The organism is Acinetobacter sp. ABJ_C1_1, assembly GCF_044684115.1.
In the GTDB taxonomy this organism is placed as follows: Bacteria; Pseudomonadota; Gammaproteobacteria; order Pseudomonadales; family Moraxellaceae; genus Acinetobacter; species Acinetobacter nosocomialis_A.
Window position 1 is genome coordinate 1 of record NZ_JBITPU010000003.1, and the last position, 230,686, is coordinate 230,686.

213 protein-coding genes and 4 pseudogenes (1 of these 217 cut by a window edge) are annotated in these 230,686 nt (G+C 37.7%); 76 read left to right on the top strand and 141 right to left on the bottom strand.

Annotated features, from left to right (window positions below; genetic code table 11):
* Positions 1-38 precede the first annotated feature (38 nt).
* From ACG59Z_RS05770 to ACG59Z_RS05795, 6 genes are all read left to right on the top strand, one after another.
* Complete coding sequence (locus tag ACG59Z_RS05770) at positions 39-329, top strand: hypothetical protein (protein ID WP_400198335.1); 291 nt, start codon at positions 39-41, stop codon at positions 327-329.
* 463 nt (positions 330-792) lie between these two features.
* Entirely contained in the window at positions 793-1,326 is a 534-nt protein-coding gene (locus ACG59Z_RS05775) for a fimbrial protein (RefSeq protein ID WP_004708758.1), read from the top strand.
* An 87-nt stretch (positions 1,327-1,413) separates the two neighbouring features.
* Complete coding sequence (locus tag ACG59Z_RS05780) at positions 1,414-2,148, top strand: molecular chaperone (RefSeq protein WP_263613740.1); 735 nt, start codon at positions 1,414-1,416, stop codon at positions 2,146-2,148.
* A 59-nt stretch (positions 2,149-2,207) separates the two neighbouring features.
* Complete coding sequence (locus ACG59Z_RS05785; protein WP_396464188.1) at positions 2,208-4,766, top strand: fimbria/pilus outer membrane usher protein; 2,559 nt, start codon at positions 2,208-2,210, stop codon at positions 4,764-4,766.
* A complete protein-coding gene (locus tag ACG59Z_RS05790; RefSeq protein WP_311087607.1) occupies positions 4,763-5,773 on the top strand; it encodes a fimbrial protein in 1,011 nt (336 codons plus the stop codon). Before ACG59Z_RS05785 ends, ACG59Z_RS05790 begins: the two co-directional genes overlap by 4 nt.
* 108 nt (positions 5,774-5,881) lie before the next feature.
* On the top strand, positions 5,882-6,856 hold the full coding sequence (locus tag ACG59Z_RS05795) for a DUF4882 family protein (RefSeq protein ID WP_400198339.1): 975 nt from the start codon (positions 5,882-5,884) through the stop codon (positions 6,854-6,856).
* A 60-nt stretch (positions 6,857-6,916) separates the two neighbouring features.
* Here ACG59Z_RS05795 and ACG59Z_RS05800 read toward each other — a convergent pair whose 3' ends face one another.
* Positions 6,917-8,026, bottom strand: coding sequence for an S-(hydroxymethyl)glutathione dehydrogenase/class III alcohol dehydrogenase (locus tag ACG59Z_RS05800; RefSeq protein WP_400198340.1), 1,110 nt, complete (start codon positions 8,024-8,026; stop codon positions 6,917-6,919).
* A gap of 228 nt (positions 8,027-8,254) precedes the next feature.
* The gene (locus ACG59Z_RS05805; RefSeq protein WP_400198341.1) at positions 8,255-10,126 is read right to left on the bottom strand and encodes a phage capsid protein; all 1,872 of its coding nucleotides are present in this window, start codon (positions 10,124-10,126) and stop codon (positions 8,255-8,257) included.
* Positions 10,127-10,309: 183 nt separating this feature from the next.
* On the opposite strand from ACG59Z_RS05805, the gene ACG59Z_RS05810 reads away from it, so the two are divergent.
* Positions 10,310-11,470 (top strand): catalase family protein, encoded by a 1,161-nt coding sequence (locus ACG59Z_RS05810; RefSeq protein ID WP_400198343.1) that lies wholly within the window; start codon positions 10,310-10,312, stop codon positions 11,468-11,470.
* 92 nt (positions 11,471-11,562) lie between these two features.
* On the opposite strand, the gene ACG59Z_RS05815 is transcribed toward ACG59Z_RS05810, so the two are convergent.
* Positions 11,563-11,928, bottom strand: a complete 366-nt coding sequence (locus tag ACG59Z_RS05815) for a hypothetical protein (RefSeq protein WP_400198345.1) — start codon at positions 11,926-11,928, stop codon at positions 11,563-11,565.
* 787 nt (positions 11,929-12,715) lie between these two features.
* The gene (locus tag ACG59Z_RS05820; RefSeq protein WP_400198347.1) at positions 12,716-13,183 is read right to left on the bottom strand and encodes a hypothetical protein; all 468 of its coding nucleotides are present in this window, start codon (positions 13,181-13,183) and stop codon (positions 12,716-12,718) included.
* 434 nt (positions 13,184-13,617) lie between these two features.
* Here ACG59Z_RS05820 and ACG59Z_RS05825 point away from each other — a divergent pair, with 434 nt between their 5' ends.
* On the top strand, positions 13,618-15,177 hold the full coding sequence (locus tag ACG59Z_RS05825) for a phospholipase D family protein (RefSeq protein ID WP_400198349.1): 1,560 nt from the start codon (positions 13,618-13,620) through the stop codon (positions 15,175-15,177).
* A gap of 9 nt (positions 15,178-15,186) precedes the next feature.
* Here ACG59Z_RS05825 and ACG59Z_RS05830 read toward each other — a convergent pair whose 3' ends face one another.
* The 3 genes from ACG59Z_RS05830 to adeR form a co-directional block, all read right to left on the bottom strand.
* Positions 15,187-15,774 (bottom strand): uracil-DNA glycosylase family protein, encoded by a 588-nt coding sequence (locus tag ACG59Z_RS05830; protein WP_311071061.1) that lies wholly within the window; start codon positions 15,772-15,774, stop codon positions 15,187-15,189.
* A 95-nt stretch (positions 15,775-15,869) separates the two neighbouring features.
* Positions 15,870-16,955 carry a two-component sensor histidine kinase AdeS gene (adeS, locus tag ACG59Z_RS05835; protein ID WP_400198351.1) on the bottom strand — a complete coding sequence of 362 codons (1,086 nt, stop codon included), beginning with the start codon at positions 16,953-16,955 and terminating at the stop codon, positions 15,870-15,872.
* Positions 16,945-17,676 carry an efflux system response regulator transcription factor AdeR gene (gene adeR, locus ACG59Z_RS05840; protein WP_400198353.1) on the bottom strand — a complete coding sequence of 244 codons (732 nt, stop codon included), beginning with the start codon at positions 17,674-17,676 and terminating at the stop codon, positions 16,945-16,947. Before adeR ends, adeS begins: the two co-directional genes overlap by 11 nt.
* A gap of 143 nt (positions 17,677-17,819) precedes the next feature.
* Here adeR and ACG59Z_RS05845 point away from each other — a divergent pair, with 143 nt between their 5' ends.
* A complete protein-coding gene (locus ACG59Z_RS05845) occupies positions 17,820-18,986 on the top strand; it encodes an efflux RND transporter periplasmic adaptor subunit (RefSeq protein ID WP_400198355.1) in 1,167 nt (388 codons plus the stop codon).
* Positions 18,983-22,090 (top strand): AdeB/AdeJ family multidrug efflux RND transporter permease subunit, encoded by a 3,108-nt coding sequence (locus ACG59Z_RS05850; protein WP_400198357.1) that lies wholly within the window; start codon positions 18,983-18,985, stop codon positions 22,088-22,090. The genes ACG59Z_RS05845 and ACG59Z_RS05850 overlap by 4 nt, the downstream gene beginning before the upstream one ends.
* A 72-nt stretch (positions 22,091-22,162) precedes the next feature.
* Here the strand turns inward: ACG59Z_RS05850 and ACG59Z_RS05855 are convergent, their stop codons facing one another.
* The 9 genes from ACG59Z_RS05855 to ppk1 all read right to left on the bottom strand — a co-directional run bounded on the left by ACG59Z_RS05855 (position 22,163) and on the right by ppk1 (position 30,036).
* A complete protein-coding gene (locus ACG59Z_RS05855; protein ID WP_400198359.1) occupies positions 22,163-22,399 on the bottom strand; it encodes a hypothetical protein in 237 nt (78 codons plus the stop codon).
* A gap of 252 nt (positions 22,400-22,651) precedes the next feature.
* Positions 22,652-22,828 (bottom strand): hypothetical protein, encoded by a 177-nt coding sequence (locus ACG59Z_RS05860; RefSeq protein ID WP_002049853.1) that lies wholly within the window; start codon positions 22,826-22,828, stop codon positions 22,652-22,654.
* A 579-nt stretch (positions 22,829-23,407) separates the two neighbouring features.
* The gene (locus tag ACG59Z_RS05865; protein ID WP_400198361.1) at positions 23,408-24,460 is read right to left on the bottom strand and encodes a dipeptidase; all 1,053 of its coding nucleotides are present in this window, start codon (positions 24,458-24,460) and stop codon (positions 23,408-23,410) included.
* Between the two features lie 16 nt (positions 24,461-24,476).
* Positions 24,477-25,631 (bottom strand): pyrroloquinoline quinone biosynthesis protein PqqE, encoded by a 1,155-nt coding sequence (gene pqqE, locus ACG59Z_RS05870; RefSeq protein ID WP_400198363.1) that lies wholly within the window; start codon positions 25,629-25,631, stop codon positions 24,477-24,479.
* On the bottom strand, positions 25,628-25,912 hold the full coding sequence (gene pqqD / locus ACG59Z_RS05875; RefSeq protein ID WP_039253697.1) for a pyrroloquinoline quinone biosynthesis peptide chaperone PqqD: 285 nt from the start codon (positions 25,910-25,912) through the stop codon (positions 25,628-25,630). The genes pqqE and pqqD overlap by 4 nt, the downstream gene beginning before the upstream one ends.
* Positions 25,909-26,667, bottom strand: coding sequence for a pyrroloquinoline-quinone synthase PqqC (gene pqqC, locus ACG59Z_RS05880; protein ID WP_077163918.1), 759 nt, complete (start codon positions 26,665-26,667; stop codon positions 25,909-25,911). The genes pqqD and pqqC overlap by 4 nt, the downstream gene beginning before the upstream one ends.
* 8 nt (positions 26,668-26,675) lie before the next feature.
* Complete coding sequence (gene pqqB, locus ACG59Z_RS05885) at positions 26,676-27,587, bottom strand: pyrroloquinoline quinone biosynthesis protein PqqB (protein ID WP_400198366.1); 912 nt, start codon at positions 27,585-27,587, stop codon at positions 26,676-26,678.
* A gap of 75 nt (positions 27,588-27,662) precedes the next feature.
* Complete coding sequence (pqqA, locus tag ACG59Z_RS05890) at positions 27,663-27,737, bottom strand: pyrroloquinoline quinone precursor peptide PqqA (RefSeq protein ID WP_001982218.1); 75 nt, start codon at positions 27,735-27,737, stop codon at positions 27,663-27,665.
* Between the two features lie 223 nt (positions 27,738-27,960).
* Complete coding sequence (gene ppk1, locus ACG59Z_RS05895; RefSeq protein ID WP_400198367.1) at positions 27,961-30,036, bottom strand: polyphosphate kinase 1; 2,076 nt, start codon at positions 30,034-30,036, stop codon at positions 27,961-27,963.
* Positions 30,037-30,343: 307 nt separating this feature from the next.
* Between ppk1 and ACG59Z_RS05900 the strand changes: the two genes are divergently transcribed.
* Positions 30,344-32,125 (top strand): bifunctional metallophosphatase/5'-nucleotidase, encoded by a 1,782-nt coding sequence (locus ACG59Z_RS05900; RefSeq protein ID WP_400198368.1) that lies wholly within the window; start codon positions 30,344-30,346, stop codon positions 32,123-32,125.
* A 71-nt stretch (positions 32,126-32,196) separates the two neighbouring features.
* Here the strand turns inward: ACG59Z_RS05900 and ACG59Z_RS05905 are convergent, their stop codons facing one another.
* Together ACG59Z_RS05905 and ACG59Z_RS05910 are read right to left on the bottom strand one after the other, a co-directional pair.
* Positions 32,197-32,598 carry a transcriptional repressor gene (locus ACG59Z_RS05905; RefSeq protein ID WP_400198370.1) on the bottom strand — a complete coding sequence of 134 codons (402 nt, stop codon included), beginning with the start codon at positions 32,596-32,598 and terminating at the stop codon, positions 32,197-32,199.
* A 139-nt stretch (positions 32,599-32,737) separates the two neighbouring features.
* The gene (locus ACG59Z_RS05910) at positions 32,738-34,699 is read right to left on the bottom strand and encodes a TonB-dependent receptor plug domain-containing protein (RefSeq protein WP_400198372.1); all 1,962 of its coding nucleotides are present in this window, start codon (positions 34,697-34,699) and stop codon (positions 32,738-32,740) included.
* Between the two features lie 217 nt (positions 34,700-34,916).
* Here ACG59Z_RS05910 and ACG59Z_RS05915 point away from each other — a divergent pair, with 217 nt between their 5' ends.
* Positions 34,917-38,051, top strand: coding sequence for a multidrug efflux RND transporter permease subunit (locus ACG59Z_RS05915; protein WP_400198374.1), 3,135 nt, complete (start codon positions 34,917-34,919; stop codon positions 38,049-38,051).
* Between the two features lie 43 nt (positions 38,052-38,094).
* Here the strand turns inward: ACG59Z_RS05915 and ACG59Z_RS05920 are convergent, their stop codons facing one another.
* From ACG59Z_RS05920 to ACG59Z_RS05940, 5 genes and pseudogenes are all read right to left on the bottom strand, one after another.
* Positions 38,095-38,283 carry a phosphopantetheine-binding protein gene (locus ACG59Z_RS05920; RefSeq protein ID WP_400198623.1) on the bottom strand — a complete coding sequence of 63 codons (189 nt, stop codon included), beginning with the start codon at positions 38,281-38,283 and terminating at the stop codon, positions 38,095-38,097.
* A gap of 30 nt (positions 38,284-38,313) precedes the next feature.
* Positions 38,314-38,964, bottom strand: a pseudogene (locus ACG59Z_RS05925) (isochorismatase family protein); the annotation flags it as partial.
* A gap of 21 nt (positions 38,965-38,985) precedes the next feature.
* The gene (locus ACG59Z_RS05930; protein ID WP_400198376.1) at positions 38,986-40,650 is read right to left on the bottom strand and encodes a (2,3-dihydroxybenzoyl)adenylate synthase; all 1,665 of its coding nucleotides are present in this window, start codon (positions 40,648-40,650) and stop codon (positions 38,986-38,988) included.
* Positions 40,647-41,885: an isochorismate synthase MenF gene (locus ACG59Z_RS05935; RefSeq protein ID WP_400198378.1), complete on the bottom strand. Its 1,239-nt coding sequence runs from the start codon at positions 41,883-41,885 to the stop codon at positions 40,647-40,649. The genes ACG59Z_RS05930 and ACG59Z_RS05935 overlap by 4 nt, the downstream gene beginning before the upstream one ends.
* Positions 41,886-41,929: 44 nt before the next feature.
* The gene (locus tag ACG59Z_RS05940) at positions 41,930-42,700 is read right to left on the bottom strand and encodes an SDR family oxidoreductase (protein ID WP_174764941.1); all 771 of its coding nucleotides are present in this window, start codon (positions 42,698-42,700) and stop codon (positions 41,930-41,932) included.
* Positions 42,701-42,966: 266 nt separating this feature from the next.
* On the opposite strand from ACG59Z_RS05940, the gene fes reads away from it, so the two are divergent.
* From fes to entS, 4 genes are read left to right on the top strand one after another with little or no spacing between them, the layout of a single operon-like run.
* Positions 42,967-44,166, top strand: coding sequence for an enterochelin esterase (gene fes, locus ACG59Z_RS05945; protein ID WP_400198380.1), 1,200 nt, complete (start codon positions 42,967-42,969; stop codon positions 44,164-44,166).
* Between the two features lie 29 nt (positions 44,167-44,195).
* The gene (locus ACG59Z_RS05950) at positions 44,196-44,411 is read left to right on the top strand and encodes an MbtH family protein (RefSeq protein ID WP_013197941.1); all 216 of its coding nucleotides are present in this window, start codon (positions 44,196-44,198) and stop codon (positions 44,409-44,411) included.
* A 12-nt stretch (positions 44,412-44,423) separates the two neighbouring features.
* Positions 44,424-51,575 (top strand): amino acid adenylation domain-containing protein, encoded by a 7,152-nt coding sequence (locus tag ACG59Z_RS05955; protein WP_400198382.1) that lies wholly within the window; start codon positions 44,424-44,426, stop codon positions 51,573-51,575.
* Positions 51,572-52,822 carry an enterobactin transporter EntS gene (entS, locus tag ACG59Z_RS05960; protein ID WP_400198383.1) on the top strand — a complete coding sequence of 417 codons (1,251 nt, stop codon included), beginning with the start codon at positions 51,572-51,574 and terminating at the stop codon, positions 52,820-52,822. Before ACG59Z_RS05955 ends, entS begins: the two co-directional genes overlap by 4 nt.
* Positions 52,823-52,864: 42 nt before the next feature.
* On the opposite strand, the gene ACG59Z_RS05965 is transcribed toward entS, so the two are convergent.
* On the bottom strand, positions 52,865-53,596 hold the full coding sequence (locus ACG59Z_RS05965) for a 4'-phosphopantetheinyl transferase (protein WP_400198385.1): 732 nt from the start codon (positions 53,594-53,596) through the stop codon (positions 52,865-52,867).
* 413 nt (positions 53,597-54,009) lie between these two features.
* Here ACG59Z_RS05965 and ACG59Z_RS05970 point away from each other — a divergent pair, with 413 nt between their 5' ends.
* Both ACG59Z_RS05970 and ACG59Z_RS05975 read left to right on the top strand, forming a co-directional pair.
* Complete coding sequence (locus ACG59Z_RS05970) at positions 54,010-54,300, top strand: hypothetical protein (protein WP_400198387.1); 291 nt, start codon at positions 54,010-54,012, stop codon at positions 54,298-54,300.
* Between the two features lie 2 nt (positions 54,301-54,302).
* Positions 54,303-55,907, top strand: a complete 1,605-nt coding sequence (locus ACG59Z_RS05975; protein ID WP_400198388.1) for a PepSY-associated TM helix domain-containing protein — start codon at positions 54,303-54,305, stop codon at positions 55,905-55,907.
* Between the two features lie 46 nt (positions 55,908-55,953).
* Here ACG59Z_RS05975 and ACG59Z_RS05980 read toward each other — a convergent pair whose 3' ends face one another.
* The 4 genes from ACG59Z_RS05980 to ACG59Z_RS05995 form a co-directional block, all read right to left on the bottom strand.
* Positions 55,954-56,574 (bottom strand): ATP-binding cassette domain-containing protein, encoded by a 621-nt coding sequence (locus ACG59Z_RS05980; RefSeq protein WP_400198390.1) that lies wholly within the window; start codon positions 56,572-56,574, stop codon positions 55,954-55,956.
* 4 nt (positions 56,575-56,578) lie between these two features.
* Positions 56,579-57,271 carry a molybdate ABC transporter permease subunit gene (gene modB, locus ACG59Z_RS05985; protein ID WP_209048072.1) on the bottom strand — a complete coding sequence of 231 codons (693 nt, stop codon included), beginning with the start codon at positions 57,269-57,271 and terminating at the stop codon, positions 56,579-56,581.
* Positions 57,268-58,053: a molybdate ABC transporter substrate-binding protein gene (modA, locus tag ACG59Z_RS05990; RefSeq protein WP_400198392.1), complete on the bottom strand. Its 786-nt coding sequence runs from the start codon at positions 58,051-58,053 to the stop codon at positions 57,268-57,270. Before modA ends, modB begins: the two co-directional genes overlap by 4 nt.
* Positions 58,054-58,234: 181 nt before the next feature.
* Positions 58,235-58,585 (bottom strand): winged helix-turn-helix domain-containing protein, encoded by a 351-nt coding sequence (locus ACG59Z_RS05995; RefSeq protein WP_400198394.1) that lies wholly within the window; start codon positions 58,583-58,585, stop codon positions 58,235-58,237.
* A gap of 219 nt (positions 58,586-58,804) precedes the next feature.
* Between ACG59Z_RS05995 and antA the strand changes: the two genes are divergently transcribed.
* The 4 genes from antA to ACG59Z_RS06015 all read left to right on the top strand — a co-directional run bounded on the left by antA (position 58,805) and on the right by ACG59Z_RS06015 (position 63,262).
* Complete coding sequence (antA, locus tag ACG59Z_RS06000; protein WP_400198395.1) at positions 58,805-60,220, top strand: anthranilate 1,2-dioxygenase large subunit; 1,416 nt, start codon at positions 58,805-58,807, stop codon at positions 60,218-60,220.
* Between the two features lie 2 nt (positions 60,221-60,222).
* Positions 60,223-60,714: an anthranilate 1,2-dioxygenase small subunit gene (gene antB / locus ACG59Z_RS06005; RefSeq protein WP_004701688.1), complete on the top strand. Its 492-nt coding sequence runs from the start codon at positions 60,223-60,225 to the stop codon at positions 60,712-60,714.
* Between the two features lie 5 nt (positions 60,715-60,719).
* Positions 60,720-61,754 (top strand): anthranilate 1,2-dioxygenase electron transfer component AntC, encoded by a 1,035-nt coding sequence (gene antC / locus ACG59Z_RS06010; protein ID WP_151962782.1) that lies wholly within the window; start codon positions 60,720-60,722, stop codon positions 61,752-61,754.
* Between the two features lie 449 nt (positions 61,755-62,203).
* Positions 62,204-63,262 carry an AraC family transcriptional regulator gene (locus tag ACG59Z_RS06015; protein ID WP_272308253.1) on the top strand — a complete coding sequence of 353 codons (1,059 nt, stop codon included), beginning with the start codon at positions 62,204-62,206 and terminating at the stop codon, positions 63,260-63,262.
* Positions 63,263-63,317: 55 nt separating this feature from the next.
* Here the strand turns inward: ACG59Z_RS06015 and ACG59Z_RS06020 are convergent, their stop codons facing one another.
* Genes ACG59Z_RS06020 through ACG59Z_RS06040 form a run of 5 tightly spaced genes read right to left on the bottom strand, consistent with a single transcriptional unit; the run spans position 63,318 to position 68,207 of the window.
* Positions 63,318-64,265 carry a transporter gene (locus ACG59Z_RS06020; protein WP_272308252.1) on the bottom strand — a complete coding sequence of 316 codons (948 nt, stop codon included), beginning with the start codon at positions 64,263-64,265 and terminating at the stop codon, positions 63,318-63,320.
* A 52-nt stretch (positions 64,266-64,317) separates the two neighbouring features.
* A complete protein-coding gene (locus ACG59Z_RS06025; RefSeq protein WP_207293938.1) occupies positions 64,318-64,848 on the bottom strand; it encodes a flavin reductase family protein in 531 nt (176 codons plus the stop codon).
* A 28-nt stretch (positions 64,849-64,876) separates the two neighbouring features.
* On the bottom strand, positions 64,877-66,115 hold the full coding sequence (locus ACG59Z_RS06030) for a styrene monooxygenase/indole monooxygenase family protein (protein ID WP_400198401.1): 1,239 nt from the start codon (positions 66,113-66,115) through the stop codon (positions 64,877-64,879).
* 43 nt (positions 66,116-66,158) lie between these two features.
* Entirely contained in the window at positions 66,159-66,944 is a 786-nt protein-coding gene (locus tag ACG59Z_RS06035; RefSeq protein ID WP_207293940.1) for an SDR family oxidoreductase, read from the bottom strand.
* Between the two features lie 12 nt (positions 66,945-66,956).
* The gene (locus tag ACG59Z_RS06040) at positions 66,957-68,207 is read right to left on the bottom strand and encodes a dienelactone hydrolase family protein (RefSeq protein WP_400198403.1); all 1,251 of its coding nucleotides are present in this window, start codon (positions 68,205-68,207) and stop codon (positions 66,957-66,959) included.
* A 329-nt stretch (positions 68,208-68,536) separates the two neighbouring features.
* Between ACG59Z_RS06040 and ACG59Z_RS06045 the strand changes: the two genes are divergently transcribed.
* Positions 68,537-69,880 carry an MFS transporter gene (locus ACG59Z_RS06045; protein ID WP_400198405.1) on the top strand — a complete coding sequence of 448 codons (1,344 nt, stop codon included), beginning with the start codon at positions 68,537-68,539 and terminating at the stop codon, positions 69,878-69,880.
* 67 nt (positions 69,881-69,947) lie between these two features.
* Here ACG59Z_RS06045 and ACG59Z_RS06050 read toward each other — a convergent pair whose 3' ends face one another.
* The 8 genes and pseudogenes from ACG59Z_RS06050 to ACG59Z_RS06085 all read right to left on the bottom strand — a co-directional run bounded on the left by ACG59Z_RS06050 (position 69,948) and on the right by ACG59Z_RS06085 (position 76,336).
* Positions 69,948-70,934 carry an AraC family transcriptional regulator gene (locus tag ACG59Z_RS06050; RefSeq protein WP_001987950.1) on the bottom strand — a complete coding sequence of 329 codons (987 nt, stop codon included), beginning with the start codon at positions 70,932-70,934 and terminating at the stop codon, positions 69,948-69,950.
* A gap of 325 nt (positions 70,935-71,259) precedes the next feature.
* Positions 71,260-72,045: a 3-hydroxybutyrate dehydrogenase gene (locus ACG59Z_RS06055; protein ID WP_400198407.1), complete on the bottom strand. Its 786-nt coding sequence runs from the start codon at positions 72,043-72,045 to the stop codon at positions 71,260-71,262.
* Between the two features lie 33 nt (positions 72,046-72,078).
* Positions 72,079-73,500: a GntP family permease gene (locus ACG59Z_RS06060; RefSeq protein WP_400198408.1), complete on the bottom strand. Its 1,422-nt coding sequence runs from the start codon at positions 73,498-73,500 to the stop codon at positions 72,079-72,081.
* 465 nt (positions 73,501-73,965) lie between these two features.
* The gene (locus tag ACG59Z_RS06065) at positions 73,966-74,382 is read right to left on the bottom strand and encodes a hypothetical protein (RefSeq protein ID WP_151988127.1); all 417 of its coding nucleotides are present in this window, start codon (positions 74,380-74,382) and stop codon (positions 73,966-73,968) included.
* A gap of 127 nt (positions 74,383-74,509) precedes the next feature.
* Positions 74,510-74,767 carry a hypothetical protein gene (locus ACG59Z_RS06070; protein WP_227602585.1) on the bottom strand — a complete coding sequence of 86 codons (258 nt, stop codon included), beginning with the start codon at positions 74,765-74,767 and terminating at the stop codon, positions 74,510-74,512.
* A 219-nt stretch (positions 74,768-74,986) separates the two neighbouring features.
* Entirely contained in the window at positions 74,987-75,340 is a 354-nt protein-coding gene (locus tag ACG59Z_RS06075) for a hypothetical protein (protein ID WP_198308087.1), read from the bottom strand.
* A 173-nt stretch (positions 75,341-75,513) separates the two neighbouring features.
* Positions 75,514-75,786 (bottom strand): annotated as a pseudogene (locus ACG59Z_RS06080) (glutamate 5-kinase); the annotation flags it as partial.
* 106 nt (positions 75,787-75,892) lie between these two features.
* Complete coding sequence (locus ACG59Z_RS06085) at positions 75,893-76,336, bottom strand: BLUF domain-containing protein (RefSeq protein ID WP_198308052.1); 444 nt, start codon at positions 76,334-76,336, stop codon at positions 75,893-75,895.
* Positions 76,337-76,566: 230 nt separating this feature from the next.
* Between ACG59Z_RS06085 and ACG59Z_RS06090 the strand changes: the two genes are divergently transcribed.
* The 3 genes from ACG59Z_RS06090 (at position 76,567) to ACG59Z_RS06100 (ending at position 77,841) form a co-directional block, all read left to right on the top strand.
* Positions 76,567-76,830, top strand: coding sequence for a hypothetical protein (locus ACG59Z_RS06090; RefSeq protein ID WP_198308053.1), 264 nt, complete (start codon positions 76,567-76,569; stop codon positions 76,828-76,830).
* A 67-nt stretch (positions 76,831-76,897) separates the two neighbouring features.
* Complete coding sequence (locus ACG59Z_RS06095) at positions 76,898-77,323, top strand: hypothetical protein (RefSeq protein ID WP_400198412.1); 426 nt, start codon at positions 76,898-76,900, stop codon at positions 77,321-77,323.
* 104 nt (positions 77,324-77,427) lie between these two features.
* On the top strand, positions 77,428-77,841 hold the full coding sequence (locus ACG59Z_RS06100) for a hypothetical protein (protein ID WP_400198414.1): 414 nt from the start codon (positions 77,428-77,430) through the stop codon (positions 77,839-77,841).
* 252 nt (positions 77,842-78,093) lie between these two features.
* Here ACG59Z_RS06100 and ACG59Z_RS06105 read toward each other — a convergent pair whose 3' ends face one another.
* Complete coding sequence (locus ACG59Z_RS06105) at positions 78,094-78,495, bottom strand: J517_1871 family lipoprotein (protein ID WP_400198415.1); 402 nt, start codon at positions 78,493-78,495, stop codon at positions 78,094-78,096.
* 276 nt (positions 78,496-78,771) lie between these two features.
* On the opposite strand from ACG59Z_RS06105, the gene ACG59Z_RS06110 reads away from it, so the two are divergent.
* From ACG59Z_RS06110 to ACG59Z_RS06130, 5 genes are all read left to right on the top strand, one after another.
* Complete coding sequence (locus ACG59Z_RS06110) at positions 78,772-79,653, top strand: LysR family transcriptional regulator (RefSeq protein ID WP_086223826.1); 882 nt, start codon at positions 78,772-78,774, stop codon at positions 79,651-79,653.
* 244 nt (positions 79,654-79,897) lie between these two features.
* A complete protein-coding gene (locus tag ACG59Z_RS06115) occupies positions 79,898-80,602 on the top strand; it encodes a CoA transferase subunit A (RefSeq protein WP_100192943.1) in 705 nt (234 codons plus the stop codon).
* 1 nt (position 80,603) lies between these two features.
* Complete coding sequence (locus ACG59Z_RS06120) at positions 80,604-81,245, top strand: 3-oxoacid CoA-transferase subunit B (RefSeq protein ID WP_151683074.1); 642 nt, start codon at positions 80,604-80,606, stop codon at positions 81,243-81,245.
* 115 nt (positions 81,246-81,360) lie between these two features.
* Entirely contained in the window at positions 81,361-82,770 is a 1,410-nt protein-coding gene (locus tag ACG59Z_RS06125) for a short-chain fatty acid transporter (protein ID WP_400198419.1), read from the top strand.
* Positions 82,771-82,835: 65 nt separating this feature from the next.
* A complete protein-coding gene (locus ACG59Z_RS06130) occupies positions 82,836-84,008 on the top strand; it encodes a thiolase family protein (RefSeq protein WP_400198421.1) in 1,173 nt (390 codons plus the stop codon).
* A 60-nt stretch (positions 84,009-84,068) separates the two neighbouring features.
* Here ACG59Z_RS06130 and ACG59Z_RS06135 read toward each other — a convergent pair whose 3' ends face one another.
* The 4 genes from ACG59Z_RS06135 to ACG59Z_RS06150 all read right to left on the bottom strand — a co-directional run bounded on the left by ACG59Z_RS06135 (position 84,069) and on the right by ACG59Z_RS06150 (position 87,374).
* A complete protein-coding gene (locus ACG59Z_RS06135) occupies positions 84,069-84,965 on the bottom strand; it encodes a LysR family transcriptional regulator (RefSeq protein WP_004887299.1) in 897 nt (298 codons plus the stop codon).
* Positions 84,966-85,202: 237 nt separating this feature from the next.
* Positions 85,203-86,099, bottom strand: coding sequence for a LysR substrate-binding domain-containing protein (locus ACG59Z_RS06140; protein ID WP_019459097.1), 897 nt, complete (start codon positions 86,097-86,099; stop codon positions 85,203-85,205).
* Between the two features lie 777 nt (positions 86,100-86,876).
* Positions 86,877-87,098: a hypothetical protein gene (locus ACG59Z_RS06145; protein ID WP_000668585.1), complete on the bottom strand. Its 222-nt coding sequence runs from the start codon at positions 87,096-87,098 to the stop codon at positions 86,877-86,879.
* A 90-nt stretch (positions 87,099-87,188) separates the two neighbouring features.
* Positions 87,189-87,374, bottom strand: a complete 186-nt coding sequence (locus ACG59Z_RS06150) for a hypothetical protein (protein WP_396479142.1) — start codon at positions 87,372-87,374, stop codon at positions 87,189-87,191.
* A 414-nt stretch (positions 87,375-87,788) separates the two neighbouring features.
* On the opposite strand from ACG59Z_RS06150, the gene ACG59Z_RS06155 reads away from it, so the two are divergent.
* On the top strand, positions 87,789-89,207 hold the full coding sequence (locus ACG59Z_RS06155; RefSeq protein WP_263613684.1) for an aspartate ammonia-lyase: 1,419 nt from the start codon (positions 87,789-87,791) through the stop codon (positions 89,205-89,207).
* A gap of 55 nt (positions 89,208-89,262) precedes the next feature.
* Here the strand turns inward: ACG59Z_RS06155 and ACG59Z_RS06160 are convergent, their stop codons facing one another.
* On the bottom strand, positions 89,263-91,467 hold the full coding sequence (locus tag ACG59Z_RS06160; RefSeq protein ID WP_400198425.1) for a TonB-dependent siderophore receptor: 2,205 nt from the start codon (positions 91,465-91,467) through the stop codon (positions 89,263-89,265).
* Between the two features lie 516 nt (positions 91,468-91,983).
* On the opposite strand from ACG59Z_RS06160, the gene ACG59Z_RS06165 reads away from it, so the two are divergent.
* Positions 91,984-93,270 (top strand): MFS transporter, encoded by a 1,287-nt coding sequence (locus ACG59Z_RS06165; protein ID WP_400198426.1) that lies wholly within the window; start codon positions 91,984-91,986, stop codon positions 93,268-93,270.
* 39 nt (positions 93,271-93,309) lie between these two features.
* Here the strand turns inward: ACG59Z_RS06165 and ACG59Z_RS06170 are convergent, their stop codons facing one another.
* The 8 genes and pseudogenes from ACG59Z_RS06170 to ACG59Z_RS06205 all read right to left on the bottom strand — a co-directional run bounded on the left by ACG59Z_RS06170 (position 93,310) and on the right by ACG59Z_RS06205 (position 100,522).
* Positions 93,310-93,591: a gamma-butyrobetaine hydroxylase-like domain-containing protein gene (locus ACG59Z_RS06170; RefSeq protein ID WP_400198428.1), complete on the bottom strand. Its 282-nt coding sequence runs from the start codon at positions 93,589-93,591 to the stop codon at positions 93,310-93,312.
* On the bottom strand, positions 93,575-94,573 hold the full coding sequence (locus ACG59Z_RS06175; protein ID WP_400198430.1) for a HEAT repeat domain-containing protein: 999 nt from the start codon (positions 94,571-94,573) through the stop codon (positions 93,575-93,577). The genes ACG59Z_RS06170 and ACG59Z_RS06175 overlap by 17 nt, the downstream gene beginning before the upstream one ends.
* A pseudogene (locus tag ACG59Z_RS06180) lies at positions 94,570-95,410 on the bottom strand (ABC transporter ATP-binding protein). The gene ACG59Z_RS06175 and the pseudogene ACG59Z_RS06180 overlap by 4 nt, the downstream one beginning before the upstream one ends.
* A 1-nt stretch (position 95,411) precedes the next feature.
* A complete protein-coding gene (locus tag ACG59Z_RS06185; RefSeq protein ID WP_400198432.1) occupies positions 95,412-96,266 on the bottom strand; it encodes an ABC transporter permease in 855 nt (284 codons plus the stop codon).
* 34 nt (positions 96,267-96,300) lie between these two features.
* Positions 96,301-97,731 (bottom strand): ABC transporter substrate-binding protein, encoded by a 1,431-nt coding sequence (locus ACG59Z_RS06190; RefSeq protein ID WP_400198434.1) that lies wholly within the window; start codon positions 97,729-97,731, stop codon positions 96,301-96,303.
* Between the two features lie 19 nt (positions 97,732-97,750).
* Positions 97,751-97,996 carry a ferredoxin family protein gene (locus tag ACG59Z_RS06195; RefSeq protein ID WP_400198435.1) on the bottom strand — a complete coding sequence of 82 codons (246 nt, stop codon included), beginning with the start codon at positions 97,994-97,996 and terminating at the stop codon, positions 97,751-97,753.
* Positions 97,997-98,016: 20 nt separating this feature from the next.
* Positions 98,017-99,750 carry a fumarate reductase/succinate dehydrogenase flavoprotein subunit gene (locus ACG59Z_RS06200; protein ID WP_400198437.1) on the bottom strand — a complete coding sequence of 578 codons (1,734 nt, stop codon included), beginning with the start codon at positions 99,748-99,750 and terminating at the stop codon, positions 98,017-98,019.
* A 28-nt stretch (positions 99,751-99,778) separates the two neighbouring features.
* Positions 99,779-100,522, bottom strand: coding sequence for a GntR family transcriptional regulator (locus tag ACG59Z_RS06205; RefSeq protein WP_032026327.1), 744 nt, complete (start codon positions 100,520-100,522; stop codon positions 99,779-99,781).
* A 241-nt stretch (positions 100,523-100,763) separates the two neighbouring features.
* Here ACG59Z_RS06205 and chrA point away from each other — a divergent pair, with 241 nt between their 5' ends.
* Positions 100,764-102,113, top strand: a complete 1,350-nt coding sequence (gene chrA / locus ACG59Z_RS06210) for a chromate efflux transporter (protein WP_400198440.1) — start codon at positions 100,764-100,766, stop codon at positions 102,111-102,113.
* 18 nt (positions 102,114-102,131) lie between these two features.
* Here chrA and ACG59Z_RS06215 read toward each other — a convergent pair whose 3' ends face one another.
* Positions 102,132-102,986, bottom strand: coding sequence for a helix-turn-helix domain-containing protein (locus ACG59Z_RS06215; RefSeq protein WP_396463744.1), 855 nt, complete (start codon positions 102,984-102,986; stop codon positions 102,132-102,134).
* Between the two features lie 166 nt (positions 102,987-103,152).
* Between ACG59Z_RS06215 and ACG59Z_RS06220 the strand changes: the two genes are divergently transcribed.
* Positions 103,153-104,070 carry a DMT family transporter gene (locus tag ACG59Z_RS06220; protein ID WP_400198442.1) on the top strand — a complete coding sequence of 306 codons (918 nt, stop codon included), beginning with the start codon at positions 103,153-103,155 and terminating at the stop codon, positions 104,068-104,070.
* A gap of 29 nt (positions 104,071-104,099) precedes the next feature.
* Here ACG59Z_RS06220 and ACG59Z_RS06225 read toward each other — a convergent pair whose 3' ends face one another.
* The 4 genes from ACG59Z_RS06225 to ACG59Z_RS06240 form a co-directional block, all read right to left on the bottom strand.
* A complete protein-coding gene (locus ACG59Z_RS06225) occupies positions 104,100-105,104 on the bottom strand; it encodes a homoserine dehydrogenase (RefSeq protein WP_400198444.1) in 1,005 nt (334 codons plus the stop codon).
* A gap of 109 nt (positions 105,105-105,213) precedes the next feature.
* On the bottom strand, positions 105,214-106,005 hold the full coding sequence (locus tag ACG59Z_RS06230; RefSeq protein ID WP_400198445.1) for a sulfite exporter TauE/SafE family protein: 792 nt from the start codon (positions 106,003-106,005) through the stop codon (positions 105,214-105,216).
* 254 nt (positions 106,006-106,259) lie between these two features.
* Positions 106,260-107,915, bottom strand: coding sequence for a TIGR01244 family sulfur transferase (locus ACG59Z_RS06235; RefSeq protein WP_400198446.1), 1,656 nt, complete (start codon positions 107,913-107,915; stop codon positions 106,260-106,262).
* Between the two features lie 9 nt (positions 107,916-107,924).
* Positions 107,925-108,620 carry an MBL fold metallo-hydrolase gene (locus ACG59Z_RS06240; RefSeq protein ID WP_151683061.1) on the bottom strand — a complete coding sequence of 232 codons (696 nt, stop codon included), beginning with the start codon at positions 108,618-108,620 and terminating at the stop codon, positions 107,925-107,927.
* A gap of 191 nt (positions 108,621-108,811) precedes the next feature.
* Here ACG59Z_RS06240 and ACG59Z_RS06245 point away from each other — a divergent pair, with 191 nt between their 5' ends.
* Positions 108,812-110,083: a sigma-54 interaction domain-containing protein gene (locus ACG59Z_RS06245; RefSeq protein WP_400198449.1), complete on the top strand. Its 1,272-nt coding sequence runs from the start codon at positions 108,812-108,814 to the stop codon at positions 110,081-110,083.
* Between the two features lie 70 nt (positions 110,084-110,153).
* Positions 110,154-111,065 carry a bestrophin family protein gene (locus ACG59Z_RS06250; protein ID WP_400198451.1) on the top strand — a complete coding sequence of 304 codons (912 nt, stop codon included), beginning with the start codon at positions 110,154-110,156 and terminating at the stop codon, positions 111,063-111,065.
* A gap of 47 nt (positions 111,066-111,112) precedes the next feature.
* Here the strand turns inward: ACG59Z_RS06250 and ACG59Z_RS06255 are convergent, their stop codons facing one another.
* The 6 genes from ACG59Z_RS06255 to ACG59Z_RS06280 are packed head-to-tail and all read right to left on the bottom strand — an operon-like array spanning position 111,113 to position 117,959.
* Positions 111,113-112,171, bottom strand: coding sequence for a 2,3-butanediol dehydrogenase (locus ACG59Z_RS06255; protein WP_400198452.1), 1,059 nt, complete (start codon positions 112,169-112,171; stop codon positions 111,113-111,115).
* A 29-nt stretch (positions 112,172-112,200) separates the two neighbouring features.
* A complete protein-coding gene (locus ACG59Z_RS06260; protein WP_000238433.1) occupies positions 112,201-112,986 on the bottom strand; it encodes an acetoin reductase in 786 nt (261 codons plus the stop codon).
* Positions 112,987-113,012: 26 nt separating this feature from the next.
* The gene (gene lpdA / locus ACG59Z_RS06265) at positions 113,013-114,416 is read right to left on the bottom strand and encodes a dihydrolipoyl dehydrogenase (RefSeq protein ID WP_001287536.1); all 1,404 of its coding nucleotides are present in this window, start codon (positions 114,414-114,416) and stop codon (positions 113,013-113,015) included.
* Positions 114,417-114,426: 10 nt separating this feature from the next.
* Positions 114,427-115,962, bottom strand: a complete 1,536-nt coding sequence (locus ACG59Z_RS06270) for a 2-oxo acid dehydrogenase subunit E2 (protein ID WP_400198454.1) — start codon at positions 115,960-115,962, stop codon at positions 114,427-114,429.
* 1 nt (position 115,963) lies between these two features.
* A complete protein-coding gene (locus ACG59Z_RS06275; RefSeq protein ID WP_001133053.1) occupies positions 115,964-116,983 on the bottom strand; it encodes an alpha-ketoacid dehydrogenase subunit beta in 1,020 nt (339 codons plus the stop codon).
* A gap of 13 nt (positions 116,984-116,996) precedes the next feature.
* The gene (locus tag ACG59Z_RS06280; protein WP_001177517.1) at positions 116,997-117,959 is read right to left on the bottom strand and encodes a thiamine pyrophosphate-dependent dehydrogenase E1 component subunit alpha; all 963 of its coding nucleotides are present in this window, start codon (positions 117,957-117,959) and stop codon (positions 116,997-116,999) included.
* A 364-nt stretch (positions 117,960-118,323) separates the two neighbouring features.
* Here ACG59Z_RS06280 and lipA point away from each other — a divergent pair, with 364 nt between their 5' ends.
* Both lipA and ACG59Z_RS06290 read left to right on the top strand, forming a co-directional pair.
* On the top strand, positions 118,324-119,310 hold the full coding sequence (lipA, locus tag ACG59Z_RS06285) for a lipoyl synthase (protein ID WP_400198459.1): 987 nt from the start codon (positions 118,324-118,326) through the stop codon (positions 119,308-119,310).
* A 157-nt stretch (positions 119,311-119,467) separates the two neighbouring features.
* A complete protein-coding gene (locus ACG59Z_RS06290) occupies positions 119,468-120,607 on the top strand; it encodes a transcriptional regulator (protein ID WP_400198460.1) in 1,140 nt (379 codons plus the stop codon).
* Between the two features lie 47 nt (positions 120,608-120,654).
* Here ACG59Z_RS06290 and ACG59Z_RS06295 read toward each other — a convergent pair whose 3' ends face one another.
* The gene (locus tag ACG59Z_RS06295; protein WP_400198462.1) at positions 120,655-121,407 is read right to left on the bottom strand and encodes a TenA family transcriptional regulator; all 753 of its coding nucleotides are present in this window, start codon (positions 121,405-121,407) and stop codon (positions 120,655-120,657) included.
* A 320-nt stretch (positions 121,408-121,727) separates the two neighbouring features.
* On the opposite strand from ACG59Z_RS06295, the gene ACG59Z_RS06300 reads away from it, so the two are divergent.
* On the top strand, positions 121,728-122,957 hold the full coding sequence (locus ACG59Z_RS06300) for a GGDEF domain-containing protein (protein WP_400198464.1): 1,230 nt from the start codon (positions 121,728-121,730) through the stop codon (positions 122,955-122,957).
* Between the two features lie 95 nt (positions 122,958-123,052).
* Here the strand turns inward: ACG59Z_RS06300 and aroC are convergent, their stop codons facing one another.
* The 7 genes from aroC to ACG59Z_RS06335 all read right to left on the bottom strand — a co-directional run bounded on the left by aroC (position 123,053) and on the right by ACG59Z_RS06335 (position 129,409).
* Positions 123,053-124,144 carry a chorismate synthase gene (gene aroC, locus ACG59Z_RS06305; protein WP_400198466.1) on the bottom strand — a complete coding sequence of 364 codons (1,092 nt, stop codon included), beginning with the start codon at positions 124,142-124,144 and terminating at the stop codon, positions 123,053-123,055.
* 12 nt (positions 124,145-124,156) lie between these two features.
* The gene (gene prmB, locus ACG59Z_RS06310; RefSeq protein ID WP_400198467.1) at positions 124,157-125,161 is read right to left on the bottom strand and encodes a 50S ribosomal protein L3 N(5)-glutamine methyltransferase; all 1,005 of its coding nucleotides are present in this window, start codon (positions 125,159-125,161) and stop codon (positions 124,157-124,159) included.
* A gap of 237 nt (positions 125,162-125,398) precedes the next feature.
* Positions 125,399-126,604: a tryptophan synthase subunit beta gene (gene trpB, locus ACG59Z_RS06315; RefSeq protein WP_400198468.1), complete on the bottom strand. Its 1,206-nt coding sequence runs from the start codon at positions 126,602-126,604 to the stop codon at positions 125,399-125,401.
* Between the two features lie 36 nt (positions 126,605-126,640).
* A complete protein-coding gene (locus ACG59Z_RS06320; RefSeq protein WP_400198470.1) occupies positions 126,641-127,828 on the bottom strand; it encodes a VWA domain-containing protein in 1,188 nt (395 codons plus the stop codon).
* 15 nt (positions 127,829-127,843) lie between these two features.
* On the bottom strand, positions 127,844-128,695 hold the full coding sequence (locus tag ACG59Z_RS06325; RefSeq protein ID WP_001271636.1) for a MoxR family ATPase: 852 nt from the start codon (positions 128,693-128,695) through the stop codon (positions 127,844-127,846).
* Positions 128,696-128,724: 29 nt separating this feature from the next.
* Positions 128,725-129,111 (bottom strand): hypothetical protein, encoded by a 387-nt coding sequence (locus ACG59Z_RS06330; protein WP_249668227.1) that lies wholly within the window; start codon positions 129,109-129,111, stop codon positions 128,725-128,727.
* A complete protein-coding gene (locus ACG59Z_RS06335) occupies positions 129,104-129,409 on the bottom strand; it encodes a YcgL domain-containing protein (RefSeq protein WP_004701812.1) in 306 nt (101 codons plus the stop codon). Before ACG59Z_RS06335 ends, ACG59Z_RS06330 begins: the two co-directional genes overlap by 8 nt.
* Positions 129,410-129,856: 447 nt before the next feature.
* Between ACG59Z_RS06335 and ACG59Z_RS06340 the strand changes: the two genes are divergently transcribed.
* The gene (locus ACG59Z_RS06340; protein WP_000086293.1) at positions 129,857-130,021 is read left to right on the top strand and encodes a hypothetical protein; all 165 of its coding nucleotides are present in this window, start codon (positions 129,857-129,859) and stop codon (positions 130,019-130,021) included.
* A gap of 73 nt (positions 130,022-130,094) precedes the next feature.
* Here ACG59Z_RS06340 and ACG59Z_RS06345 read toward each other — a convergent pair whose 3' ends face one another.
* From ACG59Z_RS06345 to ACG59Z_RS06375, 7 genes are all read right to left on the bottom strand, one after another.
* Positions 130,095-130,430: a hypothetical protein gene (locus tag ACG59Z_RS06345; RefSeq protein WP_396522069.1), complete on the bottom strand. Its 336-nt coding sequence runs from the start codon at positions 130,428-130,430 to the stop codon at positions 130,095-130,097.
* 135 nt (positions 130,431-130,565) lie between these two features.
* A complete protein-coding gene (locus tag ACG59Z_RS06350) occupies positions 130,566-130,832 on the bottom strand; it encodes a hypothetical protein (protein WP_396479182.1) in 267 nt (88 codons plus the stop codon).
* A 497-nt stretch (positions 130,833-131,329) separates the two neighbouring features.
* Positions 131,330-132,454: an HRDC domain-containing protein gene (locus tag ACG59Z_RS06355; RefSeq protein WP_304590878.1), complete on the bottom strand. Its 1,125-nt coding sequence runs from the start codon at positions 132,452-132,454 to the stop codon at positions 131,330-131,332.
* Positions 132,455-132,761: 307 nt separating this feature from the next.
* Positions 132,762-133,358 carry a recombination mediator RecR gene (recR, locus tag ACG59Z_RS06360; protein WP_000490551.1) on the bottom strand — a complete coding sequence of 199 codons (597 nt, stop codon included), beginning with the start codon at positions 133,356-133,358 and terminating at the stop codon, positions 132,762-132,764.
* A gap of 9 nt (positions 133,359-133,367) precedes the next feature.
* The gene (locus ACG59Z_RS06365; RefSeq protein WP_001024697.1) at positions 133,368-133,697 is read right to left on the bottom strand and encodes a YbaB/EbfC family nucleoid-associated protein; all 330 of its coding nucleotides are present in this window, start codon (positions 133,695-133,697) and stop codon (positions 133,368-133,370) included.
* Between the two features lie 256 nt (positions 133,698-133,953).
* Positions 133,954-134,190: a hypothetical protein gene (locus tag ACG59Z_RS06370; protein ID WP_004887361.1), complete on the bottom strand. Its 237-nt coding sequence runs from the start codon at positions 134,188-134,190 to the stop codon at positions 133,954-133,956.
* A 178-nt stretch (positions 134,191-134,368) separates the two neighbouring features.
* On the bottom strand, positions 134,369-135,556 hold the full coding sequence (locus ACG59Z_RS06375) for an O-succinylhomoserine sulfhydrylase (RefSeq protein WP_025465269.1): 1,188 nt from the start codon (positions 135,554-135,556) through the stop codon (positions 134,369-134,371).
* A gap of 135 nt (positions 135,557-135,691) precedes the next feature.
* On the opposite strand from ACG59Z_RS06375, the gene ACG59Z_RS06380 reads away from it, so the two are divergent.
* The gene (locus ACG59Z_RS06380) at positions 135,692-136,777 is read left to right on the top strand and encodes an alpha/beta fold hydrolase (RefSeq protein WP_400198482.1); all 1,086 of its coding nucleotides are present in this window, start codon (positions 135,692-135,694) and stop codon (positions 136,775-136,777) included.
* A gap of 34 nt (positions 136,778-136,811) precedes the next feature.
* Here the strand turns inward: ACG59Z_RS06380 and ACG59Z_RS06385 are convergent, their stop codons facing one another.
* The 6 genes from ACG59Z_RS06385 to ACG59Z_RS06410 form a co-directional block, all read right to left on the bottom strand.
* Positions 136,812-137,384: an isochorismatase family protein gene (locus ACG59Z_RS06385; RefSeq protein WP_400198626.1), complete on the bottom strand. Its 573-nt coding sequence runs from the start codon at positions 137,382-137,384 to the stop codon at positions 136,812-136,814.
* Positions 137,385-137,504: 120 nt separating this feature from the next.
* Positions 137,505-138,272, bottom strand: coding sequence for a class I SAM-dependent methyltransferase (locus ACG59Z_RS06390; protein WP_400198483.1), 768 nt, complete (start codon positions 138,270-138,272; stop codon positions 137,505-137,507).
* Positions 138,273-138,506: 234 nt separating this feature from the next.
* On the bottom strand, positions 138,507-138,881 hold the full coding sequence (locus ACG59Z_RS06395; RefSeq protein ID WP_400198485.1) for a cell envelope integrity protein TolA: 375 nt from the start codon (positions 138,879-138,881) through the stop codon (positions 138,507-138,509).
* A gap of 177 nt (positions 138,882-139,058) precedes the next feature.
* Positions 139,059-139,283: a hypothetical protein gene (locus ACG59Z_RS06400; protein WP_348887710.1), complete on the bottom strand. Its 225-nt coding sequence runs from the start codon at positions 139,281-139,283 to the stop codon at positions 139,059-139,061.
* A gap of 503 nt (positions 139,284-139,786) precedes the next feature.
* The gene (locus ACG59Z_RS06405; RefSeq protein ID WP_400198486.1) at positions 139,787-139,987 is read right to left on the bottom strand and encodes a hypothetical protein; all 201 of its coding nucleotides are present in this window, start codon (positions 139,985-139,987) and stop codon (positions 139,787-139,789) included.
* Between the two features lie 128 nt (positions 139,988-140,115).
* Complete coding sequence (locus tag ACG59Z_RS06410) at positions 140,116-140,541, bottom strand: GFA family protein (protein WP_400198488.1); 426 nt, start codon at positions 140,539-140,541, stop codon at positions 140,116-140,118.
* Between the two features lie 264 nt (positions 140,542-140,805).
* On the opposite strand from ACG59Z_RS06410, the gene ACG59Z_RS06415 reads away from it, so the two are divergent.
* The 3 genes from ACG59Z_RS06415 (at position 140,806) to ACG59Z_RS06425 (ending at position 142,869) form a co-directional block, all read left to right on the top strand.
* The gene (locus ACG59Z_RS06415; RefSeq protein ID WP_002049864.1) at positions 140,806-141,075 is read left to right on the top strand and encodes a YARHG domain-containing protein; all 270 of its coding nucleotides are present in this window, start codon (positions 140,806-140,808) and stop codon (positions 141,073-141,075) included.
* Positions 141,076-141,093: 18 nt separating this feature from the next.
* Positions 141,094-141,507 (top strand): HIT family protein, encoded by a 414-nt coding sequence (locus tag ACG59Z_RS06420; protein WP_000312749.1) that lies wholly within the window; start codon positions 141,094-141,096, stop codon positions 141,505-141,507.
* A gap of 255 nt (positions 141,508-141,762) precedes the next feature.
* Positions 141,763-142,869, top strand: coding sequence for a porin (locus ACG59Z_RS06425; RefSeq protein WP_311071229.1), 1,107 nt, complete (start codon positions 141,763-141,765; stop codon positions 142,867-142,869).
* A 110-nt stretch (positions 142,870-142,979) separates the two neighbouring features.
* On the opposite strand, the gene ACG59Z_RS06430 is transcribed toward ACG59Z_RS06425, so the two are convergent.
* Positions 142,980-143,570: a YidB family protein gene (locus ACG59Z_RS06430; protein ID WP_400198491.1), complete on the bottom strand. Its 591-nt coding sequence runs from the start codon at positions 143,568-143,570 to the stop codon at positions 142,980-142,982.
* A 99-nt stretch (positions 143,571-143,669) separates the two neighbouring features.
* Entirely contained in the window at positions 143,670-144,131 is a 462-nt protein-coding gene (locus ACG59Z_RS06435) for a DUF6231 family protein (protein WP_005069394.1), read from the bottom strand.
* A gap of 39 nt (positions 144,132-144,170) precedes the next feature.
* Between ACG59Z_RS06435 and ACG59Z_RS06440 the strand changes: the two genes are divergently transcribed.
* The gene (locus ACG59Z_RS06440; protein WP_396463235.1) at positions 144,171-145,040 is read left to right on the top strand and encodes a DUF2797 domain-containing protein; all 870 of its coding nucleotides are present in this window, start codon (positions 144,171-144,173) and stop codon (positions 145,038-145,040) included.
* A gap of 45 nt (positions 145,041-145,085) precedes the next feature.
* Here the strand turns inward: ACG59Z_RS06440 and ACG59Z_RS06445 are convergent, their stop codons facing one another.
* Genes ACG59Z_RS06445 through ACG59Z_RS06460 form a run of 4 tightly spaced genes read right to left on the bottom strand, consistent with a single transcriptional unit; the run spans position 145,086 to position 150,119 of the window.
* Positions 145,086-146,204, bottom strand: a complete 1,119-nt coding sequence (locus ACG59Z_RS06445; RefSeq protein ID WP_400198493.1) for an ABC transporter permease — start codon at positions 146,202-146,204, stop codon at positions 145,086-145,088.
* 4 nt (positions 146,205-146,208) lie between these two features.
* Entirely contained in the window at positions 146,209-147,333 is a 1,125-nt protein-coding gene (locus ACG59Z_RS06450) for an ABC transporter permease (RefSeq protein ID WP_400198495.1), read from the bottom strand.
* A 10-nt stretch (positions 147,334-147,343) separates the two neighbouring features.
* A complete protein-coding gene (locus ACG59Z_RS06455; RefSeq protein ID WP_400198497.1) occupies positions 147,344-149,107 on the bottom strand; it encodes an ATP-binding cassette domain-containing protein in 1,764 nt (587 codons plus the stop codon).
* Complete coding sequence (locus ACG59Z_RS06460; RefSeq protein WP_400198499.1) at positions 149,100-150,119, bottom strand: HlyD family efflux transporter periplasmic adaptor subunit; 1,020 nt, start codon at positions 150,117-150,119, stop codon at positions 149,100-149,102. Before ACG59Z_RS06460 ends, ACG59Z_RS06455 begins: the two co-directional genes overlap by 8 nt.
* Before the next feature lie 118 nt (positions 150,120-150,237).
* Between ACG59Z_RS06460 and ACG59Z_RS06465 the strand changes: the two genes are divergently transcribed.
* Entirely contained in the window at positions 150,238-150,885 is a 648-nt protein-coding gene (locus ACG59Z_RS06465) for a CerR family C-terminal domain-containing protein (protein WP_400198500.1), read from the top strand.
* Here the strand turns inward: ACG59Z_RS06465 and lpxB are convergent.
* Positions 150,882-152,057 (bottom strand): lipid-A-disaccharide synthase, encoded by a 1,176-nt coding sequence (gene lpxB / locus ACG59Z_RS06470; RefSeq protein ID WP_400198502.1) that lies wholly within the window; start codon positions 152,055-152,057, stop codon positions 150,882-150,884. The genes ACG59Z_RS06465 and lpxB overlap by 4 nt on opposite strands.
* Positions 152,058-152,277: 220 nt before the next feature.
* Between lpxB and ACG59Z_RS06475 the strand changes: the two genes are divergently transcribed.
* The 6 genes from ACG59Z_RS06475 (at position 152,278) to ACG59Z_RS06500 (ending at position 158,849) form a co-directional block, all read left to right on the top strand.
* Positions 152,278-154,413, top strand: coding sequence for a TonB-dependent siderophore receptor (locus ACG59Z_RS06475; RefSeq protein ID WP_400198504.1), 2,136 nt, complete (start codon positions 152,278-152,280; stop codon positions 154,411-154,413).
* A gap of 62 nt (positions 154,414-154,475) precedes the next feature.
* Positions 154,476-154,775 carry a hypothetical protein gene (locus ACG59Z_RS06480; RefSeq protein WP_311087742.1) on the top strand — a complete coding sequence of 100 codons (300 nt, stop codon included), beginning with the start codon at positions 154,476-154,478 and terminating at the stop codon, positions 154,773-154,775.
* Entirely contained in the window at positions 154,768-156,324 is a 1,557-nt protein-coding gene (locus ACG59Z_RS06485; RefSeq protein ID WP_400198506.1) for a PepSY-associated TM helix domain-containing protein, read from the top strand. Before ACG59Z_RS06480 ends, ACG59Z_RS06485 begins: the two co-directional genes overlap by 8 nt.
* A complete protein-coding gene (locus ACG59Z_RS06490; protein WP_400198508.1) occupies positions 156,321-156,617 on the top strand; it encodes a DUF1634 domain-containing protein in 297 nt (98 codons plus the stop codon). The genes ACG59Z_RS06485 and ACG59Z_RS06490 overlap by 4 nt, the downstream gene beginning before the upstream one ends.
* A 138-nt stretch (positions 156,618-156,755) precedes the next feature.
* On the top strand, positions 156,756-157,643 hold the full coding sequence (locus ACG59Z_RS06495; protein WP_400198509.1) for a sulfite exporter TauE/SafE family protein: 888 nt from the start codon (positions 156,756-156,758) through the stop codon (positions 157,641-157,643).
* A 96-nt stretch (positions 157,644-157,739) separates the two neighbouring features.
* Positions 157,740-158,849: a 3-deoxy-7-phosphoheptulonate synthase gene (locus ACG59Z_RS06500; protein ID WP_009504867.1), complete on the top strand. Its 1,110-nt coding sequence runs from the start codon at positions 157,740-157,742 to the stop codon at positions 158,847-158,849.
* 73 nt (positions 158,850-158,922) lie between these two features.
* Here ACG59Z_RS06500 and ACG59Z_RS06505 read toward each other — a convergent pair whose 3' ends face one another.
* The 8 genes from ACG59Z_RS06505 to ybaK all read right to left on the bottom strand — a co-directional run bounded on the left by ACG59Z_RS06505 (position 158,923) and on the right by ybaK (position 167,397).
* Entirely contained in the window at positions 158,923-159,666 is a 744-nt protein-coding gene (locus ACG59Z_RS06505) for an adenosylcobinamide-GDP ribazoletransferase (RefSeq protein ID WP_400198511.1), read from the bottom strand.
* A 108-nt stretch (positions 159,667-159,774) separates the two neighbouring features.
* A complete protein-coding gene (locus tag ACG59Z_RS06510) occupies positions 159,775-161,340 on the bottom strand; it encodes a histidine-type phosphatase (RefSeq protein ID WP_400198513.1) in 1,566 nt (521 codons plus the stop codon).
* Between the two features lie 121 nt (positions 161,341-161,461).
* Positions 161,462-162,064 (bottom strand): histidine phosphatase family protein, encoded by a 603-nt coding sequence (locus ACG59Z_RS06515; protein WP_400198514.1) that lies wholly within the window; start codon positions 162,062-162,064, stop codon positions 161,462-161,464.
* On the bottom strand, positions 162,057-163,112 hold the full coding sequence (gene cobT, locus ACG59Z_RS06520) for a nicotinate-nucleotide--dimethylbenzimidazole phosphoribosyltransferase (RefSeq protein ID WP_400198516.1): 1,056 nt from the start codon (positions 163,110-163,112) through the stop codon (positions 162,057-162,059). Before cobT ends, ACG59Z_RS06515 begins: the two co-directional genes overlap by 8 nt.
* A 1-nt stretch (position 163,113) precedes the next feature.
* The gene (gene cobU, locus ACG59Z_RS06525; protein ID WP_400198518.1) at positions 163,114-163,632 is read right to left on the bottom strand and encodes a bifunctional adenosylcobinamide kinase/adenosylcobinamide-phosphate guanylyltransferase; all 519 of its coding nucleotides are present in this window, start codon (positions 163,630-163,632) and stop codon (positions 163,114-163,116) included.
* On the bottom strand, positions 163,620-164,246 hold the full coding sequence (locus ACG59Z_RS06530; protein WP_400198629.1) for a 2'-5' RNA ligase family protein: 627 nt from the start codon (positions 164,244-164,246) through the stop codon (positions 163,620-163,622). The genes cobU and ACG59Z_RS06530 overlap by 13 nt, the downstream gene beginning before the upstream one ends.
* A 105-nt stretch (positions 164,247-164,351) precedes the next feature.
* Entirely contained in the window at positions 164,352-166,499 is a 2,148-nt protein-coding gene (gene mtlD / locus ACG59Z_RS06535; RefSeq protein WP_400198520.1) for a bifunctional mannitol-1-phosphate dehydrogenase/phosphatase, read from the bottom strand.
* A 433-nt stretch (positions 166,500-166,932) separates the two neighbouring features.
* Positions 166,933-167,397, bottom strand: coding sequence for a Cys-tRNA(Pro) deacylase (ybaK, locus tag ACG59Z_RS06540; RefSeq protein WP_400198522.1), 465 nt, complete (start codon positions 167,395-167,397; stop codon positions 166,933-166,935).
* A gap of 191 nt (positions 167,398-167,588) precedes the next feature.
* Here ybaK and ACG59Z_RS06545 point away from each other — a divergent pair, with 191 nt between their 5' ends.
* The 4 genes from ACG59Z_RS06545 (at position 167,589) to ACG59Z_RS06560 (ending at position 172,238) form a co-directional block, all read left to right on the top strand.
* The gene (locus tag ACG59Z_RS06545) at positions 167,589-167,891 is read left to right on the top strand and encodes a hypothetical protein (RefSeq protein ID WP_039251345.1); all 303 of its coding nucleotides are present in this window, start codon (positions 167,589-167,591) and stop codon (positions 167,889-167,891) included.
* 234 nt (positions 167,892-168,125) lie between these two features.
* Positions 168,126-169,499, top strand: a complete 1,374-nt coding sequence (locus ACG59Z_RS06550) for an ABC1 kinase family protein (RefSeq protein WP_400198524.1) — start codon at positions 168,126-168,128, stop codon at positions 169,497-169,499.
* Between the two features lie 228 nt (positions 169,500-169,727).
* Entirely contained in the window at positions 169,728-171,011 is a 1,284-nt protein-coding gene (locus ACG59Z_RS06555; protein WP_400198631.1) for an acyl-CoA dehydrogenase family protein, read from the top strand.
* Positions 171,012-171,032: 21 nt separating this feature from the next.
* Entirely contained in the window at positions 171,033-172,238 is a 1,206-nt protein-coding gene (locus ACG59Z_RS06560; RefSeq protein WP_400198525.1) for an acyl-CoA dehydrogenase family protein, read from the top strand.
* A gap of 115 nt (positions 172,239-172,353) precedes the next feature.
* Here the strand turns inward: ACG59Z_RS06560 and ACG59Z_RS06565 are convergent, their stop codons facing one another.
* The gene (locus ACG59Z_RS06565) at positions 172,354-173,577 is read right to left on the bottom strand and encodes an alkane 1-monooxygenase (protein ID WP_400198527.1); all 1,224 of its coding nucleotides are present in this window, start codon (positions 173,575-173,577) and stop codon (positions 172,354-172,356) included.
* 171 nt (positions 173,578-173,748) lie between these two features.
* On the opposite strand from ACG59Z_RS06565, the gene ACG59Z_RS06570 reads away from it, so the two are divergent.
* On the top strand, positions 173,749-174,714 hold the full coding sequence (locus ACG59Z_RS06570; protein WP_263613624.1) for an AraC family transcriptional regulator: 966 nt from the start codon (positions 173,749-173,751) through the stop codon (positions 174,712-174,714).
* Between the two features lie 39 nt (positions 174,715-174,753).
* Here ACG59Z_RS06570 and ACG59Z_RS06575 read toward each other — a convergent pair whose 3' ends face one another.
* From ACG59Z_RS06575 to ACG59Z_RS06585, 3 genes are all read right to left on the bottom strand, one after another.
* A complete protein-coding gene (locus tag ACG59Z_RS06575) occupies positions 174,754-176,619 on the bottom strand; it encodes a SurA N-terminal domain-containing protein (protein WP_400198530.1) in 1,866 nt (621 codons plus the stop codon).
* Positions 176,620-176,750: 131 nt separating this feature from the next.
* Entirely contained in the window at positions 176,751-177,023 is a 273-nt protein-coding gene (locus ACG59Z_RS06580) for an HU family DNA-binding protein (protein ID WP_001043034.1), read from the bottom strand.
* Between the two features lie 169 nt (positions 177,024-177,192).
* The gene (locus ACG59Z_RS06585; RefSeq protein WP_304400635.1) at positions 177,193-177,648 is read right to left on the bottom strand and encodes a phasin family protein; all 456 of its coding nucleotides are present in this window, start codon (positions 177,646-177,648) and stop codon (positions 177,193-177,195) included.
* A 210-nt stretch (positions 177,649-177,858) separates the two neighbouring features.
* Between ACG59Z_RS06585 and ACG59Z_RS06590 the strand changes: the two genes are divergently transcribed.
* From ACG59Z_RS06590 to fdx, 8 genes are all read left to right on the top strand, one after another.
* Positions 177,859-178,506: a hypothetical protein gene (locus ACG59Z_RS06590; RefSeq protein WP_400198534.1), complete on the top strand. Its 648-nt coding sequence runs from the start codon at positions 177,859-177,861 to the stop codon at positions 178,504-178,506.
* A 110-nt stretch (positions 178,507-178,616) separates the two neighbouring features.
* Positions 178,617-179,090, top strand: coding sequence for an Rrf2 family transcriptional regulator (locus tag ACG59Z_RS06595; RefSeq protein ID WP_004701912.1), 474 nt, complete (start codon positions 178,617-178,619; stop codon positions 179,088-179,090).
* A gap of 1 nt (position 179,091) precedes the next feature.
* On the top strand, positions 179,092-180,309 hold the full coding sequence (locus ACG59Z_RS06600) for an IscS subfamily cysteine desulfurase (protein ID WP_002050229.1): 1,218 nt from the start codon (positions 179,092-179,094) through the stop codon (positions 180,307-180,309).
* Positions 180,310-180,375: 66 nt separating this feature from the next.
* Entirely contained in the window at positions 180,376-180,762 is a 387-nt protein-coding gene (gene iscU, locus ACG59Z_RS06605) for a Fe-S cluster assembly scaffold IscU (protein ID WP_002049835.1), read from the top strand.
* Positions 180,763-180,792: 30 nt separating this feature from the next.
* Complete coding sequence (iscA, locus tag ACG59Z_RS06610) at positions 180,793-181,113, top strand: iron-sulfur cluster assembly protein IscA (protein ID WP_002050042.1); 321 nt, start codon at positions 180,793-180,795, stop codon at positions 181,111-181,113.
* Positions 181,114-181,198: 85 nt separating this feature from the next.
* Positions 181,199-181,717: a Fe-S protein assembly co-chaperone HscB gene (hscB, locus tag ACG59Z_RS06615; protein WP_400198536.1), complete on the top strand. Its 519-nt coding sequence runs from the start codon at positions 181,199-181,201 to the stop codon at positions 181,715-181,717.
* 38 nt (positions 181,718-181,755) lie between these two features.
* Positions 181,756-183,615 carry a Fe-S protein assembly chaperone HscA gene (gene hscA / locus ACG59Z_RS06620; RefSeq protein ID WP_400198537.1) on the top strand — a complete coding sequence of 620 codons (1,860 nt, stop codon included), beginning with the start codon at positions 181,756-181,758 and terminating at the stop codon, positions 183,613-183,615.
* Between the two features lie 18 nt (positions 183,616-183,633).
* Positions 183,634-183,972 carry an ISC system 2Fe-2S type ferredoxin gene (gene fdx, locus ACG59Z_RS06625; RefSeq protein WP_002049779.1) on the top strand — a complete coding sequence of 113 codons (339 nt, stop codon included), beginning with the start codon at positions 183,634-183,636 and terminating at the stop codon, positions 183,970-183,972.
* A gap of 62 nt (positions 183,973-184,034) precedes the next feature.
* Here the strand turns inward: fdx and ACG59Z_RS06630 are convergent, their stop codons facing one another.
* The 8 genes from ACG59Z_RS06630 to ACG59Z_RS06665 all read right to left on the bottom strand — a co-directional run bounded on the left by ACG59Z_RS06630 (position 184,035) and on the right by ACG59Z_RS06665 (position 193,279).
* A complete protein-coding gene (locus ACG59Z_RS06630) occupies positions 184,035-185,492 on the bottom strand; it encodes an adenylate/guanylate cyclase domain-containing protein (protein ID WP_400198539.1) in 1,458 nt (485 codons plus the stop codon).
* Between the two features lie 52 nt (positions 185,493-185,544).
* Entirely contained in the window at positions 185,545-185,979 is a 435-nt protein-coding gene (locus tag ACG59Z_RS06635) for an HIT domain-containing protein (protein WP_004701924.1), read from the bottom strand.
* Between the two features lie 201 nt (positions 185,980-186,180).
* Positions 186,181-189,642, bottom strand: coding sequence for a transcription-repair coupling factor (mfd, locus tag ACG59Z_RS06640; RefSeq protein ID WP_400198541.1), 3,462 nt, complete (start codon positions 189,640-189,642; stop codon positions 186,181-186,183).
* A gap of 134 nt (positions 189,643-189,776) precedes the next feature.
* Positions 189,777-190,133: a hypothetical protein gene (locus tag ACG59Z_RS06645; RefSeq protein ID WP_396463212.1), complete on the bottom strand. Its 357-nt coding sequence runs from the start codon at positions 190,131-190,133 to the stop codon at positions 189,777-189,779.
* Between the two features lie 84 nt (positions 190,134-190,217).
* Entirely contained in the window at positions 190,218-191,150 is a 933-nt protein-coding gene (locus tag ACG59Z_RS06650; RefSeq protein WP_263613616.1) for a Dyp-type peroxidase, read from the bottom strand.
* A 143-nt stretch (positions 191,151-191,293) separates the two neighbouring features.
* Positions 191,294-192,070, bottom strand: a complete 777-nt coding sequence (locus ACG59Z_RS06655; RefSeq protein WP_400198543.1) for a glutathione S-transferase N-terminal domain-containing protein — start codon at positions 192,068-192,070, stop codon at positions 191,294-191,296.
* Positions 192,071-192,094: 24 nt separating this feature from the next.
* Complete coding sequence (gene rraA / locus ACG59Z_RS06660) at positions 192,095-192,601, bottom strand: ribonuclease E activity regulator RraA (RefSeq protein ID WP_311071290.1); 507 nt, start codon at positions 192,599-192,601, stop codon at positions 192,095-192,097.
* 12 nt (positions 192,602-192,613) lie between these two features.
* Complete coding sequence (locus tag ACG59Z_RS06665) at positions 192,614-193,279, bottom strand: NAD(P)H-binding protein (protein WP_335862167.1); 666 nt, start codon at positions 193,277-193,279, stop codon at positions 192,614-192,616.
* A 212-nt stretch (positions 193,280-193,491) separates the two neighbouring features.
* Between ACG59Z_RS06665 and rpsT the strand changes: the two genes are divergently transcribed.
* On the top strand, positions 193,492-193,758 hold the full coding sequence (rpsT, locus tag ACG59Z_RS06670) for a 30S ribosomal protein S20 (RefSeq protein ID WP_002117906.1): 267 nt from the start codon (positions 193,492-193,494) through the stop codon (positions 193,756-193,758).
* A gap of 57 nt (positions 193,759-193,815) precedes the next feature.
* Here the strand turns inward: rpsT and ACG59Z_RS06675 are convergent, their stop codons facing one another.
* Both ACG59Z_RS06675 and ACG59Z_RS06680 read right to left on the bottom strand, forming a co-directional pair.
* Positions 193,816-194,550 (bottom strand): histidine phosphatase family protein, encoded by a 735-nt coding sequence (locus tag ACG59Z_RS06675; RefSeq protein WP_400198547.1) that lies wholly within the window; start codon positions 194,548-194,550, stop codon positions 193,816-193,818.
* A gap of 57 nt (positions 194,551-194,607) precedes the next feature.
* On the bottom strand, positions 194,608-195,465 hold the full coding sequence (locus ACG59Z_RS06680; protein ID WP_400198548.1) for a 3'(2'),5'-bisphosphate nucleotidase CysQ: 858 nt from the start codon (positions 195,463-195,465) through the stop codon (positions 194,608-194,610).
* A gap of 310 nt (positions 195,466-195,775) precedes the next feature.
* Between ACG59Z_RS06680 and ACG59Z_RS06685 the strand changes: the two genes are divergently transcribed.
* Positions 195,776-196,144, top strand: a complete 369-nt coding sequence (locus ACG59Z_RS06685; RefSeq protein ID WP_039251368.1) for a hypothetical protein — start codon at positions 195,776-195,778, stop codon at positions 196,142-196,144.
* A gap of 53 nt (positions 196,145-196,197) precedes the next feature.
* On the opposite strand, the gene ACG59Z_RS06690 is transcribed toward ACG59Z_RS06685, so the two are convergent.
* The 7 genes from ACG59Z_RS06690 to ACG59Z_RS06720 all read right to left on the bottom strand — a co-directional run bounded on the left by ACG59Z_RS06690 (position 196,198) and on the right by ACG59Z_RS06720 (position 206,472).
* The gene (locus tag ACG59Z_RS06690; protein ID WP_279709406.1) at positions 196,198-196,857 is read right to left on the bottom strand and encodes an SOS response-associated peptidase family protein; all 660 of its coding nucleotides are present in this window, start codon (positions 196,855-196,857) and stop codon (positions 196,198-196,200) included.
* 107 nt (positions 196,858-196,964) lie between these two features.
* A complete protein-coding gene (locus ACG59Z_RS06695; protein ID WP_400198550.1) occupies positions 196,965-198,695 on the bottom strand; it encodes an ABC transporter ATP-binding protein in 1,731 nt (576 codons plus the stop codon).
* A 12-nt stretch (positions 198,696-198,707) separates the two neighbouring features.
* Positions 198,708-199,850 carry an ABC transporter permease gene (locus tag ACG59Z_RS06700; protein ID WP_400198552.1) on the bottom strand — a complete coding sequence of 381 codons (1,143 nt, stop codon included), beginning with the start codon at positions 199,848-199,850 and terminating at the stop codon, positions 198,708-198,710.
* Positions 199,851-199,857: 7 nt separating this feature from the next.
* Complete coding sequence (locus tag ACG59Z_RS06705) at positions 199,858-200,796, bottom strand: ABC transporter permease (RefSeq protein ID WP_039251373.1); 939 nt, start codon at positions 200,794-200,796, stop codon at positions 199,858-199,860.
* Between the two features lie 12 nt (positions 200,797-200,808).
* Complete coding sequence (locus ACG59Z_RS06710; RefSeq protein WP_400198554.1) at positions 200,809-202,842, bottom strand: M3 family metallopeptidase; 2,034 nt, start codon at positions 202,840-202,842, stop codon at positions 200,809-200,811.
* Positions 202,843-204,666, bottom strand: coding sequence for an ABC transporter substrate-binding protein (locus ACG59Z_RS06715; RefSeq protein WP_396479521.1), 1,824 nt, complete (start codon positions 204,664-204,666; stop codon positions 202,843-202,845).
* A gap of 15 nt (positions 204,667-204,681) precedes the next feature.
* Entirely contained in the window at positions 204,682-206,472 is a 1,791-nt protein-coding gene (locus ACG59Z_RS06720) for an ABC transporter substrate-binding protein (protein ID WP_400198556.1), read from the bottom strand.
* A 142-nt stretch (positions 206,473-206,614) separates the two neighbouring features.
* Between ACG59Z_RS06720 and ACG59Z_RS06725 the strand changes: the two genes are divergently transcribed.
* The 6 genes from ACG59Z_RS06725 to ACG59Z_RS06750 all read left to right on the top strand — a co-directional run bounded on the left by ACG59Z_RS06725 (position 206,615) and on the right by ACG59Z_RS06750 (position 212,548).
* A complete protein-coding gene (locus tag ACG59Z_RS06725; RefSeq protein ID WP_139344670.1) occupies positions 206,615-206,728 on the top strand; it encodes a hypothetical protein in 114 nt (37 codons plus the stop codon).
* A 520-nt stretch (positions 206,729-207,248) separates the two neighbouring features.
* The gene (locus ACG59Z_RS06730) at positions 207,249-209,921 is read left to right on the top strand and encodes a TonB-dependent receptor (protein ID WP_263613605.1); all 2,673 of its coding nucleotides are present in this window, start codon (positions 207,249-207,251) and stop codon (positions 209,919-209,921) included.
* A gap of 111 nt (positions 209,922-210,032) precedes the next feature.
* Complete coding sequence (locus ACG59Z_RS06735) at positions 210,033-210,755, top strand: energy transducer TonB (protein ID WP_151683013.1); 723 nt, start codon at positions 210,033-210,035, stop codon at positions 210,753-210,755.
* Between the two features lie 40 nt (positions 210,756-210,795).
* A complete protein-coding gene (locus ACG59Z_RS06740; protein ID WP_400198559.1) occupies positions 210,796-211,677 on the top strand; it encodes a MotA/TolQ/ExbB proton channel family protein in 882 nt (293 codons plus the stop codon).
* A gap of 15 nt (positions 211,678-211,692) precedes the next feature.
* Positions 211,693-212,115: a biopolymer transporter ExbD gene (locus ACG59Z_RS06745; RefSeq protein ID WP_000525862.1), complete on the top strand. Its 423-nt coding sequence runs from the start codon at positions 211,693-211,695 to the stop codon at positions 212,113-212,115.
* Between the two features lie 19 nt (positions 212,116-212,134).
* The gene (locus tag ACG59Z_RS06750) at positions 212,135-212,548 is read left to right on the top strand and encodes an ExbD/TolR family protein (protein WP_396479264.1); all 414 of its coding nucleotides are present in this window, start codon (positions 212,135-212,137) and stop codon (positions 212,546-212,548) included.
* Positions 212,549-212,631: 83 nt separating this feature from the next.
* Here ACG59Z_RS06750 and ACG59Z_RS06755 read toward each other — a convergent pair.
* From ACG59Z_RS06755 to ACG59Z_RS06770, 4 genes and pseudogenes are all read right to left on the bottom strand, one after another.
* Positions 212,632-212,745, bottom strand: a pseudogene (locus ACG59Z_RS06755) (GNAT family N-acetyltransferase); the annotation flags it as partial.
* 98 nt (positions 212,746-212,843) lie between these two features.
* Positions 212,844-215,009: a malate synthase G gene (locus ACG59Z_RS06760; RefSeq protein ID WP_400198563.1), complete on the bottom strand. Its 2,166-nt coding sequence runs from the start codon at positions 215,007-215,009 to the stop codon at positions 212,844-212,846.
* Between the two features lie 370 nt (positions 215,010-215,379).
* The gene (zapE, locus tag ACG59Z_RS06765) at positions 215,380-216,522 is read right to left on the bottom strand and encodes a cell division protein ZapE (protein ID WP_151789524.1); all 1,143 of its coding nucleotides are present in this window, start codon (positions 216,520-216,522) and stop codon (positions 215,380-215,382) included.
* An 83-nt stretch (positions 216,523-216,605) separates the two neighbouring features.
* Entirely contained in the window at positions 216,606-217,625 is a 1,020-nt protein-coding gene (locus ACG59Z_RS06770) for an AraC family transcriptional regulator (RefSeq protein WP_032048489.1), read from the bottom strand.
* 121 nt (positions 217,626-217,746) lie between these two features.
* Between ACG59Z_RS06770 and ACG59Z_RS06775 the strand changes: the two genes are divergently transcribed.
* Both ACG59Z_RS06775 and ACG59Z_RS06780 read left to right on the top strand, forming a co-directional pair.
* Positions 217,747-219,294: a flavin-containing monooxygenase gene (locus ACG59Z_RS06775; RefSeq protein WP_400198566.1), complete on the top strand. Its 1,548-nt coding sequence runs from the start codon at positions 217,747-217,749 to the stop codon at positions 219,292-219,294.
* Positions 219,295-219,343: 49 nt separating this feature from the next.
* Positions 219,344-220,255 (top strand): lysine exporter LysO family protein, encoded by a 912-nt coding sequence (locus ACG59Z_RS06780; protein WP_400198568.1) that lies wholly within the window; start codon positions 219,344-219,346, stop codon positions 220,253-220,255.
* Here ACG59Z_RS06780 and pyrF read toward each other — a convergent pair.
* The 14 genes from pyrF to ACG59Z_RS06850 form a co-directional block, all read right to left on the bottom strand.
* On the bottom strand, positions 220,252-220,950 hold the full coding sequence (gene pyrF, locus ACG59Z_RS06785) for an orotidine-5'-phosphate decarboxylase (RefSeq protein WP_263614967.1): 699 nt from the start codon (positions 220,948-220,950) through the stop codon (positions 220,252-220,254). The two genes, ACG59Z_RS06780 and pyrF, sit on opposite strands and share 4 nt — an antisense overlap.
* 170 nt (positions 220,951-221,120) lie before the next feature.
* Positions 221,121-221,486, bottom strand: a complete 366-nt coding sequence (locus ACG59Z_RS06790; RefSeq protein WP_263613598.1) for a lipopolysaccharide assembly protein LapA domain-containing protein — start codon at positions 221,484-221,486, stop codon at positions 221,121-221,123.
* Between the two features lie 24 nt (positions 221,487-221,510).
* Complete coding sequence (locus tag ACG59Z_RS06795; protein WP_002050043.1) at positions 221,511-221,813, bottom strand: integration host factor subunit beta; 303 nt, start codon at positions 221,811-221,813, stop codon at positions 221,511-221,513.
* Between the two features lie 156 nt (positions 221,814-221,969).
* Complete coding sequence (gene rpsA / locus ACG59Z_RS06800) at positions 221,970-223,643, bottom strand: 30S ribosomal protein S1 (protein ID WP_002050239.1); 1,674 nt, start codon at positions 223,641-223,643, stop codon at positions 221,970-221,972.
* A 104-nt stretch (positions 223,644-223,747) separates the two neighbouring features.
* Positions 223,748-224,434, bottom strand: coding sequence for a (d)CMP kinase (gene cmk, locus ACG59Z_RS06805; protein ID WP_284083715.1), 687 nt, complete (start codon positions 224,432-224,434; stop codon positions 223,748-223,750).
* 10 nt (positions 224,435-224,444) lie between these two features.
* On the bottom strand, positions 224,445-224,885 hold the full coding sequence (locus tag ACG59Z_RS06810; RefSeq protein WP_032047936.1) for an SRPBCC family protein: 441 nt from the start codon (positions 224,883-224,885) through the stop codon (positions 224,445-224,447).
* 69 nt (positions 224,886-224,954) lie between these two features.
* Positions 224,955-225,458: a tRNA adenosine(34) deaminase TadA gene (tadA, locus tag ACG59Z_RS06815; RefSeq protein WP_311071326.1), complete on the bottom strand. Its 504-nt coding sequence runs from the start codon at positions 225,456-225,458 to the stop codon at positions 224,955-224,957.
* Between the two features lie 7 nt (positions 225,459-225,465).
* On the bottom strand, positions 225,466-226,590 hold the full coding sequence (locus ACG59Z_RS06820; protein WP_400198573.1) for an enoyl-CoA hydratase/isomerase family protein: 1,125 nt from the start codon (positions 226,588-226,590) through the stop codon (positions 225,466-225,468).
* Entirely contained in the window at positions 226,587-227,300 is a 714-nt protein-coding gene (gene ung / locus ACG59Z_RS06825; RefSeq protein WP_263613595.1) for a uracil-DNA glycosylase, read from the bottom strand. Before ung ends, ACG59Z_RS06820 begins: the two co-directional genes overlap by 4 nt.
* A 49-nt stretch (positions 227,301-227,349) precedes the next feature.
* Positions 227,350-227,946: a 6-carboxytetrahydropterin synthase gene (locus tag ACG59Z_RS06830; RefSeq protein ID WP_263613594.1), complete on the bottom strand. Its 597-nt coding sequence runs from the start codon at positions 227,944-227,946 to the stop codon at positions 227,350-227,352.
* Positions 227,947-228,175: 229 nt separating this feature from the next.
* The gene (gene gspK, locus ACG59Z_RS06835; RefSeq protein WP_400198575.1) at positions 228,176-229,132 is read right to left on the bottom strand and encodes a type II secretion system minor pseudopilin GspK; all 957 of its coding nucleotides are present in this window, start codon (positions 229,130-229,132) and stop codon (positions 228,176-228,178) included.
* A complete protein-coding gene (gene gspJ / locus ACG59Z_RS06840) occupies positions 229,132-229,947 on the bottom strand; it encodes a type II secretion system minor pseudopilin GspJ (RefSeq protein WP_400198577.1) in 816 nt (271 codons plus the stop codon). The genes gspK and gspJ overlap by 1 nt, the downstream gene beginning before the upstream one ends.
* Positions 229,947-230,327: a type II secretion system minor pseudopilin GspI gene (gene gspI, locus ACG59Z_RS06845; RefSeq protein WP_019458993.1), complete on the bottom strand. Its 381-nt coding sequence runs from the start codon at positions 230,325-230,327 to the stop codon at positions 229,947-229,949. The genes gspJ and gspI overlap by 1 nt, the downstream gene beginning before the upstream one ends.
* Positions 230,317-230,686: the 3' portion of a type II secretion system protein gene (locus tag ACG59Z_RS06850; RefSeq protein ID WP_263613592.1), read on the bottom strand. 182 nt of this gene lie beyond the right edge of the window; the window shows 370 of its 552 coding nt (coding positions 183-552); the start codon falls outside the window, past its right edge; it ends in the stop codon at positions 230,317-230,319. The genes gspI and ACG59Z_RS06850 overlap by 11 nt, the downstream gene beginning before the upstream one ends.

Sequence of the window (230,686 nt, forward strand, 5' to 3'; positions counted from 1 at the left end):
CTCTTATATTAACTATTTAATAAATAGGTATATATAAAATGAAAAATAATATATTTAAAATTGTAGTTTTAGCGGTACTTTCCACTTCCCCACTATTTTGTTATGCGAATAACACAATAATGATTAAAGGAAATATTGTTGAAGATACTTGTTCTACAATAAATGTTGAAAAAGAGTGTGCTCAAATCAATACTCTGAATACGACTATTGATACTCAATATTTAAGCAAAGATAATGTTTTCAACTTAGCAAGACATACTGAAAAAATGGATACGATTATCGAAACCATAAGTGCTAATAAAAAGGTTGTTCTCGTTAACTATCATTGATAGCTCACATCAACTAAGTCTTATTTATCTTTAATAGATAGGTATAGCTCAAGAGCGAATTTCCGATTTTCATATGGCAATCTAGCCAAAATTAAAAATTCGCTCTTTTCTCTAAAAAATGTTAAATTATTCACGTTTTTTTAAACACAAAGATAAATAGTTCTATATAATCACTTCATTAAATTTTCCTTAAAATAATTTCCCTTAATTGTATTGCTTCTTTTACAGTTGTTTTTATAGCCAGCTATTATTTAATTTTTATATTAAAAACAGTAATTTATATTAAAAATAGTATTCATTGTTGTAAATCAAATGATTAAAAATTTTTCTTATTATGGAAAAATAGTGTGATGAAGTTTGCATTTTGTTTAAAAAGTGTTAGTATCGCCGCATTACTTTTCAAGATGCCAACTTCTGGAAAAGTAACAGATTAAACTTTTATCCAGACTTTTGAGAAAACACTATGAAAAAACTTGCTTTGATCGCTGCTCTTTCAGTTGTAGGGATTGCGAACGCTCAAGCTGCTGATGGTACAATTACAATTAATGGTTTAGTAACAGACAAAACTTGTGACATCGTTACACCTGCTGGTAAAGACTTCACAGTTACTCTTCCAACTGTTTCTAAACAAACTTTAGCTGCAGCTGGTAACGTTGCTGGCCGTACTCCTTTCCAAATCAAATTAGCTAACTGTTCAGAAGGTAAAGTTGCGACTTACTTCGAACCAGGTGCAACAGTTGACTTCAATACTGGTCGTTTACTTAACCAAGACGCTACTGGTGCTAAAAACGTTAACGTTCAACTTTTAGGTAGCAACAACCAAGTAATTCCAGTTCTTGCTGCTGGTGCAAATGGCGCTCAAGCAAACTCTCAATGGGTTGACGTTGCAGCAGCTGGTAGTGCAGACCTTAACTACTATGCTGAATACTATGCAACTGGCGCTTCTACTGCTGGCAAAGTGAACACTTCTGTTCAATACACAATTATCTATCAATAATTGATGGATGGTAGGGTTTCTATATTCGTATAGAGACCCTATTTTTGTGTAACGCTTTCCCGAACTTCCTTGGTTGAGACTCCTGAAATGAAATTGAACAGTTATAATTTTTTGTTAGGTTTGGCATTTGCTTCAGCGGTAGCCGCACCTGCCTCTCATGCAGAAATTGTAATTCATGGCACTCGTGTGATTTATCCTTCGGATGCTCGCGAAGTTACGCTACAAGTTAGCAATAACGGTTCAAAACCAGCTCTTGTCCAAGCTTGGATTGATGAAGGCGACCCAAAAAGTACTCCGGATCAATCAAAAGTTCCTTTTATGATTGCTCCTCCAATTTCTCGTGTTGAAGCAACAAAAAGTCAGACTTTCCGTATCACTGCTTTACCCACTGCTTCTCAGTTAAATCAGAAGCAAGAAACTGTTTTGTGGTTAAACGTTTTGGATATTCCTCCAAGACCAACTTCAAAAAGTTCAGATACGACACCTGATAATTTTCTGCAATTAGCCATTCGCTCACGTATTAAATTCTTCTATCGTCCAGCTTCGATTAAAGATGACGCGAACTTAGCAGCAGATAAGCTTCAATGGGTTAAATCTGGTCAAAACTTAACGGTAAAAAATCCAACACCTTTTCATATCACGATGACTTCTGTTTTTCAGAAAGTGGGCGATAAAAAAGTTGATTTATTACCTGAAGGGCTCATGGTTAAGCCTTTTTCTGATGCATCTGTTCAGCTTAAGAACGGCAATCTTCAGGATATGAGTTTTATTAATGTGAATGACTACGGTGGTCGAGTCGAACACTCAATAAAACTTCAATAATCAGATTTATATTTTTAATAAATTTTAAGCACCTATTATGTGAGTAGGCGGACTTAGCTATGCCAAAAAAACGGCAAGAATCTTATAAATTATTAAAACGCCATATTTGTTATTACTTGGCTTCTGGTGTTGTTACAATGACAATGCCTGTATTCGTGCACGCTGAAGAAACAGCTGCGAGTGCTCCTGTGGAAGCTGAGTTTGATTCTGCTTTTTTAATTGGCGATGCAAAAAAAGTTGATATTTCTCGCTTTAAATATGGCAACCCTGTTTTACCTGGCGAATACAACGTTGACGTATATGTAAATGGTCAATGGTTTGGTAAACGCCGTATGGTCTTTAAAGCTGTAGATCCAACGCAAAATGCGGTGACTTGCTTTACGGGAATGAATCTTCTTGAATACGGCGTAAAACAAGAGATTTTGACTAAGCATGCTCCCCTTCAAAAAGAAAATAATACTTGCTACAAAATTGAAGAATGGGTAGAAAACGCATTTTATGAGTTTGATAACTCTCGCTTACGTGTAGATATCTCAATTCCTCAAGTCGCATTACAAAAAAATGCGCAAGGTTATGTCGATCCAAGTGTATGGGATCGTGGTATTAATGCAGGCTTTTTATCTTATAGTGGTAGTGCTTATAAGACGTTTACTCATTCTAATGATCGAAGTGAAACGTCAAATGCATTTATGGGAATCACTGCCGGACTAAATTTAGGTGGCTGGCAATTACGTCATAACGGTCAGTGGCAGTGGCAAGATACCCCTACTGAAAATCAGTCTAAATCAAGTTACGAAGAAACAAGTACTTACCTACAGCGAGCATTCCCGAAATATCGTGGTGTGTTAACACTTGGGGATAGCTTTACAAACGGCGAAGTATTTGATTCTTATGGCTATCGCGGTATCGATTTCTCAAGTGATGATCGAATGTTACCGAATAGTATGCTTGGCTATGCTCCACGTATTCGTGGTAATGCTAAAACCAATGCAAAAATTGAAGTTCGCCAGCAAGGTCAACTTATTTATCAAACAACAGTAGCACCAGGTAACTTTGAAATTAATGACCTATACCCTACTGGTTTTGGTGGTGAGATTGAAGTTACTGTTATTGAAGCAAATGGTGAAGTACAAAAATTTGCCGTGCCTTATGCATCTGTTGTACAGATGTTACGTCCTGGTATGAACCGTTATTCTTTAACTGTAGGTCAATTCCGTGACCGTGATATTGATCTTAATCCGTGGGTGGTTCAGGGTAAATATCAACAAGGTATTAACAACTATTTAACAGGTTATACCGGAATTCAGGCTTCTGAAAATTATACAGCTTTATTGCTAGGTGCCGCTTTTGCAACACCTATTGGTGCAATTGCATTTGACGTTACCCACTCTGAAGCTGACTTTGAAAAGCAAGCTTCCCAGTCAGGGCAAAGTTTCCGTTTAAGTTATAGTAAGTTAATTACTCCAACCAATACGAACTTAACACTTGCTGCTTATCGCTACTCAACTGAAAACTTCTATAAATTACGTGATGCTCTTCTTATTCGTGATTTAGAAGACAAAGGCATAAATACCTATTCTGCTGGTCGCCAACGTAGTGAATTCCAAATTACCTTAAACCAAGGCCTTCCTGAGGGTTGGGGTAACTTTTATATGGTAGGTTCATGGGTTGATTATTGGAACCGTAGCGAAACGACTAAACAGTATCAAATTGGTTATAGCAACAATTACCATGGTTTAACTTATGGCTTGTCTGCGATTAACCGTCAAGTTGAATATGGTTCAAACACTCAATCACGTGATACTCAGTACTTAATGACATTGTCTTTCCCAATGAACTTCAAGAAGAACTCAGTCAATGTCAACATTACTGCATCTGAAGATAGTCGTACAGTGGGTGCGAGTGGTATGGTGGGTGATCGCTTTAGTTACGGTGCTTCTATGTCGCATCAAGACTATACAAACCCATCGTTTAACGTAAATGGTCGTTATCGTACTAACTATACAACTGTTGGTGGTTCTTATAGCGTAGCTGACTCTTATCAGCAAGCAATGGTGAGCTTAAGCGGTAGTATTGTTGCTCACTCAGAAGGTGTGTTATTTGGCCCTGAACAAGGTCAAACAATGGTACTTGTACACGCACCTGATGCAGCTGGAGCAAAAGTAAATAATACGGTTGGTCTAAGTGTAAATAAAGCAGGTTATGCGGTAGTTCCTTATGTTACTCCATACCGTCTTAATGACATTACGCTTGACCCTCAAGAAATGTCTAGCAAAGTAGAACTTGAAGAAACGAGTCAACGTATTGCTCCATTTGCTGGCGCAATTGCTAAAGTAGACTTTGCAACCAAAACTGGTTATGCGGTTTATATTAAAAGTAAAACTGTAGATGGCAACAGTCTACCGTTTGCTGCACAAGTCTTTAACCAAAAAGACGAAGCTGTAGGTATTGTTGCACAAGGTAGTATGATTTACTTACGTACCCCGCAAGCTCAAGATCGCCTCTATGTAAAATGGGGTGATGAAAGCAATGAGCGTTGTTCGGTTGAGTACAATGTAAGTAACCAGCTACAAAATAAGCAACAAAGCGTGGTAATGACGGAGGCTGTCTGCAAATGAAAAGAATATTATTAACGGGTGCTCTATTTACTGCTGGCTTTGGTGTGTATGGTGAAGCTAATGCAGCCTGTACGATAGTTAACTATAAGCCCAATGATGTTCTTATGGCGGTGGGTCGTGTCGTTGTGCGCCCTAGCGACCCAGTCGGTGCAGTTTTAAGAAAAGCGACTTTTCCTATTAGTAGTAACGGTACAGAAGCTTGGTATTGTGACTATACGGATTCAGTAATTGCTGAATTAACGCAAGCTTATCCATTAAGCTCTTTAGGCAATAGCATCTATACCACCAATATTCCTGGTATTGGTATTCGCCTGTACCGTGAAGCAGAAAATAATGCGAACTTTTCTGGTTATTACCCTTATCAACGTGGTGGAATCTCTGGTAGACGTTTTTTAGCGTCGGGTTATTTTGTGGTGGAAATCATTAAAATTGCATCACAAACAGGTTCTGGGACTTTAGTACCTGGTAGATACAGTAGCTATTATGTCCGTGGCTTTCCAGATAAACCTTTCTTAACAAGTACTGTTAATGCCAATGCGATTACGATTGCATCTTCTTCATGTGAAATACAAGGTAACATTAACAAGGTTGTACAGCTTCCTACAGTTACCAAAGCTGGTTTTAAAGGTGTGGGTTCAACTCAAGGTGAACAAACCTTTGATATGAATATTCTCTGTAATGGTGGTATTAACCCTACCGGCTATGAAGAGAAAAACCTTATTAGTTTGACCTATGACTTTACTCAAGATGGTACAAACAATCAGGTTTTAGCGAATACAGCTGCAGCTTCTGAAAAAGCAAACGGTGTAGGCGTTCAGTTACTTTGGAATTATCAAAATAAAAATCAAGTCATCAAAAAAGGAGATAAGCTCGCTTTAGGTACATTGTCTTCTAATCAGACACTTCAATATAACGTACCGATGACTGCCCGCTACTATCAAACAGCAACGAATGTTACACCTGGTAAAGTTCGTGCTATGGCAACTGTAACTATTGAATATGATTAATCATATTCAATAGTTTAGAAACTCAAAAATATCAAATATTTAAAAACTAATAATAACTTTTTATCAATACTTTCTAAGAACTTAATACTTAACTTTATAGGAACATCTATGAAAAAAATAGGTATCGTTGCGGTTAGTGCAATTACATTATGCTGGGCCATGTATGAGGTATCTTCTGATAATACCAATACAACACCGCGTAATGAATCTAACCAAAAAGTTGCATCTAAAAGCATTTCATCAACTACAAAGAATGAAAAATTGGCACCTCAAATGCTTTTGGCTCAAACTACCTCCTTTAATTCTTCAGCCCCAGTCTGTAAATATAATTTTGATGCGACTCAAGAAGATTATGATTTATGGAATAGTGAACACTCTGACTATTGGTCTATGAAAATATTTCCAATAATAAGTGGGCAAAAGTTTGGTTTTAAAGTGGAGCCTAGATTAGAAAGTGAGTATGGCGATTTAGATTATGTAGCTACAAGTAAAGCTAATCTTAATTCGACTAATGAGATTGGAGATTTAACTATACCCCATACAGGTATTATTGCATTTGAAATGGAGCATAAGATTCCAGTATCAGCTCTTGGAAACTCATCACTTGGAAATTCTAGTTATTACCACTCTGGCATCGGATTTAGTGGGATAACAAATAATGGTTATACAGTTAGATCTAATTATTGGTTTAATATGGGGAGTTATGATCCAGATTTCGGTGAGAATCCAGCTAGATTACACTATTATTTAGCCTACCGACTTAGTGATGACAGCGGCCCTGACAATCCATACTATAAGGGGCAAAACATGACAAACAATTCAAATGGATACCAAAGATTAGGTATATATATTAATCAGAACACTAAGCAGGTTGGGTTTATTATAAATGGTGTTGATCAGGGGTATCAATCTACTTTGCCTGCTCCACTTGAGAATATACGTTTTTCTGTCTCAAGTAGTATAGGAATATATTCTAATCAATTATTTGGACAAGAGTTGTCTAACGAACTCATTACTGACCGTAATGCCCTACAGTTCAACTACCCTCAGGGTACAACTGACATGTGCGGTAATGCTATTTGAAATATAAAACTATGAAGCGTAAAAAAAGGGCTGAATCACAACAGCCCTTTTTTATTTCATTTAGAAATGAATGACTGTACGGATTGATTTACCTTCGTGCATTAAATCAAAAGCGGTATTAATGTCTTGTAGAGGCATAGTATGTGTTACAAACGGCTCAAGTTGAATTTCACCTTTCATAGCATCTTCAACCATTTTAGGAAGTTGTGAGCGGCCTTTCACACCACCAAATGCTGTACCTAACCATTTACGGCCTGTCACTAGCTGGAATGGACGAGTTGAAATTTCTTGGCCTGCACCCGCTACACCAATAATGACAGATTGTCCCCAACCACGATGTGCACACTCTAGAGCCGAGCGCATAACATTGACGTTACCAATACATTCAAATGAGTGATCTACTCCCCAACCTGTCATTTCTACAATGACTTGTTGAATCGGTTGGTCATAATCTTTTGGATTTAAGAAATCTGTAGCACCAAACTGTTTAGCAAGTTCAAATTTATCTGGGTTTGTGTCAATTACAATAATACGCCCTGCTTTTGCCTGACGTGCACCTTGTACAACAGCTAAACCAATACCACCTAAGCCAAATACCGCAACCGAATCACCTTCTTGTACTTTCGCTGTGTTATGCACGGCGCCAATACCAGTCGTCACACCACAGCCCAGCAAGCATACTTGCTCGTGATTTGCCTCAGGATTGATCTTAGCTAAAGATACTTCGGCTACTACCGTATATTCACTAAAGGTTGAACAACCCATATAGTGGTAAATCGGCTCACCATTATATGAAAAACGTGTGGTGCCATCCGGCATAACGCCTTTACCTTGAGTGGCACGTACAGCAACACACAGGTTAGTTTTTCCAGATTTACAGAATAAGCATTCTTTACATTCTGCTGTATAAAGCGGAATAACATGATCACCCGGTTGAACGCTCGTTACACCTTCACCGACTTCAACAACCACCCCTGCACCTTCATGACCTAAAATTGCTGGGAAAACACCTTCAGGATCATCACCAGACAGTGTAAAAGCATCGGTATGGCATACACCAGTATGCGTAATCTTGATTAAAACCTCTCCCGCTTTGGGTGGTGCAACATCAATTTCAACAATTTCTAAAGGTTTTCCTGGGGCAAAGGCGACAGCTGCACGAGATTTCATCTTTGGGTTTCCTTTATATCATTTGGTATTTATATTCGAACAAAATAGATAATGTAACGCTAATACAAGAGCTTAATTTTGCTTAAATTAAAATTGGCTTTCATCGCAATCCATTACAGCATAGCCAGTCAGATACGTCTAAGCAAGCCCGTGTTTCAAAAAGAAGAAGCCTCTTATGTTAAGAAGCTTCTCTGATCAAATCATTTATATTAAACACTTTATATTTACTTATAGGTAAATATCCGGTGGATATGGTGTGTTATCGCTAATAGGTGTATAGAGCGTATTTTCAACAAAGAAGCCGTCTGGAGCTTGAGTAGTATCGATTGTAATCGAATCAAACATCACTTGCGGGTATGCCCAGATAAATTGCTTCATTAGACCAAGCGATATGTTGTTTTTCATATCACCAAAAATCCGTTGCCAGATTGGTGTTCGATAAGGCTTGTTTTTATCAAACCCATAGATATAAGCAATAGATGCATCTGGTACAAACCCCGATAAATAAGCAACTTTATTGGCAGGATAGCCTAAATCTTGAGTTGGTATTTGAGAAACAGCCTGATGGGCTAAATCTAATTTAGCCTCTAAAAGCCAATCATAGGCTTCAGCCATAATGTAATCAAAATGAGGGTATGAATAATGCTCACTTGGATAGTTGATATAAGTTGCTAGGGTTTGTATTGGGGAGCGAATAGATGGGAAAAAAATTAATGGACACACTTGAGCATTTGAATATTTTGCTTTAATCGCTGTTCGGATATCTTGGCAGGTCTGCCCTAACTTATTTCTTAACCATGTTTTAAATTCATCATACGGCGTTCCTGTTTTATTCATCGCCTCATAGATTGTTCCTAAGTCTGGCGCATATAAGCCTGTATCTGCATTAAAAGCTAACTTAGTTGGATAGTCATAGACACATGGTAAGTTTGTATCGGTGTTATACCACCACCAAGGCTCACCAATTTGCATGTTGACATCACATCCACCCGTCACCATGGTATCTGCAAACTCAATAAAAACTTTATGTAAATATGCCAAAGCATTTTGATCGCTTAAACTGAAGAAATAACTTGGAGGCTGGTATCCTGTTTTACCCAAATTACTATTCCAGTCGCGCTGTGCCCAAAACTCATTTGCGCCTAGCGAATACATTTCAAAACTTACCCCAAAAACGGGTTGCATATTTGCATTATGCAGAGCTTGGGCATATTTCTCATGCCATTTACGGGTACATGGGTTAACAACATCTTGTCCGGTCACTAAGGTATCTGGAATCTGAAATCTATTAATATCACTTCTCCAGATCATTTCAGGATAGTGCGACATACCACAATAATGGTTAATAAAACCGTGATATCCCAAAGCAGCCATGTTATCGACGATTCGTTGTGGATTCAGATCGTAATGGTCGTCATAGCTGGTACATAAACCATAATTATGCTGAGGTACAACTACTCGGCTTAGATTTAACTGGGCATTTGCACCTGTGACGACTGAGTTGGTAATTCGAATATAACCATCTTCCGCCTGATTTAAAGGCAATGATGAGTGTGCGTTATAGCTACTTGTAAACGCTGAAAATGAAATTCGCTGAATATTGGTAACCGGAAAGCTATCTGTGGCCGAAAAACCTGCTTTGACTGTATCCCAGTTAATATGAATATGAGCAGATCTTGAAGATGGAGTATTCGCGTAGTTGAATAAGACAATATACGCAATTTTATCTACCCCATTATCGTTATAGTAAACCGTTAAAGTTGGGGTTAATGACTCATTATTTAAAACAGGCATAGAGGGTGACAGCTCTATGTCAAAGTCCCAAACCACACCCGAATAGCTATACTTGGTTTCATAAGCTAGCAATTTATGATCTTTAGAGTCGTAAGAGTCCCAACTAATACCAGCTAAGTCTGTAGTCATACGTGAGCGGAAAGATGCTTCAAAACCATTGCCATAATTGGTAATGGCAAAAGACATGCTTTGTGGGCCATCTATTCTCCAATAGCTTGGGCTGAATCGATCAATAAGTATATTTTGAGTAATGGGATAAGGTGAAACAGTAGAATTATTTTGTACATTTTCTGAATTATTTATCATGTCATATTGCTCTTAATGGTTTTAAGAAGCTTTATATTAAATAATAATTTTATTTATATTGTTCAGATAAGTAACAATTGAGTTTAATCTATTAACAGTAGATAATTCTTATTGTCTTTAAAATAATATGAAAATAACACATTATTTTAATTCTAAAGTGGACTTTGCAATAAGGAGCAATGAATGCCAAATTTTTCTCAGTTAAGGCACTTTAGAGTATTACTTATTTTTACTCCAGCGCTATCATTATTAAGTGGTTGCAGCGATAACGCATTTTATAAGAATACTAAACCTACTGTTATTTCTTCTAGTATTGCAAAATCTTACCCAGAGCCAGACACATATTTGGGTGAAAAACTTCAGCCAAATGAAAAGCTGACAGCACAACAAATATCGACAGTTATTGAAGAATCTATCCGAGAAGAATACTCACCCGGCAAAGCCTTAAGAGATGCACATCCGAAAGCACATGGCTGTGTTCGTGCCGAGTTTCATGTACTTAAAAATATTCCAACTCAACTCGCAAAAGGTGTATTTGTTCCCGATAAAAGCTATCAGGCATGGATTCGCTTTTCGAATGCTTCCAAGGATGCTTCTCAAGCGGATATTGAAAAAGATGCCCGCGGCATGGCTATAAAAGTTTTAGGTGTACCCGGCGAGAAAATTTTAGAAAGTGAAAAAGACGCCACAACTCAAGATTTTATTATGATCAATCACCCAGTCTTTTTTGTGAATGATGGGCAAAGATATCTTTCTTTTATGCATGATATTAATAGTGAAAGTAATTTTAGAAAGCTTCATATCCCGTTTGCTTTAGGGATTAAAGGAACAATGAATACCTTAGGAGCGCGTAATTCTAAAATTTCTAATCCTTTATATGCACGTTACTGGTCTATGGTGCCCTATCAACTCGGTTTGGGTAGTGACCGTCAAGCTGTTAAGTACTCTGTAAGAAATTGCTCAGCGGTGTCTACAGCTCTACCTGATCATCCAAACCATAATTTTTTAAGAGAGGCTTTAAAAGATAGCTTGCAGAAGCAAGAGGTTTGTATGGAATTTTTAATACAACCAAGAACTTCAACTCAAATGCAAGTTGAAGATGCAATGACAGAATGGAAAGAAAAAGAAGCACCTTTTTATCAAGTTGCGACTATTCGTATTCCAAAGCAAAACTTTGATACGCCTGAACAAAATCAATTTTGTGAAAATCTTTCCTTTACGCCTTGGCATGCTTTACCTGAACATAAACCTTTAGGTGCAATAAATAGAATGCGTAAAGTTATTTATGAAAATATAAGTAAAGTCAGACATGACATGAACTCTGCACCTCGACAAGAACCTTAGAAATCAAGTAGTCATCACTTAAATATAAAAAGAACTGCCGATAAGTAAGGCAGTTCTTTTTATATTTTTATTTATTAGAAATAGCTATATGGTTAAGGTCTACATATCAATCTTTCAACAATAGAGCTGGGAATGGCTAACCTCTTTTTTATTGTGTAATCTCCTTTACTTGTATCGATAGTGATTCGATCAATGAAATCTGCTAACCATAAAATAAAATCTTCTTCGCTTTTATAGTTGGGAAGCAAACTAATATCAAACTTAAAAGGTAGTTCCTCTTGAAAGTTAAGAAGAGCACCTCCGAAATCAAAAAAATTATATAAAAACTTCAACTCAGTACCCGTAATAGCTTTTTTTATTTCTATAATTAAATTATTTAAGTTTTTCAGATGATTGTTCGTGTGATCTTGTTTAATATTTTTAGAAATTTTTTCTGCTAATAGTAAGTATTTTGGCATTTCTATCTCCTTATTAATTTCTTATAAAATATGAGTATAAAATCAAAGTTATAAAAATAAGTTTTTAGTTTTTATTAAAATGTTATTTATTTTTAAATTTAATACAAAATTATGTAAGTTGAAACCATTTATTATTTTAAATTGTGATCTACTTTAATTTATATTCCAAGTAAATTAATAGGTTTTATATGAATCATAAATAAGCTCAATATTTTTTAATTATTGAGCTTATCTTTTATTTACTTAATATGATTAAAAGTATAATATTTTAATCTTAAGTCATTTTATGGGAATTCTTCATCTTATGAATTTTCCCACATTTCCTGCACTCTCTTACTTCATCATGTGAAATATCAAAGTCGTATTCCCAGATGTGCATACAGAAAAACTGTCTAAAATTATGGAGCATAGACACCTCCTTTTAAAAAACCAACACATATGAAAGTTCTTTATAGGTTCAGAATACATCTAGACTAAACTGTCTACAAGAGAGCCTTTTACCCTATCTTTATTTGAAAAATACGAGAAAAGCTCGGGTTCAATGGAAAAAGAATGTATTTTAAAATTTCTATATCTCCTTCATGAGTGAAGATAATTAAAAACTAACATTGATTTCTGTATCTGTTTTTATAGCGAACAAGCAAGTTATGTTCACAGTGAAAACTTATGTGAATAGATCCATATCAACATAGATTGTTAAGATCAAAAAAAACGCCCCAGAAGGCGGTCGCTGAATTTTGTCAGCGATACATAGAAGTGTGGTGGAAACACTTCTATATTCTTTAAATTATTTTTCTTCTTTTATCATTTTTATAAAAGCTTCTGATTTGAAGTAGTTGATGATGAGTTCACCATCATCACTTGTCTGTGCTGTCACTGATGAACTTTTAAAGTTATCAAACTCACTATTAAATTTAAAATCTGGAGGAATAAATTTTGAAATAGGCGGAAGTTGAGCCTCCCCACCTGTAGTCATTCTTTCTATAAATCCTGCTAACCATAAAATATATTCATCCTTATTTTTATGACTAGGCATTAGACTAATATCAATCTTAACGGCGCATTCATCTAGTGGTTTTGTCAGACATTCTTCGAAGTCGATAAAGTTATATTTAAGCTTAAATTTAGTACCTTTAATTTCTTTACGAATTACGCCTATTAAGTTATTCAGGTGTTCCGTGGGACTATCAGAGAAAAGATCTTGTTCTTCAATTTTCTTATATACCTTTTCAGCAATCATTAAATATTGTGGCATTTCCTATCTCCTTTTCCTTCCTATTCTTGGGAGGTTGCTTACTCAGCTTTTTAAGGAAGTATGATAGAAATCATGTGTTTTAATGTAGTTGTTATTGAACTAATTGTAAGTAATGTGAATTTGTGCAGCTCGATTATTTATTAAAGCACAACATATAAAAATAATGAGAATTACGACACTATTTTATCGCTAAAACTCCTAAATTATCGAAATAATTTCTTGCAGTAAAATGCAGCTCACATTGTCAAAATGATCATTGAATAGACCTGTTATTATGGTTTGAAAATATCATTTAAAACAATGTTTTATATAAATTTTAATTTTATGGTTTTTTTGAATACAACAAAATCATACAGTTATTGTGATTTTTGACATATAAATTGAATATAAGAATGCTCTGATAGGTCTAACTTGGATGCAAATTAAATGCTTACATGATCAATCAGCTATATCAGCAATATAGTAATATGGCCTTAAGTGCTTGGGGTTTTACTGATTTACCTTCTTATACAGATAGATACGATCCTAATGAGAAAGATATAGTGATAAAGACAAATAACTGGTTGAATGATGATGCAGCAGAAGAAAAAACGCGTCAGGGTCTTACCGCCTTTGTAGCCCTTGATGATGCATTTATGAGTATCGCCTCACGTATCTATTTAATTAGAAATGCCAAGAAAACGATAGATTTACAATATTACATTTGGACCAATGATTTTGTGGGTAACCTCATATTGCATGAATTGCTTAAGGCGGCAGATCGAGGTATTAAAGTTCGACTGTTAATTGATGATCAAAACGGCATAAAACTTGATGGCATATTAAGAAGTCTCTCACAGCATACCAATTTTGAAATTAGATTATTTAATCCTTATAAGTTTCGATATCTACGCATTTTTGACTATATTTTTCGGTTCAAAAAAGTAAATCACCGCATGCATAACAAGCTCATTATTGCAGATGCTTCGATTGCAGTAACAGGCGGTAGAAATATTAGTAGTGAATACTTTGAAGCAAGCAGTAAGTTTCAATTTACAGATATGGATATTTTGTTCTATGGAGACGCCGTAAGACATGCCCAAGCTGTATTTGCCGATTTTTGGGAAAGTACCTTAAGTGTAAATGCAACTGACATTATTGGAACTTGTGCTGAGCATCATTTAAAAGCTTTAAGAGAGCATTATGAACAATTACACCATGAAGACCATAGCCTCACTGAAGATAAGCTTTATGATGCGCAGAGCTATTTAAAAGAGCTTTTAGAGCATAACCCTATTCAGTGGTCTAAAGCACACTTTGTAGCAGACTCGCCCAAGAAGATTTTGGGTACTGCAACTGAGCATGAAATGCTGTATGGGCAAGTCATGTCTATTATGGGTAAACCTAAGCAGCATTTAGAACTCGCTTCGGCTTATTTTGTACCGACACAACAAGGTACTTATTATTTAAAGCAACTGCGAGTTGAAGGAATCAAAGTTCGTGCTTTAACCAACTCTTTTGCTGCGAATGATGTTGCGATCGTACATGCTTTTTATAGCCAATACCGCGTAGAAATGCTTAAAAATGGCATTGAGCTTTACGAGTTTAAACCTGTGTTAGAACGGCGACGTAGAACTTGGTATGAGATTGTAACGGGTAGCGTTATACCAGCAAAAGGTAAAAATAAATCAAGTTTGCATGCTAAATTTTTTGATGTAGACGGCAAAGTATTTATTGGTTCTTTTAACTTTGACCCCCGCTCTACTTACTTAAATACCGAAGTGGGCTTAGTGATCGAATCTAGCCAGTTACAAACCCAAATTTCGGTCATGTTAGATCGGCATTTGCCGCAAGTAGCCTATCAACTAAAACTAAATAGCCAAGGGCAAATTACTTGGCTAGATTATCAGTCCAATGGGCAAGTTATTGAATATGATAAAGATCCCGGAACTAGTCGCTTTCAGAGAACAATGATTAAAGCTGTTTCTTACCTGCCCATTGAATGGATGATGTAATTTTGAATATTACAAGAATCCAATTTCACTAAAGAATTTTTGATAGGCTTCTGCTTTTTTCTCAAGAGCTAATGGATAGGCTCTAGAAGAGGATGGTAATCGATATAAATGAATATTACGGTCTGCAAAGTAAGTTGATGTCGATGTCCCAATTAAAGGTTTTTCAGTGTTTTCAGGTAAAACCGAAATTAAGGTATCAGTGGCTTTGTCGCCTGTCGTCATAATCGTCTGACATAAAGGAATTTGCTGAAGCAAAGCAGCTAAATCTGTTGGAGTCACGATTTCCAGAAATTTATCGGAAGCATTACCCTTGAGGCGTTTGATTTGATAAGCCGTATCGAAAATAGCAATACCTGTTTCAGTTAAGAAATTTCGGATCCGTTCTTCATTAAATGTTTTCTGATTTTCACTTAAAAAATAGGTTTTATCTTGGAAGAAGATTAAGCCAAAAATTCTCCACATGTCATTTTGAAAATTTGGATAGTAAAAGTCCATCTTCCATTTATTACGAGGCGGCGGAAAACTCCCTAGCATTAATAAACGGGCATTTTCAGGTAAAAATGGTTGTAGTGGATGGGTTTCTATCTCAATTATCATAAAAAATCAGTATTTACTTCAAAAATTTATAAGTAACTTAACGCATTTTTAGGTTAATCACGAGTCAAGAAATGCAAATTCTGTTAACGAAAGCGTTAAGTTATTTCATTTTCCTCTTGTTGAGGAATGCTAATTTTAAAAATGCTGTGTGAATTTTGATTGATGTAATCAACCTGTCCTTTGTGTGCAATCACCAGCGCTTGTACAACTGAAAGTCCTAAACCAGTTCCGCCTAGCTCTTTATTCCTTGACTGTTCAAGCCGAAAAAAAGGATTAAATAATTCTTTATGGTACTCAGCTGAAATACCTGGCCCTTCATCTTCTATTTCTAAAACCCAATCATGTTGATGATATTGGGTTGAAATTTTTAACTTGCCCGGATTTGCATATCGCGTGGCATTATCAAGTAAAGCAATTAAAACTTGTTCTATTCGTCTATGATCGCACTTCACTTCTGGCGCCTGAATATTGAAAGTTACTTTAAGTTGAGCAGTCTGTAGTTTTTCTTGAAACATGTGCACGACTTTATAGGCAGTCTCATTAAAATTTATCGTTTCAATATTAAGTCTGAGTTGCTGGTTTTCAAAAAGACTTAGAGTACGTAAGTCCTCTACAAGGTTCGATAATCCTTCAACTTGACTCAGTAAATTTTTAAATAAAGCCGGCTCGGGTTTAAAGACACCATCAATAATACCTTGTAGCCGTCCTTGTAAAATTGTGACAGGTGTTCTTAGCTCATGGGCAATGGCAGCATTCCAGACATGAGCGTTCTGTACAGAGGTTTCAAGCTTTTGAGCCATATCATTAAAGTTATGCATCAGTTCAGCAATTTCGGAAGTATGATGCACAGGACTGTCCACACGTGCAGATAAATCACCCTGACTAATTTTTTTTGCCGCATCTGCTAATAGATTAATCGGCACAATAAAACGTTGAGCAAGTTTGATACCCAAAATAATTGAAAATGCCGTACCAAACAAAAGCACGGCGAATAACCATACGCCGTCTAAATAGTGGAAAAACTCATCGCTCTCTTTTAATTTTTCAAGAGAAATAAGACCAACTTCGATCGCAACATAATAGGTACCGTAACCTAATATGAGCGAACTCAACGTAACAATTAGACTGGTAAAGCTAAGTGCAATAATCAGTTGTTTACTAATACCAGTTTTATTTTTCATGCGGATTATCCAAACGGTAGCCTACCCCACGAACATTAATTAGCATGTTCTCTAAACCTAGCTCTTCCATTTTCTTTCGTAGCTTACTGACATGACTATCAACTGTACGCTCAAGCGCATCACGATCTGGTAAGCAATGATTCATCAGTTCAGAACGGGTAAAAACTTTATGTGGATGAGGTAGCATTAATAGCAAAATTTTGTATTCAGTCAGGGTCAAATTAAGCACTTGTTGCTTGTTGCCTAAATATATATAAGCAGTATGAATTTCGGTATTAACCTCAATATTTTTATAAATCAGATTTCGGTTAGACATTTGCTGGTTTTGTTGAGTACGTCGTAGTACTGCTTGTACACGTGCAACCACTTCATTGGGATTAAATGGTTTTACGACAAAGTCATCTGCCCCAATTCTTAGAGCCATGACTTTATCAATTTCTTGATCTAAAGCAGTTAGCATAATTACAGGTGTAGCTGCTTTTTGCCGAATTTTATTTAGAACTTCCCACCCACTTAATTCGGGCATTTTTATATCAAGTATGACCAAATCAATAGGCTGAGTTGCATGTATTTCAATGGCCTGTTTACCATTCATGGCACGCACAACACGCATGCCTTCGCGTTTTAAATAATGCTCGATAATATCGCCAATATCATAGTCATCTTCCACCACAAGAATAAGCTTATCTTGACAATTAAACGTAAAGGTTGACTCAAACATAGCAATAAAACGCGATAAAAATTTGATTTATGATACGCGTATTTTTTCTTAAGTCTCCACACTTTTTCCACATATTAGTGATTTTAGTTACACACACATCAAAAATAATGCCAGCATCTAGAAGTCCATTAGGTGTTACAAAAGTGCAGAAGCATTTTTTAGTTCCATTCATATTCTCAATTAGTCTTGTTTTGCATGGTTGTGGTAAAGAGCAAGCGACAGATCAAGCTCAAGCACCAGAAGCTAAAGTCACTGTTTTAGCAATTCAGCCGCAGTCTGTAAATTTTAGTGAAAACTTACCTGCGCGTGTTCAGGCTTTCCGTACAGCCGAAATCCGACCTCAGGTAGGCGGTATTGTTGAAAAAGTTCTGTTCACCCAAGGTAGTGAAGTCAAGGCTGGACAACCTTTATATAAAATAAACTCGGAAATTTTTGAAGCTGATGTAAATAGTAATCGAGCTGGCCTAAATAAAGCAGAAGCAGAAGTTAATCGTTTAAAAATACAACTAGAACGCTACCAGCAACTCTTACCAAGTAACGCAATTAGTAAGCAAGAAGTAAGTAATGCTGAGGCGCAATATCGACAAGCGATTGCAGATGTTGCTCAAATGAAAGCTTTGCTTGCTCGCCAAAATCTTAATTTACAGTACGCCACAGTGCGAGCACCAATTTCCGGTCGTATTGGTAAATCATTTGTGACCGAAGGTGCTCTAGTGAGCCAAGCTGATAGCAATACGATGGCTACCATTCAACAAATTGACCGAGTGTATGTCGACGTAAAACAGTCTATTGGTGAATATGAGCGCTTAAAGGAAGCTTTACAAAGTGGTGAGTTATCTGCCAACAATCAAAAGGGTGTGCAAATTTTAAATAGTTTGGGACAACCTTATAACGTGTCGGCAAAAATGCTTTTTGAAGATATTAATGTTGACCCTGAAACGGGTGATGTCACCATCCGTATTGAAGTGACCAATCCTGAAAGAAAATTACTACCGGGCATGTATGTTCGCGTCAATATTGAACGCGCTTCTGTTCCACAGGCTTTACTTGTTCCAGAACAAGCTATTCAGCGCAATATGAACGGCGACCCACAAGTTTATATTGTAAATGCCAAAGGTGGTGCAGATATACGTCCTGTAGAGCTAGGCCAACAATATCAACAATTTTATCTCATCAATAAAGGCTTGAAAGCTGGAGATAAAGTTGTCGTTGAAGGGATTGAGCGTATTCAGCCAAACCAAAAGCTAACGATTTCAGCATGGAAAGCCCCTTCGGCAGCAAATACGGTGAAGCAAGGAGATGCTAAATGATGTCTCAATTCTTTATTCGCCGCCCTGTTTTTGCATGGGTAATTGCGATTTTTATTATTTTATTTGGTGTACTAAGTATTCCGAAGTTGCCTATTGCACGCTTTCCGAGTGTCGCACCGCCTCAGGTGAACATTACAGCAAGCTATCCTGGCGCTACTCCCAAAACGATTAATGATAGCGTTATTACTCTCATTGAACGGGAAATGTCGGGAGTAAAAAACTTACTCTACTATAGTGCTACAACGGATTCGTCAGGAACCGCTGAAATTACTGCAACGTTTAAACCTGGCACTGATGTCGATATGGCTCAGGTCGATGTACAAAACAAGATTAAAGCGGTTGAAGCCCGCTTACCGCAAGTTGTTCGTCAACAAGGTCTAGCAGTCGAAGCATCGTCTTCAGGCTTTTTAATGCTGGTCGGTTTAAACTCACCTAACCATCGTTATTCAGAAGTCGATTTAAGTGATTACTTAGTTCGTAATGTGGTCGAAGAGCTTAAACGTGTTGAGGGTGTCGGAAAAATTCAGTCTTTTGGTGCTGAAAAAGCGATGCGGATTTGGGTGGACCCAAACAAATTGGTTTCTTATGGACTCTCAATTAGTGATGTAAACAATGCGATTCGCAGCAATAACATTGATATTGCACCGGGTCGGCTTGGTGACCGTCCTTTAGTTAACGGGCAGCTAATAACAGTGCCGTTATCTGCTCAAGGTCAACTCGAAACAGTTGAACAGTTTAAAAACATTAGTTTAAAGAGCAATATTAGCGGTGCTCATATTAAGTTATCGGATGTAGCCGATGTAGAAATGGGCGCGCAATCGTATAGCTTTGCAATTTTAGAAAATGGTAAACCTGCAACGGCTGCGGCAATTCAGCTCAGTCCTGGTGCAAATGCAGTAAAAACAGCCGATGCGGTAAAGCAGAAACTCGATGAATTAAAAGTAAACCTACCCGAAGGAATGCAATTTAGTATTCCTTATGACACTGCGCCTTTCGTTAAAATCTCGATAGAAAAAGTAGTTCATACCTTACTTGAAGCCATGGTACTGGTTTTTATTGTGATGTATGTATTTCTTCATAATGTTCGCTATACATTAATCCCTGCGATCGTGGCACCAATTGCCCTGCTCGGCACCTTTACCATCATGCTTTTGACAGGTTACTCAATTAATGTGTTGACCATGTTCGGTATGGTGCTTGCCATCGGGATTATTGTCGATGATGCGATTGTGGTGGTCGAGAATGTTGAACGGATTATGGCAACTGAAGGCTTATCGCCTAAAGAAGCGACATCTAAAGCCATGACAGAGATTACCAGCCCAATTATTGGTATTACCTTGGTGTTGGCTGCTGTATTTCTGCCTATGGCTTTGGCAAGTGGTTCGGTTGGTATTATCTATCGCCAATTTACGATTACCATGTCGGTTTCAATTTTATTCTCAGCATTTTTAGCTTTAACCCTAACTCCTGCACTTTGTGCAACCTTGCTCAAACCAATTGATGCTCACCATCAAAAGAAAGGATTTTATGCATGGTTTGATCGAAGCTTTGATAAGGTCACAAAAAAGTATGAAGTTATTCTTTTAAAAGTTGTTAAACATACGATTCCTACATTCATCATTTTTGTGGGGATTACAGGCCTAACTTTTGCAGGTATGAAATATTGGCCAACTGCCTTTATGCCTGAAGAAGATCAAGGCTGGTTTTTAACTTCGTTCCAATTACCTTCTGATGCAACTGTAGAACGGACTCAAAAAATTGTCAAAGAGTTTGAAGGTCATCTAAATGAACAATCAGATGTAAAAAGCAATATTTCAATTATGGGTTGGGGATTTAGTGGCGCTGGCCAAAACGTTGCGCTCGCTTTTACAACCTTAAAAGATTTTGGTGAACGTGATAAATCTACAACTGACTATACCAACTTTGTTAATGCAGAAATGGCGAAAAGTAAGGAAGGTACAACGATGTCTGTACTTCCTCCAGCCATTGATGAGTTAGGTACCTCTTCAGGCTTTAGCTTGCGTTTACAAGATAAGGCCAATTTAGGAATGCCGGCTTTAATTTCGGCGCAAAATAAACTCATGGAAATGGCCGCTCAAAACAAAAAGTTTTATATGGTTTATCCAGAAGGCTTGCCACAAGGTGACAATATTAGTTTGAAAATAGACCGTGAGAAGTTAAATACCTTAGGTGTTAGCTTTGCTTCTGTTTCAGATATTATTTCGACTTCTATGGGGTCAATGTATATCAATGACTTCCCAAATCAAGGTCGTATGCAGCAGGTCATTGTTCAAGCTAATGCACAATCGCGCATGCATTTAAAAGATATTTTGAACTTGAAGGTTGCAGGCGCAAATGGACAACTGGTGTCTTTATCTGAGGTGGTCACTCCACAGTGGAACAAGTTGCCGCAGCAATATAATCGATATAATGGCCGTCCTTCATTAAGTATTGCTGGGGTTCCTAATATTGGAGTTTCTTCAGGCGATGCAATGCGAGAAATGGAAAAATTGATTGCCAAACTTCCTCAAGGAATTGGCTATGAATGGACAGGTATTTCTTTGCAAGAAAAACAGTCTGAATCGCAAATGGCATTTCTAATTGCTTTATCGATGTTGGTCGTATTCTTAGTGTTAGCTGCACTTTATGAAAGTTGGTCAATTCCCCTGTCAGTTATGTTGGTTGTTCCTTTAGGCATTTTTGGTGCTATTTTAGCGATTATGCTAAGAGGAATACCAAACGATATTTTCTTCAAAATTGGTCTGATTACCATTATTGGTTTATCTGCAAAAAATGCGATCTTAATTGTTGAGTTCGCAAAAATGCTCAAAGAAGAAGGTATGAGCTTAATTGAAGCAGCAGTTGCGGCAGCGAAGTTACGTTTACGTCCAATTTTAATGACTTCTCTTGCCTTTACTTTTGGTGTGATTCCGCTGGTAATTGCAAGTGGTGCAAGTTCTGAAACTCAGCATGCGTTAGGGACTGGCGTGTTTGGAGGTATGATTTCTGCGACAATTCTGGCTATATTTTTCGTGCCGGTCTTCTTTATTTTTGTGTTGGGAGCAGCCGAAAAACTATTTTTAAAGAAGAAAAATAACCTATAAAACACATTGAGGCGAAACCACAAAGGGTTCCGCCTCAATTATTTCTTTTATATTCATCTAAAACCAAATTATTTAAGAGTTTAACACCTTAAAGACTTTACCTGTTCTAGGATGAGCAAAGGTATTGTCTTGATCTAAATTGATGACTTTGTCTGAAATCACAATCTTAGAAAGAGGTAACCAGTTTTGTTGTATTTCACTTGAAGCCAAATTTTTTTCAAGCGCATTTTCAAAAATCTGTTCTACTACAATTTCCATACCGCACATACTTTTCGCATTAACTTCTTTTAAAATATGACGTTTAGACATTTTAGTCTCCATTTTCTTATTCTTAACATAAAAAATAATAGAGTTTGTTTTGCTACAACATGTAAAATTTAGCATTTGAAGTGTTTTTTTTGTTTTAAACATATTTATTTAATAATTAAATGAATAGTGAAATAATTATTTCAAATAGGAGTTATTATTAAACTAGCTTATAAAAAAGCTTAATTATTTTAAGTAAATTTAATTTATAAGACTATATTTAAAGGGTTCACGTATGAACCCCTTTATTTAACTTTAAACCTGTACAGCATTGTCGAGTGAACTATCATCTTTATTTTTATTATTATCCTTACTAATCAAAGAGTCAGTATCGCTATCGGTACTAAAGCTCTTACTGTTTTTTTGCTTCTTCTTGTACACGCACATGCCAATAGCAATACCTGTTCCTAGTACTAAAATTGATTTTAACATTTTGCACCTCTTCAGTTGACGGAGAAACTTTTGAGAAATCAACTTAAATTAATAGCACATTCTTTGTTATTTAAGGACTTTGATTTGAACCGCTTTTGTAAGGTATTTAATTTTTATGTTAATTGAAGAGTGTAATAGTTTCATAAATAAATTTTGATACAAAGCAAAAAGCCTATTCTAAAAATAGAATAGGCTTTCTACTGTATTTCAGGATTAAGCAGTATTATTAATTGCTTTATGCAATCTTATTTATCTTTAAATACAATTCCAATGTATTTAATGCTGAACTTTTAGTCAAGATGGGAAAGGGATCATTTGCAATTAATTGGTCATTCTTGTGATGAGATTCACATTTTATAATTGGGCAATAAAAAACGCCCATTTCTACTTCTCATAAAGAAATGGGCGCATGTGAAAACCACTAAAGACCTGAAATACCAAATGTTCTTACATTTAGTAATATCGATTCTAATTAATTTACCGAATGGTTGACAATTAAACTATTTGTACTTTTTCTAGTCATTTCGGCCAATAAAAAATGCAAAATAATTCGCTATTTTTAATATGTTTAGCAATAAATTATTTACTTAGAATGCGATTTAGTACGGTTAACCAGTTAGAAAAACAAATTTTTTCTATAGTCTCATTTGAATAATGCCTTTTTTGCATTGCTTCAATGAGTAGTTGTAGCCCCCTCACATCTTCAATTTCATGGCTAATGAGTGCTCCATCAAAGTCGGAACCAAAACCGACATGATCTTCCCCCATTTGATCTATTAAATATTCAAGATGCTCTAAAAGTACATCAATGGATGTGTTAGCATCACGTTGCCCGTCTTTACGTAAAAAAGCCACATCAAAATTTACCCCAACTATGCCTTTAGAGTCTCTGATCGCTTTGAGTTGGTCATTTGTTAGGTTTCTGGCTTGTGGACATAAAGCATGGACATTCGAATGAGTCGCGACAATTGGCTGCTGAAGAATGTGAGCTGTATCCCAAAAAGCTTTTTCATTCATATGGGAAACATCAATCACCATTTTTTTATCAGCACAGCGCTTTATAAATGCTTTGCCCTCGTGTGTAAGGCCAGCTCCCGTATCGGGTGAATGGGGAAATTTAGCGTTTAAACCATGTCCAAAACGACTGGGTCTATTCCAAAGCGGTCCAATGCTACGAAGCCCTGCATCATAAAATACATCGAGTAAATCTGGATTGTGCTGTAATGCTTCGGCGCCTTCCATATGCAATACAATGGCTAACTTTTGTTTTGCTAAACAGTGCTGAATATCCTGAACAGTTGTGCAAATTTGAATATCATTAGAATATTCAGCCAGTTGTTTTGCTAAATCGAGTTGTTCCAGACAAATTTGTTCAATTTGCTGTTGTGTGAAGTCAGATGAAGTTTGGTCAAAAAGCTTATTAGGATGGTGCTGCTGAACATAGGCAAAAGGTGGCAAGAAAATAGCAAACATACCGCCAACAAAGCCTGCTTCTTGACAGCGTTTTAAATCGAGATGTCCCGCTAAACGTTCCTGAATAAAAGCTTGAGCAGGATTGCGATGATCGCTTAACCACAGACGCGTTAGTGCATCGTTATGACCATCAAAAACAGGAACTGAGCAATGATTCATATTTACGTTCTCACCGCTATTCATCTGCAATATTTTGAACAGGAATGTTTTGCTGAACTATAAATTGCTTTGAATTTTTAGTATTACGGAACACCAGTTTTTCTAGAGAGGAATCAAGTTCACTCTCGGCACGTGCCTGTTCAATCAGCTGATGATATGGCGATTTACCGCAGACAGGGTCTGCATTGCTTGCATCACCTGTTAACATATAGGCTTGGCAACGGCAGCCGCCAAAGTCACGGTCTTTATCTGGACAACTACGGCAGCCTTCTGGCATCCATGCATCGCCACGGAAGTGATTAAAACCGGTAGACTCATACCAGATTTTTGATAGGCTTTGTTCACGAACATTTGGGAAAGAAATAGGCAACTGTCTAGCGGCGTGACAAGGCAAAGCCATACCATCTGGTGCTACCGTAAAGAAAATTTTACCCCAGCCATTCATACAAGCTTTTGGTCTTTCTTCGTAATAGTCAGGGACTACAAAAATAAGTTTGCAAGGATGATTTTGCGCTTTTAACTTGTCGCGATATTCATTGGTAATACGTTCGGCACGTATGAGTTGTTCTTGTGTCGGTAATAAACCCTGACGGTTTAAAAATGCCCAACCATAAAACTGACAAATTGCTAACTCGACTGTATCTGCATTAAGTTCTAGACAAAGTTCGATAATTTTATCAATTTGGTCAATGTTATGCCGATGGATCACAAAATTAAGGACCATCGGATAATCATATTTCTTAACAAGTCGGCACATTTCATACTTTTGTTCAAAAGCATGTTTCGAACCTGCCAAGGCGTCATTAACAACTGGGTCACTTGCCTGAAAGCTAATTTGAATATGGTCTAGGCCAGCTTGTTTTAAATGGGAAATACGCTGTTCGGTAAGTCCCATACCAGAGGTAATTAGGTTGGTATAAAACCCGAGTTGGTGCGCATGCGCCACAAGCTGTTCCAGATCTTGACGTACTAAAGGTTCACCACCCGAAAAACCGAGTTGTACAGCACCCATTTGACGTGCTTGATCAAAAACATCAAACCACTCTTGAGTGGTCAATTCATTTTTGTGCTGTGCGTAGTCTAAAGGGTTCGAACAATATGGACATTGTAGCGGACAACGATACGTTAGCTCCGCTAGTAGCCATAGGGGTAAACCAACACCATTGGTCATATAAAATCAATCCAGTGCTGTTGCTGGGCAACTAACATGTAATCAATGACATCGTTGTCAATTTCGGCTATATCACCAAATTGTTGCTTGAGTTGGGCAATAATGGCAGAAACGTTATTTTTTCCATCAATATACTGTCCAATGGCCCCTGCACTTTCATTTAATTTGATCATGCCTTCAGGATATAAAATCACAAAGCCATTTTGAGCGGGTTCAAATTGAAAGCGATAACCTTGTCGCCATGTCGGCACAAGATTTACATCAAATTGTTCTTTATTCATTTAAATAGTCCTTTGTGCCATACCCGTTCTTTGGTCACGCTATGATACGGTGCTTCATTGTGTACATACGCCAGTGTTAAGGCATCTAAAATGCTCCATAAAATATCCAGTTTAAACTGTAATATTTCCAGCATTCTTTGTTGTTGTTCATGTGTGGTAAATGAATCAAGTGTGATTGTTAAACCATGTTCAACATCACGGCGTGCTTGACTTAAACGAGAGCGGAAATATTCATAGCCCTTGTCATCAATCCAAGGGTAATGCTGTGGCCATGACTCAAGACGAGACTGATGAATTTGAGGCGCAAATAATTCGGTTAAAGAGCTGCTTGCTGCCTCACGCCATGATGCACGGCGTGCGAAATTTACATAGGCATCTACGGCAAAGCGTACACCCGGTAAAACCAATTCTTCGGAAATAACTTGTTCACGGCTCAAACCAACAGCTTCTGCTAAACGTAGCCAAGCCTCTCGGCCACCACCGTCAGGATATTCACCATCTTGGTCAATCATGCGCTGAATCCATTCCTGACGTACGCGTTGGTCTGGGCAATTTGCCATGATCGCGGCATCTTTGAGTGGAATGTTGATTTGATAATAATAGCGATTTGCAACCCAAGCCTGAATTTGTTGCTGAGTCGCTTTACCTTCATACATCATCACATGAAATGGATGATAGATATGATAATACTGACCTTTATCAATAATGGCCTGTTTAAATTGTTCTGTTGTTAAAGCTTCAGGTGTTTGGGTCATGTTTCACCTTAGAGTTCGATCTGCATGCCGTCATAGGCAACCTCTACACCATTTGCCTTTAGTTCGGCAAACTGAGCGGAGTCTTCATTTAAAATCGGATTTGTATTGTTAATATGAATTAGTACTTTTTTCGGTGTATTGAGTTGGTTCAAATAAGACAACGAACCACCTTCACCACTAATATATAAATGCCCCATTTCACGGCCAGTTTTTTTACCTACACCGGTTTGTTGCATTTCATCATCGGTCCAAAGTGTACCGTCAATCATGACACAATCTGAATTTTGCATAATCTGCATGATTTGATCGTCAATCTTTCCAAGCCCTGGCGCATAAAACAACTGTTTTTGTGTTTTGTGATCTTTTATGATTAAGGCAATATTGTCGCCCTCATGCGGGTCATGGCGATGTGGCGAGTATGGTGGTGCAGCGCTTTGAATAATTAAAGGTAAAAATTCTAAATTTTCGAAACCATCAATTTGAAAAGCTTGTTTAGGATTAATTTCATTGTATTGAAGACCGCTATTCCAATGCTTCAACATGTTAAAGACTGGAAAACCTGTGATCAGGTCTTGATAGACCATTTCAGTACACCACACATTCATTGGACAGCCTTCGCGTAAAGTTAACAGTCCAGTGGTATGGTCAAGCTGGCTATCCATTAAAATAACGTTGGTAATGCCCGTGTCACGTAATTTACGCGCAGGTTGAGCTGCTTTAAAGTCAAATAATTGCTGGCGGATATCTGGTGATGCGTTTAATAAAATCCAGTCTACGCCGTTTTCTGAAACCGCAATTGAAGATTGAGTACGTACTTTGGCATTAATCGTACCGGTACGGACACCATGACAATTAGGACAATTACAGTTCCACTGAGGGAAGCCGCCTCCAGCTGCTGAACCTAAAATATAAATATACATAAAATTAATATCTTATTAGAAAGACATAAGCCCTAGAACAAAACTAGGGCTTATGACAGATTTGAATAGAAATAATTAACGTGCTTCAAAGTACATTGTTACTTCAAAACCAATACGTAAATCAGTGAAAGCTGGTTTTGTCCATTGCATAAATTTTTCTCCAGTCAGGATTAATCTTGTGAAATGAATCACTTGATCAAATCTTATAAAGCAATTAAAAATTTATTCTAATTAAAAATGTCACGTTTGTAGATAAGCTTGGCACAAGATATTGTTCGATAATTGTGTTTTTTGTCCAAATTTTAATAACTCCTTATCAATCAAAGGCGATTAAAAGGTCATAGCAGATGTATATTCTGCTATGACAGATGTTTTACACGGCTAAGTTCATTAAGTGTTGCTGCGCAATATAAAGCTCTTGCCCCTCTTTAGGCTGACATTGCACCCAAGTTCCATCGGCTTGTAGTTCCCATGCTTGACGATTATCTTTTAGATAATTGTTTAGCCCATCTTCAATCACTTGTTTCTTTAATTTTTTACTTTCGATTGGGAAGCAGGTTTCGATACGCGAGAACAAATTACGTTCCATCCAGTCTGCACTAGCGCAAAACACTTTTGTATCACCATCATTATAAAAATAGTAAACCCGAGTATGTTCTAAATAGCGTCCAACAATTGAACGTACTCGAATATTATCGGACAACCCTACAACTTGTGGTCTTAAACAGCAAATTGAGCGAATAATTAAATCAATTTGTACACCCGCTTGAGAAGCTTTATAAAGCGCGCTAATGAGCTGTGGTTCAGTGAGTGCATTCACTTTAATGATGATATGTGCCTTCTTGCCAGCAAGACGATTTTTAATTTCCTGCTCAATAAGCTCTAGCAACTGAGAGTGCAAGGTAAAAGGTGCATGAAAAAGTTTTTTAAGCTTCGCCATTTTGCCCATACCAGTCAGTTCTTGGAAAATCTTATGTACGTCTTCACAAATTTCAGCATCACTGGTAAGCAGGCCAAAATCGGTATAAATTTTGGCATTCACCGCATGATAATTGCCTGTACCTAAGTGGACATATCTTTTCATTTTGTCTTGTTCACGGCGAACGACCAAAATCATTTTAGCGTGAGTTTTATAGCCAACAATGCCATACACTACAACCGCGCCCGCTTCTTGCAATACGTTGGCTACTTCAATATTGGACTCTTCGTCAAAACGTGCCCGTAACTCAATGACCGCAGTAACTTCTTTTCCATTACGTGCAGCTTCTGCAAGAAGTTGAACGATTTCCGAGTTGGCGCCACTACGGTATAAGGTTTGTTTAATTGCCAAGACATTTGGATCTTGTGCAGCCTCACGAAGAAACTTGATAACAGGTGCAAAAGAATCAAATGGATGATGCAGTAAAACATCGCCTGCTTTTAACACATCAAAAATTGGCTTTTTGCTATAGAGGAGTTTTGGTAAAACTTGTTGATACGGTTTATAGCGTAAATCTGGCAAATCAAAGTTTGAAATAAAGCGGGCTAAGTTGACAGGACCATCGACGTAATAAAGATGTTCTGCATCTAAATCGAATTGCTCTAATAAATAGTTAGCAATTTCTTCAGGACATTTTTTTGCTACTTCCAAACGAACCGCTTGGCCAAAACGGCGTGAAGACAATTCACCCTTTAAAGCTGCAGCTAAGTCTTCTACATCTTCAGAAACGGTTAAATCGGCATTTCGGGTTACGCGAAATTGGTGGCAGCCCGTCGCTTTCATGCCGGGAAATAAATCTGAAATGTGCTGATGAATAATAGCCGAGAGCAGAATGTAATGCTCTGCACCACCAGAAATATGTTCTGGAATTTTAACAAGTCTTGGTAACGAACGCGGTGCCGGTACAATAGCTAAATCAATTTGGCGTCCGAAAGCGTCTTTACCTTCCAAAGTCACAATAAAATTAAGGCTTTTATTGACCAATCTTGGAAATGGATGCGCAGGGTCTAAACTAATTGGAGTAACTACAGGTTGTACTTCTTTAAAAAAGTACTCTTTAATCCAGTCTTTATGCTTTTCTAATATATCGCCGTGCTGAATAAAGTGAACGCCATAACCTTGTAGCTGTGGCAACAACGTATAATTTAAAATGTTATATTGCTCTTCAACGGCTTCATGCGCATTTTTCGAAATTTGCTTTAATACTTCTACTAATGGCAAACCTTCTGGCCCAGTTGCTTGACTCATTAAGCTAATTTTCTGGATTAAACTTGCCACACGGATTTCGAAAAACTCATCCAGATTGCGCGAAAAAATGATTAAAAAATTTAAACGTTCAAGTAATGGGTGTTCAATATCTTTGGCCTGAGCAAGCACTCGCTTATGAAACTCTAATAAAGAGAGTTCTCTATTAATATATGTCTCTAAATTATGCTGGTTTGAGCTAGATAAAGTTGGTAATGATGTCATTCTTGACTCTTATAATTGATAAAAAGTGAACATGAATAAAAAAGATTAATTTAATAATGTATAACCGATTTTATTCACCGGACATTTTGTAACTGTTTTATTGCAAATTCATGAATTTTTTATGAAAACCTTAAAAATTACGATCTATTTTAGCGCCTTATCTATTTCCTTTTGATCTTGCTTATCTACCATCATCTTAGCATTATTTTTTTAAAGATCATCTGATTTTGATTAAGATTTAGTTTTCATCAAATATTCACACAGTATGCGTATTTTTTATGTATCTTAATTCACCAATTGATAAAAAATGACGACTTTAAATATATTATTTAAGACAACATCTTTATGTCTGGCAATGGCTTTATTAGCCGGTTGTAATGATAATAATGACAGTGATTCAAATACATCTGTGCCACGAACTAACCAGACTGTCGATATTTTAGCTTTTAATGACTTTCATGGAAATTTAGAACCGCCTAAACGCTACGTTGATGCAACTAACCCAAATGATGCATCTCAGACAGTACGTATTCCAGTTGGGGGTGTGAGTTACTTTGCAGACGCAATTAAGAAACTTAGAGCTCAAAACCCTAATAATGCTGTTGTTTCAGCGGGTGACTTAATTAGCGCTTCCCCACTCACTTCTTCACTATTTTTAGATGAACCTACCATTGATGTCATGAATGATATTCAAATTGACTTTAATGCTGTGGGTAACCATGAGTTTGACCGCGGTACAGATGAGTTACGTCGTTTGCAAAATGGTGGTTGTCAACAATATACAAGTACAGCACCCTGCCAAATTAATAAAAACTTTAGTGGTGCAAAATTTAATTTCCTTGCCGCAAACGTCGCGATGAAAAACGATGCAAGCAAAACGATTTTTCCAGCCTATAAAGTCAAAACTTATGGCGGAATTCCGGTTGCATTTATTGGTTTAACGCTTAAAGCGACTCCAAGTATTGTGTCTGCGGCGGGTATTAAAGACGTTGAGTTTCGTGATGAAGCCGATACGGTAAATGCCCTAATTCCTGAACTACAAAAACAAGGCATTCAGGCATTTGTGGTGGTAGTCCATGAAGGTGCAGCACCAAGTACTAAGCTTAATCAAAAAACATGTGATGGTTTAAGTGGGCCTATTTTAGGTATTTTAGATCGCTTAAATCCGGCAGTTGATATTGTTGTTTCAGGTCACACGCATCAATCTTATATTTGTGACTATGCAACTAAAAATCCGGCTAAACCGTTCTTACTTACTTCAGCTGGTCAATATGGCACACTGATTACCGATATTAAGATTGAGCTAGATGGTAAAACCGGCGACATCATTAAAAAAGATGCTAAACAAGTTCCGGTTCAAAGTGAGGCCTATACTTCAGGTACCACCACTGTAAACCTTACAGATCTTTATCAAAAATTTAGTAAGACACCAAGTATCGAAGCGATTTTAGACAAATACCGTCAAGCAGTAACGACTATTTCTGGGCGTGTGGTAGGAACGTCTACTGCCGTTGTGAGCCGTACTCAAGTCGAAAGTGGTGAAAGTCCACTAGGCGATATGATTGCTGATGCACAGCAAGCCTCTGCTCTTAAAGCAAGCGATCAGGGTTCGGACTTTACACTCATGAACCCAGGCGGTGTGCGTGCCGACCTACTGATTAACAGCAGTAATCAAATTACCTTTGGTGATATTTTTGCGGTTCAGCCTTTTGGTAACTCTATTGTGACACTAAGTTTGACCGGTAAACAAATTCGAGATGTACTTGAGCAGCAATGGACGGGTGGAAATGCAAGCTCACCTAAAATTTTACAGCCGTCTAAAGAGTTAAGTTATCAATATTCAGCAAATACAACAGCTTCACCGAGAGCAAGCAATATTATGATTGCTGGTTCCCCATTGGTTGACACCAAGGTATACCGTGTAACAGTCAATAGCTTCTTGGCAGATGGTGGTGACAACTTTACGGTGTTAAAGGATGGCCAGAACCGTGTTGGTGGTGGTCAAGATATTGATGCCTTTGAGAGCTATATTACTAAAAATTCGCCGTTAATTATTCCGGCTACAACCCGAATTAAAGTCATCAAGTAATTGATTGAGTGACGTATAAAGGACAGTACGAAGCTGTCCTTTATTTTTATATGAAAATTTAAAAGAAATTTTTATTCAGTATAGAGATTAAGTTCTACACTGCTGATGTCTGCTCCAGTATTTGCAAAAATAATATCTATAATTTCGTGCAGTAGTTCCTTCACTTTTTCATGTTCAAAGCTTGAAGTTTCTGCTGTTTTTAAGCAAATCAGATTACAACTCATTTTGTCTTTTCTGAGTTTATAAATACTTTTACTTTTTCCCAAAAACACTCTTTTGACGAGTTTACGATTTTCAAATTCAGATAAAATTCGGTAAATGGTCCCTAGCGTAATTTTATATTCATTTTTAAGTTGTGCATAAATACTATCTGCACTTAAGCCGTGAGGGTTCTGATTTAAAATTTCAAAAACCTGTATTCTCGATTTTTTTATCGGTAGTCCATTTAATAATGATTTTGATATTGTCGTCATGTTAATTAACCTTAAAGATTAGAAATATAGAAAGTTTTAAAATTATTTTGTCTATATTTACCTGAAAATTATGGATATTTACTCACTAAAAAGCTCAAAGCCTATTCCCCTATGAATAAGCTTTGAGTCTAGATTTAACTTAGAAACTATAAGTCGCTTTCACAAAGTAATTGCGGCCATAAAGTTTGGTATTAAAGGTTTTGTTTTTATCTTCCAAGTCAACATCGGTCAGGTTTTTTACACCGTAGTCCAGTGTTAAACGTGGCGTAATGGGAGATGTAAACGTGATGTCATAGGTCGTATAAGCTGGTAATTCTTTAGTCGCTGAGTACATTTGTTTGCCGACATAACTCACGCCTGCATTTACACGGAAGTCTTGAACTGGTGCCCAGGAAATAGAGCCATTGGCAAGCCATTCTGGTCGTTCGGTTAAGTCTTTACCTGTAGTTTTGTTTTTCGCATCCAGATAAGTTGCGTTTGCCTTAACACCTAAATTGTCAGTGAAATCATATCCACCGTTGAGTTCCACACCTTTGAGTTCTGCGCGGCTCACATTGGTCCAGATTTTTCTAAAATCACCTACTAAACGCGGGTCACCATCACTTAAGGTAATGGCTTCAATTAAGTTCTTTACATCGTTTTGGAAAACCGTAACACCAGCGTTCCAATTTGGACGGGTCACAATTAAGGATGCTTCATAATTTGTGCTTTCTTCTGGCGCTAGGTTTGGATTACCTCGAATATGACAGCTGCCACCACATGAAATCATCGAGTAGTTAATATCTAGCTGAGCAGGAGCCGGAACTTTATAAGCTTGTCCCACGCCACCTTTAAGTATGACTCCTTCAGCGAGTTGATATGCTAAATAGGCTTTACCCGTCGTTTTACCATCAAAGTCATCAAAGTCGTCGTAACGACCACCTAATGTTAGGGTGAGTGCATCATTAATATGGGTATCGTTTTGCACAAAAATGCCGTAGCTCTTTTGCTGATTATTTCCAGTCCCGATATAACTTACAACATCTGTAATTTTCTGATCTTTATAATCGAAACCAGCAGTCGTGTTATTCATGAGCCAGTCAAAGTTGGCAAAAGCACGGCCAATTAAATTTTCTTGTTTATAGTGACGGCTTTGCGGCGCATCGTACTCACTATCATAGTCATAAATTTTAGCAGTTTCTTTTCCAATATAAGCTTCTGTTTTCCCCCAGCTCCATTTTCCGCGGTGAGCAATTCCTACATTGGTACGCTTCATTTCCGATTCTTGAATTGAGGTCGCAGCATCTTGAGTAAGCGGGCGTTTATCGTTGTTATAGCCCAAATCTAGGTCTAAAGTTTGTTGGTCATTAATATTCCAGCTTAAAGTACCATTTACGTTTTTGGTGTCTTTTTCTACAAAATATGCACCATCTGGATCTGGCTGGCCTTTTCTATACCACGCATCACGGTTATAGGCGTCACCTGCCAGAGTAAAACTTAAATTATCGGTTAAACCACCGTATAGGTTAAATCCATAACGGTACTGGTTTTTACCATCGCCTCGGTCAGCCCGGTTATATTGACCAAAAATAGAACCGTGTAATTGTCCATCTTCTGCTTTTTTAGTAATGATGTTAATGACACCGCCCATCGCATCTGCGCCATAGAGTGATGACATAGGCCCACGAATCACTTCAACACGCTCAATGCTATTTAAAGGAATTGCGCTCCAGTCAAAGTCATTGCCTCGCCACATGGCGCCATTAGATGACATGCGCTTACCATTTAAAAGAATTAAGGTGTAGTTCCCCGAAGTATTCAACATTCCTCTTATAACGATTTTATCTTGCCCACTGTTATAGTTATAAACCCCTGCTTGTTTTTGTAAAACGTCGGCAAGGCTAAGTGCTGCACTACGTTCAATATCTTCACTTGTGATTACACTAATTGATGCAGGTGCTTTATCTACATCTTGTTCTTTTAAAGCAGCAGAAACCACAATAGTTTTAAGTTTTTGAACTGGTTCACTATTACTCTGCTGTTCACTATCTGTATTTGCTTGAACGGCGAAAGGAAGCAGTGTTGAGAGAGCGACCACCAGCGCCTTTTTCGTTAATGTCATTTCTCGGTCCTTATACTTTATAACGATTACCATATGATAATTGTTATCATTTATGATATGCCGAGCATGATAGCCCCATGACTTTTATTGTTCAAGATAAAAGTAATTATTATTTATATAATGATAATCATTATTGTTTGTTTGATTTAAAAAAGTTAATATTACAATTTGGTGTGCCTAAAAACCTATTGAAAACAAGCTTAAAGTAGACATAACAATGCTCTCTCGATTTTTTATTTATCATCCCATTTTTGTATCTGTCATTGCCATTACTATTCTTATTTTTGGTTTTTTCTCTATTCGGGCAATGCCAGTTGAACGTTATCCAAACCTTGCTCCCCCAAGCGTTAGAGTGGTTGCTAACTACCGTGGCGCCTCGGCTGAAACAGTTGAAGAAAGCGTAACGCAGATTTTAGAACAACAAATCAAAGGACTAGATAACTTACTCTATTTCACATCAAATAGTGAATCTTCAGGAACGGCCAGTATTGATATTCATTTTAAAATTGGTACAGATATTGATAAGGCACAACTGCAAGTACAAAACCGGATTAACAGTGCATTAAACCGTCTCCCCGAGCAAGTACAACGGCAAGGGGTAAATATTTGGAAAACCACAGGTGATATGCTGTTAATTGTGGGTCTATACGATGAGACAGGTAAAGCCAGCAATATCGAATTATCGGACTATATGGTCAATCACTTTGAACAACCACTCTCACAATTGCAAGGAATTGGTGAGGTGGATGTGTTTGGTTCAAGTTATGCCATGCGTATTTGGTTAAATCCAAATCAGCTTAGAAATTATCAACTTATGCCGAGTGATATTGAACAGGCACTTGAAGATTACAATACTCAAATTGCTGCTGGCTCAATTGGTGCCATGCCTTCGGCTTCTGACCAGAATATTTATGCCAAAGTTACTGCAGGTTCTCGGCTAAAAACAGTCGATGATTTTAAATCGGTTGTCGTTAAAGCGAATGTAGATGGCAGTCTGGTTTATTTAAAAGATGTTGCGAGAGTCGAGTTAGGCGCCGAAAATTATGAAAGTATTAATACGCTAAATGGCTACCCTTCTGCTGGTTTGGGCATTTCACTTAGTCCCGATGCAAACGCAATTGAAACCTCTGGTCTAATTAAAGCAAAAATTGAACAGCTCAAGCAGCATCTACCCACTGGATATAAAGTAGTTTATCCGCGGGACAATACACCGTTTATTGAAGAGTCGATTAAACAAGTCATCATTACTTTGCTTGAAGCAGTAGTTTTAGTCGTCATTGTGATGTATCTCTTTTTACAAAATTGGCGCGCTACACTTATTCCAACCATTACTGTACCTATTGTGATTTGCGGTACCTTTGTTGTGTTGTATTTATCTGGAATGAGTATTAATACACTTACCCTGTTTGCACTGGTTCTAGCAATCGGATTATTGGTCGATGACACGATTGTCGTAGTTGAAAATGTTGAACGGCTTACGCATGAGCAACAATTAAGTGTTCGGGATGCATGTTTAGCATCGATGCAAGAAATTAGCGGTGCATTGATGGGTATTACCTTGGTGTTAACTGCAGTATTTATTCCGATGGCTTTTTTTAGTGGTTCAACGGGTATGATTTACCGCCAGTTTTCAATCACCCTAGCGGCTGCGATGTTGTTATCTTTATTGGTAGCCATGTTTATTACGCCAGCTTTGTGTGCTGTCTTACTAAAAAAACAAATTCAAAAACCTAAATGGGGACAGAAGCTTGAGACTTTGCTTGAAAAAATTAAAGTTGGTTTTAGTTTTTTAGCAACAAGTTTAATCAAATTTAAAGCACTTTCATGTCTTGTCGTGTTGGCTTTGGTCGCTGTTTTAATTGTGATTTATCGTAGTTTACCGACGAGCTTTATTCCAAATGAAGATCAAGGTTTATTGGCTGTGCCTTATAGTTTGCATAACAGTGCGTCTATGAGCCAAACACAAGAAGTAGGTAAACTGGTTAATAACTATTTCTTTGAGCATGAAGCCAAAAATATCAATACCGTACTTGTAGTGAATGGACAAAATTTTTCAGGTAGCGGTCCAAACTTAGGTATGGCCTTTGTTTCATTAAAACATTGGAATGAACGTAAAGGCGAAGCCAATACTGCAAGTGCTATATATGAGCGTGCACAAAATTACTTGCAAAAAAACTTACCGGCTAAAGTCATGGTAGGTATGCCTGCAAGTGTTTCTGGTTTGGGCCAATCTGATGCCTTAGAACTTTGGCTCAGAGATGTAAATGGTCAAGGACGCAATGAACTCATTAAACAATATAAAGCTTTAGAAAAAGAATCTCACAATTACCCTGCGTTTGAAAATTTAAGTCCGCTTGTAGATGAAAATAAGGCTGAAGTTTTTATTCAACTCGACCAGAATAAAGCCAAGATATTAGGGATTGATCAACAAGCGATTCGTTCAACTTTATCGACTGCTTGGGGTGGAAACTATGTGGGAGATTTTGTTGAAAGAGGCAAAATTAAACGAATCATTATGCAAGGTGATGCTGAATTTCGCTCTAAACCTGAAGATTTAGCTTATTGGCACGTCCGTAATAATACAGGTGGAATGCTTTCTCTTGCGCATTTTGGACAAAGTGAGTGGACTGGTGGTCCAGAAACACTAACAAGATTTATGGGACTTGCTGCAATACAACTTGAAGCAAATGTTAGTTCTGGCTTTAGCTCAGGTCAGGCAATGCAACAGTTAAGTGATATGGTGAGTAAACAGTCTGGTGTAGATGTCGCATGGAGTGGTCTCTCGTTACAAGAGCAGCAATCCAGTCAGCAAGCCTTATTCTTATACATTATCTCTATTTTATTTATTTTCTTATGTTTAGCTGCTTTATATGAAAGCTGGAAAGTTCCTTTTATTATTTTATTAGGGCTTCCTCTAGGCATTACCGGAACTATTGTATTTGCTCAAATTTTTAACTTACCAAACGATGTGTATTTCCAAATAGCATTACTAACAGGTATTGGTTTGTCTTGTAAAAATGCAATTTTAATTGTGGAGTTCGCAACTAAAGCCATAAAACAAGGTAAAGGTTATGTTACGGCCGCATGTGAGGCTCTAGCCCTGCGCTTACGCCCCATTTTAATGACATCTTTAGCTTTTGGTGCGGGCGTCATTCCCCTTGTCGTTGCTACAGGTGCTGGTGCAGTGAGTCGCCATGAAATTGGTATGAGTGTATTTGGCAGTGTGATTATTGGAACCTTACTGGTCCCTGTATTTACAGTATTTTTCTTTGTTTTGGTACATAGTTTACCGGCTTTGCAATGGTCGCTTGGTCGTGTATTTAGATATAGAAAAGATCATTCCTCTTTATAAAATAAAAAAGCAGATCAATGATCTGCTTTTTTATTGTTTAAATTTAAGCGACTAGTTTCTCAATCCATACTTCTAAAGTTGGTTGTTCTGCTAAATCTTCAAAGCTTACCTGTGCACCATAAGCTTGCCATTTACCCACTAATGTCATAAGGCGAACCGAATCAAGTCCAAGCATGAGTAAATCATCATTTAACTGAATGTCTGATGCTGGAATCTGAAGTTGTTCACTCACTGCTAAAACAATACCTTCTTCAGTGAGTGGTGATGCAGCTTGTTCAAGCGCCCAAGCTCGTGTGACTTGCTGAGTTGTCATGACTTGCCCACAACGAGTACTTGTATACTTTAAAGCCATATCGTGTTCTTCACGGCTAAAGTCAGCAAGTGCATCTCCGCATAAAAACGGCTGAATATTTAGCATAAAGGCTTCTGCGGCACTCATAAGGCAACCAATATGGGCATAGACACCACAAATGATGAGTTGATCGCGGTTTGACTCACGCATAAGTTGTTCGAGTGGAGAAAATTTAAAAGCGCTATAACGCCATTTTGTTAAGACAGTATCATTTTTATCAGGCGTAATTTCCGGCAAAATTTGGGTAATATATGGATCATCTTTTAGACCTGTTCCCCAAAAGTCTGTTAATAACTGGCGATGTTCAGGTGTCTGGTTACCAGGCTGTGCAGTATAGACGACAGGGATATTAAACTTACGTGCAGTTTCAATCAGTTCTTTGGTATTTTTAATGAGCTCTGGAATAGGCGCTTGAGTTTGATCATAAAAATCTAAAAAATATTGCTGCATATCATGTACTAATAAAACAGCACGATCAGTATGCAACTGCCAATGTGTTTTATTCGCTGTAAATTCGTGCGCTTGTGGCATGCTGTAACTGGCAATTTTAGGAATACTCATCAAATTTTTCCTTTTTTATCTTTAAGCAAGAACATTGGTGTTGGTTTCAAATTGTTGACGTAATCTTTTTTTGTCGATTTTTCCAAAGGCTGTATATGGAAATTGCTCGATAAATTCGACTCGATCAGGAATTTTGTAGGTAGCAAGTCCATAATCTTTCAGATGTTGACGAACTGACATTGCAAGGCGAATTGGGTTCGGATCATCGGTTTGTGCTTGCCATGCAACAAAAGCACAGCTCTTTTCACCCATAATCTCATCAGGCATAGCAACCAGTGCTGCTAAACGAATTTGTGGATGAGTTAATAAAGCTTGTTCAACCTCTTCGGTCGCAATTTTTTCACCAGCGCGATTGATTTGTTCTTTTGAACGCCCTTCTACAACAATGCAGCCATCTTCTCGAATACGTACTAAATCGCCTGTTCGATAAAAACCATCCGGTGTGAAAGAACGTGCATTATGCTCTGGTGCTTGATAATAGCCGCGAATAGTATAGGGACCGCGAGTCAGCAAATGCCCTACTTCTCCAGCTTCTACCGGCTGATCATTATCATTCAGTACTAAAATTTCATCATCTGGCGAGATTTTTAAACCTTGGGTATGGATAATCTGCTCTTTCGTCATGTCAAAATGGGTGTAATTCACCAGTCCTTCAGCCATGCCAAAAACTTGTTGTAGATTGACTTGAAACTCATCAATCAAGCGTGTGGCAACTGCATCGGGTAAACGTGCTCCTCCGACTTGTAAGCAACGTAGAGTCGACAATATTGGATCTTGATCTTTCGCTGCTTTATCCATCCAAGGTCGAACCAAAGCAGGAACCAAGCAAGCATCAGTTACACCGTGTTTTTTGATCAATGAAAAAGCAGTTTCAGGGCTTGGATCAGTTCCTAAAACCACAGCCCCGCCCGAATGAAAAATACCTAAAGAACCTGCCGAGCTCATTGAAAAGTTATGTGCCGCAGGTAAAACCATGAGTAAACGTGATGACTGATTAAGACGGCAGATTTTCGCGCTCTCACGTACGCTATATAGATAGTCGTCATGGGTCCGTGGAATCAGTTTAGGAACACCAGTACTTCCACCTGAAAGTTGTAAGAAAGCAACCTGATCTGCCGTAGTTGGCGAGATGGCTTCATCTAAAATATGGGTTTCTTTTAATAGATCTTGAATAGCTACATATTTGTCGGCATTTCCGAGGACAAATATATGTTGTAAGCAAGGAGCAGTTTGCTGAAGCTTTTCGGCGAGCTCTCGGTAGTCAAATTTTTGTGCACCAAAATCAGCACAGAAATAAGCTTTTGCTTGAGTTTGTTTAAAAAAACTACTGAGTTCTGCAAAGCGATGTGCAGGTAAAGACATCACAGGTAAAGCACCAAGCCGAATCAGTGCAAAAAATAAAACATAGAACTGATAGTGATTTGGCATCTGTACAACTGCTTTATCACCCGCTCTTAGTCCATGTTGATGTAAATGGCTTGTACAGTAATCAACTAAATGATCAAACTCAGCATAACTAACGGCTTTATCACCATCATATACTGCTATGTTTTTCGGGTATTTTTGAGCACTTTCACGCAAGAAATCACTCAAGTTTTGTCCAAGCCAATAACCTTTTTTACGGTAAATCTCAGCAAATTCTGCTGGATATGGCACTGCACCATCCAGATAAACCTGTGTTGTCATGTGTTTGGTCCTTGTATTGGCAATTGATTGGGTGAAATCTGGAATCCGTCCAGCATAGTGCGAAATTTAGCGGCAGTTTCAGCATGTTCAGCTTGTGGTCGAGAAGCTTCAACAATTCCTGCACCGGCAAATAAACGGGCAATGTTCTGATAAATTCGGGCACAGCGAACAGTCACCGACCATTCACCATTACCTTGTTCATCTGCCCAACCCATAGTTCCTGCAAATAATTCACGGTTAAATGGTTCAAGTTGCTGAATTAATTCTTTAGCAATCGGACTAGGCTCCCCACAAATTGCAGGTGTTGGGTGTAAACGTTCAATTAAGTCAAAAACATGTGTATCAGCTTGCTTAAGTTCGCCAGTAATGTGTGATGCCAAGTGCCAAAGGCGTTTGGTACGAATCAAAGATGGTTGTTTAGGTACTTTTAACTGCTTACAGAAAGGTGTGAGTTCATCGGCAATCATTTCGATGACGAGTGCATGCTCATGTTGATCTTTTTGTGAAGCAAGTAATGCTCTGGCGTTATTTTGGTCTAGGGTTGGATCGTCATCACGAGCCAATGTGCCAGCAACCGGTTTACTCCAGATTTTTGTATTTTGCTTTGCAATTAAAAGTTCGGGGCTTGCACCGACAAACCATCCTTCACTTTGAGGATGCCTCGCGACTGCATAGTTATAGCCTTCGGGATTATGCTTGGCTAAGTTATAAAATAAGTCCGAGACAGGAATATTTTGTTCAAATTCAAGTTGTAGAATACGAGCAAGTACGGCTTTATCAAGTTTTTTTTCTTGCATTTGCTGAACTAAATACTCAACTTGCTGTTGGTAATGTTCACCTAAAGGGAAATAATCCGCCTTTTCTAAAGATAAAGAACCAAAATCAATATCAGACTGTGCATAGAGTACTTTCTGATAGATTTTTGCATTTTGCATCAGCATTAAATTGACATCGGCTGCCGAGCAAAATGGTAGTCCACCCATAATCTTGACATCTTTATAACCGTCATTCATTGCAAGTTCTAATTGAGCTCGTGCTTCATCTAACCAATCTTTTAAAAGGCTATTTTTAGCGACTTGAATATCTCGTAATTTTTGATGACTATTGATGGTGTATTCTGGCGTTGTGAAAATAAAACCTGCGTCATTTCCACAATTTAAAATTTCTTGGGCTAATGCAACGCGGCTTTCAGTAAAATTTTCTCGTTGGATAAAATACGGATGCTGTGCCGACATCTCGCAACTCCTTATACAGTTATTTTGTTGTAATGAATGAATGTTTAAACGCCTAAAGTGGCTCCTCCATCAACCACAATTTCTTGCATGGTAATTTGTGCAGCTTGATCAGAAAGTAAAAAGCTGACCGTATTCGCAATATCTTCAGGCTGGGCTAATTTTCTTAAGGGAATGCCTGTACGGTATTGGCTTAAATCTCCATCGATTACCGCAGGCGGAGGTGAATTATCTGTCCAGAGCTGCTGCTGCATTTGAGTTAGCGTAGAGCCTGGGGAAACAATATTAAGCCTTACTTGGTGGGGTGCGATTTCAAGCGCAAGATTACGGCAGTAATGGCTCAGTGCAGCTTTACTCGTTGCATACATGCCAAGTTGTATACGTGGCATACGTGAACTGTTCGAACTAATCGTGACAATACTTCCCTGCTTTTTTTCACAAAAGTGCTTGGCAAGTTGTTGACTAATTGCGATGGGTGCCATGACATTTACAGCGAAAAGTGTTTGCCAGTCTTCTGTCTTTGCTTCAAGCATAGAACGCATAATCAATACGCCCGCCGCATTTACTAAACCCGTTACGCTATGTTTGTTTAAAATATCTGTAATGAGCTTCGCTGTTGTTTCTTGATCAGTAATATCTTGCTGAAAGCCATGCCAACGCGATATTTCACTGCTTTCTATCTTTTGTGTGATTTCCCATTGTTCGGGATTTTCCTGTCGGTCGATGCCGATCACTTGATACCCTTGCTGCAATAATTTTTTTGTAATAGCAGCTCCAATACCTCTTGCAGCACCTGTGACTACGATGGTAGAGCTCATGTTTTACTCCAGTTTGACTCGAATAGTAAATTCCGCCACATAATTGCAAATAATTATCATTATTATCAAGTGCGATAAATATCAAACATAAGATTACAATCTAAATCAAGTTATTTATTAACCAAGAATTAGACTTATTTTATTGATTTTTAATAATTTTAATAAAACCTGTCTTTTTTTATTGATTATAATGATAATTGTTTTCATTTACTAATGAGAATCATTTTGTTAATTTGACCGCGCTTTCTTGTCGAGATGGACTCAAAATGAAGCCATTTTCTCATCCCTTACATCCCCTATTTCAACAACTCAATGTTGGGAGTGAGGTCTGGTGGAATACCGTTAAAAAAATAGGTAGTCCGCTAGTTAACCTACAAAAAAATAAAGCGCTCTGTACCTTTGTTTGGCGTGGTCCTGAGCCTAAAGAAAGTATCTTTGTCTATATTGATATTTATTCACAAAGCCCTTCTATCTATCAAAAGTGGAATCGTTTTAGCCATATAGCTGGAACAAATGTGTACTTCTTTGAAATAGAGCTGCCCTTAGCTTGGACTGGTAGTTATGTTGTAGTGACCGCTAGTGAAGAAGCGCCAGAAACAGATTGTGCGGCAACACGACGCTCATGGTGGCAAAAGGAGCTTAAACAAAATGCTCAAATTGACTCATTCAATCAACATCAGTTTTATACGGGACATCTGGCCCGATACATCAATCAAATTCAACTCGAAAACACAAAATCTTTCATAGACGATTGCCCAATTACAAAGACATTTCAATGGTCAAGTCGCTTATGCCAACAGGACTATTTGGTCGACATTTTTATTAGTCATCAATCAGCTCAAGAAGTCTTGCCACTCGTCATATTGCTTGATGGCCAAATCTGGAGTCGAGAGCTTTCAATTCTGCCCGAAATTCAACATTTGACTATTTCAAACAAGATTCGCCCAGCAGTTTATGTTTTTGTTCATAGTTTAAATAGTCAACAACGCCAACAAGATTATGGCTGCCATGATGCATTTAGTCAGGCGTTGGTTGATGAACTCATTGAAATACTCTTAAAAGAATATTCTTTTATTTCTAAAACAGAAATTACGTTATGTGGTCAGAGTTTAGGTGGATTATGCACTTTACATAGCGCTTTGCTGTTTCCGACCATTTTTACTTCGCTGATTTTGCAATCTGGATCTTATTGGTGGTCAGATTTTTCAAACAGTACTTTAGGGCAAAAACACAAAGGTAATATTTTAGAACTGCTTCAAAACGTATCTCATCAATTATCAAAAACAACTCGAATTTATATCAGTGCCGGCACGTATGAAACCGATATGCGGGACGATGCCCTTCAGCTTTATCAACAATTGCAATCATTCAATCAAGTGAGCTTTCACACTTTTCAGGGCGGACATGATGCCGTGAATTGGCGTACTGACTTGCTTAAGGCATTGCAAAAAACTCTTTCACTATAACCATTTGTTTCATCAAGGATAACAATATCATGAGCAACTTACAGGAAAACTATATTAATCCTTTCGATAATGAAAGTTTGTCTTTTCAGGTTTTAAAAAATCAACAAGGTGAGTTCAGTTTATGGCCTGCTCAACATCAGGTGCCATCGGGGTGGGATGTTCAGCATGGACCGGATACACGGGCTTCGTGTATTGCATATGTAGAAAAGCACTGGCTTGCAATTAACCCCTTTCAACAAGCGTAAAGGAGTATTGTCATGAATCAAGCATTAAACAATGAATTTACTCCGGACCTTTCTCAACCAGCTCGTTTTGAATTGGCATCTACTCAGCTCGGCATTTTCCTTGCCGATCATTTAAGTTCAATTGAAGATTTATATACCATTGCGCATTGTTTGGAACTACCAAAAACTGTCGATATCCCAACGTTTAAAAAAGCAATTCAGATCGGCTTGAGTGAAGCTGATACGGTCATTGCCTCATATTCATCTGACCCATCTCAACCGTTTATTGAGCTTAATAACCAAGTTCAGTTTCAAATTGAAGAATTTGATTTTTGTCATTTAACGCCTAAAAAAGCTCAGCAACGTTTATGGGACTGGATGCCATCAGATCGTCAATGTGCTAAATCACTTAAAGCGGGTGAATCTCAACTGTTTCGTCAGGTGTTATTTACGACCCATGACAAAGTGTATTGGTATCAACGTTATCACCACATCATGCTTGATGGCTTTAGCATGATTAACCTGACCAAACGTATTGTTGAACTCTATCAACAATTACAAGAAGAAAAAGACCTTTCAGCTTCTCCGTTCATTGGCGTCAATGATGTTATTTCTGAGCGTCAGGCTTATGAAAATAGCAATCAATTTAAAATAGACCAAACTTTCTGGAAAGCATATTGTGAAGATTTACCTAGTCCAGTCAGTTTAAGTACTCATCATTTAGCGGCAAAAACTACAGCGACATTTATTAAGCATCAGCTGCGTTTTTCGACAGGAATTTTAGAGCAGATTCAAGCTTTAGCTGCGCAATCTAAATTAGCTTTGAATGACATGATGATGTCATTGTCATTACATTATATCTACAAAATGACTGATAAAGCTGATTTGGTTAATGGTATTCCATTCATGCGCCGTTTAGGTTCAAAAGCGATTCGCTCAACTTTACCGACGGTAAATGTCTTGCCTGTGAAGTTTAAAGTTGCTGAAAAAGACAGTTGGGTAAGCTTGGCTCAACATGTACAAGAGCAATTACGACAAATTCGTCCACATCAGAAATATGATGCTGAACAAATTTTAAGAGATTTAAATAGTATCGATATTCATGAACGAATGTACGGTCCTATTTTAAACTATAAAGCTTTTGATCAAGATTTGGTGTTAGACGGTGAAAAGGTCAAAACACACCATATTTCTACAGGACCAATTGATGATTTTGAGTTTTCTTTTATTGTTCAAGATCATGAACTCATTATTGAACTACGTGCAGATTCGCAGCGTTATACACAAGATGAACTATTTAACCATGGTCAACGCTTAACTTTATTGCTCGAACAAGCCTTGATTCGTCCAGAACAGGCATGTAGCAATTTTAATATTACGACACCACAAGAGCTTGCTGCCCTAACTCAAAGTGGTATTGGTCCACGTGTTAGCCATCCTGAACAATATAATAATGTTCTAGATATTTTTTATGAGCAAGTTAAGAAGTATCCCGAACGTACCGCCATCGTGAGTGGTGAACGTCCAAATCTTCAGCATCTTAGTTTTGCTGAGCTTGCAGTACAAGTGAATCAACTCACTCGTTTTTTACAAGAAAATGGAGCCAAAAAGCAAACTGTCATTGCTGGAGCTATTCCTCGTTCAATTGACTCAATTGTGGTGATGTTATCCGTACTCAATTCTGGTGCAAGTTTCTTGCCTCTCGATTTAGATTACCCAATCGATCGTATGCAGATGATGTGTGAAGATGCAAATCCATTATTTGTATTAACTACACAAGCTCTTGCACAGCAACTACCACAAAATATTCAGCAGTTATATCTTGATCATGAAGATGTTCAAACACAAATTCGAAAGCAAGATGCGAGTGATATTCCTGCCGAAAATCGTAAATTTGATTTCCAAGACGTCGCTTATGTAATTTTTACCTCTGGAAGTACGGGTCGTCCTAAAGGGGTAATGAATACACATGGTTCTTTACTCAACCTCATTTTGTCACATAAACCAACCATTTACTGGCCAGTATTAGAAGCGGTAAATGAGCGTTTCCCTGAGCGTCCGTTACGTGCAGCGCATACACACTCTTTCTCGTTTGACTCATCTTGGTTGCAAGTTTTCTGGATGTTATGGGGCCAAGAGCTACATATTTTTGATGAAAACATGCGTCGTGATGCATTTGGCTTAGTGCAAGAAATTCAGCAACGACAGATCGATACACTTGATTTACCGCCATCTTTTTGTGCGCAAATGATGACAAACGGCTTATTTGCTGAAAATCAGCATCATCCAAGTCTTATTTTGATTGGTGGTGAAGCTGCACCGTTAGCTTTATGGCAACAGCTGAATGCTCAGCCAGCGCTTTTTGCTCATAACTTATATGGCCCAACAGAATATACGGTTGATACTTTCCGAGCAGAATTAAAACAGACAGCTCGCCCTGTCATTGGCAACCCTATTGGTAATACACAGGCCTATGTACTAGATCGCCACTTGCAACGATGCTCAACTGGTGTCATTGGTGAGCTTTATATTTCTGGTTTTGGGATTGCCAATGGTTATTTAGGTCGCGCTGACTTAAGTTCTGCCCGCTTTGTAGCGAATCCATTTGAACACGGACAGCGCATGTACCGTACGGGTGATTTAGTCCGCTGGAATAGCGCGGGTAAACTTGAATTTATGGGGCGCTGTGATGACCAGATTAAAATTCGTGGTTATCGAGTTGAGATTGGTGAAGTTGAAAATGCACTTTCGATTTTAGCCAATGTTGAAAGCGCAGTCGTGATTGCAGAACCGATTAATAACAGTCATCGTTTACTCGGTTATTGTGTGATCAAAGACATTGAACTCGATGAAAAAACCAGTGAGCAATTAAGTCAACAATATTTAAGCCAGTTACGTCAAAACCTGCCTGAATATATGGTGCCTTCTGCCCTGACTGTTATGTCCGAATTTCCACGAAATGTAAGTGGCAAAGTCGATAAAAAAGCACTGCCAAAGCCTCAAATTCGTACCCATAGCCGAATGGCCGAAACGTCTGAACAACAACTTTTATGTCAAATTACTGCATCTGTTCTTAAGCTTGACGCAATTGGAATTGATGACGACTTCTTTATGACAGGTGGCGATAGTATTTCGGCCATTATGCTTTGTACTCAATTGCGCCAACGTGGTTATGGTTTAAGACCAAGTGATGTATTTCAATTTAAAACAGTCGCCGCTATGGCACCGCAACTCACCCGTTTAGATGAACAACAAGCAGCCGTTTCAAAACCGTTATTTTCAGCGGACCTAGAACAAAAAGTTCAAGAAAAATATGGCAAAAACAGCACTATTTTGCCTTTACTTCCTTTGCAAAAAGGCATGTTGTTCTTATCTCAAGTAGAAAATCAATCGAACTATAATGCCTTTACTCGTCTGAGCTTAAATGGAGATATTGATCCGGTACGTTTACAGCAAGCGTTGATTACCGTATTAAAACGTCACCCGCAACTAGATGGGCATTTTGATAGTGAATTAGCTGAAGAACCTGTTTTTATCTATTCATTACATCCTACTCAAGCTTGGCCAGTTCAGTTTTGTTCGGTCACTCCCGATTTGCTTGAGCAAACCATTCAAGAAGCATTGCAGCAACCGATTCACCTCGACCAACCCTATGGCTTAATTCGGGCAACCTTAATTCAACATGCTCCAGAACAGTCAGAACTATTGATTATGGTGCATCACTTGTTAACAGATGGTTGGTCAACTCCGCTGTTTTTACAAGACTTTATTAAAGCCTATCAGCAAACTAATCAACAATTGCCTGTGCTTGAATATAGTTATGAAACAGTAATTAAAGCTTTATCTGGACGTGACCATGAAACATCAAAAGTAATATGGCAACGTGATTTAGCAGATTTACAGCCACTTATTTTATTTAATCAAGCACAGCAAGCTGTACAGGAAACTTCATATCGTTTAAGTGCTGAGTTGGGTGCGAAACTTCAACACAAATTACGCCAGCAAGGCATCACGCTCAATGTCTTCATGCAAATGATTTGGGCAATGACTTTAAATATTTATGCTCATCGTGAAGATATTGTGTTTGGTACACCTGTTTCTGGGCGTTCAGCACCTATCAATGGTTTAGAGCAGCAGATCGGATTGTTTTTAAATACGATTCCAGTACGTGTAAAGCTCAACATGCAGCAAACACTTTGGGAACAATTGACTCAGTTACAACAATTACATGTTGAACATTTAGAACATGATGGTTTGGGTCTGGGTGCAATTCAGCAATTAGTGGGACAAGGCAATCTTTTCGATAGTTTGTTAGTCGTAGAAAACTACCCTGATAACCAGTATTTACAGCAAAAACTGGGCGATGCTGCTATTTCTAAACTCACAAATCGTGGTTATAGCCATTACCCGCTTGCTTTGTTAGTTATTCCTGATCATCAAATTGAGCTATTACTTGAACAGCGTGGTGTAATTGATCAACCTGAACATTTCTTAGAGCGAATGGTTCAATTGATTGAAATTGCATTAAATGAACCAGAGACTTCTCTAAGTCATTATCGCTTACAACTGGCCGAAGAACGCGATTTAATCCAGAAAACGAATCAAACCCAATACTATGTTCGCCAGAGCACATTACAGCAATTACTCAGAGAACAAGCTCGAATTACGCCTGAACAAACGGCGTTATCAGATGAAAATCATCAGCTCAGTTTCAGTGAAGTGCGTTTGCAAGTTTGTGCTTTAGCACAGCAATTACAAAGTGCAGGTGTACAGGCTGGAGATATTGTTGCAGTTGCCCTACCAAGATCAGTCAAATTGAGTATCGCTATTTTAGCGGTGATTGAAGCAGGTGCAGCTTATTTACCTATTGATTTACAACATCCGTCTGAACGCATCAAATTTATGTTGCAGGATGCCAAATCTAAACTTGTGATTGGTGAACAAAAAGATCTAGCTGCTATTGCCCATCCATCAATAGCCACCTTTGCTTTTAATGAATTGTTTGATGAAACAAAGGTTGATTTAAGCAGCTATAAAACGACAGTCATTACCCCACAGCATCCGGCCTATTTAATCTATACATCGGGTACAACAGGTCAGCCAAAAGGCGTCATGGTTTCTCACCAAGCCATTGTGAACCGTATTTTATGGATGCAATCAGAATATCCACTGTCAGCCAACGATACGATTTTGCAAAAAACGCCATGCACTTTTGATGTTTCAGTATGGGAGTTTTTCTGGTCATATTTAGTAGGTGCACGATTGGTTATGGCACCTGTAGATGCACACCGTGATCCATTGGCATTATTAAGTTTTATTCAAAAATATCAGGTAACAACATTACATTTTGTACCGTCGATGTTGGCTGTTTTTGAAAATGCTGCTACCGAAATTTTGTCATCTGCTCAACGTCAAAGTTTGCCAATCCGCCGAGTGTTTTGTAGTGGTGAGGCGTTACCAACGGCTTTAGCAAAATCATTTACCGAGCACTTTAGCTGTGAGCTACACAACTTATATGGCCCAACGGAAGCTGCGGTAGATGTGAGTTATATGGATGCAACACTGGGATTACATTCGCAAGAAAGTAGCGTTGCGATTGGATATCCAGTCTGGAATACCCAGCTTTATATTTTAGATCAATACTTACGCCCTGTTCCTGTTGGAGTGGACGGTGAGCTTTATTTAGCAGGCCATCAACTGGCCATGGGTTATTTGCATCGAGCGGACTTAACAGCAACACGTTTTGTGGCAAACCCATTCGCAGCAGGTCAACGCATGTACCGAACTGGTGATATTGCCCGATGGCATGCAGACGGCAGTATTCAATATGTGGGTCGTGCTGATGACCAGTTAAAGATACGTGGGCAACGTATTGAATTGGGTGAAATTGAACAGAAATTACGCTTACTCAGTGGTCTTGATGTTGTTGTACATCCTATTTCTTCTGAGCAAAATAAAGCTGATGTTCAGTTGGTTGCTTACCTGCAAACAACAGTACCTGTGGACATCGATCAGTTAAAGAAACAATTGGCGAAACAGCTTCCTGCATATATGGTGCCGACACACTATGTGTTAGTTGAGAAATTCCCATTAAGTCATAATGGTAAGCTGGATCGTAAAGCACTGCCGCAACCGCAACTTAATCTTTCAAATACAGAAAAACAGTACGCCACCACTGCTTTTGAACATGAACTAACACGTATTTTCCAGCAAATTTTAAATACAGATCAGAATATTGGTGTTAACGAAGATTTCTTTGCCATTGGTGGGCATTCCATTTTGGTGATGAAGCTTGCAATTGAAATCCGAAAAGTATTTAAGCGGTCCATTCCAATTGGCCAGTTGATGAGTCATGTCACGATTCAACGTTTAGCAGCTTTACTTCTTACACAAGAACGTCTGGCAGAAGTTGAACAAACTGGCATGCAGCCTATTTTACCCATCCGTTCCGGCTCTGGGCATCCATTGTTCTGCTTCTACCCCGGTTCTGGTTCGGCATGGCAATATACGGTTCTGAATCGTTATTTGCATTCTGATTTACCCATTATTGGATTGCAGTCACCTCGACCAGATGGCCTATTGGCAAATAGTACTGATATGGACGAATTGGTTGAAAAACAACTTGAGATTATTCGCAAGCAACAACCAACAGGACCTTATACCTTACTAGGTTATTCACTGGGGGGCACTGTAGCTTATGCAGTTGCAGCGAAGTTAACTGAACAAGGTGAAAAAGTTGATTATCTCGGCTTGTTAGACACTTACCCTGCTGAAATTCATCAGTGGTTAGATTTGTCGGTAGAAGAAATGAATGCTGAAGCTGAACAAGAACAGCTTCAATTCTTCAATGATATTTTAGCCGATGCAGATACGGCATTAAGTGAGGAAACCCGCCGTTTACAAGAGGATATTTTTGCGAACTATCGCGATGCGGTACGTTTATTAAAACCGTATAAAATGCCGAACTTTGATGGTGAACTACACTTAGTTGTCGCTGAAAAAGACTTGCTGCCGTATATTCAACCAGAACAACAATGGTCGCCCTTAGTTAAAAAACTCAATATTGTTCGACTAAGCGAAGCGGACCATACCGAGATATTGTCTCCGAAGCAGCTTGAAACACTTGGCCCGATTTTAAACCGCATGATTTGTCAGGCGCGCGGTTTAGAGGAGCACACGCCATGAGCTTCAAATCTATATTGACCGATTTTAGTCTTTTAAAACGTAATGCTCATTTCCGACATGTATTTATTGCCCGCACATTGTCATTGTTAACCATTGGCATGTTGGTCGTGGCTATTCCAAAACAGGTCTATGACATTACGGGTAACTCGCTTAACGTTGCCGTCGCAATGGCTTTTGAAGGCATAGCCATGTTTATTGGCTTGTTACTTGGTGGTTTGCTGTCAGATCGCAAAGACCGAAAATGGCTAATTTTATTGGCACGTGGTGTGTGTGGTTTAGGCTTTGCTGGCCTTGCCATCAACGCCATGTTTGAGCACCCTTCGCTCTATGCGATTTATTTTTTATCGGCATGGGATGGTTTCTTTGGTGCACTGGGTGTAACAGCAATGATGGCGATCATGCCTGTGATTGTAGGGCGCGAAAATATTGTACAAGCTCGTGCGATCAGTATGGTATCCGTACGTCTTGCAACCGTTATTTCACCAGCAATCGGCGGTATTTTAATTGCTGCTAGCGGTGTTGCAACCGTATATTGGGTCTCAACCGTGGGTACTTTACTTACTGTATTTTTATTGATGGGGCTACCTGCGCTTAAACCGCAACATGCATCAAATGGTGAGAGTCCTCTTCGTCAATTAGCTCAAGGGTTTAAATTCGTTTTTAAAAATAAAGTGGTTGGTAGCACCATTTTAATTGGAACACTGCTCAGTTTTAGCAGTGCTATTCGAATCATTTTTCCGCAAATGGCAGATGAAATTTTTCACGGCGGCGCATTTGAACTCGGACTTATGTATTCGGCCGTGCCTTTAGGCTCAACTTTAGGCGCATTACTGAGTGGATGGACAACAAAGTTACTCAAACCCGGCTTAGGCATGCTCTATACGTGCTTAGGTGTTTTTAGTTGCATGATTATGATTGGGCTTTCACCTTGGCTCATAGTGACTTTGCCCATTTTATGTGTATTTGGATATTTGATGTCGATTGCCAATTTGCTTCAATACAGCATTGTGCAAGGACATACGCCTGATGAATATTTAGGGCGTATTAATTCAATCTGGCTTGCACAAGATGCGTTAGGCGATTCGATTGCCACTACAACTTTGGGTCTTTTAACTCGGTTTTTACCAATATCAGGAAGTATCCTCTTCTTTGGCATATTAAGCTTTGCAGTAGGATTTATGTTCTTATTCAACTCTCAAGATATGCGTGAAACAGGCTTCCAAGATCCTAAGTTACAAGAAAATTAAACCCTAAATAAAAAGAAGGCAATTCGTTGCCTTCTTTTTATTTTAAGAAGAATTTCGTATCTGAAAAACCCAAGTCATAATATGGTCTTGTTCTATAGCCCAGCCACCTTGATATTGTTCCAAGAGTTGATAACGTTGCTGAATTTCTGGCAAAAAACTTAGCGTTAATGTCTGATTTTTTAAATTAATATCAACGATAGATGCTTCTAAGAAATCAATATATTGCTTTGCAGTGGGATAAACCGCTTTATATAGACTTTCTTTTACAGAGAAAATTAAACTCACATAACGGGCAAAATCAAAAAACTCAGCCGCTTTACCTTTCCATAAATCAAACTCAGATGGCGTTAAAATAAGATGTGCACTCTCTTGAGCAAATTCTGAGGTCACCCAATGCTCGATATCAATTCCCAAATAAATCGCATTATTAGATAACGCAACAATTAACTTACTTTGTGAGTGACTAATGCTCCCCAAAACATGAGTTGGCCAAATGGGTAAAGGTTCGTGCATCGAGGTTATTGGCTGATCTAAACAGAAATGATGATTTAAAACAGCCTGAGCTAATACCCTGCCACATAAGTATTCATTTTTACGTTCGACACGCGCTTGAGCAATTTTTAGGGGATGATCTAATTGTTGGTCTATATGTAATTGTTGTGTTTTTGATAAATCTAGACCATAACAAAATAGCTCGGATGAAAAAAAAATAGGACTCGAGATTTCATAAATTGATGTACTGATTTGTTCAGGAATATATAGATAATGACTCACTGTATTCAACTTCAAAATAAATATTTTTAATGAGTTATCTCCTATCTTAACTTACTCACCACGAATAGGTAAATAATTATATTTATCATTTGATAATAATTATTATTTGCTTATACTGTTGGGTAAATTTTGCCTTTAATTTACTTATAAACATCGATTATGAAACTTATAGGACTTTTTTTGACTCTGTTGGGAGCGGTCAGTATCTATTGTAGTCATAGCAACCAAAATCTGTTGTCTCAACATCTTCCTACTTTCTTTAAGTATTTGGGTCTATTGCTATTAGGCATTGGATTTATTGCGCTTTTTGCAAGCTTACCAAAAGTTGTTGCCGCTTTTTGTTGGTTCATGCTCATCATTTTTGCGTGGTCGTTTCTTCCGTTTATGGCGCTTTTTAAACGGAAACTGATTTCATGAAAGTTAAAATTCAGTCTCCGATCCAGCCAGACTGGTGGAGTAAAACTTTTGCTGGTGGTGTTTTTGGTCTAAGTCTTTCTATCGCTATTGGTAATTTGATTGTTTTATTAGGCCAACCTTATGTTGCCATGGATTTATTGGTGCAAGTGGGTATGTGGAGTGTTCCTTGGGTTTGGATGCCGATTATGTTTGCTAGTTATTTTTTTACGACTGGACGAAAAGCGCTTATCTATTTATTGATTGCGAATGCCCTAGCGTATAGCTGTATTTTTGTCTTACGGGGTTAAACATGAAAGTACGTTCAGACATCATGAAATTAGCAAAAAGCATGCATACTTGGGTGGGTGTATGTGCTGGGATTTTGCTTTTTATCTGTTTCTTTGCTGGTGGGCTCAGCATGTTTCAGCACCATATTAGTAAGTGGGCTACGCCAACACAGCAAGTTTTACCGAAAGTCTCACCCGATCAATATAATGAGCTTATTCAAAAAGTACAGACTGCCTATCCTGCTGCGCAAAAGAACTTCACACTAAATTTATCGTCCAATGAATTTCACTATGCACCCATTACGTGGAGTGAACATGAACGTGGCGATGGTTTTAATGCTGCTCAGTCTACGTGGATGGCAAGCTTAGATAACAACGGCGAGTTAATTGTTGCTCAAGAAAACTTATCTAAAGCAGGCTGGCTAATTGAACAGTTGCATGAAACAGCAGGCATACCGGGCATGGCAGGCCATCACGGATTAGGTCTCTATGTGATGGGCGTGGTTTCAATTTTATATTTTCTTGCCCTGCTTTCAGGATTGATCATACTTTTACCAACCTTGGTAAAGGATTATTTTGTTATTCGGCCTGGCAAAAATAAAAAGCGTTTTTGGTTAGATGCGCATAATGTGATTGGAATTACCAGTTTACCGTTCCACATCATTATTAGTATTAGCGTTATTGTCTTTGCTTTTCATGACCTTTTTTATGATGCGATTGGACAACTTGCACTCAAAGGGCAGCCTGTTTTTCAGCGTTCTCCGCCTGCACTTATTCAGCCTAAACAAACACAGATTGATGTGCAGCAAATATTAGCTCAAGCTAAAAAAGTAGCGCCTGAATATTCAGTTGACTATATCCAGTTCAGTGGCCTAGACAAACCTGAAAAAGCCAATGCACGTATTGCCCTGTATAGTTCAGATCAGATGTTGCGCGGTGCAAATCATGACTTTATGCGTATGAATCCATATGCAGTTGAGCACTTTAATCATAAAGGTATTAACACACAGACTGATGCTGGGAATAAGTTAATCAACGCCATGTTTAGTCTACATTTTGGAAGTTTTGGTGGTACGGGCGTACGCTGGATTTATTTTGTGTTAGGTGTCGGTGGCGCTTTCCTATTTTATACAGGTAACATCCTTTGGGTTGAAACTCGTGCACGTAAGCAAAAGCGTGCTGAAGATCCAGTTCCTGTTCAACGTAAAGATGTAGTGTTCCTTGCGAACTTAACGATAGGTGCATGTTTAGGGTGTGTTTTAGCTGTCGTAGGTACAATGTTGGCCAGTCGTTGGCTTTTCGCAGCGCTTAACATTGAAAGCATGAATCACCTCTTTATGTATGGTTATTATGCGATTTTCCTACTGAGTTTGATTTATACCTTTGTGATTGGCTATGCAAAAGCTTTACCACAACTGCTGTTAACCTTGGTTTTAGTGTTATTTGCGATTCCGCTTACATCCCTTTTAGCTTACTTCATTCCTCAAAGTGGCCTATGGGTACATGGCGGAGAAATCTTAGTAGTTGATTTCTTAGCTATCATTTTTGCTTTCGCTTTCTGGCGTTTTTATCAACAAGCCCAAGATCGCCGAAAATCTGCTCCAACGGGTAGTTTATGGGCTAGCTAACCACCATAAATCAATATGGCTGAAATAATGTGTGAAATATGAAAAATTATAAAATCCACATTGTTTTGGTCAGTTGTTTAATTTCCTGAATATCATGACTCACATAAATCATCGGAATTTTTATTTCCTCTTTTACCTTCTGAAAAAAAGGAATAATTTCAGCTTTATGATTCGCATCTAGTGCTGATAATGGCTCATCAAGGAGTAACAGCTTAGGTGAATATAATAATGCTCGACCCAGTGCCACACGTTGTTTTTCACCACCTGAAAGTTTGATGGGCATACGTTGTAATAAGTGCCCTAACTTTAATAATTCAATAATGTAATCTGCTTCAAAGTGACGCTCTTGTTGGGACAGGTGCTTAAGACCAAATAATAAATTTTGCTTTACCGTTTTATGCGGAAAAAGCTGAGCATCTTGAAAAACCAATCCAACATGCCGCTTTTGGGTACTCAAGTTAATGTTTTGATCTGAATCAAACCATGTTTGATCCTGTATCTTAATGAGTCCACTATGCGGTGTGTTCAACCCTGCAATGGCATGTAAAATCGATGTTTTACCTGACCCAGAGGCACCAAATAATCCAATAACAGCAGCATCTGACTGGAAACTAGGTTCAATTTGAAATTGACCCATTTGTAACTGAAAACGGCAATCAATCAACATAACCTTACCGCCCTAAACGCTTTTTTTGATACCGATGAAACCACTGTGCAAACCATAATGCTAAAAAAGCCACACTTAATGATAAAACAATAAGCCGTTGAATAGCGGCTTCTGTATCGGGTTGTTGCATCAAGCTATACATGGCTAAAGGCAAAGTACGTGTTTCATTTGAAATATTACCCACAAAGGTAATGGTCGCACCAAACTCACCTAAACTACGGCAAAAACACAAAATAGCACCAATTAAAATGCCACTGCTGGCAAGAGGTAAAGTGACATGAAAAAATGCCCCTAAAGATGAGGCACCTAATGTCTTTGCTGCCATTTCTAAACGCTGATCGACCAGTTCAATCGCTAGACGAATAGATTGCACCAATAACGGGAAACCCATTACTGCTGAAGCAAGAACGGCACCTTTCCAGTTAAATGCAAAATCAATTCCGAGCGGTGCTAAATATTGTCCAATAATGCCGTGGCTACCAAATACCTGTAATAACAAATAACCAGGAACAACTGGTGGTAGTACTAAAGGTAAAAACACCAATGTTTCAATGAATGACTTACCCCAGAACTCTTTACGTGCCAGAAACCACCCCACACAAATTGCAGGAATAATGCTGACCACAAGACAACTTGCTGCAACCTTACAAGAAAGTTGCAGAACGCTGAGTTCTTCTGGGGTTAAAGAAAACATCATGGTTTAACTGGAGCTAGCGCACTAAAGCCATATTTTTTAAAGACTGATTTGGCTTGGTTGCTTTGTAAAAATTGATAAAACTTTGCTGAGTCAGGATTCTTTTTAACCATCCCTATAGGATAAATAATTGGCGAATGCGTATTTATCGGAAATACACCAACTACTGTTACATCTTTACTAATCGCTGCATCGGTTGCATAGACAATGCCAACCTGACATTCACCACGCGCAACAAAGTTTAATGCCGCTCGAACATCTTCTGTTTCAACTAACTTCGGCTCAATACGACTCCACCAACCTAAATTGGTAAAAGCTTGTTTAGCATATTTGCCTACAGGCACACTTTTGGTATCCCCTGTACAAATCTTGCCTGTAAATACTTTATTGGGATCGGTGGTTTTATCTAGTTTTACTTTTAGTGACTGACCTTTAGGGGTAATTAAAACCAGACGGTTGCCTAATAAATTTATACGGTCATTTGCTGCAACTAATTTTTTATTTTGCAGATAATCCATCCACAGGGTATCTGCTGAAATAAAAATATCTGCCGGTGCCCCAGCTTCAATTTGTTTCGCTAATGTCGATGAGCCTGCATATGAGGTTTTAACTTCTACTTTATTTTGTTTTTCGTAAATTTTTTCTAAATCGTTAATTGCATTGGTTAAGCTCGCTGCTGCATAAACGGTAACCGATTCAGCCTTAGCGGGAACATTAAATACCAATCCTATACTGAGCACTGAACAGGCTAAAGCCAAATTTTTTATCTTCGTATCACTTACCATTATGTTTACCTTTTTGTCGTTTTTTGCAGCGATATATACCCAAGAATATAGCGATAACCATAGACGATGAAAAGTAGAAATTATTTATAAAGATAGATATTTTTTCTGAGCAATTAAAAACCTATAGTTAAGCAAAACTGATTCACGCTTAAATTCTTTGATTTATAAAATAATTCTCATCTTATTTCTTTAAATAGCTATTCATAATTTGATAGTCATGTTCTAAGGCTTGTCGAGCATTGATTTCCATTTGGCGGTAATGCTCTAAGACTTTCTGGCCCAAAGCTGTAACGGCTGCCCCACCTCCATGTGTTCCGCCTGTTTGAGTTTCAACTAAAGCTGTTTCAAAGCACTGGTTCATGGTGTCTACCAGCTGCCATGCACGGCGGTAACTCATATTCATAGATTTTGCGGCTTGTGAGATCGAACCAGTTTTCTCAATTGCTTCAAGTAAGTCTGCCTTACCCGGTCCAAATGCAATGTTCTGCTCTAAAAGAATTCTAATCTGTAGTTTTAAATTTTGTTCTTTCATAGACTTAGTTCACAAAAGTTTATTTTATGCTCGCTAACATTATAGGTAAGTTTAACAAGCTAAGACATATACAAATTTAAATCTCGATTAGCTCTTAAAAATAGTCTTATTAAAAAATCAAAACTGCACAAAGTGGATAAAGATCTGGAAAAAACGGATAGATGGCAAAGCCTAATCGCGGTTCAATCAGGTAAAAGCTGAATGAATAGGATTGAGCAAATGACCTCATCTAATTTAAAACAATGGAATGATTTTGTAGATGGATGTATCGACTTCCGTCCTAACGATGGCGTGTTTCGTATTGCACGTAATATGTTTACTGAGCCTGAACTATTTGACTTAGAAATGGAACTTATTTTTGAAAAGGTTTGGATTTATGCATGTCACGAAAGTGAGATTCCAAACAATCATGATTTCCTAACAGTTCAAATTGGTCGTCAACCGATTATTGTAAGCCGTGATGGTAAAGGCGAATTACACGCGATGGTCAATGCTTGTGAGCATCGTGGCGCGACCTTAACACGCGTTGCCAAAGGCAACCAGTCAACCTTTACATGTCCGTTCCATGCTTGGTGTTATAAGTCAGATGGCCGTTTGGTGAAAGTCAAAGCACCTGGTGAATATTGTGAAGATTTTGATAAATCAAGCCGTGGCTTAAAACAAGGCCGTATTGCCAGCTACCGTGGATTTGTGTTTGTAAGCCTTGATACTCAAGCAACAGATTCTCTAGAAGACTTTTTGGGCGATGCCAAATTGTTCCTTGATTTAATGGTTAACCAGTCGCCAACAGGTGAACTCGAAGTACTTCAAGGCAAGTCATCTTATACCTTTGCAGGTAACTGGAAACTACAAAATGAAAATGGCCTAGATGGTTACCATGTAAGTACTGTTCACTATAACTATGTTTCTACAGTCCAACATCGCCAACAAGTCAATGCATCAAAAGGTGAAGAACTCGATACGCTTGACTACAGCAAGTTAGGTGCCGGTGACTCAGAAACCGACGATGGCTGGTTTAGTTTCAAAAATGGTCATAGCGTATTATTTAGTGACATGCCGAACCCAACAGTTCGTCCGGGTTACAACACAGTTATGCCGTATATGGTCGAAAAATACGGCGACAAATATGCTGAATGGGCAATGCATCGTTTAAGAAACTTGAATTTGTACCCTAGCCTATTCTTTATGGACCAGATTAGCTCACAGCTTCGTATTGTTCGTCCTGTGGCATGGAATAAAACCGAAGTCATTAGTCAATGTATTGGTGTTAAAGGTGAATCTGCTGAAGCGCGCCGTAACCGTATTCGCCAGTTCGAAGATTTCTTTAACGTATCAGGCCTTGGTACACCAGACGATTTAGTTGAATTCCGTGAACAGCAAAAGGGTTTCCAAGCACGACTTGAACGTTGGAGCGATATTTCTCGCGGCTGTCAGTCTTGGGAATACGGTGCAACCAAAAACTCACTAGATTTAGGCATTCAACCCGTCATTACTGGCCGAGAGTTTACCCACGAAGGACTCTACGTAAACCAGCATGGACACTGGCAACGTCTAATGCTCGACGGATTAAACAAGAAAGCATTAAAAATGCAAGATATTACTTTTGAAAACAATGCCCTAATGGATGAGGTGTAACCATGTCACAAGAACTAAATTTTGCTGTATCTCAGTTTTTGTACAAAAAAGCAGAACTTTGTGATGCTTATGACTGGGATGCCTATCTAGAGCTTTATGATGAAGATAGTGAATATCATATTCCACAGTGGATTGATGACCATAACTATGTTCAAGATCCAAATCAGGGTTTGTCTTATATTTATTATGCAGACCGTACAGGACTTGAAGACCGTGTATTCCGTATTCGTACAGGAAAAGCTGCGTCTGCAACACCATTACCACGTACGTTACACAGCATGAATAACATTCGAGTTAAAACACTGGATGATGGATTAATTGAAGCAAAAGTTGCATGGCAAACGCTGTATAACCGTCAAGGATTAGAAGGTTGTTTTTACGGACACGCTACTTATCTTTTACGCCAAACAGCAGATGGTTTCCGTATTCGTCGTCAGCACAGCATTTTGCTGAATGACAAAATTGATTCCGTTTTAGACTTCTATCACGTTTAAGGGGAATGAAAATGGGACATTCAGTTGCACTTAACTTTGCCGACGGCAAAACCTTTTTCATTTCGGTAAATAACGACGAATTGTTGCTTGATGCAGCAGTTCGCCAAGGAATTAACCTACCGCTAGACTGCCGTGAAGGTGTTTGTGGTACCTGTCAGGGACAATGTGAAACTGGTCTTTATGAACAAGAATATGTTGATGAAGATGCATTAAGTGAGCGTGATTTGGCTGAGCGCAAAATGTTAGCTTGCCAGACGCGCGTGAAATCCGATGCAGCTTTTTATTTCGATCATGATTCTGCGATCTGTAACGCTGGTGATACTTTAAAAATTGAAACCAAAGTGACTGCGGTTGAGCTGGTTTCTGAAACAACAGCAATTTTGCATCTTGATGCGAGCAGTCACGCTGAACAGCTTCAGTTCTTGCCGGGTCAATATGCTCGTTTGCAAATTCCAGATACTGAAGACTGGCGTTCTTATTCTTTTGCAAATAGACCAAACGCAACCAATCAATTGCAGTTTTTAATTCGTCTTTTGCCAGATGGTGTGATGAGTAATTATTTGCGTGATCGTTGTCAGGTCGGACAAACCCTACTTATTGAAGCACCGCTTGGTAGTTTCTATTTACGTGAAGTACAGCGTCCACTGGTTTTTGTGGCAGGTGGAACAGGATTATCCGCATTTTTAGGAATGCTTGATAACTTGGTCGAGCAGCCTAACTCACCTGCCGTTCAGTTGTACTACGGCGTAAATAATGAAACTGACTTGTGTGAACAACAACGTTTACATGCCTACGCGGAGCAGCTACCAAACTTTAGTTATCACCCGATTGTGACTAAAGCAACTGAAACATGGCAAGGCAAAGCAGGCTATATTCATGAGCACTTGAATAAAGATCAACTGGCCGAGCAAGCTTTTGATATGTATTTATGTGGCCCACCGCCAATGATTGAAGCCGTTAAAAATTGGTTAGATGAGCAAGCTCTGCAAAACTACCGTATCTACAGCGAGAAATTTTTACAGAGCAATACCTCACGTTAAAAGTATAAATAGCTTAAAAACTACTAAACCTGAAATGATTCAATATACTCTTATAAGGGGTATATTGAATTTTTGCATTTAAATTAAAAGCTTTTATATATCAATAATATAAAATAATGAATTCCGACAAAATAAATTGACCAGTTCGCACGGATTTGTTATAAATTTTGATAGATCTTAAGGAATAAGATCATGATGAGATTAAGTTATAGCACCTTTTATATCCCCCTATTCTATTTCTCGAATGTATTAAATTGATGGACAAAATCCGACGTAAAAGTTTGAGAAAATCACAATAACTAGCGGTTAGATTGGTCTATATCTTGCTTATATCTCATTGTATTTTACGCTTAACTTAATTTTTAAGTGCCGTATTTACTTATTGTACAGTGAAAGTTTAAAACTTTTGCAACATAGGTAAATACAGGAGTGAGCCAAAAGGGATAAATATGAACCAAGCCAACTCCCACGAACTCAATGGACGTCATTTTCAAAATGAGTCTATCTTTACCAATCATAATTTGGTGTTCGATCACCACGATTTAAGCGAAACCTGCCGCAATGTAGGCCAAATTTTTAAACCGCATGATCTTAAAATCTCTCATCAGAAGCGAGATTTCAGTGCAACTATGCACCATGTTAAAACAGGCGCATTGTCTATTAGCCGCTTGGAATATGGCGCGGATGTCATTATTGAACCAGATCATCTGGATAATTTTTACTTAATTCAGATTCCAACTCAAGGCTATGCAGAAATCGAGTTTGGTTCGCAAAAGTTTATTTCTTATTATCAAGTTGCCTCTCTTATTTCACCTCAGCAATCTTTACGTATGCGCTGGCATGCGAACTCACCCCAGCTTATTCTAAAAGTGTCAAAGGATGATTTTACTTACCATTGCCGTCAACATATTGCTGATCCAGAAAATAACTTACTCATTTTTGACCCTAAATTAGATTTTTCTACCCAAGGTGGAGCCTATTTTTTACAGCTCGTTCGAACATTAATGGATGCTTTAGCATGTGATCAGCACCCGCTCCATTATCCATTAGCCTTTAAACAATTTGAGTCAAATTTGTTTAATGCGCTCATTTATGGTCAACCCAATAACGCATTACATAAGCTTGATCATTATAAAGAAAAAACAGTCTCTCCTTATTTCGTGAAGCGTACAGAAGCCTATATTAAAGAACATTTACATGAGCCGCTTAATGTCGAAATTTTGGCTGAACATGCAGGCGTGAGTGTGAGAACACTATTTACTGGTTTTAAAAATTACTTGGGGACAACCCCAATGTCTTATCTAAAGGAATTACGCTTTGAACAAGCTCATTTAGAACTCATGCATAATGAAAATCTATCGGTCACAGACGTTGCATTTAAATGGGGATTTACTCATTTAGGCCGTTTTTCACAAGAGTATAAACGCCGTTATGGTGAGTTACCTTCGTCTACTCGCCGATCTGGACAGAGTGAAGGGTCAGGCATCATTACTTCAATTTTTTCTTAAAACAAATAGAGAAAAGCCTTTTATATTGATTGATCTAAAAGGCTTTTTTTATGGCTTAAAAATGATGAACATAGCGAACTTGTAGTCGCGTACCTTCTGGGCGGTTTTCAGCATCTTGCTCAAAATAAGCATTTGCAACCAAGTGATCATTTTTAGAAAAACTATACATCGCACCCGGACCAATCGCCCACACTTGCTCACGTCGACCTTTAACTTTTTCACCATCGACTTCGGTGTCAGTGATTTGTTTTAGCCAATAGCCATTTAGTCCCAAGCGGAACTGTTCAGTAATGGCATAGTCTGTTGCGAAGTTTGCATGAATTGCTTGCCCTGCCTGCATATCATTTGCTCCAGAAAAGGCATAGCTTGGGTCATCATTTTTAAAGTTATAGAGATAATGGATACGTGTTGACGCAGTCCATTTGGGATTAAACCAATATGTTGCAGCCCAATAAGGATCAAATGAAACGGCGTTATTACCTGGGTTAATATCTTTTTGCTGGTCGTATTCGCCAGTAGGTAAATTCACTTGAAACTCAAAACGATGTACAAACTTCGGTCCTTGTGCGCCCATGACTGGATCGAACTGAATAAAAGGTCCGATCATAATGTCCCCAAAGCCACTTTGGGCTTTAATTGCCGCATTATTCAAGCCTTCATCCATGTCCATTTTGCTGACAAAAGGAATTAAAAAATTCATACCTAGGCTGGCTTTATCTTTTACTCGGACATTTGATAAATAACTAATCTGCTCAACCAATACTTGATAATTTAAATCTGTTTTAGGTAAACCGAGTTTTTGTCCATTGGCATCAACCAGTTTATTGCTATCATAATTTTGAAAATAGGTTTGAGCATACCAGCCAGGCCCTGCAGGTAATCCGCCATCGAGAAAGCTGGTCATGCCTAAATTTACGGTCGGTAAATCATAGGCATGTGTAACCAATGGCAAACCCAACAATGTCCCTGCTAAAAATCCATGTTTAATTAAAGTGCTTTTCATCTACTTATTTCCTATAAAAAATCACGACCGGATTGATCGTGATTGTGGTGAATTAACCTGCTAATTCTGGATGCTCAGCGGCAATCCGATACTTTCCTGCGTGGAATACCAATGGTTCACCTTGACGCTGTTGGTATTGTTCAATTTGACCAATAAAAATCAGGTGATCTCCGCCTTCATACTGATTTACATTGCGACAAACCAAGGTTGCGAGTGCATCAGTCAAAATTGGAACGCCAGCATTGCATTGTTGATGGGCAATGCCTGCAAATTTGTCTTCGGCACCTCGAGCAAAATGCCCCGAAAGCTGATGATGCTCTTGTGCCAACATGTGAATAGCAAAATATTCAGCTTCTACAAAATCAGGCAAACTTGGCGCCGTTTTTGAAAGGCTCCACAAAATTAATGGCGGATCTAACGACAGAGATGAAAATGAATTGGCTGTCATACCTATTTTCCGGCCATCTTTACCACGAGTGGTAATCACGGTAACGCCAGTTGCAAACTGACCAAGCAAATTACGAATTTCCCTTGGGTTTTCGGCATTAATCGCTTGTAAAGCTAAAGTGTCAATTGTGTCCATTTTTAAAACTCCCTTTGATATTTTGACCTTAGGCCACTTTTGCTGTGTTTTTTGAAGCTAAGAATGCCTGAGCTTGATCTGCATCAAACCACCACGGAGCAAAGGCGCGTGGGTCATCAAAGTTATTGGCCATAATTGAAGCAATGCTCTGGTTTTGGCTTGCAGCTGCTAGGAGTTCAACGACATGAGGCTCTGGTGGTAATAACAAGCTATTGGTCCAAGCCACGACTTTTTCTGCATAAGCCCAATAGCGTTCAAAAGTTTGAACCATCCATTGTTCGCTAAAGCTTTGATTATCATTGGCTAAAATGGCATCAAAATAGATCTTGCTACACTTAGCCGCATTGTTTGAGCCTTGACCGGTAATTGGATCATTGACCACTAAGGCATCTGCCATGCCAAAAATCTTTTTGCCAGACGGTAAGGTTAAAACGGGCTTACGTACCGTCGGCGGGAAACGCCCTGCCAAATAACCACCAGCATCAGTTAATTCAACATTTGCGCAGCGTTCATATTCCCAAGGCACAAATTTCTTGAGTAAGTCCAGACTACATTGCAGGTGCTGTTCTGGTGTTTTCACATCTTGCCAACAGTCCATTGGCCCATTTGGAATACCTTCAAATACCATAATGTCGCAAGGCCCATTGATGGTTAGTGCCGGAAATGAAAAGTATTCCCCGACTTCAGGAATAATGTTAAAAGTCACACGTGAATAAGGTGAAATTGGCTTCATGTTTTTGACGTAGGTCAAAGCCAAAGCGCGCTGCGGTTTATCAAAAAGACTTCGTACATCATCACGTTCAAACTGTTTAACAACTTCACCTTTACCAGCGGCGAGCAATACAAGCTCGTAGTCGTTTGCGAGTTGTTCTAATTCTTCTATTCCTACATCTTGAATCACCAATCGACCGCCACGGCGTTCAAATTCTTCCATCCAATATGGCATTTTGACGCGTTGATCGACCGATTGAGCGTAGCGCTCAAGACGAGCGCTCCATTCAAATGCTTTACTACCATTTTCAGGATTAACTAAAGCTAGCCCAATGCCTTCTACTGCTGGACATTGTTCTTCCCAGAAATTTAGTCCCAAGTCACGTTCAGTTTGTAAAGCGGTATGAAACATACACTGGCTTGACATGACTTTACCTTGACGGATTTCATCGGCAGTTCGATTGGTGACCATGGTTACGTCATATCCTGTATCTAATAAGCCTAAACCAAGCTGTAAACCAGACTGTCCTGCTCCAACAATTGCAATACGGCGCATAATATTCTCCATAATTTTCTAAATGTGCTTTTAAAACGCTGTGCTATTCAGCTAAACGTGGAATAGCGGGCTGTAATCCTTCAGGGCCCATCACTGAATAGCCACCGTCGACCGCATAATCTGCTCCGGTGACAAAACTGGCAGCGGATGACAATAAAAACAAAACAACATTGGCGACTTCTTCGGGATGACCCAATCGACCTAGTAAGTGATAATCGGCTGCCACGCTATCGGCCTTTTCACGGTTATTACCGCTGACTTCTGCAATGACACGAGACCATGTCCAACCCGGAGAAACCGAATTGACGCGAATACCATCGGCAGCAAAATCCATTGCCATGCTTTGTGTGAGTTGACGTATCGCGGCCTTAGAAACCGGATATAACCAGCGTCCTGTTTGTGCCACTTTGGCTGAAATGGAAGTAAAGTTAACAATTGAACCTTGTTGCTTTTTTAGGTCATTGTATAAAGCACGGCTCAGCTCAACTGTAGAGACCAGATTAATATCGAGTGCTTGTAACCAATCCTGACGTGAAGATTTAAAACCGTCATCTAAGTAGGTACATGCCAGATTGACCAAGTAACTCACTTCACCTAAATGTTGGTGAATATCCGCCACAGCTTGTTGGATAGCCACATCGCTGGTTAAATCGGTTTGAATAAACATCACGCCATGGTTAAAGCTTTCGGCAATCGCCTTACCTTTGGCATCAATATCTAAGATAGCGACATGAGCACCTGCACTCACCAAGGCTTGTACAACAGCTTTACCAATCAGTGTTGCACCGCCGCTCACCACAGCAACTTTTCCTTTTAAATCTATATTCATTGCAGATACTCCTTAATTGACTGGCTTGCCTTCACTACTTGACCAAGATGGCATCAACGTATTGGAAGGAAGATCTTCATCAAGAAGTTTTCGCGCTGTCTCGACACCTGCAACTGGTAAGCCTGTTGGGTCTAATAAACCAATTTGAACGAGCACCGATGCTTGGTCCCAGTAAATATGCTCATGGCACAGCTTTGAACCTCTGAACTGAATTACACCTAACATTGGAATTTCGACATATTTACCAGTCGGTTTTACACCCGGTAATAACCAGTCAATTTCAGCGTCGTGGGTAAAGCTCATAATGAACTCGTCTACCACTTGCGTTGAGCCAACCGTACGAGAGATCGAAGTGATCTTCATATCTTTTGGGTTTTGATGAACAAAGTGATACTGATAAAAACGAGCAAGCTGGCTTTGGCCTACCCCACCAGTTAACGTTGGAATATGGTTGACATAAGGTTCTGCGACCATTGTTGCCATGGTTGCTGGTACGTCACGTGTATCGAACTCATGACGAATATGCTCTTCCCAGAGTGCGACTAGGTCATATTTCGGTCCAATCGTGTCATGTAGAGCTGTTACTGTACGCTCGTGAGCAAAGCGTGCTGAAGGTTTGTGGTAATGATTGCTTTTTGGTCGTGCAAAGGCATGATCAACGCCTTCGTAAACATAAGCTTGTACATTTGAATATCGGTTAGCTGCATCGACAATCGTTTGTCTCGCATCTGGCGGTGTAAATTGGTCCAGTTCTGCAATATGTAAAACCAAACGTCCTTTTATATTGGCTAACTCATCTAACGCTTTTTCAATGCCTACACCGTAATAACCTACAGCACATGCCACTTCCGAAAGTCGACAACCCGCAAGATAAGCAAGCTTTCCACCCAAACAGTACCCCACCACACCGAGGCCTGTAGAGGAGTCACATTCTGGTCGAGTCTTTAAAAAAGCTAAGCTGTCCTGAATATCTTCAACCCCAAGATTTTCATCATATTGCTGATAAAGTTCAAAAGCTTTTTGAAAATCATCTGGTGTATAACCGAGTTCGATATTAGGTGCTACACGCCAAAATAGATCAGGAACTAAAACGGTATAGCCTTCTTCTGCAAGAAAATCTGCCTTTTCCCGCATTGCTGCATTCACTCCAAAGATTTCCTGACAAAGCACCACACCAGGTCCTTTTCCTGTTTCTGGTGTCGCTAGATATGCACTGAACTGCTTTCCAGATGCAGTTTTAATTTGAATGGTTTGACCAGCCATAGTGTCAACTCCTGACATTGTTATGGCTTTATCTTCTATCTGAAATTTTTTTTAGACTGTCCAAAAGCTGCAAGCATTATCCAATCTCTGCGCAATTATCAAAATCAATCAAACTGGATAAAAATCAAAAACAAAGAAACATCTATATTTCAAAAACTTAAATTAAAAAATTAAATTACTGCTTTTTATCTAATTTGGAAAAAATGGATGAAGATTAGGACTTATTGGATAGTGAAGACTGGCTAAAAATAGTTCAATCAAAGATACAGGTTTTGTAACGAATACATTGAATTACTCAGGGAATTAAATAATTTTAAGAAGGAATACATATGAAAACGATAGATGCGAATACGATTATCAATCGCGAAAAACTGTCTCCCTTACAGTGGGTAGTTTTTATTCTAGGCTTTTTTGTCTTTTTCTGTGATGGTCTAGACACAGGAATTATTGGTTTTGTTGCTCCGGCATTACTAGATGACTGGGGAATTACCAAGCCTCAACTTGCACCAGTTTTAAGTGCTGCTTTAGTCGGCATGTCGATCGGTGCAATCATTTCTGGGCCTCTGTCCGATAAGTTTGGCCGCAAAGGCGTTATTGTTTTTACAAGCCTTTTGTTTTCCATATTTACCATTTTGTGTGGCTTTGCTAATTCAACCCAAGACTTAATGATTTATCGCTTTATTACAGGTGTTGGTTTAGGGGCAGCTATGCCGAATATCAGTACTATTGTCTCAGAATATATGCCTGTAAAACGTAAAGCATTCCTTACAGGTCTTGCTGGCTGTGGATTTATGCTAGGTATTTCGTGCGGCGGTGTGCTGTCAGCTTATCTATTAGAAAGCTATGGCTGGGCTAAAGTGATTATTATTGGAGGAAGTATTCCCCTAATTTTAGTGGTTGTTTTATTACTTAAATTACCTGAATCAACGCAATACTTAATTACACGTCATCAACAAGATAAAGCACAGCGTATCTTAGAAAACATTCAAGGTCATTCTTTTCAAGAGCCTGTAAAACTTGTTTTAACTCAAGCAGAAACTGCATCGGATGAAAATCCGTTTAAAGTAGTTTTAGGAAAATATCTTTGGGGTTCAAGCATGCTTTGGCTCTGCTGTTTTACTAGTCTTTTGGTGTTCTATCTTTTAACAAGCTGGATGCCAACGATTTTAAAAACAGCAGGTTTCAGTACCCAACAGTTTAGTTTAATTGCCGCGATTTTCCCTTTTGGTGGTGTAATTGGCGCAACCATTATGGGATGGTACATGGATAAACTGAACCCAACTACAGTTATTAAATATTCATATCTGATTGCTTTCGCCCTATTCATTGTTGCAGGTTTGGTGGGCTCAAATATTTTCTTATTGGGTCTTACTATTTTCTTAATTGGTGCTTTACTCGCTGGTGCACAGTCTTCATTACTGCCACTTGCAGCTATGTTCTATCCAGCAGTATGCCGCGCGGTTGGTGTTTCATGGATGCATGGTATTGGTCGTATCGGTGCAATTTTAGGCGCTTTCTTTGGCTCGCTCATTTTCACTTTCAGCCTAAGCTTAAGCGGTATTTTCTTTATTCTAGCAATACCAACCTTCATCTCATTTATTGCACTTAGCCTAAAAGTAATTTATGAGAAATCTAAACACAAACAGGTGTTAAAGCTCGAAGAAAGTCTATAAATATTAATCGATAAATAAAAAACTGATTTAGTTGCCTAAATCAGTTTTTTATTTGGAAAATTAAATATCAGAAAATTTTGCCTTTGGTCTCACTTGGGTTTTCTCCAAATTCTTCACGATATTCTTGAGAAAAACGGCTTAAATGGTTAAAGCCCCAGTCATACGCAAGCTTTGAAATAGAAACCTTTTTATCTGCTCCTGTAGTGCTCAAGATTTTGTAAATTTGTTGAAGACGATATTTTTTCAAATACGACATTGGGCTGGTGCCGTAGTATTGTTGAAATTCATCATACAATTTTGATTTTGAAACCCCAGCCAAACGCTGCAAGTCTTCTGCACAGATTTCTTCGTGAGCATGTTCAATAATAAAATTACGAACCTTTCGAATATAAGCTGGCTCATCTTGATGTGAGAGTGACTTTAAAGCTTCAGAGTAGTTGTTTTCTTGAGATAATAGTAAGGCTTTAATTACAAAATTTTCATAGTCTTCAGATAACATCTGTAAACCATAAAAATTGCTATATTGTGATTTTAGCTGCAAAAAATTCTGAATATTCTTCCACCACGCTCCAATCAGCTGCTCAGAGTCTAAGTGCATTTCAGGGTTAAAAATGATAGGCGTTTCTATAGGTTTATTCAGTAAATCTGCAAGGACAATCTGCATACTTCGCTCAGGAATAACCACCTGAAATTTTCTACAGTCTTTATCGATAATCAGATCTTGTTGATCATTATTTGAAACAATTAGACCTCTGTTTTCATCAGATTGATAATGTGCACCACGAATGTTGAGAGCTTGTCGCCCCTGTATAGGTAAACTAATGCTATAAGCTTTTAAATTTGAGATGTTGATAGCGACGTTTGCACCATAACTGATTGTACCGATTGCCATTTTTTTATTGGGCAAACGCATTCCGTCATAGTGGAAATCGAGATTATCTTTGTAAATTGTGTCTAGACGGTGTTCACCACAAATTGTGGACATCAGATTCTGCGCAAATTCAGCTTTGCGTGAATAATGATTGAGTTCCATCTGTTGGCTGAGTGATATCATATCCTTTTCACCTAGCTAAAACTTATTGCTAAAAAAGCAACTTGTATGCCAATTAATATCCTTTAATTGACGAGTTTTCCTGAAAATATCTAATCAGGAAATAGCGTAAATATTACTTTCTCATACTCTATTAAATTTTAAAAATGGAAATAAGTTAAATACCTTTAAAGTATAAATTTATACCCTAACGAACTTATTTTCTTAGTTTTTTATAACAAGTTATAGTAGAGATAAAGCATTATTTTGAACAGTAGATAATCATAAATTTTTAACGAATAAAAAACCGCTTATATAGAATAAGCGGCTTTTATATAAAACAATTAAATTATTGGGCCGTATAACCGCCATCCATCACGACAGCTTGGCCTGTTACTCCACCTGCTTTTTCACTCGCAAGGAAAATTGCATAATCAGCGATTTCTTCAACAGATAGCAAACGCTTTTGAGGAACCATTGCCAAAATTACATCCTCAAGTGCGCTGTCTAAACTCACATTACGGGTTTTAGCCAAATCTGCAATTTGACCACGGACCAATGGTGTATCTACATACCCCGGACATAAAGCATTTACCGTAATACCATCACGTGCACATTCCAAAGCTGCAACTTTTGTTAGGCCAATTACGCCGTGTTTAGCACTGTTATAACCTGCCTTTCCAGCGAAACCAATCAAGCCATTAATTGAAGCCATATTAATAATACGACCATATTTTTGAGCTTTCATAATTGGAAAAACATGTTTAATTCCAATAAATGCCCCTGTTAACATGACCTGAACTAGCTTTTGAAAAACAGCCGTTGGAAACTCTTCAATAGGCGCAACATGTTGAAAGCCAGCATTGTTAATTAAGATATCGACTGTACCAAAGGTCTTTTGAGTCAGCTCAATTGCTTGTTTATAAGCATCTTCATCGGTCACATCACAAGGTGCAGATAGTGCATCAAAACCTTGCTCTTTAAGTGAGTTCGCCGTTTCTTGGCACTTTTCAGCATTCATGTCAGAAATAACAACTTTGGCACCTTCTTGAACAAATTTCTTAGCAATCTCTAGACCGATACCGCTTGCAGAACCTGTAATAAAAGCAACTTTACTGTCTAAAAGTTTAGTCATCTATTTACTCCTTAATACTTATAACGTGCTGATTTAAACAATACCTGTTACGGTAAAGACCGTAATCACCACAAATACCGCTAATGTCTTAATTACTGTGACTGCAAAAATATCTTTATACGATTGTTTATGGGTTAAACCTGTAACAGCAAGTAAAGTAATTACGGCGCCGTTGTGCGGTAAGGTATCCATACCCCCCGATGCCATTGCAACCACACGGTGCATGACTTCTGGTGGAATACCAGCGGCTAAAATCGCAGCGTTATAGTGTTCAGCCATCGCACTTAAAGCGATACTCATACCACCTGAAGCTGAACCTGTAATACCTGCTAAAACGGTTGTGGTCACCGCCCCATTCATTAAAGGGTTTGTAAAAGTACTGCTCATTGCATGACTAATCATGGCAAAGCCCGGCAATGACGCAATAATTGCTCCGAAACCATACTCAGAAGCCGTATTCATCACTGCTAAAAGTGAGCCGCCAATACTGGCATTAATGCCCTCTTTAAAATTCGTCACGACACGCTGATAATCAAATAAAATTGCAGAAATAATCCCGACAATAAGTGCAAGTCCAACCGCCCAGATCGTACCAGTTTTTGCAACATCGACAGTGTAGTCAGCTAAACCAACGGTGGCAAAATCAAAGCCATTTGGATACCACTCTTTAATTGCTTTAGACAAATATTTGTTCATTACTGCAACAAGAATAAGGGGTACAAACGCTAAAAACTGACGTGCCGTACTTCCATTATTTTGCATAGTCATTTCGGCTTCAATTTCTTGAGGCTGCGTATTGTCTACACCAAAACCAGAAAACCCTTCGCCAGCTTTTGCAGCAGCGCGGCGACGCCATTCCAAGTAGCTCAAACCCATGCATAGAACAAAAATAGCGCCGATAATTCCGAGGAATGGTGCAGCATAAATATTGGTGCCAAAGAATGTAGTTGGAATTACGTTTTGAATTTGTGGCGTACCCGGCAATGCATCCATGGTAAATGTAAATGCACCGAGCGCGATGGTTCCCGGAATTAAACGTTTTGGAATATTGGCTTGTCTAAATAGCTGGTTTGCAAATGGATAAATGGCAAATACCGCAACAAATAAACTTACTCCACTGTAGGTCAAAATTGCACCTAAAAGTACAACGGTTAAAATTGCCTTTTTCGCCCCAATCCATCTTACAATGGTTCTAGCAATAGACTCAGCAATTCCTGACATTTCAACGACTTTACCGAAAATTGCACCAAGCAAGAATACAAGAAAGTAATCTTTAATAAAGTTAACCATTTTCGGCATAAAGACACCCGAATAAAATGGTAAAACATTGGCTGGGTTAATGAGTAGAACAGCAAGTAAGGCACAAATTGGTGCCATGAGAATGACAGAAAAGCCCTTGTAAGCTGTATACATTAACAGCCCAAGTGAAAGTAGAATTACAAATAATTCCCACATATATTCCTTCTCCCTAAAGAATAGATATTAGGTTCAATAAAATTACCAAAAGATATTTAGGTTATCCCAAACCTAAAATGACAAAAATCACAATATCCATATGTGGTAATAGGTAAATGAGCTTAAAAATAAAATATCACTAAAATATTTAAAAACAATGTAATTTATTTAAATTTTAAAATATCAAGAAAATACAATTACCTATATTCTTTAAGTGGTAAAATACCACTATTTTAAAGATTTTATTTTTTAGTAAAACTTATTAATTATTGAGTAAATTAAATTAATACCTCTATATTATTTAATAAAGACAATTAAATAATATATTTTTTAAATTAATTTGGTGAATATTTTCTTAGCTAAGATCAGTAATCTTTTATAAGTAATAAAAACCCACTTAATGACGAGTGGGTTCAATTAAAATTTAATATCACTCGACTGCCTTAGACACAAGCTCTTACGCTTTTATTTCATTCGAGTTAGTCTTAAATTAAAGTCAGATGGAAGTAAAATTCGATATTCTATCTCCGAGCCTGGTTTGACTTCAGTTTCTTGAGAAGTGGCAATATTTGGGCACATTCCACCGCCTGTTTCTAATCTAAAAATATAGTATTTGGGCTCAAGATAAATCGTAGCTATTTCATTTGAACGAATCGAGAATACTTTTTCGTTATTAACATACATATCATGACTACAACCAGATCCTAAAAAACCTTTATCTCTTAAAAAAGTAACTTTTGCTTGTTCAGGAGTGTGTTTCTTTAAATAGTTCTGATTGTATATTCTCTCATTAGGTACTGGCTTGGCTGTATTTGAAGCAACTGGAGCTGTTGAACACCCAATTAAGCTGAGAACTAGTCCTAAAAAAATAATGTTTTTCATGAAATTATCCCTTTTAATAATGAGTAAAATTTAACAGTTTAGAAAACGAAAAACCACCCAAAGGTTGCTTTAAACTTAATGAAATTTTAGTAGTGAGAGTAAAAACTTAGTTAGTGTTAAATTAAAGTTAAATACTGTACTGAATTGAAACAGTTTTACCTAAAAATTTAGAATTAGGATTTGGTGATTGTATTCCTACACCATTAAAGCCAATATTTTTAAGAACATTTTCAGCAATTAAATTAAGATATCTATAATTTGTGCCGTTGATGATATGCCCCATTTTTTTACTAACCTGATTAGAGTAAAGTCCAACTCTAAATTTGCCATCTATTGGCATAGAAACAGAGATTGCTTTTTGATCAATTTCTTTGGCAATAACCACTCCTGAAGTATCTCTTTTTGACTTCTAGCCAGCGTTTACTGTACATGCTGAAATAGCGATAGTGCCATAAAGGGATATAATCTGTACTTATCAACTTAACTCCTAAATTGCTCACACTAAAAAAACCACCGAAGTGGGTTTGAACTTATATCTATAAATTAATATTACAATTTGAATGTCCTCATACATTTTGGTTACGTATCCACCTTGCTCGAAACTTTAATATTTAATCGATATCCATATTCCGGAAACAAAACTAAAAATTAGATAAATAAATGCAGCAATAATTACGGAAATAAAAACTATGATAATCCCGTCAGAAATATGATCTCCATTGGTATCATTCTCAGGATTTTCCTTGGGATTAATTATGATTGGAGTATTTAAAGATTTTTTCGCCTCATAGAATCCCCATCCTATACCCAGCAAAACAATTAGTATCGCGAAACCAACTCCAAGATCATAAATAACCTCTTCAGCAGCATATTTATCATTTGAAGCTGAAACACATTTATCAAAATATTTTTTTTCAGGTTCAGAAAGTGTAGAGATTGCTTTTTGATCTTTAAACAGATCTTTAAAATGGATATTGCATGTCTCAATAAATTCTTCTTTATCGTCAGTTCCATCTCCCTCGTAATTGCTTGGACGGGAAATATATATTGAACTATGTGTAGTTGTAGCCATCTAATTACAGTAATTTATATATAAATTGATATTTTAATTGATAGTGAAAACTATTCAATTTATACCTTCCTCAATTGGCATTTCCAAATAGTAGAGGCAGGATCCTGCTGAATATGAATGACCCGAAAAGAACCTAAGGAAGTTATCCACTCATCATCAAGTTTTGGAATTATAGTCAATTTATTCTGCAACACAGTTACTTTTTTATCTGTGGCCAAGCTCCAAAAGGTTTAGATTTTATATTGATTGTATAAGCAAAATAGAATTAAACAATCTGAGTAATTTTCTTTAACTCCATTTTTAGAGTTTTCATTTGTTTTTTCTGGTCGTTCTTCATCCAGCCCTTTAATACGTAGAAGAATCCATATAACTTAAATAGCCCTTTTCAAAGGGCTATTTAAGTAGAAAAAACTACTCTAATCCATATCCTATCGTTGATTAAATCTGATATTGATCAGCTTTAAGATTTGGTTGATCTACAAGCAATTCAATAAAAGGTGGAATTGAGGTAGTGTTAAGCAAATACGGGTTAAACTCATCGACATGATGATGAAAAAAGAAATCTTTTATTTTGGTATTTATAGGCGCAAATTTCATACTCCAATGCTTAAATAACCGCTGCTCGGATGGTTCCGAAAAGATAATTTCACAGTTCTGATGCCGCGAATCTTTCAAAATTGAATTATAAAACAGTGATTCAACCTGTTCTTTCTCACCCTCTAAATACTGCAAGAAATACCCATTACCATAGTAAAGTACTCCCGTAATATCATTATAAGAGTTGAATTTGACTGCTTCTGTGAGGATATCAATTAAATCTTGTTTTACTTGACTATGTTCACTATTGGTTTTACTTGCATACATAAAGCCTATTAAACTCATAGCGATAACTCGAAGATATATGTCAGTTGGACATTCTGACAGCTACACACCACCCTTACAACCTGACCTATTTAAAACCTTGTATTTCAAGAGTAAAGATTATTATCGTTTTGAATATGACAAACTTTAACAACCAGAAATCTTTTGTAAATTAATATCAACTTAACAAACTAACTAGAAAATATTAATTTCAGTAAAATCAAGAATTGTCTTTAATTTGTGGATGTCTAATGGAGAACCATGAAATTATTCTTCAAGACGAACATCATAAACAACTTAAGATTGTCAAAGTTCAGGATGTACGTTTTGATGTAAATACCCTTAACAATAGTTATCAATGGTTATGGGTATTTGATCATAGCTCAGAGTTTTTCCCATTTGAATTATGGGATCAGCTCGACAATGCAACTGTTCATCAAAAGATAAAGCTAGATAATCAAGTTTTTAAAATTATCAAGATTTTGACAAAGAAAACTAAAGTCATGCCGTCATAACATATAGCTGTACAGATACGATGGAAGCTAAGAAAAGGATAATTCTTCAAGGTTTTTGAATCATTATATGAAAATACCACTCTTATTATATTTAATGACTATTAGCCTTACATCTTGTATGTTAAAGCCTACTATAGCTACTAATGAAGATATCTTTATTCAACCTGTACTTATCACAAGCAATGTGAGAAGTAATATTTCAATGATGGCTTCAGCACAAGGAAAGCTCATAGTAGATAAAAATGGATGTATCAGACTTGAAGATCAAACGGCTCCACTAATTATTTGGCCCTATGGCAGCAAATTAGAAAACTTAGAAAATGGTAAATTTAAAATTACTAATGGTTTTACAAATCAATCTGCTGTAATTGGTGAACAGATATCACTAGATGGTGGGTTATATGAAGTGAAATCTACTCAAGTTACTCCTTTTATTCCTAAAGCTTGCGCAGATTATGGTTATTGGTTAGCTGGCGCTATGGAAGTAAATTAAGCTCTTATTTAGCTTAATATCATCGTAAAATTAAGTCTTGGATATTATTGTGAGAAATTTGTTATTTGATAGAATCTCCTTAAAATTTTGAAAAGAGTTGAAAAATGATAAAAAAGACAATTTTAATTATTATTCTTTCCTTAATATCTTATAAATTTATCCATGCAGCACAAATTATTTACATACCTAAAAATGATTTGAATTGGCAGGGTTTTGATTTTCATTACGTATTCTTTTCGGATGGTGAAAAAGCATCTAGAGAAATTTTTGACCAAAGAATGAAAAAACAGGTTGATATCTTTAAAGCTCATCATGAACCAAGAATTAAATTTGCAAAGAATTTACAAGATAAACTTCAAGCAGAATGTGATTATGTTGCAGATGCTCAAAAACTTCTGGCAGTGTATATGCAGTACTATCCAAAGCTTTTACAACAGAAAGATGCGAAACCAATTTTCTTTCAATTTCAGGAATATTTAGATCATTTCAAAACCAATAATTCAAAATGTGAAACTTAAAGACAATTAAGTATTCTTTATTACATATTAATATCTTTTAGGTGCAATCATTAAGTGCTTGCTTTATTTTTCGTTTACTGTTCTATAGATTAGCAACCATTAAAAAAAGTAAAACTTGAAACTAACCCTAAAAAATAATTTTTTCATGAAATTATCTACGCTAACAATAAAAATGAACAGACGTGATTCTTATGCCATCTTTACTTTCCTCCAGACAATAAAAAACGACTACTGGTTTATGAAGATGGTTATCTATAATTCTTTGACACACTTTAATGAAGCTGCCTTTAAGTCATTATCAGCTTTGTAGATCATATTTGAACTAGAGGCACTTAAAATTGTTCTAGCTTCAATTATATCTTTGTTAATAGTCTTAACGTCTAGAATCATACCATTTTCAATGTAAATCATATTATTTGCATACTTAACTTTGTTGAATACAACATGGCCACTAGTATCATCACAAAGTATTCCATTGCCATCTGCTTCAAGTTTTATTGTTGATATGCTTGGGCCGATTAAAATCGTCCATATACCTGATACTGAAGGTGTTGAAGGCTGTATTTGGCTAAATTTATTATTAACCATTTGAGTAGTTGGGCTTATACACCCACTTAATAAAAAAACTAAGCTTAATGCAATTATCTTTTGCATGATAATTATCCATTTTTAATTATGAGTGAAATTTAACAGTTCAGAAAATGAAAAACCACCCGAAGATAGTTTAAGTAATGTATTTAATATTTATTAATCTTACATTTAGTTTTTAATGTAGGTACTGGCGGTAAAAGTCCGGTTTTATGTTTTATGAGTTAATCTGTATCATTGTTCTCTACTTCTTTTTCTTAATTTTTGTCAAAAAACATCATATTAGATAAATTTTCGTATAAATTACTCTTCAAGGTAAGTTGAGTAATCTAAAGGTAAGAAATGACGCTGAAACAATTAAAAGCTTTTTTAGCTCTTGCACGTACCCTCAACTATGCTAATGCTTCTTTAGAGCTACATCTAAGCCAATCTGCCTTAAGTCTTACCATCAAAAGTTTAGAAGAAGAGTTAGGCGGTAAACTGTTTAACCGTAATACTCGCCGTGTTGAGCTTACCCAAGAAGGCAAATCCCTCATTCCCTATGCAAAAAAATTACTCGCCAATTGGGATGAAATGGAAAATGATGTTAAACAACGCTTTAAACTTAATCGGGGAACTTTAAGTATTGCTTCTATGCCCTTTGTGACCCATGCAATTTTACCTGAAGTAATTCACCAGTTTTTAGCTGTTCACCCTAATCTTAATTTTTCAATTCACGATATTCCAAATGAGACCATTATAGAAAAAGTACAAGACGGTATTTTTGAACTTGGGATCTGCTTTGAACCTGATCTCACCGAAGGCTTAGAGTTTAAACCGCTATTTGAAGAAGATTTCTTAGCTCTATTGCCAAAGACCCACCCACTTGCTCAATCATCTTCTATTACATGGCATGAGCTTTGCTCAAATCCATTCGTAACTTTGCAAAAACCTTCAATTGTTCGTTATTTAGTTGAGCAAAATTGTTTGCGAAATAATATAACGCTCGATTTAAAAGTGGAATGTCACCAAATTTCATCACTTTCAAGTTTTGTGGCTTATGGTATTGGGGTAAGTGCAATTCCAAGACACTTCGCCAAACATATTGATAAAGAACATAACGTGTTGATTGAGTTAAAGGATGAAGCTATTCATAAGACTGTGGGAATTGTTTATAAGAAGAACTTTGAAATTTCAAATATTTCTACTCAATTTATTGAGGCTTTGGTTCAATATAAATTTTAAAAAATTAAAGACTGTCTTTTAAGATGAATTAAGCATGCATTTAAGATAAATTTATTAATTGTTATAGTTTTCAGTAGATTATGATAATTTTTCAACATTTTTTGCTCAGTGCAAAACTATTGTTTTGTTGAGAATTTGATATCATTCATTGATTATACTTATTAATCCTTTAAAAAAATTAACTTCTATAACGCAAAATGTGATGCTAAAACTAAACTACTAAGGGATATAGGAAAACAACAGAATGAATAAAGTTTATGCCAATGCAGAGGCAGCACTGAAAGATGTTATTGCAGATAATCAAACACTCGCTGTAGGCGGTTTTGGTTTATGCGGAATTCCTGAAAAACTAATTGTTGCGGTTAAGCAAAGTGGTGTAACTGGTCTAACTTGTATTTCGAATAATGCAGGTGTAGATGATTTTGGTTTAGGCATTTTGCTTCAAACCAAACAAATCAAAAAAATGATTTCTTCTTATGTAGGTGAAAACAAAGAGTTTGAGCGCCAATATTTAAATGGCGAACTTGATGTAGAACTTACACCACAAGGTACTTTAGCTGAAAAGTTACGTGCTGGCGGAGCTGGGATTCCTGCATTTTATACTCAAACTGGCGTGGGTACTCTCATTGCTGAAGGTAAAGAAGAACGTACCTTTCATGGCAAAAACTACATTTTAGAAGAATCGTTAACAGCAGATGTGGCTCTTGTTAAAGCATATAAAGCTGACAAAGCAGGTAATTTAGTATTTCGTAAAACTGCTCAAAATTTTAACCCTGAATGTGCGATGGCTGGAAAAATTACAATCGCAGAAGTTGAACAGGTTGTTGAAATTGGTGAATTAGATCCGGATGAAATCCATTTGCCGGGTATCTATGTAAATCGCATTGTACTTAATGCGTCACCTGAAAAACGTATTGAGCATAAAACTTTAAGCACGGAGGCAGTATAAAATGGCTTGGTCACGTAACGAAATGGCACAACGTGCTGCAAAAGAACTTGAAGACGGTTTTTATGTCAATTTAGGTATTGGCTTACCTACTCTAGTTGCCAATTATATTCCTGAAAATATTAATGTTTGGCTTCAATCTGAAAATGGCCTCTTAGGTATTGGTGAGTTTCCAACTGAAGAAACGGTTGATGCTGATTTAATTAATGCTGGTAAACAAACAGTCACTGCTCGCGCTGGAGCTGCCTTTTTCTCAAGCTCAGAATCTTTTGCCATGATCCGTGGTGGTCATGTCAACATTGCAATTTTAGGTGCAATGGAAGTTTCTGAAAACGGTGACTTAGCGAACTGGATGATTCCAGGTAAGAAAGTCAAAGGTATGGGCGGCGCAATGGACTTGGTTGTTGGTGTCCAAAAAGTTGTTGTTCTTATGGAACACTGTGCAAAAGATGGTACACCAAAAATCGTAAAAAACTGTAGTTTACCTTTAACAGGTAAAGGTGTAGTTCACCGCGTAATTACTGACTTAGGTGTAATGGATATTACTCCGCAAGGCGTAGAGCTGATTGAACTTGCTAAAGATGTCACGCTTGAACAGATTCAAGCTGCTACAGGTGTCGAATTTTATAAAACCTTAGTCGCGTAAATTCTAAGATTTAGTTAGCTGTACAAGACTCAAGTTAGAAAGTGAGCTTGAGTCTTAGCCCTTTTAAGCACCGGATGTGCTGTTTATAAATAAGAACGAGAAGGATTTTTCAGCTATGGAAAAACAGCAAGGAATTTTTGAAAGATTTGCTCTTCGGATTAGTGACTGGTCTGAAAAATGGTTTCCTGATTCATATATTTTTGCATTACTCGGCGTCATTATTGTGTCTATTGCCGCTTTGGGTATTGGCGCCCCAATTCACGATGTGGCAACTTCTTTCGGTAATGGTTTCTGGAGTCTTATTCCCTTTACCCTGCAAATGACTATGCTCATTATTGTAGGTTATGTAGTTTCTGTATCTAAGCCAGTCAAATATCTCATCCAAAAAATGGCACGTATTCCAAATTCTGGTCGTGGTGCTATTGTTTTGGTAGCAACAGTTAGTTTGCTAATTTCATTGGTCAATTGGGCTGTTAGCACAATTCTTACAGCGCTTTTGGTAATTGCTTTAGCAAAACGTAAAGAGCTGAATATGGATTACCGCGCAGCAGCTGCGGCTGCGATTATTGGTATGGGAGCAACATGGGCACTGGGAATTAGCTCTTCGGCAGCACAGCTTCAGGCAAATAAAACCAGTTTACCTGAGTCAATTTATAACTTAACTGGCGTTATTCCATTTACTGAAACGATTTTCCTTTGGCAATCAATTGCGATGACTATTATTTTGGTGCTTGTTTCAATCGCAATCGCTTATTGGTCAGCTCCAAAAGGTAATAATGTTAAAACGATTGATAGTTTTGATGTGCAGTTTGAAGAAGACAAACCCCATGATGAGAAATCTAATCGTCCAGGCGACTGGTTAGAAAACTCACCTATCTTAACAATTATTGTGGTCGCATTAGGCTTAATCTGGATGTTTTTTGAGTTTTCAAAAAGCAATCCAATCATTGCTATTTCAAGCCTTAACACCTACAACTTTGTGTTCTTAATGCTTGGTCTAGCATTGCATGGCACACCACGAAACTTTTTAAATGCTGTTTCAAAGGCAGTTCCGGCTGTCTCAGGAATCTTAATTCAGTTTCCACTTTATGGAAGCATCGCCTTTATTATGACGCAAGCTTTAAACAGTCAAGATTTATCGCTGTCGCATTATATAGCTGAGTTTTTCGTTTCAATCGCCTCAAAAGAAACCTTTGCAATTGTGATGGGAATTTACTCTGCGATTCTTGGGTTCTTCGTGCCATCTGGCGGTGGAAAATGGATTATTGAAGCCCCATATGTCATGCAAGCAGCAAATGATTTAAAGGTTCATTTGGGCTGGTCTGTACAAATATATAATGCAGCCGAAGCTTTACCAAACTTAATCAATCCATTTTTTATGCTTCCAATGTTAGGCATTTTAAAGCTAAAAGCAAAAGATGTGATTGGGTTTACAGTGACTCAGCTCGTTGTGCATTTTCCATTAGTTTTATTCTTGCTGTGGTTCTTTGGAAGAACACTCAGTTACACCCCTCCAACTTTTTAATTTAGTGGCGCCTTTGGTTTAGGCTAAAGGCAAATTTAGCAAAAACACCAATAAGAGATATTAAGATGAGTTCAATTGTTATAGTTTCAGGTAGCCGTACTGCAATGGGTGGTTTTCAGGGTAGTTTATCTTCTCTAACTGCACCAGAACTTGGCGCTGCTGTTATCCGTGAATCGATCCAACGTGCAGGTATTAAACCTGAACAAGTAGATGAAGTTATTTTCGGTTGCGTACTCAGTGCAGGTATTGGTCAAGGCCCTGCTCGCCAAGCCATGCGTAAAGCAGGTGTACCTGATCATGTCGGAGCTGTCACCATTAATAAACTTTGTGGCTCTGCTATGAAAGCGGTGTTAATGGCATCAGATACTTTAAAAGCAGGCAGTGCCAATATTATTGTGGCTGGCGGCATGGAATCTATGACCAATGCACCTTATATTTTGCCGAAAGCTCGCGGTGGTTACCGTATGGGCCACGGCGAAATTAAGGACCACATGTTTTTAGATGGCCTTGAAGATGCTGAAACAGGCCGTTTAATGGGTTCTTTTGCTCAAGACATGGCAAACACCAAAGGCTTTACCCGTGAGCAAATGGATAACTTTGCGATTTCTTCACTTAAAAAAGCACAAACTGCCATTACAGAAGGTTACTTCAAAGAAGAGATCGTTCCCGTTGAAGTAAAAACACGTAAAGGCGTGGAAGTTGTTGATCAAGATGAGCAACCATTAAAAGCAAATCTTGAGAAAATTCCAACTTTACGTCCCGCTTTTAGTAAGGACGGTACAATTACAGCAGCTAACTCAAGCTCAATTTCTGATGGTGCTGCTGCATTAGTACTTACTACTGAAGAATATGCACTGTCTCATGGTTTAAATACTTTAGCAAAAATTATTGCAACTTCTACTCACTCGCAGCATCCAAGCGAATTTACAATTGCTCCAATTAGTGCAATTCAAAAAGTGCTTGAGCGTGCTGGTTGGTCAGTTGATGAAGTAGATGCTTGGGAAATTAATGAAGCTTTTGCAATGGTAGCAATGGCACCAATTCATGAGCTAGGAATTGATGAAGCTAAAGTGAACGTACATGGTGGCGCTTGTGCTTTAGGCCATCCAATTGGCGCTACGGGTTCAAGAATTATCCTTTCTCTCATTTATGCATTAAAACGCTTAGGTAAAAAGAAAGGTGTTGCTGCCCTATGTATTGGTGGCGGTGAAGCAACTGCTGTTGCAATTGAAATCTAATTAAAAAATAAAAGAAGATGTAAGGACTTTCCTTGCATCTTCTTTTTATAAATAAAATTCTTAAGCTGTTTTAAATAGCTCATAGCAAGTTTGACGGAACCATTTATGGCTACTCTTATGGTGACAAGACATATGCCAATGTTGCTTAACGTCATAAGTTGGAAAATCAAGCGGTGCAGGTAAAATCTGTAAGTTCTCTCTAACCAATAAAACTTGGCTTAAATAATATGGAACAGTGGCAATCGCATCTGTTTCCTGAACGACTAAACCTACCCCTAGATAACTTGGTAATCGAATCAAAATATTTCGATCCAACCCTTTATTTTGCAGCTCATTTTTAATGTGATAATGCCCAATACCTGCATCAATATCGATATGATATTCGCGCATATAATCTTCTAAAGTAAAGTTATTCGGGTCTAAACGAGGATGGCTTTTTGAGCTAATCACGACATAGTGTTGACGGAAAAACTTCTGTTGATAAAAACCTTCTTCTAATTGGGGCAAGAAACCTATCGCCAAATCAATTTCACCATTTGCCATTTGATAGCTGGTTTCTGGCGTAATCGGTCTAATATTTAAACGAATAAGAGGGGCTTTTTCTTTTAAATAGTTGGTTAACTGAGGCAATAAAACCAAATGTGATACATCAGTCATTGCAATGGTAAACAGCTGATCTGAGGTCAATGGATCGAAGTTCACATTAAAGTTATTAATACTTTCAACTTTATCAATAACTTCACTAATAAGAGGGAAAATCTGCTTTGCAAGTTCGGTCGGAATCATTTCATTTCCAACTCGAATAAACAAAGGATCATTAAAATGTTGGCGAATTTTGTTTAGACCGTTACTTACACTCGGCTGTGTTAAACCAATAGCATCTGCAGCCATTGAAACACTTTTGAACCGATAAATATGATAAAAAATATTTAATAATCTACTGTCTAGATCAAACAAAATTGTCTCCGCTTGGACTCAATAATCCAGTGAAATAAGTTCAAAAGCAGGCAGAAATAATAGAAAGATTTCTATACCCTACTTTTGACTTATTGAAATTTACTCTAAATTAGCAAAGAACTTAGACGAGGGGCAATGCTTTATAATGCCTTTCATCGTAAAGACCTAAGCATAATCTACTTATTTGATTAATTTATATATAAATATCGTGTACTTCATCTTGCGAATGAGTATGCGTTATTGTTCTTGCTGGGCTTTAAAACCATTCCATATTTGTTGTACCGATTTATTATCACTCAAATTATTTTTGAAGATATAAATATCTTGGGCAAGGCAATATTCTTGCTGATCTAAAATAACCAATTTTCCAGCTGCAAGGTCTTCTTCAACGTTAATTTTCGGAATCCATGCTACTCCTAAACCCTGTAAAACCAGTTCTTTTAAGTTAGTCGCATTGTCCGTTTCATATAACGTTTTATAAACAAGTTTACCTTCTATCAGTTGGTCTACCAGTTTTCTTAAGTAAGCGTGTTTGCTATAGGCAAGCAAAGCAAAATTACTTTGTATTGTATGTTTAGGACTATGGTCAGGCTCAGTGGCAGAAACTGGAACAATAACTGTTTCAGCAATTTTAATACCACTTAAAATATCATCTCCAACTTTTCTAATATTGCTTTTATCTGCATAGCAAATCATGAAATCACAGGCACCTTCTTTTAACAAAGACAGGCCTTCTCCACTATTCGTTGCGACAATTTCAATTTTTAAATCACGAATAAGGGTAGGAAATTTCTTTAAAAATGTTGTTAAAAAACCTGAAGCTAATGAATGAACAACACAGAAACGAATGGTAGATTCAGTTTCATTTTTAATATTTTTGATGAGTTTTGCGGTCTCCTCTACCTGCTTTTCAATGTTTTTAGACATGACTAACAAAATTCGTCCAATGTCGGTAAATTCGATATTGTTCTTGTTGTTTCTAATGATGACTTCCGCGCCAATCATTTCTTCAATTTGCTGAATTCTTCGAGTAAATGCAGACTGACTAATAAATCTTTTCTCTGCTGCTTTTGAGATTGAACGTTCACGTTCTAATGTGAGGAGATCCTCTACCCAACGCACTTCTAAATTCATCTTATCTATTCCCTTTTAGATTTATAATTTTATTAATTGATATTTTTGGGAAATAGCATGAATAAATGTAGTGATGAATAAAAATGGTAAAACATAGGGAGTACCTGCAAAAATGCGAGAAGAGAATGGACAAAGCCAAACTATGAAAATGAAGTATTTAATAATTCTGACATAGAAAAGAAAATAAGAAAATAATAGGTTTTGTTTTAACACGTTAAGAGATGAACATAAGTTCGACTCAACTAAAAAAATATTTGAAATCAATAAATAAAAAAAACATCATAAAAATAAATAAAGTATTTGAATAAGATAAATTTTAGAAATAAGTATAGGTCTTTATTTAATCATTTCATGGATAAAAAAAGTCCGCACCTTGGGGAAGAATGCGGACTGTGAACTGTTTCAATAACCAATCCCTAGGTTATTGATTAAATTTTTTAGACTCTTAAATTAATATACTATTCCACTATAAAAAGTATTTAAAAAATCTAATCTTATATCTCATCTACTCTGCCTAATCACAAAAACAAGAGAATTATTATTTACTCTTGCAATAAGACGGTAAGGTAATAATTGATGAGCAAATGATTACCTTACCTCATTTCAGGATTTAAGCAGTAATAATAATTAATTGTATTTCATACAATATTTAAGAAGAGTATAAGATAAAAAGACAATTCCGACTATTATACTAAAGTATCTATAGACTGACACATAGTGCATTAAGTCATCACTAAGAACGATGACTTATATTCGTGCTGATCTATAAAAGATGAACTAATATTCACCAATTAAGTAGTATAACTTTCTTGAAATTTCAACCATCATGTTTGAAGTATATTGACTGATTTCAAATATCTGTTTTTTCTGCGGGTTAAATACCATGTTGTCTTTTTCATCACTAAAAAAAACATAAGTTGTGTATTTATCCATGTGATGAATATGCTCTTTCAAGCTTAGTTTTTCACCAGAGTTAGGGTCATATGCAATAAACTTCATTCTCATGCATTTGTCTCTTTACAGCGCTTACATCTTAATAAAATTTCAGTCAAAAGATTATTTAATAGACAATAATCTTTATTGCCTCAGTTATTGATACGATGCAGCAGGGATATTTCGTTTTGCTTTTTGAATAGATAGTTCAGCATTCTTAATCGATTGCTGAGCTTCTTTAAGCATGTGTGAACTTTTGGTCTCAGTTTTTTCTTCATTTCCCAACAGGAGATAGCAAGCAAAACTTCCCAATATTAATAAAGCAGCAGTTACTTTTAACATAAACTTAATAAATCAAAATTTTCTGTATTATATGTATTTTTATGTGAAATGCATCACAATTTTATTAAAATTTATTAAACATGGCTCATTATTTGTTTATTAAAATTAATATTCACATGAAACTTCAATTAATTTAATGGTCTTTGTAAATAGAAATCATTGTTTATCTCGCTGCAGAATTTTTAATTTGTCTGATCTTTAGTGACTTACCCTTCATTAAAAAAACAATATAAATTATTGAATATATTTAATTTTATTAAAATTTTATTTTCTATAAGTTCTCAACTATTCCCTATTCATTTTAGTAAAGCTCAATTCTAATTATGCAAAAAATGCATAATTACTTTAATAAATGCATTAGAAGTGAAGCATTTCGAATTCTAAGATGAATCATCTTAACTAATTCGAAGTTTAATGATGAACGCTGATATTACTACCCGTATTGAGAAGGATCTTATTGGTCATCGAGAAATCAACAATGACCATTATTACGGAGTTCAAACATTACGTGCTTTAGAAAATTTCAACTTAACAAATAGCAAAGTTGGAAATTTCCCTAATTTAATTAAAGCATTAGCTATGGTTAAACTAGCTTGCGCTGAAGCAAACTATAATCTTAAAAGCTTAGATCAAACTAAATTTGAAGCGATTGAATACAGTTGTAATCAGCTTATTCGTGGTAATTTCCATGACCAGTTCCCAATCGACATGATGCAAGGCGGTGCGGGTACTTCAACTAATATGAATGCAAATGAAGTATTGGCAAACGTTGCTTTGGAATATATGGGCCATTCTAAAGGTCAATATCAATACTTGCATCCAAATAACGACATTAATATGTCGCAGTCAACAAATGACGTATACCCTACTGCAATTCGTTTAGGTTTGTTACTTAGCTTAGATGAATTAAATCTTCCATTTAACAATTTGATTCTTAGCTTCTTGAACAAGTCTCAAGAGTTTGCGCACATTTTAAAAATGGGCCGTACTCAGTTACAAGATGCTGTGCCTATGACATTAGGTCAAGAGTTTGGTGCTTTTGCGGTAACCTTACAAAAAGACCTTGAGCAAATTAATACGCTTATTCCAAATGTTTTAGCTTATATGAACCTTGGTGGTACGGCGATTGGTACGGGAATTACTACTGAATATAGTTACCGTGAACTTGCGATTCAAGCACTTGGAAAAATCTCTGGTAAGAAAATTAAGTCTGCTCCTGATCTAATCGAAGCAACTTCAGATATGGGTGACTTTGTTCTTTTATCTGGTTTATTAAAGCGTACTGCAACTAAACTTTCAAAAATTGCCAATGACTTGCGTTTACTTTCAAGTGGTCCACGTACTGGCATTAATGAAATTAACTTAGAAGCGCGTCAACCGGGTAGTTCGATTATGCCGGGTAAAGTAAACCCAGTTATTCCTGAAGCGATGAACCTTGCTTGCTTCCAAATTATTGCAAATGATTTGGCTGTAACTTTAGCTGCTGAAGCGGGCCAATTACAGTTAAATGCAATGGAACCACTTATTGCATTCAAACTGTTTGAATCGATGGACTTGCTTGGTAAAGCAATGGCAATGTTCCAAAGTAAATGTATTGATACGATTACGGCAAACCCTGAACACTGTAAAGCTTTAGTTGAAAACTCAATTGGTATTGTGACTGCACTTAACCCATACCTAGGTTATGAAACTACAACTCGTATTGCTAAAACTGCAAACGAAACTGGGCAAAGCGTATTGGCTTTAGTTCAAAATGAAGGTTTATTATCAGCACAAGTGCTTGATGAGATCTTGTCGATTAATAATATGGTTAAACCAAAAATGTCGGCTTAATTCCTGAAAATAAAAAAGGAGCTTTTATAAGCTCCTTTTTTATTTGTTCTATATTTTAAAAACTGAAAGTTGTAGAGAATTGGGCTGTACGTGGATTACCTAAGAATAGGTAGTCATCACCCATAAATGCGCCCACATCACGCCAATATTTCTTATTGAATAAGTTATCAATATTGAATCTGAAGGTTGTGTCATGCCCAGCAAAATTTGTTTTATAAGCAGCACCAATATTAAAGACATTGTACCCGCCTACTTTTGCAGTTCCCTCTTTGTTTGCATATTTACTGCTGCTGTATTGCATACCACTCAGTAATCTTAATCCTTCAACAGACGGTACTTTATAAGATAACTGTGCTGTTGCGCGTACCTTTGGTACATTTTGAGTTTGATGATCTTTGTAGCTGTCAGTATCAATATCAACAAGACGAGATTTGGTATAGGTAATGCCTGAACTTACATCGAGTGTATCGGTTAAGGCACCAGTTAAACCTAATTCAATACCTTGATTGTGTTGTTCACCTTGGTCAACAAAATCGAAAGTTCCATCTGCATTTACTTTGCTATATTGATTGTCTTGTTTTAAATCAAAAATAGCTGCTGTTAATAAGAAGTTGCGTATTTGTTGCTTAACCCCAAGTTCATATTGTTCAGAATTTTTAGGTGATAAAACTTCTAGAGCATTATTAGCAAACCATGGTGCTTCACCACCATCTGACAAACCTTTGGCATATGAAGCATACAGATTAGTCGTAGCAGTTGGGCTATAGATGAGCGCTAATTGTGGTAAAAACTTATTTAAGTCTGTATCTCGGCTTTGCTGCCCATCTGAATTATAAGCTTGCTCATCAAGATGAATAAGTTTCCCACCTAATAAAGTTGACCACTGATCATTAAATTGAAGTCGGTCAGATACAGTAAAAGCAGTCTGATCACTTTCTAGAGCTTTGTAACGATCACCTGGACTTTCTGATGATGGACTGTAGTCGACCGTATCTTCATAGATATTGCCTGTTCCTACCGCTACATTCAGAGGTGTATGGTGCTTTAAGGTTTTATAAGTACGTTGTAATTCGAAAGCTACTTGATGCTGAATGTTGCCAGTGTTGAATTGTCCATTTAACCCAGCTGCAAACTGGTTAGTAATACGTGTGTCATCTGGACTACGAAAATCGTAAATATCATAATTACCGTGTTTATCAAAAGTATTGCCCAAGCCGGTAACTTCACAAATGCTGCTATAACATCCCCATGGGAAAGCACTATTATCATCAATCACAACACGGCTTTGAGACGCACTTAAGCTAGCATTCCATTGATCGTTAAATGCATATTGATATTTCAAACTCGCATTTACACTGTTATTTACAACTGGTTTACTCCACGACTGATAACCCAATAAACGGTCTTGATCTACATTTGTTGGTACTTCTTGCCCATCAAGTAGTTGATAACCCGGTACCGAACGTTGGCTTTGATGTTGCGCTTCAATATCAAACAATAATTTAGAGCGCTCATTAATTTTCCAGTCTAAAGCAACTGAACCAAACTCACGTTTACCATTTGCATGATCAACGTTTGGGTGAATACTTTCATGCGCTAAATTGACTCGATAGCCAAAATTATCATTTAAAAAGCCGCCTACATCTGTTGCCAGTGTATAGCCACCTTCTGAATTTGCATCGACCGTAATAGTTTTAACATCGGCAGGTCTTTTGGTGACATAGTTAACCACACCACCTGGTGTCGACATTCCACTTTGAATAGCAGAAATGCCTTTTAAAATCTCAACTTGTTCTTTATTTTCTAAAGCTACATTTTGCTCACCACGTATGGTATGGCCATTAATGAGATAACTGGAGCCTAAATCGAGTGCAAAACCCCGTGCTACAAAGTTTGGATAGTAACCAATAGCAGCGTAGCCATCGCCCAATGATGAATCATTTTTAATAACATCGGTCAGTGTTTTTGCGTGTTGGTCTGCTATGCGCTCAGAGGTAATGGTGGTAATAGATGCAGGGACTTTCTTTACATCACCAGTTTGAAAACCAGATAAACTCACTTTTTTAGACGTATATAGTGCATCATTATTTTGTGTAGCGTTCACTGTAATGGTTGGGAGCTGTGAAACCTCCGCTTCATTTGCATAGACGACAGATGTTATGAGTGCAATAGATGAAGCTAATGCCGTTTTAGAGCATGTCATGAAGTGAAGATTTAACGAACGTCTTTCCATTGAATAGTTACCTGCCATAGCGAGCATAATTTATAGCGCTAAAAATGGTTGTCTACCCTATTTTCAGCCACGCAAGAATACAGCCACATATATTGAGAAACAACATATTCTGTATTTTTTCGATTAAGTGAATTTGAACTAACTTTTATAAGTTCATCATTATATAAATTTCTTTTATTTTGATTGAAATTGAGGTTATAACTTTTTAAGTATTATCAAATAGCCAAAATAAAACTAAGCTCAAAATGAAACGAGCAAGGAGAAATGCAACTACTCATATGACCTAAAAATTAGCTCAATGATTTTAAAAACAATTCATTATCAAATTGAGTGAAAGGAAACGTTCGATCATTGGTTAAATTCTCTTTAAATCGAACAAAAGGACGTAATCTTACTAGAATCGAATTTTAAAATTAGAAAAAATGAATGGTTAGGAATTTTAAGGAAGTGCTCAAGGTCGAGTGATTTTTAACAGTTCATTCTGTTTTTACGTAGCATACCTAAAAAATTCCTAGTTTTTGTCTACAAAACGATGGAAGAAATATGACATATACTCAGGAAGAAAAACGTAGCCGAATACGTGGGATTGTAGGCGCAGCCTCTGGTAATTTAGTTGAATGGTTCGACTTTTATATCTATGCAGTATTTGCTGCTTATTTTACTCAAGCCCTAACCGCACCTGATATGGATAGCACAACCAAGTCTATTTATGTTTGGGGTGTGTTTGCTGCAAGCTTCTTTATGCGTCCGATTGGTAGCTGGATATTTGGGCGCATTGCAGACCGACACGGTCGAAAAAAGTCGATGATTATCTCAATCTGTCTAATGGCTCTAAGCTCCTTTTTATTTGCAGCTTTGCCTACTTATGATCAAGTTGGTTTATTTGCCCCTTTTCTTTTACTTGTAGTGCGCTTACTTCAAGGCTTATCGGTTGGTGGTGAATATGGCGCCGTAGCAACATACATGAGTGAGTTAGGCTTAAAAGGCCAACGTGGTTTTTACTCGTCTTTTCAGTATGTCACCCTCTCTGGTGGTCAGTTACTCGCAAGCTTACTGGGCGTTATTTTGTTAGCATTTTTAAGTGAGCAACAATTACATGACGGCGGTTGGCGTATTCCGTTTGTGATTGGTGGTATCGCGGCAATTTTATCTTTACTTGCTCGTAGTCGTTTAGAAGAAACGCTTTCTCATCAAGACAGCGAACGTAAAGAGTCTGGTAGCTTAAGAGAACTCTTTAAGAAACACTGGAAAACCTTTTTATTGGTGGTCGGATACACCTCTGCCGGTTCATTAACGTTTTATGTAGAAACTGTTTATTCAAAGACCTATTTAACCAACTTAGGGATGGATGGAAAAACCGTTGGTTATATCATGACCTTCGCCCTATTTGTCTATATGTGTGCTCAACCTGTATTTGGTGCAATTTCGGACCGTATTGGACGACGCTCTTCAATGTTGGCATTTAGCTTATTGTCCGCCATTTTTATTTATCCCGTCATGGTGATCGGGATGCGTGCCTATATAGATTCTCCGATCATCATTACATTGCTACTTATCTTTATGATGATGTTACTCAGCTTCTATACTTCTATTAGTGGTTTGGTAAAAGCTGAAATGTTCCCACCTCATGTGCGGGCTTTAGGTGTAGGTTTCTCTTATGCAGTAGGTAATGCGCTGTTTGGTGGTTCTGCGCCTTCGGTTGCCTTGCAGTTTAAAGCTGCCGGAATTGAAAATACCTTCTTTATATATGTCATTGTCATGCTGATTATCTGTTTCTTATGTAGCCTTGCGCTTCCGAAAAAACCAGATTATTTAGAACATGATCATTAATTAAATAAGATGCCTTCTGTCCCAAGCAGAAGGCATCTTTTAGCTCTTAGCAAATTCTTTTAAAAAAGCCCAAGGAAAAATCCCTTTATCATGCCCATCGCTAAAACAAATTTGGGCACCATAACCTTGATCAAACATAGCTATCACTTCAACATTTTGATGCTCTATTTTAATTTGTTTAATCCGCTTCGCTCGGCAAAAGCCACATGGGCAAATTTCCCTTAAACTTTGATGACTCAGACATACGCTTGAGCCATCGGTCCATATAAAGTGAACCTGCTTATTTATAGTGTCGACACGGACATCAGGTCTGGTTTGCATACTTCACCTCACCAATTTGATTTAATCCAATACGAATCGCTTTTCGTACTTCAGGATCTGGATCATTTTGATGTTGTTCCAATAGCTTCTGAGCTTCTGCGGTACCAATTTCACCGAGTGCTAAAGCAACTTCTTTACGCAAGTTACTAATTTCATGATTAAAGTTATCAGTCAAATGAGCAACTGCCAGATGTGATTTAAGTAGTCCCAAGCTCCGTACTGCTGCAATACGTACTTGCCAATACAAGTCTAATACAGCATGAATTAAAGGAGCTTCGAGCTGAACAATACGTAATTTTCCAATCGTAAGTGCAGCTTCCACTCTTAGTTGCCAACTTTCCGAGGTTAAAGAATGTTGAAGTGCTTGGATCACCTCAGCTGATATGCTCTGACTATAAGCCAAACCGCCTGTTGCAATACGGCGGACCTCATCATCTAAATCTGTTTCGGCAATTTTTGCCAATATCGTAATTGCTTGGTCTTGTTGTAACCAACTTAATGCACTGACTGCCTCACGGCGTACAAGAGCATCTTCATGATGTACCAAAGCAGATATCTCTTCAAATAATTGCTGTGGTCGTAAAGGTTTTAAAGCACGCAGAATTGCACCAAGAGCAAAAGTATCCGTATGCTTTAAATACGGTGCCAGTATCTGGGCCGATGCCGGATTTTTGACTTCACTTAAACTCTGGCTGGCAGCTTGTCTCACATTCACATCTGTATCAAATAAGGCTTGCGCCAATACTTGCAAACTGGTTGGGTCTTCCCAGCTTTCTAAATTTTTTGCTGCCTCTTCACGAACTAAAGCTGAAGAATCGTGTTGTAGTGCTGTATGCAGCCACGGAAGTAAATCCGGATTTTCTTCATCACCAATATTCATTAAAGCGACAAAGCGTATCTTTTCATCTGCATGATTGAGCTGCGCAAGAAATTCCTGATTATATTCATCGAGGTCATCTAAAGCTTGATAATAAAAACTCATTCGTATTCCTTAAATTTGTGATTTCTTTCCAAGCCCTAATGGATTTAAACGGCTTAACTCTTCTTGTTGAGTTGCTTCTTTTAAAGTCTGGATGCAACGTTTTTTAATAGCTGTAAATTCACTACTTGTTACAAGCTCAATGTCTCTTGGACGTTCAAACTTAAGCGGAATTTCTTCAATAATTCGCCCCGGTCGATGGCTCATAATCAACACTCGGTCAGCTAAGAAAAGTGCCTCATCAATATCGTGGGTAATAAATAAAACCGACGTTTGAATTTCTTGCCAAATTTCGAGTAATAGCATTTGCATTTTTAAACGAGTTTGAGCATCTAACGCACCAAAAGGCTCATCCATTAATAAAATACGAGGTTGATTAATCAATACTCTCGCAATTTCAACTCGTTGCTGCATGCCACCAGAAAGTTCAGCTGGAAATTTATGTTCAAAACCTTTAAGTCCGACTAGATCAATCATTTTCTGAGCTTGTTCAATACGCTTTTGTTTAGCGATGCCTTTCATTTTTAAACCGAAGGCAATATTTTCGAGCACGCTTTTCCATGGAAATAAGGTATGTTGCTGAAACACCAAACCTCTGTCTGGATGTGGTTCAAGTATAGATTCATTATCGACCGTTAAAGTCCCAGAACTAATGGGTAAGTGCCCTGCCAAAGCACCTAATAATGTGGATTTACCGCAACCAGATGGGCCAAGTAAACATATAAACTCGCCCTGTTGTATTTCGAAATTAACCCGATCTAATGCCTGAAAACGATTTTTAGCTTGCCCTAAATGTAGCGATAGATTTTGAATACGCACATGGCCTTGTGTAATTGACATTTTATGATTTCCTCAGTTGATACCATGGGGTAAATCGGTTTCCAATCACACGCACCAATGTACTGCTAAACATACCTAACGCTCCGATCAACACCATGCCAACCACAATATTGCTATAGTTTTGCAAGGTGAAAGATTCCCACGTGAAGTATCCAATTCCGTGTTGTCCAGAAATCATTTCCGCCGTCACTAAACAGAACCAACAAGTGCCCATTCCAATAGATAAACCAGTAATAATGTTAGGTAATGCCCCCGGAATAATGACTTCATAAATGATAGCTAGATCAGAAGCACCTAGACTTTTTGCAGATGCAACGAGCCTTGGGTCAACTGCACCAACGCCATGTACCGTATTTAATAAAATTGGAAATAAAGCCCCAATAAACGTAATAAAAATCATGGAAGCTTCTGATGATGGAAAAATCAGAATTGCTAAAGGAATCCATGCAACTGCTGGTATTGGACGTAATACTTCTAATGGCGGCATTAGAAATGCAGCAAGTTTTTGATAACGTCCTGCTAACAAACCAATAACTACACCAATTAAAGCAGCAAGCACAAAACCAGTCACTACGCGAAAGACACTAGATTCAACATGTTCAAATGCAGTGCTGAGTTGAAAGAAAGCCCACAGGGCATGAATAACATCTAAAGGTGTGGGTACATTGCTAAAGTTCACAATACCTAAATTTATTTTAAACTGAGCAAGTCCTTGCCAAATGACTATCCAGAAAACTATCGATGTAAAAGCTATCGCATAGCTTTTTAAATGCGCCGGATATGATCTCAACTGCTGAAAAAATTTAATCAAAAATGTACTTTGGTTTTTAGGTTTTGTTTGGACTAAACTACTCATTCGTCACCTCCTGCTCATTAGGTAAGACAACACATCAGCTCTGTGTTACAAGCTGAATAGCTTTAAAGTCATATACTTTTCCGCCTTGTTGTTTAGCCCATTTTTCAGCATCATCTTTTAATAAAAAGGCCTGAATTTGTCCTGCTTTATCTGTGGCATACCATGCCAAATTGGCAAGTAACTTAATGTCGGACTGATGATCTTGGCTATAAACCACACGCACCGTTTTTCCATCGGCTTGAATTTTCTTTAAATCAGAAAAAGCATGCTCAGGTGTTTCATAGCTACGAACTTTTTCTTCACCCTTTACCCAAATTTGAGTCACCCGATCAAATGTTTTGATGGGTTGGCCCGTTAAAGCGTCATTGGCAACCAAAGGTGATTTTGCATAGTCAGCGAGTTGCTGGCTGTAATTAAGTCCAGATGCCTGAAATGCATCCTTAATATATTGGTCATCAATAAATTTATTTACATCAAGCGTACCGTCGTTTTTTCCTAAAACTTTTAAGGTGTCTATCGCAATTTGAGTCGCTTTTCGATATTCAGGTTTCCACGTTAAGTCACGAGTTTGTAGACCTAATGGACCATGAAATAGATAAACAACTTCGGCAGGAATACCGGTTTTTTCAGCAATAAGTTCACTATATTTTTCAGGTTGTTCACGAATCAGGCGATTCGCTTCAATAGTTGCTTGTAAATAAGCTTTTATAACTTCTGGATGCTGCTGTGCATAATCCTTGCTAGCAAGTGAACCATGAAAAGTAGGTGATTTTGCTTGCGAACCATCATAGATTTTTTTAGCAAAACCTTGGTAAGCAAATAACTCTCCAAATGGTACGAAGTCAGCATGCGCAGCAATCTTATGGCTTTTTAATGCAGGCCCTGCTACTTCTGGCGCCTGAGCTATCACTTTAATATCTTTATCAAGTTGCCAACCTTCAGCTTGAATTGCTCGCAATAATAGTCCGTGAGCAGTTGAGGCAAAAGGTACAGAAATAGTCTGCCCCTTTAGCTCTTTAAGTGAAGTTACTTTTGAATCAATTGGAACAACAATCGCATTACCGCTACCATTAATACTGCCTGACAATGGCGCTAAAAATATGCTTTCTTTTCCAGCTTTTTTAAATGCTGCTAAATTATTAACAGCAGGAAAGTCAGCCATTGCCCCCAAATCTAGACGCCCAGCCACCATCTCACTGGTAAGTGGTGCACCAGAGGTAAAGTTTTTCCATTGAATGTCATATTTAACATTCTTGTATTCACCAGCTTTGGGTAAATATTTTGGTAATAGATTCAATTCACGAATGAGCAACCCACCTGTTGCACAGTTAATGGTGGTGTCTTGCGTGCCAATGGCGACACGCACAGTTTCTGTTTTACTGCCGCACCCCAAAGTGCCAAGTACAATGGCACCAATTAAGCTACTGAGTAATAGTTTTTTATTGATCAATTTATTTTGTCTCATGTTGAGCATTCCAAATTAATTATTTGAGTAGGTATGGGATATTTACTTTGACTGCGTCCGTTGGGCAGTCCTTTTCACAAGGCATGCAGTACCAACATTCATCAAACTGCATAAAAGCTTTTTGAGTTATTGGATCGATCGTCAATAAATCCATTGGACAAACATCTACACAGACTGTGCATCCTTTATCAGCAATACATTTATCTTCATCGATAATAACTGGTGCGACAGTACGGTGCTGTACTTCTTTAAAAATAAAAGCCATGATTTGAATTCCTGATTTATTTAGTCTGCTAGAGCAACATCTTTTTGAATGCGTAAACGGTCATACGACACAGCTTCATCTTGATTAATCGAAACCACATAAGGTTCGATTGGCTTTTTGAAACTGACCATGTTGCCGTGTTCATCTTTTTTCAAATGCGCGTGGCAGAACCAATCCGAGTTATTTTTTTGAGGGAAATCTGCTCTATAGTGGTACAGTCCCCAACGGCTTTCTTCCCTAAACAGTGAAGCTCTAGCAGCCATTTCCGCGCAGTCTCGAATAAAAGAAACTTCAGCAGCACGCATCAATTCATGCGGGTTTCTGGCAGAGATTCGCTTAATATCCTGTTTAATTTCTTCAAAACGTTTGAGCCCAATTTCCATTTTTTGGCGAGTTTTAGGGGGCTGCAAATAGTCATTTACAAAACGGCGCAGCTTATATTCCACTTGTTCTGGAGGTAAACCTTCTGAGCAATTCAGTGGTGCAAATATTCGAGCTTTTTCTGCTTCTATTTCGCTTTGGTTTAATTCGCTATCTTCAATTGCACTTACGTATTGCGCGGCATTTACACCTGCAAACCAACCATAAGTAAATGCACCAAGCATATAGTTATGAGGTACAGCCGCCATATCGCCAGCGCTATATAATCCCTTAACCGAAGTCTCGGCTTTTTCGTTTACCCATACGCCAGAAGCACTATGTCCGCTACAGAAACCAATTTCTGAAATATGCATTTCCACCATATCTTGACGGTAATTGGTTCCTCGGCCCTCATGAAAACGTCCACGGCTTGGGCGTTCATTGGTATGTAGAATCTCTTCAATGGTTTGAATTGTTTCTTCGGCCAGATGATCTACTTTTAAATAAACAGGACCATTACCACTTTCCAATTCTTGATAAAACTCCCACATCATTTGACCACTCCAGTAGTCACATTCAATGAAACGTTCGCCTTTACTGTTGGCGGTATAACCTCCTAAAGGACCGGTCACATAAGCACAAGCTGGGCCGTTATAGTCTTTAATCAGTGGATTAATCTGGAAGCACTCTAAATTGGCTAGCTCAGCACCGACATGGTATGCCATTGCATAGCCGTCACCTGCATTGGTTGGATTTTCATAAGTACCCATTAAGTAGCCGGAAGATGGCAAACCTAAACGCCCTGCGGCGCCACAACATAAAATGGCTGCTTTGGTTTTAATGACGTAAAAGTCACCACTACGACAGTCAAAACCAAGTACACCATTGATTGCACCTTGCTCATTTTTTAAAAGCTTTGTGGTGACAATCCGATTATTAATTTTGACTTGGGCTCGCTTTAACTGACGATATAAAACTTTTTTAACGTCATGACCTTCGGGCATTGGTAAAACATATGCCCCCATATGATGTACTTTTTTTACTGCAAATTCGCCTGTCTCATCTTTTTCAAACTTAATGCCCCATTGATCGAGCTGTTGAATGGTTGTGAAACTATGCTTCGCATATGCATATACAGTGGTTTGGTTAACCACTCCATCATTGGCAATCGTAATTTCTTTGGTGTATTGCTCAGGTGTTGCGTAGCCCGGAATGACAGCATTATTCAGCCCATCCATTCCCATTGAAATCGCCCCACTGCGTTTTACATTCGCTTTTTCAATGAGCAAGACTTTTAAATTGGGGTTTTCTTGTTTTGCTTTAATCGCAGCCATTGGTCCAGCAGTTCCACCACCAATCACCACAATATCGAACTCAAGATATTTAGTTTCCATTGTAAAATCCTTATTTTTATCTGAGCTATTAACGATGAATACGTAAACGGTACTGGAAGGTATCGCCCGAGAAATAGAGATATTCATAGTCAATCGGTTGGCCATTTGCATCGTGAGTCAAACGTTCGACCCGTAATACAGGAGTTCCGATTTCGACTTGCAACAGAGCCGCTAATTCTTCATCCGCCACCGTGGCATCAATGCTTAAATCCGCATGTCCCAAAGGGATGTTGCACTCTTGTTCTAATGCCTTGAAAATATCGGTTGTACGTAAATCAATCGCTTTTTCTTTAAGCTTCAAACCAATATGTTCTGGCAAATAAGTCAACTCATACGACACTGGTTGACGGTTGAGCAAACGAACACGTTGAATTTCATACACATTGGCTTTAACAGGTAACTTTAATTTGGGCACAACGTGCATCGGGATCTGTTTAAGCTCGGCCGAGATGACACGGTTTAAAATTTCGTGACCAGCAGATGACATTGCTTCCGCAAAACCTTGCAAACTTGAGATGTTCTGGAACGTTTTTGGCTTACTTACAAAGGTCCCTTTACCCGGCACCTTAAAAATATAGCCTTCCAACTGTAATTGGTTGAGTGCTTGGCGAACTGTGATTCGACTTACACCGAACTGTTCAGCAAACTCGTTTTCAGATGGAATTTGACTCAACACGGCGTATTCGCCATTCACAATTTTGTTAAGGATGAGTTCCCTTAACTGATCGTAAAGAGGCTTATGATTTTTGGGATCTTGGGGTAGCTGACTCACGGCTCACAACCTGTTATAACAACTTGAGCAAATAATGTTTAAAATGTTTCAGCTTTGGAAATAATTTAAAGCGATAACTTTAGTTAAAAAAATAATTTCAATGAATATCAATAAATTAGTTAATAGTTATCTATAAAATTTAAATTATTATCATAAAAAATACATTTGTATTTGTTATGCTATAAAACATACTCCGTTATGCCATAAACGTAAAAATTACTATTATTTTTTAGGGGATAATATGCAAAAAAAACAACAAAATACCCCTGATGATTCAGTGGGAAAGGTCACCTTCTGGCAAGCCTTTTTATTTTGGCTTAAGTTAGGCTTTATTAGCTTTGGAGGACCAGCTGGACAAATCGCTGTGATGCATCAGGAACTCGTTGAACAAAAGCGCTGGATATCTGAAAAAAGATTTTTGCATGCCCTGAACTACTGCATGTTGTTACCCGGCCCTGAAGCACAGCAATTAGCAACCTATATTGGTTGGCTCATGCACAGAACTGCTGGAGGACTAGTCGCAGGCATTCTATTTGTACTACCGTCTTTATTTATTTTAATTGGGCTGTCTTGGGTCTATATAAAATTTGGAGATATTCCCGTTATCGCAGGCATTTTCTACGGGATCAAGCCTGCTGTTACCGCAATTGTCTTTCATGCAACGTACCGTATAGGTAGCCGTTCGCTTAAAAATAAATTTTTATGGTTCGTGGCAATTGCAGCGTTTCTTGCCATTTTTGTCTTAAAGCTTCCTTTCCCGCTTATTGTTTTATCAGCAGGCATTGCAGGTTATTTAGTAAGTAAAAAGTACCCTGAGCTACTTTCCTCAGCGGCTGGTCATAAAGCTAGTCAAAAAGATTATGGCCCAGCATTTATTGATGATGATACCCCAACACCAGAGCATGCTAAATTCCATTGGTTGCGGTTAGCTAAACTTATTTTTGTGGCAATCGTTTTATGGTTATTGCCAATTTTAGCTTTAGGCGCATATTTTGGCTGGCATCATTCTTATACTCAAATGGCGTGGTTTTTCACTAAAGCTGCATTACTCACTTTTGGGGGCGCTTACGCAGTTTTACCTTACGTCTATCAGGGGGCAGTCAATCATTTTGGCTGGCTTTCACCTACGCAAATGATTGATGGTTTAGCTTTAGGTGAAACTACACCCGGTCCACTGATTATGGTAGTTGCCTTTGTTGGTTTTTTAGGAGGTGTTAATCATTCATTACTTGGGCCTGAACATCTATTTTTTGCTGGAGCGCTCGGTGCTGTCATTGTGACTTGGTTTACCTTTCTCTTTTCATTTGTATTTATTTTTGCAGGTGGTCCTTTTATTGAATCTACACACAATGAAATTAAGTTTACAGCATCACTCACTGCGATTACCGCGGCTGTGGTCGGTGTCATTTTAAATCTAGCATTATTTTTTAGTTATCACGTGCTATGGCCGCACGGTTTTTCCGGTCACTTTGATGTTATCTCGGCGATCATTACTGTGGCTGCATTTATTGCCTTATTCCGCTTTAACATTAATGTACTCTATGTCATTTTTACATCAGCACTAATTGGTTTAGGTATTTATCTTTTATAAAAATGAGCCATGAGTCCTTTAACGTAACTGCGAAGGACTCATGCCATAAAATTGTTTAAAGCGATGGCTTAAATGGCTTGCTGAACTAAAACCACATACCAAAGCAATATCTTGTAAAGAAAGCTGAGATGACTGAATTAACCCTTTTGCCTTAGTTAAGCGTCTTTGCATGACATATTGGTGAGGTGCCATATTCATAGATTGTTTAAACATATGAGCAAAATGGTATTCGCTTAAATTCACAACATTTGCCAAGTCTGACAAAGTGAGTGCTTGGTCTAAATGCCCTTCAATCCATTCCTGAATATATTTAAGTTTATGAGGAGCAAGGCCTCCTTTAATGGCAGGCTGTTGCCATTGAACACTACTGTATCTTCGAATTAAATGATTCAACAATAAACTGGCTGTAGTACTCATTTGTAAGTGGTTTGCTGAATCGCTCCAGTCACAATCTAATAGGAAAAACTGATATAACGCTCGAATCTTTTCGTCATCGTTAAAAACAACTTCGTTTAGTTCAATTTGATTGGGTTCTTTGTCCCATATTTTTTCGGCGACATCACGCAAATGTTGGTCGGTATAATACAAGTGAACGAACTTAAGCCCACCACGTATATCCCAAGTAGACTCCTGATGTTCAGGCAATAAGCAAAAACGCCCCGGCCCACCGCCATTTTTCCAACCTGCAGGGGTTTTTTGATAGCTTTCATAGCCATCTTGAATATAGAGACTTAAAGTATGGTGGTCGCTACAGACACTTACACGATCTTGCTGATTAGACCAAAATGCAAGTTGCATATTTTCATCAAGCACCACAGTTTCGTGAAGCTTGGCTTTAGATTGCTGTAGCTGTTCTAAAGTTTGATAGGCCATGCAAAATTAAAACGAATATCATTGAGCTTAAGTTAACCATATTCAGCAAAGTTCAGCTAGTTTAGATCTATAAAAAACGCAAGATCTTGCATGTATAACACAAGAATATATACGTGAAAAATGAAGCATTCCTAGATACTTAAGCTTGGTAATCGAGGATGAATTTATGAATATTTTACTCTATGTTGCGGTGGTGTTGATTTGGGGAACAACATGGATTGGAATTGCCGTTCAAAGCCACTATGCAACACCCATTGTCGCAATTTTATGGCGTTTTGCCATTTCAGCCTTATTACTGTGGGTTGTTTTACTATTTTCAGGAAAATTACAGCGAATTGCTTTAAAAGATCACTTGTTTTGTATGATACAAGGACTCTGTGTTTTCGGCCTAAACTTTATTTGTTTTTATACTGCGGTTAAATATGTAAATAGCGGTTTAGAGTCTGTCATTTTTTCGATGGCTGTTTTCTTTAATGCCATTAATGCGCTTATCTTTTTTAAACAGAAACCTTCTCCAAACTTTGCGCCAGCTGCACTTTTGGGTCTAAGTGGTATTGTTTTACTGTTTTGGCATGACCTCATTAATAGCCAGTTTAATGCACAGTTATTAATGGGTATTGGGCTATGTGCAATAGGCACTTACGGTTTTTCTTTAGGAAATATGATTAGTGTTAGACACCAAAAACGTGGTCTAAATATCTTTTCAACAAACTGTTATGCCATGACTTATGGTGCATTGGTGATGTTAAGTCTAGCTTTATTTACAGGACAAGATTTAATGCCACCGATGAATTTCCCATTTTTAAGTTCGGTACTTTACTTGGCTGTATTTGGTACGGTTATTGGGTTCTCTGCTTATTTTTCTCTGGTTGGACGAATTGGCGCAGCCAAAGCAGCTTATAGCACGTTGCTCTTCCCTTTAGTTGCTTTAACAGTTTCTACTTTCTTTGAAGGATATGAGTGGACTTTAAATGCTGTACTTGGAATTTTATTAATTTTACTTGGCAATTACTTAATGTTTAGTAAGTTAGAAATTGGAAAAAAGTTATTTAATAGTCAAAAAAGTTGTGAGAAGCAGGCCTAAGCCTGCTTTTTTATAAATCATAATTAATTTTAACAGCCCGTTTTTAGCAATAACTCGAAATCTTTTAAAGCTGCAGCTGCTGTAGCTAAAGGCGCAGATGCCCCTCCACTGACTACAAACTCACCCATCTCTTGCGTTAACACTCGTATGCATTTATTAGAACCTTGCAGATGAGCAAAAGGATGATTTGCTGCAACTAGTCTTAATTCAACACCCGTTTGAATTTGCTGATTTTTAATATGAATAAAACCCACCAATCGAGGAGTTAGATTTTCATTTTTCCAATCACGTATATGATCGGCAGTTACATGACTGATTCCTTGTCTTGGAATATCTTTAATTTTTATATCAGCTCCCAAAACAGTATTTGCCAGTATTGTAATTTTAGCAGCGGTATCCCATCCATCTACATCGAAAGAACTGTCAGGTTCCGCAATACCTTTTGCTTGAGCTTTTTCAAGAGATTCTGTAAATGCACATTCGTGTTGCAACATATCATTCAAAATAAAATTTGTGGTGCCTGTAAACACACCTTCTATTTCTAAAATTTGGCAACCAGCCAAGTTATATTCAAACAAATCAACAGTCGGTAAAACCGCAGCCGTTGCACCGCTAAAAAATAGTTGTTTATTATGTTGATGTGCCAAGTTAATTAATTTTTTGCCTTCAACGACTAACGCACCTTTAGATACTGCAATCGCATTCATGTTATGTGTTAATGCATACTTTAAATAAAATAGGCCCTTTCCACCTGTCACATAGTCACTTGGGCCAGTCTCAATAATGACATCCGCCTGAACCTGTTCTAAAAACTTTTGCTCAGTTAGGCCTAGTTGATATTGTGTTTTATCTAGCCACGTTGAAGCTTGTAAACCTTCTTGATCAATTAAACCTGAAGATGAGTTGCATACTCCTACTAAGCGAGCATCAATTTGATATTTTTGTTTATAGTAAGTCGATCGATTTAAAAGAAGCTCTGCAATTTGTTGCCCAATACGTCCAAAACCACAAATTGCCACATTAACTCGCTTCATTTCGCCTTCTCAAAAATTTAAATGGTTTAAATCAATTTTCCCAAGATAATTTTAACATCTCATCTTTGAAAAATTGCTGACTATAGAGATAGTTAAAATACTATATCACTTAGATACTTGTTAGATTAACTATCTTAATCACCATATAAATTGCGACAGCAAAAACCATTAAAGCAAAGACTTTTTGCACAATTGCAGACGGAATAAAACGAATAGCTCTGCGCCCTAATAACATACCGAATGCACATGCGAGTGCAAACGCACTAGTAATGCCTACTGGATAATGAAAACCCTCTGCAATATGCATCACAATACTCATTCCACTGATGAGAAAAATAATCATAAGTGACGTTGCAACAATACTATGCATATCCAAATTTGTGACTTTTCTAAGCGCTGGCACAATTACAAAGCCACCACCAACCCCTAGCATGCCTGTTAAAAGCCCAGCAATAATTCCGATACTGGCAAGAACGCTTCCCGTTTTAAAATTCCAGATAAAGCGTCCCGTACTTGGGTTGACCTGACACGGCGGATTATGAAAGTCTGATACTCGGTTACTAATAAGCCGATAACCCACTGTAAGCATGACCAAGCTAAACATTAACATGAGCCAAACAGGTGAAATCGCGTTGGCTATTAAAATGCCGATATGTGCCATAGGAGCACCAATTAAGGCAATCCAAATAGCAGCGCGATAACGAACTATCTTTTTAAATAAGCCTTCAATGGTTCCAATGAGTGTAGACAGCGCAACCGCCAACAACCCAATCGGTGCAGCTTGAGCCACTGTCCAGCCTTGACTGGTCATGAGCGCAGGTACAGCAAGAATGCCCCCACCTGCTCCTGTAAGACCAAGTAAAAAGCCAATCACGATGCCTTCAACGACAAGTAATAACATATCAAAAGCCTAAAATTGCATATACATCATTTGCAGTAGACTGCTGGATTAATGAGGACGTAGATTCTCGTCTTCTTGCGAAGCTTCAGCCGCTTCTCAGGACAAAGCGTTGCTTTGTTTATCCTCTTAACTCGAACATAGTTCTCGTCTTCTTGCGAAGCTTCAACCGCTTCTCAGGGCAAAGCGTTGCTTTGTTTATCCTCTTCCACTCGAGCACAGCTCTCGTCTTGCGCTCGGGTAAAGCGTTGCTTTACTTATCCTCGCTCAGGTTTGACCATCCACTCGCGGCCCTTGAGCATGCCTTGCCAGTAAATCGGCGGTAAAATCTGTTCTTTAAGCAACCATGCCAAACGAGATGGTTTTTGCCCATCAATCACCCATTTCGGAAAACTTGGAAGAAGCTTACCGCCGTAACCAAACTCAGCCAGAACGATTTTTCCACGCTCTACTGTAAGTGGACATGAGCCATAGCCGTTGTATTCACAGAAGTTTTGCTCACCGTTCAGTTGTGCTAGAACATTTACAGCAACAATCGGGGCTTGTGCCCGTGCCGCAGCAGCAGTTTTGGCATTAGGTGCATTCATCACATCACCTAAAGCAAAAATATTGGCATGATGTGTGTGTTGTAAGGTTTGTGGATTCACACTCACCCAGCCTGCTTCATCAGTGAGTGTGCTGGCACGAATAAAATCAGGCGCTTGTTGCGTTGGAACAACATGCAACATATCGAAATCAGTCTCGACTAATGCCGTATTTTCATCGTTCACCACCTTAAACCATGCTTTTTTTGCAGGCCCATCTACTTTGACAAGTTGATGGTTAAAATGAAGTTCTGAACCATATTTTTCGACATATTGCATGAGTGCAGGTACATATTCCTTCACACCAAATAAAACAGCACCAGTGTTATAAAAATGAATAGAGATATCTTTGAGTTTGCCTTGCTTTAACCAGTAGTCAGCTGAAAGGTACATTGCTTTTTGAGGAGCACCTGCACATTTAATCGGCATAGGCGGCTGGGTAAAGATTGCCTTTCCACCGTTTAGCTGTTGCACCAGTTCCCATGTATACGGCGCTAGATCATAACGATAGTTAGACGTTACCCCATTTTTACCTAAGGTTTCGACTAAACCTTCAATGCCATGCCAATTGAGTTTTAAACCGGGACAGACGACTAAAGCTTTATATTGAATGGGCTGGCATCCTTCCAAAATAACCTGATTATGCTCAGGGTCGAATCCAGCAACCGCAGCTTTCATCCATTTCACTTTTGAAGGAATCACACTTGCCATGGAGCGTGCAGTAACTTGCGGTTTAAAAATGCCGCCTCCCACCATGGTCCAGCCTGGTTGATAATAATGGGTATCTGCCGGATCAATAATGACAATATCCAAATGAGGTTCACGAGACAGTAAACTCGATGCTACAGAAATTCCAGCTGCGCCTGCTCCCACAATCACAACGCTATAGCAAGGAACTGAGCTTGGTTCATGATCTCTTTTTAAAATACGTGGAACTAGGCCTTTTAAGTTAAAACCAAGCTTATTACCAGATTCAACTAACAGTGCTGCATCTTTTGGAGCAACTTCGGCCAAAGCCCATAAACTGATTGCACGCATACCAGAACGGCAATACGCTAAAACAGGTTTTTGGGCATTCTGATAAAGCTGTTTAAACTCGGCAACTTGTTGATCGGTAATTTTGCCACTGCTAACAGGTTGATAAATTACCTTTAGGCCATGTCGCTGAGCTGCTTCTTCAATTTCAATCACATTGGGTTGGTCTGCACCTTCTCCATCCGGGCGGTTACATATCAGAGTCTTTACTCCCTGATCTGCAATTTTTGCGACATCATCAGCGGTGATTTGAGCAGCAACATAAAATTCTTGATTAACTCGTTTAATTTCCATATTGCCACCTTATGATTGTGAAATTGAGCCGCAGGCCTGATTAGCAGGAAGTGCTTTATCGATCTGCTTTGGATAGGGAAGATTTAAATTATTCATTAATTTAATAAAATCTTCCCGCGAACGATTCTGGCCTAAACGTGAGTTATTTAAACGTTCATTGCCAATCGTTGAAGATAACCGGCCTTTATAATCGTGTCCCGGATACACAATAGTGTCGTCAGGCAAGCTAAATAGTTGCTTATGAATACTGTCATATAGTGTGCCTGCATTTCCCTGCTGGAAGTCAGTTCGACCGCAACCATCAATTAATAATGCATCACCAGTGAAAACCATGTTTCCAACTAGATAACTCGTACAAGCATTGGTATGACCTGGTGTATAACGTGCTTCAATACTAAGGTTGCCCAATTTAAGGGTACAACCATCTGTAATAAGAATATCTCCGCAACTTACATCCGAGTTTCTATGTAAAACCGATTTACAATGAAAACGTTCACGCAGTAAATTTGCAGCAGTAATATGATCTGCATGAACATGTGTATCTAAGGTATAGATGAGCGTAAATTGATGCTTTTCTAATTCTTTTGCATAGATTTCTATATCTGATGCAACTGGATCAATTAAAACAGCCTCTCGTGTTTCTTCACATCCAAGCATATATGTATAAGTCGAACTTTCTTGTTCAAAAAATTGCTTAAAGAACATGATTTATACCCCGATAATTTATTTCTATTCTATATTTTGCAAATACAATGCCAATTATTTTTATTTAAATAATAAGTTTAAAAATCATATAGTTAATTTAAAACTTAAAATTGAAATCAGAATATAAACTTTTCTTGATGTTTCTGTGAAACTCAAGTATGTTTCAATGAAACGATTGTGAAACATATGAAATGGCAAAGCTAAATTTTGAGTCAGAACAAGATTTTTATATTTTATTTGAGCAACTTAAGGCTTTATTCCCAAATGCGAGTCTGTTTTTAGCAGACACAACGACTCACGCAATTCACTATAAATTTAACACAGATGATATTTCTGTCGAGAGCATGGCAGCGCTTACTCAAGATCATCAAAATCAATATCTCGAAATTAATACTCCTAAAGTTAGAAAGCGATTTATCTATCAAGAACATGATATTTATATTGCCGAGCATCGGATTATTGGGAAGCTACATATTTTACAGCCGATAAGCAATGAAAATGACATTACAGAACCGTTAGAAATAACAGAGCAATTGAAATACTTAGCCAAAGTTTTTAATAGCTGCTCACCAGAAATGGCTCGTATGTTTTCGATTATTCAAAGAGTAGCTATAACTGAGTTTCCAGTGCTTGTCCGCGGTGAATCTGGCAGTGGTAAAGAATTGGTAGCAAAAGCCATTCACGATTATAGCCAGCGCAAAAACAAAATTTTTGTAGCGATTAACTGTGCTGCTCTCAATGCCAATATTTTAGAAAGTGAGCTGTTTGGACATGTTAAAGGTGCTTTCACAGGAGCAATTCGTGACCATAAAGGCGTGTTTGAACGTGCCGCTGGTGGAACGCTGTTTCTAGATGAAATTGCCGAGATTCCTTTAGAGCTTCAAGCTAAATTATTACGGGTGTTAGAAACAGGTGAATTTACTCCCGTAGGTGGTGAAAAACCGATTCAAGCCAATGTCCGAATTATTACCGCAACACATAAAGCTTTACGCGAAGAAGCTAAAGCCGGACGGTTCCGTCATGATTTACTCTACCGTTTACGCGTAATTCCAATTTTTATACCACCACTCAGAGAACGAAAAGTCGATATTCCACTCATTGTCGATCAGATTTTAAAAGAAAGCTCAACTCAACTCGACACCATGCCTCGTCACGTCAATCAAAAAGCCATGCAAGTTCTTTTAAATTATGACTGGCCGGGAAATGTTCGCGAGCTTAAAAACACCCTACTTTATGCGTTAACGATGGCAAATGGTAAGGATGAGATTGAAGTTGAAGACTTACCAAATGAGCTTTTAAATGCTGACGATTACGTTAAATTGCCTGAGACAAATACCGAGCTTAGTCCAAAAAATGTGCAAGCTGCTTTAGAAAAATATGACCATAACCTGAATATGGTTGCTAATATTTTTGGTATTAGCCGCACAACGCTTTGGCGTTATAGACAAAAACATAAGCTTTAGCTAGGTATTTGTTAGATCTAAGGCGTATCATATTGCAGTTGGTTAGATCCATTAAATTCAAAGGCTTTCTATGATTGTTCGCGATAAAAGCAACGTTTTTAAACTCTTATTTGCATGGAAAGGAACTGTTCTACCCAAGGTCTTGCCAGCATTAAGTTTTGTTGTATTTATTTCAGCATGTGTAGTTTGGCTTTCTTATTATCATTGGATTCAAATCCCTACCGTACCCGCGATTGGATTTACTATTTTTGGTGTGATTCTTTCGATTTGTACAGGCTTTCGAAATAACGCATGTTATGACCGTTGGTGGGAAGGCCGCAAGCTCTGGGGTGCTTTAATTGCCAATGCCAGACATATTGTTAGAGATAGCCATGTTTTATCTAATGAACAACGTGAACATTTAATTCATCAGGTCTTAATTTTTAGTAATTTATTGCGTGATCGTTTACGTCAACAAACAGTCGAACCCACAAAATTTCTTGAGCATGCCTATTTAAATAACTCTTCACTTAATTATTTAAATGAGCATATTAATGCACCTCAATTTGTACTCGAAAATATTCAAAAAGATTTAGTCAAAGCTCTAAAAGACGGCGAAATTAGTGACATTATCTATGGCACTCTGACACGCCATATTGTTGAGCTCGGCAATATCCAAGCAGGTTGTGACCGAATTGCTGGGACACCTTTACCCTACTCATATTCAGTACTTTTGCACCGTGCTGTTTATTGTTTCTGCTTCATCTTACCTTTTAGCCTTGAAGCTGCTTTAGGCATTTGGACACCGCTTATTGTCGGCTTAATCGCTTATATGTTTTTAGGACTAGATGCCTTAAGTGCTCAAATTGAAGAACCTTTTGGCTTGCAAGAAAATGATTTACCGCTCGATTCTATTGTGCGTTTAATTGAACGAGAGTCTCTAAGCTCTTTAGGGCAGCCATTACCGCCTATTATTGAAGCCCAAAACAACAATTTACTTTAATAAAAAAGAGCGATGATTCGCTCTTTTTTATAGGCTTAAGTGTCTATTTATGGATGTACAATAATCTTAACGGCTGACTCATTGTTATGAATTAAGGTTTCAAAACCTTGTGAAATCAAATCATCAAGTTGAATGCGCTGCGTAATAAAAGGTTCAAGATTTATTTTACCTTCTTCAACCAGTTTAATAGTCTCCTGATGGTCATTTACATAGGCAATTGTGCCGCGTACATCAAGCTCTTTCATTACCACACTGTGCACATTAATTGATGCTGGATGGCTCCAAATCGAAACAATAACTATAACGCCTGTTGGTTTCACTGCCGAGACCAAAGTATCTAACACCTTGTTAACGCTACTACATTCAAACGCAACATCGACACCATCGCCATTGGTAATTTTCATGACCTCAGAAACAACATCAACTTCTGACGGATCTAAAATATAATCTGCAACACCCGACTCTTTGGCTTTTTCTTTACGTTTGGCACTTAGTTCGGTAATGATGACCTTAAGCCCTTTCGCTTTTAAAATTGCCGAAAGCAATAAACCAATTGGCCCCGCACCGCCAACCAGTGCAATATCACCGGCCTTTGCACCACTACGTACGAAAGCATGATGACCCACCGATAACGGTTCAATTAAGGCCGCTTGATCTAATGGAATTTTATTGGAAATTGGATGCACCCAACGGCGTTTAACCGCAATTTTCTCCGATAAGCCACCGCCACGACCGCCTAAACCAATAAAGTTCATATTTTTGGAAAGATGATAATTATCGCCCGGTCCAGTCGGCACATCATCAGCCACAATATAAGGCTCTACGACTACATGCTGACCAATTTCAATATCATCGACACCTTCACCTACGGCATAAACCACACCTGAAAACTCATGTCCCATAGTAATCGGCGCAGATTCGCCTGAAATAGGATGCGGATGTCCACACGGTGGAATAAAAATTGGTCCTTCCATAAATTCGTGCAAATCTGTACCACAGATTCCACACCAGGCTACCTTAATGCCTACAGTGCCGGGAGTGACTTCTGGTTCAGGAATATCTTCAATACGGATATCACCTCTGTCATAAAAACGCGCTGCTTTCATTATTATCTCCCTCAAATCAGGATGTTGTTTTAGCGATAGACTATTCCACCGTCCGTTAAAATAGATTGACCTGTTATATAGTCCGAATCTTCACTTGCCAGAAAAGCAACTAATGCGGCTACATCGTCTGGTGTTTGGGCTCTACCTAAAGCAATGCCTTCCACATACTTTTTATAAGTTTCACCAATTGCAGCACCGGTAATTTCAGCAAAACGTTTATCGATTTCAACCCACATGTCCGTTCCGACAATTCCGGGGCAATATCCATTTACCGTAATACCGTGACTGGCATATTCTTTTGCCGCAGCTTGGGTAAGTGCTCGTACCGCAAATTTGGTTGCCGAGTAAATACCGAGTAAAGCAAACCCATCGTGGCCTGCAATTGAGCAAGCATTAATGATTTTACCTTTATGTTCGCGTTGTTTAAATTTTGCAGCAGCAGCCTGTATTCCCCACAGTACTCCACCAATATTAATATCAACAATTTTTTGAAATTCATCAGGTGTGATATCCGCAATCGCTTGAACTTGTGCAATTCCAGCGTTATTAATCATGACATCAAACCCACCAAGGGCCTGCTCAGCATGATTTATAGCAGCATACACCTGCTCGCGGTCACTTACATCAGCAATAAAAGTGCTCGCATTTACACCTAAAGCCTGAATTTCCTGCTGCACATCGTTGAGTCGATCTTGTTTCATATCAACTAATGCAATATGTGCCCCTTCTTGCGCCAAGCGCAGGGCAATCCCACGGCCAATGCCTTGGGCTGCCCCAGTCACTAAAGCGACTTTATTTTTTAATCCCTTAACCATGTTCAACTCCTGTAAATGTAGAATTTCTACATATGAATCGCTCGTTGCATTGAAGCCAAAATAGATTCATGCATGGCTTCTGATAATGTTGGATGCGGGAAAATCACTTGAGCTAAACTTTCATCAGTTGCTTCTAGATATTTCGCAATGGCAAATCCTTGGATATGTTCGGTCACTTCATGACCCACCATATGTGCACCAAGCAGCTCGCCCGTTTCTGCATGTACCACCGTTTTAACGAAACCTGACGCATCTCCAATTGCTAAAGCTTTACCATTTGCAGTTAAAGAAAACTTACCAATACGTATAGGTAGATTCTTAGCTTTTGCTGCATTTTCCGTTAAACCAATACTTGCCACTTGTGGATGTGTAAAAATACAACCGGGTATCTGGCTACGGTCGAGTGAATGGACGTTTGCCACACCAGCGATTTTCTCGACACATATCATGGCTTCATGGCTTGCTTTATGAGCGAGACAAGGCGCTCCAGCAACATCACCAATGGCATAAAGCCCTGCTACGTTGGTTTTACAATAGTCATCAATTGCCACAAAACCTTGTGGATTGAGTTCTACACCTAAACGTTCTAGTCCTAGCCCTGTGGTATTCGGCTGTACACCAATTGCCGAAAGCACGCGATCAAAAACAAGCGTTTGAACATCATTTGCCGTTTCAACCACACAGTGGACTTGCTCATTTTCAATCTGAATACTTTGAACGACAGCATCGGTTAAGACTTTCATACCTTTTTGTTCAAATTGTTTTCTAACAAATTGAGCAACTTCTGCATCTTCGGTCGGTAAAATTTGTTTAGCCAAATCAATAAGGGTCACCTGACATCCCAAATCTTGATAAAGACTGGCAAACTCACTACCAATTGCACCTGAACCTACAACCAGTAAACTTTTTGGTAACTGCTCTGGAACAAGCGCTTCTTTATAGCTCCAGACATATGTTCCATCGACAGGAAGTTGAGGAACATGTCGGGCTTTAGCTCCAGTTGCCAAAATGATATGTGGTGCACTCAAAGCCTGACTATTACCTTGAGCATCGGTCACTTCAATTTTTTCTTTCGCTGTAAGTTGAGCGCGACCACTAAAAACAGTGACCTGATTCTTTTTCAACAAGTAATCGATGCCTTGTACTAATTGAGCTGACACTTGTCGGCTATGTTGCACAAGCTTTTGAATATCAAAATCGAGTTGGGATACCTGAAAACCAAACTGTCCGGCATGTTTAAACTGGGTTGCGAGCTCAGCCCCTGCAAGCAAAGCTTTGGTTGGAATACAGCCCCAATTTAGACAAATTCCACCTAAATGTCGCTCTTCTACAATTGCGGTTTTTAACCCGAGCTGGGCTGCACGAATTGCAGCCACATACCCACCCGGTCCCGCGCCAATCACAATTAAATCAAATTGAGCTTCTGACATGCGGGTTCTCCTACACCAAAATTAAAGCAGGGTTTTCAACAAACTGCTTAAAGCTGGCCAAGAATTTCGCCCCAACTGCGCCATCAATAACTCGGTGATCGCATGACAACGTCGCTGTGACAATCTCACGAACCACTACATTGCCATTTTCGACAACAGCGCGAGATTCCGAAGCACCTAATGCCATAATTGCACCTTGCGGTGGGTTAATAATGGCATCGAACTGTTTAATGCCTAACATTCCTAAATTTGAAATGCTAAAGCTGCCTCCCTGAAACTCGTCAGGTTGTAACTTGCCAGTCTTGGCACGCGTTGCCAAATCACGCATGTCATCGGAAATTTGTGCTAAAGACTTCTGATTTGCTGCTTTTACAATGGGTGTAATTAAACCGTTTGGAATCGCTACGGCCACCGAAATATCCGCTTGAGAGAACTGTAAAATTGATTGAGTCGCCTCATCAAATTGAACATTCACTTCAGGTACTTTAATCAGTGCCGCCGCCGCTGCCTTAATTAGCATGTCATTAATAGAAAGTTTCACTTGTGGAACAGTCTCATTAATCTGCTTACGTAGTTTTTGCAAAGCTTCTACGTTGAGATCGACCACTAAGCGGAAATGCGGTGCGTTACGTTTTGCAGCCTGTAACCGTGAAGCAATCGCTTTACGCATCCCATTCATCGCCACCGTCGTAACGGTTGATTGTGGTTGAGTTGCACATTGCAAAGGTTGTTCACTTACCGACACTGGGTTATTACGATAGTAAACTGCCTCAACATCTTCTTTACAGACACGGCCACGAGTACCTGAAACACGACAGTCATTTAGGTTAATGCCCCACTGCTTTGCTAAACGACGTGCTACAGGCGTCGCTAAAACTTGGCTATCATCGGCCGTAGATTTAACCACTTTAGCTTGAGTTTGCTGCTTAACATCAGGCCATTGACCACCAGCAGCCTGTACAGTCTTCTGGATGTCTTGAACACTAATACGTCCTTCACGACCAGAACCTGTGACTTTTGCCAAGTTTACATTGTGCTTTTCTGCAAGCTTTAATGCATGTGGTGTTGCAAACAACTCATTAGATGTTTGATAACCTTGTAATGACTCGGGTACAGCGTAGTCATCTTTCGCTACCTTTGCAGGAGCTGAAGCACTAGCTGCTACAGTCTGTGGTTGTTCTGCTTTTTCAGCAACAGGTGCAGATGTTTCCGCTTTACTTTGCTCCGAAGGTGCTTCAGGTGCTTGAGCTGCTGAACCACCTAGTGATGCGATAAACTTTTCAATTTCTGCATCAGAAACTTCACTATCAGCACATACGGCAATAAGACCACCAACAGGTAAAGTATCACCATCTTTCGCTAAAATTTTACGGAGCGTTCCAGCAAAAGGCGCTTCTAACACATTGACGATTTTTGTGGTTTCAATTTCACAAATTTCATCGCCCTTATTAAAGCTATCACCCTCTTTAATCAACCATTGGGCGATCGTGCCTTCTTCCATGGATAATCCCCATTTCGGGATCTCCAGCGTTTTAATTTCGCTCATCCTAAGCCTCCAATGTTTTTCGCACAGCTTGCTCAATACGCTCTACACTTGGAATCCATTCTTTTTCTAAAACTGGAGAGAATGGAACAGGCGTATGTGGTGGTGTTACGAGTTCAACAGGTGCTTTCAAATAGTGGAAACCTTTTTGCGCGATCAGTGCAGCCACATCATGACCAAAGCCACAGCGTGCTGCTGATTCATCCACAATAACCACACGCCCAGTCGATGCAACAGACTCTAAAATTCCTTCTTCATCAAGAGGTGAAATTGTTCGAGGGTCGACCACTTCAACTGAAATACCATCTTTTGCAAGTTTGTCTGCTACTTCATTAGCGCGATGTACCATCAAACCTAAAGCAATAATGGTCACGTCTGTTCCTTCACGGGTGTAATTTGCTACACCAAAAGGAATGGTATATGCATCATCTGGAACTTCGCCTTTAATGTCATAAAGCATTTTATGTTCACAGAACACTACAGGGTCATCATCTCTAATAGCCTGAATTAATAGCCCTTTCACATCATATGGGCTAGATGGAACCACAACTTTTAAGCCCGGAACCGCAGCAAATACGTTATACGGTGACTGAGAATGCTGAGCTGCCGCAGAGAAACCTGCGCCAATCATGCCACGTACAACCATTGGCGCTTTTGCTTTTCCGCCAAACATATAACGGAATTTAGCGGCTTGGTTATAGAGCATGTCATGACACACGCCATAGAAATCCATAAACATTAAATCGGCAACAGGACGTAAACCTGTTGCTGCAGCACCAGCAGCCATACCGATAATTGCAGACTCGGTAATTGGGGTATCAATAACACGTTCCGAACCAAATTCTGTCCATAAACCTTTGGTTACGCCCAGTACACCACCGAAACCTTCTAACTGGTTTTCTTCAGTGTTTTTACCGCCGTGCCCACCGCGGACATCTTCACCAACAACAAATACGGTTGGATCACGGCGCATTTCTGATTCAATGGCTTCTTTAATTGCATTACGAAAACTTTTATTTGGCATCTTTACTATTCCTTTAGTAAGAGACATAGACGTCAGTAAGGAGTTGTTCTGGTTTCGGATATGCCGCAGCACGGGCTTTAGCAACGGCATCATCAACATTTGCCTTTGAAGCTGCATCAATCTCGTCTAGTTTGGCTTCATCAATTTTGCCTTTGACTTTTTCTCGGAAAATTTTCAAAGGATCTTTATTTTCTTTGATGAACTCGACTTCTTCTTTAGAACGAATCAAGCCAGGATCACCTTCGAAGTGGCCATAAAAACGGTTTGTAATGGTTTCAATGACACTTGGACCTTCACCACGGCGCGCGCGTTCAATGGCAGTTTGAGCGGCTTCATAAACGGCAAAGAAGTCTGTACCATCAACTTTAACTGCAGGTAAACCAAAACCTGCTGCACGACCAGCAATGTCTTTGCTTCCTACTGCGTAATCATGACCAGTCCCCTCACCAAAACCGTTATTTTCGAAAACGAAAATGACTGGAAGTTTAAGAACAACTGCCATGTTCATTGCTTCAAAAGTAAGACCTTGGTTTGAACCGCCGTCACCTGTAAAAGATAGTCCGACGCCACCAGTCTTTAAGGTTTTCGCTGTCAACGCCGCACCAATTGCTAAAGGAGGTCCCCCACCCACAATCCCGTTGGCACCGAGCATACCTTTATCTAAATCGGCAATATGCATAGAACCGCCTTTTCCACGGCACAGCCCGTCATCTTTACCGAAAATTTCCAGCATCATGGCGTGAATGTCACAGCCTTTTGCAATACAGTGTCCATGTCCACGGTGTGTTGAAGTGATATAGTCTTTGTCGGTTAAATTTTCGCAAATCCCGACTGCTACAGCTTCTTCACCACTGTATAAGTGAATAAAGCCAGGAATATCACCATTGGTATTTTCTTCATGAAGTCGATCCTCAAATTCACGAATATCACGCATGCGTTTATATGCTGCGAGTAATTGCTCTTCCGTTAATTGCATATCCTTTTCCTTTATTATCTTGATTATTAAAAATCAACCAAGTTTCAGCGAGAGTTATATATTTCGCTATAAATAATAAAGCTCAATTTAATTTAATATGCTATTAGACTAAAAATTTTTAAATGGTTTTTATGGCTATTATTTTTTATTTTTCACAAACTTACATCGAAAAAATAAAATTAAAAAAATTTTAATACATTTCATTAACTTGAAAAACAAACCTTTAACCAACCTTTATTAATTTATAATATTTGCTGTGCACTATACGCATTAATAAATTCTTTATTTTTTGTTTATATAAATAAGGTTTTTATTATAACCAGTCTAGTTGCAAATTAATTTAATATAAAATGGAATTTTATATATGGACTTAAAAAGGCAAATAGAAACAGGTGTAAAGTTAAGAGGAATAGATAAAGTTTCTCGTATTCCTATTAAAATTTTACCTACCGAAGAATTACCTAAAAAACCTGAATGGATTCGAGCAAAAATAACTGATTTCGAAGAAATTCAACGTATCAAAAATTTATTACGCCAACAAAAGCTACATAGTGTTTGCGAAGAGGCCGCATGTCCAAATCTACCTGAATGTTTTGGTGGTGGTACGGCAACATTTATGATTATGGGAGATATTTGTACAAGACGTTGCCCTTTCTGCGATGTAGCACATGGTCGTCCAAAACCGCTAGATGAAGATGAACCTAAGCATTTGGCAGAAACAGTCGCAAATCTAAACTTAAAGTATGTCGTGATTACCTCAGTAGACCGCGACGATCTACATGATGGCGGCGCTGCACATTTTGTAAAGTGTATTGAAGAAATTAGAAAACGTTGTCCAGAAACATTGATTGAGATTTTAGTACCAGATTTTCGCGGTCGTTTAGAGACAGCTCTTTCAACTCTAAGCTTATCGCCTCCAGATGTGTTTAATCATAATATTGAGACGGTACCACGTTTATATAAAGCGATGCGTCCCGGTTCGGACTATCAGCATTCATTAAATTTATTAAAACGTTTTAAAAAATACTGTCCAGATATCAAAACTAAATGCGGCCTAATGGTAGGGCTAGGAGAAATTGAAGCTGAGGTTATTGCTCTACTCAACGATTTAAAAGATCATGATGTAGATTTAGTGACTATTGGACAATATTTACAGCCCTCTAAATCACATGCCCCTATTCACCGGTTTGTGAAGTTACAAGAATTTGAAAGATACACTCAGCATGGCCAGCGTTTAGGCTTTAAAAATATCTGGAGTGCGCCAATGGTCCGTTCTAGCTATTTTGCCGATCGGCAATATTTCGGTGAACCTGCACCAAAGCCATTTTCAAGAGAGGATGTTTTGTCATAGGGCGAGGCGAAATAACAAAATTTACCCAATAGGATAATAGTCAAACCGTTTAAAATTATTTAAGGTAAATGAAATAACGAGGAAATAGTCACAATAAGAAAGCTAAACCTGTTGAGCGGCCACGGATACGCCATTTCAACGATAAAGGAACTTCGATATGGATATGTCAAAACAATTATTATTGCCTTCTACAGACAACCTTCCGTCTTTCTTTAGACCGGAAACAATCTCTGAAACGCCTTGTTTAGGAAAAAAGCCGTCACTCGATCTAGATGCGGCTCCTATATTTGATCTAGATCAGGAATGGCAACATTCCTTATTTGGTCGTTCAATCCAAGAGTGTCATAGAAATTTGATGCACATTGCTGAAGATGCAGATATGGCAATTGGGGTAACTGACCCTCACGGTACTTTACTCTGGACATGGAGTAGTACGCCTATGCGTTCATCTGCTGAACAGGTCCATTTTGTTGAAGGTGGGCAATGGTCAACTCAAGCAGTTGGACAAAATGCAATTGGTCTTGCCCTAAATACACATGCTGCAAGCTGTGTTTATTCGCATGAAAATCAGATGAACAGCGTTAGAGACTGGGTATGTTATGCAGCACCTATAACCGATGCAAGTACAGGCCAGTTTTACGGCATTATGAACCTATCAACGAAGTACCAAAAGCATAACTCTCTTGGAATTTTAGCTGTTGAACGTTGTGCCGATATTGTAAAACAAGCCATTCAACTTCATCAAAAAAACATTTTATATATTAAGGCTCTAGGCACACCTAAAGTTCAATATAACCAACATGGACTAACACTTACACAGCGCCAAATCGAAATTTTATGTATTCTTGCGCTGTGCCCAGAAGGTATAAACCTAGAAGAACTGCACTACGCCTTATATGGCGACCGCCCAGTGAGTACCACTACACTAAAAGCTGAACTCTCTCAACTTCGAAACCTGATTCCCGATGTGATCGAGTCACGACCATATAGACTTAACTGTGAAATTCAATGTGACTTTCTTATGGCTGAGCAAGCACTAAACTTAGGTTTTACTGCAACCACTTTAACACTTTATAGAGGTAGTTTTTTAGCCAAGTCAGAAAGTCCATTTTTATGTGCTTGGAGAGACTGTTTTGATGCTCGATTGAGCCATGTAATTTATCAAATTGACGATATAGACCAACTGTTACGTGTAGTCAGTCGTGTACCTGACCGTGTGGATGCCGTTGAACGCCTACTTGAATTATTACCCGAAGAAACACCTTATCGGGCAAAACTTTTAAAATTACTTGAATAAAATATAAGGGAGAATATCTAACAATATTCTCCCTTTTTTAAATGAGATCAAGCAGAAGCTTTAAGCTGTACTCTATAGCAATCATCTAAAGCCAGCTCGTAATAACGTAATCCTTCTTCGGCAGCATGAAATGCTTTTTGCTGCCAATCTGGTCGGTCATTCGACAAACGTTTAATCAACTCCATGGCTTCATAAGGATGTAAATCATCATAATGCGCATGGGCACGTAACCAAGCTAAAGAACGCTTATCAATCGTGACGTCAGGATGCTCTGTATAAGCATGTATGCCTTTATAGACCTGAATAGACCAGTCACCTGTCGCCCATTCAATTGCTAAATTGGTCGCAGCCAGACATTCAGCTAAATTACCACGATGACTCATATTCCATAAAAAGTGATTCACCGCATTCATTGCAGCTGGGGGCCGCACGCTATCAAGCTGGTCTACAGTTAACCCAAAACCTTTCGCCCAATCACGATACCACTGTAAATGGCGTTCTTCGACTTTAATATTTTGAATTAACCAATCTCGTGTTTCTGTTACACCCGGTTCAGCAAAAGCAGTCGCCTTAGCTAACGCACCAGCCATATATGACGGGAAATGTGCTACCAGTGGATAGAAATTGAGTAAAGCATAACGGAAACTCTCTAGGCTCAATCCCCCATTGGCCATTTCAGTAAAAAACGGATGTTTACTCACCCGCTCCTTAACTGGTAAAAGATCATCCCAAAACCGCTGAGACCATTCATTATGCGCTGTAATTTCTAAACTCATTCCATATTGATTTAAAGCAGTCATTGCTAATTTTCCTATTTATATGACAGCAATCATCTGTACTTCACGGCTATAAGTCTATCCGAAAATGATAAAGATACAATCTTTAATCGACCATTAGTAATTTTTTCTCAAAGGTTTTGAATCTTTAGATAATTGTGACGCTAATCATTGAAATGTCGTGATTTTTATCACAATAAGGGCCTATAAAAATCATTACTTTTTTAAAAAATCTGTATTATTATTTTGAATAAACCACACAATATATAACCAATATTTTTAGATGGAACTTTAATAAAACAAGTCGCATTTTATGCCAACTTCCAATATAGAGAGCATTAATTATGAAGTTGCAAGGTTCCAATATATTGGGACAGGAACAAATAGATTTATTAACCACACGCGGATTAAATTTCGTATGGTTTCCAAAGCAACTTGAAACGATCTATCGTTTTCAATATCAAAATGGTGCGGCCTATGAGTTTCGCTATAGAGCACCTATTATTTTAATATTATATTTATTTTTAAGCTTTGGTATATACCAAGTCTTACCAACCGACCAAGTTTTATCCTGGTTAAGCTATTATTCTTGGGTAGGTATAATTGTTTTAATTGCATGGATTTTATCGTTTATTAAAAAATTAAATCAGTGGTTTGATTATTATGTTGGAATTGGCTCTGCTTCCGCTGTCGCTATCACCTTTATTTTAATTAACGTTTTAGAAAATGGCCAAGATAATGTACTTTTTCATGCAGCAATGATGTATGCGATTGTGATTATCTATGGTGCGGTAGGTATGCGCTTTTATACTGCGATCATTGCAGGATGGGTCGGCGGTTTGGTTGGTATTTTAGTCAGTACTTATGTGAAAGGTGACATAGATTGGACCTTTTTGAACCGCACATATACGTTTAGTAGTTTCTTAGGAATGACACTTGCTTATGCTACAGACCGTCAGCACCGAGAAAACTATTTACAAAACTGTATGATTGAGCTCAACCGTATTGAACTCATGCAACAAGCGCAGCAGTTGTCTTTGCTTTCACAGCAAGATGCTTTAACTGGGCTTGCTAACCGACGTTATCTTGATGAAACACTAGACAATGAATGGCGTCGTGCACTGCGCCATGAAACACCACTTACTATTATGATGGTGGATATCGACTTCTTTAAACCCTATAACGATACCTTAGGACATCTTAAAGGCGATCAGTGCTTAAAAGATATTGCTACAGCAATTTCTTCAATTGCTGCTCGTAGTGGAGATTTAGTTGCCCGTTATGGTGGTGAAGAATTTTTACTTCTCTTCCCTATGACCAATGCTCAGCAAGCTCAAATTCAAGTCGAAAGATTAATGAACGCAATTAAAAAAATTGCCATTGTTCATCCATGTAGTAGCGTTTCACCATACGTAACCATTAGTGTGGGTGTGGCAACCACAATTCCACGTTTAAATGATTCAATTTCTGCCTTTGTTAGCCGTGCAGATCATGCACTCTATCAAGCAAAAACAAATGGCCGTAATCAGTATCAAATTGCTATAAATCAAGAACAAATTGTAGATTTAACTTAATTATTCATAGGTCTTCTAATTAAAAAATTGTGCTCAATAACAATAAAAAAGCCACATACTTTGAGTTATGTGGCTTTTTTACGTCAACCAAGTCTCTATGGTTCAATTGGTGCAAATGGAGGAACAACATCTGCATTTTGAGCTCGATTTCGCAAGAAATGGTCCATTAAAACTATTGCTAACATTGCTTCAGCAATTGGAGTTGCTCGAACGCCCACGCACGGATCATGACGGCCTTTAGTTAACACATCAGTATCTTCACGATTTAAATTAATCGTTTTACCTGGAGTTGTAATACTTGCAGTCGGTTTTAGTGCAATCGCCACACGAATAGTCTGGCCACTTGAGATACCGCCCAAAATACCACCCGCATGATTCGCCAAGAAACCCTGACTCGTCAATTCATCACGTGTTTCATGACCAAACTGACCTGCTACAGCAAAACCATCACCGATTTCAACGCCTTTAACCGCATTAATACTCATCATGGCATGTGCAATATCAGCATCTAAACGGTCAAAAACAGGCTCACCCCAACCAACAGGAACTTTCTCAGCTAAGATTTCTAGCTTAGCACCACAGCTTGTACCTTGTTCACGTAAAGACGTCACCAATGCTTCAAAACGAGGAACAGCATCTACATCGCCACAGAAAAACGGATTATTTGGAACTTCATTCCAATCTAGTTTTTCGGCAATTTCGTTACCAATTTGAGTGACATGACCACGAATCAAAACACCAAATTTTTCTGCTAAATATTTCTTCGCAATAGCACCAGCTGCAACACGCATAGCAGTTTCACGAGCACTTGAACGGCCACCACCACGATAATCACGGAAACCATACTTTTGTGTATAAGTATAATCCGCGTGACCCGGTCTAAAGGTTTGCGCAATATTCCCATAATCTTTCGATTTTTGGTCAGTATTACGAATGAGTAAACCAATTGGTGTACCTGTGGTTTTACCTTCAAATACCCCTGAAATGATTTCAACTTGATCAGGTTCTTTACGCTGGGTAGCAAATTTCGATGTACCAGGCTTACGGCGGTCCAAATCTATTTGCAGATCTTCTTCAGTTAATGCAAGGCCTGGTGGCACTCCATCAACAATAGCCATTAAACCAACACCATGCGATTCACCGCATGTGGTTACACGAAAGAGTTGTCCAATAGTGTTCCCTGCCATACGTACAACTCCTTAAGCTTGTTCTGCAAATAATTTTCTATAACGACGACATTGTTCAGCAGTCAAAGCAAAAATACCTGAACCACCTTTTTGGAAAGTAAGCCAGTTAAACTCAACAGTATTGAAGTTCTGACGCATAGCCCATTCAGAGTTACCGACTTCAATTACAATTAAACCATCTTCTGTTAAATAATCTGCCGCTTGAGCTAACATTTTACGAACTAAGTCTAAACCATCTTGTCCTGCTGCCAATGCAAGTTCAGGCTCATGCAAAAACTCTTCTGGTAAATCAGCCATATCTTCGGCATCAACGTACGGCGGGTTACTTACGATTAAATCGTACTGGTTTTCAGCTGGAATCTTGGCGAACAAGTCAGATTCAAGTAATGCAACTTGATATTGCTTATTGTGATGTTCAACATTAATCGATGCTACTTCTAAAGCTTCTTTAGAAATATCTGTTGCATCTACTTCTGCGTCTGGATAAGCATAAGCTAAAGCCACTGCAATACAGCCAGAACCTGTACACATATCTAAAATACGTTGTGGTATCTTAGGCTTGGTATTTTCTGGTAGGTTGTTGAGTGCTTCACGCATTTGACCATTTTCATCTAAACAATACGGCGCAAAACGTTGCTCAATTAATTCTGCAATTGGTGAACGTGGAATAAGTACACGCTCATCTACATAAAATGGCTTATTGAAGAAGTAAGCTAAATTTAATAAATAAGATGTCGGAATACGATCATTAATACGACGCTCCAACAAACTTAAAAATTCTGCTTTTTCACTTGGTAAAAGCTTAGCATCTAAAATTTCTGCGTCTGCTGACCATTCAAGAGATAAGGTTTGTAAAACTAATGCAGAGCTTTCTGCAAAATAATCTTCAGTACCTTGTCCTAAATGTGCATCATGTTGACGTAATGCTGATACCCCAAAACGAATAAAATCTCGAATTGTTGATAAATTTTCAGCAGCTTCCTGTAAATGTTCAGGGCTAATCGTCGGTCGCTCCACTTAGGCGTCTCCAAAGGCAAATTTTGCAAAGTGACTATTCTACTGAGTGAGACAAAGCAACGCAACGCTTTGCCTTGTGAACCAGTGTTTTACATATCAATCTATGACAATCACACGTTAAAATCAGAATACTTTGTTTTAATTAAGAAATAATGAACTTTATAAGTAACGCTAAAGATAGTCTTTGAAACAAAAAAGCGGCCTTTAAATACTGACCGCTTATTAACTCTAGTTGTCTTAAAGCTTAAGCTTTTCTGCAACATAGTCAGAATCTTTATCTCCACGACCCGACAGATTCACCACAATCATGGTTTCTTTCGGTAGCTTTGGTGCTTCGCGAATTGCCCAAGCCACAGCGTGTGAGCTTTCAAGCGCAGGAACAATCCCCTCAACACGCGATAATGTCATAAAAGCATTTAAACATTCTTGATCAGTTGCAGTGCTATATTCCACACGTCCTAAATCTTTTAAGAAACTATGCTGTGGACCAACACCTGGATAGTCCAATCCTGAAGCAATAGAATGCACAGGTAAAGGTTCACCAGCTTCATTTTCAAGTACATAACACGCCATGCCATGAATTTGGCTTGGTTTACCTAATGTTAGGGTTGCTGAGTGCATATTGGTATCTAACCCATGTCCAGCGGGTTCAACTCCAACAAGTTTTACATCTGGATCATTTAAAAATGCCGTAAAGGCACCAATCGCATTTGAACCACCACCAATACATGCCACCACATAATCTGGATTTTTTCCAAAGCGCTGGTGTGTTTGATCTTTAATTTCATTGCCAATAATTGATTGGAAATCTCGAACCATTTTCGGAAATGGATGTGGCCCAACCACAGAACCAATCGCATAAATAAAGTTTTTAGGGTCTTTTAAATATTCTTCAAACGCACTATCTACAGCATCCTTTAAGGTTGCTGTACCGCGAGTGACCGATACCAAATGTGCACCTAAAATTTTCATTTTGACCACATTTGGATGTTCTTTTTCAATATCAACTTGACCCATGTGAATTTCACACGGAATACCCACTAAAGCACACGCTGTTGCCAAAGCAACGCCATGTTGACCCGCACCCGTCTCGGCAATGACTTTCTTTTTGCCCATATACTTAGCAAGTAGAGCCTCACCTAAACAGTGATTGATTTTATGGGCACCGGTATGATTTAAGTCTTCACGCTTTAAATAAATTTGTGCGCCGCCTAACTGTTCTGAAAGGCGTTTTGCATGAAATAAAGGACTTGGACGACCGACATAATTTGCAAAGAGGTCTGATAATTCATTTTGAAATTCTGGTGTGTGGCGAATTTCTTCGTAAGCAGCATTAATTTCATCCATTGCTTCTTTTAAATGTGGAGGAATAAATTGACCTCCATACTCACCAAAAAATCCTTGTTCATTTGGCAAAGCAATACCATTAATTTGATGTTGCATATCATCCCTCTTTTTAAATTATTAAAGTTATCAAGTTTATCGAGAAAGGTAGCGCGTTAAGTCTTCAATGCCTTTTAGCGTCATTGGGTACATATGGTTTTCAAAAATCTCTTTAATCCAACCAGTCGTTTGAGTGTAATGCCAATACCCTTCTGTTTCAGGGTTTAACCATGCTGTTTTATCAAAATGCTGACGTAGGCGGCGTAACCAAACTTCACCTGCTTCATCATTCATATATTCAACTGAACCACCTACCGATTTCAGCTCATACGGTGCCATACTGGCATCACCTACGACAATTACACGATAGTCACGTCCATAGGTATGGAACAAGTCCCATGTGTTCATGCGAGTAGCTGTTCTTCGATAGTTATCTTTCCACACATAGTCATAAAGACAATTATGGAAATAAAAGTATTCAAGCGTTTTAAATTCTGTTTTAGCTGCACTAAATAACTTTTCACATTGGGCAATGTGCGCATCCATCGAACCGCCAACATCAAACAACATCAGTACTTTGATTCGATTGCGACGCTCTGGCACCATCTGAACATCCAAGATACCTTGCTTGGCTGTTTCCCGAATCGTTCCGTCAACATCTAACTCTTCAGCTGCACCTTGGCGAGCAAATTTGCGTAAACGTCGTAAAGCAATTTGCATTTGGCGAGTACCAAGAACTTGGTCGTCATCTAGGTTTTGGTATTTACGCTGTTCCCAGACTTTAACCGCCGAACGTTTACGACCCGGCCCACCAATTCTGACGCCTTCTGGATGGTCACCAAAAGCGCCAAAGGGTGAAGTTCCACCTGTGCCAACCATACGGTTACCACCTTGGTGTTTTTTATGCTGTTCACGTAAACGCTCTTCTAGCATTTTCATTAGTTCTTCTAAAGAACCTGCTTTTTGAAGTTCAGCTCTTTGCTCTGGTGTTAAATGCTTTTCGAGAAGTTCTAAATCGAACCAGTCTTTTGGAAGTTTATGGACTTGCTTGAGCAACTCATCAATATCAAAGGTTTCTATGCCATCAAAGTAATCTTTCATGGCACGATCAAACTTATCAAAAAAGCGTTCATCTTTAACTAAAATGGTTTTAGCAAGTTGATAGAACTCTTCCTGATCGGCAAAAACTAAACCTTCACTCACCGCACGATTTAAATCAATGAGTTCACGAGTTGTAACTGGAACACCATATTTTCGTAAGGTGTAAAATAACCGCACAAACATGGGTTATTCCCTCCTTTAACGTCGCGACATGAAAGCCAAACGTTCAAGCAATTGCACATCTTGCTCGTTTTTAATAAGTGCGCCATACAAAGGTGGAATAGCTTTTGATGTATCTCGATTACGTAGTACATCTTCAGGCATATCATCTGCCATAAGCAGACTCAACCAATCGATCAGTTCAGATGTAGATGGGGGTTTCTTTAAATTAGGAATTTCACGGAGTTTGAAGAAAACTTGAAGCGCTTCATTTACCAAAGTCGCAGAGATATTTGGGAAATGTACCGAGATAATTTCACGCATAGTTGCTTCGTCTGGAAACTCGATGTAGTGGAAGAAGCAACGACGCAGGAACGCATCTGGTAATTCTTTTTCATTATTTGAAGTAATAATTACGATTGGACGTTGAGTAGCCGTAATCGTTTCGCCTGTTTCATAAACATAAAAAGACATCTTATCAAGTTCATGTAACAAGTCATTTGGAAACTCGATGTCCGCCTTATCAATTTCATCAATTAAAAGCACACAACGCTCTTCACTGGTGAAAGCTTCCCACAGTTTACCGGGCTTAATATAGTTCTTAATATCGTAAACACGATCGTCACCCAATTGGCTATCACGCAAGCGAGACACAGCATCGTATTCATATAAGCCTTGCTGTGCCTTAGTTGTTGACTTGATGTGCCAAGTGATGAGTTTTAAACCAAGACTTTCTGCCACTTGCTCAGCAAGTAAAGTTTTACCTGTACCCGGCTCACCTTTAACCAATAAAGGCTTTTGCAAGGCACGAGCTGCTTTTACAGCAAGTTTAAGACTATCAGTCGCGATATATTGATCTGTACCGGTAAAATGTTGGGTATCAGCAGACATGTAGAGACCTTATTTTTCTATTTCAATGGTTAGATGGAACGCATGCTTTTGTTTGTTGTATATTTTGACCAACAATAGCCAATAACCAAACCTAGACCGATTACAAATAGAATTAAGGATAAATTTGACCAGATTAAAGGACTGTCTTTAGTTAAAACACCAAACAGTAGTCCAAAAATAGCTGGTGCTACAGATGCATTCGGCCCTTCCGAAACGGTTGGCGTCACCAAAATAGCAAAAACAACTAACCAGCTTATTGCACCAAAAGTAGCAGGTAAGCGGCGCATTAAACGCCACCAACACCACAAGGCAATAATAGCGCCAACGCCATAAGCTGTTAAAGCAATGATCTCTTCAGGAATTGCATCGAGAGAAGAAAGTAATTGATTTAAAACTCCAGCTTGATCTTCACGCACCACGTAAGCCCTCTGGTTCAACTGCATTTGGGTTAATTAACCCTTCTGGCGGCATCTGAATAAAGAAACCTTTTGTTTGTAATGAGTCTAGAACATGTAAAACATTTACACGCGCTAATTTACGTGTTGGAGCCAATTCTAAATGCATGACAAACGTTGCACGACCAAATGCTTGTAAAACAGCTTCTGGAACTTTTTCAAACGGATCGGTTTGCTCCGTATCATCAGGATAGTTTGGACGAGCAATATAAATGTACATTTCATCTTTTTTGCTCGATCTATAAATATCACAGTGCATTTCAAATCAACTCTTGAACTAAGGACAGCATACATGAAAAAAAACAACAGACACACGCAGGTTTGTTTACGCATCAGTCGTTTTTTCTTTTCTTGCGAAATATTAACCCACAACAATCATTAAGGTCGATAAATAACTTTTAATTTTCTAAAGTTTTAAATTTTTCAACCTTTATTAAGCCGTTAATTTTACATAAAAAATCTTTTTATTTACTTTTATAAAATGAAAAAATTACATTTTAAAAACAATAAAACTCAGCCCAAAACAGATTGGACTCAGCTTAATATATTGAAAATAATAAATTTAATTCAAATAAAATTTTAAATAAACTCTAAATAACATTCAACTTATGCATACAGGATAAGACATTATTTAACCGATTTTAAATTCGGATGTGTTTCAATAATAGAATAGAAGATCTTAAAACAAAATATGGAGGTCTATGCTATGTCTCGTGGCGATAAATCATCTTATACAGCAAAGCAAAAGCGTCAGGCTAAACATATTGTTGAGAGTGAAGTAGATAGAGGTCATTCTCAAGAAGAAGCTGAACGTATTGCATGGTCTACCGTCAATAAACAAGATGGCGGTGGCAAGAAAAAATCACATTAAAATTACCACTGGATACTTCTTTGGTTAACTTGATGACTAAAGAAGTATCCTACTAATAAGCTAAACAAAGATTTTAAAAGACTCTTGAGCTCTGCATATAGTCATTACTCACCTGATTTAACGCATTCAAAATTATGCTGTCATCTTGAGTAAGTAAGGCTTTATTTAAATGACTCATGTAATTCATTAACGTTTCTTTAGAAGCTTGCGCAAACTCGGTAGCCACTGCTTCATCTTCATATAAGATGACATAACTACGAGCAAACCCATAAATGAGATAAGTTGCTGCTTTTTCATTTAAATCTGAAGATTGCTTGAGATACTGCTCACACGCATTTTTTAAGTTTTTAAATGCATCTGTACCAGTAGATTGATTTTTGAAAGATGAAAGTATTGCTTGGAAGTTCATATCCATATTCCACTCAAAAAGTAAAGCTACAGAAGAAGCACAAACCTGTCAAACAATATATTGATTTTTATAAATTTAGATTGTAAAAAATTATAAGAAACGCCCTAAATTATGGGCGTTTGATTGAACAAAAGTTTAGAAACTAACTTCAATATTGACCGTTGTACCAGACTGTTCAATATTGGTTGAAACATTGAAACCGCGCGTCTTTAGCTCTTCCTCTACCTGTGTAATATGTTCAGGATGCAAAGCATCTATTGGAAATTGAAACACTGCTCGACGTTTACCTTCTTTCGAGATTTCCTCAGTTCCAGATAAGATTTTTTCCAACAGTATTGCTTGATCTATTTTGACATCTTTAGCATTTTTTCTTGCCTGTTCAGCATTAAAATTATTAGTCATGTTTATCTCTCTAGTTATTAGTAACTTTCATTTATAGCATAAAAAATTAATCTCAATATTAACTTATTATTGATTTTAAAAACTTTTTACGGCTGTACAAATAAAATTAGAGGCCTCCTCTCCCCGAGAAGGCCTCTATATTTCTGCACCGAAACAAACTTATAGTTATATATTGTTTATTTTGAAATTGTTTTTCTTGCTGCCAAGAATATACAGACCTGTATATATACGCAATTGAATTTTTCTCACGAATAAAGTTAATTTAATTCAGCATAATCATATGAAATTAAGATTAACTCATATTTATAGTATTTAAACTTTAAAAAAACCTAAGAATATAAAGTACAACTAAATAAAAGATTAAATTTATAAAGATGACCTTATAAAAGAGCTTTATTTTAAATTAAAATTAACCACCATTATTAGAACAAATATTAATCAAATAAGTTATTTTTAAATACGAAATGCTCATTTGAACTGAAAACACCTTGGTAAATTTAAAATAACAGAGTTGCTTTCTCTTCTGTAAATAGTTGAATAAGTGGTTTGGTGAGTAATTCGTAGCGCCAACCCAACAAGTAATCGGGCAAATCTTGTTCATCACCTTTAGAAAGTACATGCTGATGAATTGCATTTAACCATTTCTTACGCAGTAAAACTTCTTTCGGAATGGAGGTTTGCTCTATAGCATTTGCAATTAACGCGTCCATTTTATCTAGAGTTTCTTTTGACGTAATTTTAAAAGGTTTAGCAATTTTAGCTGGCCATTGCCCTTCTACTGGTAAATCCTTTAAAAGATCCAGAATAATCTTGCCATATTCACGAACAACATTTGGACGGATATCTCTTACTTGAGATAATTGAAAATTATTACGTGGATTTTTTTCGACCAAATCAATCATTGTCGAGTTTCTAAGGATAAAACTACGTGGCTGATTGGTTGCTTTAACTATATGTTCGCGCCATTCACTTAAATTCTGCAATTGCATTAATTGACGGCGTGAATGTCGATAGTTGCCTACATCTGTATAGAGTAATGACGTTGGTGTTTCACTAATAATTTCTTTGGTTAGACTACTACAGTCTTCAAGAACATATTCATAAAGCCCTTTTTGCTTAAGCTGATCCTTAATATGGTTAGCCAACTGCATAAGGTATAAAACATCATTTGCTGCATAGCATAACTGTTGAGGAGACAAAGGTCTTGCTAACCAGTCAGATCGAGTTTGGTCTTTTTCAATGTCAATCTCTAAACAAAGCTTTAAAGCACCTTGATAGCTTACTTGTAAACCATGTCCTAAAAAGGAAAGTCCAACTTGAGTATCAAAAACATTTAATAGGTTTTGTTCATCAGCATAGTGATAGATTAAATCGATATCTTCACCACACGCATGAAAAATATTTTGTTGAGCAACAAAGATTTTTTTCCAAAACTCACTTAAGTCTAGCGATACGCCATCCAGCAAATATACGTTTCCGTTGACATTGACTTGACAGACTCCAAGTTTAGGCCAAAGGGTATCAACCTTAATAAATTCTGTATCAAGTCCATATGTTGAACATTGATCCATTTGTTGAAGAACATCAACCAATTCGGTTTGCTGTTGGATAAACTGAAACATGCTTTCTCAAGTAAATGCAAAGAGTGCTTTAAACTCTGGTATATATAACATAGCAATAGAAAAATGCTACTGAATCCATGATGAATAATCTATTTTTGAACAATTTTCCAAAAAAGAGATAATTTTTTGATCATTATTTTAAATTTTCAATTTAAGATCCTTATAAAAATTTATTTTTTACAAACAGCTTTTTTTAATTTATATATTCATTAAGTCATTTTTAAAAATATGTTTTTGTCTTTTAAAAAGATTTTTTTAATAATAAAACTTATATTTTAAAAAATCTTTGAAATAAGCACCGAGGTACTTATTTCATACGCATACGGTTATGTACCGCCTGACTTAATGTATGACTATCAACATATTCAAGCTCACCACCTTGTGGTACACCTTGAGCAATACGTGTCATGTGAATAGGTAAATGCTTCGTCGCTTCAACCAAATAATGCGCTGTCGCCTGACCTTCTACAGTAGCGTTAGTTGCCAAAATGACTTCTTCGATAGTACCTTGGCTTAAACGCTGGATTAGGTAAGGAATACCTATTTCTTCTGGCCCAATTCCATCTAATGGAGAAAGATGCCCACCCAACACATGGTATTTACCACGGAAACTACCACTTTGCTCAATTGCCATCACATCTGCCGGAGATTCAACCACACAGAGCAGTTGATCATCTCTTTCTGTTGAAGCGCAAATATCACAAATTTCGTGCTCAGTTAAAGAGTGGCAAACACTACATTCGTGGATATAACTTGATGCTTCATGTAGAGCATGCGCTAAAGCAAATGCACCTTCACGATTTTTCATCAACAGATGTAAAGCCATACGTTGAGCCGACTTCGGTCCAACGCTAGGCAAAATACGTAAAGCTTGAACGAGCTGTTCAAATCTATCACTAAACACTGAATTTCCTTAGAACATGCCCGCTAAGCCAGGAGGTAAACCCATGCCAGAGTTAGCTTTTTGCATTTTTTCTTCAGAAACTACTTCTGCTTGACGTACAGCATCATTAACAGCAGCTGCGATTAAGTCTTCAATCATATCTGGTTCATCTTGAAGCAATTCTGGATTAATTTCGATACGTTTTACGATATAACGACCAGTCATGGTTACTTTAACTAAACCACCACCCGCTTCAGCGTGTACTTCAGTTTGAGCAAGCTCTTCTTTGGCCTTTTTTATATTTGATTCCATATCTTTTTGCATGCGCTGCGCTTGCTGCATGAGCATATTGATATTCATAAACCTAACTCCGTATCTCTACCAAATATAATTGATAGTCACATAACACTTCAGAACTTAAACTCTTTTAGTCCCTCAACCCATCATAAAGAGCATTGAGGTCATTACGTTTAAATCAAAATTAATCTGTAATTCTGACACAATAAATTAATGTTTTCTATTGGTATCTATGAAACTATTTTCGCTAACTCATAAGTTTAAAGCTTTCTCTGAAAAACTTTTCACTCTTAGAACCAGTTCTAAAATTTAAGTGCAACTATTGTGAGGCTTGAAGGTTTTTATTATCCGGTTTGTATTCATTTAAAGGCATTTTCTGAAAAGAGGCATTTGCCTTTTCTATGGAATGATCTGCATCTTCAACTGATTTGTTCGCATCATTAATTAACAATACAGTTTCGCTAATCTGAGTCGGTTCGTCTTTTTGGGCAAATACTCTGTATCCAACCAAACCAATTGCCCCTATAGCGACTAATATAATTATAGGTTTAAGCATGGTTCAAAAACTCACTTTGTTATTTTTATTAAATTTAGAACTTTTATACGTTGTGATTTTAGAGTCATTTATAACAAAATGTAGTCTTTTTATTTCTTTCGTTGTGTGTGAGTAACAGCATCATTAATAAAAAACCACACTAAAATAAGTGTGGTTTAATCTTAAATATATAAATTAATTAAATTAAATCCAATCCACGTGAGATATCACCAATAATATCGTTAATATCTTCTAAACCAACTGAAACACGGATTAAACCTTCTTGAATTCCTGCTGCTTGTTTGGCTTCAGCAGAAAGTTTGCCGTGTGTTGTTGTCGCAGGATGGGTAATTGTTGACTTCACATCACCTAAATTACCAGTAATTGAAATAAATTTGGTGTTATCAATCACCTTCCAAGCACCTTCACGTTCGCCTTTAACAACGAAAGAAACAATCCCACCAAAACCATTTTGCTGTTTTGCAGCAAGTTCGTGTCCTTCATGAGTTGGTAGGCCTGCGTAGTAAACTTTTTCTACTTTGTCATGGGTAGATAACCATTCGGCAAGAATTTGAGCACTCTCACAGTGTGCTTTCATACGTAAGCGTAAAGTTTCTAGACCTTTTAAGAAAACCCATGCATTAAACGGACTCATTGATGGCCCAAGTGTACGGACGACACCAAAAACTTCTTCTAACAACTGATGATTACCGACAACAGCACCGCCTAATGCTCGCCCTTGTCCATCTAAATATTTAGTTGCCGAGTAAATTACAAGGTCTGCCCCAAATTTTAAGGGTTGCTGCAAAACAGGTGTACAGAAACTGTTATCAACCGCAAGTAATGCACCATTCGCATGCGCAATATCTGCAAGTGCTTGAATATCTGCAATCTCAGCTAAAGGATTCGATGGTGACTCAACAAATAAAAGTTTAGTTTCTGGACGTACCGCGTTTTTCCAATCGTCCAAATCACATAAATCAACAAATGTAATGTCTACACCAAACTTGGCAATATATTTCTCAAACAAAGCGACAACTGAACCAAAAACTGCTCTTGAGCAAATAACATGATCACCTGCTTTTAAATATGCCATAGCAACTGACAAAATTGCGCCCATTCCAGAACTTGTCGCAACAGCACGTTCAGCACCGTCTAAAGCTGCTAAGCGTTTCTCGAACATCGATACAGTCGGATTGGTAAAACGTGAATAGATATTTCCTTGAACTTGACCAGAAAATTTTGCAGCCGCTTCAGCAGCGTTTTCATACACAAAAGATGAAGTCAAAAAAATCGGTTCGCCATGCTCACCTTCAAAACTACGAGTATGTCCGGTACGAATGGCTAAAGTATCAAGTTGGTATTCTAAATCATCAGACTGGTTCATTAAATGTTCGCCTTTACTGGTCATGTACTAAAAAACTATCATCATTTTGAGTGTCTAAGGTATTTAAGGTCAAGGTAAACCTGAAAATTATCGCTTAGACTTTATTTAATTTTAGTAAATAGTTGGCAAAGTAAGATGAAACGCTTAAAGTCCATTGCCTCTGAGCAAAGTCAAATCAAACACCTCTCTACTCGACTATTTCAACCAGAAACACTGGTGTTGTCACAAAGCACACCTTATGATGTCATCGGTCAATTTAATGAAACTCGTATTCGTTACTATGCGGCTGCTCAAAAGCGTTTTAAAGAACCATTAGTATTTGTTGCACCTCTAGCAATTAATATGGCGATCTATGATTTATATCCTTATCGTTCTCTTATTAAGCACTTCCAAAATACGGGATTTGACGTATACCTTGTCGATTGGGGTCGTTTAGGGTTTAAAGATAGACATCTTAACTTTTTATCATTTATTGAAGATTTTATTCCTAAAGCTATAGAGCTTGTCCGCACTCATTCAGGAAGTGATCAAATTTCTCTACATGGGTGGAGTATGGCGGGTATATTCGTTACTTTATATACAGCGCATAACCATCCAAATTATGTCAAAAACCTTATAGTGTTAGGCAGTCCAATTGATAGCTATGCTTCTGGTTATATCGGAAAACTCTACCGAACCATAAATAATGTTATTGGTCGTAATAAAAAACTTCAGGCACGTATCTACTCAGGTTTACCAAAGCGTTTGATTCATACTCCCGGTATTTTAAATTCTCTAGGATTTAAAATTCTTGACCCTAAAGGCTGGTTCGAGGGTCATATTCAATTACTTAGAAACCTTGATGATCTGCAGTTTGTACAAGAACATGCCACATTAAGTAGTTTTTTAAACAATATGATTGATTATCCTGGTGGTATTAATCAGGACATGTTATTCAACGTATGGCTACAAAATCCGTTGAAGCAAGGTTCTATTCTATTAAAAGATAAAAAAATCGAGTTAAAAAATATCGATTGTTCTCTTTTAGTTGGCGCTGGTCGTAGCGATCAATTGGTTACGGCGGATGCTGCTCAACCATTAAGCGAATTAACCAGCAGCAAAGATGTGACGTTTACGCTTATTCCTGGTGGGCATTTGGGACTCATGTCAAGCCAAGCAAGTGCTCAGGAATTCTGGCCAAAGCTAGCAGCATGGCTAAGTGATCGTTCAACAAAAGTTTAAATATAGATATGAAAAGCCCTTCAAGTAAGGGCTTTTATTTAACGTTTTCTATGAAATTCACTTCATGAGATGAAGCACAAATGACAATTTCATCGCCAAGAGACCACTCAGCAGCTCGGGCCGCCATTGCTGCTGGTACTTCTTCTGAGCCGGGTCCTGCGGGTACATTATAAGTTGCATGTGCATCATGAGGTAAAAGCACCCCATAACCTAACTCTAGTGCAGCACGAGCAGTAGCCGCTACACACATTTCGGATAGTACCCCACAAATTACAAAGGTTTGTACTCTGCTTTCATTTAGAATTTGCTGAAGTGGCGTACCATCAAACCCATTGTCATTGACTTTTCTTAATACAATCTCACTTTCTTGAGGAGGAAAAAATAGTTCCCATCCCCATTGAAATGGTTCATCTACAGTATCTAAAGCACCGTCATTTTGCAGAAAAATGACAGGTGCCCGAGCTAAGCGCGCCTTCGAAAGTAAAATATTAATTGAAGAAAGAAGTTGCTCTGCGGCTGGAACAGCCTCATTGCCTAATACAAAAGCCTTTTGCACATCTACTACAATTAATGCATTAACCGAACTATTCTGGATTAAAATCTTTATCTCCTATCGACTTCAATAGCCCATTTCACATAACTTTTATAATGATATGAGCATTTTATTTCATTGGATTCAAAGTTTTAAAACTTTTTCGTATTTAATAATTTACAAACTAAAATTAAACTAGAAGGGTATCTTTTTAAATACAAAGTACCCTACCTTACTTTCGAAACTTCCGTCTTTTTGAATATTAAAATATTTTTTGACTACATCTGATGCATTCTCTTGTAGATACTTAAGCGTTTTTATCTGATCTTCAGGAGTTTTCATACGCTGTACCCAACTATCAAAATCTAGCATGAGTGATTGTTTATCTAAGGCAGTTAATTCAAAACCAGCATCTTCTATAAAGTAAACCCATTCTTTAATACTGTAATTTCTTACATGACTTGGGTCCCGAATCACCTCTATAGTCTGTAAAAACGTGTCTAAAATGGGAAAACTTGAGCTGATAATATCAACAAAAATAACAGTACCATTTGGTTTTAAAACACGGTTTATTTCTTTCATGGCCGTTGGTACATGCTGCCAGTGATGAGCAGAATATCGGCTGATTACCACATCAAACTGTTCGTCAGTAAAAGGCATATCTTCAGCTACGCCCTGTTGTACGAAAATATTTTTTATTTTCCGAGCATTGGCAGCTTTTGAAACAGTATCAAGCATTTCATGAGATAAATCATAAGCAAAAACCAGATCGGCATGGTGAGCAACGTTATAAGCCACATGACCACCACCACAGCCTAAATCTAAAACCACAGCATTTGAATATTTCTCAATCTCTTTAATAAACTTATCAAACTCAACTCCTTCAGAGTGAGCTGTGCTATTCAAATAACTTAAAGACTTATTTTGGTACTGTTTTAAATTTATCTCATGTTGATTCAACATGGCTTATTCCTCTTCTTCGATGAGCTAACCATAAAAGAAAAAGTAGATAAAAAATAATGATTAGTTTTTAAATAATTAATAAAATAAAGTTATAGCTTAGTCACTTATGCAGTTATAGAAATGACACAATAAGGTTTAAAAGTTTTTCTATATATTTGTTATTTATAATTTTAAATATAGAAAACCACCTCTCGGTGGTTTCTACAAATAAAAGGCGAAGTTCATATTTAAAATTTACTTTGCCATAAATTTGATGTTGAACTTTCTTACCTGTTTTCTTACATCAGGATTAGAAGGTAAAACAAAAGGACTTGCACGCCATATTGCTTTTTCAATACTCGATTTAAACTTTGGATCTTCTTTATCTAGAAAAATAATTTGCTCAATCTCACCACTATCATTTAAAAAGACTTTAACGCTGGCACTCATGCCTACTGAAGACGGTGGAATATCCCAAATTTTAAATATCTTTTTTTGATATTGTTGCTTATATTTTTCAGCCTCTAAAATAATTTTATCATCGTTACTTTTAGTCGTTGATAATATCTTCGAGTTAATTGCACACCCAGTTAATAACAATATATAAGTTAAAATAATGACTCTTTTCATTTATAAAACCAATTTTTTCAATGATTAAAATTTAACATTTTATCGTTTAAAAAACCACCTAACTGATGGTTTTATACTTAGTAGCTATTACTAAATACAATCTTAGTAAATTTTAAATTTCTGCTAATTTACTGGATTATTTAGTTTAACTATTCAATTTTAATTTTAAGTATTGACTTAAAATGATATTTTATAACGTGAATTAATATTTGAATGCTCCGGCATATCAGCAATATCCTGCTCAGTAAAAATTCCATGCTCAAGTACTTTCGTACCATTAAATGCAGTATTGACTGGGGTAATTGGTGACTTGCTAATATAATTTTCATCAGCTTTTTCCGTCAGTGACGCACAACCTTCTAGCCCAAACCCAGCAATAACGACAAATAATAATTTCTTCATTTGGCTCACCTGTTGTTATAAAAATCAAACAATCTAACAAATTATGCTTTGATTGTCACATATTTAAAACGATTAATCTCAGGTTGAACCTTTAACAAATCTTAATGAAATGTAAACTAATTTGCATAAAATGTTAAATTGTGTAAAATACCTAAATAATTTAACGATATGTTTTAACTCATGATCTTTCTACTTTTTTTATTTTTATTGTTTACATTCGTGCTTCTTTTAAATGTTCATTACAAACAATAGGAGCATCGGATTAGCCTTTCATCTAGGGTGTCCAACTATTTTTTTAAAAATAATAAGCTTTTACAGGCACAATAAATTAATTCTCGTAATCTACAATTTTATAAAAATAAAAAAGCCCGCTTTGTAAGCAGGCTTTACCCTTTTGATTTTTTGCGCTGATCATTCAGGACTTTTTGCTGTTTGTGACAGCGCTCGGATATTACACTTATACTTAAAGATTAAAAAGACTAATCTTTTTTAAACTGATGTACTTACTTATCAAGTTCTATAGGATCACCATCTTCTGGACGAATATGTCGTGTGCCATCATCAGCTGGGTCAACACTAGATCCATCCTTAGTGATCGAGTTATACATTTCATCCTCTTTTTTATCATCTGTGAATTCTTCATCTTCAAAATCAAGAGGCTCGTCATCATCTTCAAAATTTAAAGGCTTTTCTTCATCTATCATGTGAACCATCCTTTTTAAGTTATGTGATTTTATGCTCAATTAAATGTCAGATATATTCAACAGTGAACACACATCATTTATGTAACGAACACTTAAGAAGTATTAAAAGATATAAAATTTAAAAGTTGTTATTCAAAGTACTTTAAGAATTCCTCAATAACAGGCAAATGATCAAAACTTTTATGAGCATTAGCTAACACCACCCATTCATGTTTTGAGTCTATACAAAAATTAAGCTTTAAGTCCGGATTAAATGATTGTTCCAAAAGTCCTAATGGTATCCATATATAGTTTGTACCATTAATTTTATTAGGTACTGGCGAACCACACTGATTACAAAACGACGAGGTAAAACCAGTCTCCTTTTTATAGGTAGCGACATATTCACTTCCAGCCAACCAGTTAAATTGGCTTTCTTTCACCAAAGTAGCAGCATTCGCTCCCGTACCTGTTTGTTTTCGGCATAAACTGCAATGACAGTGATAAACCGTTTTTATTTCACGGCATATAGAAAACTTTACTTGATTACATAAACAAGAACCGATGTTACTCATATAATGTATTTAATTCATCACTATGAAATTTCAATAATGACGTTAAATATTTATTATGTATATATTTTTATTGTTTAATATAAAATAAGATCTAAGCATTTGATTTAAAATAAATTTAAAAAAAGATATTGATATGTAAAGCTTTTTTGTATTATAAGATCAAATATGATTTTTAATAACACTTGAGTAATTAATAGTCATTGAAATATTGGGAATAAACCTTATATTGAGTACAGGTTCATACCTTTAACTGAGGAAAAGCTCATGAATAAATTATTAGTTGCAGTATTCACTGGAATGGTAACCCTTGCCGGTTTCAGTGCTCAAGCTGCAACACCTGAGCAAGAATGTCAAAAATTGCAAGATGATTACAATTTGATTTATGCATCAAAAGGCTTTTGTTTTAAAGACCAAGATGCTAAAGAAAAATATGGTAATGAAAACTGTCATACGACTAAGCCAAAATTCTCTGATAAAGAGCAGCAACGTCTAGACGCAATTAAAGAACGTCAAAAAGAATTGAAGTGTAAATAGTATTTAAAGGAATAATACATGGCATATGATGATCAAAATATCTTCGCAAAAATTTTACGTGGTGAACTTCCAGCGATAAAACTCTATGAAGATGATCAAGTTCTAGCTTTTATGGATATTATGCCCCAAGCCGATGGTCATGCATTAGTTATTCCAAAAACTCCTGCAGTAACTTTACTTGATTTACCGCCTGAAGCGGCAGCCTATACCATTCAGATCGTGCAAAAAATTGCGAAAGCAATGGAAACTGCGCTGAATCTTGATGGAATTGTACTCATGCAATTATCAGGTGCTGCTGCTGGACAAACTGTCCCTCATGTTCATTTTCACCTAATTCCGACTAATGTTCACCAACTTGGTAAACATGCTGCGCAATTAGGCGATCAAGATAAAATCAAGGCTTTAGCTGAAAAAATTAAAGCAGCTCTTTGATTTAACGACTTAAAAGCGGAGCTTCGGCTCCGCTTTTTTATTTAAAAAGTGTAATAAAATCAAAAGAAAAATAAAATATTTCTAATTTTTAATTGTCATAAAACTGTCATTTCCTCTTCACTCCACTGTCACAAAGTTTACAGATACTTCTTAGCAAGTTGGTGAGCTTATGTAACTTTTTGTACACAAGTCAACTACAAAATAATTAGTTAACAGGCATGTGCCATTTTTAAAATACTTTTTGGAGAAATCTCAATGAAGAAATTGCTACTCGCTGCCGCAGTTGCAACTTTGAGCGTAAACGCGGTGCAAGCAGCGCCAACTTTGTATGGCAAACTGAATGTTTCTATTAACCAAGTTGACAATAAAAATTTCGATGGGAAAAGTGACGTTACTGAAATTAACTCAAACGCTTCTCGCATTGGGGTGAAAGGCGAAGAAAAATTAACTGATAAGCTATCTGCTGTTTATTTAGCTGAGTGGGCAATCTCTACTGATGGTTCAGGTTCTGATAGTGATCTTAGCGCTCGTAACCGTTATATCGGTTTAAAAACTGATGGTGTTGGTACATTAAAAGTAGGTAAATACGATTCTTACTTTAAAACTGCTGCTGGTAACAACCAAGATATCTTTAATGACGATACACGTTTAGATATTACTAATATCATGTATGGTGAAAACCGTTTAGATAACGTAATTGGTTTTGAATTAGATCCTAAATTATTAGCTGGTATAACTTTCAACATCATGGCTCAAACTGGTGAAAGTACTAGTGATAATAAACCAGGTGAAACTGGTAAAGACAGCAAAAATAATAGTTTTGATTCTGTATCAACTGCGCTTGGTTATGAAAACAAAGACCTTGGCTTAGCAATTGCTGCTGCAGGTGACTTTGGTATTAAAGGTAAATATGCGGCTTATGGTCTGAAAGATATTTATACAGATGCTTACCGCGTAACAGGCTCTTATGACATCGCAAAAACAGGTCTAGTAATTGGCGCTTTATGGCAACATGCTGAACCTACTGATGAATTGACTGCATATGGTCAAACATACAAAGCAGATGGATCAGTTGACAAGGCTGGTAAAGCTTACCGTGATTTACAAGAAGAAGCTTATTCAATCACAGCTGCTTATAAAATCCCGAATACTAAACTTAAAGTGAAAGCAGAATATTCTTCTGCTGAAACACAAGTAAGTGGTTTAGCAGATCGCAAAATTGACTTGTACGGTGTAGGTCTTGATTATCAAATCAACAAACAAGCTCGTTTCTACGGTATTGTTGCTCAACAAAAACGTGACTGGTTGAGTGATAACGACAAACAAACTGTTGTAGGTACTGGTATCGAATATAACTTCTAATCAGTTACATTCAGTTCAGATATAAAATAAAAGGGCTTCTGCCCTTTTATTTTATTGTTCCGACTAAAAAAGCCGATATGAAAATTATCGGCTTTTTTAAAATTTATATCTTATTTTAAGAAACCACTTACTAGATTCATCACATTTTGAATGTCTTGATTAGCTTCCTGGTGATCTGTACTGTCACCCTGAGGTGTTAAAGAATCAATAACCTGCGGTAAGACAGAAGCAATCGCACCATAAACTTGTTCTTTTGGCGCTTGAGCCTGCTGGGCAACTTGTTCAATATCTGCTGGGTTAAATAAGTTTTGTAATTGTTGAGTTGGAACTTCACTATTACTTTGATTTGGGTCAACCCAACTTTGAACTTGACTGCCTAAACCAGCTCCTTTTAACTTTTCTAAAGCAGCCTGTAAACCACCTTGTTGCTGCACCCAACCTAAGATTAAAGGTACAACTGCAATTAATAAACTTTGTACGCCACCACCTGCTTGAGGCGCATTGTTGTTACCAGTCACTTGTCCCAATACAGAACCTAATACTCCACCCAGACCGCCTTGAGCACTAGAAGAATTATTACCACCCATTTGTCCTAATACAGAACCTAAAATACCGCCTAAACCACCTTGGCCTGATGCTTGCTGGTTCCCATCTAAAGCTTGTTGAGCCAAAACTTCTACAATGTTGCTTAAATTTGTCATGTGTAACTCTTATGTATGGTTTATACATGAGCATACGCGTTTTTCTGTTAAGACAGCAAAAGCGAAATTGTTAAATTTTGAAAGAGATTTAGTGGCCTTTTACCAGCGGAATTTATTCCAATTTTCCGGGTTTGCCCAAAACTTTGAGTTAAACCAGTCTGGAACATGTTTATAGGTCAAAATGTTAAATTGCCATAAAGCGAAATCACTATCATGTGAAGTTTTATCAATGAGTTGCGTGAAACCTAAAGAACGTAATAATTGTTCATCACTGCGTTTGCTGACTACAACAATTCGTTTTGCTAATAAATCTCTTAACTTTACTAATAATTGTGATTTTTGCACATCGCTAATGTTTTGCATTTCATCTGTATCAAACAATACAAAACCCAAATCATAACGCTGAGTAAAAGGCAGACTTAAAAGCTCAGTTACGGTAAAATAGTGCCATTGAATTGCGTTATTCTGGTCAATTTTCTGGCCAATACAAAGTGCAGTATGAATGGGCTGTTCGTTTGATAAATCGTCTAGCATAGAAGTGATGACATTTTGTTCAGCCATAACTGCAACCCTTAATTGAAAGATGTGAGTTTAAACTTTATGGAACTACAAGGCATTTGCCATAAAATGCATGCAGGCCTAAAAGATGCTAGTGTAACTGATCAACAGACAACCAAGGCAAATGTTGAATACAAATTTGTATTAGACCGTTCAGAAATTGATCTTCCTTTTAATTTAGGACAAGAACTAGAAATCGAATGGACAGGTAATATTTATTGCACATCTTGTGGCACCAAAACACCGAAGTCTTATTCTCAAGGTCACTGCTTTAAATGTTTTAAAACAAAAGCTGAATGTGACCTTTGCATTATGAAACCTGAAACATGCCACTACCACTTAGGTACATGTCGTGAAGATGACTTTGCCCATAATGTGTGTTTCCAACCTCATATTGTATATTTGGCAAACTCAAGTGCTCTAAAAGTAGGTATTACTCGTGTTAGTCATATGCCAAGTCGTTGGTTAGATCAGGGTGCAACTCAAGCCTTACCTATTTTAAAGGTTGGATCACGCCGTTTATCTGGTCAGCTTGAAACCATGTTTGGTTCTTTAATTGCTGATAAAACTGACTGGCGTAAACTCCTAAAGGGTGAAGCTGAACCTTTAAATATGGTTGAACAGCGTGATCAGTTAATTGAAGAATTTGCACCTAAAATTCAATCTATTCGTGAAGAATTTAGTCAAAACCTTGAATTTAACGAAACGGTTGAACTACTAGAAAATGAATTGCCACGTGAGTTTGTTTATCCAGTTGAACAATATCCTGAAAAAATTAAATCTTTAAACCTAGATAAAACACCAAAAATTCGTGGTGTATTACAGGGTATTAAAGGCCAATATTTAATTTTTGATATTGGTGTTATCAATATCCGTAAATATACAGGTTACGAGCTGATCGTACGTGCATAAGTGAAATTTTAAAGCCCCTAAAATGGGGCTTTTTAATCAATGTACTTAAGATAATCTGTTTCTAAATAGCCAAGCTGCCAAAGGTAAAGTGACCAGTCCAAGTATAATCATTGGAATAAAGTTGAATTTGACTTGTGCAAAGCTTGCTCCCTCCAAATAAACCCGTTGTACCAAGTTAATTCCAAACCTTAATGGATTTGCGTACGTTGCTATTTGCAATGCTTCCGGCATGTTTTCTACAGGAGTTAATAAACCTGAAAGCAACATCAAAGGCATAATCAATAAAAAAGTAAAAAGCATGGCTTGTTGCATATTTAAAGACAATGCTGAAATAGATAAACCCACCCCAACTACAGCAATATTAAAACTCAATAAACCAAAATAAAGCAGCCCAATAGAGCCATTCATAGGAATTTTAAACCAGAACAAAATAATCAATAAAATAATACTTGACTGCATCAAGCCTACAAAAATTGGCGGTAAGGCTTTACCAATCATAATTTGTAATGGTGTATACGGTGTCACTAATAACTGATCAAATGTACCTTGCTCACGTTCACGCGCAACTGATAAAGCGGATAAAAGTAATGTTTGCATCATACTTAATGCTGCAATTAATGAAGGCATGAGGCTCCATCGCGACTCTTGATTTGGGTTGTACCATGTTCTTGTTTCAAGGCTAATCGGCAAAGCTGAGTTAAATTTTTGCTGATTAAACTGACCAATTATCTTATTTAGATATGAACCAGCTACAACAGCAGTTGATGAGTTCCTGCCATCAACAATCACCTGTATAGATGAACTTTGGTTGTTATTTAATTTGTCTTCAAAGTCGGATGGTATCGTAATTACAACCAGTGCCTGACGATTATCAATAACTTGTTTGATTTGATCGGTATATTCAAGTGTTGCAACACGCTTAAAAATACCAGAGCCATCTAATTTTGAGATGAGTTCATGTGAGATCTGCCCATTGCTCTGATCTAAAATTGCATAATCCACATGGTTAACATCATAAGTAGCAGCATAACCAAACAAAAGTGCCTGCATCAGTGCGGGTACAAATAGAATGACTCTATTTGCAGGGTCACTAAAAATGGTTAAGAATTCTTTTTTGACCAAAAAACTTAAATGTTTTAGCCAAATGATTAGTTGCTGCCACATAACTTTATCTCAACCGTTTTTTCAGTGAAAAGTTCACAGCACATATCAAAACAACGATATATCCCAACAGAAAACCGCACTCTTTGAACCATAACTTCCAATCATCACCTCCCATAAATAAGGTTTTAATTAAAATCATAAAATGTGTAGCTGGTAGTAACTGGCTAATAATTTGCACCACTAAAGGCAAGTTGCGTGTATCAAAAACAAACCCAGAAAGCATCAGCGCGGGCATAAAACTTGCCAATAAGGCAATTTGACTCGCCTGAAACTGACTTTGAGCAAAGCCTGATATAGTTAAACCAAGTAATAAAGAAACAACTAAATAGAGAAATGAAGCAGACAAAATTGAGAATAATGAACCGCGCATAGGCACTTCAAAAATAAAATATGCAGCAACAAGACAGATCATGATATCGATCATGCCGACCACCACATAGGGAATGAGTTTTGCTAATACAATTTCAAATGGCCGTACAGGCGTAACAAATAAAGCCTCTAGAGTTCCCCGTTCCCTTTCACGGGCAATAAGCAACCCCGTTAAAAATGCGCCAATTAAAGTTAAAATAAGTACCATTAAGCCAGGGACTAAAAACCAAGTGCTGTTTCCAGATTCGTTAAACCATATTCGTTGTTCAATATTAACGGCGCTTGATGTTGCTAACATTGGGCTACGGTCAAACTGTATAGACGGTGCGGTAGCTAAAGCACCTGCAACATAACCTTCTAAGGCTGTTGCTATGGTGGTGGATGTCCCATTTAATAATAGTTGAACCTTGGCATTCCCTTGCTGTGCCTGACTGGCAAAATCTGAAGGAAAATGCAAAATGGCATCAATTTCTCCATCTCGAATGGCCTGCTCTGCTTCAGGCAAATTATGAAACTCTTGACTTGTTAAATATCGTGAGCCATTTAAACCAGCTAAAGCCTGATTGATCTGCGGTGAAGACTGATCAACAACAACGCCGACTCGGGCCTGATTTAAGTCAAAAGAAAGTCCATAACCAAACAGTAGAATTAAAATAACAGGCAAAACCAGACCAATCCCGAGGCTACTTTTATCACGAATGAGCTGCTTAGTTTCTTTACGAACTAATGCTGTCAGCCGATTCCAAAATCCAAAGCTCATTGTAGACCTCCTAACCAGCGTGCCTTAACGCGCGTGCTTGTTCCACAATTGCTATAAAAGCCTCATTCATGTCAGCAATATGTTTATCTTTACTTGCCAATTTACGGACTTGTTGGGGAGACCCTAAGACCAATAACTTTCCGGCATCTTGTATGGCAATGCGGTCACAATATTCTGCCTCCTCCATAAAATGCGTCGTAATAATGATGGTAATGCCCTGATTTGCCAGTTCACCAATGCTGTACCAAAATGATCGCCGTGCAAGTGGGTCAATTCCGCTCGTGGGTTCGTCTAAAAATAAAATTTCTGGTTCATGTAATAGAGCTGCAGCCATAGATAGGCGTTGTTTATAACCACCCGGTAAATCACCACTTTTACTATGAGGTTTTAAATCGTATTGCTGTAATGCTTTATCAATTTGTTGATTTAGTTTTTTGCCTGATACCCCATAAGCTCCACCAAAAAACTTCAAGTTTTCTAAGACAGTTAAATTGCTATACAGTGCAAATTTTTGAGAGACATACCCTACTTTGGCTCTTGCCTCAGCACGAGCTGTCCGTAAATTTTTACCAGCAACTTCTAGATAACCACTACTTGCTGGTAGTAACCCACATAACATTCGAAATGTTGTCGTTTTACCCGCGCCATTGGGCCCAAGTAATCCAAATATTTCACCACGTTGTACAGTAAATGAAGTATTGGCAACGGCAGTAAAATCTCCAAAAGTTCGGACTAAATCCTTAACTACAATGATAGGTTGCTCTGATTTCAAATTATTGTTTTGTTCTAATTGAAAAGCTTGCTCAGAAATAGATATAGGTTTTGATTGCTTTTGAGTCTGCTGTAACAACAGCATAAATGCATCTTCAAGTTCTGCTAGTCGCACATTGGCTCTTAGCCCTTCAGGTAAAGTATTAGCTGATAGCTCTTTTTGGCGACTAATAAAGTTCACTTGTTCACCCTTTGGAACAGCATCAATAATCTCTATATGGTTATCAAGTAACTGGGCTTGTAATGTCCGAGCCTTAATCTGCTCTGAAGGTTTAATATTCCATGTTTGTCCACATGCTATTTCTTTTAATTGTTCAGGTGAACCTTGTTTTAAAATTTTGCCCTCATGCATGATATAGACTTGAGCACATTTTTCTGCTTCATCCATATAAGCAGTACTTATAATTACGCTTAAGTTTTCTTCCTGAACAAGCTGTTCAATAATGATCCATAAATCCCGTCTTGATAAAGGGTCCACCCCAACACTAGGCTCATCAAGTAACAGTAACTTTGGGGAACGAACTAAAGTACATGCTAGCCCTAGTTTTTGTTTCATCCCGCCGGAAAGTTGGCCTGCTAGACGTTGAGTAAACTGAGTAAGATCCGTTATGTCCAATAACCGCTTAAACCTTTGCGCCCGTACATCCTTTGGAACGCCATGTAAGTCGGCATATAAATCTAAATTTTCCTGTACGCTTAAATCTTCATAGAGTCCAAAGCGTTGTGGCATATAACTAATGCGGTCTTGTACAGCTTGTGGATTTTTACTCACATCAATTCCAAGTACATTTAATGAACCAGAAGTGGCTTTATATAGTCCTGCAATTAATCTTAATAAAGTTGTTTTCCCCGAACCATCTGGACCTACCAAAGCAGTAAGCTCTCCTTTGTTAATTTGCATATTCAAATCAACAATTGCCGTAATTTCTGCTGTCTTTTTACTCTCAGCCTTAAAAGTCATGAACAAATTTTTAACTTGAACCACTGCTTTTTCATCAGTCATGAGCTTTCTCACCTGAAGCAAGTGGCACTTTTACAGTCACAGGTTGCCCCATTTTCAATTGATCATTCGGATCATTTACATAGACCCTAATCTCATAAACCAGTGTTGTTCTAATCTCTTCAGTTTGTACTGTTTTCGGCGTGAACTCAGCTACTGAAGATATATAGCCAATTTTTCCATTGATAGGTTGATTGGGATCAGAATCACGAATAACTTGGGCCGTACCGCCCATCTTGATAGAACTTAAATCTTGTTCGTTTACATACACACGAATCCATTTTGGGTCGGTCAAAGCCAATGTATAAACGGCCTTTTGTGCAGTTGTCATATCGCCAACTTCTTGTAACCGAGCTCGTACCACTGCATTTACAGGAGACTTTAGTTTAGCTTGAGTAAGGTTATAGTTAATTAGATCTAAATTAGCTTTGGTTACTTCATACTGTGCTTTGGTCGCTTCACGATCTTCTTGTCTGGCACCTTTAATGATCAATTCTAAATTGGCCTGTCTTTCACGGACCGCTGCCTCGGCACTATCTTTATTACTTTTGGAATAGTCTAGCTCTTGTTGGCTAATTGCCCGACCATCCGTACTACTTACCAAAGTTTGTAAGCGTTGCAAATTTTTGTTGGTCTTATCAAGTTCAGCTTGGGCAGATGCAAGTTGTGCTTTTGCTTGAGTAATTTCTTCAGGACGAGCTCCTACGTCTTGTTTAACAATTGCCTCTTGTTGAGCTTTAAGTTGTGCTTGAGCTTGCTTTGCCTGAATGTGTAATGCATTGGTATTAAGGATCGCCAGTACTTGACCTGCTTGAACTTTATCGCCCTCTTGAACTAAAAGTTTCTCTATACGGCCAGCCTGTTCAAATGCAAGTGAAACTTGGCGAATATCAACATTTCCATATAAAGTTAATACATTATCTTTTTGATTCTTATTATTATATTTCCATGTCCAAAAGCCGACGATAACCACAGCTATAACAACCAAGACGATGGCAATTACTTTTTTATTCATCTTATTGGCCTTCTTATTAAATTCAAATTTTATTAGTTTAAATTCAATTTAAATTTAAATTACTCCAATCTTTGAATAAAAGATATACTTTTATGGTGAATAAAAATTAGGTTTAAATATGTCCAGATCTAGACGAAGTGATGGTGACTTAACCAAGTCCAAAATTATTGAGGCAGCAGGACCTTTAATTGCCCAATATGGTTTTGCAAAGACAGCGAACAAAACAATTGCTAACGCTGCGAATGTCGATTTGGCTGCAATTAATTATCACTTCGATGGTCGAGATGGACTATATCAAGCCGTTTTAGTGGAAGCTCACGCTCACTATCTAGATGAAAAATATTTACTAGAACTTGTTGAAAGCACTCAGTCACCAGAAGAAAAGCTAAGCTTATTACTTGAGACCTTGCTGCATAAATTAACCGAAAAAGATGTTTGGCATGGCAAAGTCTTTATTCGTGAACTCTTTTCACCTTCTGAGCATTTATTAAATTTTATTGAACTTGCAGGTATGAGGAAATTTTTTCTTATTCGTAGGCTCATTAGTCAAGTTGCTGGTTTAGATGAAAATGATCCAGCTGTTTTGCCTTGTATTTTAAGCGTGATGACACCTTGCATGATGCTCATTATTGCAGGGCCAAATGCTCAAGCACCTGAGCCGCTTAAAAATATTGCTCAGATGCCATTACACGATTTAGTTGAACATTTTAAGAAATTTTCTTTAGCTGGCTTAAAAGCAATTAGCCAACCAAATCTTACAAATTAGCGATTTAAACATTGCAAAATGGCTTGTACAGGATCTTCTGTATTTCCAGAAATAAGCTGTTTATGCATGGTTAAATGTTGCATCACTTGAATTTGGGCTGTTTCAACATTCATTAGTTTTTCTATTTCAGCTGCTAAATTTTCTGGTGTTGCATCAGCTTGTATCAACTCTTCAATGACTTTCTTACCTGCAATAATATTAGGCAAAGAATAGTAAGGAATTTTCACTAAAAGCTTAGCAATTATATAGGTCAACCAATGCAATTTATAGAAAGTAACCATTGGTCTATGCATGAGCATAGCTTCTAATGTCGCCGTTCCAGAAGCTAACGCGATAATATCACTTGCATTCATGACCATACGGCCAATTTTAGATTCACTATCAGTATTTTCTAAAATATGAATGCAGGCCTTTAAATGAGGTGCTAATTGTTCAACACCCTGCTCAATCTGTTGCTTACGGGCATCATTAATTGCTGGAATTAAAAATTGGATGTCTGGATATTTTGTATGCAAAATATTAGCAGCACCCAGCAGCATAGGAAGGAGTCGCTCTACTTCACCTTTTCGACTACCTGGTAACAAAGCAATATGCTTCTGATTTTCATTAAGACCTAATTGCTGCTTAGCAATTTGAATTGGGTTCTCAAGTGGCAATTGTTTAGCTAGCGGATGTCCTACAAATGCTGCTGGAACTTCGTATCGTTCATAGAAAACTTTTTCAAAAGGAAATAAGCAAAGTACTAAATCTATGCTCTGCTTAATGCCATGAACACGCCCTTGGCGCCACGCCCAAACAGACGGACTGACATATTGAACTGTTTTTATTGGAAGACTCTTTTCTTTAATACTTTTCGAAAGTCTAAGATTAAAATCTGGTGCATCAATACCAATAAATATATCAACTGGATGCTGAGTCCATTGGTTAATTAAACCATCTCGAACGGCGAATAGCTTTTTTAAGTCTTTTAAAACCTCAACAATCCCCATCACAGACAGAGTTTCCATTGAGTAATAACTGTTAAAACCTTCAGTAATCATTTGGGGTCCACCGATTCCCTCAAATTCAGCATCGATTCCTTGCTCCCGGAAGCTACGCATGAGTTTCACACCCAGTGTATCTCCAGAAACTTCCCCAACTACAATGCCTATTTTAAGTTTTCGATTTGCCAAGGCGAGTTACCCAAAAATTTGAAATAATGCATTCTAGCATAGAGGCTTATTAATCTTGAACTTGCTAAATACATATGGCTAAAGCCAGTGAATGCACACCACAATCTAAAATTACATTCATGCCCTATCTTTTAATCTAAATTAACAATGTGATTTGAATTGTAGCTTACATTTACAAACAATAAAATAAATGAGAATTATTTACATTATCTTTACTATTATGACCTTTCCACCTCGACCATTTAAACTTTCTGTAATCGCCTGCGCGATTTGTTATGTAAATCTCACTTATGCTCAAGACGCAGATATACAAGCTTTGCAGACGATTCAAGTTAAAGCGACAAGTACAGAACAATCTTCTGAACAAACCAAAGCATATAATGTTAAAAACTCGAGTAGCGCAACCAAGCTTAATATTGAGGCTAAAGAAACTCCTCAAACTATTAATGTCGTTACTCGTCAACAAATTGAAGACTTTGGTCTTACTAGCACCCGAGATGTTCTAAACAATACACCCGGAGTCACAGTAACCAATCAGGAAACAGAGCGAACTACTTATATGGCTCGCGGTTTTGAGATTTCAAATATATTGACTGACGGCGTAGGTTTCCCCCTCTCAGGTTATAACTATAACAATACCAATCCTGATACTTATTTTTATGATCGTGTAGAAGTCGTTAAAGGTGCTGACTCTTTAACGAACGCATTTGGTGACCCAAGTGCAACAATCAATAATATTAGAAAGCGTCCAACTCAAGAATTTCAAGCAAGCGGCGGTATAAGTTATGGGTCTTGGGATACTCAGCGTTATGAAGCAGATGTATCTGGCTCAATTCTACCGAGTGGAAAAGTCCGTGGCCGCATTATGGGCTATGAGCAAACTGGTGATTCTTACCTTGACCGATATTCTTCAGAGAAAAATGGTTTCGCTGGTATTGTGGAAGCTGATTTAACAGATACCACGTTACTTACCGTAGGTTATAGCCAAGAAAAAAATAAACCGAATGCAAACAACTGGGGTGCTCTACCCTTACTGGGTGCTAACGGCAAACAAATTTCATATGACCGCTCATATAACCCAAACCCTGACTGGGCACATTGGGATAATGAAACACAAAATGCTTTTGTTGAATTAAAACAGAAAATTAATGATCAATGGGCAGCTAAGCTGACTTATAACTATCTTGATAGTAAACATAATAGTCGCCTTCTTTATTATTATGGTTATCCAAAAGCTGATGGTTCAGGAGTGTCTTTGACACCATGGGGTGGTCAAGAGCATCAAGAACAACATGCTGTAGATTTTAACCTTGAGGGAACTTATAAGCTCTTTAACCAAGAGCATGAAGCAACTTTAGGCTATAACTATGTACGTAGTCGTCAGCACGATAAACAATCTACAGGAACAATTAACGACAGTAATGTTATCAATTCGACCACTACAAACTGGGCCAGCTGGACGCCTCAATCTATAACGTGGTCAGATTTCACGGAAGCCGCGAACTATACGCAAAATATAGATTCAGTCTATGCTGCTACACGTTTACATCTTAATGAAGATTTAAAACTTTTACTTGGTGCAAACTATGTGAGAGCCGAGAGTAAGGGCGAAAGCTATGGTTCACCCATGGCATATAGTGAGAGTAAAGTTTCACCCTATGCTGGCTTAACCTATAACTTTACGCCTGAATATACAGGTTATATGAGTTATACCTCAATTTTCCGTCCACAAACTGGTATTGATCAAGATACCAACCAGGCTTTAAAACCTGTTGAGGGTAAAAGCTATGAAATGGGCGTAAAAAGCTCGTGGTTAGATGACCGTTTAACCGGCACCCTTTCAGTATTTAAAACCGAACAAAACAATTACCCACTACGTAACTCGGACGGAAATCCACTTAATCGAAAAGTACCAACCAGTGATTTAGAGTCACAAGGTGTAGAAGTCGGCTTATCTGGTCAAATCACTGATAACGTCAATCTTGCTTTTGGTTATGCTCAATTTAGTATTAAAGATATTAAAAATGGTGGTGAAGCGAGAACGTATAATCCGAACCAAACCCTTAACTTGCTGACGACCTATACACCATCAGTTTTACCTAAGCTAAAAGTTGGTGCAGGCTTACAATGGCAAGACGCCGTGAAACTGTATGACTCGATAGCAAACAGCACCATTAAACAAGATTCTTATGCTTTGGTGAATTTAATGGCGAGCTATGAAGTGAATGACCACATTACGCTTCAAGCCAACGGTAATAATATTTTCGATAAGAAATATTTATATAGTTTCCCTAATGGTCAAGGCTTTTATGGACCCTCAGCTAACTATACAGTTGCTGTAAAGTTTAAATATTAATCGCACAGCCAACTCCAGTTTAGGCGTTGGCTTTCTTTTTATTTTTTTATGTGCCAGTAAAGATGTCCAAAACTTTAAACCTCCCTATGTCATATCGCATAAAAGTTTTCTATCGATTCTTAGTCGTTTTCGGTATGGGTTATGCCTGTATGGCTTATTTAAGTCTTGGTCTTACTGGCATTTTTCATTTGACTCTAGACAAACCTGAAGCCATTTATTTGGCAGCATTTATCTCTATTTTGTTTTATGTACTTTTCGTGCTTTTAGGTTTCTGCATCCAATCATTATGGAAATTGACTGGACTATCAATTGCGCTATGCGCCCTTTTCTTTTTTGTGACACGGATGGTGAGTTATGCATAAAGGTATACGCCAATCTATGGCATGGCTCCACTCATGGACTGGCTTAATATTTGGATGGCTCGTATTTACTATTTTTTTAATGGGTAGTTTGTCGTATTACCGCCATGAAGTTAATTTGTGGATGCAACCACAACTTGCACAATATGAAATAAAACAAGATGTAGCAATTAAAACGGCATATCAATACTTACAGAAACACGCTCCAGATGCCAAATCTTGGTATTTAACTGTTGCTACCGTAGAAAGCCCCGTTAACACCATGTATTGGGAAAAATCTGACGGTGGTTATGGAAATGCCACACTCGATGCAAACACAGGTCAACAACTAAAACTTTCGGCAACCGAAGGTGGTGACTTCTTTTATCGTTTCCACTATCAACTTTTTGGTGTTCCGATATTAATTGGACGGCTAGTTGTATCTTTAGCAGCTTTTATTATGTTGATCGCCTTAGTCTCGGGCATTATTACCCATAAAAAAATCTTTACCGATTTTTTTACCTTACGCACCTTTAAGTCTCAGCGTTCATGGCTAGATTTTCACAATGTATCATCTGTTCTTGCATTACCATTCTTTTTGACTATTACTTTTACAGGCTTAGCTATTTTCTTTTATTTATATCTACCTTGGGGAATGCAAAAACTCTATCCAGAGAATCCATATCAATATTTTACAGAAATTCGCACAAAGACTGTCTCTGAGAACCAATCGATTCAACCTGCTCAAAACTTAGCTATTGAGAAGTTATTGAGTCAAGTTCAGCAACGTTGGGGAAATCAAACTTTAGAAACTATTAGTGTTAAAAACCCAAATACGAATCAGGCTCAAATTACATTTATTCAGCAAGAAGACCGCTCTATTACGCGTAATCAAGCACAAATCATCCTAGATGCTACAAATGCTGAAGTCTTAAGTGATATACGTAATCATAGTGCCGTTGCCACACTTTATGCGGGAGTATATGGTTTGCACATGGCAACTTTTGCTCAACCTTTACTTCGCTTAGGATTGTTTTTTTCTGGCATTTTAGGTTGTGTGATGATTGCGTCTGGCTTATTACTTTGGAGCCTTAAACGCCAACTTCAAAATAAAAATACTAAGTTTCATTTCGGGCACTATTTAGTTGACCGTTTAAATGTTGCCACATTTGTAGGCTTGCCTTGTGCAACCATTGCTTATTTATACGCAAATCGATTATTTACCGTCACCCCGACTACAATAAATTATGAAATTTATAGTTTCTTCTTAGTCTGGCTCATGAGCCTAGTTATTGCATTAATCACTAAAAAGCAGCATTTGTGGCGAACTCAACTGAGTATTTTTATTGTGCTTTGTATTGTACTTCCAATCTTAAATCTAAGCTATTTACTCAAATATGATTACATTCAAAGCCTAGGTGATTATTGGATCTTTGTACGTATAGACGTATTTTTATGGATATTTGCAGCTTTAGCACTTTTCATATTCTGCAAAATTAGACCTATTCAGCATAAAGCTACAGAAAAAATTCAAAAAAAGCTGAATAAGTTAAATATTGAGGTGAATTCATGATGATCTTTGTTTTTGTCCTGACTTTGCTGGGTATGTATTTATTATTCATATCTAGCGAGAAATATCTATCACCGAAATCAACGGGTCATTTCAAATTGTTGGCTCAAAAATATTATTCATTTTTGAGGATATCGGCCTTTTTACTATTTGCGTTGAGCGGGTTTATTCTCATCAAAAAATATGGTTTTTCAATTGGTTTTGTCAGCTGGTGGATCTTTGCAACACCCCTTACTTTTTTACTCATACTTTGGCTTAACCCATTGAGAGCTTTGAAATCATCATCCAAGTCATGAACTTGAATAAAATTTCATCAAAATAGGCATATTTTTGATTGCTTAGCGTTTTTTTGCATAAGTAAATCATTATTCATGACAACTGTTTATCTCTAAAAGGAATAAGATATCTGCGTTTCGTGATAAGTGGCGATAAAGATGTCTGGTGCTTTTGAATTTATCTTAGCGGGTATGTTAGTTGGCTTCTGTGTAGGTATTACAGGAGTTGGTGGTGGGTCATTAATGACACCAATTTTAATTGGTCTTTTTAGAATTGAACCGCATATCGCAATTGGTACCGATTTACTTTATGCCGCAATTTCAAAGTTCTGTGGATCAATGGTTCACGCAAAAAAACTCAATATTGTGTGGCCTATCGTTTTATGGCTAGCAGTCGGTAGTATTCCTGCATCTTTCGGTACTGCTTGGGTATTGGAACATTATTTAAGTCAGTCAACACACTATAAAGCCGTTTTAACAATGGTTTTAGGCTTTATGCTGACCTTGACTGGTGTTTCTATTATTTTCCGTTCTCGGATTGAAAAGTTCTTCAGTAAATTCCGAAATAAAGAAATTACTCATACGGAAAATGAGCAAGTAGCTGTTCAAAACAAGCGTACCTATATTGTCATTATGGGCATCATTTTAGGTGTATTCGTAACGTTATCATCTGTTGGTGCTGGTGCTTTTGGCATTATGGCACTTGTGATTATGTTCCCGAACTTACCAATGATTCGAATTATTGGGTCAGATGTGGTACATGCCGTATTACTTACCCTAGTTGCTGGTCTTGGACATATGAGTGCGGGTAACGTCGACTTTATGCTGCTTATGTGGTTATTAGTGGGTTCAATTCCAGCAATTATTATTGGGACATTAATTAGCTCTCGTATGCCGGAACGCTTAATCCGAAAAATTCTAGGGATTACCCTATTTGCCCTCGGTGTTAACTTTATGGTTCACCCAGTCAAAGCCAAACCAAAAGCAGCTGTGGTACAACAACAAGTAGTAGTTGCCGAAAAAACAGGCAACTCGACTGAAAGATAGTAGAATCAATAGGATTTTTCCAAACTGAAATACCATGAGATGTAGCATTTTCATAATTATTTCATGGTATATTCAGTACACAAAACAACCTTTAGTATGATCGAACCAGTGACAGCAATGACTACACATTCAAATTCCGTTTCCAAGCCAGATATCGACGACGTTAATATTAAAAGCATCCAAACTCTTGTAACACCTGCCGAGCTTAAGTCAGAACTTCCTTTATCTGATGTTGCTTCACAAACTGTTCTAAAAGGTCGCGAAACTATTCGTAATATTTTAGATGGTTCAGATAAACGTTTATTTGTCGTTATTGGTCCTTGCTCTATTCATGATCCAAAAGCTGCTCACGAATATGCTGATCGCTTAAAAGCGCTAAGCGAAAAGGTTAAAGATACTTTATATCTAGTTATGCGTGTTTATTTCGAAAAACCACGTACAACAATTGGTTGGAAAGGTCTAATCAATGACCCAGATATGAATGACTCATTTAACATCGAAAAAGGTTTACGTATTGGTCGTAAGCTTTTGCTTGAGTTAAATGAAAAAGGTTTACCTTGTGCAACTGAAGCACTTGACCCCAACTCGCCACAGTACTACCAAGATTTAATTTCTTGGTCTGCGATTGGTGCACGTACAACAGAAAGCCAAACTCACCGTGAAATGTCTTCTGGTCTATCATCACCAGTAGGTTTTAAAAATGGTACAGACGGCGGTTTAACTGTTGCAACCAATGCCATGCAGTCTGTTAAATATGGTCACAGCTTCTTAGGTCTTAACGAAGACGGTCAGGTTTCAATCATTAATACAAATGGTAACCCTTATGCACACGTTGTATTACGTGGTGGTAATGGTAAGCCGAACTATGACGCAGGCTCTGTTGCAGAAGCAGAAAATGCTTTAGCAAAAGCAAAAGTTAGCAATAAAATCATGATCGATGCGAGTCATGCTAACTCAAATAAAGACCCGTACTTACAACCACTTGTTCTTAAGAACATTACTGAACAGATTTTAGATGGCAATAAGTCAATCGTAGGTATTATGGTTGAAAGTCACCTAAAAGGCGGCCGCCAAGATATTCCTGAAAATCTTTGCGATTTAGAATATGGTAAATCAGTAACTGATGGTTGTATCGACTGGGAAACTACTGAAAAGACATTGCTTGAAATGCATGAAGCTTTAAAAGAAGTTTTACCAAACCGTTAATTCATCTTTCAAGATTGAAAATTAAGCCCTCAAAAATGAGGGCTTTTTTATTTTGTTTGGACGGAATTCAATATCAAACTAAATAAAAATAACTTAGGACAAAAGTAAAAAGTAGCACGGTTTCGCTAAGCTCAATTGCTGCCCCTACTGTATCACCTGTAATACCGTCAATTCTTTTAATAAACAGATGTCTTAAATAAACCAGACTGATTAAAAAGCCAATAACGGCGATAAGCCCTTGCCATTCCCAATATAAAACCAATAACAAGACTACCGCAGTTATTATCCATGACGCTGTTTTAGGTAAATGATCAGTCAACGAACGGCCTAAACCTTTTTCACGGACATATGGTGTAGTTAAAAACAAAATAGATGGCACAATACGCCCAAGTACAGGAACAAAGACTAAAAATAACGTTTGATGCTGTTCAATCAGCACATAAATCAGTACAAACTTAAGCAAACAAATGATAACTAAGCTCAGTACTCCAATTGGACCACAACTTGGATCCTTCATGATTTGTAAAGTACGTTGTTTATCTCCAAAACCACCTACCCACGCATCGGCTGTATCGGCCAGTCCATCTAAATGCAGTCCACCTGTCAGCCAAATCCATAAAGTCATTATGATGACAGCAAGTAAAACAATAGGGAGTTTGGCTAAAAGACAAGCGGCAATAAAAAGAATGCCACCAATAACCAGCCCAACCAGCGGATAGAACAAAATAGCTCGACCATTTTGTTGCGCCGTCGGTATTGTCTTTAGCTCAATAGGCAGAACAGTTAAAAATTGCAATGCAATCCAAAAAGGTGTCATATCCCTCTCTCTAACTGATCTATATATAAAAACAAACTGAATTATGATGAAATAAAAATGGGAATAGCAATCCCTATTCCCATTAAACACTTCAAAAACTGTGAAAAACTATTGTATTTGATAACACTGCTTTAATTTGATGTAGTCGTAGTAAAAACTAGTTTGTGTGTAACGCGCATAGTTACATGCAGATTTAAATAAAGTCTCTTTTTCGTTATAAAGCATCTTCACTAAAGTCGAGCCTTGGCTATTTTGGTAAACATCCCACTGTACATTAGCTGCCATAGGTGAAACCACTTCACCACGCCATGTGCTTGTTGAATAGTTATAAGTCTGGCGTAGTGGTAAAGGCTGTATCATATTATGCAAATCTAAGCTGGTTGCCAGAGGAATAATAATTTCAGCATGAGCAAAGCGTAAAACTGCTTTGTACGGCTGAGCTTTATTTACAACAGCATCAACTTGTTGGAACAGGTCCTGTTTAAGTCCTTGAGCAATTTCACTTGTGACTTGATTTGACTCTGTAAAACTTGGACCTTTTTCATAAAAATCATTGGCATCATTAAATTCAGCATAAAATTTTGCAGCGTCTAAAGGCATATATTTATCAAAATCAACACCTTTCAACTCATCTTTCATACCACCAGAAATTGAATAAAGCTCATAAATATAAGCTGCTGCATCTACTGCACTACCAATCGTATTTTTGCCCTTACCTTTTTCTGTAATTTGTTCACCTTTTGGTGAAGTTACCGTAAAGGATCCATTATTACTAAAGCTATAACCTGTTGTACCGAGTTTTTTAATGAAGTCTGCTTTAAAAATCGGATTAAGTACAATTTGGGAAATTTTTTCTGCCTGAGTATTTTTTGATAACTCACTTAACTTTTGGGCTAAATCTTTATTGTTTGCTTCGAAATCTTGATAGGCCTGACTAGCATCATAAATTTTTTGTTGGCTAGCACTCAATGGCTGAGTTAAATCTTCAGTCGCATTTAGACTATGAAAATAAAGTTTAAAACGATCAACACCACCATCTACAGCACTTGGAACACTTAAACTCGATAAACTGGTATAAGTCACAGGAACAATTTTATCTTTAAGCTGCGGTTGTTGTTTAATCAATTCAGCAGTGAAGAATTTAGCACTATCCACCGCACGATCTACCCCGGAACTTTGTACCAATATAGATGCGTGCGAGTTTAAAAGAGTTGGTAAGCGCTGTAATAAGCGATCGGCAATGCCGCGGTGTTCTAAAATGCCAGTCATGGTTTCATTCCCATAACCATACTGGCGGATCCCTTCCACGCCATAACCTAATAAGATATTTGCCTTCATCATGGCTTCTAAATCAGCACCTAATTGCTCACCTAACGGCGTTAAAGCATTTTCTGCTTTTGCTTGTTTCCATAAATTATAAAGTGCTAAATCATACTTAAGACTTGACAGTCCTCGTGAACCATGACGTGCGACTAACTCAGTAAAAACTGGTTGGAACCCATTTGGTGCTTGTTCATAGCTTTTTAAGTCTTGTTGAGGTTGGTAAGGTGTTTTTGTTTGATAATATTTCGATGAGTTTGTAGGTGTAGTCTGAACTTCTTGCTCATCATTAGTATTACAGGCTACAAGCAAAATGGTTGTGGCAAGCAACGTCGTTTTAAATAAAATATTCATAAGTCAAATAGGCTATTAATAAAGAATAGCCATAGCTTAATTTTTAGCAATGACAGTAAGATTACATGATTTTAAATATCTTTATAAAAATAATAACTTACAAGTGTATAAAAATATAAAACTACTCTCTCAACATGAAAGTTAATTGACCATTTGTTTGAGAAAACTCTAAAGAATATAACTTCCCAAGCTCGGCCGGGATTTTAAGTAAGTCATCTAAAGGTTGTCGCCCAGCCAAACAAGCCAATAGCTTAATCACACCACCATGTGTAACAACCAATGCATGTTGCCAATTCTGGTTTTGCATACCTACGAGTAAATCTTGAAAACCATTTAAAACTCTCTCTTGAAACTGCATTAACGTTTCTGCGCGAGGTGGACAATATTGACTTGGTTTTTGCCAAAAGTTTGCTAGTAGTTCAGGTGAAGTTTCGTAAATTTGCTGAGTTGAGACACCTTCCCACTCACCAAAATACATTTCCTTTAAGTCATGATTTACAAGTAAAGGCAGCTGAGTTGTCTTCGACAACTGCTCAGCAAAACAAGCACAACGTTTTAATGAAGAACTTACAATGACATCCCATGTCTGGTTTGAAACTTGCTCAATGGTTGACTGCATTTGCTGCCAACCTTTTGCTGTTAACTCATCATCTAAATGCCCACGTAAAGTATGGCTATACTGACTTTCACCATGTCTGAGCAAATCGATCCTAAATTTACCCAATTTTATCCCCGGTTACAGCAGCTTGAGCAAAGGTAGCCATTTGGTTGTGTAATACACATGCCATTTTAACTAATGCTAAGGCAGTACCAGCGCCACTACCTTCACCTAAACGCAAGTTCATTTTTAAAATCGGGTCAGCATTGAGCTCTTGTAAAATACGAAGGTGTCCATATTCAGCCGATTGATGACCAAACAACATCCAGTCACGTACTTTAGGGCTCATCCGCACAGCACATAAAGCGGCTACAGAACTAATAAAACCATCCACAATAATAGGTAAACCTACTTGTGCACATCGAATATAAGCACCAGTAATTGCCGCAATTTCCAAACCACCTACGGCACATAGTGTTTTGAAGACATCACCAACGACATGTTTATGGTGAAGTTCTATGGCTTTTTCAATCACTTCAATTTTATGCCTTAGCTGATCGGCACCTATTCCTGTACCAACTCCCGTTAATTGCTCAGCAGTATCATTTAGTAAAAGACAAGCTAAGGCAGAAGCTGAACAGGTGTTCCCGATTCCCATTTCACCTGCAATATAAATATCTGCGCCGTCGGCTTTAGCTGTATCTACACTCTTTTTTCCCAACTCTAAAGCAGCACGACATTCGTCAGCAGTCATTGCGGCTTGTTTAGCAAAATTTGCTGTCCCAGCACGAATACAATGACGCTCAACACCTGCGTATTCGTATGCTTCGCCCACTGTGCCACAGTCAATGACTTGTAAATGAGCTTCATGGTATTTAGCAAGTACACTAATTGCTGCACCACCCGTCGTGAAGTTTTGCAACATTTGACGGGTAACAGCTTGAGGATATGCAGAGATATTTTCTTCAACTACACCATGATCACCTGCAAAAATTGCGATCCATGGATGGCTAACTTGTGGATGTGCATTTGACTGTAAACTAGCAAGTGTAATTACAATTTGCTCTAAATCACCTAAGGCACCAGTAGGTTTGGTGAGCTGGAGTTGATGTTGTTCAGCTTGTTGTTTTGCGTCCAAATTAGGTTGCTTTATAGATTCTAACCACCAGTTCATTTTACTTCTCACCTTTTAAAATCATTGGAAAACCAGCCACACAAAACACAACCTTATCTGCAATTTGCCCTAAAGCTTGATGTAGTCTTCCCGCTTCATCTACAAAACGGCGGCTAATCTCACCGAGTGGCACAACCCCAAGCCCTGTTTCATTACTTACTAAAATAATTTCTGATTCAAGTGTGGGTAAAACTTTTAACAGCTGTTCACACTCAAATTGTTGAACGTTTTTGTCTTCTAAAAGTAACAAATTGGTTAGCCAAAGTGTTAAACAATCCACCAGAATAATTTGGTTAGGTCTATCAATTTCTTGCAGAGTTTTTGCTAAAAATAATGGTTCTTCAACCAAAGACCAGTGAGCAGGACGCTGATTTTGATGATGAGCAATTCGACTGTGCATTTCTGGATCTAGCGCTTGCGCCGTCGCCACATAAGTGACAGCTAATTGCATAGATATAGCCGTTTGTTCAGCCAGTCGGCTTTTACCAGAACGGGCACCACCTAAAATCAATTGCAACATGGCTCACCTAAAAACAAATGCTGATACGGATACAGCTGCCCTTGTAAAATTTGAGCCTCATAATAACCAAAGGTTAAATGCTCAACTTTAAGATCAAATTCAGCCTGATCGTATTGTACAGGTAATTGAGAAATTTTTTGTAAAATCAAATCACTACTATAGTCTTTTTTATACAAACCCAATGTAATGTGCGGATAGTAATCTAAAGCGGCAATTTCATTAGAAATTGAGCCTAATTTTTGACGTATGTGGGATAAAAAATTATCGGTATCTTGGATTTCTACAAATAAAGCACTACTAAAGCTATCAACCGAACCAATTTTTAATCGAAATGGTGCAATATCTTCTTTTCTTAAAATTTCCCTTTGTTGTGTAAACTCACTAAAACTAAAGTCATCACTATGAACTTTAATTTCATGGCTTAAGAACCCACATATAAATAGCGTGACATGATATTGCCGGTGATTAGGTTCTAATAGAAATTCTGAAAAATGCGCACGCAAGGTATCTAAATAATCAACTAATTTTTGATCATTAATTTCTAGATACCATAAAGCGTAATTTTGACGCCCACAGTGCCATTCAGGATAATCCCGTATAGGTGTCGGCACCATGAGTGTTGAGGGTTTTAACAGCACAGTTTTAATTCAAAATCATTCAAGTTCTGTATTAAAACATGTTTGCTTTTAAATTGTAGAGCCTTAATTTATTAAGCGAATTTAAACATATTGAGTACCTGTAGTTTTGGCGTTGGTAATACTCATGTTCATTAGTTGTTTGTCTTGTTCAGAAAATAAATATTGAACTAATTGCGTTAACTCAACTACAAGTTGTCTTTTCTGGGTAGTATTCATATCCATTTTTTGAATTTGCTGTTGCAAATGTTCAACCGCTTTAGTCTCTTCAATTTCTAAAAATTGAATTGCATAGGCATAACCTAAAGCAGCACCTTTTAATAAATTTTTATAAGGCAAATCATAACGAATATTCACTTCAATTGATGCCATAACACGTTCATTATGATTGAGTTTGCGTAATGGATCTCTAGCTACGCGTTGACAAGGATCTTTAAATGCATATTCACATGAGTCTAAAAAACTTTGCGCTATTCGATCCAGATCTTTTGCATAGTTAGGTAATGCAATTGCAAGCCCTTGCTTCACTTCTGTAATTAAGTTCTCTGCAAATGCTTTAACGGAATGATCGCCCATGGCAACACCGATAGATTCATAACCCATTAAAGATGCATACCAAGCAAGCATCGCATGTACGCCGTTCCATAGACGGTTTTTAATGAGTTGAATATCTGTAATTTGGTCAACCAATACCACCTGACGCAACTTTTCAAGTAAAGGACTACCTTTCTCTACATATATTGGCATATCGGTTTCACTATGGAACAGAATTAAATCCATGCTTTGTAATATATGCCCCGGCTGGAAATTACGACGCATGTTATCAACATAGATAGAAGCCTGATTTCGCTGATCTTGAGTCAGTTTATTGCAGTCTTCAATTTCGGTTTGTTCTTCTTGCTCCACATCTTCCAAATGCTGCTCAAGAAAATTGTGCTTAATACGAAGCTGACGATATAAATTCTGATTAGAAAGTTTTGAGACCATACGATTAACTACGGTGTCGCAAAAGTAATGCTCTTTTAAAATATGCTCGGTTACATCTTCATCGTTGGTTAACTCTAGTAGAGCTTCTCTAAGATGCTTCACCACTAAATATTTCGCACCGACTTTATTTAAAATAATTATAAAAGTTAGCGGTTCTATACATGTTTCAAGTTGTGAGTTAAATCGTGCATATAATCCTTTTGCAATTATTTTTGCTTCAGCTTCGATAGCTTGTTCAGGTAAACAAAGTGCAATTAAGCTCGAATGGATATACATCTCTAACATTTGTTGTTCATTGTCAGAATCAACAATGGTCATATTCTCAATACGCTCATCATAAGAAAATTGCCCATAACGAATACTGTAAGCTCCAAACGCATTTACAGCTTCGCGGAAAAGACTATTTCGTGTTGACGCAATAATACGTTTTGGTTTCGTATAACCATCCCAATGCGACAAGATTTGTGCTACATAACCACCGCCAATTGCTCCAAAACCATGTATCCCAACCGTAAGCTGATTCAGACTTTGCGGAAAAGGTTCCTGTATCTCTGGCATATCCATAACAGGAATAAACTGGTCAAGATCAGTTAAGAAGTCATACATCTGGTCATAATAAAAATGCGCTTTATCTAACATTTCATCATTTGGTTCTTTAATATCTTTTAATAAAATTGTGAGACCTTTCGATGTATGCGCTGAAGTTAAACCATTTTCCGAATCTTCAAACATAAGACACTGGTTAGCGTCTAAATGAAGTTGACTAGCCGCTTTTAAAAAGATTTCTGGATGTGGCTTCCCTTGCTCTACTTCATCTCCACAAGTAATGACATCAAAAAACTTATAAACATTCGCATTAATCAAATATTCTTCGGCAATTGCTCTACGGCTTGAAGTCGCAACAGCCATTCTTAAACCCGATTTTCGTAAACGTTCTAAAACTTGAACTAATCCCTTTTTAATAGGCACACCATGTTTACGAATATGTTCAAGCTCCATCTCATCGGCTCTTTTTCGTATTTCTTTATATGGCACATCTACTCCATATAAACGTTGTGCAAGCTTTTCCGCCGTTGTTGCACTTAAACCCAAACATTGCATTAAATATTCGTGAGAAAACTCCTGCCCAATGAGTTCTTGAGATGCCTGTTGCAATGTTTGAAACCGTAAACGCTCAGTATCAAACATTGTCCCATCCATATCAAAGATAGCTCCATGAACAGGTTTTCCATGAAAAATAAGCACGTTTTTTTACCTCTTTTTTTGGTCATGTTTTATTCAGGGTATACAAAAAAATGGTTAAAAAGGGATAACGATAATAAATGAAACATTAGTGGTTATTTTTTAATCAAAAATATAAGTAATCTGTTACTGAGCTAAGTTAAAAGCTCAAAAAAGTTGAATAATGAAAATAATTCTGAAATTGAGTTTAAGTACAAAGGTAGCAAGCCATCCTCGCTTGCTACCTTTGCTTGTTCTTTTTATTGCGCTGATAATGTTTATTTTTCTTAGGTCCATTTACTGCTAAATAAACCTGCATTCTTTTTATTATGTCTTGCAGGTATACCAATACCAGAAGCGTTTATAATTCTTGTTATTTTCTGGTAGAACCAAACACTACACAATAATGATAATCATTTTCATTTAATAAGTCAAATTGATGTTGCCCTTATTTTAATCAATCAAGGATATCTATAAATTGCGCCGTCAATATCTGCGCCAGATCATTCGGATTTAGACCAATATCTAATCCTCTTTTTCCGCCACTCACATAAATCTTGCCAAGTTCTTGTGCAGATGCATCTATCACAGTTTTCAAACGTTTCTTTTGTCCTAATGGACTAATTCCACCCACTAAGTACCCTGTCAAACGTTCGGCATCTTTTGGATTTGCCATCTGCAATTTTTTACACCCAACCGCCGTTGCAACCTTTTTTAAATTGAGCTGATGATTAACAGGTATGATTGCGACAAAATAATTTTTTTCATCGGTAACAAGAAGTGTTTTAAACACCTCATTTACATCAAGGTTTAATTTTTCTGCGGCTTCTAAGCCAAAACTTTTGGCGTTTGCATCATGTTCATATTCATGAACAGAAAATTCAATTTTATTACTTTTTAACAGTCTACATGCAGGTGTCATAGGATTTTAGATTTTAATGAAATGAGGTTGATTATATTTATTTTAAAGAAAAGTTTAAAATTTGCTTAGGCTATTTACATCATTTACATGAAAAATCAAACAGACACTGAACAAAAAACAATCTGAACTTGATATTGAGTGGATGACTCCAATATATTTAACTGAGATTTAAAGTCTGAACTGGCAAATTTATGAGTTATAAACACAACAATCTGATGGCAATGCGTCACCGTTTTTGGGATGAGTCGTCAGATCATGTATTAAATGAAAAGCAATTTTTACAGCAGACCTTAATCGAACAAGGCATTTTTAATAATGCGACTTTTGAGGATGTTAAGTATTTTTTCTATACATTGCCTAGCATTATCATTGTAAAGGCTCATGCACTTGGTTTTATGCATGATTCTGTCAAGCAAATGGTTATTCAACATATTCAAGCTAATCGTATCCACTTAATGCAAAAGGCTGAATTAAAAATTCAGTTTAAAATGTGAGTTAGCGGTTAATACCTAACGGCTTTTTAATCTAGCTTCTCTTTCTGAAAGACTTATATTTTAATTTTCATTATACCACTTAGGCTATTTACAGAAAATTAAGATACAAAATGAGACTTTCAACTCACCATTCAGTCTGAGGGAACTATTTTAATACGTTCAAAACATGTAATATTCGTTACAATTTTAGATCACCAGCGTTTGGCTGCATGATGCGCATAGGATTCTATTTTCATGTCAAATCAGAACGATAAGCTTAAGAGTTTAAAAACTTCTTCCATGGATCGACGCTTATCAATCGCGAAAGCTTCTTTACTGGCAGGAACACGTTGGGCTACTGCGAGTGCCTCTACCCTCTTTTCTAGTGAAGAAGAAAAAGAGAAGAAGCGTAAAAAGGCAATGAGCGAGCAAGCTAATTATCTTGTTTCTGAAATTGGCAAACTTAAGGGTTCTATTGTTAAGATTGGCCAAATGATGGCGCTTTATGGTGAACATTTTTTACCAGAAGAAATTACTCAGGCATTAAATACGTTAAACAACCAAACCGTTGCTTTAGACTGGCCTGCAATTAAGCCGCATTTACAAGAACAACTCGGTTCAAAATTAAACGACTTAACGATTGATCATGAACCTATTGGTACAGCGTCTCTTGCACAAGTTCATCGCGCTATTCGCAAATCAGATGGCTTAGAGTTAGTTTTAAAAATTCAATATCCTGGCGTGGCAAGTGCAATCGACTCAGACATGAGTCTATTTAAAAACATGCTTAAGCTTACACGTATGGTGCCACAAACCCGTGAGTTTGATCAGTGGTTTGATGAAGTACGTGAAATGATGCATCGTGAAGTTAATTATGATGTAGAAGCAGCAACTACTCGCCGCTTTGGTGAGCGCTTGAAAGATGATGAGCGCTATATTGTTCCTACAATTGTAGATGAATATTGTACCGATCAAGTCTTATGTATGACGTTTGAACGCGGCGTACCTATTAATAGTCCAGTCATGCTCTCTCTTCCACAAGAGCGTCGTAATCAACTTGGTGAAGCATCATTAGAGATTGCTGTTCGTGAGATTTTTGAATGGGGTGAAATGCAAACTGACCCTAACTTTGGTAACTACCTAGTTCGTTTAGGTAATGGCCAAGATGTTCAGGACAAAATCGTACTATTAGACTTCGGCGCGATTCGTCAGTTCGATGAACACTTACTCTCAGTTGCACGCAATCTCATACAAGCGGGTTATCAGCATGATAAACATGCAATGGTCCAAGCAATGACTGGATATGAGTTTTTCGATGCGATGCCTGCAAGTATTAAACCTGGCATGGCCGATGTCTTTTTACTTGCGACCGAAGCATTCAGTACCCCTGCAAATAATCCAGATATGCCAGCTGGCCTGATGGATGAACATGAACGTTATGACTGGAAAAAAAGCCAGTTACATAGTCGTGTTATGCAACAAGCAAGCAAATCAATGGCGTCGCGCTATTTCTCAGTTCCTCCAAAAGAATTTATGTTTATTAGCCGTAAGTTTATTGGTGCATATACATTTATGACTGTTATTGATGCCAAAACAAATGTACGTCGTATGATTCGTAACTTTGCTTAATTTATCAAGACTAGAATGGCTCCATGTCATTCTAGTCAATCCACATAAAATGATTATTTTTAACAATTGATTTTCATTTATAAAATCAAATACATAAAATCAATTCTATTTTGTTCTTACCATTTATCTACTCATTTTTTGACTGTCAGTAACGACATAGTTTTTTCTTATATAGCGTGTCAGCATAAAACAATAACAATGTGTTAGGACACCATAATCATGACAAATATGATCAATAAAGCCCAAGGGCTGGGTTTATCGCTGATCACAAAATTAGCTGGAAGCGATGTACTTGATCAACTCAAACTACGTAAATTTCTTGAAAAGTCTCTTTATCAAGGTTCAAAAGCCGGCTTTAGAGCATTAAGCCAGACCCAGAAAGCATTTAAACCAAAACAAATTTCACAGCAGCGCCTACCACAACAGAAGAAAAACCTATTTGATTTAAGCCTGACTGAAGAACAACAAATGACTTCTGAAGCAATGTCTCAATTTGCTCAAGAAGTTTTACTAGAATTAGCTCATGATGCTGATCAGGCAGCTCAATTTCCAGAAAGTCTTTGGCAATATGTTGAAGATTTAGGGCTAAATTATTACGCCCTACCGGAAGCACTAGGTGGTGTTGCTGCTGAACAAAATATTGTCAGTAACTTACTCATCGCTGAAAAACTAGCTGAGGGTGATTTTAGTCTTACAGCGGGATTACTCAGTACATTTAGCGTTATTAATGCAATCACACGTTGGGGTTCGACTGAAGTTCAATCAATGTATTTGCCTTGCTTTGCTGAAGACTCAGACATTACCGCAACCTTTGCAGTACAAGAGGCAACTCCAGCATTTAACCCTTATGTTTTAAAAACAAAAGCTTCTCTTGAAAATGATCAATATTTTATAGATGGTGAAAAAACCTTAGTCATTTTAGGTGATCTGGCTGATGTGTTCTTGGTGAGTGCTGACTTTAATGGCAAGCCAGATGTATTTGTAGTGCAAGTGGGTGACACTATTTCCATTAAGAACACTCCAGCAATGGGCCTCAAAGCAACAGAGACAGCTACTTTAAAATTCAGCCATACACCCGCTCTACGACTAGGTGCAACAGATTTTGATTACACCGCCTTTTTAGATTTAGGCAACTTAATGTGGTGTGCAATGGCTGTAGGAACCTGTGAAGCTGTAAAAGCCTACTGTATTAAATATGCCAATGAGCGAACTGCTTTCGGAGAACCAATTTCACATCGTCAAAGTGTCGCATTCATGATTGCAGATATGGCAATTGAAATTGATGCTATGCGTATGCTGATTCTAAATGCCGCAAGTCTTGCCGAAGCAGGTAAACCGTTCCATCGTGAAGCATATTTAGCTCGACTTCTTTGCGCAGAAAAATCCATGAAAATAGGAACAGATGGCGTACAAATTTTGGGAGGTCATGGTTTTACAAAAGAGCACCCAGTTGAACGTTGGTATCGTGATTTACGTGCAACCGCAATTTTACATTCTGGCTTACATGCTTAAGATCAATCAGAGGATATTTCCATGAATTTACAAAATCCAAAAAAATTCAAATTGATGATTGATCAGGCACATGATGTTGCGATCAATGTATTACGTCCTATTTCCCGAAAATACGATAAAGCAGAACATGCTTATCCAAAAGAGCTCGATATGCTCGCTTCACTCATTGATGGCATGAATGAAGGTGGTGAAGGAATTAATGCAGGTGCAGCTGGTGCAGGTAAACGTGGTGAAACTGATAATGAAGGTGTCCGTAATGGCACCAACATGTCAACAGCGCTAGGCATTATTGAAATGTGTTATGGCGATACGGGTTTATTGCTCAGCATGCCACGTCAAGGTTTAGGGAATTCTGCAATTGCTGCAGTTGCAAATGATGAGCAACTAGAACGTTTTAAAGGTACTTGGGCTGCAATGGCCATTACTGAACCCGGCTGTGGTTCAGACTCTGCTGCTATCCGTACTACAGCAACTAAAGATGGTAATGACTACATTTTAAATGGTGAAAAGATTTTCGTAACCTCTGGTGAACGTGCAGACTCTGTGGTCGTATGGGCTACCCTCGACCGAAAACTTGGACGTGCAGCAATCAAGTCATTTGTCGTACCTAAAGGCACATCTGGAATGAAGGTTGAGCGCCTTGAACACAAATTGGGAATTAAAGCTTCTGATACAGCAGTTATTAGTTTTACTGACTGTCGTGTGCCAGCTGAAAATCTTTTAGGTAATGCAGAAGTGGACGTTGCTAAAGGTTTCGCAGGTGTAATGGAAACTTTTGATAATACACGCCCACTGGTCGCTGCTATGGCCATCGGCTGTGCAAAGGCTTCTTTAGAACGTATTAAAGAAATTTTTAAAGACCAGTTAGATCCAGATTACTCAACGCCATATTTACAAACGTCCAATCTTGCGGCACAAATTTACCGTATGGAAGCCGAATGGGAAGCCGCACGGTTACTTATGTTGAAAGCAACATGGATGGCAGATAACAAAAAACCAAACTCAAAAGAAGCTTCCATCGCCAAAGCAAAAGCTGGCCGTGTAGGTAATGAAATCACTTTGAAGTGTGTCGAGTTGGCAGCAAGTGTTGGCTATAACGAGGATGAATTACTTGAAAAATGGGCACGTGACTCAAAAATTCTCGATATTTTTGAAGGTACTCAACAAATCCAGCAACTTATTATTGCTCGACGTGAGCTTGGTAAGTCTTCAAGTGAATTAAAATAAGAGCATTGCAAGGGAGTTTAAATTCCCTTGCTGTTTAGCACTACTCAATCTACAAAATAAAAACCCTCTAATCACCTGATTAGAGGGTTTGGTATTTCAGGAATATATTTTTTATTTATTTAGGTAGTGTAACTTCTAATGACTTATCAACTACACCGAATTTTTTAAAGATTTTTGCACGACGTTTTGGTGAAATATTTGCCTTATTTAAATCACCTTTGTAGTGATCAAATACACGCTTGTCCATCATTTTAAACCACAATGAAGGAATCAATGCTGGTAGCAACATACTTGCATAACCACTTGGTAACTCAGGTGCTTCATCAAAATGACGCAGTGCCTGGAATGGACGAGTTGGATAAGCATGGTGATCTGAGTGGCGTTGTAACTGATATAAGAACAAGTTTGTCACTACGTTGTTATTATTCCAGCTATGCTCTGGCATTGTACGTTCATATTGACCATTTTCTTTTTTCTGGCGCAATAAACCATAATGCTCAATGTAGTTAATAATTTCGAATAGACTAACACCGTAAAATGCTTGTGTTGCCAAATAAGGAATTGTGCCTTTACCAAAAATACCGACCATAGAAGCATGGAAAGCAGCACTCATACCCCAGCCTTGCAGCAATTCGTTATCGAGTGACCAGAACTCTTTACCTTTACGTTTTAGACGGTTTTTCTCAATTTCAATTGCTGACTTGAAAGAACCAATAACTGTACGTGGCCAAAATTCATAGAATGTTTCACCCATACGTGAAGATGCTGGGTCTTCAGGTGTTGCCGCACGTTTATGGTGACCATATGGATGCTCAATACGGAAATGGTTATAACCAGTAGGTACTAAAGCAAGATGAGATAAAATATGGTCGATACGATCATGTTTATGGCTTAGTTCATGGGCTGTATTAATTGCAATACCATTAATTGCACCCATTGAAATACCAAGCAAAATTTTATCAATAAATGAAGTAGTTTTACGGCTTGTTAAATAACATGCATAAACATTTGCTGCATATTGTAATGGGATAAAGCTCTTCACCAAACGTGAATAATACGGGTCTTTTTCAAGAAGTTTAATTTCTTCATCGGTTGGATTACGTGCATCTTTACCAATGATCGTATCAATTGCAGGAATCACAACGTGTAATAAAAGTGGGCCACCTAAAGCAAATACTTTCTTTAATGGGCGTGGACCAAAATGGTAACCAGCTAAAATACCTAAACCAATTACAGGTAGAGCCGGACTAATCATCCATAAATAGCGCTTACGATCTATCTCACGCATAGACGCTGGCACTGGCATAAGTTCTTGCTGAACATTTACTGGTGCATTCATAGTCATATTTCCTTTTTCTATATATCTATATAGTTAAAGAAATACCATTTGCTTAACAGTTGTAACCGTCCAAAAAACCTATTTCAAAGTCTTTGGCATTTTCTTCCACTTTTTTGTCCTAAAAACACATGTTGATCTATTCTTATAGCTCACTATAATTTTATTAAAATAATGATTGATCACGTAAATATGGATGCACTAAGTAAATTTTTTGATGATATCCACTTAAATAAGTCTGAATATATCTATATAAAAGCACAAGGTGAATGGGCCTTTAAAACACAAGATCAATCTGCTTTACTTGCTTATATCGTTTTAACGGGTTCTGTATATATTCACATAAATGCTTCAGAAAAAATAACAGCAACAGCTGGAGATATTATTTTAATACCCTCTGGAAAAGCTCACCATGCTACAGACTCAAAAGCTACTGCGAGTAAACTTGTAGATCCTGTCGATATTACTCCGTTATTTAATGGGCATCGTCATGATCCAATTGAACTAGGTTCATCAGCATCTGAAAATACATTATTGCTCTGCCTACGCTGTCAAGTTGATACGTATATGGCTGGGCCACTTATTAATGCATTACCCTCTATTATGCATATTCAGCATGAGAACCAAACGACTCCACCTGAATGGTTGCAAATAGGACTTTATTTTCTTGCTGTCGAAACACAAAAAATTCAACCCGGTCATGACAAAATTATCGATCATTTAGTTAGTATTCTTTTAATTGAATGTATTCGAGATCATATTCAACAAATGTCTGACCAACAAAACTGGTTAGGAGCATTAACTCATCCTGAGTTAAGTAATGCTCTATCTGCAATTCATAGCCAACCTGAAGCAAGCTGGACTGTTGAATCATTAGCTGAACAATGCTGCATGTCACGTTCTAAGTTTGCCAATCTTTTTAATAGTATTATTGGGGAACCTCCCCTTACTTATTTACAGCATTATCGCTTTCGTTTAGCAAGCCAATATCTTCGTACAAGTAATTTATCAATTCAACAAATTTCAAATAAAGTGGGCTATTCGTCAGAAACAGCATTTAGTCAGGCATTTAAAAGAGTATTTGATTTATCACCTAAACAATATAGACAAAACTATATTGGCAGTAGTCTAGATCAGTAATAAAAAAAGCGCCGAAGCGCTTTTTTTATTACATAAGTTTTATTTGATTTTAGCGTGTGACTTTAAGTATTCGCTGTAATCTTCAAGTATTTGCTGACCGCGAGATTGGCGATAAAGCTGTTGTAATTGCTTTAACTGATCGGCTGGCATAGCGTTTACAGCAGCTGAATTTACATTAGAAACAGCAACAACGACTAACTCATTTGGTAAGTTCGCTGTTGTAACAGACCACATACCAGGTTTTGGCGTAGGAACACTAAATGCTGCACGCTCAATTGCACGTTTCAAACCTTGTGAACGAGTAAAGACACCAGCAGATTCAAAAGGTACATTATTTTTCGCAACAACTTGTTCAGCTGGCTGAGTTTTGAATTCAGTCAACATTGTTGCAATTTTAGCTTGAGCTGCTTTACGTGCTTTTTCATCAATCACTTTAGCTTTCGCTTCATTCATGGCTTGAGCAATTGGTTTAACACCAACAGCATGATAATCACGTACTTTAATCCAGACTGTATCACCATTCGCTAATTGAATATTTGATGAAGCATTACGATCGCCATTTTTCACATCATCATTAAACAATTTAATTTTTACGTTTGGATCACTTAGTTGTGGATTTTGAGTCGCTAAAGTTACGCCATTTAATGATTCAATTTTAGTACCTTTAACTTGCTGTACAACTGCATCTAAAGAGTCATTACCAACAATTGTTTCATTCAAACTATTTACAGTATCAGAATAAACAGTAGCAACTTTATTCTTTTCAACTTCAGCAGTTAAACGCGCCTTCTCAGCTTCAAATGAGGGAATTTGGGTCGCTGGAGTTTCTGCTTCAATAATATGATAGCCATATTGTGTTTTTACTGGCTGTGAAACTTGACCATTTTTCAAACTTGAAACAGTTTTATCAAATGCATCAGAGAAAACGCCAGGTGCATAAGCCTCAACTAAACCACCTTTCGCTTTTGAAGTTGGATCTTCTGAGAACTGAGCTGCTGCTTGAGCAAATGAGAGACCGCCTTGAATTTTTGCGTATACATCTTTAGCGAGCTTTTGAGCTGCTGCATCATCACGAGCATCTGTCGTAATAAGGATATGTTTCACTACACGTTTAGCATCTTTTTGCTGAGTTTCTACAAACTTCGCATAAGCTTGTTTAAGCTCAGCATCTGTTGCTGGTGCAGGTTTCGCCATTAAAGACGGAGATAAAACAACATAATCTACATCAACAGAAGCAGGCTGTTTAAACTCATTTTGATGTTTGTTGTAGTAGTCAGTAGCTTCTTGATTAGATGCTGTTAAGCCAGTTTTATAACTGTCTAACTTAATGCTAGCCAAATGTAATGTACGTTGTTCAGTTTGCAAATTCGCAATTTGCATTAAATCAACTTTACTTACTAAAGAATAATCTGAAAAAGTTGAAGTTAACATTTTTAAAGCGTGATCTTGACGCAAGCTCGCAATTAAAGCTTGGCTTGTCATACCAATCGAACGCAAATAATTTTCATATAATTTTTGTGAAAACTGGCCATTTTCTTGCAAACTTGGCTGCTGAGCTAACATTTGCTCGATTTGAGCATCGCTCAAAGAAATACCCAGTTTTTCAGCTTGCTGAATAAGTAAATTACGAGATACCAATATATCAAGCGCTTTTGCTTGAATTACCGGTAAATTCAATAAACTTTCATCACCCTTTACAGCAGCTAAATATTGTTCTTTATACCTTTGCGTTAAAGTTTCAAGGTCTTTTTTTGATATGTCCTGTCCATTTACAGTTTTTGCGACATCTGCCTTGTTTCCCCTATTAAAATATCCATTAATACCTACAAGCGCTAAAGGGGTCAAAAACAAAATTAAAAGGACTTTGCCGAGCCAACCCTTAATGACTGTACGAAACGATTCCATAAGTATTCCAATATTTTATTTCGAGGAGAATTTTAACTGAAAAACCACAATGAATGAATGAGCAATATTGGTCAATTCAGATATTTAATAAAAAACGCGCCTATATCGGCGCGTTTAATCATCTTAAAAGATTAAGCAACTGAATCTTTAAGACCTTTACCAGCTTTAAAGCTAGGTACTTTTGTTGCTTTAATTTGAAGCTCTTCGCCAGTTTTAGGGTTACGACCAGTACGTGCAGCACGTTCTTTAACACTGAAAGTACCAAAACCAACTAAAGTTACTGTGTCACCTTTTTTAAGTGCTTCAGTAATTGACGCAATTGTCGCATCGAGTGCCTTGCCTGCATCAGTCTTAGATACTCCCCCTTTTTCAGCAATTGCATCGATTAATTCTGATTTATTCATGAATAAAACATCCTCTTAATATCGTTTGTTTAAGGTCCAAGGCTATAGTTTAAAAGGCCATGACGCCTTTATAGCAATGCTTTGGGGGAAAACGCAATACTAGAGCAGAGCTTTTAGCAAAAATAAATGCTAAAAAACTGTTATATATTTGCTAAATCCCTACATTTTTTTACTTTTCATTCAATTTTGCCTTCAATTTCTGATTTTCTTCAATTAAAGCATCTACCTTTATATGCAGTTGAACTAGGAGTTGTTCAATGTGCTGTAAATCCTTCGGAGTAACCAAACCAATTCGATTTAAAGAGTGATTTACACTGGTATCTAAAATTTTTTCGACCTTGTCTTTTGTATCAGACACTGACTCTTTCGCTTTTTCGGTTACTTTACCAACAGTTGTATCGGCTAAATCACCAGTTTTAGACTCGAGCTCTTCACCCACTTTGACTAGGGAGTCAAATAGTTTATTGCCTTCTTCTTCTGCACGAGAAAAAGCACCTAAACCCGCTAACCAGATTTGTTTGGTATACTTCCTAAAATCTAATGCAGACTTCCTAGAACTTTTTGATTTTAATTTATTTTTTTCTCCTTGATCTTCTGCTTGTGTTTCTATATTTGCATTATCCATTGATCTAAGCTCCTGATCGGATGAGACAGACGAAGTCTTATTTAACCACAAAATATTCTTATAATAACAAAGTCAAGACTTGATACATTTATGAAACTGTTCTACAAAACAATCATGTCATGTAAATATATTTAACAGGACATTGTGTTAAGTTTGAGATAGGATGTCTCATTCTCTCAATTAATCTCTAATATTTAAGGATAAACTTTTATGAGTGAAACGCAACAAAGACAAAAACATCCACGTCTGTTGCTGAATATTGTTCTAATTATTTTAGAAACTTTTTTCTCATTTATTCTCACCCACGATGGTGTTCTTCGCTTGCAAGCGAAAAAGTTTATCGTCAACAAAATAACAATCCGTATTAATAGCTATTTGCCATTTTTTGACTTTTATGTGCAATTTACGGAAAAAGGACTGTTATTTGATATTCATTCATATGACCGTCGTATTGATCTAGAAATCAATAGTACACTCATCGATCTTATCAAAATTTTTGCTTTCTCAAACCAACGCAGTTTAAACAACATGCGAATTGATGGTGATGCAGAAACTAAAAAAGAACTTATCGATTTAATCTCACATCTTACTTTACCTAAGCTTCTTGCAGACTGGAAACAATGGTTCAACACACCAGATGATGAAGCCGAAGCCCTAGCTTCACGCAAAAGAATTGCACCTTTACTTGAAAAAATCGATCAGCAACGTTCAGAGATAAATTCGTTGCATGTCGAAATTAAACAATATCAAAATCGAATTGCACGCTTACAACAGCGCCAACGCAATATTAACTTGTGCTTTGGTATAATTAGCCTAATATTTATTGCTTATTTCATATATAATTTGTGGGTGGCCTAACTTATTTTTTCTATCTTGATCCTACACTTGAATTAAAAATAAAAAAACTTGACTATTTTAGTCGGGATTCATAAAATCCCATTATCTAGTCTTAACATGTGTATCGAATCATGCGCCTTACAACTCGCGGTCGCTACGCAGTGACTGCTCTACTTGATTTAGCTTTGCAGCCAACTGAACAAACGATCACGCTCGCCGAAATTGCCGCACGTCAATCTATTTCAGTTGCTTATTTAGAGCAGTTGTTCGCAAAACTTAAGCGTCATGGGTTAGTTTCTAGTGTTCGCGGTGCAAATGGTGGTTACCATTTGGCTCGAAACGCTGATGAAATTACTGTGTTAGAAATCATTGAAGCCGTAAATGAAACTGTTGACGCAACACGTTGTGACCACAAAGGCAACTGCCAAAATGGTGCAATGTGTCTTACTCACGATTTATGGCAAGAACTCTCTCATCATATTGCCGACTATTTAGCCAAAATCACACTTGCCGACCTCATTAGCCGAGACAACGTTCAAACTGTTGCACTACGCCAAAATGTGACTGGCATAGATTCAGCTCTTTTATCGGGTACAGGTATTTGATATGAAACGTCCAATTTATCTTGATTACGCAGCAACCACTCCAGTAGATCCGCAAGTTGCAGAACGTATGATGGAGTGTTTAACTTTCGACGGTACCTTTGGTAATGCTGCATCTCGTTCCCACGCTTACGGCTGGCAGGCAGAAGAAAAAGTTGAATATGCACGTGAGCAAGTCGCAAATTTAATTAAAGCCGATCCACGTGAAATCGTTTGGACTTCTGGTGCAACTGAATCAGACAACCTTGCTCTTAAAGGTGTAGCTCAATTCTATGCATCTAAAGGCAAACACATCATTACAAGTAAAATTGAACATAAAGCTGTTCTAGATCCTTGTCGTGAATTAGAAGAACAAGGTTTTGAAATTACTTACCTAGAGCCAGAGCCACAAACAGGTTTAATTACTCCTGAGATGGTTAAGGCTGCCCTTCGCCCAGATACTATTCTTGTTTCCCTTATGATGGTAAACAATGAAATTGGTACAGTTACAGATGTAGCGGCGATTGGTGAATTAACACGTGCCAACAAAACATTTTTCCATGTAGATGCAGCGCAAGCAGCTGGTAAAGTTGATATCGACTTATCTACTATGAAAATTGATCTTATGAGTTTCTCTGCTCATAAAATTTATGGTCCAAAAGGTATCGGCGCATTATATGTACGTCGTAGTCCACGTGTTCGCTTAAAAGCACAAATTCATGGTGGTGGTCATGAGCGCGGTATGCGTTCTGGTACTTTGGCAACTCACCAAATCGTTGGTATGGGTGAAGCTTTTGAAATTGCAGGCAAAACAATGCATGCAGAACAAGAGCGTATTCGTAAACTTCGTGACAAACTTTGGAACGGTTTACAAGACCTTGAACAAGTATTCCTAAATGGCCACCCTACTCAAAACGTTGCTAACTATTTAAATGTCAGCTTTAACTTTGTTGAAGGTGAATCTTTAATGATGTCGCTTAAAGATGCTGCTGTATCAAGTGGTTCAGCTTGTACTTCTGCAACTTTAGAGCCTTCATATGTTCTTCGCGCATTAGGTTTATCTGATGAGCTAGCACATAGCTCAATTCGCTTTAGTTTTGGTAAATATACCACTGAAGAAGACATTGACCACGTGCTTACAATTACCAAAGCCGCTGTTGAGAAATTACGTGAACTTTCTCCGCTTTGGGACATGTACAAAGAAGGTATCGATCTTTCTACAGTTGAATGGGCAGAACACTAATTATTGAAATTAGTGTTTTAACCCTCATATTAATATTAGGCTGACCCCGAGGTTTGGAGAAGCGAAATGGCTTATAGCGAAAAGGTAATTGATCATTACGAAAATCCACGTAATGTTGGTGTTTTAGATAAAAACTCTGAAAATGTTGGTACAGGTATGGTGGGTGCACCTGCATGTGGCGACGTGATGCGTTTACAGATTCAAGTAAATGACAGTGGCGTAATCGAAGAAGCACGCTTTAAAACTTACGGTTGTGGTTCTGCAATCGCATCAAGTTCCCTTGTAACTGAATGGTTAAAAGGCAAAACTCTTGATGAAGCTCAAGCAATCAAAAACATTGATATTGCAACTGAGTTAGCTCTTCCACCAGTAAAAGTTCACTGTTCTGTTTTAGCTGAAGATGCAATCAAAGCTGCGATTGAAGATTATCGTAGTAAAAAGTCAAAAGCTTAATTTGTTACCATTATAAACGTTGGAGTTTTCATGATTCATTTAACTGAAAATGCTGCGACTCATATTAGCAATTACCTTAAAAACCGAGGTAAGGGTGAAGGCATTCGCGTTGGTGTGAAAACTTCTGGTTGTTCTGGGTTGGCTTATGTTCTCGAATTTGTAGACGATATCGATGAGCATGATCAAGTTTTCGAACAATTCGGCGTTAAGGTTTTTGTAGATCCTAAAAGCTTAGTTTACTTAGAAGGCTTAGAAATGGACTATGTTAAAAATGGCCTTAATGAAGGGTTCGAATTTAACAATCCTAATAAAAAGGGTGAATGTGGTTGTGGTGAGTCTTTCACTGTTTAATCCTCTCCTTTCCTTTTTCTCATTAAAACAGTGTCTTTCAACAGCACTGTTTTAATGTATTTAATTAACGTGGATCCCATTTCTAATGAATCATTTTGAGTTGTTCAATTTACCTGTGGCACTCGATATCGATTTGGCAAGCTTAAAATCAAATTTCTTGAGTTTGCAACAACAATATCATCCAGATAAAGCCGCAGATAAAGATCAAGCATTGATCAAATCAAGTGAAATCAATCAAGCTTTTAAAATGCTTTCACAAGTTGATAGCCGTGCTGCCTACCTTTTAGCACTTAAAAAGCAAGATCATCATCTTGACCAATCTATTAGTGATTTTGAATTTCTACAATCTGCATTAGAACTTCGTGAACAACTTGATGATGCCACAACACCTGAACATTTACGTACTTTAAGATTAGAAGTACAACAATGGATTGATGGCTTAGTTCGTGAATTCAAAATTGATTACAGCGAAGAAGATTGGGCTGAAGCACGTGATACCGTACGTAAGTTACGTTTCTTTCAACGTGTTTTAAACGATATTGATAAAGCAGAAGATCAACTGTTAGATGAAGAAGACAGCTTTGATTTAGACGATGATTTTTAATTTTGCTTTCTCTACTTTATTTTCAAGGGATTTAACTCATGGCACTTTTGCAAATTGCTGAACCGGGTCAATCCAGTGCCCCACACCAACATCGCATTGCGATTGGTATTGACCTAGGAACAACACACTCATTAGTTGCGACAGTGTTATCAGGCAAACCTAAAGTACTCAATGATGTCCAAAATAGAAGATTACTTCCTTCTATCGTTCATTATGGGGAAAATACAACTCATTATGGTGAAGAAGCCAAACCATTTATTATTGCAGATCCCAAAAATACAATTGTATCTGTTAAACGATTTATGGGTCGCTCAAAAGCAGATATTAAGTTTCAGCATCCTTATGAATTAGTAGGCTCAGAAAATGAAATGCCTGCTTTTGAAACACGTGCTGGGCGCAAAACACCAGTAGAAATTTCAGCTGAAATTTTAAAACAATTAAAAGATCGTGCTGAAGACAGCTTACAAAATCCTGTTAATGGTGCTGTAATTACCGTTCCTGCTTATTTTGATGAAGCTCAGCGTCAAGCAACTCGCGATGCAGCTCAACTTGCTGGTTTAAACGTATTACGTTTATTAAATGAGCCTACAGCTGCTGCAGTCGCTTATGGATTAGATCAAGAAAGTAATTTAGAGACCGACCGTAATTATGTAATTTACGATTTGGGCGGTGGTACTTTTGATGTATCAATCCTACGTTTTTCACAAGGCGTATTTGAAGTTTTAGCGACCGGCGGCCATACAGCTTTAGGTGGTGATGACTTAGACCGTCTAATTGTGAAATGGGCAAAAAAACAGCTTAATATTGATGTATTAAGTAATGAAGACTATGCCGTATTTATAGTTGCAGCACGTCAAGCTAAAGAGCAATTATCAACTCAAGAAGCTGTTGAATTAAAACTGCTTGATGCAACTCTTACTCTAGACCGACCTACATTTGAAAGTATTATTCAAGTTGCGTTAGATAAAACGATTAGTGTTTGTAAGCGTGTACTGCGCGATGCAAAGCTCGAGTTAAGTGACATTCAAAATGTAGTTTTAGTGGGTGGTTCTACCCGCTCTTATGCAGTTCAAAAAGCTGTACGTGAAGTTTTTGACCAAGAACCTCTCTGCACAATCAACCCTGATGAAGTTGTGGCAATCGGTGCTTCCATTACAGCAAACCAGTTAATTGGTAATAGCCAAGATGGCTCACTTCTTCTAGACGTAACTCCTCTTTCTCTTGGTTTAGAGACAATGGGTGGTCTGGTTGAACGTCTCATCTCTCGTAATACAGCTATTCCTGTTGCACGTCGTCAAGAGTTCACAACTTACCAAGATGGCCAAACTGCCATGTTAATTCATGTGGTTCAAGGTGAACGTGATTTAGTTGAACATTGCCGCTCATTAGGTAGATTTGTACTCCATGGCATTCCATCAATGACTGCAGGTCAAGCCCGTATTGAAGTCACTTTCCAAGTTGATGCCGATGGCTTACTCACCGTTTCTGCTCGTGAAGCAACTTCTGGTGTACAAGCTCATATCGATATCAAACCATCTTATGGTTTATCTGAAGCAGATACAGAACGCTTATTAATTGAAGGTTTCCAACATGCTGAAGAAGACAAAAATCTTCGTCATTTAAAGGAAACTAAAGTTGAAGCAGAACGTGAACTTGAAGCTCTAGAGCAAGCATTAAAAGTAGATGCAGATTTACTTGATGAAACGCAGCTCGCAGAACTCAATTCTGCAAAAGAATCATTAAAAGCTCAACTTGAAGGTAGTGATATCCAAGCGATTGAGCAAGCTGTTCAACAGCTTAAAGTACATAGTGACGCTTTTGCAGCATTACGAATGAATCGACATATTGACCATGCCTTAAAAGGCACGAAGCTCGACGATTGGTCAAAATCAAACTAAAAGGTATAGGTGATCAATATGCCACGTATTAAAGTACTTCCTCATGCTCAGATTTGCCCTGAAGGCGCAGAATTTGAGGTTGAACAAAATGCCAATCTTTGCCAAAGTCTGCTTAATAAAGGTATCAAAATTGAGCACGCGTGTGATATGTCTTGTGCATGTACAACTTGCCACGTGATTGTTCGCAAAGGTTTTGATAGCTTAGAAGAAATGAATGATGTTGAAGCTGATCTTTTAGACCGTGCTTGGGGTTTAGAACCTGACTCTCGTCTTTCATGTCAGGTTAAAATTGTAGATGAAGATCTTGAAATCGAGATTCCGAAATATACAATTAACCATGCTTCAGAAAATCATTAAGATTTAATGGTAAAAAAAGCTGCTTAAGCAGCTTTTTTTATTTATATGATTTATACCGAATCTTACTCTTGATCAATATTTATTGGCTTAACCTCATCTTCGAGTCTAAGCTGAGCAACCCCTTGAGTATTAATTAAAGTTTGTTGAACTTTAATGCGTTGAATCATTTTTTCAAGCACTTCAACCAACTCAGGGTATTCGTAGTTCTGTACTTCTTCTAAATTCAATACTAAATGGAAACCTTTATATTCATAATCAAACCATTGCTGATGATCTGACTTGTTCCCTGTATATTTTTCCATGACTTGCCACGTTTTTACTGCACCTTGGATACCTTTTAAATAAATCGGGGTTTTAGGTGCACATAGAAAATCACTTTTAATGAGTTGATAAGTATCATCAGAAATAAGTATTTCATCGATTTCAGCAGCATACTGTAAACGTGCTGCCAAATTTACATCACGACCTACAATCGTATAGGCCATACGATGCGTTGCCCCATAATTCCCAACGTGGCAATAACCTGTACTAATACCCATACGGATATGTAAGGCTGAATATCCCATTTTTTTCCAACGTTCGCGTAGCAGCTTCATTTGCTGACGCATCGCAATTGCCATTTCTACGCAAGATTTAGCATCTTGTTCAACACCTTGCGAATTTGGATCTCCAAAAAATATGAGAATGGCATCTCCCATAAATTTATCGACAGTCGCCTCGTATTGCTTCGCAATTTCAGTCATATGGCTTAAATAGTCATTAAGCAAGAAAGCTAAGTCATCTGGAATTAAGGTTTCCGACAATTCTGTAAAACCCTGAATATCAGAAAAGAATACGGTCATTTTTTTACGTTTATATTCGATTTTTGCTTCAGCCTCACCACGCATAATCGACTGCCATAGCTGTAATGGTGCATAGCGGCTTAACTGATTAGCAAAAGCGATATAACGCGTCATTTGGTCATAATAATGCTGACGTTGCTGACTAATTTTTTTAACCCAGCGATGTTGGTAATAATTTCCAATGGTTATAAACATCACTAAGCCAAGTAAAGTAATTACCGTTAATTCTTGGCTCGTTGCTTCAAAATATGGATGAAAACCAAATAGGAAAAAAGTACTTAAATAAAAAATAATCGCACCAAGCAGACTCGTTAAACAAATCACTGCAAACGAAATACGACTATTAATTGCTGAGTAAAATAATGCAAAAAGCGCAATAAATGTAGGAACAAGATTGAGGTGTACACCCGCTAGAGTAACCGCTACTACAATTGCATCTATCGCAAAGAAAACACTTTTTTGGGTTTTCTTATCAAACTGGTACTGTAACCAGTGCTCTAATTTAGAACTAACAAAAAGTAAAAAGAGAAAAAAAGGAGGAATATAGATTTGATAATTAGTATCTGGTGAGGTAAAGGCATAGATCACTAAAATCAATGACAGAATTGAATACCCCATCAAACGATGAAAATATGCAAACTGCTTAGGTTCCCGATCTATAAACCTCTCTAATTGCACCCTATCCTCCACATTTCAATGTTGCCACACTCACATGTGGCATGACATTGATTTAATCCATACGCCAATCAAAAGGCATATCACCTTGACCACGTAAAGCAAGCATAAGGGTCTGACGCATGTGAGCCAAAACATCACTTGTGTATGGCACAGCTGGTGTACCCCACACTGGTTTAGGCCAAGCTACGTCATTTTGATAACGGACAACATGGTGAAAATGTAATTGAGGAACCATATTACCTAAAGCTGCAACATTCATTTTATCAGCACGAAAAACGCGAGCTAACTGGCTAGATAACCAACTTGATTCACGTAAAAACTGTTCTTGGTCAGCTTGACTTAATTCGTATAATTCCGTGATTCCTGGTACGCGTGGTACTAAAATTAACCAAGGAAATTGCATATCATTCATTAAACGACATGTTGAAAGCGGAAAATCGCCTACAAAAAAAGTATCTTGAGCAAGTTGTGGATGCAAACTAAACATATCTTTTATAAATGACAATAAACAATAATGGCTAATACTATCACATCAGTTTTGATGTGAATATTATTAGTAGCCCGTTTGCTTACAAATAACAATGATTTTATGCACTTATTCATATCTCAAGGTATAAAAAAGTGCATAAAATCCAATCACAGCAAAACAAATGTTCCAATCAACTACCGCTTATTAAAAAAACAGAACTCAGGCATGTAATTCACTCATCAATTTTTGTAGTAAATCATTAATAAATTGAATTCGTTTTTCATAATCTTCAAGCTGCACCATCACTTTTAAGCGTTGTCCTCCTTCCATGCGATAATAGGTCGGGTTCTTTTGCATGAGTTGAATAATACTAATAGCCTGAACAGGAGTATCTGGTGAAAATTCAATGTTGCCGCCTTGAGTATTAATATCAATTTTTGTAATACCCAAATGCTCTGCTTTTAAGCGGATCTGATGCACGGTAAATAAGTGCTTAACTGATTGCGGTGGAACACCAAAGCGGTCAATAAGCTCCATGCGGATATTATCCAGTTTTTCTTGAGTATCTGTATTACTAATGCGTTTATAGAATAATAAACGTTGATGAACATCACCTAAGTAATCATCAGGAATAAGTGCAGGAATATGTAAGTTAATTTCGGCAGTTAACGACAATGGTGCATCGAAATTCGGTGTTTTACCCTGTTGAATTGCTTTGGTCGCTTTCTCAAGCATTTCCATATACAGACTATATCCGATCGCCTGCATTGAACCACTTTGTTGCTCACCCAACAATTCACCAGCACCACGAATTTCTAAATCTTCCGTAGCAAGCATAAAGCCTGCACCTAATGTGGAAGCGCGTTGAATTGCATCGAGACGTTTTTCAGCATCACCTTTCAAGTGTTTTATTGAAGGCACCAATAAGTAAGCATAAGCTTGGTGATGTGAACGACCTACACGTCCACGCAACTGGTGCAATTGTGCTAAGCCAAGTTTATCTGCACGCTCAATCAAAATTGTATTGGCATTTGGAACATCAATACCCGTTTCAATAATGGTTGAACACACCAGCACATTATATTCTTTGTGGTAGAACTGCTGCATAACTTGCTCAAGTTCACGTTCGCGCATTTGTCCATGTGCTACCGCCACGCGTGCTTCGGGCACAAGCATGCGAATATTTTCAGCCGCTCGCTCAATGGTATCTACTTCATTATGCAAGAAGTAAACTTGTCCGCCACGTAATAACTCACGCAAAATCGCCTCTTTAATTGAAGCGTCTGTATGTTCTTGTACAAAGGTTTTTACTGCTAAACGACGTGCTGGTGGAGTGGCAATGATCGACAAATCACGCATTCCCGAAAAAGCCATATTAAGCGTACGAGGAATTGGGGTTGCGGTAAGAGTCAACATATCGACATCGGCACGCAAAGCTTTAATTCGCTCTTTGTCACGCACACCAAAACGATGTTCTTCGTCTACAACCATTAAGCCTAAATCTTTAAACTGAACATTTTCTTGTAATAGTTTGTGTGTACCTACCACAATATCGACTTTACCATCTGCCAAGTCTTCAATATTTTTCACATGAGTTTTGTTTGAACCGAAACGTGACAACACTTCAATACGAACGGGCCAATCAGCAAAGCGGTCTTTAAAAGACTCATAATGCTGTTGAGCAAGTAATGTGGTAGGAACTAAAACTGCAACTTGTTTACCATTTTGCACTGCAACAAACGCTGCACGCATGGCCACTTCAGTTTTACCAAAACCTACATCACCACACACCAATCTATCCATTGGTTTTGCTTGCTGCATATCATACAGTGTGGCTTCAATTGCATTGGCCTGATCAAGTGTTTCTTCATACGCAAAGCCGCTCGCAAATTGCATATAAAGCGACTGATCCAATTCAAAAGCAAAGCCGGGTTTTGACTGACGACGTGCCTGAATATGTAAAAGCTCGGCTGCAACATCATGAATTTGCTCCAATGCCTTACGCTTTGCTTTACTCCAAGCATCAGTACCAATTTTATGTAATGGTGCTAAATCTGGGTCGCCGCCACTATAACGGCTAATCAGATGCAAGTTGGTTACTGGGACATACACTTTCGCATCTTCAGCATAATCTAGTTGCAAGAACTCATAGTCTTGCCCTTCGATAGCAAGTGTAATTAAGCCAGCATAACGCCCCACACCATGATCAATATGTACAACAGGAGCACCAATACTAAGCTCAGTTAAGCTTCGAATTAGAAACTCTTCCGAAACTTCTTGTTGACGCTTACGACGACGCTGTACAACTCGGTGTTCGTAAAGCTGATTTTCTGAAATAACTGTTAATTGATCAGTTATAAGTAAGCCACGGTCTAAAGGTGCATTGGTAATCGCAATTGCAAATTGACTGGTTTTGAATTGCTCAAAATTCTCTACATTCGGAATTTCACCCAAACTTGAACGCAATGCATCTTTTAAACTTTCTCGACGTCCTGCACTTTCCGCAACTAGTAGAACAGGATGGTTTGCTTCATCAATATATTTTTTTACAGCCGCAAATGGTTTTTCTTTTTTTGGATCGACCGGTAATTTAGGTGGTTGCTCAGTTTTAAGATTAAGTGCACCAGCTTTTTCTTCAATCGTTTCTGCACTCACAAGCATTCGTGGAAACTGATTTAAAGCACTCAGCAAATTATTTGGAGAAATAAATAGCTCTTCAGGTGCAAGAATAGGTTGATCAATATTATGACGTCGATCTTCATAACGACGCATAACTTCTTTCCAGAAGTTAGTTAAATCAGTATCAACATCATTATTTGTAATTACAATGCAATTCTTTGGTAAGTACGTTGTAAACATACTTTGCGATTGCATTTGCTCTTTATCAAAAAATAACGGTAAATAAAACTCAATTCCGGGAGATGCTATGCCATCTAAGACATCTTGATAAATTGGATTTTTCTTAGGATTTGCTGTCGGAAAAAACTCAGAATAACGATCTCGAAAAACTGACCGTGCTTCTTTTAATGGAAACTCTTTCGCTGGTAGAACAGTAAAACTTTTTAGTGTTGTAGTTGTTCTTTGGGTTTCAGGGTCAAAGAATTTTAAAGAATCAATTTCATCATCAAATAAGTCTATGCGGATAGGAGCTTCTTGCCCAGATGCAAAAATATCCATAATACTACCGCGTACCGCAAATTCTCCATGATCATACACTGTGTCTACCAAGTGGTAGCCAGCCTGAACCAGTCTTAACTTTTGCTGTTCTAAATCAAATTTTTGCCCCACTTTTATATCAAAGTGCTTACCTAAAACCCATGAATAAGGTGCAACACGTTGAGCCAAAGTACTTGCTGAAATGAGTAATACACCTTGTTGCGGCATATTCGATAAAATCGCAAGACGTTCCGAGACAATATCCTGATGCGGAGATAACCGATCATAAGGCAAAATTTCCCAATCGGGGAAAATTGTCGGTTTTATTCCATAAAACTCAAGTTCACTTTCTAATTGTGCAACATGTTGGTTATTTCGAGCGACTAAAACTAATAAAGAAGAATGCTGAGTCGCAATTTCTTTAAGCAATAAAGCTGCTGATGAACCTAATAATGACCCCACCCAACGCTTTTCACCGGCCTTGAGCTGTTGCAAATTCAATTGAGAGATTTCTTGTTGAAACATGTATATGGCTTTTATGAGCTAAAAAGATATGAGGTTAATAGTAGCATGATGTTTTTATTGAATTGAGTTATTTTTCTGAAATCAAGCTACTACTTTACGATACTTTTTTATAGTTCTTAAACAAATGTTTGAACTTATTTATCACGTAGAAACATCACATAATATTGGTTCAATATTTGTATGATTGCTTTAAGTTCAAGTAACTTTTCTTGAGTATTACCCAACCTTTCGACATAGCGTTGATTTGCAATCTCTAAGTCAATTTTTTCATTAATTTGTGGCGTAATTTGAAATAACTTACGTAAATCATCAAAGTTCTGTAATTTTCGATTTGAAAAATACTCCATATGCTCTGACCATTTTTCATTAATCACAACATTTTTAATTACTGGACCACGCTCAGAATCAAAACTAAGTTGATTCTCTTGTAAATATAGCTGCTCTGGTGACTCTTTCGAGCCTTGAAAAAGCTGGCTTAACTTTTTAAACATTTCATCACATCGTATTAGTTTCAATATAAATAATGGAAACAACCTACTCGCCTCCACCACTTATATCTAATTATTTTTTCGAGACTATTCGTCACCCAAATCATCGAGAAAATCTACAGTCGGTACGAAAAATAGAGTTCCTGTTTGGGCAGTACTAAAGTCAAGTAAACGGTCAAGATGACCCTGCTCATTTCCTAGGAACATATTTTCAAGCATTTGACGTGTTGTACTAAATTTACGGGAATAACCAATAAAAAAAGTACCATATTCATTTTTTGAAGGGTTCGAGAAAGGCATATTGGCACGCATAATTTTTAGCTCATTGCCTTCAGCATCATGCGCTTTACTTACCACATTATGGGCTGTTAAAGGCTTTTCATCATCACCGAGTTCAATATCATTAAACTTTTTGCGACCTATCACTTTTTCTTGTTCTTCATCGCTTAAAGCACGCCATTTTTCCATGTCATGGGTATATTTTTGAATAAATGCATAACTTCCCCCAATAAATTCGGGATCTTCACTACCCACTAGCGCCCATTGTGCAGCAATTACAGGTTCAGGGTTTTCTGTTCCATCAACAAAGCCAATAATCGCTCGACCATCGAAATAACGAAAGCCGTGTACTTCATCAATTGGGTAAGTCACTTTACCCAACTGTTCATTGATTATACTTCCCAATTCATAGCAAAGAGCTTGTCGATCAGCACGAATATGAAAGAATAAATCACCAGGTGTTGAAACAGCTGTGTACTTTGGGCCTTTGATTTCTTGAAATGTTTCTAATTCTTGAGGCTTTGCTTGCTCTGGGAATAAAACATCCCATGCATTTGAACTAAAACCGAATGTGGCATTAAATTTACTTTCTGGATAACGATTAGACAAACTTCGAGTTAACGCTGAAAAATTAGCAGCAAAATCTTTTACTTTTTCTACAACAGAATCACCTTGAGCTAACCCCAATACAATAAATAATGCATTTTCTCCAGGATGACTCGTTACAGGCTGAATTCTCATACATTCCATAAAACAGGCCTTATTTTGGTAATTTACGGTAGTAATTTAGCATATTCATGTTTTTATCGTACGATTTCTTATTGTTCTCATGTCTTAAAAAGAGACTGAATTTTCTCAATCTCTTTTAACTTTTCTAACTTATCTTAGCTGCCATACTGCTTTTTTAAGTATTTTACAATTTGAGCAGATTCAAACATCTTCACTCCCGTATTTGGGTCGACTAGATAAGGTACTTGCATTTTACCTTGCATAATCGGCAACAACTTTTCTCTTTTTCCATCTTTTAAGGGTATATATTTACCCGGTTTTAAGCGAAGAATAGCAGGTCCCATATCTTGCCATCGTTCTTTTGCCACATTGTGCAAAATATAAGGAATTTCAAGCTCACATAGTAGACTTCTTACTACTCTCGAATATGGGCTTGCTTCAAAGCTCCATAGTTCAAGTTTTTGCTCAGGCGCAGCTCTATTTACTATTTTTTTATTAATCCAGACTCCACGAGCACCATTCAACAACGTTCCAGCAAATGCCAGATATGGCATTTTTGGATAATTTGAAAATTTCTGAGGTGTTTGTCCTGTCTTGCCATAGTGTTTAAATAAGTGATGAATAATATCTTGCGATTCGTATAATTTATCGCCTGTATTTTCATCAATTAAAAAAGGAAACTGTAACTCACCCATTTCTTTGACAATAGAACGGTATTTCGTTCCACCTTTCGGACATGGATAAATTTCGACATCCAAATTTAATAGTGTAATCACTTCACGAACACGTCGACAAAATGGCGAACCTTCAAATTCATAAAGTTTTAGAGCTTTAACAGGCTGATTAGGAAATGCTGTACCTGTAACCCCTCTACCACCTTGAGCAATTGCAGATGCTACTGCTTGCAGCACCTTAATTTGATGATTCACCATTACACGTTCCTTTAAATTGTGGAGCTAAACTAATTTTTCCTTAGCAATCACAATTCCATTGTTATCTGCATAAATAAAATCACCAGATTGAATTGTGACTCCACCAAAATATAAAGGAATATCAACTTCACCAATGCCCTTACGATTACTTTTTTGTGGAATTGCAGCCAATGCATGTACACCTAAATCTAGAGTTGCAAGTGCATCAACATCGCGTACACAGCCATAAATAACTACACCATTCCAGTTATTTTTAACCGCCGATTCAGCAATCATATCTCCCATCAGTGCGCAGCGCATTGAAGCACCGCCATCCACAACCAACACCTTCCCTGTACCATCTGTTGCTAATAACTCTTTTACTCGTGAGTTATCTTCAAAGCACTTTACAGTTACAACCTGTCCGCCAAAGGTTTGACGTGCACCATAACTTTTAAAGAACTTACCATCCATTGAGGGTATGACCACTTGTAAATCTTTTTCTGGGTTATCATCTAATAAATCACATGTCACAAATGGTACTGTCGACACTTTTATTCTCCCTTATCGAGTTTGTTGTATGCTGAGATTATCATATCGTTTAAATGCTTCAATTTGCGTTAGCGCCGCTACGACCATCGTATGAGCCAATTGCTCAGCTGTAACAGGTTTATATTTGAATGGTTTATTCCATTTATTTTCAATGAATTTAAAAAGACTTTGCCCCAAATCTTCCATAAAACGCACATCGCTACGCTTACCAATCAATAAAGATGGTCTGAAAATAGATAGTTTTTCGATACCTAAACTCTCAATATAGTCTTCTAACTGCCCTTTGACCTTATTGTAGAAAATTGGTGAATTCGCATTTGCTCCAAGTGCACTCACAATTAAAAAATGAATATGTTTATCTTGAACTAAGTCTGCAAAGTGGGCATTTATCTCGTAGTCCACTGCATAAAAACCTTGTTTTGAACCTGCTATTTTTAAAGTTGTACCTAAGCAGCTAAATGCGTGAGTATGATCATTTACGTCTTCATCATTGAGCAATAAAAAATCCTCAATCACCAACTGAGTAACTTTTTTATATGTATTAAGTAGTTGTGATTCTTTTCTAACAACAACCGTAATTGCTTCAAATTCTGGCGTTTGTTCAAGCTCTTCAACTAGAGCTAATCCAACGAGTCCTGTAGCACCTACTACAATTGCTTTTTTCGTGCTTATAGTCATTTTTTATTCAACCCTCTTTAAGTTTGTATCAAATTTAACCTTTTCTTACGGTTTTAGCAGCCCCTAAAACGGCTTAAAATGCTCGCAAGGCTTGACTTCACGGTATTGATTCATCACAATATGGCACTTGTTTACGGGCTGGTGATGGTTACACCAGTTTACTGGATTGACCACAGCCCGCCCAGACCAACTTATTTTCAAGGAGTGCAAGAGTGGCAAACTCTGCTCAAGCTAAAAAACGTGCGCGCCAAAACGTAACAGCGCGTAAACACAACGCAAGCTTGCGTTCTATGGTTCGTACTTACATCAAGCGTACTTTAAGTGCAATCGCTGGTGGTGATTATGCAGTTGCTACAGAAGCTTATAAAAAAGCTGTTCCTGTAATCGACCGCATGGCTGATAAAGGCATCATCCACAAAAATAAAGCTGCTCGTCATAAGAGCCGTTTAAATGCTCAAGTTAAAGCGTTAGCTAACTAATTTGAAGTATGTAAAAAAAGCCCAACAGGGCTTTTTTTATTACCTATAATTTTATAATTACTCTACTTTATGAAATTTAGATACATCTAACTCGTAAGCTTCGCCTCTCCAAATCCATTTCAATTTACAATTTGGAAATTCATCACCTTCAAACCATACAAACAACCCTTCCATCATGGCAGGCCAATCTGCTTTTTGTATTTGATTATTACCTGAAATTACTGCAACAATCGCTGCAATAATTGTGTCGTGACTTACAGCTAAACTTAGACCACTTTTTGTTTTAGGATGAGTTTGATAAATCAGTTCTAATACATCTAAAACACCAGTAATTGGATGTTTCATACCCGGTAAGGCATTATTCACAAAACTATTAATAAAACCAAGTGCCCCTTGTTTACGAAAATAAGGAGCAGCCTGTTGAATATCGAGTACAAAACTTCCTGGTTCTACCAATAAGCCTTGCTCAACAATTTCAATCGTATGCGTATTAGGTTCAGGACTTACACCGTCTGCACCCTCAATCATAAGCGCAGCAGTATCTACACAACGTTGAATTGGACTAGAAATACAGTGTTGAATCACACGATCTGTATTTTTAATTAAATAGCTACCCCATTCCTGAGCAAGCTCACGGCCTTGAGGAGTAAGTTGAAGGTCGTATCCCGCCAAGCCTTGCCCATCAACCAGCTCTCTTAAAGAGTGACGTGTAAAAAGGGTTACAGGGGTTGAAGCATCAGGCAATAAATCAATTGCTTCAAACATGCTTTTAGGCAATAAATCGAGTGCCATTTTGATCGTGTCATCTTTTCTCAATATTTTGCCACTATAGCATGTCTACAATAACTCTCAATCCAAAACACCCGATTGAGCCAAAGCTTCAAATGCTATTTTTTTGCTTTCCTGATCACGAAATGCGATAAAGCCCCCGTTTAGTACAGTATCACGCTGATTATATTCAAAGGGTTTACCTTTTAGGGTAAGCAAACCTCCACCAATACTTTCTAATAGTCCCTGGCCTGAGCTGGTATCCCATTCAGAGGTAGGATGAAATCTAGGGTAAATATCAATCTCACCCTCTAACATCATACAAAACTTATAAGCGCTGCCCGCTTCACGTCGAATTACGGTACGGTTTTTTTCAATCGGTTCAATAAATTTATGATATTTCGGATTTTTACTACTATGACTTAAACCAATTTGTACAGGTGCTTGTGTTGAATAAGACTCTTTTTGGTATTGGTACCATTGTTTTTGGCTAAAGCTATATTTAAAAGGCAAATCTTTTAAATAACCTAAATAAACAACCTGTTCACAAGGCACAACGATCACAGAAAATACTGTTTCGCGTCCCTCAATCAAGCTCAAGTTTATCGTGAACTCATCCCGTTCATGTATAAACTCTTTGGTACCATCAAGCGGATCAAGCATCCAGCAAGAAGACCAGTCATGGCGAGCGCTATAGTCACTTTCTTCCGATAAAACCGGTAAATCCGGTGTGATTTCTGCAAGATGCTTTAATAAAAATTGATTTACCTTTAAATCTGCTTGAGTTACAGGTGAATCATCATGTTTTTCTTGAATACTAAACTCATATCCTGCTGAATAGTTTTGATATTCTTGTAATAAGATCTGACTAGCCTCTTCCAAAATTGGTAGCAGCTGTTCAATTAAGGCATCATTGGGACGAGTTGTTGTTATAAACATAAATAAGCTCTATTTACTTTCCTTTTCATTATAAGTGAATTATGACAAATTCAGTATTCACCAACAGTCTAGTATCCTTATAAAAATGCTTTATCTTTAATTAAGAACACCGTTATTTCTTCAAAAGCTCAGTCTTTATATTTTAACTGGGCAAGATGCTTATTATTCAAGAGAAAGTAACGTTAAATTTTGTATAAAAAACATGCTATAACTTATGAAAAATAAACAACTTAATGTGAAACCAACCATTTTCTTTTCACACTTTTCTTGCTATGTTCATTAATACAATAACAAAATGGAAGACTAAATAATGATGCTATATGGATATCACTTCTCAACAATTGAAAATAACTGGGAAGACTTAACCCCATTAAATGAGTTTTTACAAACATTTGCAGATGATGATGGTGATGTCTCTCAAAGAGACAAAGAATCGCTTAAAGAAATTATTGCTAAATCAGATACGGCTTTGGCTTTAGCCAAAGAAATGGGTTGGGACGGTAGCTATACGGGTTGCCCTTATTTATTTTGGTTACCGAGTAAAAATACGCAATCATTTGAATATGGCTTTGTTTTTAAACAAACCTCAGATAACTCAACTTTTGTGATTTCACCCATTGAATTGGCTTATCTAGCACATGATGATCAGGTACAAACTTTAAGTAAGAATATTGACTAAGTATAAAGGGTTATTGACTTAACAATTAAGCCAATAACCTAGCCCCACTATTGCTATTCAAACATACTTAATTGAGGTGTAGGTTTTATAATTTTCTCTTTAGGAACATGTAAACACTCAAACTCCTCAACAGGGAAACCTTCAATAAAGCTTGAAATATCTGGGGTTTCTAAACTTAACCATTCATCTAAACGGTCATGTGGAATCACAATGACTGATCTTTTGACATCGCCCGGTTCGTGGAAGTCTTTCATCATGGGATGATCGATCGCATCCATGGTTAACATACTTGCAGAACGAACAATCGTTTCATTCATTTTGCAAATTTCATAAATTGCTGCAATGAAAAAAGCCTGTCCATCTTTACGGCGTACAGCCCATCGCTCAGGTTTATCATTTATATATTTACTTTCATAAAACTCGGTCACAGGGATTACACCGAACTTGCATTTAAGAGCAGCTTCTTGAAAACTCGGTTTTTGGAAAATTGTTTCGTGACGAGCATTATAAGTATGTTTTGCTATGTTTGTATCTTCCGCCCATTTGGGAACCAATCCAAACATGACTTCACGCCATTCAAGACCTTGCGGTGATTTGAATAATAACGGCATTGTTCCAGCAGGATAAACCTCATCGGCATAGCTAAAGCCGACCACAGGCAACTGAAGTTGCTGTAATTGGGCAAGAGTTAAAGGTTTAAAGTTGGCACACATAGCAAGAATAAAATACTGTAATTTTACTTCTCTTATTTTATAAGTATTTATTCTATAAACCAAATAAAAAGGCACTCGAAAGTGCCTTGAACGACGTAACTTTACGCTTATGAAACGTGTTGAATGCCTTGGGGAATCGCCTGCAATAGTCGTTTAGTGTAGTCATGTTGAGGATGTGCATAGAGCTCGTCTGAGTTAGCGATTTCAACAACCTCACCATGATTCATGACCATGACCTGATCAGAGATATATTTCACAACCGATAAATCATGTGAAATAAAGATATAACTGAGTCCAAACTCATCTTGTAAGTCCTGTAATAAGTTAAGTACTTGTGCTTGTACAGACACATCTAGTGCCGAAACAGACTCATCACATATCAAAATTTCAGGCTTTAGCGTTAAACAACGTGCAATTGCGATACGTTGGCGTTGACCACCCGAGAACTCATGTGGGTATCGATAATAAGCTTGTTCAGGTAAATTCACGCGCTCAAGTAACCCAAGTGCAATTTGCTTACGCTCCGCATCATCTTTACCAATGCCATGAATTTGCATAGGTTCTAACAAAATCTGCCCGATGGTAAAGCGTGGATTTAACGAAGCATATGGGTTTTGAAAGATAATCTGAATCTTTCTTTGATATTTGGCAAACTCTTTTTCAGTTAATGAAAGAATATCTTTACCTTCAATTAAGGCTTCCCCACCTGTTGCTTCGTGTAAACGCATAAGCAACAAGCCCACAGTGGTTTTGCCTGAGCCAGACTCTCCCACTAAACCAAGGGTTTTCCCTTTAGCAAGTTTGAATGAGACGCCTTTTACTGCCTGAAACTCTTCTTTGCCAAATAATCCTTTACGGCTATAAAAGCTTTTTTTCAGATCTTTTACTTCTAAAATAATTTGCTCATCGCCATTTAAACCGCGTTTACGCTCAGGAATTTCTGAAACATCAAAGCTTTGTTCGACTAATACATTGTCTTCTTGACGCATAAAGTCGCTGGTCACAGGCAAACGATAAGGTCGCTGTGACATTTGAGGACGACAGTAAAGTAAAGCACGGGTATATACATCTTTAGGCTGTTCTAGAACTTGTTCTGCAAGACCTTGCTCTCTAATTTTACCATGACGCATGACAATGACTTGATCTGCAATTTCACCCACCAAAGCCAAATCATGCGTAATAAAAAGCATCGACATTTGACGGCGCTGACGCAACGATTCGAGTAAATCAATAATTTGTTTTTGAATGGTGACATCAAGCGCTGTTGTCGGTTCATCAGCTATTAGTAGCTTAGGTTCACAAGCGATCGCCATTGCAATCATGACACGTTGCTGCTGACCACCGGAAAGCTGATTAGGATAAGCATCAATTTTCGTTTCAGGTGATGGTATCCCGACCTCTCTGAGTAACTCTAAAACACGTTGACGGGCCTGTTTACGGCTCATGCCCATGTGTAAACACAACACTTCTGCGATTTGATTGCCAACTGTAAAAACCGGATTTAATGATGACATTGGTTCCTGAAAAATCATGGCAATATCTTTACCACAGATTTTTCGCATATCCTTACGGGATAAGCTGAGTAAATCTTGACCATCAAAAACAATCTTACTTTTTTCATCAATTTTACTTTGGCCTACAGGTAGTAAGCCCATAGTTGCCAAAGAAGTAACTGACTTGCCACTACCCGACTCGCCAACTAAAGCGACAGTGGTATTTGCTGGAATATCAAAGGAGATTCCTTTAACAGTTTCGATATACTGCTTGTCTTCACCTTTAAAACTTACACGTAAGTTTTCAATGTGGAGTAATGGGACATTTTTTTGTTGTTCTGACATTAGGTTTTCCTCTTATTTTAATTTTGGATCTAATGCATCACGCAGTGCATCAGTAAACATTGAAAATGCCGTAACCAAAACAGCCATTGCGACAGAGGCTGCGACAAGCTGCCACCATTTTCCTAAAAGAAGTTCACTTTGTGCTTCATTTAACATACTGCCCCAAGACACTACGCCTACTGGCACACCGAAACCTAAGAAACTCAAAATAACTTCCGATTTAATAAAAGAAACCACCAAAATCGACATTTGAACCAAAGCGATATGGCTGACATTAGGAAAAATATGAATGAACATACGGCGGAAATGCCCAACACCAATTGCCTTGGCAGCCAGAACGTATTCACGTGAGGTATGTTTCATATACTCAGCACGAATTAAACGGTAAACACCTGTCCAGCCCGTTAAACCTAAAATCAGAACAATAGATAAAATACCCTTTTGTTGCAGTACGGCAGCTATCGCAAGAACTAATAATAAATATGGAATGGAAGTAAAAATGTTATAAAACCAGTTAAGGATGTCATCTACCCAACCACCAAAGTACCCTGAAATCGCCCCTAGCAGTGTACCTAAGGTCACTGCGAGCAATGCTGAAACTAGCCCTACAATAATTGAGGTTTCGGCACCTTTAATAGTCTTTTTAAGAACATCTTGTCCCCATTTGTCAGCTCCAAATATAAGGGTACTTTTTAGTTCACTTTGCTGATCAAGTAAATGTCCACCTAGTTGCTGATCAATTGCTTTCATATCATCAGCCAGCGGGTCAACCACACCATAATAATCAATTGCACTTCCAGAGCTCTTTTCTTGTTTAATTTCAGCCTTGAGTTGGTGAATGACATCTTTTAAGGGATCGACTGGATTTTCCGGTAATTCCTCATCTACAGCGGCTGTACTTTTCAAAGCTTCAGTTGTCTTATCTGCACCTATAAATGTAGGGGGTGCATAACTGACCGCAACTTCTTTGTTCCAGTCCGATGCAATCAGTCCCGTAAATGATAGTAGCAATACGACCAAATAGAACAGCACAACAATGAGCGATGCGATTGCAATTTTATCAGCCCGAAGACGGCGCATTGCAAGGCGCCATAAACCCGCTGAAGCTGGAGCTGTCTGGGTTTGTAATTTTCTTTTTGATAGAACACTTAGCATAACCCACCTACTTCAACTGTACACGTGGATCAACCACTTTGTAGACTAAATCGGCAATCAAGTTAAAAATCATGGTTGCAGCTGCAATATAAACTGTAATTGCTTTAATCACAGGAAAATCACTTCGCTCAACCGCAATAATTACTTCTCGACCAATACCGGGAATACCAAAAAAACGTTCAATTAAAAATGCACCTATGAGCAACGCAGGCAAAGTCGCCATCACATCGGTAATAATAGGAATTGAGGCATTACGTAAAACATGCACACCTAAAATTCGGCTTTCACCTACACCTTTAGCACGTGCCGTTCTAACGTAATCTTGGTTAATCTCATCCAGCACAAAACTACGGTATAACCTTAAAGTAGGTGCAATACTCACCACCAACATAATTAAAATTGGAAGTAAGGCGAACTTAAATAAATTATCGGTAAAGTTATCGCTCCAGCCCTGTACTGGAAACCAACTTAACTGATAAGCCAGAACATATTGAAAAACAATAATATAAACCAAGATACTGATCGACATACCAATTGTACATAACATCATGACCATACGATCTGTTAAAGTGCCACGTACTGCCGATACAGCCAAAGCTAAGCCAATTGAAATAACGGTTTGTAAAATAGTGAGTGGAATTAACAGCGTTAGCGAAGGCCCCAAGCGAGTTAAAATAATTTGTGAAACTGGCTCGCCAGTACTCCAACTTGCGCCATAGTCAAAAGTAAGAATCTGTTTAATAAAAATCCAGAGCTGAACGTAATAAGGCTGATCGACACCTAGTTGCTTACGAATGTTTTCAATCTGCTCAGGATTAGACATCTTACCTGCCAGAATATAGGCTGGATCTCCACCGACCCAGTTAAAAAGAATAAAGATAAACAGTACTACTCCCAACATGGTTGGAATCATCTGCCATAACCGCCGAATAACATATGCCAGCATAGTGATAATTCCTTATTTAACCCGTTGTCCGGTAATTTCGTTAAAGAATGCTTTGTTGTCAGGATCACGACCAAGGAAATCTTTAACCAATTCAGCTGCCGGTTTTTGGCTACCTTGCGATAAAATGGTCTGGCGATAACGTTGTCCGACTTGTGGGTTATTCAGGTTGTCACCATAAGCAGAAAGCATGTCTAAAGCTAAAACCTCAGACCACATATAACCGTAGTAACCTGCTTGATAACCACCCATCAAGTGTCCAAACTGACCAGGAAACTCTGTTGTTGGGACATATCCCAAGGCTGTAGCTGCTTCCATTTTTTGCCAAGTTTCTAAAGGTTTTACTTTTAACGCATCAGCCGTATGAAGCGCCATATCGTACTGTGCATAAAGCGTCTGACGTGCATAACGTAAACCGCGCCCATAGTTATGTACTGCTTTTAAACGGGCAATTAATTCGTCATCAACACGTGGGCATGCTGGATCACAGTAATCAGCCACTTTAGATAAGGTTTCTTTACGTCGTGCCCACTCTTCATACATTTGAGATGGTGCTTCTACAAAGTCACGCTCTACAGATGTTCCAGACTGACTTGCATAGCGGGTATTAGATAAAATGCCATGCAAGGCATGACCAAATTCATGCACAAAAGTTTCGAGCTCATCACTATTTAAACCTTTACGGTTAAAGTTTGTGACGAGTGCTGAAACCGGTAAGCGGTTGGTTAAAGTGCTACCACCATATACTCCCCAAACAGCGGCATGGCCATATTTCCCTTCTCGAGGGAATTTATCCATATATAAGCCACCAAGGAGTTTTCCTGTCTTTTTATCGACTACATCGTAATATTCAACTTCGCTCTGCCATGCTTTCACTTTGACAGGTTTAAAATCAATACCATAAAGGTCAGATGAAATAGCAAATAACCATTTTTGTGCCGCTAAAGTCGGGAAATAATCACGAAGCTTTTCCTGATCAATTTGATATTTGCTCTTACGAAGTTTTTCACTCCAGTAAGCTTCACTCCAACGTGTGATCTCGGTTTTATCTAATGGTGTTTTTAAAGTTTGTGCTTTAAATGCTCGGAGCTCTTCTACTTCTTTGCGCTCAAGTGGTGCGACCGTTTTCTGTACTTCTGCCAAAAACTGATTTACAGCTTCGGGCGTTTTTGCCATACGGTCTTTTAACACCCAATCTGCATAACTTGCTTTTCCAAATAACTGCGCAAGCTCATAACGTAAATCTACTGCCTGTTTGAGTAGTTTTAAGTTTTGTTCAGTACCACGTCGTGTAAAGGCAATCTGGTATCTTTTTCTGGCATCATCATTATCAGCCAATTCCATAAATGGACGATATTCCGGATACTCAAAACCTAAAAGATAGTTACCCTTGGCATTTTTCTTTAACCCTGAAATATAACTTTCTGGCAGCCCTTTCATTTCTTCAGGAGTAAACTCAAGTTTTTCAGGGTTATCACGAATATTACGGTTATATTTTTGTTCGAGTTTAGTCAACTCATCCAGAATGGCTTTCATTCTTGCACGTTTTGCTGGTTCTAATTGAACCCCCGTGTCTTCAAACTGATCAAGAATATCCTGACGGTATTTTTTATCTATTGGATCAGTTGCTTTTGTATTTTTAATTACGTTATATAATTTTGAATTTTGGAATATATCAGTATGAAATTGATTAATTTTAATTTCGCAGTCTTCGGCTGCCTTACGTAATTTCGCATCTGGGTCTACGTTACTATATAAACCTATGGGTCCTGAAAAATCTTCAAGATGAGCAAAAATTTTATCCCACTTTGCTAATATCGGAGCGGCAGCAGCATCGGTTTTAACAGGTATTTTTTCAAAACTTGAAATCTCTTGCTGGATTTTTTTTAAATTAGAATCGCACCATGTGGGAAGTTGCTCTGCTTTAAGTAATGGTAACGTCGCACGTGTCGTCTCTGCCGATGCAAACTGACTTATACCTATCGTCAACATACATAAACTAGTCATTTTCAGTGTGTTATTTTTCATCGTATCTCCAATTTTTTTCATTTAATGATTAGATTTCGTATTTGTATCAATATCGAAGTACATCCATTCAGCATGTAAAATCGGATGCTTCTTATATCCAATGATTCTTGGCTGAGCCAACATATTTCTATAACGTGCATACAACACTTGCACTGGCATATACACTTCTAACAAACGTGTCATTTTTCGATAAATCACATCTCGTTCTGGGCCAGGCTTAATCTGTTGAGACTGACGGTATAATTGATCAAACTCTGGTATTGAACCGCAAGACCAGTTGGTCATATGGGTGTTCGGGCCATAAAAATTCTGCATAAAATTATCCCCATCCGGATAATCGGCAATCCATGCAGAAGAACCAAACATTCCGTCACACTGTTTTTGTGCCCGAATGAGGTCTGAAAAGAGCATAGGCTTGTAAACCATACGGATATTCAAACTGTCAAAGTTCTTTTTCCAAAGCTCAGCACTTTGCTGACCAATACTGTCATTACGTGCCATATATTCAATGACCAGAGGCTTGCCATCTGGCTGTGTACGCCATCCTGAAGCATCTTTTTTATAGTTATATTTATCTAATAATAGATTTGCTGCTTTTACCGAATATGGGGTACTGCTTCTATATTGCGGATCAGAACCCACCACACCTGGCGGTACTGGAAAATGTAGACGCTCAGCATCACTATTACGTACTAATTTAATTTCTTGATCTATTGAACGAGACATTGCAATTGCACGGCGTAAAGCAATTTTTTCTTTACTCATTCCTCCAACAACAGGATTCTTAAGATTCCAATAGTTGTAACTAATTTCCGGATCAACAATACGCGATAAATGCACACCATCTTTTGCAAGTTCAGGTCTTAACTTGCCGTCTTTAATGGCTTTCGAGACTAATTGCCCTTCTAGTTGAATAATATCAACTTCACCACGCTGGAATGCCAACCATCGTGACTGGTTTTCTTCCATTACCTGAATATCAATTGTGCCGATTTGAGGCATTTGTTTACCTTTGAGGCGTTTCACAATTGCTTGGTCCTCAGCACTACTGGCTACAAAGTTCCAAGTAAAACCGCGATAATCAGGATTCGCTTTTAAAACAATACGCGAAGCAGGCACCCACTTACTGAGCATATAAGGTCCTGTTCCTACTGGATGCCCCATCACAAAGCCAGATTTATCTTTATATTTTTCGATAACTTCACGCGCTACAGCCCCTGTAGGGTCATGTGCCAGTAATAAAGGAAAATTATAATCAGGCTTCACTAACCGAATAACCAAGGTGTACTTATCAGGTGTTTGTAAACCACTCACACTTTGATCGTAGTTAAACTTTCCTGTTTTACTGGCTGATTGTACTAAAGCATCCATACCTTCAATTTTGTTCTCCAACAACCAGCTATTGGGCGAACGTAAATTTGGGTCCAATAGGCGCTTAAAAGAGTACGCATAATCGTAAGCTGTTAACTCTCTAGGTTTACCTTTAAAAACAGGGTCCGGTGTAAAATAAATACCTTTTTTAATGTGAATCGTATAAGTCAGACCATCTGCACTCACTTCTGGCATAGCGGTTGCGATTTGGGGAATAAGCTTTGCTGGCCTTGCTAAATAGTCATAGGTATATAAAGTTTCAAATATCGAAGTGGTTACATGTGCTGAATATAAGTCATGGATATAAGCTGGGTCGAAACCTGTTTCAGCTGTTGGGAACGTATAATGTAAAACTTTATTCGGATCGGCTGGACTTTTTGCAAAAATAGTCGTGGTACCCGTTAATGCCATACTGGCAAATAATAGACCTACACTACAGTGCTTGAGCTTTTGTTTTAAATTTTCAGTCATGATGATCTTTATCTAAAATTATTTTTTAATAGGGGTAATATCAAGATATTGCCAGTTTGTATTCATCATCGGGTGAGGTTTAAAACCCTGAACTTGTGGTCGTATCAACCAATTACGAATTCGAGTTACATGAATAATCCAAGGATTGTCAGCTTCAATCTGGCGATTAAGCTTTTCATAATATGGTAGACGTTGTTGCGTTGGTAAATGAATGGCCTGAGTATAAAGAGCATCATATGTTTTAGACTGATAACAGGCATGGTTTCCCTGCCCAGCATTTGGTCCATATAATAATTGTGCAAAATTATCTCCTTCGGGATAGTCAGCAATCCATGCCCCGCTCCACATCATATATTTACATTGTGTTGCGGCTTTTAAGTTATCTGCAAAATTACTTACTTTAAAGTCAGCACGAATGCCAATCGCGTCTAGATTTTTTTTCCAGAGTTCAGAATGAATAACTGATGCTGAGCTATTTTCATTATTAATTTTTAAAACTAAAGGTTTGCCATTTGGTAAGGTCCGATAGCCATCAGCCCCTTTTTTATAACCATAATAATCAAGCAGTTTATTTGCTAGCCGCGGATTATATCCTACGCTACTTTTATACTTCGGGTTATATCCGTTTACACCTTCAGGTATAAACATTTCTGCTCTCACTGCCTGACCTTTATATGCCTGTTTTATGCTTTCTTTTTGGTCATAGGCCAAAGTAATTGCTCGACGAAGCGCAATTTTTTCTGGACTAAAACCACCAATGACAGGATCACGCATATTCATCATGGTATAGGTCATTTCAGGTTCTTTATATGGAAAATGTTTAATGCCTCTTTTTTGAAAAGAAGCTTTAAGTTGATTTCCATCTAACGCTTGAGGAACGGCATCTGCTGTAAGTTTGTCAAAATCTAATTGACCCGATTGAAAAGCTAACCATCTTGATTGTTGTTCTTCAATGATACTGACCACCACCTTGCCAACTTGCGGCATTTTCTTTCCAGACATTTCTTTAACAAGTTGGTTATCCCACGGTGTTCCTGTTGACTTAAAATTCCAGACAAAACCACGATAATCAGGGTTGGCAACCAATTCGACCTTACTTCTTGGAACATATTTACTTAACATGTACGGTCCGGTACCTACTGGATGCATGCCAATACGATCACCGTAATAATCAACAACCTCTTTAGCAACGCTACCAAACGCAATATAGGCAAGAATATAAGGAAAATTAAAATCTTGGCGAGTTAAGGTAAACTGTAGGGTATATCGATCAGTCGCTTTAAGCCCTGCAATTGGCGCGGCATAATCAAACTTTCCAGTTTTCTTTGCTTGAGCTACAACTGCATCAGCACCCACTAATTTTCCATCCAGAAAAGAAACGGAAGGTGCTCTATTTTTAGGGTCTAAAATACGTTTAATTGAATAAACATAATCTTCGGCCACCAATTCACGGCGCTTGCCTTTAAAGGCAGGATCATCCGTAAAATAAATACCTGGCTTAATTTTAAATATATAAACTTTACCGTCTTGCTCAACCTTCGGCATGCTTTCAGCCGTATAAGGAACTAGTTGTAGAGGACGTGCTAAATAATCGTATTTGAGTAGAGGTTCAAAAATAGCTTCTGCAATACTTGCACTATAGAAATTGGTGGTTTTAACCATGTCAAAACCGTCATCAGGTGCTTCATAGGCAACATGCAAAATCTTGTTTGGTTGTGCTGGCGTAATTGCATAAGCACATGGAATTGATGTAATAGCCAAACTTAAAATGGCGAGCTTAAAAAATTTTAATTTCAAGTTCATATCCACATAACTAATTTTTTTAAAAGATATTAACCTTTTGAGTAACATCTAAATCCGCATAAGAAAAGTTCTTTTTTCAGCAGATAGGCCTATTTGGGATTTGGAATTCACTTTCCTTTATCATCTTTTTATTTGATCAAATGGAAAAATAAATTCAAGTACCCAGTGTTTTGTAACTACTGAATATAAAGCGAATTTCATGCCATCTATGAGTATTCACAATAAAATATTTAAGAATATTAGAAATTCATATTTTTATTAGGTACTTAAATCCGTTTGAACTATATAAATAAAAGTTACTTTTTGCCAAATATTATATTTGTATATGTTAATCATTTAACACCTTAAATGCACAAAAAAAATACATTGATGATTCATTATGCATCATATTATTCCATTTATACTTAAGTAAAAATATCAACTTAATATACTGATATTTAAATAAAATTATATAAAAAAATCTTACAACAAATAGTATAACATTACATATAATAAAGTTCTAAAACGATACATTTTTATTTATTAAGTATGTGAAGTGTCCATTAATGTATATTTTTTATACAAATAAATTTGAAACTTTTAGCCAATACAAAAAAATTTGCCAAACGGAAAATTTATTTAACTTCAAAAGAAACAGAAACACTGCCCTCAAACATAATAAAATCAATATTTATCAATATTTTGCATAAACTAAAAAAAGAAAAATATATAGTTGGCACTTGCTTTGCTTAAAAACATTCCAGCAATATCGCTAACTACAACAAAAAGGGATCACGTCCACGATGAAAAAAAAATACAATGTTCGATCTCAGGTAACCCCCAAGATCGGCAAGACAATACTTAAATTAAGTACCCTTAGTTTAAGCATGATGTGTCTTACCATGGCACAAGCAGCAGAAACCGAACAAACAAGTAATGATGATAAACCAGCAAAAGTTGTGAAAGTTGCCGTTACAGGTTCTTCAATCAAAGGCGTTGCTGCTCAAAGTGCTTCACCAATTACTGTTGTAAAAGTTGATGAAATTTTAAAACAAGGGGTAACATCAACTGAAGAAGCCTTAGCCAAGATTAGTGCAAACCAATCAAACTTCGTAACTGCTAGCAATGTGGGCGCTAGTAAAACTGTGGGGTCAGCAGCAAACCTGAGAGCTTTGGGTGCTAACAAGACACTTATTTTGCTGAATGGTCGTAGATTAGCTGCTAATGCATACGATAGCGGAGTAACAAATTTAAATATTATTCCACTCGCTATGTTAGACCGTATTGAAGTTTTACGTGATGGTGCTTCTTCCATTTATGGAACAGATGCAATCGGTGGGGTTATCAACTTCATTACTAAAAAGCAGTTTACGGGTCTTAACCTAACCGCTGGATATCAAAAACCAGAAGAAAAAGGTGGAGATCAACAAGACTATAGCATTTTCGGCGGTTTTGGTGACTTAGAGGAAAATGGCTATAACGTTTTTGGGGTTGTCGATTACCGAAAAGGTGATGATGTCATGGCCCAAGACCGTAAAGTCAGTCGACGCGGAGGCATATTACCTGAATTAGGTGTAAATAAAACCAGTAGTGGCTCATTCCCTGCCAATGTTCCAGGTTTAGGCAATCCTTATGCATCTATAGGTTGTAGTGATAACCCTTTAGTCAGCAGTCCTGATGGCAAAACTTGTAGATATAACAGCCAAGCGGTTATTGGAATAGTTCCAAAAACAGAAGACATTTCTGTAATGGGCCGTGCGACTTTTAAACTCAGCGATAATTTTAATGCAATTGCCGAATATTTATATGCAAGAAATGAGGTTACCACTTCAGTCGCACCAGACGTATTTTTTGATTTAAGCCTAGACCCTAACAGTAAATATTACCCAGGAAATGGGATAACCCCTGCTCTTGCTGGAGCATCGGGTCCTATCGATCTTTATTTACGTTCACAAGCTGGTAATCGTGTAAGTAATAGTATTAATCAATCACACCGGATATTTGCGGGTATTGAAGGTGAAACACATGGTTGGGATATCAATTCAGGGGTGACCTATGCGCATAGCAGCGCCTCCGATGCAATCTTGAGTGGCTATTTAAACTATGACAAAACTCAAGAAGCTTTAAACAATGGCACCTTAAATCCATTCGGACCTCAGAACGCTGAAGATGCTGGTGTATGGGATCAACTCGGTGTTAAGGGCAAATATTTAAAAGCCAACCTAGACACAACCACAGTTGATTTCACTGCAAGTCGACCTATTTTCAAACTACCAGCAGGTGATGTTGGGTTCGCTGTTGGGGCAAGCTATCGTTATGAAGATTGGACTTCAAAAGTAGTTGCAGATGTTGCTCGACTAGCTCCTAGTACAGGTACTGATCCAGACGAACCAGAAAATAAGGGTGATCGTAATATCAAATCGGTATTTACCGAATTTCATATTCCACTGCACAAAACTTTAGAAGCTCAAATTGCTGCTCGATATGATGACTACAATGACTTTGGTGATACGTTCAATCCAAAATTTGCACTTCGTTGGGAGCCGATTAAACAGTTAATGTTCCGTACCACTTATAGTACAGGTTTCAGAGCTCCTACACTTTGGGAGGTTAATGGCCCGAACTCAGTCACGAATACAGGTGCGACATATGACGACCCAGCCCTTTGTCCTGGAGGAGTTGTACAACCTGGTGGTAAACAAGAACGCGACTGTAATATGCAGTTCAAACGTCAGAACGGTGGGAATAAGAGTTTAAATCCAGAAGAATCTAAATCTTTTACAGCAGGTTTAGTATTTGAACCTGTTAAAAATTTGGCCTTCACTCTTGATTACTTCAATATAGAAGTAGATAAACAAATTGCCACACTATCCGAAGCAGCTATATTTGCAGATCCTGTGAAATATGGAGACAAATTTGTACGTAATGCTGACGGTTCACTAAATTATATTATTACTACACAACAAAATTTAGGTGGTATTAAAACATCTGGTTTTGATGTGGGCTTAAGTTGGGTTTCACCAATGACTGCCACAGGCCGATTTGGTTTCAATATTGATGGTACATATATCACTGACTACAAATATCAAGCAGAACCAGATGGTGACTGGAAAGGTGTTGCGGGATCATATAGCGGCTTAGATTATCAATCGATTATTTTGCGTTGGAAACATACCGCCAACCTGAACTGGAACTATGAGAACTGGGCTTTAAATCTACAACAAAACTTCTCACGCGGTTATCAAGATCAAAACGCGAATGATCAAAACCATAGAGTAAGTGACTATACAACCTACAATATTTCAGGGACTTACAAAGGCTTTAAAAACCTAGAGTTAACAGCAGGCATTAAAAATATATTTGATGAAGATCCACCTGCTTCTAACGTAATTGATAACTTCCAAATGGGATATGACCCACGTTACGCAGATCCTTTAGGACGTACTTACTTTGTACGAGGTACATATAAGTTCTAAATGGTTGTTCTGCAAATATAACCCTCAAAAAGTTAGTTTGCAGAACAAATACTCATTCTTAGCCAAACAGTCATTTTAAAAAATTGTTTGTCTACAGTTTCAGGAGTAACTATGGGCATGACTTTTACAGACATAGAAAATAAATCTGCCAAACGCCTTATTGGTATTGCCGCAGTACTTTTTCTGCATCTTCTTGTTGCCTATATTCTGATGTCAGGTTTAGCAAACAATATTCAAAAACCAGCAGAAAAACCTGTGGAATTACAAATTATTCAGGATATTAAGCCACCTCCTCCACCAAAACCGGAGGAGCCAAAACCTAAGGAAAAACCACCAGAGCCACCAAAAATGGTCGAAAAAGTTGCCAAGGTTCCTGAGCCACCTAAACAGGTTGAGAAAGTAGCGACACCGGTACAAAAAACCACTCCGGTAGCTCAGCCAACTAAAGTTGCGACTCCTGCTCCAGCCGCGCCGGCTGCACCTAGTGCACCATCGCCAAGTCCAGTTGCAGCACCTGCTCCAGCGGCAGCCGCACCAGCGCCTAAACCAGCTGGCGTGACTCGTGGCGTTTCAGAAGGTTCCGCAGGTTGTGAAAAACCGGAATATCCACGTGAAGCACTAATGAATGAAGAACAAGGTACGGTGCGCATACGTGTTTTAGTTGATACTTCCGGCAAAGTTATTGATGCCAAAGTGAAAAAATCGAGTGGTAGCAAAACCTTAGATAAAGCGGCAACTAAAGCTTACAGCTTATGTACGTTCAAACCAGCAATGAAAGATGGCGTGCCTCAGCAGGACTGGTATGAAATTGAATATCCATTCGTAATTGAATAAACAATTAAATTAGTAAGAAATTAAAAATATTGGAGATAATATGATGAAAAAATCAACTCATCCACTCGTACGTTTCGCTTCTGCAAGTTTAATCGCAGCATGCTCATTGCTCCCATTAAGTACAGTTTTTGCAGAAGAAACGAGCAATGCTCCTGTTGCAACCGCAACTACAGAAGCAACATCAAACGCAAATACACCGACTCCACCTCCAAAGCCTGCAACCAGTGAAACTGTTAAAAACCCTTATGGTCTGGAAGCTCTTTGGCGTGAAGGTGATTTAGTTGCTAAGTCTACCCTATTTATACTCGTACTGATGTCTATTGGTACGTGGTACATCATTGTCTCTAAATTCTTACAACAAGCAAAAGTAAAACGCCAAGGTAAAGAGGCAGAAAAAAGTTTTTGGGAGGCTACTTCTCTAGATAATGCAGCTGATGGTCTAGAACAAAGTAGTGCATATCGTTTTATTGCAGAAAAAGGTATTAACTCAACTAAGTCACACGGCGGTTCTTTACTAGAACGTATTGACTTCAATACTTGGGTGAGCATTTCAATACAACGTGCAATTGAAAAAGTACAAAACCATTTAGGTGGCGGTTTAGCCTTTTTAGCAACGGTTGGATCTACTGCACCTTTCGTAGGCCTATTTGGAACAGTCTGGGGAATCTATCACGCGTTAACAGCTATCGGGATTTCAGGTCAGGCGTCTATTGATAAAGTTGCAGGACCTGTCGGTGAAGCTCTGATTATGACAGCTATTGGTCTTGCAGTCGCAGTACCGGCTGTACTTGGTTACAACTGGTTGACTCGTCGCAATAAAGCAGTAATGGAAAACGTCCGTTCGTTTGGTTCAGATTTACATGCAGTTTTATTAAGCGGTGAAATTAATACCAATAATTCAGTTAACCGCAGCATCAAATAATCAGGAGCAAACATTATGGGTATGAGTGTTGGTTCTGAAGATGATGACGAAATGATTGGAACAATTAACACGACGCCCCTCGTGGATGTCATGTTGGTTTTACTTATTATTTTTCTGATTACTATTCCGGTAGTTACTCATACAGTTCCGGTGAAACTGCCAGAAGAAAAAAATACGCCGTACGCAACTACACCTGAAAATATTCAACTTTCAGTAAATAAGAAAGGAGATATTTTCTGGAACGAAAGTTATGTACCTAATAAAGAAATATTGTTAGCAAAATTACAGGCTGTGGCACAAAAAAGACCGCAGCCGGAGGTACATATTCGAGGAGATCAGCTTACTCATTTTGAAGCGATAGATCAGGTCATTAGCACGACCAAACAAGCTGGTATTGGCAAAATTGCCTTTGTTACTACCCCTCCAGCCTCCCCGTAACTATTTTAAGGAGAATCTTATGGGTATGAATGTCGGTTCAAATAATGATGATGATGTGATGTTAGAAGTCAACATGACACCTCTTATTGATGTTATGTTGGTACTCATTATCATGTTTATTATTACCATACCTGCACCAAACAACGCGATTAATATTAATTTGCCAAATGGCACACCGCCACCAACAAATGAAAAGCCACCAGAAGTGATTGATGTAAGAATTGATGCAGCAGGCAAAGTATTTTGGAATAACCAAGAGGTTTCTGACCGCAAGGCTCTAGAGACATTATTTCAAGGTGTTGTTGCAAAAAAAGATCAAGATCAGATCAAACTCAAACCAGACCAGTTGGCTGAATATAAAAATGTAGCGATGGTCATGGCTACAGCACAGCGTTTAGGTGTCACTAAAATTGGAATTGTGAGCAGTAACTAATATTGCTTTTAATCTATTTAACTCTATTAACTCCTGCGCTAACTTGAATCTTCAGTTAGCGTTTTTTTGAAGCGAAATATTCAAGACTCAGCAATAGAATATACATTTGGTGCAACATAGTCCTTTTGAGATTCATCCAACGACAACTTTGCACATTGAATCCAATTCTCACGATTAAGATTTTTTAAATTAATCAATCTCAAAACCTTTTAACTATAAGTCTGCACTTTATAAGCATAAAATATACCGAAAATAAAAAAGCCTCCGAAGAGGCTTTTTTTATAACAGGTTAAAATTAGTCACCTGTATAACCTTTTAACTTCAAACGAGCAGCGTGTAGTAACGGTTCAGTATAACCTGAAGGCTGATCACAACCTTTAAAAATAAGGTCAGAAGCTGCTTGGAAAGCAATATTTGTTTCAAAGTTAGCTGCCATTGGTTTATACAATGGGTCATTTGCATTTTGCTCATCAACAATTTTTGCCATGCGTTTAAGCACTTCTTCAACTTGTTCACGAGTCACGATACCGTGACGTAACCAGTTCGCAACGTGTTGAGAAGAAATACGTAATGTTGCACGGTCTTCCATTAAGCCCACGTTGTTAATATCAGGAACTTTTGAACAACCCACACCTAAGTCAACCCAACGAACAACGTAACCTAAAATACCTTGGCAGTTATTTTCAAGTTCATTGTTGATCTCTTCCGCTGACCAGTTTGTATCAGGTGCAAATGGAGGTGTTAATAGGTCATCTAATGACAACATTTCTTCAGCTTTCAACTGATCTTGACGTGCTTTTACATTTACTTGATGGTAATGCATCGCATGAAGTACAGCACCAGTTGGTGATGGTACCCAAGCACATGAAGCACCAGCATTTGGATGAGCAGCTTTAGTTGCCAACATATCTTTCATGCTATCTGGTTTTGGCCACATGCCTTTACCAATTTGAGCTTTACCTTGTAAACCACATTTCAAGCCAATTGCAACGTTACGGTTTTCGTAAGCAGCAATCCATTTTTGTGTTTTAACCGCTTCTTTGCGAACAACTGGTGCAGCTTCCATAGAAGTATGGATTTCATCACCTGTACGGTCCATGAAACCAGTGTTAATAAAGATAGTGCGATCTTTAGCAGCAGCAATACAGTTTTTCAAGTTTACAGATGTACGGCGTTCTTCATCCATAATACCGATTTTTAAAGATTTCGCTGGTAAACCTAGTGCTTGCTCAGCGCGTTCAAATAATTCAACAGCAAAAGAAACTTCTTCTGGACCATGCATTTTTGGCTTAACAATATACATAGACCCTTTACGAGAGTTTTTATTTTCGTTTGTACTACGGATATCAGCAACTGATAACAATGGTGTTACCAATGCATCCATAATACCTTCGAAAATTTCTTCACCATCTACCAAAATAGCTGGGTTCGTCATCAAGTGACCTACGTTACGAAGTAACATAAGTGAACGACCATGAAGCTTTGTTGTTCCACCAATTAAATTTTTAATTTCGCGGTCTTTGCTTAACGCACGAACAATTGTTTTACCATTCTTTTCGATAGATTCTTGAAGTGTACCCTTCATTAAACCTAACCAGTTACGGTAACCTTCAACTTTTTCTTCTGCATCTACAGCTGCAACAGAGTCTTCCAAATCTTGAATTGTGGTTACCGCAGCTTCAAGTGTTAAATCTTTAACACCTGCTAAATCAGTTTGACCAATTGGGCTATTCGCATCAATTTCAATAATGACATGCAAGCCATTACTTAAAAGTACAACCTCTGAAGGATTTGCTTCTTCACCATTGAAACCAACAAATTGAGCTTCATGAGCTAAACCTGTTTTTGAACCATCTTTTAAAGTTACAACAAGTTTATTTTGTTCAATTGCATATTTAGTTGCATCTGCATGTGAGCCTTGAGCAAGCGGGAAAACTTCATTTAAGAAATTCTTAGCGAACTCAATCACTTTTGCCCCGCGAACAGGGTTATATCCTTTCCCTTTTTCAGCACCACCTTCTTCTGAAATTACATCGAAGCCATAAAGTGCATCGTACAAAGAACCCCAACGTGCGTTTGCTGCATTTAAGCAATAACGTGCATTACGTACAGGCACTACTAACTGCGGACCTGCCAATAATGCAATTTCTTCGTCTACGTTTTCAGTTGTGATCTGGAAATCTTCAACTTCTGGTAATAAATAACCAATTTCAGTTAAAAACGCTTTATAAGCACCTAATTCAAATTTGTTATTACGGTGCCATTCATCAATTTTTGCTTGTAATTCATCACGCTTAGCCAATAACGCTTTATTTTTTGGGCTAAGATCGACAACAACTTGCTCAAAGTTCTTCCAGTAAGTTTCACTATCTAAACCAGAACCTGGTAAAGCTTCATTTTCGATAAAATCGTAAAGTTCTTTAGCAATCGCTAACTTGCCTTTTTGAATACGTGCAGTCATTGTCTTTCCTGAAGTTGCTACTTTTTATACCAAGAGAAACCTAGTATACCGATTTAAATTAAGCTGAATACTAATATCACATTCCTAAATAGTAAGCATTTTCCCTTGCAAAACTATTGACAAAGATAAATTTTTCTATATAGGAAAATATTAAAATTCTAACTAGGTTTCCCAACAATTTATTCAATATTTAAAGATACTGAAACTAGACTTTTTGTTAACATACAAAAAGTTTCACTATCTTATTTTTTCTAAAGCGTATTTAGTTATATCAAACTTTGCACAATGAAAAAGTATTATTTAGCTAAATTTATCTATTTTTGTTGTAAAAAAAGCGCCCTATTTAGAGCGCTCTTTTATATCTCATTTCTTAAGAAGTTTTAGTAGCATCAATATGACGATGCTCAGAATGCAAATACTCATCTGATTGCATTTCTAACAAACGAGAACGAGTACGTTCAATTTCAAAAGCCAATTTCTCGCCTTGATAGATATCAATAATACTGTCTTGAGAAGTTAAGAGTAACTTCACGCCACGATCATAAAATTCATCGACTAGATAAATAAAACGACGTGTACCTTCTGACAAGAAGTCAGTCAAGTGCGGAACATTACTCACCAGAACAGTATTATAAATATTGGCAATTTCAATAAAGTCTGCAGGACTACGCGGCTTTAAACAAAGTTCAGAGAACTCACACCATAAAACATCTTCTGTGTGACCTAGCGTTTCAACAACACGGTTATTGATCACAATCGGTTCATGAGAATTCGTTTGAGTATGAGTTAAAGCTGTATAACGCTCTGATATCCAGTTTTGAGCTTCATTGCCCAGTGGTGATTTAAACAATTGAGCTTGTTTTAAAACACGTAAACGGTAATCCACACCTGCGTCTACATTTAAAACGACACAGTTCTTTTTAACCATTTCAATTGTAGGAATAAAGCGATCACGATGAATCCCGTTTTTATACAAACCGTCTGGTGCAATGTTTGAAGTTGCAATGAGTGTCACACCGCGAACAAATAACTTCTGGAATAAATCACTCAAGATCATTGCATCTGTTACGTTTGAAACGAAGAACTCATCGAAACAAATAACAACAGCATCTTTATAGATTTGATCAGCCACGATATCGAGTGGATTACGTTGACCAGAAAGTTTATTTAATTCTTTATGAACATGTTGCATAAAGTGATGGAAATGCATACGTGTTTTACGGCGAAACGGTACAGATTCGTAAAATTGATCCATAAGCCAAGTTTTGCCACGTCCTACACCGCCCCACATATATACACCCTTTGGTGAGGTTTGACGGCGAAAACGACGGAAAGCTTTTTTAGAAGCCTTATAACGATTTAAAAGTTCTTTCCATACACGATCTAATTCTTGCACTGCCTGTGCTTGTGCTTCATCTGCCATGAACTGGCCTGAAGCCAATGCCTCAGCATAGCGCTCTGCTGGGGAAGAAGGGGTAAATGCAGTACTATGAGAAGATTTTAAATTTAACATATCATTTTATTTCAATTTTAACTGAAGAGAGTATAGCGAACATTTTGTCCGACCACATTAGCTTTTAGCATCAAGAGTTATGCTCAGTAAAATTCCTTTCCATATTGCCGAGGACTCTGCCCAAACCATCTTTTAAACGCATGATTAAAAGCTGCAGGTTCAGAATAGCCAAGCGATTCAGCAATAACCTCTATTGAATATTCTTTATATTCCATAAGTTTAAGCGCCTTATTCTTAATAATCTGTTCACGAATTTGTTTATAACTCGTATTAAGCTGCTGCAATTGATGCCTTAATGTCCTTTCAGGCATTTTTAAAGCAAAAGCGGTTTCCGCCATGCTCGGGATAATTCCTTGTTGTAGCTCTAGATAATCTTGCACATATTGAATAATGGGTGGTATTTGATGATCTTGCTCATTTAATCGTTTTATTTCTTTAATACATTTAGCTTCATAGATACGGTGAGTAATAATATCTGCTGAAGGAATTTTTATTCCAAGCACATTCTTACTTAGGCTAAATGCTGCATGTGTAGAATTAAAATGCAGATCATCTCCATAATATGAGAAATATTGAGCAACGGTATCTGTATTATTTGGTTTGGGAAACGGTACATCTATACGCATATGAGGCATGGTTAAGCCCATCATGGTATAAATATCCTGAATAAACTTATAGGTCCCCGAAATTTCACATTGGGCACGAAGTAAACCGTTTTCTGTTTTTAAATCGACAGGTAAATAGTTCAAAATAATATGATTTTCAGTTTCTTGTAAGCTCAAAGTACCAAATAAATGAGTAAGTTTTTGATACTTTATGCCTTTTTCTAAGGCGGTTTGTATATCTTGACTTGTTACAAGTAGCATTAACAAAGGGCCATAACCTGCTAATGCATAGTGCTGCCCAATGAATAATCCTTTTTCAGGATCAACATTTTCACTAATAATTTGTTGAATATCCCATTCTAAACTGTCATGAATTGTTGAACTGGGGTCCAAGGAATCTACTTTAATACCGATATCTGCCAAACGTGAGTCGACATCAATGCCCGCATTGCGCATTCCTTGAATTAAATAGATTAAACCAAGTGCCGATCGTTTCATTCTTCAATCAATTTCTCTAGACTGAAATGTTTTACTATAAAGAAGTAATAAAATTAATTGCCGAATCTATCAATTTTCACGTCGATACAATCATGTTTAAACTGATCAAAAAACGTTAGGCTTGCTTACAATCCTCTTTACAGCATATGCAGGGTTTACAATGCTCAGTGCAAAACAAAACGCTATTCAAAAAACTAAAATCGCAATTATTGGTGCTGGATTCGGTGGCCTTGCAATGGCTATTCGTCTATTACAGAATCAACAAACAGATTTTCTTATTTTAGAAAAATCTAATGATGTTGGTGGAACATGGCGAGAAAATCGATATCCGGGAGCTGCATGTGACGTCCAGTCACATATGTATTCTTTATCTTTTGCACCTAAAACTGACTGGTCAAAACGTTATGCGGAAGCACCGGAAATTTTTGATTATATTCAAGATGTAACCCAAAAATATCAAATTAAAAACTACTGTAAATTTAATCATGAAGTTAATCATGTTCAGTATGATGAAACGCGCCATGTATGGACGTTAGACTTTACAAACCAACCCTCTCTCGAAGCACAATTTATAGTATTTGCCTCTGGGCCCTTACATATTCCACAAATCCCTCATATTCGTGGCATCGAAAAGTTTAAAGGTAAAGTCTTTCACTCATCACAATGGGAACATGACTATGACTTAAACGGAAAGTCAGTCGCATCTATTGGTACAGGTGGTAGCGCAATTCAATATATTCCTGAAATAGCCAAAGATGTTAAACAACTATATGTCTTTCAAAGAACAGCCGCATGGGTTATTCCACGAGATGAACGTAAATACTCCAGTTTGAGTAAAACTCTATTTAAAACATCTAATATTTATAGACAAATTCATCGCAGCCGCCTTTATTGGAGTAATGAATCACGTGTTGTTCCTATAGTTCAGCCGCAAATTATGAAATATGGGCAAAAATTAGCTGAGGCATTTATACGTTTCCAAGTCAAAGATAAAGAATTAGCTAAGAAACTTACACCAGATTTTGTGATGGGTTGTAAACGCATTCTTATTTCAAATAAATACTTCCCGACATTTAACCGTAAAAATGTTGAATTAGTAACGGATGGTATTCAAGAAATTAAAGAGCACAGCATTATCACAAAAGATGGAAAAGAAAGACCTATCGATTGTCTGATTTATGGGACTGGCTTTATTACAGATCCACGCATTTACTTAAAACATTTTACTTGTATTGGTCGTAATCAAATTGAATTAAAACAGGCTTGGAAAGATGGTGCAGAAAGTTATTATGGGATTATGACCAAGAATTTTCCTAACCTATTCCAACTCGTCGGACCAAATACTGTTTTAGGTCATAACTCAGTTATTTTTATGATCGAGTCACAAGTTAATTATATTTTACAACTGATTGAACTTGTCGATAAATCTGGTCAACACGCGATAGAAATTAAACCGGAAGTCCAAGATAGCTTCAATGAAAGAATACAGAAACAACTTCAAGGTACTGTATGGCAAGCAGGTGGCTGTAATAGTTGGTATCAGGCTGCCGATGGGAAGAACTTCTCTTTATGGCCAACTTATACTTGGAAATATTGGTTAGAAACCCGTAAAGTGAATCCCAAAGATTATTTGCTATTAAATAAATGCTCTAAGAGCTATGCAGCATAATATGTTCGATACATAATAGATAGGTTGATAACAATCTATCTATTATTATATGCAATCTGTTAGCCTCATTATTCAAATTTTTCTTGTATTAGCATTTGGTTATTTTCTAGGTCCTAAACTTTCATTAAATATTCGACTGTTTATTTTTAAAATTCTGCCTTATTTCTCTTATATTTTATTAGCAAGTGTCGCTTTAGAATTAACACTTGCACTTGATCAAATTGAAAATCCTTCTACTATACTCCCACCTGCTCTATTAATTGCACTTACCACCTCTCTCGGTTCTTTTTTTACTTGTTTAATTGCCTATACAATATTTGATAAAGAAAGCGTTAAAGGAAAAATTTCACTTCAGCTTTTTATAAATGCTCTAAAAAATATTGCCAAGGCATTTCTAGCTTTAACTGTCGGCGTAATTTTAGGTGTTCTTTTTACTCGGTTAAATGTCCATATTCCATTCAATAGCTGGTACTTACTCTTACTTTTTATTTTTTTAATCGGAATCGAACTTGCTTTTACTCATTTCAACCGTACATGGTTAAGCTGGAAAATTCTTATTGTACCTTTGGCTGCCTTTATAGGTTCATGCATAGCTGGTTTTCTCAACTATTTCTTACTAGGCAACCACTTTACACTTAATGAAATGCTGGCTTTAGCCCAAGGCTATGGTTGGTATTCAATGTCAGGTATTTTATTTACACAATTACATTCAGCTGAGTTAGGTGGAATTGCCTTACTCACAGACCTATTTAGAGAAATAGTGGCAATATTGTTGATGTACACAATGGGATGGCGTTTTCCACGTCCAGCAATTTCAAGCGCTGGCGCTACCTCGATGGATGTAACATTAGCTATGGTAAAACAGTCATGTGGCACACATTATGTACCACATGCCATGATGAGTGGCTTACTTCTAAGCCTGCTCGCTCCACTTTTAATTACTGTGTTTTTAAACTTTTAAGCAATTGAAGCAAGAATTGATTTCAACATTTGAGTTGGGTCTTCTGCTTTAGTAATCGGGCGACCAATAACTAAATGAGTAGAACCATCAAGCATTGCTTGTTTTGGAGTTACAATACGTTTTTGGTCATCTGCATTGCTACCCTCTGGACGTATTCCAGGAGTAACTAAAGAGAAGTCTTGCCCAATTAATTCACGGAGAATTTTAGCTTCTTGAGCAGAACAAACTACACCATCTAAACCACTATCTTTAGTCAGTTTAGCTAATCTTTTAACTTGCTCTACAGGTTCAATATCTAACCCAATATCTTTTAAGTCTTCACGACCCATTGAAGTTAAAACTGTTACTGCAATTAACTGAGTTTGATAATTACCAGCCTTTAAACGCTCTACACAGGTCTCCATCATTTTACGGCCACCTGATGCATGTACGTTCACCATCCACACACCCAAATCTGCCGCAGCACATACAGCTTGAGCAGTAGTATTAGGAATATCATGGAATTTTAAATCTAGGAAAACTTCGAAATTCTCTTCTTGAAGTTTTTTTACAACAGATGGGCCTTCATGAGTAAAAAGCTCTTTACCTACTTTTACACGACATAACGTAGGATCAAGTTGTTCAACAATTTTTAAAGCGTCATATTGGCTTTTAGCATCCAACGCAACAATGATACTCAAGAGACTTTCTTCCATCATATAAAATCAGGGCTATTATAATAGACAAGTCAGCTACTAATAAAGAAATCTATTGAGACAAGTTTTTGAATAAGAAAATATTGATTTTAAATTTGATAGATAATGAGGAAATATAGGAAGCAAAATACTACTCTTTATACCTAGATAAAGAGTAGTACCAAGAATAATTATAACGGAGTAGAATTTTTATCTTGGGGATAAATATCTACCACAGTTTTTTCATGTCTTACATTTGCAGCTGCTTCTGCTGCTGCCAATTGAGCACTTTGAATTTGTTCTTTTCTCAAATGGTCAATATCTTTTCTAAGGCGCTTAATTTCCCAACCTTTTTGAAAAACGCGGAAAACTTGTACACCTAATAAAAGTCCAACTACAATTCCAAGCGCCAAGGTAAGCAGCAATAATAAACCTAAACGCATTGCAGGAACTTGAGTAAATAATAAATCAACAGGAAGTTCTGTTGGGTTCTGCAAAACAAGTGCTAAAGAATAGCCAAATACAATAATGAGTAATGCAATTAGAATATAACGCATAGGCACCCCACTTATGAGTTTTATTTATTTTCCAGATTCATTCACTGCATCACGGAGTGCTTTACCTGGTTTAAAATGTGGAACAGCCTTAGCTGCAACATCTACTGACTTACCTGTTTTTGGGTTGCGACCAACTCTAGGTTCACGGTGGTGTAAAGCAAAGCTACCAAAACCACGGATTTCAATACGATTGTCAGTCGAAAGAGCTTCGATCATTTGATCAATCATGATTTTAACCGCTTCTTCCACTAATGGTTCAGCCAAGTGTGGATTTTTTAGCGCAATGCGTTCAATCAAATCAGACTTATTAAGAGCTTCAGTAGTCATCTACGACCTCGTTATTTATTACTACTCTAAGTCGTTTGATAATAACCTGTTTAAATACAAAACGGTAGCGCAGTATGTTGAATACTACGCTACCGTTTACAGTAATTTGTATAAAAAGTACAATTTCGTTACATGAAACAGTACTTTGTTACCTTATTACTTCATTTGTGCTTTGATCAAGTCACCAATAGTCTTAGGACCATTTTCTTGAGAAGCTGATGCTGTACGTAAGTTAGCAACTGCTTCTTTCTCTTCAGCTTCGTCTTTCGCTTTGATAGACAAGTTGATAGAGCGAGATTTACGATCAACGTTGATGATTTTCGCTTCAACTTCTTGACCAACTTCTAAGAATTTAGTCGCATCTTCAACGCGGTCACGGTTGATTTCAGAAGCTTTAAGAGTAGCTTCTACTTCGTCAGCTAACTTAACAGTTGCGCCACGAGCATCAACTGCAGTCACAGTACCTTTAACTAAAGCACCACGTTCGTTAGCAGCTAAGAAATCATTGAACGGATCGCTGTTCAATTGCTTGATACCAAGGCTGATACGGTTACCTTCAGCGTCTACAGACAAGATAACTGCTTCAACAGTGTCACCTTTCTTGTAACGACGGATAGCTTCTTCGCCTTGTTCGTTCCAAGAAATATCAGACAAGTGAACTAGACCATCGATACCGCCATTTAAACCAATGAAGATACCAAAGTCAGTGATAGACTTGATTGTGCCAGAAACTTTTTCGCCTTTCTCATGAGACTTAGCAAACTCTTCCCATGGGTTAGCACGAGTTTGTTTGATACCAAGGCTGATACGACGACGTTCTTCGTCAACTTCAAGAACCATAACATCAACTTCGTCACCGATCTGAACAACTTTAGATGGGTGGATGTTTTTGTTAGTGTGGTCCATTTCAGAAACGTGTACTAAACCTTCAACGCCTTCAGCGATTTCAGCGAAACAACCGTAGTCAGTTAAGTTAGTAACACGTGCTTTAACGATAGAACCTTTAGGGTAACGGCTCATGATCGCTAACCATGGATCTTCGCCTAATTGTTTAAGGCCTAAAGATACGCGGTTACGCTCACGGTCAAATTTAAGTACTTTAACAGTAACTTCTTGACCAACTTCAACAACTTCTGAAGGGTGCTTGATACGCTTCCAAGCCATATCTGTGATATGAAGAAGACCATCAATACCGCCAAGATCAACGAATGCACCGTAATCAGTAAGGTTCTTGATAGTACCTGTAACTGTTTGACCTTCTTCAAGTTGAGCAAGTAATGCTTCACGGTCAGCAGAAGATTCAGCTTCCATAACAGCACGACGAGATACAACAACGTTGTTACGTTTAGCATCAAGTTTGATTACTTTAAACTCTAACTCTTTACCTTCAAGGTGAGTAGTGTCACGGATAGGACGAGTGTCAACTAATGAACCTGGTAAGAACGCACGAACAGGACCGATGTCAACAGTGAAACCACCTTTAACTTTACCAGAGATAACACCAGTAACGATTTCGCCATCTTCAAAGATTTTTTCAAGTTTAGTCCAAGTTTCAGCACGTTTAGCTTTTTCACGTGATAAAACTGTTTGACCCATACCGTTGTCAAGAGCTTCAACAACTACGTCAACAGTATCGCCAACCTGAACTTCAAGTTCACGTTGTTCATTTAAAAATTCAGCACGATCAACAATGCCTTCTGATTTAAGGCCAGTGTCAACAGTAACCCAGTCGCTATCGATGTTTACAACAACACCTTGGATGACTGCACCCTTTTCAACGTTGAGGTTTAATTCACTTTCTTCAAAGAGGGCTGCAAAAGATTCGGTCATGATATACCTGATAAATTCAGCGGTCTTGGATCAGACAAGGCCGGTTTAGTTAAGTATCAACATAGTCTTTATAGACTGATCAAGCTATGCGTCAACTGATAATCTTAGTTGCTAACAGTACGGCTATTGACATAATCAACCATTAACTTAAATACTTGATCGATCGTTAATTCCGAACTATCAATAATATAAGCATCTGCGGCTGGCTTGAGAGGAGCAACTTCTCGCTCCATATCTCTTTTGTCACGCGCTTGTATATTAGCTAAAATGTCGTTTATTTTAGCATCTAGCCCCATGCCCTGCAACTGTTTTACTCTTCGCTCAGCACGAGACTCAGCCGAAGCTGTTAGGTAAATTTTTGCATTGGCTTCCGGGAAAATTGATGTTGCCATATCTCGGCCATCTGCAACTAAACCTGGAGTTTGTGCAAATGCTCTTTGACGATCAAAGAGTGCTTGTCTTAGCTCAGGGATTGCAGCAACTTTAGATGCATATTCACCAACTCGCTCTGTGCGAATGGTTTGCGATACATCTTCTCCATCAAGGAAAACCAATGTTCCCTCTGCTGAAGTTTCAAACTTGATATTAAGCTGACGAGCATAGTTCACACACTCATCTAAATGGCTATCTAATTTTTCCAATAAATCATGTTTATGTAATGACAACCCTAACAAACGATACAAGGCGCCAGAGTCAAGTAAATGAAATTGATAATATGCAGCAAGTTTTGCCGCTAATGTTCCTTTACCCGAACCACTCGGACCATCAATAGTAATAATTTGAACTGTCATTGAACTCTCACTAAGAAGCAAATGCTTTAGCTAATCTCGAAAAGCCTAGTGTAATCGCTAGTTTTAGCTGTGCAAGAATTAATTTACTTACAACGGGGGCTTTTGCCGTTAATTCGATACGATAAGTAACCAAAGTAATATAAGGAGTAATTTCAGAAAACTCGATACGACCTAAATGGTGTTTAACTAAAGGATTATCAATCAATTTATATTCAATACGCTTGTTTTCTTCGAGATGAGTGATTTCTTCTTTAAGCGGTTTAATCGCACCAAACCCCATACGACGAACAGATCCCACTCCATCTGGTCTTTCAGGATCTGCCGAGTCTTTCACACGTACAACTTGTAGTGGAGCAAATGCCTTGTTGTAAGTTGCATGTTTAGAAAGCAGGTTAAATACATCACTAAGAGGAGCATTAAATTCTTTTTGTATAGTAATTACATTACGCATGAAAGTTCCTTATTTAAATAAATCATTTCAATGAAACGGCGCTAGTTTGCCATAACCCTATGACATTTTTTAATCATTTAAGGACGTTTTTTGTTGCTTCTCTTGTTTCTTTTGTTCACGTCTTTGCTTAAAAAAAAGACTTAACTGTTGAGCACATTTTTCATGTAAACATCCATGCTCAAAAGTAAATTTATGGTTGTAATAACCATGTTCTAATAATTGACGTGTACTCACGAGTGAACCAGCTTTAGGCTCTGTTGTCCCAAATACAACGTGTTTAATCCTTGCATGTACTAAAGCCCCTACGCACATCGTGCATGGCTCAAGCGTAACATACAAAGTCGCATCTTCGGGTAAACGATAATTTTTCAATGACTCACAAGCCGAACGAATAGCTTGAATTTCCGCATGGGCAGTAGGATCAGACAAACCAATTGGAGCATTAAACCCTGCTCCAATTAATTTATTTTGACTTACGATTACAGCCCCAACAGGAATTTCCCCTTGCTTGGCTGCCAATTCAGCTTGCTCGTAAGCAAGCTGCATCCAGTACTCATCACTAAATTTAGACATTTATTTATTATGAAACTACACCATATTGTCTAAGTAAAGCATTCCAACTATCAATAGTCGTTATTGGCGGATCATCAGCCCAAATACCTCTTAATGTAAGGTCTTCACAAGCTTTCCATTCTGGTGATAAATCTTTATCAACTAAGCGAGCACGTACACCTTCCACAAAATCAGGGTGACGAATTTTCCATTCAGAGATTTGCGCTTCTAGATCAAAAACTTCGTCCCAAGAATGTACTTGTTTACCCCATTGCCATAACAACCAAGTAATAGCCGCTGTGCTCGGTGAACCCTTTTGTAAGTTTTCACTGGCTTGACGCAACCAATCACTGCTTGCATCGCGTAAGCTTACGATGGCTTGATAGTCTTGTTCAAAACTTGAACCACGACAAACGCTATGAATAACATCTAATGAATTTTGCAAAGGTCCAGCTGCCACAGGACGATGCAAACTATTTAAAGTATCATCAATCGCACGGAAATCACCTGCAGGATAGTGAGCCCAATTAATATTGAGTACTTTTTGCAGAACATTATCACGTTGTGCTTCACAAATATGTGTCGCCCAACCAATACTATATGCCCCAGCAGCCGTCATAATAGAACCTGTCAAACCAGTAAATAAACCAATTTGACCACGGTCAGCAAGGAAACGGCTGGCTCCAACATCCGGATACAGACCAATGTTAATTTCAGGCATTGCTAAACGCGAGTATGGCGTAACCAAACGGAATGGTGCTGCCATGAACAAGCCTAGCCCACCACCCATTACATAACCTTCGCCCCATACAACAACAGGTTTAGCATAGTTATGCAAAAGTAAATCCAAAGCATATTCTTGCTGGAAAAACTTATTTGCTGCTTCTACTTCTTGATTAATGACCAGCTGACGTAATTTGCGTACATCTCCGCCTGCACAAAAAGCTTTTGGTGTTGTCGAATCCAACCAAATTGCTTTTACTCGCTCATCATCACGGAAGTCTTCAAATACTCGTAATAAAGCCGTTACGATTGATTCATCTAAAGCATGTAATGATTTAGGTCGATTCAAACGTACGATACGCCAACCATTTTTCGCTTCTTCAACTACCAAATCCGGATGATAGCTATTTACATTGGGAGAGTTCATCATGCGTCCAATTGCCAGTCTATGGGCTCAATGCCATGTTGTTTCAAATATTGATTTGTTTTTGAAAACACTTTACATCCAAAGAAACCACCACGATTAGCCGCAAGTGGTGATGGATGTGCAGCAGTTAAAACTAAGTGTTTTTCTCTATTTATACGTTGTCCTTTACGTTGTGCATAAGCACCCCATAAAATAAAAACTATGTGTTCGCGTTGTTCATTTAAAACATCAATTACTGCGTCAGTAAACTCTTCCCAACCTTGTTTTTGATGTGATGTGGGCTGTCCTGCTTCTACAGTAAGTACACTGTTTAATAAAAGTACACCTTGCTCGGCCCATTTGGTTAAATCACCATGGCGTGAAACTGGTACACCTAAATCTGTATTTAACTCATGAAAAATATTACGCAAAGATGGAGGTAATGCAACACCTCTTTGCACAGAGAAACTTAAGCCATTTGCCTGATTAGGTCCATGATATGGATCTTGACCTAAAATAACGACTTTCACATGGTCTAACGGCGTAATATTTAAAGCACTAAAAATTTGTTTACTTGGTGGATATATTGTTTTTTGAGCCTGCTTCTGCTGAAACAGAAAGTCTCGCAAACTATCCATATAAGGACTCAGCAAAAATGGAGTTAATGATCTTTTCCAGCTTTCTTCTAATTGAACTTTACTGAGTTTGTCTTGCTGTTGCTCAGTTAATTGCATTAATGTCATCCTAGATCAATTTTCATTTCTAAAACAAAAGTAAGTTAACTTACACTTCTACTTGTAAGTTAACATGTGGATTCTGAAACTTAATCCCTTGTTTTAAATTTTCATACATTTGTGGATCAGTCCATTCAGATTGAACTTGTTCTGAAAAAACAATTCCTTCAAGGTTTAATAACCCCATTTGTTCATTTTGAATATCTTCAAGGAAACTTTGGGCATACCCCGTATCGGTTTCATGAACAATCACTGAATAAACTTCAACATCGCCTTCCCCGTTTTGGGTGACGGTTGATTTTAATACTTGCTGAGCTAGATAGAAGAAGATACGAGAAAATTGCTCGGCTGATGGCGACACCGGTAAAGAAATCCAACGCGCACTAAAAGTTTTACAAGCATCGATATATTGCGGATCATCTTTTTCCCAGAAACAAATCGCATGATCAAAACTATCAAAAAGGTCCTTAATGACACCTTTTAATAGTCCAAAATCATATACCATTTGTCCATGATCTAATTTCGAAGCTTTAAGTAATAACTCGACTTTATAACTATGCCCATGAATCGATCGCTTACAACGATCCGATGTACAGTTACGTACTATATGTGCATTTTCAAACTTAAATAACTTACGAATTAACATGTGCCAAATCGATCATTCCTTCTAAGAACATTATTATAAAGCAAAAGATAAAAACTTCGCACCACTTTTCAAATAGAAACAATTAGCAAAAAGTATGATAAGAGATGTGAAGGAATTTTGAAGATATTGATTTTTACTTTAAATACTGTCTATACAGAAATATGACCCCATCCCTTTTATTAATAAGTTTCAAGTATTACAGACTCAAAAAAAATATCAATAAATTTATTTAGTTAAATGGAGCCAAACTTCTTGAATAGACATATACTTGCTTATCTTTTCGCATTAAAGCACTAGTAAACTGACGCTTCCTATTATTTAGAACAACTTCAATTTGAGCTTGAAAGAAGTTGGATTTAACATCAATAAGACCACTTGCCTGCTTTTTCTTTTGGCTATCAACCGCTGAAAAAGCACTCAATTGCCATAATTCATCAACATTTTGGAAGAACTTCAAATTTTGCTGTCGTGCCTGCAATTCTTTTTCAATAGCCCCAATATCTAATTTTTCATCAATACTTGCTAAAACCAATGGTGAAGCAGTATTAATATTTAACTTTGTATTTTCTGGTAAAGCAGAAATATATGGGGCGATCAGATCATATTTTTTCCCATCAAAGCCTCTAACCAGTTTTAACTCTTCAATACGATGAAATTTAGTATTCGCAACCATATAGCTTGGATCTAAACCTTGATAATAAATACTTTCTGCTCCCATTGGTCCAGCCGGTTCATCATTTGGATCTTGCCAATCAATCACAGCTTGACTTAACTCAGCAGGTAAACCCACTCTTACGAGCAAACGCTCGAACCAACTTTTAGCGTCTTCATTTACGGCACCTTCCCCGTTGGTCAAATTATTTAAATTAAATTTACCCGATTCATCAAGTAAACGCCCAGAGACAGAACCATCTTCTACTGGAAACGGCGGCATAGGTTGAGCCCATGTCTCCTTTAAATGATCCACTCCACCTGCATTATTTGCATCTTGAATTAATAATTCCGAGAAAAATGCTTCTGCACTTTTCGCATAGAGTAGAGACTGATTTTGACGCATTAAGTAAGCCGTATTTTCCATAGTATTATTTTGATGCTTAGCAATTGAAGCAGCTAAAATTGTAGCTAAGGCGACCATAATGAGTATTGTCAGTAAAGCAACACCCCGTTGGTGTTTATAAGTAGCCATTATGAACCACCTTGCTGAGAAAGGGCCAAGTTGCCTTGATTTAAGCTATAGATCCATTCATAACTTACTCCCGCTACTGTAAGTTGGATTTTTATTCCTTTCGGTAATTTTTTTAACTCGTTAGGCTTTGTTGGATCAATATTAACCTCGGGCCATTTTGTTACCTCTTGCGGAGTCAAAACCATAATTTGGTATTGATCAACTTGACTTAACAAGGTACTCGATAAAGGCTGCTCCCTATTCGAAGTATTTAAATTGGTATATTTAAGACGATATAATTTTTTTTGTTCCGCATCATAACGATACTCAATTCGTTCAAACGGTGATAGCCCTTGTTTTAAAGGATCAGTTACCCCTGCTTTGCTAAAACGCAAAATTTGATTATCGATTTCTAAAGCTGGATGAAGTTGCCCACTCTGATTTGCCGATAAAGGAATAATTTGCAGAGTATCACGAAGAATTTGTTGATAAGCATCTTGCAACTCGAATAAATGCACTTCATGTACGGCATTGCGATCACGAACCTTGAGCAAATAATCGAATATTTTCCACCCTAATAAAGATAAGACCGCAAAGATAGCTATAGCAACCAACAACTCAACCAACGTAAATCCTGAGGCGCGAGTTAATCGAACACTGCTCGATCGCGCCGCAAGACGAGAAACCATGTTTCGAGTGTGAGGGTCTTTAAAGCTACACTTTGTCTGAGCGCAAAACGAAGAGCTATGCTCTGAATAGCCAGTCGACACAACTCCTGATCGTGCCGCAAGATGCGCAGCTGTGCTACGATAGTGAAAATATTTATTTTTTATCATTATTTTGCTTTCACTGGATAATTAAAAAAGACCATATGAGTAATACCGTTTTGTACTTTTCCCTTATCCGGATCATATAAGCTAATTTGTACATCAATTTTTTGAACATTAGGGCTAACAGTCGATTCAGCTGATTTATCAATCTGCCAAGTCTCACCTTGAGAGGTTACTTGCTTACTTTGAGTACCCTGCAACCACTCTTGATTAATCTCCATCATAGCAATTTCATTCATTGCCACAAATTGAGCTTTGGTTCGTAAAATCGCATTAGAGGTAGACTGAGTGTACTGCATAGCCACTTTAGTTAAAGCGACAGCTGCTACAGCAAAGATTGCCAAAGCAACCATAACTTCTAAGAGGGTAAAGCCTTTAGATTTCATTTATTTTACCCAAGTGATCTATTTGTATTTCCGAACCAATCGGTTTTTGTTCTAGATAAAATTGTATTTTAACGGTCTTGGCTTCACCATTACCAAACCAGATGAGTTGAGGTGTTTTTTCCCCCACTAAATCGGTATTTTTAGCCTTAGAATAATTCTGGCCATCCAAGGGTTCTACAGAAAAAGACACATGCGTAGGAAGTTGCCGTGTTTTAAATTCAGTGTATTTCTGCCATTGGTTTTTTATATCTTGTACTTGCAAGGTACTTTGATCGTGATATTCATATAATTCATAAGAAAATGGTGAGACATCTGTCTCACCATGAGTTTCTAAAGCTAATACACGTGATTGATCTAGT

What these genes read in the sequence shown, in the direction of transcription:
- ACG59Z_RS06250 (WP_400198451.1), top strand. Translation starts at nt 110,154, where the DNA reads ATGATTGTTCGCGATAAAAGCAACGTTTTTAAACTCTTATTTGCATGG.
- ACG59Z_RS05905 (WP_400198370.1), bottom strand. Translation starts at nt 32,598, where the DNA reads ATGACGACAATATCAAAATCATTATTAAATGGACTACCGATAAAAAAA.
- ACG59Z_RS06170 (WP_400198428.1), bottom strand. Translation starts at nt 93,591, where the DNA reads ATGCAAACCAGACCTGATGTCCGTGTCGACACTATAAATAAGCAGGTT.
- ACG59Z_RS06030 (WP_400198401.1), bottom strand. Translation starts at nt 66,115, where the DNA reads ATGCGCCGTATTGCAATTGTTGGAGCAGGACAGTCTGGTTTACAGCTT.
- ACG59Z_RS05935 (WP_400198378.1), bottom strand. Translation starts at nt 41,885, where the DNA reads ATGTCGGCACAGCATCCGTATTTTATCCAACGAGAAAATTTTACTGAA.
- ACG59Z_RS06635 (WP_004701924.1), bottom strand. Translation starts at nt 185,979, where the DNA reads ATGTTTAGTTTGCATCCACAACTTGCTCAAGATACTTTTTTTGTAGGC.
- ACG59Z_RS06045 (WP_400198405.1), top strand. Translation starts at nt 68,537, where the DNA reads ATGAAAACGATAGATGCGAATACGATTATCAATCGCGAAAAACTGTCT.
- ACG59Z_RS05865 (WP_400198361.1), bottom strand. Translation starts at nt 24,460, where the DNA reads ATGAATCATTGCTCAGTTCCTGTTTTTGATGGTCATAACGATGCACTA.
- ACG59Z_RS05815 (WP_400198345.1), bottom strand. Translation starts at nt 11,928, where the DNA reads ATGCCAAAATACTTACTATTAGCAGAAAAAATTTCTAAAAATATTAAA.
- ACG59Z_RS06160 (WP_400198425.1), bottom strand. Translation starts at nt 91,467, where the DNA reads ATGCTCGCTATGGCAGGTAACTATTCAATGGAAAGACGTTCGTTAAAT.
- adeS (WP_400198351.1), bottom strand. Translation starts at nt 16,955, where the DNA reads ATGAAAAATAAAACTGGTATTAGTAAACAACTGATTATTGCACTTAGC.
- ACG59Z_RS06025 (WP_207293938.1), bottom strand. Translation starts at nt 64,848, where the DNA reads ATGGACACAATTGACACTTTAGCTTTACAAGCGATTAATGCCGAAAAC.
- ACG59Z_RS06425 (WP_311071229.1), top strand. Translation starts at nt 141,763, where the DNA reads ATGAAGAAATTGCTACTCGCTGCCGCAGTTGCAACTTTGAGCGTAAAC.
- fdx (WP_002049779.1), top strand. Translation starts at nt 183,634, where the DNA reads ATGCCACGTATTAAAGTACTTCCTCATGCTCAGATTTGCCCTGAAGGC.
- ACG59Z_RS06185 (WP_400198432.1), bottom strand. Translation starts at nt 96,266, where the DNA reads ATGAGTAGTTTAGTCCAAACAAAACCTAAAAACCAAAGTACATTTTTG.
- ACG59Z_RS06595 (WP_004701912.1), top strand. Translation starts at nt 178,617, where the DNA reads ATGCGCCTTACAACTCGCGGTCGCTACGCAGTGACTGCTCTACTTGAT.
- ACG59Z_RS06165 (WP_400198426.1), top strand. Translation starts at nt 91,984, where the DNA reads ATGACATATACTCAGGAAGAAAAACGTAGCCGAATACGTGGGATTGTA.
- ACG59Z_RS06200 (WP_400198437.1), bottom strand. Translation starts at nt 99,750, where the DNA reads ATGGAAACTAAATATCTTGAGTTCGATATTGTGGTGATTGGTGGTGGA.
- ACG59Z_RS06370 (WP_004887361.1), bottom strand. Translation starts at nt 134,190, where the DNA reads ATGCTTAAACCTATAATTATATTAGTCGCTATAGGGGCAATTGGTTTG.
- gspK (WP_400198575.1), bottom strand. Translation starts at nt 229,132, where the DNA reads ATGGCTACTTATAAACACCAACGGGGTGTTGCTTTACTGACAATACTC.
- aroC (WP_400198466.1), bottom strand. Translation starts at nt 124,144, where the DNA reads ATGGCAGGGAACACTATTGGACAACTCTTTCGTGTAACCACATGCGGT.
- ACG59Z_RS05850 (WP_400198357.1), top strand. Translation starts at nt 18,983, where the DNA reads ATGATGTCTCAATTCTTTATTCGCCGCCCTGTTTTTGCATGGGTAATT.
- ACG59Z_RS06155 (WP_263613684.1), top strand. Translation starts at nt 87,789, where the DNA reads ATGATGAACGCTGATATTACTACCCGTATTGAGAAGGATCTTATTGGT.
- ybaK (WP_400198522.1), bottom strand. Translation starts at nt 167,397, where the DNA reads ATGACACCTGCATGTAGACTGTTAAAAAGTAATAAAATTGAATTTTCT.
- ACG59Z_RS06665 (WP_335862167.1), bottom strand. Translation starts at nt 193,279, where the DNA reads ATGACTATAAGCACGAAAAAAGCAATTGTAGTAGGTGCTACAGGACTC.
- ACG59Z_RS06580 (WP_001043034.1), bottom strand. Translation starts at nt 177,023, where the DNA reads ATGAATAAATCAGAATTAATCGATGCAATTGCTGAAAAAGGGGGAGTA.
- ACG59Z_RS06500 (WP_009504867.1), top strand. Translation starts at nt 157,740, where the DNA reads ATGATCGAACCAGTGACAGCAATGACTACACATTCAAATTCCGTTTCC.
- ACG59Z_RS05930 (WP_400198376.1), bottom strand. Translation starts at nt 40,650, where the DNA reads ATGACAACACAGGTTTATCTGGATGGTGCAGTGCCATATCCAGCAGAA.
- ACG59Z_RS06600 (WP_002050229.1), top strand. Translation starts at nt 179,092, where the DNA reads ATGAAACGTCCAATTTATCTTGATTACGCAGCAACCACTCCAGTAGAT.
- cobU (WP_400198518.1), bottom strand. Translation starts at nt 163,632, where the DNA reads ATGTTGCAATTGATTTTAGGTGGTGCCCGTTCTGGTAAAAGCCGACTG.
- ACG59Z_RS05855 (WP_400198359.1), bottom strand. Translation starts at nt 22,399, where the DNA reads ATGTCTAAACGTCATATTTTAAAAGAAGTTAATGCGAAAAGTATGTGC.
- ACG59Z_RS06410 (WP_400198488.1), bottom strand. Translation starts at nt 140,541, where the DNA reads ATGAGTAACATCGGTTCTTGTTTATGTAATCAAGTAAAGTTTTCTATA.
- ACG59Z_RS05940 (WP_174764941.1), bottom strand. Translation starts at nt 42,700, where the DNA reads ATGAGCTCTACCATCGTAGTCACAGGTGCTGCAAGAGGTATTGGAGCT.
- hscB (WP_400198536.1), top strand. Translation starts at nt 181,199, where the DNA reads ATGAATCATTTTGAGTTGTTCAATTTACCTGTGGCACTCGATATCGAT.
- ACG59Z_RS06575 (WP_400198530.1), bottom strand. Translation starts at nt 176,619, where the DNA reads ATGGAATCGTTTCGTACAGTCATTAAGGGTTGGCTCGGCAAAGTCCTT.
- pqqC (WP_077163918.1), bottom strand. Translation starts at nt 26,667, where the DNA reads ATGACCCAAACACCTGAAGCTTTAACAACAGAACAATTTAAACAGGCC.
- ACG59Z_RS05770 (WP_400198335.1), top strand. Translation starts at nt 39, where the DNA reads ATGAAAAATAATATATTTAAAATTGTAGTTTTAGCGGTACTTTCCACT.
- gspJ (WP_400198577.1), bottom strand. Translation starts at nt 229,947, where the DNA reads ATGATAAAAAATAAATATTTTCACTATCGTAGCACAGCTGCGCATCTT.
- ung (WP_263613595.1), bottom strand. Translation starts at nt 227,300, where the DNA reads ATGCAATTAACTGAGCAACAGCAAGACAAACTCAGTAAAGTTCAATTA.
- ACG59Z_RS06460 (WP_400198499.1), bottom strand. Translation starts at nt 150,119, where the DNA reads ATGAATAAAAAAGTAATTGCCATCGTCTTGGTTGTTATAGCTGTGGTT.
- ACG59Z_RS06760 (WP_400198563.1), bottom strand. Translation starts at nt 215,009, where the DNA reads ATGACTGCACGTATTCAAAAAGGCAAGTTAGCGATTGCTAAAGAACTT.
- ACG59Z_RS06395 (WP_400198485.1), bottom strand. Translation starts at nt 138,881, where the DNA reads ATGAAAAGAGTCATTATTTTAACTTATATATTGTTATTAACTGGGTGT.
- ACG59Z_RS06115 (WP_100192943.1), top strand. Translation starts at nt 79,898, where the DNA reads ATGAATAAAGTTTATGCCAATGCAGAGGCAGCACTGAAAGATGTTATT.
- ppk1 (WP_400198367.1), bottom strand. Translation starts at nt 30,036, where the DNA reads ATGACATCATTACCAACTTTATCTAGCTCAAACCAGCATAATTTAGAG.
- ACG59Z_RS06455 (WP_400198497.1), bottom strand. Translation starts at nt 149,107, where the DNA reads ATGACTGATGAAAAAGCAGTGGTTCAAGTTAAAAATTTGTTCATGACT.
- ACG59Z_RS06240 (WP_151683061.1), bottom strand. Translation starts at nt 108,620, where the DNA reads ATGTTCTTTAAGCAATTTTTTGAACAAGAAAGTTCGACTTATACATAT.
- ACG59Z_RS06700 (WP_400198552.1), bottom strand. Translation starts at nt 199,850, where the DNA reads ATGCTAAGTGTTCTATCAAAAAGAAAATTACAAACCCAGACAGCTCCA.
- fes (WP_400198380.1), top strand. Translation starts at nt 42,967, where the DNA reads ATGAAGCCATTTTCTCATCCCTTACATCCCCTATTTCAACAACTCAAT.
- ACG59Z_RS06675 (WP_400198547.1), bottom strand. Translation starts at nt 194,550, where the DNA reads ATGGCACTCGATTTATTGCCTAAAAGCATGTTTGAAGCAATTGATTTA.
- ACG59Z_RS05825 (WP_400198349.1), top strand. Translation starts at nt 13,618, where the DNA reads ATGATCAATCAGCTATATCAGCAATATAGTAATATGGCCTTAAGTGCT.
- adeR (WP_400198353.1), bottom strand. Translation starts at nt 17,676, where the DNA reads ATGTTTGAGTCAACCTTTACGTTTAATTGTCAAGATAAGCTTATTCTT.
- ACG59Z_RS06435 (WP_005069394.1), bottom strand. Translation starts at nt 144,131, where the DNA reads ATGGCTGAACAAAATGTCATCACTTCTATGCTAGACGATTTATCAAAC.
- ACG59Z_RS06480 (WP_311087742.1), top strand. Translation starts at nt 154,476, where the DNA reads ATGTCCAAAACTTTAAACCTCCCTATGTCATATCGCATAAAAGTTTTC.
- ACG59Z_RS06645 (WP_396463212.1), bottom strand. Translation starts at nt 190,133, where the DNA reads ATGTTTAAAAAGTTAAGCCAGCTTTTTCAAGGCTCGAAAGAGTCACCA.
- ACG59Z_RS06830 (WP_263613594.1), bottom strand. Translation starts at nt 227,946, where the DNA reads ATGTTAATTCGTAAGTTATTTAAGTTTGAAAATGCACATATAGTACGT.
- ACG59Z_RS06680 (WP_400198548.1), bottom strand. Translation starts at nt 195,465, where the DNA reads ATGTTTATAACAACAACTCGTCCCAATGATGCCTTAATTGAACAGCTG.
- ACG59Z_RS06550 (WP_400198524.1), top strand. Translation starts at nt 168,126, where the DNA reads ATGTCAAATCAGAACGATAAGCTTAAGAGTTTAAAAACTTCTTCCATG.
- ACG59Z_RS06220 (WP_400198442.1), top strand. Translation starts at nt 103,153, where the DNA reads ATGAATATTTTACTCTATGTTGCGGTGGTGTTGATTTGGGGAACAACA.
- ACG59Z_RS06355 (WP_304590878.1), bottom strand. Translation starts at nt 132,454, where the DNA reads ATGTTTCAGTTTATCCAACAGCAAACCGAATTGGTTGATGTTCTTCAA.
- ACG59Z_RS06145 (WP_000668585.1), bottom strand. Translation starts at nt 87,098, where the DNA reads ATGAAGTTTATTGCATATGACCCTAACTCTGGTGAAAAACTAAGCTTG.
- ACG59Z_RS06790 (WP_263613598.1), bottom strand. Translation starts at nt 221,486, where the DNA reads ATGCGTTATATTCTAATTGCATTACTCATTATTGTATTTGGCTATTCT.
- ACG59Z_RS05790 (WP_311087607.1), top strand. Translation starts at nt 4,763, where the DNA reads ATGAAAAGAATATTATTAACGGGTGCTCTATTTACTGCTGGCTTTGGT.
- ACG59Z_RS06820 (WP_400198573.1), bottom strand. Translation starts at nt 226,590, where the DNA reads ATGATGAACTCTCCCAATGTAAATAGCTATCATCCGGATTTGGTAGTT.
- pyrF (WP_263614967.1), bottom strand. Translation starts at nt 220,950, where the DNA reads ATGGAAGAAAGTCTCTTGAGTATCATTGTTGCGTTGGATGCTAAAAGC.
- ACG59Z_RS06260 (WP_000238433.1), bottom strand. Translation starts at nt 112,986, where the DNA reads ATGGTTAAGGGATTAAAAAATAAAGTCGCTTTAGTGACTGGGGCAGCC.
- antA (WP_400198395.1), top strand. Translation starts at nt 58,805, where the DNA reads ATGACCTCATCTAATTTAAAACAATGGAATGATTTTGTAGATGGATGT.
- ACG59Z_RS05950 (WP_013197941.1), top strand. Translation starts at nt 44,196, where the DNA reads ATGAGCAACTTACAGGAAAACTATATTAATCCTTTCGATAATGAAAGT.
- ACG59Z_RS06560 (WP_400198525.1), top strand. Translation starts at nt 171,033, where the DNA reads ATGAATTTACAAAATCCAAAAAAATTCAAATTGATGATTGATCAGGCA.
- ACG59Z_RS06505 (WP_400198511.1), bottom strand. Translation starts at nt 159,666, where the DNA reads ATGACACCTTTTTGGATTGCATTGCAATTTTTAACTGTTCTGCCTATT.
- ACG59Z_RS06345 (WP_396522069.1), bottom strand. Translation starts at nt 130,430, where the DNA reads ATGAACTTCCAAGCAATACTTTCATCTTTCAAAAATCAATCTACTGGT.
- ACG59Z_RS06565 (WP_400198527.1), bottom strand. Translation starts at nt 173,577, where the DNA reads ATGAATGCACCAGTAAATGTTCAGCAAGAACTTATGCCAGTGCCAGCG.
- ACG59Z_RS06415 (WP_002049864.1), top strand. Translation starts at nt 140,806, where the DNA reads ATGAATAAATTATTAGTTGCAGTATTCACTGGAATGGTAACCCTTGCC.
- ACG59Z_RS06230 (WP_400198445.1), bottom strand. Translation starts at nt 106,005, where the DNA reads ATGTTATTACTTGTCGTTGAAGGCATCGTGATTGGCTTTTTACTTGGT.
- ACG59Z_RS05955 (WP_400198382.1), top strand. Translation starts at nt 44,424, where the DNA reads ATGAATCAAGCATTAAACAATGAATTTACTCCGGACCTTTCTCAACCA.
- ACG59Z_RS05805 (WP_400198341.1), bottom strand. Translation starts at nt 10,126, where the DNA reads ATGATAAATAATTCAGAAAATGTACAAAATAATTCTACTGTTTCACCT.
- ACG59Z_RS06195 (WP_400198435.1), bottom strand. Translation starts at nt 97,996, where the DNA reads ATGGCTTTTATTTTTAAAGAAGTACAGCACCGTACTGTCGCACCAGTT.
- pqqD (WP_039253697.1), bottom strand. Translation starts at nt 25,912, where the DNA reads ATGAATAAAGAACAATTTGATGTAAATCTTGTGCCGACATGGCGACAA.
- ACG59Z_RS05975 (WP_400198388.1), top strand. Translation starts at nt 54,303, where the DNA reads ATGAAAGTACGTTCAGACATCATGAAATTAGCAAAAAGCATGCATACT.
- ACG59Z_RS06465 (WP_400198500.1), top strand. Translation starts at nt 150,238, where the DNA reads ATGTCCAGATCTAGACGAAGTGATGGTGACTTAACCAAGTCCAAAATT.
- ACG59Z_RS06655 (WP_400198543.1), bottom strand. Translation starts at nt 192,070, where the DNA reads ATGGTGAATCATCAAATTAAGGTGCTGCAAGCAGTAGCATCTGCAATT.
- ACG59Z_RS06095 (WP_400198412.1), top strand. Translation starts at nt 76,898, where the DNA reads ATGAAAATACCACTCTTATTATATTTAATGACTATTAGCCTTACATCT.
- ACG59Z_RS05810 (WP_400198343.1), top strand. Translation starts at nt 10,310, where the DNA reads ATGCCAAATTTTTCTCAGTTAAGGCACTTTAGAGTATTACTTATTTTT.
- ACG59Z_RS06255 (WP_400198452.1), bottom strand. Translation starts at nt 112,171, where the DNA reads ATGAAAGCAGCGCGTTTTTATGACAGAGGTGATATCCGTATTGAAGAT.
- lipA (WP_400198459.1), top strand. Translation starts at nt 118,324, where the DNA reads ATGGACTTAAAAAGGCAAATAGAAACAGGTGTAAAGTTAAGAGGAATA.
- chrA (WP_400198440.1), top strand. Translation starts at nt 100,764, where the DNA reads ATGCAAAAAAAACAACAAAATACCCCTGATGATTCAGTGGGAAAGGTC.
- ACG59Z_RS06735 (WP_151683013.1), top strand. Translation starts at nt 210,033, where the DNA reads ATGGGCATGACTTTTACAGACATAGAAAATAAATCTGCCAAACGCCTT.
- ACG59Z_RS06420 (WP_000312749.1), top strand. Translation starts at nt 141,094, where the DNA reads ATGGCATATGATGATCAAAATATCTTCGCAAAAATTTTACGTGGTGAA.
- ACG59Z_RS06035 (WP_207293940.1), bottom strand. Translation starts at nt 66,944, where the DNA reads ATGAATATAGATTTAAAAGGAAAAGTTGCTGTGGTGAGCGGCGGTGCA.
- ACG59Z_RS06705 (WP_039251373.1), bottom strand. Translation starts at nt 200,796, where the DNA reads ATGCTGGCATATGTTATTCGGCGGTTATGGCAGATGATTCCAACCATG.
- hscA (WP_400198537.1), top strand. Translation starts at nt 181,756, where the DNA reads ATGGCACTTTTGCAAATTGCTGAACCGGGTCAATCCAGTGCCCCACAC.
- ACG59Z_RS06695 (WP_400198550.1), bottom strand. Translation starts at nt 198,695, where the DNA reads ATGTCAGAACAACAAAAAAATGTCCCATTACTCCACATTGAAAACTTA.
- ACG59Z_RS06245 (WP_400198449.1), top strand. Translation starts at nt 108,812, where the DNA reads ATGGCAAAGCTAAATTTTGAGTCAGAACAAGATTTTTATATTTTATTT.
- ACG59Z_RS06690 (WP_279709406.1), bottom strand. Translation starts at nt 196,857, where the DNA reads ATGTGTGCCAACTTTAAACCTTTAACTCTTGCCCAATTACAGCAACTT.
- ACG59Z_RS06495 (WP_400198509.1), top strand. Translation starts at nt 156,756, where the DNA reads ATGTCTGGTGCTTTTGAATTTATCTTAGCGGGTATGTTAGTTGGCTTC.
- modB (WP_209048072.1), bottom strand. Translation starts at nt 57,271, where the DNA reads ATGATGTTTTCTTTAACCCCAGAAGAACTCAGCGTTCTGCAACTTTCT.
- ACG59Z_RS05780 (WP_263613740.1), top strand. Translation starts at nt 1,414, where the DNA reads ATGAAATTGAACAGTTATAATTTTTTGTTAGGTTTGGCATTTGCTTCA.
- ACG59Z_RS06235 (WP_400198446.1), bottom strand. Translation starts at nt 107,915, where the DNA reads ATGGAAATTAAACGAGTTAATCAAGAATTTTATGTTGCTGCTCAAATC.
- iscU (WP_002049835.1), top strand. Translation starts at nt 180,376, where the DNA reads ATGGCTTATAGCGAAAAGGTAATTGATCATTACGAAAATCCACGTAAT.
- ACG59Z_RS06650 (WP_263613616.1), bottom strand. Translation starts at nt 191,150, where the DNA reads ATGAGAATTCAGCCTGTAACGAGTCATCCTGGAGAAAATGCATTATTT.
- ACG59Z_RS06190 (WP_400198434.1), bottom strand. Translation starts at nt 97,731, where the DNA reads ATGAGACAAAATAAATTGATCAATAAAAAACTATTACTCAGTAGCTTA.
- ACG59Z_RS06795 (WP_002050043.1), bottom strand. Translation starts at nt 221,813, where the DNA reads ATGACTACTGAAGCTCTTAATAAGTCTGATTTGATTGAACGCATTGCG.
- ACG59Z_RS05900 (WP_400198368.1), top strand. Translation starts at nt 30,344, where the DNA reads ATGACGACTTTAAATATATTATTTAAGACAACATCTTTATGTCTGGCA.
- antB (WP_004701688.1), top strand. Translation starts at nt 60,223, where the DNA reads ATGTCACAAGAACTAAATTTTGCTGTATCTCAGTTTTTGTACAAAAAA.
- ACG59Z_RS06300 (WP_400198464.1), top strand. Translation starts at nt 121,728, where the DNA reads ATGAAGTTGCAAGGTTCCAATATATTGGGACAGGAACAAATAGATTTA.
- ACG59Z_RS06510 (WP_400198513.1), bottom strand. Translation starts at nt 161,340, where the DNA reads ATGAATATTTTATTTAAAACGACGTTGCTTGCCACAACCATTTTGCTT.
- ACG59Z_RS05995 (WP_400198394.1), bottom strand. Translation starts at nt 58,585, where the DNA reads ATGAAAGAACAAAATTTAAAACTACAGATTAGAATTCTTTTAGAGCAG.
- pqqB (WP_400198366.1), bottom strand. Translation starts at nt 27,587, where the DNA reads ATGTATATTTATATTTTAGGTTCAGCAGCTGGAGGCGGCTTCCCTCAG.
- ACG59Z_RS06270 (WP_400198454.1), bottom strand. Translation starts at nt 115,962, where the DNA reads ATGAGCGAAATTAAAACGCTGGAGATCCCGAAATGGGGATTATCCATG.
- ACG59Z_RS06125 (WP_400198419.1), top strand. Translation starts at nt 81,361, where the DNA reads ATGGAAAAACAGCAAGGAATTTTTGAAAGATTTGCTCTTCGGATTAGT.
- ACG59Z_RS05795 (WP_400198339.1), top strand. Translation starts at nt 5,882, where the DNA reads ATGAAAAAAATAGGTATCGTTGCGGTTAGTGCAATTACATTATGCTGG.
- entS (WP_400198383.1), top strand. Translation starts at nt 51,572, where the DNA reads ATGAGCTTCAAATCTATATTGACCGATTTTAGTCTTTTAAAACGTAAT.
- ACG59Z_RS06570 (WP_263613624.1), top strand. Translation starts at nt 173,749, where the DNA reads ATGATTGATCACGTAAATATGGATGCACTAAGTAAATTTTTTGATGAT.
- ACG59Z_RS05860 (WP_002049853.1), bottom strand. Translation starts at nt 22,828, where the DNA reads ATGTTAAAATCAATTTTAGTACTAGGAACAGGTATTGCTATTGGCATG.
- ACG59Z_RS06130 (WP_400198421.1), top strand. Translation starts at nt 82,836, where the DNA reads ATGAGTTCAATTGTTATAGTTTCAGGTAGCCGTACTGCAATGGGTGGT.
- tadA (WP_311071326.1), bottom strand. Translation starts at nt 225,458, where the DNA reads ATGTCTAAATTTAGTGATGAGTACTGGATGCAGCTTGCTTACGAGCAA.
- ACG59Z_RS06440 (WP_396463235.1), top strand. Translation starts at nt 144,171, where the DNA reads ATGGAACTACAAGGCATTTGCCATAAAATGCATGCAGGCCTAAAAGAT.
- lpdA (WP_001287536.1), bottom strand. Translation starts at nt 114,416, where the DNA reads ATGTCAGAAGCTCAATTTGATTTAATTGTGATTGGCGCGGGACCGGGT.
- modA (WP_400198392.1), bottom strand. Translation starts at nt 58,053, where the DNA reads ATGGTAAGTGATACGAAGATAAAAAATTTGGCTTTAGCCTGTTCAGTG.
- ACG59Z_RS05820 (WP_400198347.1), bottom strand. Translation starts at nt 13,183, where the DNA reads ATGCCACAATATTTAATGATTGCTGAAAAGGTATATAAGAAAATTGAA.
- ACG59Z_RS05970 (WP_400198387.1), top strand. Translation starts at nt 54,010, where the DNA reads ATGAAAGTTAAAATTCAGTCTCCGATCCAGCCAGACTGGTGGAGTAAA.
- ACG59Z_RS06405 (WP_400198486.1), bottom strand. Translation starts at nt 139,987, where the DNA reads ATGATAGATGAAGAAAAGCCTTTAAATTTTGAAGATGATGACGAGCCT.
- ACG59Z_RS06530 (WP_400198629.1), bottom strand. Translation starts at nt 164,246, where the DNA reads ATGGTGCCGACACCTATACGGGATTATCCTGAATGGCACTGTGGGCGT.
- ACG59Z_RS05980 (WP_400198390.1), bottom strand. Translation starts at nt 56,574, where the DNA reads ATGTTGATTGATTGCCGTTTTCAGTTACAAATGGGTCAATTTCAAATT.
- ACG59Z_RS06085 (WP_198308052.1), bottom strand. Translation starts at nt 76,336, where the DNA reads ATGAGTTTAATAGGCTTTATGTATGCAAGTAAAACCAATAGTGAACAT.
- rpsA (WP_002050239.1), bottom strand. Translation starts at nt 223,643, where the DNA reads ATGACCGAATCTTTTGCAGCCCTCTTTGAAGAAAGTGAATTAAACCTC.
- ACG59Z_RS06740 (WP_400198559.1), top strand. Translation starts at nt 210,796, where the DNA reads ATGATGAAAAAATCAACTCATCCACTCGTACGTTTCGCTTCTGCAAGT.
- ACG59Z_RS06275 (WP_001133053.1), bottom strand. Translation starts at nt 116,983, where the DNA reads ATGCCAAATAAAAGTTTTCGTAATGCAATTAAAGAAGCCATTGAATCA.
- pqqE (WP_400198363.1), bottom strand. Translation starts at nt 25,631, where the DNA reads ATGACCAATGGTGTTGGTTTACCCCTATGGCTACTAGCGGAGCTAACG.
- ACG59Z_RS06485 (WP_400198506.1), top strand. Translation starts at nt 154,768, where the DNA reads ATGCATAAAGGTATACGCCAATCTATGGCATGGCTCCACTCATGGACT.
- ACG59Z_RS05915 (WP_400198374.1), top strand. Translation starts at nt 34,917, where the DNA reads ATGCTCTCTCGATTTTTTATTTATCATCCCATTTTTGTATCTGTCATT.
- ACG59Z_RS06710 (WP_400198554.1), bottom strand. Translation starts at nt 202,842, where the DNA reads ATGAAAAAAATTGGAGATACGATGAAAAATAACACACTGAAAATGACT.
- ACG59Z_RS06065 (WP_151988127.1), bottom strand. Translation starts at nt 74,382, where the DNA reads ATGAAAAACATTATTTTTTTAGGACTAGTTCTCAGCTTAATTGGGTGT.
- ACG59Z_RS06175 (WP_400198430.1), bottom strand. Translation starts at nt 94,573, where the DNA reads ATGAGTTTTTATTATCAAGCTTTAGATGACCTCGATGAATATAATCAG.
- ACG59Z_RS06365 (WP_001024697.1), bottom strand. Translation starts at nt 133,697, where the DNA reads ATGAATATCAATATGCTCATGCAGCAAGCGCAGCGCATGCAAAAAGAT.
- ACG59Z_RS06590 (WP_400198534.1), top strand. Translation starts at nt 177,859, where the DNA reads ATGAGTGAAACGCAACAAAGACAAAAACATCCACGTCTGTTGCTGAAT.
- ACG59Z_RS05785 (WP_396464188.1), top strand. Translation starts at nt 2,208, where the DNA reads ATGCCAAAAAAACGGCAAGAATCTTATAAATTATTAAAACGCCATATT.
- ACG59Z_RS06545 (WP_039251345.1), top strand. Translation starts at nt 167,589, where the DNA reads ATGAGTTATAAACACAACAATCTGATGGCAATGCGTCACCGTTTTTGG.
- ACG59Z_RS06585 (WP_304400635.1), bottom strand. Translation starts at nt 177,648, where the DNA reads ATGGATAATGCAAATATAGAAACACAAGCAGAAGATCAAGGAGAAAAA.
- ACG59Z_RS06090 (WP_198308053.1), top strand. Translation starts at nt 76,567, where the DNA reads ATGGAGAACCATGAAATTATTCTTCAAGACGAACATCATAAACAACTT.
- ACG59Z_RS06150 (WP_396479142.1), bottom strand. Translation starts at nt 87,374, where the DNA reads ATGTTAAAAGTAACTGCTGCTTTATTAATATTGGGAAGTTTTGCTTGC.
- ACG59Z_RS05830 (WP_311071061.1), bottom strand. Translation starts at nt 15,774, where the DNA reads ATGATAATTGAGATAGAAACCCATCCACTACAACCATTTTTACCTGAA.
- ACG59Z_RS06450 (WP_400198495.1), bottom strand. Translation starts at nt 147,333, where the DNA reads ATGAGCTTTGGATTTTGGAATCGGCTGACAGCATTAGTTCGTAAAGAA.
- ACG59Z_RS06445 (WP_400198493.1), bottom strand. Translation starts at nt 146,204, where the DNA reads ATGTGGCAGCAACTAATCATTTGGCTAAAACATTTAAGTTTTTTGGTC.
- ACG59Z_RS06340 (WP_000086293.1), top strand. Translation starts at nt 129,857, where the DNA reads ATGTCTCGTGGCGATAAATCATCTTATACAGCAAAGCAAAAGCGTCAG.
- ACG59Z_RS06400 (WP_348887710.1), bottom strand. Translation starts at nt 139,283, where the DNA reads ATGAAGAAATTATTATTTGTCGTTATTGCTGGGTTTGGGCTAGAAGGT.
- ACG59Z_RS06770 (WP_032048489.1), bottom strand. Translation starts at nt 217,625, where the DNA reads ATGAAACGATCGGCACTTGGTTTAATCTATTTAATTCAAGGAATGCGC.
- ACG59Z_RS06350 (WP_396479182.1), bottom strand. Translation starts at nt 130,832, where the DNA reads ATGACTAATAATTTTAATGCTGAACAGGCAAGAAAAAATGCTAAAGAT.
- ACG59Z_RS06555 (WP_400198631.1), top strand. Translation starts at nt 169,728, where the DNA reads ATGATCAATAAAGCCCAAGGGCTGGGTTTATCGCTGATCACAAAATTA.
- ACG59Z_RS06015 (WP_272308253.1), top strand. Translation starts at nt 62,204, where the DNA reads ATGAACCAAGCCAACTCCCACGAACTCAATGGACGTCATTTTCAAAAT.
- trpB (WP_400198468.1), bottom strand. Translation starts at nt 126,604, where the DNA reads ATGCAACATCAAATTAATGGTATTGCTTTGCCAAATGAACAAGGATTT.
- ACG59Z_RS06105 (WP_400198415.1), bottom strand. Translation starts at nt 78,495, where the DNA reads ATGCAAAAGATAATTGCATTAAGCTTAGTTTTTTTATTAAGTGGGTGT.
- ACG59Z_RS06225 (WP_400198444.1), bottom strand. Translation starts at nt 105,104, where the DNA reads ATGAAGCGAGTTAATGTGGCAATTTGTGGTTTTGGACGTATTGGGCAA.
- ACG59Z_RS06380 (WP_400198482.1), top strand. Translation starts at nt 135,692, where the DNA reads ATGAAACGCTTAAAGTCCATTGCCTCTGAGCAAAGTCAAATCAAACAC.
- ACG59Z_RS06020 (WP_272308252.1), bottom strand. Translation starts at nt 64,265, where the DNA reads ATGAAAAGCACTTTAATTAAACATGGATTTTTAGCAGGGACATTGTTG.
- ACG59Z_RS06745 (WP_000525862.1), top strand. Translation starts at nt 211,693, where the DNA reads ATGGGTATGAGTGTTGGTTCTGAAGATGATGACGAAATGATTGGAACA.
- ACG59Z_RS06430 (WP_400198491.1), bottom strand. Translation starts at nt 143,570, where the DNA reads ATGACAAATTTAAGCAACATTGTAGAAGTTTTGGCTCAACAAGCTTTA.
- cmk (WP_284083715.1), bottom strand. Translation starts at nt 224,434, where the DNA reads ATGACAGTTCAAATTATTACTATTGATGGTCCGAGTGGTTCGGGTAAA.
- ACG59Z_RS06325 (WP_001271636.1), bottom strand. Translation starts at nt 128,695, where the DNA reads ATGTCTGCTGATACCCAACATTTTACCGGTACAGATCAATATATCGCG.
- ACG59Z_RS06685 (WP_039251368.1), top strand. Translation starts at nt 195,776, where the DNA reads ATGATGCTATATGGATATCACTTCTCAACAATTGAAAATAACTGGGAA.
- ACG59Z_RS06730 (WP_263613605.1), top strand. Translation starts at nt 207,249, where the DNA reads ATGAAAAAAAAATACAATGTTCGATCTCAGGTAACCCCCAAGATCGGC.
- ACG59Z_RS06320 (WP_400198470.1), bottom strand. Translation starts at nt 127,828, where the DNA reads ATGTTTGTGCGGTTATTTTACACCTTACGAAAATATGGTGTTCCAGTT.
- ACG59Z_RS06060 (WP_400198408.1), bottom strand. Translation starts at nt 73,500, where the DNA reads ATGTGGGAATTATTTGTAATTCTACTTTCACTTGGGCTGTTAATGTAT.
- ACG59Z_RS06100 (WP_400198414.1), top strand. Translation starts at nt 77,428, where the DNA reads ATGATAAAAAAGACAATTTTAATTATTATTCTTTCCTTAATATCTTAT.
- ACG59Z_RS06390 (WP_400198483.1), bottom strand. Translation starts at nt 138,272, where the DNA reads ATGTTGAATCAACATGAGATAAATTTAAAACAGTACCAAAATAAGTCT.
- ACG59Z_RS06490 (WP_400198508.1), top strand. Translation starts at nt 156,321, where the DNA reads ATGATGATCTTTGTTTTTGTCCTGACTTTGCTGGGTATGTATTTATTA.
- ACG59Z_RS06750 (WP_396479264.1), top strand. Translation starts at nt 212,135, where the DNA reads ATGGGTATGAATGTCGGTTCAAATAATGATGATGATGTGATGTTAGAA.
- ACG59Z_RS06110 (WP_086223826.1), top strand. Translation starts at nt 78,772, where the DNA reads ATGACGCTGAAACAATTAAAAGCTTTTTTAGCTCTTGCACGTACCCTC.
- ACG59Z_RS06050 (WP_001987950.1), bottom strand. Translation starts at nt 70,934, where the DNA reads ATGATATCACTCAGCCAACAGATGGAACTCAATCATTATTCACGCAAA.
- ACG59Z_RS06280 (WP_001177517.1), bottom strand. Translation starts at nt 117,959, where the DNA reads ATGCAATTAACGGAAGAGCAATTACTCGCAGCATATAAACGCATGCGT.
- ACG59Z_RS06780 (WP_400198568.1), top strand. Translation starts at nt 219,344, where the DNA reads ATGCAATCTGTTAGCCTCATTATTCAAATTTTTCTTGTATTAGCATTT.
- ACG59Z_RS06290 (WP_400198460.1), top strand. Translation starts at nt 119,468, where the DNA reads ATGGATATGTCAAAACAATTATTATTGCCTTCTACAGACAACCTTCCG.
- ACG59Z_RS05910 (WP_400198372.1), bottom strand. Translation starts at nt 34,699, where the DNA reads ATGACATTAACGAAAAAGGCGCTGGTGGTCGCTCTCTCAACACTGCTT.
- iscA (WP_002050042.1), top strand. Translation starts at nt 180,793, where the DNA reads ATGATTCATTTAACTGAAAATGCTGCGACTCATATTAGCAATTACCTT.
- ACG59Z_RS06120 (WP_151683074.1), top strand. Translation starts at nt 80,604, where the DNA reads ATGGCTTGGTCACGTAACGAAATGGCACAACGTGCTGCAAAAGAACTT.
- ACG59Z_RS05800 (WP_400198340.1), bottom strand. Translation starts at nt 8,026, where the DNA reads ATGAAATCTCGTGCAGCTGTCGCCTTTGCCCCAGGAAAACCTTTAGAA.
- ACG59Z_RS06810 (WP_032047936.1), bottom strand. Translation starts at nt 224,885, where the DNA reads ATGCGTAATGTAATTACTATACAAAAAGAATTTAATGCTCCTCTTAGT.
- cobT (WP_400198516.1), bottom strand. Translation starts at nt 163,112, where the DNA reads ATGAACTGGTGGTTAGAATCTATAAAGCAACCTAATTTGGACGCAAAA.
- ACG59Z_RS06475 (WP_400198504.1), top strand. Translation starts at nt 152,278, where the DNA reads ATGACCTTTCCACCTCGACCATTTAAACTTTCTGTAATCGCCTGCGCG.
- ACG59Z_RS06140 (WP_019459097.1), bottom strand. Translation starts at nt 86,099, where the DNA reads ATGAATTTAGAAGTGCGTTGGGTAGAGGATCTCCTCACATTAGAACGT.
- antC (WP_151962782.1), top strand. Translation starts at nt 60,720, where the DNA reads ATGAAAATGGGACATTCAGTTGCACTTAACTTTGCCGACGGCAAAACC.
- ACG59Z_RS06040 (WP_400198403.1), bottom strand. Translation starts at nt 68,207, where the DNA reads ATGGCTGGTCAAACCATTCAAATTAAAACTGCATCTGGAAAGCAGTTC.
- mfd (WP_400198541.1), bottom strand. Translation starts at nt 189,642, where the DNA reads ATGTTTCAACAAGAAATCTCTCAATTGAATTTGCAACAGCTCAAGGCC.
- ACG59Z_RS06295 (WP_400198462.1), bottom strand. Translation starts at nt 121,407, where the DNA reads ATGACTGCTTTAAATCAATATGGAATGAGTTTAGAAATTACAGCGCAT.
- zapE (WP_151789524.1), bottom strand. Translation starts at nt 216,522, where the DNA reads ATGTTAAATTTAAAATCTTCTCATAGTACTGCATTTACCCCTTCTTCC.
- ACG59Z_RS06215 (WP_396463744.1), bottom strand. Translation starts at nt 102,986, where the DNA reads ATGGCCTATCAAACTTTAGAACAGCTACAGCAATCTAAAGCCAAGCTT.
- ACG59Z_RS06375 (WP_025465269.1), bottom strand. Translation starts at nt 135,556, where the DNA reads ATGAACCAGTCTGATGATTTAGAATACCAACTTGATACTTTAGCCATT.
- gspI (WP_019458993.1), bottom strand. Translation starts at nt 230,327, where the DNA reads ATGAAATCTAAAGGCTTTACCCTCTTAGAAGTTATGGTTGCTTTGGCA.
- ACG59Z_RS06055 (WP_400198407.1), bottom strand. Translation starts at nt 72,045, where the DNA reads ATGACTAAACTTTTAGACAGTAAAGTTGCTTTTATTACAGGTTCTGCA.
- ACG59Z_RS06335 (WP_004701812.1), bottom strand. Translation starts at nt 129,409, where the DNA reads ATGCACTGTGATATTTATAGATCGAGCAAAAAAGATGAAATGTACATT.
- ACG59Z_RS05775 (WP_004708758.1), top strand. Translation starts at nt 793, where the DNA reads ATGAAAAAACTTGCTTTGATCGCTGCTCTTTCAGTTGTAGGGATTGCG.